The organism is Mesorhizobium sp. M0983 (assembly GCF_040318975.1).
Classification (GTDB): domain Bacteria; phylum Pseudomonadota; class Alphaproteobacteria; order Rhizobiales; family Rhizobiaceae; genus Mesorhizobium.
This window is the reverse complement of the sequence record NZ_JAMYNH010000004.1, coordinates 1-222535: the sequence shown is the minus strand read 5'-3', so window position 1 is coordinate 222535 and position 222535 is coordinate 1. Positions and strand designations below refer to the sequence as shown.

At 62.2% G+C, this 222535-nt stretch carries 236 protein-coding genes, 5 tRNA genes and 5 pseudogenes (1 of these 246 cut by a window edge); 102 read left to right on the top strand and 144 right to left on the bottom strand.

The window, feature by feature from the left end:
* Both NKH71_RS10250 and NKH71_RS10245 read right to left on the bottom strand, forming a co-directional pair.
* Positions 1-878, bottom strand: partial view of a bifunctional 2',3'-cyclic-nucleotide 2'-phosphodiesterase/3'-nucleotidase gene (locus NKH71_RS10250; protein WP_352789947.1) — the start only. The gene continues 1102 nt to the left of window position 1, outside the view; only the first 878 of its 1980 coding nucleotides appear in the window; its start codon is at positions 876-878; its stop codon lies beyond the left edge, outside the window.
* Positions 879-1008: 130 nt separating this feature from the next.
* Complete coding sequence (locus NKH71_RS10245; protein ID WP_352894846.1) at positions 1009-2274, bottom strand: NAD(P)/FAD-dependent oxidoreductase; 1266 nt, start codon at positions 2272-2274, stop codon at positions 1009-1011.
* A gap of 180 nt (positions 2275-2454) precedes the next feature.
* Here NKH71_RS10245 and NKH71_RS10240 point away from each other — a divergent pair, with 180 nt between their 5' ends.
* Positions 2455-3111, top strand: a complete 657-nt coding sequence (locus NKH71_RS10240) for a 5-formyltetrahydrofolate cyclo-ligase (RefSeq protein WP_023717552.1) — start codon at positions 2455-2457, stop codon at positions 3109-3111.
* 20 nt (positions 3112-3131) lie between these two features.
* Here the strand turns inward: NKH71_RS10240 and NKH71_RS10235 are convergent, their stop codons facing one another.
* The gene (locus NKH71_RS10235; protein WP_023675099.1) at positions 3132-3605 is read right to left on the bottom strand and encodes an Lrp/AsnC family transcriptional regulator; all 474 of its coding nucleotides are present in this window, start codon (positions 3603-3605) and stop codon (positions 3132-3134) included.
* A 158-nt stretch (positions 3606-3763) separates the two neighbouring features.
* Here NKH71_RS10235 and ald point away from each other — a divergent pair, with 158 nt between their 5' ends.
* Positions 3764-4879: an alanine dehydrogenase gene (gene ald / locus NKH71_RS10230; RefSeq protein WP_023717551.1), complete on the top strand. Its 1116-nt coding sequence runs from the start codon at positions 3764-3766 to the stop codon at positions 4877-4879.
* A gap of 245 nt (positions 4880-5124) precedes the next feature.
* On the opposite strand, the gene NKH71_RS10225 is transcribed toward ald, so the two are convergent.
* From NKH71_RS10225 to NKH71_RS10195, 7 genes are all read right to left on the bottom strand, one after another.
* Positions 5125-5592: a DUF1203 domain-containing protein gene (locus tag NKH71_RS10225; protein WP_352789940.1), complete on the bottom strand. Its 468-nt coding sequence runs from the start codon at positions 5590-5592 to the stop codon at positions 5125-5127.
* A gap of 76 nt (positions 5593-5668) precedes the next feature.
* Positions 5669-6475, bottom strand: coding sequence for a 4-hydroxy-tetrahydrodipicolinate reductase (gene dapB, locus NKH71_RS10220; protein WP_352496512.1), 807 nt, complete (start codon positions 6473-6475; stop codon positions 5669-5671).
* A 116-nt stretch (positions 6476-6591) separates the two neighbouring features.
* On the bottom strand, positions 6592-7149 hold the full coding sequence (locus NKH71_RS10215) for an OmpA family protein (protein ID WP_352789938.1): 558 nt from the start codon (positions 7147-7149) through the stop codon (positions 6592-6594).
* A gap of 86 nt (positions 7150-7235) precedes the next feature.
* Complete coding sequence (locus tag NKH71_RS10210; RefSeq protein WP_023717547.1) at positions 7236-7799, bottom strand: GNAT family N-acetyltransferase; 564 nt, start codon at positions 7797-7799, stop codon at positions 7236-7238.
* Positions 7799-8656 (bottom strand): 3-mercaptopyruvate sulfurtransferase, encoded by an 858-nt coding sequence (gene sseA / locus NKH71_RS10205; protein ID WP_352789936.1) that lies wholly within the window; start codon positions 8654-8656, stop codon positions 7799-7801. Before sseA ends, NKH71_RS10210 begins: the two co-directional genes overlap by 1 nt.
* Positions 8657-8691: 35 nt before the next feature.
* Positions 8692-9435 carry an alanyl-tRNA editing protein gene (locus tag NKH71_RS10200; protein WP_023717545.1) on the bottom strand — a complete coding sequence of 248 codons (744 nt, stop codon included), beginning with the start codon at positions 9433-9435 and terminating at the stop codon, positions 8692-8694.
* A complete protein-coding gene (locus NKH71_RS10195) occupies positions 9435-10469 on the bottom strand; it encodes a cysteine synthase A (RefSeq protein ID WP_023717544.1) in 1035 nt (344 codons plus the stop codon). Before NKH71_RS10195 ends, NKH71_RS10200 begins: the two co-directional genes overlap by 1 nt.
* A gap of 215 nt (positions 10470-10684) precedes the next feature.
* Between NKH71_RS10195 and NKH71_RS10190 the strand changes: the two genes are divergently transcribed.
* Both NKH71_RS10190 and NKH71_RS10185 read left to right on the top strand, forming a co-directional pair.
* Positions 10685-11506 carry an SDR family oxidoreductase gene (locus tag NKH71_RS10190; protein WP_352482520.1) on the top strand — a complete coding sequence of 274 codons (822 nt, stop codon included), beginning with the start codon at positions 10685-10687 and terminating at the stop codon, positions 11504-11506.
* A gap of 8 nt (positions 11507-11514) precedes the next feature.
* Entirely contained in the window at positions 11515-12489 is a 975-nt protein-coding gene (locus NKH71_RS10185; protein ID WP_352789933.1) for an alpha/beta hydrolase, read from the top strand.
* A 102-nt stretch (positions 12490-12591) separates the two neighbouring features.
* Here the strand turns inward: NKH71_RS10185 and NKH71_RS10180 are convergent, their stop codons facing one another.
* Positions 12592-14010: a DEAD/DEAH box helicase gene (locus NKH71_RS10180; RefSeq protein ID WP_352791619.1), complete on the bottom strand. Its 1419-nt coding sequence runs from the start codon at positions 14008-14010 to the stop codon at positions 12592-12594.
* A 387-nt stretch (positions 14011-14397) separates the two neighbouring features.
* On the opposite strand from NKH71_RS10180, the gene NKH71_RS10175 reads away from it, so the two are divergent.
* Both NKH71_RS10175 and NKH71_RS10170 read left to right on the top strand, forming a co-directional pair.
* Positions 14398-15930 carry an acyl-CoA carboxylase subunit beta gene (locus NKH71_RS10175; RefSeq protein ID WP_352894843.1) on the top strand — a complete coding sequence of 511 codons (1533 nt, stop codon included), beginning with the start codon at positions 14398-14400 and terminating at the stop codon, positions 15928-15930.
* Between the two features lie 7 nt (positions 15931-15937).
* Positions 15938-17008, top strand: a complete 1071-nt coding sequence (locus NKH71_RS10170; protein ID WP_352718459.1) for a M48 family metallopeptidase — start codon at positions 15938-15940, stop codon at positions 17006-17008.
* A 43-nt stretch (positions 17009-17051) separates the two neighbouring features.
* Here NKH71_RS10170 and NKH71_RS10165 read toward each other — a convergent pair whose 3' ends face one another.
* Both NKH71_RS10165 and NKH71_RS10160 read right to left on the bottom strand, forming a co-directional pair.
* Positions 17052-19058: a hypothetical protein gene (locus NKH71_RS10165; RefSeq protein WP_352894841.1), complete on the bottom strand. Its 2007-nt coding sequence runs from the start codon at positions 19056-19058 to the stop codon at positions 17052-17054.
* Positions 19055-20605, bottom strand: coding sequence for an NAD(P)H-hydrate dehydratase (locus NKH71_RS10160; protein ID WP_352496328.1), 1551 nt, complete (start codon positions 20603-20605; stop codon positions 19055-19057). The genes NKH71_RS10165 and NKH71_RS10160 overlap by 4 nt, the downstream gene beginning before the upstream one ends.
* Before the next feature lie 364 nt (positions 20606-20969).
* Here NKH71_RS10160 and NKH71_RS10155 point away from each other — a divergent pair, with 364 nt between their 5' ends.
* On the top strand, positions 20970-21308 hold the full coding sequence (locus NKH71_RS10155; protein ID WP_019857988.1) for a P-II family nitrogen regulator: 339 nt from the start codon (positions 20970-20972) through the stop codon (positions 21306-21308).
* Between the two features lie 54 nt (positions 21309-21362).
* On the top strand, positions 21363-22772 hold the full coding sequence (gene glnA / locus NKH71_RS10150; protein ID WP_023717536.1) for a type I glutamate--ammonia ligase: 1410 nt from the start codon (positions 21363-21365) through the stop codon (positions 22770-22772).
* A 118-nt stretch (positions 22773-22890) separates the two neighbouring features.
* Here glnA and NKH71_RS10145 read toward each other — a convergent pair whose 3' ends face one another.
* A complete protein-coding gene (locus tag NKH71_RS10145; protein WP_023717535.1) occupies positions 22891-23931 on the bottom strand; it encodes a glutamine synthetase beta-grasp domain-containing protein in 1041 nt (346 codons plus the stop codon).
* Positions 23932-24248: 317 nt separating this feature from the next.
* Between NKH71_RS10145 and NKH71_RS10140 the strand changes: the two genes are divergently transcribed.
* Entirely contained in the window at positions 24249-24443 is a 195-nt protein-coding gene (locus NKH71_RS10140; RefSeq protein WP_031193555.1) for a DUF2735 domain-containing protein, read from the top strand.
* 89 nt (positions 24444-24532) lie between these two features.
* On the opposite strand, the gene NKH71_RS10135 is transcribed toward NKH71_RS10140, so the two are convergent.
* The 10 genes from NKH71_RS10135 to NKH71_RS10090 form a co-directional block, all read right to left on the bottom strand.
* Positions 24533-26422, bottom strand: coding sequence for an MFS transporter (locus tag NKH71_RS10135; protein WP_352791625.1), 1890 nt, complete (start codon positions 26420-26422; stop codon positions 24533-24535).
* 185 nt (positions 26423-26607) lie between these two features.
* Positions 26608-27399, bottom strand: a complete 792-nt coding sequence (locus NKH71_RS10130; RefSeq protein WP_023717533.1) for an ATP12 family chaperone protein — start codon at positions 27397-27399, stop codon at positions 26608-26610.
* A 2-nt stretch (positions 27400-27401) separates the two neighbouring features.
* Positions 27402-28259 (bottom strand): DMT family transporter, encoded by an 858-nt coding sequence (locus NKH71_RS10125; protein WP_084642491.1) that lies wholly within the window; start codon positions 28257-28259, stop codon positions 27402-27404.
* A gap of 68 nt (positions 28260-28327) precedes the next feature.
* On the bottom strand, positions 28328-29308 hold the full coding sequence (locus tag NKH71_RS10120) for an RluA family pseudouridine synthase (RefSeq protein WP_023717531.1): 981 nt from the start codon (positions 29306-29308) through the stop codon (positions 28328-28330).
* A 62-nt stretch (positions 29309-29370) separates the two neighbouring features.
* Positions 29371-29709 carry a DUF190 domain-containing protein gene (locus NKH71_RS10115; RefSeq protein WP_023717530.1) on the bottom strand — a complete coding sequence of 113 codons (339 nt, stop codon included), beginning with the start codon at positions 29707-29709 and terminating at the stop codon, positions 29371-29373.
* Positions 29706-30161, bottom strand: coding sequence for a fluoride efflux transporter CrcB (gene crcB / locus NKH71_RS10110; protein ID WP_352894989.1), 456 nt, complete (start codon positions 30159-30161; stop codon positions 29706-29708). The genes NKH71_RS10115 and crcB (NKH71_RS10110) overlap by 4 nt, the downstream gene beginning before the upstream one ends.
* A 29-nt stretch (positions 30162-30190) precedes the next feature.
* Complete coding sequence (gene crcB, locus NKH71_RS10105) at positions 30191-30577, bottom strand: fluoride efflux transporter CrcB (RefSeq protein WP_352482511.1); 387 nt, start codon at positions 30575-30577, stop codon at positions 30191-30193.
* A gap of 31 nt (positions 30578-30608) precedes the next feature.
* Entirely contained in the window at positions 30609-31439 is an 831-nt protein-coding gene (locus tag NKH71_RS10100) for an aspartyl/asparaginyl beta-hydroxylase domain-containing protein (RefSeq protein ID WP_023717527.1), read from the bottom strand.
* 135 nt (positions 31440-31574) lie between these two features.
* Positions 31575-32885 carry a replication-associated recombination protein A gene (locus NKH71_RS10095; RefSeq protein WP_023717526.1) on the bottom strand — a complete coding sequence of 437 codons (1311 nt, stop codon included), beginning with the start codon at positions 32883-32885 and terminating at the stop codon, positions 31575-31577.
* Positions 32886-32927: 42 nt separating this feature from the next.
* The gene (locus NKH71_RS10090; protein WP_023717525.1) at positions 32928-34415 is read right to left on the bottom strand and encodes a DegQ family serine endoprotease; all 1488 of its coding nucleotides are present in this window, start codon (positions 34413-34415) and stop codon (positions 32928-32930) included.
* 106 nt (positions 34416-34521) lie between these two features.
* On the opposite strand from NKH71_RS10090, the gene NKH71_RS10085 reads away from it, so the two are divergent.
* Positions 34522-35220, top strand: coding sequence for a hypothetical protein (locus NKH71_RS10085; RefSeq protein ID WP_352894840.1), 699 nt, complete (start codon positions 34522-34524; stop codon positions 35218-35220).
* A gap of 21 nt (positions 35221-35241) precedes the next feature.
* Here the strand turns inward: NKH71_RS10085 and rplQ are convergent, their stop codons facing one another.
* The 31 genes from rplQ to rpsL all read right to left on the bottom strand — a co-directional run bounded on the left by rplQ (position 35242) and on the right by rpsL (position 54236).
* Entirely contained in the window at positions 35242-35673 is a 432-nt protein-coding gene (gene rplQ, locus NKH71_RS10080; RefSeq protein WP_023675127.1) for a 50S ribosomal protein L17, read from the bottom strand.
* 39 nt (positions 35674-35712) lie between these two features.
* Positions 35713-36723 (bottom strand): DNA-directed RNA polymerase subunit alpha, encoded by a 1011-nt coding sequence (locus NKH71_RS10075; RefSeq protein WP_023675128.1) that lies wholly within the window; start codon positions 36721-36723, stop codon positions 35713-35715.
* 106 nt (positions 36724-36829) lie between these two features.
* Positions 36830-37219 carry a 30S ribosomal protein S11 gene (gene rpsK, locus NKH71_RS10070; protein WP_006205444.1) on the bottom strand — a complete coding sequence of 130 codons (390 nt, stop codon included), beginning with the start codon at positions 37217-37219 and terminating at the stop codon, positions 36830-36832.
* Positions 37220-37358: 139 nt separating this feature from the next.
* Entirely contained in the window at positions 37359-37727 is a 369-nt protein-coding gene (gene rpsM, locus NKH71_RS10065; RefSeq protein ID WP_006205445.1) for a 30S ribosomal protein S13, read from the bottom strand.
* A gap of 198 nt (positions 37728-37925) precedes the next feature.
* Positions 37926-38537: an adenylate kinase gene (locus NKH71_RS10060; RefSeq protein ID WP_023717524.1), complete on the bottom strand. Its 612-nt coding sequence runs from the start codon at positions 38535-38537 to the stop codon at positions 37926-37928.
* A complete protein-coding gene (secY, locus tag NKH71_RS10055; protein ID WP_023717523.1) occupies positions 38534-39874 on the bottom strand; it encodes a preprotein translocase subunit SecY in 1341 nt (446 codons plus the stop codon). The genes NKH71_RS10060 and secY overlap by 4 nt, the downstream gene beginning before the upstream one ends.
* A 191-nt stretch (positions 39875-40065) precedes the next feature.
* On the bottom strand, positions 40066-40539 hold the full coding sequence (gene rplO, locus NKH71_RS10050; RefSeq protein WP_023717522.1) for a 50S ribosomal protein L15: 474 nt from the start codon (positions 40537-40539) through the stop codon (positions 40066-40068).
* Between the two features lie 22 nt (positions 40540-40561).
* On the bottom strand, positions 40562-40759 hold the full coding sequence (gene rpmD, locus NKH71_RS10045; protein ID WP_006205449.1) for a 50S ribosomal protein L30: 198 nt from the start codon (positions 40757-40759) through the stop codon (positions 40562-40564).
* 24 nt (positions 40760-40783) lie between these two features.
* Complete coding sequence (rpsE, locus tag NKH71_RS10040) at positions 40784-41347, bottom strand: 30S ribosomal protein S5 (RefSeq protein ID WP_006333394.1); 564 nt, start codon at positions 41345-41347, stop codon at positions 40784-40786.
* A 155-nt stretch (positions 41348-41502) separates the two neighbouring features.
* On the bottom strand, positions 41503-41862 hold the full coding sequence (gene rplR / locus NKH71_RS10035) for a 50S ribosomal protein L18 (protein ID WP_023675132.1): 360 nt from the start codon (positions 41860-41862) through the stop codon (positions 41503-41505).
* A gap of 84 nt (positions 41863-41946) precedes the next feature.
* Positions 41947-42480, bottom strand: a complete 534-nt coding sequence (gene rplF / locus NKH71_RS10030; protein WP_023675133.1) for a 50S ribosomal protein L6 — start codon at positions 42478-42480, stop codon at positions 41947-41949.
* Between the two features lie 90 nt (positions 42481-42570).
* A complete protein-coding gene (gene rpsH, locus NKH71_RS10025) occupies positions 42571-42969 on the bottom strand; it encodes a 30S ribosomal protein S8 (protein WP_006205453.1) in 399 nt (132 codons plus the stop codon).
* A 12-nt stretch (positions 42970-42981) separates the two neighbouring features.
* Positions 42982-43287, bottom strand: a complete 306-nt coding sequence (rpsN, locus tag NKH71_RS10020; protein ID WP_023675134.1) for a 30S ribosomal protein S14 — start codon at positions 43285-43287, stop codon at positions 42982-42984.
* A 27-nt stretch (positions 43288-43314) separates the two neighbouring features.
* The gene (gene rplE / locus NKH71_RS10015) at positions 43315-43893 is read right to left on the bottom strand and encodes a 50S ribosomal protein L5 (RefSeq protein ID WP_023717521.1); all 579 of its coding nucleotides are present in this window, start codon (positions 43891-43893) and stop codon (positions 43315-43317) included.
* Complete coding sequence (gene rplX / locus NKH71_RS10010) at positions 43886-44200, bottom strand: 50S ribosomal protein L24 (protein WP_023717520.1); 315 nt, start codon at positions 44198-44200, stop codon at positions 43886-43888. The genes rplE and rplX overlap by 8 nt, the downstream gene beginning before the upstream one ends.
* Positions 44201-44212: 12 nt before the next feature.
* A complete protein-coding gene (gene rplN, locus NKH71_RS10005; RefSeq protein WP_006205457.1) occupies positions 44213-44581 on the bottom strand; it encodes a 50S ribosomal protein L14 in 369 nt (122 codons plus the stop codon).
* A gap of 82 nt (positions 44582-44663) precedes the next feature.
* The gene (gene rpsQ, locus NKH71_RS10000; protein WP_023675136.1) at positions 44664-44903 is read right to left on the bottom strand and encodes a 30S ribosomal protein S17; all 240 of its coding nucleotides are present in this window, start codon (positions 44901-44903) and stop codon (positions 44664-44666) included.
* 11 nt (positions 44904-44914) lie between these two features.
* Positions 44915-45115, bottom strand: coding sequence for a 50S ribosomal protein L29 (rpmC, locus tag NKH71_RS09995; RefSeq protein ID WP_006205459.1), 201 nt, complete (start codon positions 45113-45115; stop codon positions 44915-44917).
* Between the two features lie 13 nt (positions 45116-45128).
* Positions 45129-45542, bottom strand: coding sequence for a 50S ribosomal protein L16 (gene rplP, locus NKH71_RS09990; RefSeq protein ID WP_006205460.1), 414 nt, complete (start codon positions 45540-45542; stop codon positions 45129-45131).
* 27 nt (positions 45543-45569) lie between these two features.
* Positions 45570-46295 carry a 30S ribosomal protein S3 gene (gene rpsC, locus NKH71_RS09985; RefSeq protein WP_352894838.1) on the bottom strand — a complete coding sequence of 242 codons (726 nt, stop codon included), beginning with the start codon at positions 46293-46295 and terminating at the stop codon, positions 45570-45572.
* The gene (rplV, locus tag NKH71_RS09980) at positions 46295-46684 is read right to left on the bottom strand and encodes a 50S ribosomal protein L22 (protein WP_006205462.1); all 390 of its coding nucleotides are present in this window, start codon (positions 46682-46684) and stop codon (positions 46295-46297) included. The genes rpsC and rplV overlap by 1 nt, the downstream gene beginning before the upstream one ends.
* Positions 46685-46686: 2 nt before the next feature.
* The gene (gene rpsS / locus NKH71_RS09975) at positions 46687-46965 is read right to left on the bottom strand and encodes a 30S ribosomal protein S19 (RefSeq protein WP_006205463.1); all 279 of its coding nucleotides are present in this window, start codon (positions 46963-46965) and stop codon (positions 46687-46689) included.
* Between the two features lie 16 nt (positions 46966-46981).
* Positions 46982-47815: a 50S ribosomal protein L2 gene (gene rplB / locus NKH71_RS09970; RefSeq protein WP_023675138.1), complete on the bottom strand. Its 834-nt coding sequence runs from the start codon at positions 47813-47815 to the stop codon at positions 46982-46984.
* Positions 47816-47837: 22 nt separating this feature from the next.
* Positions 47838-48131, bottom strand: coding sequence for a 50S ribosomal protein L23 (locus NKH71_RS09965; protein ID WP_006205465.1), 294 nt, complete (start codon positions 48129-48131; stop codon positions 47838-47840).
* Entirely contained in the window at positions 48128-48748 is a 621-nt protein-coding gene (rplD, locus tag NKH71_RS09960; protein WP_023675140.1) for a 50S ribosomal protein L4, read from the bottom strand. The genes NKH71_RS09965 and rplD overlap by 4 nt, the downstream gene beginning before the upstream one ends.
* Positions 48748-49476, bottom strand: coding sequence for a 50S ribosomal protein L3 (gene rplC, locus NKH71_RS09955; protein ID WP_352469149.1), 729 nt, complete (start codon positions 49474-49476; stop codon positions 48748-48750). The genes rplD and rplC overlap by 1 nt, the downstream gene beginning before the upstream one ends.
* A 96-nt stretch (positions 49477-49572) precedes the next feature.
* Entirely contained in the window at positions 49573-49881 is a 309-nt protein-coding gene (rpsJ, locus tag NKH71_RS09950; RefSeq protein WP_006205468.1) for a 30S ribosomal protein S10, read from the bottom strand.
* Between the two features lie 63 nt (positions 49882-49944).
* The gene (gene tuf / locus NKH71_RS09945) at positions 49945-51120 is read right to left on the bottom strand and encodes an elongation factor Tu (protein WP_127294065.1); all 1176 of its coding nucleotides are present in this window, start codon (positions 51118-51120) and stop codon (positions 49945-49947) included.
* A 67-nt stretch (positions 51121-51187) separates the two neighbouring features.
* Positions 51188-53278 carry an elongation factor G gene (fusA, locus tag NKH71_RS09940; RefSeq protein WP_254817148.1) on the bottom strand — a complete coding sequence of 697 codons (2091 nt, stop codon included), beginning with the start codon at positions 53276-53278 and terminating at the stop codon, positions 51188-51190.
* Between the two features lie 30 nt (positions 53279-53308).
* Positions 53309-53779: a 30S ribosomal protein S7 gene (rpsG, locus tag NKH71_RS09935; protein WP_008875664.1), complete on the bottom strand. Its 471-nt coding sequence runs from the start codon at positions 53777-53779 to the stop codon at positions 53309-53311.
* An 85-nt stretch (positions 53780-53864) separates the two neighbouring features.
* Complete coding sequence (rpsL, locus tag NKH71_RS09930) at positions 53865-54236, bottom strand: 30S ribosomal protein S12 (RefSeq protein ID WP_006333356.1); 372 nt, start codon at positions 54234-54236, stop codon at positions 53865-53867.
* A gap of 462 nt (positions 54237-54698) precedes the next feature.
* Here rpsL and NKH71_RS09925 point away from each other — a divergent pair, with 462 nt between their 5' ends.
* Together NKH71_RS09925 and NKH71_RS09920 are read left to right on the top strand one after the other, a co-directional pair.
* The gene (locus NKH71_RS09925; protein ID WP_023680447.1) at positions 54699-54980 is read left to right on the top strand and encodes a transcriptional regulator; all 282 of its coding nucleotides are present in this window, start codon (positions 54699-54701) and stop codon (positions 54978-54980) included.
* Positions 54981-55104: 124 nt separating this feature from the next.
* Complete coding sequence (locus NKH71_RS09920) at positions 55105-56034, top strand: Gfo/Idh/MocA family protein (protein ID WP_352894836.1); 930 nt, start codon at positions 55105-55107, stop codon at positions 56032-56034.
* On the opposite strand, the gene NKH71_RS09915 is transcribed toward NKH71_RS09920, so the two are convergent.
* The 17 genes and pseudogenes from NKH71_RS09915 to tuf (NKH71_RS09835) form a co-directional block, all read right to left on the bottom strand.
* Complete coding sequence (locus NKH71_RS09915; RefSeq protein WP_352894834.1) at positions 55991-56443, bottom strand: hypothetical protein; 453 nt, start codon at positions 56441-56443, stop codon at positions 55991-55993. The two genes, NKH71_RS09920 and NKH71_RS09915, sit on opposite strands and share 44 nt — an antisense overlap.
* A gap of 38 nt (positions 56444-56481) precedes the next feature.
* Positions 56482-57147 carry an O-methyltransferase gene (locus NKH71_RS09910; RefSeq protein ID WP_352894833.1) on the bottom strand — a complete coding sequence of 222 codons (666 nt, stop codon included), beginning with the start codon at positions 57145-57147 and terminating at the stop codon, positions 56482-56484.
* A gap of 83 nt (positions 57148-57230) precedes the next feature.
* The gene (rpoC, locus tag NKH71_RS09905) at positions 57231-61427 is read right to left on the bottom strand and encodes a DNA-directed RNA polymerase subunit beta' (RefSeq protein WP_352894832.1); all 4197 of its coding nucleotides are present in this window, start codon (positions 61425-61427) and stop codon (positions 57231-57233) included.
* A 131-nt stretch (positions 61428-61558) separates the two neighbouring features.
* Positions 61559-65695, bottom strand: a complete 4137-nt coding sequence (rpoB, locus tag NKH71_RS09900) for a DNA-directed RNA polymerase subunit beta (protein WP_352496503.1) — start codon at positions 65693-65695, stop codon at positions 61559-61561.
* Between the two features lie 282 nt (positions 65696-65977).
* Positions 65978-66355: a 50S ribosomal protein L7/L12 gene (rplL, locus tag NKH71_RS09895; protein WP_023680442.1), complete on the bottom strand. Its 378-nt coding sequence runs from the start codon at positions 66353-66355 to the stop codon at positions 65978-65980.
* 54 nt (positions 66356-66409) lie between these two features.
* Positions 66410-66928, bottom strand: a complete 519-nt coding sequence (gene rplJ / locus NKH71_RS09890) for a 50S ribosomal protein L10 (RefSeq protein WP_008875657.1) — start codon at positions 66926-66928, stop codon at positions 66410-66412.
* A 391-nt stretch (positions 66929-67319) separates the two neighbouring features.
* Complete coding sequence (rplA, locus tag NKH71_RS09885; RefSeq protein ID WP_352485033.1) at positions 67320-68018, bottom strand: 50S ribosomal protein L1; 699 nt, start codon at positions 68016-68018, stop codon at positions 67320-67322.
* Between the two features lie 4 nt (positions 68019-68022).
* The gene (rplK, locus tag NKH71_RS09880) at positions 68023-68451 is read right to left on the bottom strand and encodes a 50S ribosomal protein L11 (protein WP_023680440.1); all 429 of its coding nucleotides are present in this window, start codon (positions 68449-68451) and stop codon (positions 68023-68025) included.
* Between the two features lie 159 nt (positions 68452-68610).
* A complete protein-coding gene (gene nusG / locus NKH71_RS09875; protein WP_006333333.1) occupies positions 68611-69138 on the bottom strand; it encodes a transcription termination/antitermination protein NusG in 528 nt (175 codons plus the stop codon).
* A gap of 27 nt (positions 69139-69165) precedes the next feature.
* Positions 69166-69369 (bottom strand): preprotein translocase subunit SecE, encoded by a 204-nt coding sequence (gene secE, locus NKH71_RS09870; RefSeq protein WP_023721668.1) that lies wholly within the window; start codon positions 69367-69369, stop codon positions 69166-69168.
* Positions 69370-69735: 366 nt separating this feature from the next.
* Positions 69736-69811: transfer RNA gene (locus NKH71_RS09865), tRNA-Trp, on the bottom strand.
* Positions 69812-69888: 77 nt separating this feature from the next.
* Positions 69889-70368 carry a hypothetical protein gene (locus tag NKH71_RS09860; RefSeq protein WP_352894831.1) on the bottom strand — a complete coding sequence of 160 codons (480 nt, stop codon included), beginning with the start codon at positions 70366-70368 and terminating at the stop codon, positions 69889-69891.
* A gap of 167 nt (positions 70369-70535) precedes the next feature.
* Complete coding sequence (locus tag NKH71_RS09855) at positions 70536-71018, bottom strand: group II truncated hemoglobin (protein ID WP_352792041.1); 483 nt, start codon at positions 71016-71018, stop codon at positions 70536-70538.
* A gap of 105 nt (positions 71019-71123) precedes the next feature.
* Positions 71124-72806 carry a COG3904 family protein gene (locus tag NKH71_RS09850; RefSeq protein WP_502900351.1) on the bottom strand — a complete coding sequence of 561 codons (1683 nt, stop codon included), beginning with the start codon at positions 72804-72806 and terminating at the stop codon, positions 71124-71126.
* A 328-nt stretch (positions 72807-73134) separates the two neighbouring features.
* Positions 73135-73233 (bottom strand): annotated as a pseudogene (locus tag NKH71_RS09845) (EF-Tu C-terminal domain-related protein); the annotation flags it as partial.
* Between the two features lie 21 nt (positions 73234-73254).
* Positions 73255-74940 (bottom strand): COG3904 family protein, encoded by a 1686-nt coding sequence (locus NKH71_RS09840; RefSeq protein ID WP_023721630.1) that lies wholly within the window; start codon positions 74938-74940, stop codon positions 73255-73257.
* Positions 74941-75090: 150 nt separating this feature from the next.
* The gene (gene tuf, locus NKH71_RS09835) at positions 75091-76266 is read right to left on the bottom strand and encodes an elongation factor Tu (protein WP_127294065.1); all 1176 of its coding nucleotides are present in this window, start codon (positions 76264-76266) and stop codon (positions 75091-75093) included.
* A 300-nt stretch (positions 76267-76566) separates the two neighbouring features.
* On the opposite strand from tuf (NKH71_RS09835), the gene NKH71_RS09830 reads away from it, so the two are divergent.
* The 4 genes from NKH71_RS09830 to NKH71_RS09815 all read left to right on the top strand — a co-directional run bounded on the left by NKH71_RS09830 (position 76567) and on the right by NKH71_RS09815 (position 79976).
* Positions 76567-77766: a glycosyltransferase family 87 protein gene (locus tag NKH71_RS09830; RefSeq protein ID WP_352894829.1), complete on the top strand. Its 1200-nt coding sequence runs from the start codon at positions 76567-76569 to the stop codon at positions 77764-77766.
* An 88-nt stretch (positions 77767-77854) separates the two neighbouring features.
* Entirely contained in the window at positions 77855-78742 is an 888-nt protein-coding gene (locus tag NKH71_RS09825) for a DMT family transporter (RefSeq protein ID WP_352643576.1), read from the top strand.
* A 19-nt stretch (positions 78743-78761) separates the two neighbouring features.
* Positions 78762-79211, top strand: coding sequence for a GFA family protein (locus tag NKH71_RS09820; protein ID WP_352844905.1), 450 nt, complete (start codon positions 78762-78764; stop codon positions 79209-79211).
* A gap of 141 nt (positions 79212-79352) precedes the next feature.
* Positions 79353-79976: a peptidoglycan recognition protein family protein gene (locus NKH71_RS09815; RefSeq protein ID WP_352484574.1), complete on the top strand. Its 624-nt coding sequence runs from the start codon at positions 79353-79355 to the stop codon at positions 79974-79976.
* 45 nt (positions 79977-80021) lie between these two features.
* Here the strand turns inward: NKH71_RS09815 and NKH71_RS09810 are convergent, their stop codons facing one another.
* Positions 80022-80279, bottom strand: coding sequence for a GlsB/YeaQ/YmgE family stress response membrane protein (locus tag NKH71_RS09810; RefSeq protein ID WP_023717513.1), 258 nt, complete (start codon positions 80277-80279; stop codon positions 80022-80024).
* 159 nt (positions 80280-80438) lie between these two features.
* Between NKH71_RS09810 and NKH71_RS09805 the strand changes: the two genes are divergently transcribed.
* Positions 80439-80906 (top strand): YidB family protein, encoded by a 468-nt coding sequence (locus NKH71_RS09805; protein ID WP_023717512.1) that lies wholly within the window; start codon positions 80439-80441, stop codon positions 80904-80906.
* 178 nt (positions 80907-81084) lie between these two features.
* Here the strand turns inward: NKH71_RS09805 and NKH71_RS09800 are convergent.
* Positions 81085-81158, bottom strand: a tRNA-Gly gene (locus tag NKH71_RS09800).
* Between the two features lie 67 nt (positions 81159-81225).
* A tRNA-Tyr gene (locus tag NKH71_RS09795) sits at positions 81226-81310 on the bottom strand.
* 201 nt (positions 81311-81511) lie between these two features.
* Between NKH71_RS09795 and NKH71_RS09790 the strand changes: the two genes are divergently transcribed.
* The gene (locus tag NKH71_RS09790; RefSeq protein WP_023717511.1) at positions 81512-82360 is read left to right on the top strand and encodes a TrmH family RNA methyltransferase; all 849 of its coding nucleotides are present in this window, start codon (positions 81512-81514) and stop codon (positions 82358-82360) included.
* 86 nt (positions 82361-82446) lie between these two features.
* On the opposite strand, the gene NKH71_RS09785 is transcribed toward NKH71_RS09790, so the two are convergent.
* From NKH71_RS09785 to gcl, 3 genes are all read right to left on the bottom strand, one after another.
* Positions 82447-83334, bottom strand: coding sequence for a 2-hydroxy-3-oxopropionate reductase (locus NKH71_RS09785; protein WP_352484573.1), 888 nt, complete (start codon positions 83332-83334; stop codon positions 82447-82449).
* A gap of 226 nt (positions 83335-83560) precedes the next feature.
* Positions 83561-84358: a hydroxypyruvate isomerase gene (gene hyi / locus NKH71_RS09780; protein WP_023717510.1), complete on the bottom strand. Its 798-nt coding sequence runs from the start codon at positions 84356-84358 to the stop codon at positions 83561-83563.
* A gap of 23 nt (positions 84359-84381) precedes the next feature.
* Positions 84382-86163, bottom strand: coding sequence for a glyoxylate carboligase (gcl, locus tag NKH71_RS09775; RefSeq protein WP_352496178.1), 1782 nt, complete (start codon positions 86161-86163; stop codon positions 84382-84384).
* Positions 86164-86365: 202 nt separating this feature from the next.
* Between gcl and bhcR the strand changes: the two genes are divergently transcribed.
* Positions 86366-87223 (top strand): HTH-type transcriptional regulator BhcR, encoded by an 858-nt coding sequence (bhcR, locus tag NKH71_RS09770; protein ID WP_352484570.1) that lies wholly within the window; start codon positions 86366-86368, stop codon positions 87221-87223.
* A 40-nt stretch (positions 87224-87263) separates the two neighbouring features.
* Here the strand turns inward: bhcR and NKH71_RS09765 are convergent, their stop codons facing one another.
* The 3 genes from NKH71_RS09765 to NKH71_RS09755 form a co-directional block, all read right to left on the bottom strand.
* Positions 87264-87620: a hypothetical protein gene (locus NKH71_RS09765; RefSeq protein WP_023717507.1), complete on the bottom strand. Its 357-nt coding sequence runs from the start codon at positions 87618-87620 to the stop codon at positions 87264-87266.
* A 492-nt stretch (positions 87621-88112) separates the two neighbouring features.
* Positions 88113-88556, bottom strand: a complete 444-nt coding sequence (locus tag NKH71_RS09760) for a BA14K family protein (RefSeq protein ID WP_245278519.1) — start codon at positions 88554-88556, stop codon at positions 88113-88115.
* A 43-nt stretch (positions 88557-88599) separates the two neighbouring features.
* Positions 88600-88767 carry a hypothetical protein gene (locus NKH71_RS09755; RefSeq protein WP_023717505.1) on the bottom strand — a complete coding sequence of 56 codons (168 nt, stop codon included), beginning with the start codon at positions 88765-88767 and terminating at the stop codon, positions 88600-88602.
* A gap of 156 nt (positions 88768-88923) precedes the next feature.
* Here NKH71_RS09755 and NKH71_RS09750 point away from each other — a divergent pair.
* The 4 genes from NKH71_RS09750 to NKH71_RS09735 all read left to right on the top strand — a co-directional run bounded on the left by NKH71_RS09750 (position 88924) and on the right by NKH71_RS09735 (position 90610).
* Positions 88924-88999, top strand: a tRNA-Thr gene (locus NKH71_RS09750).
* 152 nt (positions 89000-89151) lie between these two features.
* The gene (locus NKH71_RS09745; protein WP_031193539.1) at positions 89152-89391 is read left to right on the top strand and encodes a hypothetical protein; all 240 of its coding nucleotides are present in this window, start codon (positions 89152-89154) and stop codon (positions 89389-89391) included.
* A 275-nt stretch (positions 89392-89666) separates the two neighbouring features.
* Entirely contained in the window at positions 89667-89864 is a 198-nt protein-coding gene (locus NKH71_RS09740; protein WP_084641813.1) for a hypothetical protein, read from the top strand.
* 107 nt (positions 89865-89971) lie between these two features.
* A complete protein-coding gene (locus tag NKH71_RS09735) occupies positions 89972-90610 on the top strand; it encodes a cupin domain-containing protein (RefSeq protein WP_023717503.1) in 639 nt (212 codons plus the stop codon).
* 6 nt (positions 90611-90616) lie between these two features.
* Here NKH71_RS09735 and NKH71_RS09730 read toward each other — a convergent pair whose 3' ends face one another.
* Positions 90617-91231, bottom strand: coding sequence for a TetR/AcrR family transcriptional regulator (locus tag NKH71_RS09730; RefSeq protein WP_352894828.1), 615 nt, complete (start codon positions 91229-91231; stop codon positions 90617-90619).
* Positions 91232-91323: 92 nt separating this feature from the next.
* Here NKH71_RS09730 and NKH71_RS09725 point away from each other — a divergent pair, with 92 nt between their 5' ends.
* The 7 genes from NKH71_RS09725 (at position 91324) to NKH71_RS09695 (ending at position 98901) form a co-directional block, all read left to right on the top strand.
* On the top strand, positions 91324-92430 hold the full coding sequence (locus tag NKH71_RS09725) for a polyamine ABC transporter substrate-binding protein (protein WP_031193537.1): 1107 nt from the start codon (positions 91324-91326) through the stop codon (positions 92428-92430).
* 13 nt (positions 92431-92443) lie between these two features.
* Positions 92444-93286, top strand: coding sequence for an ABC transporter permease (locus NKH71_RS09720; protein ID WP_023717500.1), 843 nt, complete (start codon positions 92444-92446; stop codon positions 93284-93286).
* Between the two features lie 2 nt (positions 93287-93288).
* Positions 93289-94071: an ABC transporter permease gene (locus tag NKH71_RS09715; RefSeq protein ID WP_023717499.1), complete on the top strand. Its 783-nt coding sequence runs from the start codon at positions 93289-93291 to the stop codon at positions 94069-94071.
* Positions 94068-95132: an ABC transporter ATP-binding protein gene (locus tag NKH71_RS09710; protein ID WP_352894826.1), complete on the top strand. Its 1065-nt coding sequence runs from the start codon at positions 94068-94070 to the stop codon at positions 95130-95132. The genes NKH71_RS09715 and NKH71_RS09710 overlap by 4 nt, the downstream gene beginning before the upstream one ends.
* 2 nt (positions 95133-95134) lie before the next feature.
* A complete protein-coding gene (locus NKH71_RS09705) occupies positions 95135-95893 on the top strand; it encodes an MBL fold metallo-hydrolase (RefSeq protein ID WP_023717497.1) in 759 nt (252 codons plus the stop codon).
* A 448-nt stretch (positions 95894-96341) separates the two neighbouring features.
* Positions 96342-97115 (top strand): NAD kinase, encoded by a 774-nt coding sequence (locus tag NKH71_RS09700; RefSeq protein ID WP_352484566.1) that lies wholly within the window; start codon positions 96342-96344, stop codon positions 97113-97115.
* 190 nt (positions 97116-97305) lie between these two features.
* Entirely contained in the window at positions 97306-98901 is a 1596-nt protein-coding gene (locus NKH71_RS09695) for a DEAD/DEAH box helicase (protein WP_031193535.1), read from the top strand.
* An 80-nt stretch (positions 98902-98981) separates the two neighbouring features.
* Here NKH71_RS09695 and NKH71_RS09690 read toward each other — a convergent pair whose 3' ends face one another.
* Both NKH71_RS09690 and NKH71_RS09685 read right to left on the bottom strand, forming a co-directional pair.
* Positions 98982-100994 carry a BTAD domain-containing putative transcriptional regulator gene (locus tag NKH71_RS09690; protein ID WP_352484564.1) on the bottom strand — a complete coding sequence of 671 codons (2013 nt, stop codon included), beginning with the start codon at positions 100992-100994 and terminating at the stop codon, positions 98982-98984.
* A 444-nt stretch (positions 100995-101438) separates the two neighbouring features.
* Complete coding sequence (locus NKH71_RS09685) at positions 101439-102371, bottom strand: LysR family transcriptional regulator (protein ID WP_245278529.1); 933 nt, start codon at positions 102369-102371, stop codon at positions 101439-101441.
* An 81-nt stretch (positions 102372-102452) separates the two neighbouring features.
* Between NKH71_RS09685 and NKH71_RS09680 the strand changes: the two genes are divergently transcribed.
* Both NKH71_RS09680 and NKH71_RS09675 read left to right on the top strand, forming a co-directional pair.
* Positions 102453-103337: an NmrA family NAD(P)-binding protein gene (locus NKH71_RS09680; RefSeq protein WP_023717492.1), complete on the top strand. Its 885-nt coding sequence runs from the start codon at positions 102453-102455 to the stop codon at positions 103335-103337.
* 48 nt (positions 103338-103385) lie between these two features.
* The gene (locus NKH71_RS09675) at positions 103386-103658 is read left to right on the top strand and encodes a DUF2798 domain-containing protein (protein WP_023717491.1); all 273 of its coding nucleotides are present in this window, start codon (positions 103386-103388) and stop codon (positions 103656-103658) included.
* Between the two features lie 90 nt (positions 103659-103748).
* On the opposite strand, the gene NKH71_RS09670 is transcribed toward NKH71_RS09675, so the two are convergent.
* From NKH71_RS09670 to NKH71_RS09645, 6 genes and pseudogenes are all read right to left on the bottom strand, one after another.
* Positions 103749-104396, bottom strand: coding sequence for a YiaD family glycine zipper/OmpA-like lipoprotein (locus NKH71_RS09670; protein WP_352894825.1), 648 nt, complete (start codon positions 104394-104396; stop codon positions 103749-103751).
* 177 nt (positions 104397-104573) lie between these two features.
* Positions 104574-104939 (bottom strand): annotated as a pseudogene (locus tag NKH71_RS09665) (GFA family protein); the annotation flags it as partial.
* 200 nt (positions 104940-105139) lie between these two features.
* The gene (locus tag NKH71_RS09660; protein ID WP_023717488.1) at positions 105140-105526 is read right to left on the bottom strand and encodes a hypothetical protein; all 387 of its coding nucleotides are present in this window, start codon (positions 105524-105526) and stop codon (positions 105140-105142) included.
* 473 nt (positions 105527-105999) lie between these two features.
* Positions 106000-107131, bottom strand: a protein-coding gene (gene prfB, locus NKH71_RS09655) for a peptide chain release factor 2 (RefSeq protein WP_156948021.1) whose coding sequence is annotated in 2 segments (ribosomal slippage) — positions 106000-107064 and positions 107066-107131 — 1131 coding nt in all. Because the reading frame shifts where the segments join, the coding sequence is not laid out codon by codon here.
* A gap of 150 nt (positions 107132-107281) precedes the next feature.
* The gene (locus tag NKH71_RS09650) at positions 107282-109738 is read right to left on the bottom strand and encodes a penicillin-binding protein 1A (RefSeq protein WP_023717485.1); all 2457 of its coding nucleotides are present in this window, start codon (positions 109736-109738) and stop codon (positions 107282-107284) included.
* A gap of 214 nt (positions 109739-109952) precedes the next feature.
* Positions 109953-111215 carry an N-acetylmuramoyl-L-alanine amidase gene (locus NKH71_RS09645; protein WP_023717484.1) on the bottom strand — a complete coding sequence of 421 codons (1263 nt, stop codon included), beginning with the start codon at positions 111213-111215 and terminating at the stop codon, positions 109953-109955.
* Between the two features lie 667 nt (positions 111216-111882).
* On the opposite strand from NKH71_RS09645, the gene NKH71_RS09640 reads away from it, so the two are divergent.
* Positions 111883-114888 (top strand): Rne/Rng family ribonuclease, encoded by a 3006-nt coding sequence (locus tag NKH71_RS09640; protein WP_352894824.1) that lies wholly within the window; start codon positions 111883-111885, stop codon positions 114886-114888.
* A 97-nt stretch (positions 114889-114985) separates the two neighbouring features.
* Here NKH71_RS09640 and NKH71_RS09635 read toward each other — a convergent pair whose 3' ends face one another.
* Together NKH71_RS09635 and NKH71_RS09630 are read right to left on the bottom strand one after the other, a co-directional pair.
* Positions 114986-115969: a glutaminase gene (locus NKH71_RS09635; RefSeq protein WP_352484558.1), complete on the bottom strand. Its 984-nt coding sequence runs from the start codon at positions 115967-115969 to the stop codon at positions 114986-114988.
* An 11-nt stretch (positions 115970-115980) separates the two neighbouring features.
* Positions 115981-117129, bottom strand: a complete 1149-nt coding sequence (locus tag NKH71_RS09630) for a pyridoxal phosphate-dependent aminotransferase (RefSeq protein WP_352587620.1) — start codon at positions 117127-117129, stop codon at positions 115981-115983.
* Between the two features lie 146 nt (positions 117130-117275).
* Between NKH71_RS09630 and NKH71_RS09625 the strand changes: the two genes are divergently transcribed.
* The 6 genes from NKH71_RS09625 (at position 117276) to aat (ending at position 122623) form a co-directional block, all read left to right on the top strand.
* Entirely contained in the window at positions 117276-118670 is a 1395-nt protein-coding gene (locus tag NKH71_RS09625; RefSeq protein ID WP_352496196.1) for a M48 family metalloprotease, read from the top strand.
* A gap of 70 nt (positions 118671-118740) precedes the next feature.
* Positions 118741-119544: a DsbA family protein gene (locus NKH71_RS09620; RefSeq protein WP_352894823.1), complete on the top strand. Its 804-nt coding sequence runs from the start codon at positions 118741-118743 to the stop codon at positions 119542-119544.
* 163 nt (positions 119545-119707) lie between these two features.
* The gene (gene aroQ / locus NKH71_RS09615; RefSeq protein WP_352894822.1) at positions 119708-120142 is read left to right on the top strand and encodes a type II 3-dehydroquinate dehydratase; all 435 of its coding nucleotides are present in this window, start codon (positions 119708-119710) and stop codon (positions 120140-120142) included.
* A 26-nt stretch (positions 120143-120168) separates the two neighbouring features.
* Positions 120169-120627: an acetyl-CoA carboxylase biotin carboxyl carrier protein gene (gene accB / locus NKH71_RS09610; RefSeq protein ID WP_352894820.1), complete on the top strand. Its 459-nt coding sequence runs from the start codon at positions 120169-120171 to the stop codon at positions 120625-120627.
* Between the two features lie 19 nt (positions 120628-120646).
* On the top strand, positions 120647-121990 hold the full coding sequence (gene accC / locus NKH71_RS09605; RefSeq protein ID WP_352859693.1) for an acetyl-CoA carboxylase biotin carboxylase subunit: 1344 nt from the start codon (positions 120647-120649) through the stop codon (positions 121988-121990).
* Between the two features lie 15 nt (positions 121991-122005).
* On the top strand, positions 122006-122623 hold the full coding sequence (gene aat / locus NKH71_RS09600; protein WP_023717475.1) for a leucyl/phenylalanyl-tRNA--protein transferase: 618 nt from the start codon (positions 122006-122008) through the stop codon (positions 122621-122623).
* A 112-nt stretch (positions 122624-122735) separates the two neighbouring features.
* Here the strand turns inward: aat and NKH71_RS09595 are convergent, their stop codons facing one another.
* The 3 genes from NKH71_RS09595 to NKH71_RS09585 all read right to left on the bottom strand — a co-directional run bounded on the left by NKH71_RS09595 (position 122736) and on the right by NKH71_RS09585 (position 124237).
* A complete protein-coding gene (locus NKH71_RS09595) occupies positions 122736-123104 on the bottom strand; it encodes a hypothetical protein (protein WP_023717474.1) in 369 nt (122 codons plus the stop codon).
* Between the two features lie 86 nt (positions 123105-123190).
* Positions 123191-123682, bottom strand: coding sequence for a DUF2155 domain-containing protein (locus NKH71_RS09590; RefSeq protein WP_352484552.1), 492 nt, complete (start codon positions 123680-123682; stop codon positions 123191-123193).
* Positions 123683-123838: 156 nt separating this feature from the next.
* Entirely contained in the window at positions 123839-124237 is a 399-nt protein-coding gene (locus NKH71_RS09585) for an NADH:ubiquinone oxidoreductase subunit NDUFA12 (RefSeq protein ID WP_352484551.1), read from the bottom strand.
* A 246-nt stretch (positions 124238-124483) separates the two neighbouring features.
* Between NKH71_RS09585 and NKH71_RS09580 the strand changes: the two genes are divergently transcribed.
* The 5 genes from NKH71_RS09580 to NKH71_RS09560 all read left to right on the top strand — a co-directional run bounded on the left by NKH71_RS09580 (position 124484) and on the right by NKH71_RS09560 (position 129498).
* Complete coding sequence (locus tag NKH71_RS09580; RefSeq protein ID WP_352894818.1) at positions 124484-125644, top strand: helix-turn-helix transcriptional regulator; 1161 nt, start codon at positions 124484-124486, stop codon at positions 125642-125644.
* 207 nt (positions 125645-125851) lie between these two features.
* Complete coding sequence (locus NKH71_RS09575) at positions 125852-127252, top strand: ArnT family glycosyltransferase (RefSeq protein WP_352484549.1); 1401 nt, start codon at positions 125852-125854, stop codon at positions 127250-127252.
* Positions 127253-127346: 94 nt separating this feature from the next.
* Entirely contained in the window at positions 127347-127646 is a 300-nt protein-coding gene (locus NKH71_RS09570; protein ID WP_352484548.1) for a hypothetical protein, read from the top strand.
* A gap of 147 nt (positions 127647-127793) precedes the next feature.
* Complete coding sequence (locus tag NKH71_RS09565; RefSeq protein WP_352894817.1) at positions 127794-129005, top strand: hypothetical protein; 1212 nt, start codon at positions 127794-127796, stop codon at positions 129003-129005.
* A gap of 151 nt (positions 129006-129156) precedes the next feature.
* Entirely contained in the window at positions 129157-129498 is a 342-nt protein-coding gene (locus NKH71_RS09560) for a hypothetical protein (protein WP_352894815.1), read from the top strand.
* A 16-nt stretch (positions 129499-129514) separates the two neighbouring features.
* Here the strand turns inward: NKH71_RS09560 and NKH71_RS09555 are convergent, their stop codons facing one another.
* From NKH71_RS09555 to NKH71_RS09540, 4 genes are all read right to left on the bottom strand, one after another.
* On the bottom strand, positions 129515-130003 hold the full coding sequence (locus tag NKH71_RS09555; protein WP_023717466.1) for a GNAT family N-acetyltransferase: 489 nt from the start codon (positions 130001-130003) through the stop codon (positions 129515-129517).
* Between the two features lies 1 nt (position 130004).
* The gene (gene gatB, locus NKH71_RS09550; protein WP_352894813.1) at positions 130005-131504 is read right to left on the bottom strand and encodes an Asp-tRNA(Asn)/Glu-tRNA(Gln) amidotransferase subunit GatB; all 1500 of its coding nucleotides are present in this window, start codon (positions 131502-131504) and stop codon (positions 130005-130007) included.
* A 190-nt stretch (positions 131505-131694) separates the two neighbouring features.
* Complete coding sequence (locus NKH71_RS09545; protein ID WP_023717464.1) at positions 131695-132126, bottom strand: CBS domain-containing protein; 432 nt, start codon at positions 132124-132126, stop codon at positions 131695-131697.
* 100 nt (positions 132127-132226) lie between these two features.
* Entirely contained in the window at positions 132227-132997 is a 771-nt protein-coding gene (locus tag NKH71_RS09540) for a rhomboid family intramembrane serine protease (RefSeq protein WP_023717463.1), read from the bottom strand.
* 393 nt (positions 132998-133390) lie between these two features.
* Between NKH71_RS09540 and NKH71_RS09535 the strand changes: the two genes are divergently transcribed.
* From NKH71_RS09535 to NKH71_RS09525, 3 genes are all read left to right on the top strand, one after another.
* Positions 133391-134029 (top strand): PAS domain-containing protein, encoded by a 639-nt coding sequence (locus NKH71_RS09535; protein WP_352496722.1) that lies wholly within the window; start codon positions 133391-133393, stop codon positions 134027-134029.
* 116 nt (positions 134030-134145) lie between these two features.
* Entirely contained in the window at positions 134146-134763 is a 618-nt protein-coding gene (locus NKH71_RS09530; RefSeq protein ID WP_352484542.1) for a PilZ domain-containing protein, read from the top strand.
* 222 nt (positions 134764-134985) lie between these two features.
* The gene (locus NKH71_RS09525; RefSeq protein WP_352484541.1) at positions 134986-135591 is read left to right on the top strand and encodes a transglutaminase-like cysteine peptidase; all 606 of its coding nucleotides are present in this window, start codon (positions 134986-134988) and stop codon (positions 135589-135591) included.
* 130 nt (positions 135592-135721) lie between these two features.
* Here NKH71_RS09525 and NKH71_RS09520 read toward each other — a convergent pair whose 3' ends face one another.
* Entirely contained in the window at positions 135722-136249 is a 528-nt protein-coding gene (locus NKH71_RS09520) for a gamma carbonic anhydrase family protein (protein WP_352894810.1), read from the bottom strand.
* An 18-nt stretch (positions 136250-136267) separates the two neighbouring features.
* Positions 136268-136612 (bottom strand): DUF6949 family protein, encoded by a 345-nt coding sequence (locus NKH71_RS09515; RefSeq protein ID WP_352894808.1) that lies wholly within the window; start codon positions 136610-136612, stop codon positions 136268-136270.
* Between the two features lie 116 nt (positions 136613-136728).
* Here NKH71_RS09515 and NKH71_RS09510 point away from each other — a divergent pair, with 116 nt between their 5' ends.
* Both NKH71_RS09510 and NKH71_RS09505 read left to right on the top strand, forming a co-directional pair.
* Entirely contained in the window at positions 136729-137460 is a 732-nt protein-coding gene (locus tag NKH71_RS09510; RefSeq protein ID WP_352641174.1) for a hypothetical protein, read from the top strand.
* Between the two features lie 235 nt (positions 137461-137695).
* Positions 137696-137983 (top strand): GIY-YIG nuclease family protein, encoded by a 288-nt coding sequence (locus tag NKH71_RS09505; protein ID WP_352641180.1) that lies wholly within the window; start codon positions 137696-137698, stop codon positions 137981-137983.
* Positions 137984-138206: 223 nt separating this feature from the next.
* Here the strand turns inward: NKH71_RS09505 and NKH71_RS09500 are convergent, their stop codons facing one another.
* Together NKH71_RS09500 and cysE are read right to left on the bottom strand one after the other, a co-directional pair.
* Positions 138207-138410, bottom strand: coding sequence for a DUF3126 family protein (locus tag NKH71_RS09500; protein WP_023674799.1), 204 nt, complete (start codon positions 138408-138410; stop codon positions 138207-138209).
* Between the two features lie 213 nt (positions 138411-138623).
* The gene (gene cysE / locus NKH71_RS09495) at positions 138624-139472 is read right to left on the bottom strand and encodes a serine O-acetyltransferase (RefSeq protein ID WP_023717455.1); all 849 of its coding nucleotides are present in this window, start codon (positions 139470-139472) and stop codon (positions 138624-138626) included.
* A gap of 161 nt (positions 139473-139633) precedes the next feature.
* On the opposite strand from cysE, the gene NKH71_RS09490 reads away from it, so the two are divergent.
* Positions 139634-140254, top strand: coding sequence for an HD domain-containing protein (locus NKH71_RS09490; protein WP_352495845.1), 621 nt, complete (start codon positions 139634-139636; stop codon positions 140252-140254).
* On the opposite strand, the gene NKH71_RS09485 is transcribed toward NKH71_RS09490, so the two are convergent.
* From NKH71_RS09485 to NKH71_RS09465, 5 genes are all read right to left on the bottom strand, one after another.
* On the bottom strand, positions 140235-140741 hold the full coding sequence (locus NKH71_RS09485) for a GNAT family N-acetyltransferase (protein ID WP_352790672.1): 507 nt from the start codon (positions 140739-140741) through the stop codon (positions 140235-140237). The two genes, NKH71_RS09490 and NKH71_RS09485, sit on opposite strands and share 20 nt — an antisense overlap.
* Positions 140742-140808: 67 nt before the next feature.
* Positions 140809-141150, bottom strand: coding sequence for a hypothetical protein (locus NKH71_RS09480; RefSeq protein ID WP_352817533.1), 342 nt, complete (start codon positions 141148-141150; stop codon positions 140809-140811).
* Between the two features lie 164 nt (positions 141151-141314).
* Complete coding sequence (locus tag NKH71_RS09475; RefSeq protein ID WP_352790676.1) at positions 141315-142082, bottom strand: alpha/beta fold hydrolase; 768 nt, start codon at positions 142080-142082, stop codon at positions 141315-141317.
* Positions 142083-142102: 20 nt separating this feature from the next.
* The gene (locus NKH71_RS09470; RefSeq protein WP_352790677.1) at positions 142103-142666 is read right to left on the bottom strand and encodes a DUF192 domain-containing protein; all 564 of its coding nucleotides are present in this window, start codon (positions 142664-142666) and stop codon (positions 142103-142105) included.
* Between the two features lie 19 nt (positions 142667-142685).
* A complete protein-coding gene (locus tag NKH71_RS09465) occupies positions 142686-143282 on the bottom strand; it encodes a cold-shock protein (protein WP_036244259.1) in 597 nt (198 codons plus the stop codon).
* Between the two features lie 216 nt (positions 143283-143498).
* On the opposite strand from NKH71_RS09465, the gene gloA reads away from it, so the two are divergent.
* Positions 143499-143939 carry a lactoylglutathione lyase gene (gene gloA, locus NKH71_RS09460; RefSeq protein WP_352894805.1) on the top strand — a complete coding sequence of 147 codons (441 nt, stop codon included), beginning with the start codon at positions 143499-143501 and terminating at the stop codon, positions 143937-143939.
* 168 nt (positions 143940-144107) lie between these two features.
* Positions 144108-144401, top strand: coding sequence for a DUF2218 domain-containing protein (locus tag NKH71_RS09455; RefSeq protein WP_352549704.1), 294 nt, complete (start codon positions 144108-144110; stop codon positions 144399-144401).
* Between the two features lie 8 nt (positions 144402-144409).
* Here NKH71_RS09455 and NKH71_RS09450 read toward each other — a convergent pair whose 3' ends face one another.
* On the bottom strand, positions 144410-144982 hold the full coding sequence (locus NKH71_RS09450) for a DUF1697 domain-containing protein (RefSeq protein ID WP_352790681.1): 573 nt from the start codon (positions 144980-144982) through the stop codon (positions 144410-144412).
* Positions 144979-146235 carry a threonine ammonia-lyase IlvA gene (gene ilvA, locus NKH71_RS09445; RefSeq protein WP_352790683.1) on the bottom strand — a complete coding sequence of 419 codons (1257 nt, stop codon included), beginning with the start codon at positions 146233-146235 and terminating at the stop codon, positions 144979-144981. Before ilvA ends, NKH71_RS09450 begins: the two co-directional genes overlap by 4 nt.
* Before the next feature lie 126 nt (positions 146236-146361).
* Here ilvA and NKH71_RS09440 point away from each other — a divergent pair, with 126 nt between their 5' ends.
* The 3 genes from NKH71_RS09440 (at position 146362) to NKH71_RS09430 (ending at position 150243) form a co-directional block, all read left to right on the top strand.
* Positions 146362-147771 (top strand): hypothetical protein, encoded by a 1410-nt coding sequence (locus NKH71_RS09440; protein ID WP_352481134.1) that lies wholly within the window; start codon positions 146362-146364, stop codon positions 147769-147771.
* Between the two features lie 103 nt (positions 147772-147874).
* Positions 147875-148948, top strand: coding sequence for an alpha/beta hydrolase (locus NKH71_RS09435; RefSeq protein WP_352481136.1), 1074 nt, complete (start codon positions 147875-147877; stop codon positions 148946-148948).
* Positions 148949-149079: 131 nt separating this feature from the next.
* Entirely contained in the window at positions 149080-150243 is a 1164-nt protein-coding gene (locus NKH71_RS09430) for an alpha/beta hydrolase (RefSeq protein WP_352495838.1), read from the top strand.
* A gap of 19 nt (positions 150244-150262) precedes the next feature.
* Here NKH71_RS09430 and ade read toward each other — a convergent pair whose 3' ends face one another.
* Entirely contained in the window at positions 150263-152074 is a 1812-nt protein-coding gene (gene ade / locus NKH71_RS09425; protein ID WP_031193529.1) for an adenine deaminase, read from the bottom strand.
* 257 nt (positions 152075-152331) lie between these two features.
* Here ade and NKH71_RS09420 point away from each other — a divergent pair, with 257 nt between their 5' ends.
* Entirely contained in the window at positions 152332-152547 is a 216-nt protein-coding gene (locus tag NKH71_RS09420; protein ID WP_156948018.1) for a hypothetical protein, read from the top strand.
* 87 nt (positions 152548-152634) lie between these two features.
* On the opposite strand, the gene NKH71_RS09415 is transcribed toward NKH71_RS09420, so the two are convergent.
* Positions 152635-153087 (bottom strand): cupin domain-containing protein, encoded by a 453-nt coding sequence (locus NKH71_RS09415; RefSeq protein WP_023717441.1) that lies wholly within the window; start codon positions 153085-153087, stop codon positions 152635-152637.
* Between the two features lie 279 nt (positions 153088-153366).
* On the opposite strand from NKH71_RS09415, the gene NKH71_RS09410 reads away from it, so the two are divergent.
* A tRNA-Leu gene (locus NKH71_RS09410) sits at positions 153367-153452 on the top strand.
* Positions 153453-153516: 64 nt separating this feature from the next.
* Here the strand turns inward: NKH71_RS09410 and NKH71_RS09405 are convergent.
* Positions 153517-154095 carry an NUDIX domain-containing protein gene (locus NKH71_RS09405; RefSeq protein WP_023717440.1) on the bottom strand — a complete coding sequence of 193 codons (579 nt, stop codon included), beginning with the start codon at positions 154093-154095 and terminating at the stop codon, positions 153517-153519.
* Positions 154096-154248: 153 nt separating this feature from the next.
* On the opposite strand from NKH71_RS09405, the gene NKH71_RS09400 reads away from it, so the two are divergent.
* The 8 genes from NKH71_RS09400 (at position 154249) to NKH71_RS09365 (ending at position 160947) form a co-directional block, all read left to right on the top strand.
* Positions 154249-155352, top strand: a complete 1104-nt coding sequence (locus tag NKH71_RS09400; RefSeq protein ID WP_352481138.1) for an NADH:flavin oxidoreductase/NADH oxidase — start codon at positions 154249-154251, stop codon at positions 155350-155352.
* A gap of 112 nt (positions 155353-155464) precedes the next feature.
* Complete coding sequence (locus tag NKH71_RS09395) at positions 155465-155782, top strand: SH3 domain-containing protein (protein ID WP_023717438.1); 318 nt, start codon at positions 155465-155467, stop codon at positions 155780-155782.
* 62 nt (positions 155783-155844) lie between these two features.
* Positions 155845-156138 carry a DUF982 domain-containing protein gene (locus tag NKH71_RS09390; protein ID WP_031193527.1) on the top strand — a complete coding sequence of 98 codons (294 nt, stop codon included), beginning with the start codon at positions 155845-155847 and terminating at the stop codon, positions 156136-156138.
* Positions 156139-156166: 28 nt separating this feature from the next.
* Positions 156167-156406 (top strand): DUF2188 domain-containing protein, encoded by a 240-nt coding sequence (locus tag NKH71_RS09385; RefSeq protein WP_023674770.1) that lies wholly within the window; start codon positions 156167-156169, stop codon positions 156404-156406.
* Positions 156407-156570: 164 nt separating this feature from the next.
* Positions 156571-157656, top strand: a complete 1086-nt coding sequence (locus tag NKH71_RS09380; protein WP_352481140.1) for an ABC transporter ATP-binding protein — start codon at positions 156571-156573, stop codon at positions 157654-157656.
* A 33-nt stretch (positions 157657-157689) separates the two neighbouring features.
* Positions 157690-159015 (top strand): ABC transporter substrate-binding protein, encoded by a 1326-nt coding sequence (locus tag NKH71_RS09375; protein WP_352855864.1) that lies wholly within the window; start codon positions 157690-157692, stop codon positions 159013-159015.
* Between the two features lie 185 nt (positions 159016-159200).
* Positions 159201-160052 carry a carbohydrate ABC transporter permease gene (locus tag NKH71_RS09370; protein ID WP_502899482.1) on the top strand — a complete coding sequence of 284 codons (852 nt, stop codon included), beginning with the start codon at positions 159201-159203 and terminating at the stop codon, positions 160050-160052.
* Between the two features lies 1 nt (position 160053).
* Positions 160054-160947: a carbohydrate ABC transporter permease gene (locus tag NKH71_RS09365; protein ID WP_023717433.1), complete on the top strand. Its 894-nt coding sequence runs from the start codon at positions 160054-160056 to the stop codon at positions 160945-160947.
* 97 nt (positions 160948-161044) lie between these two features.
* Here NKH71_RS09365 and NKH71_RS09360 read toward each other — a convergent pair whose 3' ends face one another.
* Complete coding sequence (locus NKH71_RS09360) at positions 161045-162031, bottom strand: alpha/beta fold hydrolase (protein ID WP_352894798.1); 987 nt, start codon at positions 162029-162031, stop codon at positions 161045-161047.
* Between the two features lie 147 nt (positions 162032-162178).
* Between NKH71_RS09360 and NKH71_RS09355 the strand changes: the two genes are divergently transcribed.
* The 7 genes from NKH71_RS09355 to NKH71_RS09325 all read left to right on the top strand — a co-directional run bounded on the left by NKH71_RS09355 (position 162179) and on the right by NKH71_RS09325 (position 172066).
* Positions 162179-162928 (top strand): competence/damage-inducible protein A, encoded by a 750-nt coding sequence (locus NKH71_RS09355; RefSeq protein ID WP_352481143.1) that lies wholly within the window; start codon positions 162179-162181, stop codon positions 162926-162928.
* A gap of 79 nt (positions 162929-163007) precedes the next feature.
* Positions 163008-163841, top strand: a complete 834-nt coding sequence (locus tag NKH71_RS09350; RefSeq protein ID WP_023717430.1) for a universal stress protein — start codon at positions 163008-163010, stop codon at positions 163839-163841.
* Between the two features lie 127 nt (positions 163842-163968).
* Complete coding sequence (gene gpt, locus NKH71_RS09345; RefSeq protein ID WP_352481145.1) at positions 163969-164469, top strand: xanthine phosphoribosyltransferase; 501 nt, start codon at positions 163969-163971, stop codon at positions 164467-164469.
* 200 nt (positions 164470-164669) lie between these two features.
* Positions 164670-165158, top strand: a complete 489-nt coding sequence (locus NKH71_RS09340; protein ID WP_352587661.1) for an NUDIX hydrolase — start codon at positions 164670-164672, stop codon at positions 165156-165158.
* Between the two features lie 654 nt (positions 165159-165812).
* Positions 165813-169577 carry a vitamin B12-dependent ribonucleotide reductase gene (locus tag NKH71_RS09335; RefSeq protein ID WP_352481147.1) on the top strand — a complete coding sequence of 1255 codons (3765 nt, stop codon included), beginning with the start codon at positions 165813-165815 and terminating at the stop codon, positions 169575-169577.
* Between the two features lie 600 nt (positions 169578-170177).
* Positions 170178-170510, top strand: a complete 333-nt coding sequence (locus NKH71_RS09330; RefSeq protein ID WP_352790690.1) for a hypothetical protein — start codon at positions 170178-170180, stop codon at positions 170508-170510.
* Positions 170507-172066 carry a M48 family metalloprotease gene (locus NKH71_RS09325; protein ID WP_352894795.1) on the top strand — a complete coding sequence of 520 codons (1560 nt, stop codon included), beginning with the start codon at positions 170507-170509 and terminating at the stop codon, positions 172064-172066. The genes NKH71_RS09330 and NKH71_RS09325 overlap by 4 nt, the downstream gene beginning before the upstream one ends.
* A 70-nt stretch (positions 172067-172136) precedes the next feature.
* Here NKH71_RS09325 and NKH71_RS09320 read toward each other — a convergent pair.
* Together NKH71_RS09320 and NKH71_RS33415 are read right to left on the bottom strand one after the other, a co-directional pair.
* A pseudogene (locus NKH71_RS09320) lies at positions 172137-172928 on the bottom strand (glycoside hydrolase family 25 protein); the annotation flags it as partial.
* 81 nt (positions 172929-173009) lie between these two features.
* Positions 173010-173156: pseudogene (locus tag NKH71_RS33415) on the bottom strand (glycoside hydrolase family 25 protein); the annotation flags it as partial.
* Between the two features lie 259 nt (positions 173157-173415).
* On the opposite strand from NKH71_RS33415, the gene NKH71_RS09315 reads away from it, so the two are divergent.
* Entirely contained in the window at positions 173416-174330 is a 915-nt protein-coding gene (locus tag NKH71_RS09315; RefSeq protein WP_352894793.1) for a hypothetical protein, read from the top strand.
* Between the two features lie 13 nt (positions 174331-174343).
* Here the strand turns inward: NKH71_RS09315 and NKH71_RS09310 are convergent, their stop codons facing one another.
* The 5 genes from NKH71_RS09310 to NKH71_RS09290 form a co-directional block, all read right to left on the bottom strand.
* Positions 174344-174556 carry a hypothetical protein gene (locus tag NKH71_RS09310; RefSeq protein WP_352495816.1) on the bottom strand — a complete coding sequence of 71 codons (213 nt, stop codon included), beginning with the start codon at positions 174554-174556 and terminating at the stop codon, positions 174344-174346.
* A 118-nt stretch (positions 174557-174674) separates the two neighbouring features.
* Positions 174675-175073, bottom strand: a complete 399-nt coding sequence (locus NKH71_RS09305) for a GFA family protein (protein ID WP_023717421.1) — start codon at positions 175071-175073, stop codon at positions 174675-174677.
* A 195-nt stretch (positions 175074-175268) separates the two neighbouring features.
* Positions 175269-176225: an alpha/beta fold hydrolase gene (locus tag NKH71_RS09300; protein WP_352790697.1), complete on the bottom strand. Its 957-nt coding sequence runs from the start codon at positions 176223-176225 to the stop codon at positions 175269-175271.
* A gap of 24 nt (positions 176226-176249) precedes the next feature.
* Positions 176250-176735, bottom strand: a complete 486-nt coding sequence (locus NKH71_RS09295; protein ID WP_352587676.1) for an SRPBCC family protein — start codon at positions 176733-176735, stop codon at positions 176250-176252.
* A gap of 123 nt (positions 176736-176858) precedes the next feature.
* Complete coding sequence (locus NKH71_RS09290; RefSeq protein WP_023717418.1) at positions 176859-177107, bottom strand: ParB N-terminal domain-containing protein; 249 nt, start codon at positions 177105-177107, stop codon at positions 176859-176861.
* 156 nt (positions 177108-177263) lie between these two features.
* Between NKH71_RS09290 and NKH71_RS09285 the strand changes: the two genes are divergently transcribed.
* From NKH71_RS09285 to NKH71_RS09265, 5 genes are all read left to right on the top strand, one after another.
* Positions 177264-178904 carry a N,N-dimethylformamidase beta subunit family domain-containing protein gene (locus NKH71_RS09285; protein ID WP_352790699.1) on the top strand — a complete coding sequence of 547 codons (1641 nt, stop codon included), beginning with the start codon at positions 177264-177266 and terminating at the stop codon, positions 178902-178904.
* 1 nt (position 178905) lies between these two features.
* Positions 178906-180273 (top strand): aminotransferase family protein, encoded by a 1368-nt coding sequence (locus NKH71_RS09280; protein ID WP_352817495.1) that lies wholly within the window; start codon positions 178906-178908, stop codon positions 180271-180273.
* 10 nt (positions 180274-180283) lie between these two features.
* Positions 180284-181213: a 3,5-dioxohexanoate:acetyl-CoA acetone transferase gene (kce, locus tag NKH71_RS09275; protein WP_352790703.1), complete on the top strand. Its 930-nt coding sequence runs from the start codon at positions 180284-180286 to the stop codon at positions 181211-181213.
* Between the two features lie 192 nt (positions 181214-181405).
* Positions 181406-181915 (top strand): GNAT family N-acetyltransferase, encoded by a 510-nt coding sequence (locus NKH71_RS09270; RefSeq protein ID WP_352495812.1) that lies wholly within the window; start codon positions 181406-181408, stop codon positions 181913-181915.
* The gene (locus NKH71_RS09265; protein ID WP_023717413.1) at positions 181912-182943 is read left to right on the top strand and encodes a histone deacetylase family protein; all 1032 of its coding nucleotides are present in this window, start codon (positions 181912-181914) and stop codon (positions 182941-182943) included. Before NKH71_RS09270 ends, NKH71_RS09265 begins: the two co-directional genes overlap by 4 nt.
* A gap of 18 nt (positions 182944-182961) precedes the next feature.
* Here NKH71_RS09265 and NKH71_RS09260 read toward each other — a convergent pair.
* Together NKH71_RS09260 and NKH71_RS09255 are read right to left on the bottom strand one after the other, a co-directional pair.
* Positions 182962-184228: pseudogene (locus tag NKH71_RS09260) on the bottom strand (cysteine desulfurase-like protein).
* Positions 184229-184276: 48 nt separating this feature from the next.
* Positions 184277-185344, bottom strand: a complete 1068-nt coding sequence (locus NKH71_RS09255) for an aldo/keto reductase (protein WP_023717412.1) — start codon at positions 185342-185344, stop codon at positions 184277-184279.
* 385 nt (positions 185345-185729) lie between these two features.
* Between NKH71_RS09255 and NKH71_RS09250 the strand changes: the two genes are divergently transcribed.
* Positions 185730-185894 (top strand): hypothetical protein, encoded by a 165-nt coding sequence (locus tag NKH71_RS09250; protein WP_023674744.1) that lies wholly within the window; start codon positions 185730-185732, stop codon positions 185892-185894.
* Between the two features lie 52 nt (positions 185895-185946).
* On the opposite strand, the gene NKH71_RS09245 is transcribed toward NKH71_RS09250, so the two are convergent.
* A complete protein-coding gene (locus NKH71_RS09245) occupies positions 185947-186453 on the bottom strand; it encodes a DUF1993 domain-containing protein (RefSeq protein ID WP_023717410.1) in 507 nt (168 codons plus the stop codon).
* A gap of 123 nt (positions 186454-186576) precedes the next feature.
* Between NKH71_RS09245 and NKH71_RS09240 the strand changes: the two genes are divergently transcribed.
* Positions 186577-187608, top strand: a complete 1032-nt coding sequence (locus NKH71_RS09240) for a DUF1176 domain-containing protein (RefSeq protein WP_023717409.1) — start codon at positions 186577-186579, stop codon at positions 187606-187608.
* Here the strand turns inward: NKH71_RS09240 and NKH71_RS09235 are convergent.
* Genes NKH71_RS09235 through NKH71_RS09205 form a run of 7 tightly spaced genes read right to left on the bottom strand, consistent with a single transcriptional unit; the run spans position 187605 to position 193941 of the window.
* Positions 187605-188522, bottom strand: a complete 918-nt coding sequence (locus NKH71_RS09235) for an alpha/beta hydrolase (protein ID WP_084642439.1) — start codon at positions 188520-188522, stop codon at positions 187605-187607. The genes NKH71_RS09240 and NKH71_RS09235 overlap by 4 nt on opposite strands.
* A 32-nt stretch (positions 188523-188554) precedes the next feature.
* Entirely contained in the window at positions 188555-190165 is a 1611-nt protein-coding gene (locus NKH71_RS09230) for an NTP transferase domain-containing protein (RefSeq protein WP_023717407.1), read from the bottom strand.
* Entirely contained in the window at positions 190162-190866 is a 705-nt protein-coding gene (locus NKH71_RS09225) for an XdhC family protein (RefSeq protein ID WP_023717406.1), read from the bottom strand. The genes NKH71_RS09230 and NKH71_RS09225 overlap by 4 nt, the downstream gene beginning before the upstream one ends.
* A 6-nt stretch (positions 190867-190872) precedes the next feature.
* The gene (locus tag NKH71_RS09220; protein WP_352790705.1) at positions 190873-191211 is read right to left on the bottom strand and encodes an XdhC family protein; all 339 of its coding nucleotides are present in this window, start codon (positions 191209-191211) and stop codon (positions 190873-190875) included.
* 25 nt (positions 191212-191236) lie between these two features.
* Entirely contained in the window at positions 191237-192481 is a 1245-nt protein-coding gene (locus NKH71_RS09215; RefSeq protein ID WP_352481164.1) for a vWA domain-containing protein, read from the bottom strand.
* A 4-nt stretch (positions 192482-192485) separates the two neighbouring features.
* Positions 192486-193415, bottom strand: a complete 930-nt coding sequence (locus NKH71_RS09210; protein WP_352495809.1) for an AAA family ATPase — start codon at positions 193413-193415, stop codon at positions 192486-192488.
* A gap of 31 nt (positions 193416-193446) precedes the next feature.
* On the bottom strand, positions 193447-193941 hold the full coding sequence (locus tag NKH71_RS09205; RefSeq protein ID WP_352587690.1) for a flavin reductase: 495 nt from the start codon (positions 193939-193941) through the stop codon (positions 193447-193449).
* A 180-nt stretch (positions 193942-194121) separates the two neighbouring features.
* Here NKH71_RS09205 and NKH71_RS09200 point away from each other — a divergent pair, with 180 nt between their 5' ends.
* Together NKH71_RS09200 and NKH71_RS09195 are read left to right on the top strand one after the other, a co-directional pair.
* Positions 194122-195195 carry a branched-chain amino acid ABC transporter substrate-binding protein gene (locus tag NKH71_RS09200; RefSeq protein ID WP_352790708.1) on the top strand — a complete coding sequence of 358 codons (1074 nt, stop codon included), beginning with the start codon at positions 194122-194124 and terminating at the stop codon, positions 195193-195195.
* Positions 195195-196214 carry a P1 family peptidase gene (locus tag NKH71_RS09195; protein ID WP_352894789.1) on the top strand — a complete coding sequence of 340 codons (1020 nt, stop codon included), beginning with the start codon at positions 195195-195197 and terminating at the stop codon, positions 196212-196214. Before NKH71_RS09200 ends, NKH71_RS09195 begins: the two co-directional genes overlap by 1 nt.
* A 46-nt stretch (positions 196215-196260) precedes the next feature.
* Here NKH71_RS09195 and NKH71_RS09190 read toward each other — a convergent pair whose 3' ends face one another.
* Positions 196261-196515 (bottom strand): DUF2171 domain-containing protein, encoded by a 255-nt coding sequence (locus NKH71_RS09190; protein WP_254817658.1) that lies wholly within the window; start codon positions 196513-196515, stop codon positions 196261-196263.
* A 248-nt stretch (positions 196516-196763) separates the two neighbouring features.
* On the opposite strand from NKH71_RS09190, the gene NKH71_RS09185 reads away from it, so the two are divergent.
* From NKH71_RS09185 to NKH71_RS09170, 4 genes are read left to right on the top strand one after another with little or no spacing between them, the layout of a single operon-like run.
* Entirely contained in the window at positions 196764-197489 is a 726-nt protein-coding gene (locus NKH71_RS09185) for a DUF2259 domain-containing protein (protein ID WP_352641121.1), read from the top strand.
* Between the two features lie 11 nt (positions 197490-197500).
* Positions 197501-198001 carry a hypothetical protein gene (locus NKH71_RS09180; RefSeq protein WP_031193518.1) on the top strand — a complete coding sequence of 167 codons (501 nt, stop codon included), beginning with the start codon at positions 197501-197503 and terminating at the stop codon, positions 197999-198001.
* Positions 198002-198060: 59 nt separating this feature from the next.
* Entirely contained in the window at positions 198061-199368 is a 1308-nt protein-coding gene (gene purB, locus NKH71_RS09175; RefSeq protein ID WP_023717395.1) for an adenylosuccinate lyase, read from the top strand.
* Positions 199368-199940: an RBBP9/YdeN family alpha/beta hydrolase gene (locus tag NKH71_RS09170; RefSeq protein WP_023717394.1), complete on the top strand. Its 573-nt coding sequence runs from the start codon at positions 199368-199370 to the stop codon at positions 199938-199940. The genes purB and NKH71_RS09170 overlap by 1 nt, the downstream gene beginning before the upstream one ends.
* A 1-nt stretch (position 199941) precedes the next feature.
* On the opposite strand, the gene NKH71_RS09165 is transcribed toward NKH71_RS09170, so the two are convergent.
* The gene (locus NKH71_RS09165) at positions 199942-200754 is read right to left on the bottom strand and encodes a VOC family protein (protein ID WP_352790711.1); all 813 of its coding nucleotides are present in this window, start codon (positions 200752-200754) and stop codon (positions 199942-199944) included.
* A gap of 270 nt (positions 200755-201024) precedes the next feature.
* Between NKH71_RS09165 and NKH71_RS09160 the strand changes: the two genes are divergently transcribed.
* On the top strand, positions 201025-201573 hold the full coding sequence (locus NKH71_RS09160; protein ID WP_352790726.1) for an RBBP9/YdeN family alpha/beta hydrolase: 549 nt from the start codon (positions 201025-201027) through the stop codon (positions 201571-201573).
* Here NKH71_RS09160 and NKH71_RS09155 read toward each other — a convergent pair.
* Positions 201570-202343 (bottom strand): HpcH/HpaI aldolase family protein, encoded by a 774-nt coding sequence (locus NKH71_RS09155; RefSeq protein WP_352790713.1) that lies wholly within the window; start codon positions 202341-202343, stop codon positions 201570-201572. The genes NKH71_RS09160 and NKH71_RS09155 overlap by 4 nt on opposite strands.
* A 120-nt stretch (positions 202344-202463) precedes the next feature.
* Entirely contained in the window at positions 202464-202784 is a 321-nt protein-coding gene (locus tag NKH71_RS09150) for a DUF1476 domain-containing protein (protein WP_023674726.1), read from the bottom strand.
* Between the two features lie 269 nt (positions 202785-203053).
* On the opposite strand from NKH71_RS09150, the gene purC reads away from it, so the two are divergent.
* The 7 genes from purC to NKH71_RS09115 are packed head-to-tail and all read left to right on the top strand — an operon-like array spanning position 203054 to position 207106.
* Complete coding sequence (purC, locus tag NKH71_RS09145) at positions 203054-203848, top strand: phosphoribosylaminoimidazolesuccinocarboxamide synthase (protein ID WP_023674725.1); 795 nt, start codon at positions 203054-203056, stop codon at positions 203846-203848.
* A 40-nt stretch (positions 203849-203888) separates the two neighbouring features.
* Entirely contained in the window at positions 203889-204131 is a 243-nt protein-coding gene (gene purS, locus NKH71_RS09140) for a phosphoribosylformylglycinamidine synthase subunit PurS (RefSeq protein ID WP_023717389.1), read from the top strand.
* On the top strand, positions 204128-204685 hold the full coding sequence (locus NKH71_RS09135; protein ID WP_352894988.1) for an RNA 2'-phosphotransferase: 558 nt from the start codon (positions 204128-204130) through the stop codon (positions 204683-204685). The genes purS and NKH71_RS09135 overlap by 4 nt, the downstream gene beginning before the upstream one ends.
* Entirely contained in the window at positions 204682-205350 is a 669-nt protein-coding gene (gene purQ / locus NKH71_RS09130; protein ID WP_352790715.1) for a phosphoribosylformylglycinamidine synthase subunit PurQ, read from the top strand. Before NKH71_RS09135 ends, purQ begins: the two co-directional genes overlap by 4 nt.
* Positions 205351-205381: 31 nt before the next feature.
* A complete protein-coding gene (locus tag NKH71_RS09125) occupies positions 205382-206047 on the top strand; it encodes a glutathione S-transferase family protein (protein ID WP_352477367.1) in 666 nt (221 codons plus the stop codon).
* A gap of 2 nt (positions 206048-206049) precedes the next feature.
* Complete coding sequence (locus tag NKH71_RS09120; protein ID WP_352790717.1) at positions 206050-206460, top strand: hypothetical protein; 411 nt, start codon at positions 206050-206052, stop codon at positions 206458-206460.
* Between the two features lie 4 nt (positions 206461-206464).
* The gene (locus tag NKH71_RS09115; RefSeq protein WP_352790719.1) at positions 206465-207106 is read left to right on the top strand and encodes a Pr6Pr family membrane protein; all 642 of its coding nucleotides are present in this window, start codon (positions 206465-206467) and stop codon (positions 207104-207106) included.
* Positions 207107-207124: 18 nt separating this feature from the next.
* On the opposite strand, the gene NKH71_RS09110 is transcribed toward NKH71_RS09115, so the two are convergent.
* Complete coding sequence (locus NKH71_RS09110) at positions 207125-207331, bottom strand: DUF1127 domain-containing protein (RefSeq protein WP_353022699.1); 207 nt, start codon at positions 207329-207331, stop codon at positions 207125-207127.
* A gap of 138 nt (positions 207332-207469) precedes the next feature.
* Between NKH71_RS09110 and NKH71_RS09105 the strand changes: the two genes are divergently transcribed.
* The 3 genes from NKH71_RS09105 (at position 207470) to NKH71_RS09095 (ending at position 211592) form a co-directional block, all read left to right on the top strand.
* A complete protein-coding gene (locus NKH71_RS09105) occupies positions 207470-208882 on the top strand; it encodes an aminotransferase-like domain-containing protein (RefSeq protein ID WP_352790721.1) in 1413 nt (470 codons plus the stop codon).
* Between the two features lie 149 nt (positions 208883-209031).
* A complete protein-coding gene (gene purL, locus NKH71_RS09100; protein ID WP_023717381.1) occupies positions 209032-211272 on the top strand; it encodes a phosphoribosylformylglycinamidine synthase subunit PurL in 2241 nt (746 codons plus the stop codon).
* Positions 211273-211358: 86 nt separating this feature from the next.
* Positions 211359-211592 (top strand): BolA/IbaG family iron-sulfur metabolism protein, encoded by a 234-nt coding sequence (locus NKH71_RS09095; protein WP_023674714.1) that lies wholly within the window; start codon positions 211359-211361, stop codon positions 211590-211592.
* Positions 211593-211604: 12 nt separating this feature from the next.
* On the opposite strand, the gene NKH71_RS09090 is transcribed toward NKH71_RS09095, so the two are convergent.
* Positions 211605-212411 (bottom strand): phosphodiester glycosidase family protein, encoded by an 807-nt coding sequence (locus tag NKH71_RS09090; protein ID WP_352495801.1) that lies wholly within the window; start codon positions 212409-212411, stop codon positions 211605-211607.
* Between the two features lie 162 nt (positions 212412-212573).
* Between NKH71_RS09090 and grxD the strand changes: the two genes are divergently transcribed.
* Positions 212574-212909 (top strand): Grx4 family monothiol glutaredoxin, encoded by a 336-nt coding sequence (gene grxD / locus NKH71_RS09085; protein WP_023674712.1) that lies wholly within the window; start codon positions 212574-212576, stop codon positions 212907-212909.
* Positions 212910-213115: 206 nt separating this feature from the next.
* Entirely contained in the window at positions 213116-214315 is a 1200-nt protein-coding gene (locus NKH71_RS09080) for a multidrug effflux MFS transporter (protein ID WP_031193515.1), read from the top strand.
* Between the two features lie 22 nt (positions 214316-214337).
* On the opposite strand, the gene NKH71_RS09075 is transcribed toward NKH71_RS09080, so the two are convergent.
* The 3 genes from NKH71_RS09075 to rpsD all read right to left on the bottom strand — a co-directional run bounded on the left by NKH71_RS09075 (position 214338) and on the right by rpsD (position 216820).
* The gene (locus NKH71_RS09075; RefSeq protein WP_352481171.1) at positions 214338-215165 is read right to left on the bottom strand and encodes an inositol monophosphatase family protein; all 828 of its coding nucleotides are present in this window, start codon (positions 215163-215165) and stop codon (positions 214338-214340) included.
* The gene (gene ttcA / locus NKH71_RS09070) at positions 215155-216042 is read right to left on the bottom strand and encodes a tRNA 2-thiocytidine(32) synthetase TtcA (RefSeq protein ID WP_352481309.1); all 888 of its coding nucleotides are present in this window, start codon (positions 216040-216042) and stop codon (positions 215155-215157) included. The genes NKH71_RS09075 and ttcA overlap by 11 nt, the downstream gene beginning before the upstream one ends.
* 160 nt (positions 216043-216202) lie before the next feature.
* Positions 216203-216820: a 30S ribosomal protein S4 gene (rpsD, locus tag NKH71_RS09065; RefSeq protein WP_023717376.1), complete on the bottom strand. Its 618-nt coding sequence runs from the start codon at positions 216818-216820 to the stop codon at positions 216203-216205.
* A 379-nt stretch (positions 216821-217199) separates the two neighbouring features.
* Between rpsD and NKH71_RS09060 the strand changes: the two genes are divergently transcribed.
* A complete protein-coding gene (locus NKH71_RS09060) occupies positions 217200-217412 on the top strand; it encodes a hypothetical protein (RefSeq protein WP_023674706.1) in 213 nt (70 codons plus the stop codon).
* A 90-nt stretch (positions 217413-217502) separates the two neighbouring features.
* On the opposite strand, the gene NKH71_RS09055 is transcribed toward NKH71_RS09060, so the two are convergent.
* From NKH71_RS09055 to NKH71_RS09040, 4 genes are all read right to left on the bottom strand, one after another.
* Positions 217503-217691, bottom strand: a complete 189-nt coding sequence (locus NKH71_RS09055) for a DUF3008 family protein (protein WP_023717374.1) — start codon at positions 217689-217691, stop codon at positions 217503-217505.
* 79 nt (positions 217692-217770) lie between these two features.
* Complete coding sequence (gene murI / locus NKH71_RS09050; RefSeq protein WP_023717373.1) at positions 217771-218583, bottom strand: glutamate racemase; 813 nt, start codon at positions 218581-218583, stop codon at positions 217771-217773.
* A gap of 140 nt (positions 218584-218723) precedes the next feature.
* Positions 218724-219368, bottom strand: coding sequence for a DUF805 domain-containing protein (locus NKH71_RS09045; RefSeq protein ID WP_502900347.1), 645 nt, complete (start codon positions 219366-219368; stop codon positions 218724-218726).
* A 79-nt stretch (positions 219369-219447) separates the two neighbouring features.
* Complete coding sequence (locus tag NKH71_RS09040; protein WP_352790724.1) at positions 219448-220314, bottom strand: RNA methyltransferase; 867 nt, start codon at positions 220312-220314, stop codon at positions 219448-219450.
* A gap of 206 nt (positions 220315-220520) precedes the next feature.
* Here NKH71_RS09040 and NKH71_RS09035 point away from each other — a divergent pair, with 206 nt between their 5' ends.
* Together NKH71_RS09035 and NKH71_RS09030 are read left to right on the top strand one after the other, a co-directional pair.
* The gene (locus NKH71_RS09035) at positions 220521-221732 is read left to right on the top strand and encodes an NADP-dependent isocitrate dehydrogenase (RefSeq protein WP_023717370.1); all 1212 of its coding nucleotides are present in this window, start codon (positions 220521-220523) and stop codon (positions 221730-221732) included.
* A gap of 11 nt (positions 221733-221743) precedes the next feature.
* Entirely contained in the window at positions 221744-222370 is a 627-nt protein-coding gene (locus NKH71_RS09030; protein ID WP_023717369.1) for a glutathione S-transferase family protein, read from the top strand.
* Positions 222371-222535 lie beyond the last annotated feature (165 nt).

Below are 222535 nucleotides of genomic sequence, written 5' to 3'. Positions count from 1 at the left end.
GACTGAAAGTCCTTCTTGCCAGGGAAGACCAGATGCTGGTGGCCGGTGAACACAGCATCGATACCTTCGACGCCGGCAACGAAGAAGGAGGCATTCTCCATCATGTCGCCTTGCTTCACGTCGATGCCAGAATGGGAGAGCGCAATGATGATGTCGGCGCCTTCTTCCTTCATCTGCGGCACCCACGCCTTGGCCGCCTCGACGATGTCGCGCGTCTTGACGCTGCCCTCGAGATTTTTCAGATCCCAGACCATGATCTGCGGCGGCACGAAGCCGATGATGCCGATCCTGATCGGCTGCTCGGCGCCCGACCCGTCTTTGATCTTCCTGTCGAGGATGACGAAAGGTTTGAGATAAAGCTTGTCGTCGCGCGGGTTCGCGGCAAGCTCCGTGCCGCGGATCAAATTCGCGCAGACAAACGGGAAATTGGCACCGGCCAGCACCTTGTCCATGAACGACAGGCCGTAGTTGAACTCGTGGTTGCCGAGCGTCGAGCATTCGTAGCCGAGCAGGTTCATGCCCTTCATCACCGGATGCAGATCGCCGTCCTTCATGCCCCTCTCGTAGGCGATGTAGTCGCCCATCGGGTTGCCTTGCAAAAGGTCGCCATTGTCGATCAGCATCGCGTTGGTTGCTTCCTTGCGCACGGCTTCAATCAATGATGCCGTTCGCGACAGCCCCATCGTGTCGTTAGCTTTGTCGGCGTAGTAATCGTAAGGCAGCACGTTCACGTGGATGTCGGTCGTCTCCATAATCCTCAGATGCGACTGATTGGCTTGAGCCCGGGCGGAGAACGGGTGCAGCATGATCAGCGCTCCACCGGTGGCGACGCCGGCGAGGAAATCGCGGCGTGAGACGAGGTGGCGCAATTGGGACATTCGTTTCTCTTTCTTCCACGACGTGACAAGTCCTGCCCGAAGCAAAGCTTCGCGCCGAAATCCAGCCGAGTCCAGAAGTCGATTCCATCAAGAGGAGGTGACGCGCTGATGAATGTCCGGCAGCGAACAATCAGCCCTTGTCGTCGTCGCCCTGGGTGATCAATCGCGCGCTGCGCTGACCGGTGAAGTAGATCCATAGCCAGCTCAGGGAAACCGCAAGCCGGTTACGGAAGCCGATCAGGAAGTAGATATGCGCCAAGCCCCATAGCCACCAGGCAAGCCGGCCGGTGAGCTTGATCCAGCCGAAATCGATGGCCGCGGCGCGCTTGCCGATCGTCGCCAAATCGCCGTCATGCCTGTAGCGGAACGGACGTACCGTTGTGTCGCCGGCGAGCCTGGCCTTGATCGTCGCGGCGACGTGCCGTCCCTGCTGCTTGGCGGCGGGCGCGACGCCCGGCACCAGCCGGCCATCCGGCCGCAGGACGTGTGCTGCGTCACCGATGACGAAAATCTCCGGGTTTCCCGGCACAGTGAGGTCGGGCTCGACAAGCACCCTGCCCGCGCGGTCGGCTGCCGTGCCGAGCCATTCGGCGGCCGGCGAAGCGGCGACGCCCGCCGCCCAAAGAATTGTCCTGGCCGGCAAATGCCTGTCGCCGAAGACGACACCCTCGGCATCGCAGCGTGTAACCGCCCGGCCGAGTTCGACGGTCACGCCGAGTCGTCCGAGCGCCTTCATTGCATAAACGGAGAGCTCCGGCGCGAAATTGGCAAGAACGCGGTCGCCGGCCTCAATCAGCACCACACGCGTCTCGCGCGTGTCGATGTTGCGGAACTCGCCGCGCATCGTGTCATGCGCCAGTTCGGCAATCGTGCCGGCCAATTCCACGCCGGTCGGCCCGCCGCCGACGATCGCCAGCGTCAGCAGTGCCTGGCGCTTGGCGGGATCGGTTTCCCGCTCGGCCTGCTCGAAAGCCAAAAGAATACGCCGTCGGATGGTGGTGGCGTCCTCCAGCGTCTTCAGGCCCGGCGCGAACGGCTCCCATTCGTCATGGCCGAAATAGGCGTGCCGCGCACCGGTGGCCAGCAGCAGCGTGTCGTAGGCGACCGCTCCGCCATCCTGCAGCAGCACGCGCTTGCCGGTGCGGTCGATGCCAGTCACGGTCGCAAGCAGCGTCGTCACGTCCTTGCGTTTGCGCAGGAGATGGCGGATCGGCCAGGCGACTTCGGAGGTTGCCAGCGCCGTCGTCGCCACCTGGTAGAGTAGCGGCTGAAAGAGGTGATGATTGCGCCTATCGATCATGGTGATGCGCACCGGCGCGCCAGTAAGTGCGCGGGTGAATTCGAGGCCGCCGAATCCGGCGCCTACGACGACGACGTGATGGTTGGCTGTGTTCATCTCACTCATCCCTCTCGCCAAGGCTGATGTAAGTATCCTTGTGCAGTGCAGCAATGCCTGCGCTGCACCTGCCTGGGACTCGTCGCCTGATGTCGTGAATACGCATGCTGCAGACTCATTCCCGGATATAGCCTACGTCCCGGATAGGGCTTGGTCGGAACAGTATATTGCAGGTGAATCATGGCTAAGGATGAAGATGAAGGCTCAGGGCAGTACGCCTCGCCGCCTTGTTTTATGCACGAGCTCGATCCGGAGTTCCAAGCGCCGCTATCCGAATGGACCGATGTCAGGCGCTGGCGCAGGGCCGAGCGCGAGCGGTTGATCGCATCCCGCCTTGCCGTTTCCGCCGACATGCGCACAGCCATGTCGCAGCGCATTGCCGATGGTCTCGATGCGGTGATCGGCGACATCGCCGGGCGCATGGTCAGCCTCTACTGGCCGTTTCGCGGCGAGCCGGACCTGCGCCCGTGGATGGAAACCGTTAACGCGCGAGGTGGCCGCACGGCGCTGCCCGTTGTCGTGGAGAAAGACCGGCCGCTTATCTTTCGCGCCTATACCCACGGAGACCGGCTGGAGAAGGGCGTCTGGAATATCCCGATACCGGCCGAGGGCGATCCGGTACTGCCCGACATCGTCATTTCGCCGATCGTCGGCATCGATCCCGGACATTTTCGCCTGGGCTATGGCGGCGGCTTCTTCGATCGCACGCTTGCCGCGATGCCGTTCAAGCCGCTGGTCGTCGGCGTCGGCTACGAGTTGCAGCGCATCGTGACCATCTACCCGCAGCCGCACGATATTCCGATGGACCGTGTGGTGACCGAGTCATTCAACGTTTAGGCGAGTTTGGGGCCTAGGGCCTAGGCTAGCTCAGGCTTCATTCCAACGGCCGTGCGATCGACGATTTCGCGCAAGGCAAAGGACGAATTGATCTTCGTCACATGCGGCATTGCCGAAAGCCACTCCTTGTGGATGCGTTCGTAGTCGACGAGATCCTTCGCCGCGATGCGCAAGATGTAATCATACTCGCCCGACATCAGATGGCAGGACAGGACGTTCGGGCAGCGCTTTATCGCCGCTTCGAAATCCGACAACGTTTTCTCGAACTGCCCGGACAGCGATATATGCACGATCGCCGTCATCTGGTGCCCAAGTGCGGCGTTGGACAGCCGGGCGTGATAGCCGCGGATGGTTCCGGATTTCTCCAGATTGTCCAGCCGCCGCGAACAGGCCGACTGCGACAGGCCGACCTTTTCGGCGAGCGCTGCATTGGGTATCCGCCCATCCTTCTGCAATGTCTCGAGAATGGCGATATCAATCCTGTCGAGCGGCATTTTTGCGGGTTCCTGCGATAATTCTACTGTTTCGCGCAACGATTATCGAACAGTAGTCTCTTCGGCAAGCGCATTCGCAAACACTTCCCGAACGATTCGTGGTTCACTATCTCTAGACAGGGAACAGGCCCTAAAAGGGCCGGATCAGGAGAAAAAAGATGCGCGTCGGTTGCCCCCGGGAAATCAAGAACCATGAATACCGCGTCGGCCTGACACCGGGCTCGGTCCGCGAATATGTCGCGCATGGCCATGAAGTGCTGATCGAGACCGGCGCCGGCGCCGGCATCGGAGCCGACGACAACGCGTACCGCGCCGCCGGCGCCACGATCGCCAAGACGGCGGCCGACGTGTTTGCCAAGTCGGACATGATCGTGAAGGTCAAGGAGCCGCAGCCCAACGAATGGGTTCAGCTCCGCGACGGCCAGATCCTCTACACCTATCTGCATCTCGCCCCGGATCCGGAGCAGACCAAGGGCCTGCTGGCCTCCGGCGTCACCGCAATAGCTTACGAGACCGTCACCGACGAGCGCGGCGGCCTGCCGCTCTTGGCACCGATGTCGGAAGTTGCCGGCCGCCTGTCGATCCAGGCGGGGGCCACGGCGCTGCAAAAGGCCAATGGCGGCCGCGGTGTGCTGCTTGGCGGCGTGCCCGGCGTGCTGCCCGGCAAGGTCACTGTGCTCGGTGGCGGCGTCGTCGGCCTGCATGCTGCACGGATGGCTGCCGGGCTTGGCGCCGACGTCACCATCATCGACCGCTCGATCCCGCGCCTGCGTCAGCTCGACGATATCTTTGGAGGCCGCGTCCACACCCGCTACTCGACCGTCGAGGCGCTGGAGGAAGAATGTTTTTCGGCTGACATCGTCGTCGGCGCCGTGCTGATCCCGGGGGCAGCCGCGCCCAAGCTGGTGACGCGCGAAATGCTCTCGGGCATGAAGAAAGGCGCCGTGCTGGTCGACGTCGCCATCGACCAGGGCGGCTGCTTCGAGACCTCGCACGCCACCACCCATGCCGAGCCGACCTATGCGGTCGATGGCGTCATCCACTATTGCGTCGCCAACATGCCGGGTGCGGTGCCGGTCACATCGGCCCACGCGCTCAACAATGCGACGCTGCACTATGGCCTGCAGCTCGCCGACAAGGGCCTCAAGGCGCTGGTAGACGACCACCATCTGCGCAACGGGCTGAACGTCCACAAGGGCAAGATCACGAATCGCGCAGTGGCCGAAGCACTCGGCTATGAGCTGGTCGAGCCGAAGGCCGTTCTGGCGGCCTGAGCTGTCCGAATCTGCCTCTCCAGTGCCCGTCGGTTTCGTCCGACGGGTTTTTCTTATGTCGAAAAACTGAAAAGTGTCGGGCGCGCGGAATAACCCGACAACAAAAAAGCGGAGCCAAAGCCCCGCTTCCTCGGCTATCGAGATTTCCGCCGGTTCATCCGCGGTCGGCAAATCGATCGACCATTCCTCTCTATCGCAAGAATACGACGGGAGTACGACAGCCCAAGCCGGTGCAGCCTATCCGGTTACACGCGGTCTATCCGACACTGATAGCAATTGTTGCGGGCCGAGCGGATGTGGACGTAAGCAATGTCGTCGCTTTCGAACAACCTCTCCGCCCGGGCCGCGATGGCATCGGTCGGAATGACGCCGCCGCTGCCATAGACGATGCGGTTGTCCTTGCCGTAGCCGCGCACGATGTATTCGCCGCTTTCGAGCATATCGGGAAGCGTTTCCCCCTCGGCGGCGCGTTCGCATTCCTCCGCATGCAGAAAGATCGGCCCGGTTTCGGCATAAGGCTGCAGCTCAGAAAAAGGCCGATAGGCCAGAACAAGATAGGCTTCTCCCGCAGCAACATTCTTCAGGCAATGACGGCAAGGCACGCCGTCGCCATCCGAAATCTTCCGCTCTGGCTTCAAGCCATAAGCATCAGGCCCGCCGCGCTGAAGTGCGCGGACCGCATCGGTTGGCAAGGCTTTGAATTTTACGGTCATGACGAATCTCCGGTGGCGTCGACCGGAAATTATGCTTTCCATGCAAAGCTTCCCACCCGATTCCTGCCGAAATGGATCAGTCCATCAGCGCGTCGAGACCGCGAACCAGACCCTTGATCTGCTGTACCCGTCTGATGGCGAGCAGCGTGCCCGCCACGTAAGGCGCCGCGGACGAGCCGGCGTCGTGGCGGATAGTCAGCCGCTCGTCTGGCAGGCCGAACAACGCCTCGCAGGACAGGATGTAGGACGGCAGGCGAAGCGCGTGCACTTGCACACCCTCGCCCGTGCCGACCGCAGCACCGCGTGTAGCCGGCACGCCGGAGACCTCGGAGACCGGCTTTGCCGTCGAAGCCTTGCGGATGTCGGCCAGCGCTTCAGCAAGTTCCCGCGCGGTACCGGAGGGCGCGTCGGGCTTCTTTGCACTGGCATAATCGATGACCTCGACATCCGGCACGTATTTTGCCGCCATAAGTGCAAACCGCTTCATCAGCGTAGCGGTGATGGAAAAGTTGCCGGCGGCAACGACGCCGACGCCGTGGGCGCGCGCCGCGGCGTCGATGTCGGCATAGTCGGCAGCACCCAGTCCCGATGTGCCGATCACAGCGTGCCGTCCCTTGTCGATGGCGAGCAGCACATGGTCCTTCACGACATGTGGCTTGGTGAAGTCGACCAGTACGTCCGACGGCGCCTCCAGCGCCTCGGCCAGCGAGGCCGAAACGGAGATACCATTAGCCGGCATGCCAACCAGCAGGCCGGAATCCTGCCCCGCGCCGCTACGTGACACAGCCCCGGCCAGCGCCATGTCACCTTGCGCCCCGATCGCCGGAACCAGCGCCTTGCCGACCCAACCGGTCGCGCCGGCCATTACCACGCGAATTGCCATCGTGCGATCCTCCATCACCATCGGTTTTTAGACGACAGCGATATGGAAAGAGCCCGGCTCATTCAAGTCGGGCTCGCCTTTGAATATTGATCCAGACCCTGAACGGCTAGATCATTTTAACGGATGAAGTCGTCGAAGCGGCGCAGCGTCACCCGGCGATTTCGCCAGTTCTCATTCTGCGTCTGCACGAGCAGGAACTCCTCGCCGTAGCCGACGGTTTCGAGCGCATAGCCCGGCACACCGAATTCACGCAGCAAGGTGCGCTTCAGCGAGGCGGCACGTTGTTCGGACAAAATCTGATTCGACTGGAAGGAGCCCACAGCATCGGTATGGCCTTCGATCAGCACGCGGGCACCCGGATCGCGCCGCAGAATGCGCTGAAGTGCATCGGCGATGTTTTCGATCTTGGCGTATTGCGATTCGGAAATGGCAGCCGAGCCGAAGGCGAAATTGATCGACTGGATATCGATAGAGCGGGCCATGCGCCGCAAGTCCGGCCGCTTCTTGAATTCGCGGATGGTGACGCGCTGATTCGGGCGCAGCTTCACCCGGGGCGCGGCTTCAAGCTGGCGCTCGATCGTGGCGGCCGAAGGCGTGGTCGCCTGGGCAACGGCAAGGGTCGGCATGGCGAGTGCCGCAACCAGCACGGCGGCAAATGTGCGTCGGGTCAGCATGTCTTTTCTCCTTCGGCCCTCGGCCGCATTGTGATGCCGACAAGATGGCAAAGACTAGCTGAAGCTTGGATGAACGAGCCTGAAAATCAGGGCCGCATGACGCTGGCCGCGCGCTCGGCAAAAGGCATCGGATGTACGACCTCCTTTTTTTGCGCCACCGGCGTGAAGCCGAGTTTTTGATAAAGCGGCAAGGCTGCTGGGTGATCAAGGGTGCAGGTCTGCACCGTCACCCGCTTGGGTCCGTGCGCCCAGGCTGCGGCGATTGCCGCACCGAGGAACCAGCGGCCAATGCCTTGCCCGGTCGCGTGCTCCATCATGCCGAAATAAGCGAGTTCCACTTCCTCCGGCAGATGCGGCTTGAGGTCGAAGAAGCCGGCCGGCGCGCCGTCGAGATAAAGCACCCTGATGTCGCGGTCCTCGCGGTGGATGCCCGCCGCAAGCTCCTCGTCATTCAGTCTCAGCACGTTGACCCAGTGCCATTTGCGGCCGACCCGATCCATCAAATAGCGGTAGAAATGCAGCGGAATGTCTTTGGTCTTGAGCAGCGCGATCTGGCGGTTGTACGGCAGCGGCGGCGAATAGGCAGGCGGCACATGCATTTCGAGAAACGTCACGGTGACGTCGATGTCTTCCAGCGCTCCGTTTTTCATCACCGTCGGTCCTTGCCCGTCACGACGGGCGTTTCGGAAAGCCCACCCCATTCCGTCCATGACCCGTCGTAAAGCCTGTTTTCGGCATGGCCAAGCGTCTCCAGGGCCAGCGTGATGGCTGCCGCGGTGACCCCCGAACCGCAGGAGGTGACGACCGGCTTCGACAGATCGATGCCGGCCTCCTCGATCACTTTGCGCAGCCTGTCCTTGGGCAGCAATTCGCCGTTTTCCGAAAGCGCCGAAAACGGCACGTTGTGCGCGCCCGGCATGTGGCCGGAGCGGATGCCGGGGCGCGGCTCCGGCTCGGTGCCGGCAAAACGGCCAGGCGAGCGTGCGTCGGCGATCTGGCTCTCCCCCGTCTCGACGATCCGGCGCATGTCGGCAAGGCTGGCGACGCGGGCGGCATCGAAGTTGGCATAAAACACGCAAGGCGCGATCTTCGTCGGCTCCGCCGTCACCGGCCGTCCGGCGGCTTTCCAACGATCGAAACCGCCGTCGAGTATATAGACCTGGAACACGCCCATAACGCGAAACAACCACCAGGCGCGCGGTGCAGAAAAGAACCCTGGCCCGTCATAGACAACAATCGTGTCGTCGGCCGAAATGCCCATCGCGCCGACATATTGGGCAAAATGCTGCGGCGACGGCAGCGTGTGAGGCAGAGCCGCGTCGGGGTCCGAAACCGCATCCTGGTCGAGGAAGCGGGCGCCTGGAATATGCGCTGCGTCATACTCGGCGCGCGCGTCGCGCTTTTGCGCCGGCAGATACCAGGACGCGTCGACGATCGTCAGCCCAGGCTCGCCGAGCCGCTTCTGCAACCAATCGGCATCGATGGTGAAAGGACTGTCGTCGGCCATCTTTTCTCTCCTGTCCCGCCTGTCCCAGTCCTATATCAGGCTGGCGGCATCGGGCCAAAGCGAATGCGGAAGCGCCGGTTCTCGCGGCCCTTCTTCTCGATCTTGCCGATATGGATCTCGCCGATTTCGCCGGTGCTCCTCACATGGGTACCGCCGCAAGGCTGGCTGTCGACCGAAGCATTCTCGCCGATGCAGACCAGCCTGATCTTTCCCGTGCCGGCCGGCGGCCGCACATTCTTGGATTTCACCAGGCTTGGATTGGATGCCAGCTCCTCGTCGGAGATCAGCCGGGTGAAGATCGGGTGGTCGGCCCGCACCAGTTCCATCAGCCTGGCCGTCACGTCTTCCTTGGTGAAGCCGGCATCCGGGATGTCGAAATCGATACGGCTGTCGTCCTCGGAAACCGCGGCACCGGTGATCGGGAACGGACAGACGACGGTAAGCAGATGGCAGGCCGAGTGCATCCGCATCAGCAGCTGCCGCCGCGGCCAGTCGATGGCGAGCCTCATCCGCTCGCCCAACCGTGGAACCGCCTGCTCCGGCGCCGGCACATGGATGATCTCGTCCTTGGTTTCGCCGGTGATCGTAGCGGCAATCGCAATGCCGGTGCCGTCGGCGCGTTCGAGGCTGCCAGTGTCGCCCGGCTGCCCGCCCGATGTGGCGTAAAACACGGTCCGGTCCAGAATGATGCCGCCGCGATCGTTGACTGCGACGACGGTGGCGTCGGCCGTCCCCAGATAGGCGTCGTCACGAAACAGCGCTTCGGTCTTGTGCGCCATCACGCGACCCTTTCGAACGGCACCGAAATCGTGCTCCGTTGCTCCATCCAGCCCGGCACCGGCAGCTTCTTTTCGCGCAGGAATTCAGGATTGAACAGCTTCGACTGATAGCGCGTGCCGTAGTCGCAAAGCATGGTCACGATGGTTTGGCCGGGGCCTAGCTCGCGCGCCAGGCGAATGGCGCCGGCAATGTTGATACCGGTCGAACCGCCAACGCAAAGTCCCTCCTCCTGGATCAGGTCGAATACGATCGGCAGTGCGTCCTCGTCGGGGATCTGGAAGGCAAAATCGGGTGTAAAGCCTTGGAGGTTGGCGGTGATCCGCCCCTGCCCGATGCCTTCGGTGATCGAACTGCCCTCGGATTTCAACTCGCCGCTGGTGTAGAAGGAATAGAGCGCAGCCCCCAGCGGATCGGCCAGTGCGATCTTGACCTGGCTGTTCTTGGCCTTCAGCCCGAAGCCAACGCCTGCCAGCGTGCCGCCGGAACCGACCGCCGACACGAAACCATCCACCTTGCCGCCGGTCTGGTTCCAGATTTCTTCGGCTGTGGTGCGGATATGGCCGTCGCGGTTGGCGACATTGTCGAACTGGTTGGCCCAGATCGCGCCGTTCGGCTCGGTCTTCGCCATTTGCTCGGCCAGCCGGCCCGACAGCTTCACGTAGTTGTTCGGGTTCTTGTAGGGCACGGCTGGCACTTCGATCAGCTCGGCGCCGAGCAGTTTGATCGTATCCTTCTTCTCCTGGCTCTGGGTATCGGGAATGACGATCACCGTGCGGTAGCCGAGCGCCTTGGCAACCAGTGTCAATCCGATGCCGGTATTTCCGGCCGTCCCTTCGACGATGACGCCGCCGGGCCGCAGCAGCCCGCGCTGTTCCGCATCGCGGATTATGAACAGGCCGGCGCGGTCCTTGACCGACTGCCCGGGATTCATGAATTCGGCCTTGCCCAGAATCTCGCAGCCGGTTGCTTCCGAGGCCTTGTTGAGGCGGATCAGGGGCGTGTTGCCGATCACGTCGATCACAGAACGGGGCATGGAGATTCCTTTGTGGGTGCGGCGAAACCCTAGAAACCCGAAGCTTCGGTTTCAAGGCAAGAATTTGCTTGGTCCAGTCGCATTTCGCACACTGCAATTGCTGCAGCCAGGCGCGCCCGGCCGGCATTCATTTCAACCATGTACCGAAAAGCACTCTTTTCATTCGATTTCTTCACCGCTAGAGCACAGGCTAAGAAGAGCCGGCGGGGCGCAGCATGACACTCTATCGGGCCAATCCGAAGCATGGCGTCGCCTGGATTACGGGCGGCAGCAGCGGTATCGGCCGTTCGCTGGCCAAGGATCTTGCCGCTCAGGGCTATGTCGTCGCGGTGACTGCGCCCGATGACCATCCGATCGATACGCTCATCGTCGAAACGGCGCAGATGGCGGGCCGTGTCGTAGCCTTTCCCTGCGACGTGACCGACGAAAAACGCATGGCAAAGACGGTTGCAGCGATCGAGAAAGATCTCGGTCCGATCGTGTTGGCAGTGTTCAACGCGGGAAGCTATATCGCAACGCCGGGCGAGGATCTTGTCGCGCGCAATTTTCGTCGGTCTTTCGAAGTCAATTATTTCGGCATCATCAATGGCCTGCTGCCCGTCATCGAACGCATGCGCGTGCGCTCGCGCGGCCATGTCGTGCTGATCGGTTCGGTCACCGCCTATTTCGGCTGGCCCACCACCGCCGCCTATGGCGGCACCAAGGCGGCAGTCAATATCTTGGCCGAGTCGCTGAAATATGATTTCGACAAGATGAACGTCCGCATCCAGGTGATGAATCCAGGCTTTGTCGACACGCGGCTGACCGAGAAGAACTTCCTGCCGATGCCGGGCTTGATGCCGGTCAATCTGGCCTCGCGCCGCATCGCGCGAGGCATCGAATGCGGTGGCTTCGAAGTCACTTTCCCACGCCGCCTGAGCTGGACACTGAAGCTGCTCAGGATACTGCCGAGGCCGTTCTGCCGATGGGTGATCAGCACGGTCACCCGCTGGAATGCGCGGCCGCTGAATTTCGACCGCAAGCCACCGGTCGAATAGGATCCGTGATGGGCCGACGGATCATGTTTGCGGTGCTGGGGCTTGTCCTCATCCTTGTCCTGGCCTTGGCGCTTGGTCCGCGCGTCCTCGTCGAAACCACAATCCGTTTCGATCCCTCAGTGATCGGCGACGATCCGCAGGCCTATCTGGCGCGCCAGGAGGCGGCCGTGCCCGGCATCCGCGACGGGCTGGACAAGGAAATCATCTGGGCCGACCCGATGGTCCATGCCAAGACGCCATTCGCGATCGTTTACATCCACGGTTTTTCTGCGTCGAAGGGCGAGATTCGTCCATTGCCCGACGAGGTGGCCGACCAGCTTGACGCCAATCTTTTCTACACGCGCCTGACGGGGCATGGACAGGACGGCGCCGCGATGACGCAAGGCAGCGTCAGCGCCTGGATCAACGACTACGAGGAAGCGCTCGCCGTCGGCCGGGCGATCGGCGACAAGGTGATCGTCATAGCCACCTCGACAGGCGGCTCGCTGGCGGCGTGGGCTGCGACGCAGCCAAGCGCATCGAACAGCGTCGCGGCGATCGCATTCATCTCGCCGAATTTCGGCGTCAAGGGTTCCGGCGCCGAATTGCTGACCCTACCGTGGGGCAGACAGATCGCCGAGCTCGTCGCCGGCAAGGAGCGTGGCTTCGTGCCGCGCAACGCTCTGCATGAAAGGTTCTGGACCTACCGCTACCCGATCGCCGCGACATTGCCGATGGCGGCGCTGACAGAGCTTGCCTACGGCGCGCCGGTGGAGAAGACGTCCATCCCTGCCCTGTTCATCTTTTCGGATTCGGACAAGGTGGTACGACCAGATCGCACCCGCGAAATCGCCGCTCGCTGGGGCGCCGCACATGAATTGGTGCCGGTCGACGATACCGGCGACCCCGACAACCACGTCATTGCGGGTGACGCGCTGTCGCCATCGACCACGGCTTTCCTGGCGCAGCGGATTGTCGTGTGGGTCGAGGCGGTGGTGAAGTAAACCAAAGGCCTCAAAGCAAAAGGGCGACCGGAGCATCACTCGGGTGGCCCTTTTCAATCGTGAGTGACCAAGCCAAGCTTGGCCGACCGCAACACGGTCAGGTTATGCGGCCCGCGCTGCCGGCCGCTTACCGCCGAAGCGGCGCTTGTTGTTGCCCTTGAAGGGCTTGGCGCCTTCCGGCTTGCGCTCGCCCGCAAAGGCTGGCTTGTCGCCGAACCGCTTCTTGCCGAAGCCGTTGTTTGCGCCGCCGGGCCGCCTGCCGTCGCGACGGCCATTGTGGTCGTTGCGATCATTGGCCGGTTCGAAACTGCGCTCGTTCTTCTCGGCGGGATTGCGCTGCGGATCGGGGCTGCCGAGATGGTCGGCAACGATCGGCAGCTTGGTGCGGATGATGCGCTCGACCTGGCGCAGCTTGCTGTTTTCGGACGGGTCGCAGAGCGTGATGGCGATGCCGTCCATGCCGTTACGGCCGGTGCGGCCGATGCGGTGGACATAGCTCTCCGCCTCGTCCGGCAGGTCGAAATTCACCACATGGCTTATGCCCGGCACGTCGATGCCGCGCGCCGCAATGTCGGTCGCCACGAGAATGCGCACCGAACCCTCGCGGAAATCGTTGAGTGCCTTCTGGCGAGCGTTCTGCGACTTGTTGCCGTGGATGACGGCGGCCTTGAAGCCGTCACGCTCGAGATCCTTTGTCACCCTGTCGGCGCCATGCTTGGTGCGCGAAAAGATGATGACGGACTTCATCGCCTCGTCGGCAAGCATGTTGGCCAGCACCTGACGCTTCTGCTTGGTGCGGGCAAAGACGACGCCCTGCACGATCTCGGCGGCCGCGGTGCTGTGAGGAGCGACTTCGACGCGAATCGGGTTCTTCAGCAGGCCTTTCGCCAGTTCGGCGATTTCGGCCGGCATGGTTGCCGAGAACAGCACCGTCTGACGGTCCGGCGCCGTCGCCCTGGCGATGCGCTTGACGTCGTTGATGAAGCCCATGTCGAGCATGCGGTCGCCTTCATCCAGCACCAGCCATTTGGTGTCGGCAAGCACGAGGTCGCCTTCACGCACCAGGTCGGTCAGCCGACCTGGCGTTGCGATCAGGATGTCGACGCCGGGCGCAACCTTCTTCACCTGGCTGAAGCGCGAGACGCCGCCAAGCACCAGCGCTGTCGAGACATGCGCGCCCTTGGCAAGCAGCTTGATCATCTCCTCGATCTGCACGGCGAGTTCGCGCGTCGGCGCCAGGATCAGTGCGCGGACTGTCTTCGGCCGGCGCTTGGTGCCAAGTGCGATGATCTTCGACAGGATCGGCAGCGCGAACGCCGCCGTCTTGCCCGAGCCGGTCTGGGCGATGCCGAAAATGTCGCGGCCTTCGAGCTGCGGCGGGATCGCCTGGGCCTGGATCGGCTTCGGATCGGTAAAGCCGGCGGCATTCGTGGCCTTGAGCAGTGCGCCGGTAATTCCAAGTGCGGCGAAACCGTTCAGTTCCCCAGCGTCCTTACCGGTCAAAGTGTTTTCATTGGTCAAAATATTCTTCTTTCATGCGGCTCCTGGCCGCAAACATCAATGGCGGCAGGGCGCAACCTGCCGTCGAAAATTGTCATGAAACGACAAGGCGGGCGGACATTATCGTCCGCACGGCAGCGCTGTCGTGCCCGCAGGCATCATGCCACGGGGCTTTTTCGCCACCTTGCCGATATGTCGGGAAGAGGGAAAACAGACGCAACCAGTCTCATTCATCGAGAAGGCCGGATTATCCCGGCCCAAGCGCCTATGCCGCCGCATATGGCCCAGTTCGCATCGAAATGCAAGGGGCCTGATGCTGCAGCGCAGCAAAAGCCATTAGGAAGCGGCGCTTGCGCTCTCCCCCAGGCATGATTACCACAATCAAGCTTTCCGTTTCGGGGACCGGTCATGAAGGACGTGCTGAAGGAACTCGAGCGCCGCCGCGAGGTCGCTCGCATGGGCGGCGGCCAGGCCCGCATCGACGCCCAGCACAAGAAGGGCAAGCTGACCGCCCGCGAACGCATAGACGTCTTTCTCGACGAGGGCTCGTTCGAGGAGTTCGACATGTATGTCGAGCACCGCTCGACCGATTTCGGCATGGAGAAAACCAAGATCGCCGGCGACGGCGTCGTTACCGGCTGGGGCACCGTCAACGGTCGCCCGGTCTATCTTTTCGCCAAGGATTTCACCGTGTTCGGCGGCTCGCTGTCCGAGGCGCATGCCGAAAAGGTGGTCAAGGTGCAGGAGATGGCACTGCGCAACCGCGCGCCGATCATCGGCCTCTACGACGCCGGCGGCGCCCGCATCCAGGAAGGCGTGGCGGCCCTCGGCGGCTATGCCGAGATCTTCCAGCGCAATGTACTGGCCTCCGGCGTCATTCCGCAGATTTCACTGATCATGGGCCCTTGCGCCGGCGGCGACGTCTATTCGCCGGCGATGACCGACTTCATCTTCATGGTCCGCGACACCTCCTATATGTTCGTCACCGGCCCGGATGTGGTGAAGACCGTCACCAATGAGACGGTCACCGCCGAAAGCCTCGGCGGCGCTTCCGTCCACACGACGAAGTCCTCGATCGCCGACGGAGCCTACGACAATGACGTCGAGGCGCTGCTGCAGATGCGCCGGCTGGTCGATCTGCTGCCCGCCTCCAACACGGCGGAAATTCCCGAGATCGAATGCTACCAATCGGTCACCGATCACGATCTGTCGCTCGACCGGCTGATTCCCGACAATGCCAACAAACCTTACGACATCAAAGAGTTGATCCTTAAAGTTTCCGACGAGGGTGACTTCTTCGAGATCCAGCAGAATTTTGCGAAAAACATCGTCACCGGCTTCGGCCGTGTCGAAGGCCGCACAGTCGGCTTCGTGGCCAACCAGCCGATGGTGCTGGCCGGCGTGCTCGATTCGGATGCCAGCCGCAAGGCCGCGCGTTTCGTGCGCTTCTGCGACTGCTTCTCGATCCCGATCGTCACCTTCGTCGACGTGCCGGGCTTACGCCCCGGCACCGCGCAGGAATATGGCGGGTTGATCAAGCACGGCGCCAAGCTTCTGTTCGCCTATGCCGAAGCGACCGTGCCAAAGATCACCGTCATCACCAGAAAGGCCTATGGCGGCGCCTATGATGTCATGGCGTCAAAACATCTGCGCGGCGATATGAACTATGCCTGGCCAACGGCGCAGATTGCGGTGATGGGCGCCAGGGGCGCGGTCGAGATCATCTATCGCAAGGACATCGGCGACGCGGAGAAAATTGCAGCACACACAAAGGCTTACGAGGATCGCTTTCTATCGCCCTTCGTTGCCGCCGAGCGCGGCTATGTCGACGAGGTGATCATGCCGCATTCGACCCGCCGCCGCATCGCCCGCGCGCTCAGGATGCTGCGCAACAAGGATATGCAAAACCCTTGGAAGAAACACGACAACATCCCGCTGTGAGGGGCTGATGTCGCGCCTGGTCCTCTACATGGGAGCGCGTTTCGGCAGATTTGCCATCCTGCTCTTCGCTCTCCCGCTGTTCTGCCCAATAGTCCTGTGGTTCTGGCTCCTCGATTGGCATCCGCTCGCCGTCATCGCGACTGGTGCTGTTGCAATCCCGGCCGCGATGCTGGCCATCGTTCTGTTGATCGGAACATTGTTCGCCGGTTTTCGACCCAGCAAGGTCAAGGGGATTACTCGGGAATCAGCCCCGAAGCTGTGGGCTGTCTGGGAGAGTATTGCCGGCAAACACCGCGCCAGCCGAACGAGGATCATCCTGAGCGACGATCTCAACGCCAGCGTCGGTGAAGAGCGGCCGTTTCTAGGCTTGCTTGGTCGCAGGCCGATTCTCACCATCGGCCTGCCATTGCTCGCAGCGACCGACCAAAAGGCATTTGCGGCGATCTTGGCTCATGAGGACGCCCATCTGAAAAACAAAGATACAAATGGCGGACTCAACCTGGCCGAACTCGAGAAAAGCTTCGATCTAATCTTCGACTTCGCTCCTCCGGGGAAAACCGTTTCAGGCAGCCTGTTCTACTGGATGCTTGGTCCGCTGTCGCGCACTCTGGAGCGCGAAGAAATACGGTTGTCGCGACGAGCGGAAATTGACGCAGATCGCCATGCAGCGACGTCCGGCGACGCACATGATGCGGCCCGCGCCCTGCTTCTGATCGGTGCCGCCAGTGCGTTCTTCGATGATCAAGTCTATAGCCCGCTCCAGCGTGAACTGCTTGGCGCCATGGCTCCGCCCCGTCCACCACTCGAAAGGGTCCTGGCGGCCGCCGCTCACTTGTCGAGACTTCCCATTCTGCAGGAGTATGCTCAAAAAGCGTGGGACGCGCGAGATAACGAAAGTGCGGACCATCCGCCCTGGTCCGAACGTCTGATTGCTCTTGGATTTAGCTCGGCTCCAGAGATAGAACCAATTCTGGTTTCTGCCTTGTCGAGCCTGCTGAGCGATGCGTTCGTCGCCGAACGCGTCCGCCATTTCGACGGCGAATGGACATCGAACATCGCCGACGACCTCGATCGATAGCTATCCACCTGGAACCACTGCGGCCAATGCCTCAGTCGGTGGCCTATTCCTCTTCCGCAGCACCGAACCCGGCCCCCATCGTCGCGCGGGCAGCGCCCGACCACGGCGTGGCGTGATTGTCGATGCGCATCTGGAAGATAAAATAGGTCGGCGAGCAGAAGCCGATGCCTTTCACCTTGCCGATACCGGGCGTATCGGGTGGCAGCGACTGGCACATGTAATCCTCGCGGCAGAAATGGTCGGCCGAGCAGGCAGGACGATTGCCGCGATTGACGGCACCGCCCAGGCACTGGTCGAAATTATTGGTCGCCACGCAGGTGTCGAATTTTTTGCCGCCAACCAGCCCGCAAATCTCGTTCGGCATCGGCTTGCCCGGTTTGAAGGCGGCAAAGCTGCGATCCCGGTCGTCGCAGCCGCGATAGGCGATACCCGCCGGCACGCCGATCTTTGGCGGTCGGCAGGTGTAGCCGGCACGCGAAATGCTTGGCGCGAACGCCGCGAACTGGCCGGTGATGGTATAGCGGTCATTGAAAGGCTGTGCCGGGTTGCTGGCGATCGAGCCGGTCAGGCATGGATGGCCGGAAAACATGTTTTCGCTGTCCTTGGGCAGCAGGCATTGCGCTAGCTTGGTGCGCACGCCGGACACGGTCGCCAGCGGCGTGCAGACGGTGCCGCCGCCGCATTGCCGAGTCGCGCCAAAGCGGGCCGCATCCGCCGGCATCAGGCACGGCATCGCCATCTCGGCCGGCGAATAGGCGATCTGTCCAGCATCGCTCCATGTCGCCGGCGGCGCGAAGGACAGCGGGCGGAAGCGGTTCGGTTCCTTGCCGTCGGCAGTCGCGTGCAGCCAGGCGACGCGACGCGGGATGTCGGCGTGGAGATGCGGCGAGATGCCGACCTCGATGCGGTTGAGCGGCGAGGTCGTCTTGTCATCGAGGCCGATGAAATGGAAACCGGCGGTCGAGCCCGCCTGATGGCAGCCTTGGCAGGCGCCGTTGTCCAGCCGCTCGACCAATGCCTCTGGCGTGCGCACCAGCTTCAGCACAGAGAAATCGAGCCCTTCGAAATCCGCGGGCTGGAACAGCGGCGTGAACGGGTGGTTGGCCTGCCTTGCGCTGCCGAAGGTCGACCACGAAATGACCTTCCTTGCCAAAAACTCATCGGGGATTTGGTAGACGCCTAGATCGACCGCCGCAACATTGGTGCGGACATAGTCGGCAAGTCTTGCTTTCAGCGCGGCGTCTTCGGCAAGACGTGCCATGTCGGGCGTGTTTTCCAGCGGCTTTTCGCTGACAGCCGTTCCGTCGATGCCGAAAATTCGCATGAGATAGGCAGCCTGCCCGCCGAATTCGGTCTCCTGGCCGGAGGGGAAGCGGACCACTTGCGCATTGAGCTCGAGTTGCTTGAAGGTGAGCGCCGCTCTTTCCAGCGGCCCACCGATCAGCCAGCCGGCATCGACGCTCTCGTCGAGCTGTGGTGCCCAGCGTCCGGCGACGCCGACACAGCCGCCATCGACATCCGGCGTGGCATTGTAGACGGCACTGAAATTGAACGGCAGGCGCGAGGCCAAAACCTTGCCGTTCTTCTTGAAGCTGTAGGCGAGGCGATAGATGAAGCGCACTTCGCCGCAACTCCCGTCGCCTTTCAGCGCGGCGAAGTCGCGCCGGTCGAGCCGGTTGACCACGCCGACGAGACGGAAGCGCGCTGCGTCGGTCCTCAGCCAGCGCATGTCCATGACACGGCCAACATTGCCGTCGGTCACCTCGTACAGCGGCCGGCCGCCGGCCTTCATCTCGGTCCGCAATGCTGCGACGTCGCTTGCAATCGTTTCGACGATCGCGTGGTAAGCCGGCGCCTTGTCATAAAGCGTCTTCAAATCGCCCTTGCCGTCGACGCCGAAAATGCCGGCGAAGCCAAAGCCCTTGGCATCGAGAGCAGCAAGTACCGCTGGATCATCGACGATGGTCACCGGCTGCTCAGCGGCATTCGCCGACAGTGTCGCCAAAGCGGCCATGACGAGCGTGGTGAAAAGGAGTGCAATGCGTCTCATCGAAGGTCCGGCTGGCTTTCGATCAATTCCCGCAGCACTGGCACCAGAGCCGACGGTAGATCCTCGGCGATCAAGCCGGGCCCGAAACGACGGCCGGCCTCGGCGTGGATCCAGACCGCCGCGCAGGCAGCCTGGAAGGCCGCCATGCCTTGCGCCAGCAATCCGGCCGCGATCCCCGACAGAACGTCACCAGAGCCAGCCGTGGCCAGCCACGGCGCACCGTTGGCATTGATCGCGGCCCTGCCGTCGGGCGCCGCGATCACCGTGTCGGCACCCTTGTAGACGACAATGGCATTGGCGCGCTTTGCTGCTTCGCGCGCCTTGGTCACTTTGGACTGTTTTTTGTTCCCAGCGATATCTGGAAAAAGCCTGGCGAATTCACCCTCATGTGGCGTCAGCACCAGTGCCGGTGACCATGTCTGACGCGCTGCGTCGAACAGTGCCTGAGGCTGAAGCGCCAACGAGGTGATGGCGTCGGCATCCAGAACGATGGCACTGGCGTGAATTTCAGGCGTAGCCGCTGATGCGCGGGTCAGATCCGCGATCGCCGCAATCAACTGCAATGCGAAATCGCCGACCTTGGGTTTCGGCCCGAGCCCCGGTCCGAACACCAGCGCCTCGGGATGCCGCGCCACGAGGAATTCCTGCACCTCTTCGAGCGAGCCGGCCTCGCGCAGCATGATCGAGGTCAGATGCGCGGCGTTCACCTGCATGGCGTTTCCAGGTGAAAGCACAGTTACTGCCCCTGCCCCACTGCGAGCCGCGGCCATGGCCGACAACCTCGCTGCGCCCGTCGCACTCGGTCCGCCGGAAAAGACAGCAACATGGCCACGCTTGTATTTATGCGAATCGACAGCCGTTCTCGGGAAGTACCATCGCAGCCAAAGTTCCGGTGTGTTCTCGAACGCCGTGACCTTGAGCTGATCGATGATCCCATCCGGAATGCCGATATCGGCGACGATGATCTCGCCGCACAGCTCGCGCCCCGGCATCAGCAGATGGCCTGGCTTTTTCCGCACGAAAGTCACCGTGACCTCGGCCTGGAAGTGAGCGTTAGTCAAGCCGGTCTCGCCTGACACACCCGAAGGCAAATCGATCGAGACCACCGGGACGCGCTCAGCGCTGCTCAAGCCTGAGACGGCCAACGCATGCATCGAAATGTCCTTGGACAGTCCCGCGCCGTAGAGTGCGTCCACGACCACTTCACCCGCTTCCGGGTAGCAATGGCCAATGTGTTCCACGGGCAAGTTGCAGGCATCAGAGGCCAACGCGGCATCGCTTCCGGGTTTCTGCTTGCCTTCGGCCCAGACGGCAACGTTCATGCCGGCCTCTGCCAACAACCGCGCCACGACATAGCCGTCGCCGCCATTGTTGCCGGGGCCGCACAGGACGTGGACGCGTCTCGCCTGGGGATAGCGCGCCAGGACGACGGCAGCGACCGCTTCGCCGGCGCGCCGCATGAGGCCGAAGCCATCGAGTGGCCCGGCCGCAATCGCCAGCCGATCGGCCTCGGCCATTTCAGACGGAGACAAAAGTTCGTTGCTCATGGAATATCAGGCGACATGCACATCATTTCCCCAAGCATTGTCCAGTTTTTGATCCGACGCAAACAACGAAGGTCCCTAAGCAAAGTTGGCGGCGTACCTCGTTCGGGACGACGGCGCGCAGCTGCTCATGAAATATCCGATCTGCCCAATTTTTGTGCGGACGGCAGGACCGGCGGTGTGTAGGCTCGCGGTGTTCATGGCGCATCCGACGCAGCGAATGATGCGAATGTACATTCCTGCGCGGCATGGTATCCAAATCATGTGAGGCTGCTCGGCGCCCCATCAATTGGCACAGTTCGTGCTTGATTGAGGCGCAAGCGGGGCTCACAACCCGTCTTTTTTGGCAGTGGAGGCCACTTTTTACATGAAAAAGATCGAAGCGATCATCAAGCCGTTCAAGCTAGACGAAGTGAAAGAAGCGCTTCAGGAGGCCGGGCTGCAAGGTATCACCGTTACCGAGGCCAAAGGGTTTGGCCGCCAGAAGGGCCATACCGAGCTTTATCGCGGTGCCGAATATGTCGTCGACTTCCTGCCGAAGGTGAAAATCGAGGTCGTGCTCGGCGACGATGCCGTCGAAGCCGCGATCGAAGCCATCCGCAAGGCGGCCCAGACCGGCCGCATCGGCGACGGCAAGATCTTCGTCTCCAACATCGAGGAAGTCGTGCGCATCCGCACCGGCGAAACCGGCATGGACGCGGTCTGAATTTTCCCGTTAAAAGGCCATGTTCAAAACGTCATCACATAGGGAAGCAGGGACATGACGACAGCCAAAGACATCATGAAGCAGATCAAGGACAACGACGTGAAGTTCGTCGATCTGCGCTTCACCGATCCGAAGGGCAAACTGCAGCACGTTACTATGGATGTCGTCGAGGTCGAGGAAGACATGTTTGCCGATGGTGTCATGTTCGACGGTTCCTCGATCGCCGGCTGGAAAGCGATCAACGAGTCCGACATGGTGCTGATGCCCGATCCCGATACGGTGCATATGGACCCGTTCTTCGCCCAGTCGACCATGGTCATCCTGTGCGACATCCTCGATCCGATCTCGGGAGAATCCTACAACCGCGACCCGCGCGGCACCGCCAAGAAGGCCGAGGCCTACATGAAGGCGGAAGGCATCGGCGACCAGATCTTCGTCGGTCCTGAAGCCGAGTTCTTCGTGTTCGACGACGTCAAGTACAAGGCCGATCCCTATAATACCGGCTTCCGGCTGGATTCGACCGAATTGCCGTCCAATGACGACACCGATTACGAGACGGGTAACCTCGGCCACCGGCCGCGCATCAAGGGCGGCTATTTCCCGGTGCCGCCGATCGATTCGGCACAGGACATGCGCTCGGAAATGCTCACCGTGCTCGCCGAGATGGGCGTGCGCGTCGAAAAGCACCACCATGAAGTGGCCGCCGCCCAGCACGAGCTCGGGATCAAGTTCGACACGCTGGTCCGCAACGCCGACAAGATGCTGATCTACAAATACGTCGTGCACCAGGTCGCCAATGCGTATGGCAAGACGGCCACTTTCATGCCGAAGCCGGTATTCGGCGACAATGGCTCTGGCATGCACGTCCACCAGTCGATCTGGAAGGAAGGCAAGCCGACCTTCGCCGGCAACGAATATGCCGGCCTGTCCGAGAGCTGCCTGTTCTACATCGGTGGTATCATCAAGCATGCCAAGGCGATCAACGCCTTCACCAACCCGCTGACCAACTCCTACAAGCGCCTGGTACCCGGCTATGAAGCGCCGGTGCTGCTCGCCTATTCGGCACGCAACCGCTCGGCCTCGTGCCGTATTCCGTTCGGCTCGTCGCCGAAGGCCAAGCGCGTCGAGGTCCGCTTCCCCGATCCGGGCGCGAACCCCTATCTTGCCTTCGCCGCCATGCTGATGGCCGGCCTCGACGGCATCAAGAACAAGATCCACCCGGGACAGCCGATGGACAAGGATCTCTACGACCTTCCGCCGAAGGAATTGAAGAAGATCCCGACCGTCTGCGGCTCGCTGCGCGAAGCCCTGCAGAGCCTCGACAAGGACCGCGGCTTCCTGAAGGCCGGCGGCGTCTTCGACGACGACCAGATCGACAGCTACATCGAGCTTAAGATGGCCGAGGTGATGCGCTTCGAAATGACCCCGCATCCGGTCGAATACGATATGTACTATTCGGTCTGATCTGGATCGTTGCAGCCAACAAAAAAACCCCGGCGGAGACGCCGGGGTTTTTTTTTATTGCGATGCGATCGGAGAGAACGTCACGGCGCAGACCTGAGGTCTACGCCGGGACGAATGTTCAAGCCGCGGCCGAAACCTCGGCGCTGGTCGGGACGGAGGCGATCGTCTTCAATATCTGCGAGGCAATCTGGTAGGGGTCGCCCTGCGAGTTCGGACGGCGATCCTCGAGATAGCCCTTGTAGCCGTTGTTGATGAAGGAGTGCGGCACACGGATCGAGGCGCCGCGGTCGGCGATGCCGTAGCTGAACCTGTTCCACGGCGCGGTCTCGTGCTTGCCGGTCAAACGCTTGTCGTTGTCCGGACCGTAGACGGCGATGTGATCCATCAGGTTCTTGTCGAAAGCCGCCATCAGCGCTTCGAAATACGCCTTGCCGCCGACTTCTCGCATATAGGCGGTCGAGAAGTTGGCATGCATGCCGGAGCCGTTCCAGTCGGTATCGCCGAGCGGCTTGCAGTGATATTCGATGTCGATGCCGTATTTCTCGGTCAGGCGCTGCATCAGATAGCGTGCCATCCACATCTGGTCGGCGGCCTTCTTGGAGCCCTTGCCGAAAATCTGGAATTCCCACTGGCCTTTGGCCACTTCGGCGTTGATGCCTTCATGGTTGATGCCGGCGGCGAGGCAAAGGTCGAGATGCTCCTCGACGATCTGCCTGGCGACGGAGCCGACATTGCTGTAGCCGACGCCGGTGTAGTACGGGCCTTGCGGCGCCGGATAGCCACTCTCGGGGAAGCCGAGCGGGCGGCCGTCCTTGTAGAAGAAATACTCCTGCTCGAAGCCAAACCAGGCACCCTCGTCGTCGAGGATGGTGGCGCGCTTGTTGGATGCATGCGGCGTCACGCCGTCCGGCATCATGACCTCGCACATGACGAGCGCGCCATTGGTGCGGGCGGGATCCGGATAGACGGCGACCGGCTTCAAAACGCAGTCGGAGCTGTGGCCCTCGGCCTGCATGGTCGAAGAACCGTCGAAGCCCCACAGCGGAAGCTGGTCGAGCGTCGGAAACTCGGCATAGTCCTTGACCTGCGTCTTTCCGCGAAGATTGGGAACCGGGGTGTATCCATCGAGCCAAATGTACTCGAGCTTGTATTTCGTCATTCTAGCCTCTCGTTGCTTGATCACCGAACCCTGGATGGCGCCGGGGCGAGCCGGCCTATCCAGCAGCCGACCTGCCGACTGTTAAAATGCAATTCGTGTGCCATTTGGCTGGCGACGGGTGCGGCAAAAGCGATGTAGTGTCGGCGCAAAATTGCTGAGCCGTCGTAATTGTGCGATCGGATCGCTCACAAGCATAGTTTGCATAAATATTGTGCAGCTACTGATCTTTTTATAATCATGTTGCCTAATTCGATTGCGAAACCTATCTTGGGGAAAGGTTGAATCGGCAAGGTTGTGCCGAAGAAAGGAAACCGACAATGGAAATCACTTCCACTCCTCAGTCGGCCAAAATCCTGATGTTCCCGGTGGCAGCGCGCGCTTCTGCCTCAAATTTAAGCGGAAAGGCTAAGTTCGCAGCAGAACTTGCTTCTTTGCGCAACCGAACGGATTTCGGAAGTGCCTGGTATCATGAGGCAGCGATCGAAGAAGCGAAAAACGATCGGAAGAGCTGAGCCTCCCCATCTCTCGTCTCCCTCCGATGAATCGCAAAGCCCGGCGCGATCGCTCGCGCCGGGCTTTGCTTTGAATCGGGACAGGTCGGCTATTGCTTGGTATGCAGGTCTGTTCCGAGGGTATCCCTGATGAAGATCATGCCGATGACCAGCGACATCGCCGCGATCACCACCGGGTACCAGAGACCGTAGTAGATGTCGCCCTTGTAGGCGCTGAGCGCGAACACCGTCGCCGGCAGCAGCCCGCCGAACCAGCCATTGCCGATATGGTAGGGCAGCGACATTCCGGTGTAGCGGATGCGGGTCGGAAACATCTCGACCAGGATCGCGGCGATCGGCCCGTACACCATCGTGACGAAGATCACGAGGACGAACAGGACGGCGATCGTCATCGGCCAGTTGACCGCGGCCGGGTCGGCAAACATGGCAAAGGGACCGCCGCCCGGTATGGTGTAGACAGTGACCTCGGGGGCTCCCGCAGCCTCATCGGCAGTCAGCAGCTTGTCCTTGATCGCCTGGTCGGTCGGGACCGTCGCCTTGTCGCCGGAGCGGATCGCGGCCGTATCGAGCTTCAGCTCGGGATTGGCCGCAATGAAGGCCTCAAGCTTCTGGTCCGGCACCTTGGCCGCTGCCCGCTTCAGCGGATAGCCGCCGTCCCGAAGCGCTGTGTTTACCGCTTTGGCGAAAACGGCGTCCTTAGCCTTGGCTTGATCGCCGGCCGCAGTCGCGTCGTACGACTCAACTGTCTCGTTGCCGATTTTGACCGACGCTGCAGTGCCGGGGGCTGCCGTCGTTACCACGTCATAAGGCACTGAGTTCTTGGTCAAGAACGAGGTGGCGATATCGCAGGACGTCGTGAACTTCGCCGTGCCCACCGGATTGAACTGGAACTTGCAGTCGCCCGGTGCCGCGGTGACCGTCGCGCGCGTGTTTTGCTGCGCGGTGGCGAGCGCCGGGTTGGCTGCCCAGGTCAGCGCCTTGAACAACGGGAAAGTGCAGACGATCGCCAGTGCAAGGCCGGCCATGATGATCGGCTTGCGACCGATCTTGTCGGAGAGCCAGCCGAACACGACGAAAAAGATGGAGCCGACCGCCAGCGCGATTGCGATCATGATGTTGACCGACTGCGCGTCGACCTTGAGCACGTTGGTTAGGAAGAACAGCGCGTAGAACTGGCCATTGTACCAGACCACGGCCTGGCCGGCTGTGAGGCCGAGCAGTGCCAGCAGCGCAATCTTTGCGTTCTTCCATTGGCCGAAGGCTTCCGTCAATGGCGCCTTGGAGCCTTTGCCTTCGTCCTTCATGCGCTGGAAGGTCGGCGATTCAGAAAGCGACAGCCGGATCCATATCGAAATCCCGAGGAGCAGAAAGGAAACGATGAAAGGAATGCGCCAACCCCACGCGGCGTAGGTTTCCTTGGCCATCGACCCCTGGACGATCAGGATGACGACCAGCGACAGGAACAGGCCGAGCGTTGCCGTCGTCTGTATCCACGACGTGTAGTAGCCGCGGCGATCGTCGGGTGCGTGCTCGGCGACATAGGTCGCGGCACCGCCATACTCGCCACCGAGCGCCAGGCCTTGCAACATGCGCAAGATGATCAGGATCACGGGAGCGGCAATGCCCAAAGTCGCATAGCCAGGCAGCAAGCCGACCAGGAAGGTCGACAGGCCCATGATCGTCATCGTGACAAGGAAAGTGTATTTACGGCCGACAAGATCGCCGATGCGGCCGAACAGCAATGCGCCGAACGGACGCACGAGGAAGCCAGCGGCGAAAGCCAGCAGCGCGAAGATATTGCGCGTAGCTTCCGGGATGGTTGGGCTGAAAAAAGTCGAACCAATGAACACTGCCAACGAGCCGTAGAGATAAAAATCATACCATTCGAAAACGGTGCCGAGCGAGGAGGCGAAGATGACCTTCTTCTCCTCGCGCGTCATGCCGCGGCTTGTTTTGCCGGCGGTCGATGCCATTGCCATGAGTGTATCCTCCCGTGTGATTCCGTCGGTCCTCGATGCTGCGCGTCATCGTCAGCGTTTCCTCGGAACGCAGACTCAGTGCAGCCACCGGTGCAAAAAATGACAGAAAGCAGTGCCCAGAGGCAGACCGCCTTTGGGATTATGACTTTGGTCTAATGTGCAGTGCGAAATAGCGGGCGGTGCCGTCAGCCTTTGAGCGCTTCGAGCAGGCTGACTGCCGCCATCATGTCGCGCTTGCGGGCGGCGCGGCGGGCGACGGCCTCGGCATCATGGCCCCATTGCTCGGCCTGCCAGTCCTCGTCGACATGGCCGGCAGCCCAGGCCACCTCGCCGTCGAGCTCGCCGAAATCGACGGCCAGCGCCAGCAGCGCCGATCCGGTCAGCGAGGTCATGACGTGGATGGCAGCAAGGCGCAGCGGATCGGCACGTTGGGCTAGATGCTGGCCAAGCAGCGCGATACTCTCGCGCGGCTGCTCGACGTGGATCACGCCTTCGGCGAGCTGGAACCGGGCGCCGAGCGCGCTGCGCGCCCAGTCGATGACCGGATCCCAATGCTCGTTCTGCCGGTCGACCAACCCCTGTGGTGCATCGGCGCGGTAGCAGAGCATATCTGATGAGGCGAAACGCAGGATGTCCTCCAGCACCGCCTGGGGATCACTGGCGACCCCATCGATTGCCGTATTGACCAGACGCATCAACGGCATCGTTACCGGGTCGATGGTCTCCTCCTGTGCGGCGAATTCGTCCGCAATAAGAGCAGCCGCCTTTTCGGTCGGCAGCGCCAGCAGCGCCTTGGCGGGCGTGCGGACGGGCTTGCCATCGAGATGGACGGCAAAACCATCCTCGACCGGTGCCACCGCGACGGTCTTGTAGAAGCGTTTTGGCAGCGGCGTCTTCATCTGGATCTGGGCGCGACGCACCGGATCCGGATCGGAGAGCTGCTTTCCAGCTTCGAGGTCGTTCAAAATATCGCGCATGCTCATCCGGGGCTTTGTTTTCGGGCCGGCCGGTTGACGATGATAAGACCGGCGGCGATCAGGCCGAGTGCCAGAAAGATACGAACGGTCAACGGCTCGTTCAAGAACACGGCGCCGCAAAGCACGCCGAAGACCGGCGACAGGAAGGTGAAGCTCGACAGGCCAGATGCAGGGTAGCGCCGCAGCAGCCAGAACCACAGCACATAGGTGAAGGCGACAACGTAGACGGCCTGGAACAACAGCGCCAAGGTCGGCAGAAGGGTAAAGCTGCGGACGGGCGGCCCGGCAAAGGGCATCACCAAAATGCCGACGGCGGCGGCACCGGCCAGCTGATAGAGCAGCAGCTTTTCGGCGCTGGCCTCCACCAGTTTCGACCGCTTGATGACAATGTTAGTCACGGCCCACAGAATGCCGGCGCCGAGACTGAGCAGGTCGCCGCTCAACGTCTCGCCACCATTAGCGCTCAGTTTGTCGGAAAACACCGCGACCAGCCCGGCGAAAGCGAGCAGAAGCCCAACGAGCTTGCGTGCCGTGATGCTTTCGTCCAGCAGGAAATGGCCGCCGACCAGCATCCAGAACGGCATGGTGTTGACCAGCAAGGTGTTGCGCACGACGGTGGTGTGCTCGAGCCCGACATACAGAAACAGGAACTCGAGACCGAAAAGCGCGCCTGCCAGAATGCCGGCGACGAGAGTCTTGTCGGGCGTGAACAGCGCGATGCCGCGCCAGCGGCACCAGCCGAAAACACACAGGCCGCCGATCACCGAGCGGGCGATCGATAGGAAAACGGGATCGTAGCCGGCATAGGAGATCTTGGCGGCGACGTAGTTCAGGCCCCAGGAAAAGGTCAGCCCGACCATGATGGCGGCGGCCGCCAGATCGACCGCGTCACGGCGGTCGAGCGTATCTGTGGCGACGCCCACCGGCCCTAGTCCTCCGCGCTTGCGTCGTCGAAGCCGATCAGGTTCCAGCTCTGGCGCATGTGCGGCGGCATCGGCGCGGTGACGTCGACAAACCCCTTATCGGGATGCGGGATGACGATGCGGCGGGCGTGCAGATGCAGGCGGTTCTGCATGCCGCCGGGAAAATCCCAATTGGTGTCGGCCTCGAAATATTTGGGGTCGCCGATGATCGGGCAGCCGATATGCGCGGCATGGACACGAAGCTGGTGGGTGCGGCCGGTATACGGCTCCATCTCCAGCCAGGTCATCGTCTGTGCAGCCTGCTCGATGACACGGTAGTAGGACACGGCGTGGTCGGCACCCTTTTCGCCATGCTTGGCGATGCGCACGCGATCGCCGTCGGGCGTCGGTTCCTTGATCAACCAGGTCGAGATCTTGTCCTCGCGCTTCGGCGGCACACCCTTGACCAGCGCCCAGTAGGTTTTCTTCGTCTCACGCGCCCGGAACGCTTCGGCGAGCTTCATGGCGGCGAGCCTTGTACGGGCGACAACCAGAACACCCGACGTGTCGCGGTCGAGCCGGTGCACCAGACGCGGCTTCTCGCCCTTCTGGTTGCGCCAGGCTTCCAGCATGTCGTCGACATTGCGGGTGACCCCGGAGCCGCCTTGCACTGCCAGGCCGGCCGGCTTGTTGAAGACGAAGACCTTCGGGTCCTCATGGATCAGCATCTTGGCCAAGACATCGGCATCGCCCTGGTTGCGTATCGAATGGCCGGTGAGCGGGCTTTCGCCTTTCTTGTCCACTTCGAGCGGCGGCACACGCACCGTCTGGCCGGCTTCGACGCGTGTATCGGCCTTCACCCTGCCGCCGTCGACGCGGATCTGGCCGGAACGCAGCAGCTTCTGCAGATGACCGAAACCGAGACCGGGGAAATGGGTCTTGAACCAGCGGTCGAGCCGCATGCCCGCCTCACCGGTATCCACTGTGATCTGTTCAACGCCTGCCATGATTCCAATCGCCGTTTTGCGAACATGCAACGGCATTCGCCGGCACCCGCAATCTCACTCGGTTATTCGTTGTCGGTTCCATATTGCAGAACCTGAACTTTCTCCAGCGTGATCAAGCCACTTGTCATGATTGTTTCAAGCACGGGCAGAAAAGCGGCCAATTTTTCCTCGTCGTCGACGATCTCGATGACAAGGGGAAGGTCCTCCGAGAGACGGAGGATCTTCGTGGTGTGAAGTCGGCTGGAATGGCCAAATCCCATCGCCCCGCGCAGGACGGTCGCGCCGGCAATCTGCATTTCGCGGGCCTTCAGCACGATGACCTCATACAGCGGACGGCCATCTGCCCTGTCGTTTTCGCCGATAAATATGCGCAGCAATTGTGCCTGTGGTGGTATCTTCATTGCCTGGATCCTCTCAGCTGGTTGAGGCGCACTGCAAAGATGTGGCCAAGCCAGACGGCGGCAAGCCAGGCCACCACGGAGATCGCGATATTGAGTGCCGCCGCCACAAGCTTCCCGCTTTGCGCGAGGGTGAGTGTTTCAAGGCTGAAAGCGGAGAAGGTCGTCAGGCCACCGCAGAAGCCGGCCATGAAGAACTGGCGCTGCAGCGGACTGGCGAAGACGCGACCATCCGGTCCCGTCAATGTCGCATAGAAGCCGATGAGGAATGAGCCGACAATGTTGACGAGGAGTGTGCCGAAGGGAAATCCAGTGCCCCACCAGGCGGTGCTCGCCAATGAGGCGAGCGCCCGCAGCACGCCGCCGATCATGCTGCCAGCGGTCACGGTCGCATAGATACGAACCGTTTGGCTCGTTCGGCGCCAGCCAATGAGGCGCGCCGCACGCCCCGCCATCCCGTCGGAGCGGAGCTTCTGCGGGCCGCTCATGGCGCCCCGCTGCCAATCAGAAGACTTCCCGCGGCAAAGCCCAGCGTCACGCCGCCGAGGCTCAGGAAAACCGAAAGCAGCACATTTCCGCCGGCGCGCAGCCATTCGCCCTCACGCGCCAGCGCCAGCGTCTGCAGGCTGAATGAAGAGACCGTGGTGTAGCAGCCGAGGCCGCCGGTGACGACAAAGGCCCAAAGGGCAGGCATGCCGTCGCGCGCCACGGCATGCGCAACGACGCCGATTGCAAACGCCCCCGACACATTGACGACCATCGTGCCCCAAGGAAAGGTCTCGCCGACCCGGCGGGCGACGCAGCCGGACAGGAAGAAGCGGGCCATTGCACCGATCGCGCCACCAAGACAGACAAGCAACAGATGATACATCGTGCTCCCTCGCGCCAGTTACGCTACGGTGTCAGGCAGCTCCGACCTTCTTCGGCTTGCTGGAGGCGATCATCTTCCAGTTCTTGTAGAACATGGCATTGATGCGCTCGACGCTGACCGAAACAATGGCGAGGAGCGTCGAGATCAGACCGGGAAACGGCGATGGGCGAATGATGTCCATGAACACGCAGTAGCGGCGCCCGTCATACTCGTTGACCGAGCGATGAAGCAGCGTGTCGTCGAAGATGAACAGCGGGTTCTCGTGCCAGTAATTCTTGGCGTTGCCACACTGGACGAACACTTCCGATTTCACCGGGATGAGGTTGTAGAGAATGCGCAGGCTGAGCCGGAGCGGGCCAAAGTGCCAGGAAGTCGATTCCCTGCCGCTGAACACAGAGACGGCAATCGTCTTGATGTATTTGAAATCCTTGTTGAATTCGGCGACGTTGTCTATTTTGTGCTTGCCATACCACTGATAGACATACATGCCGCGCCGGCCGCTGCCGAAATTGGCGTCGATGTCGGCGATGATCTCGTCCTTGCGTGCCTTGAAGACATCCAGGACCTCGTTGACCTCGCGCTGGTAGTCCGGAGGAAACTGGTCCAATTTCCAGACACCGCGGTTTCTATAGCACAGCAGATCCACCAGCAGATTGAAGGGCGAAAGCAGCCAGGTGAAGATGCCGTTGCCCAGGAAATAACCACTGAACAGCGCCCAATTCTTGTTGTCGTTGCGCAACACGTCGATCAGGCCGAGGACGATGAAAATCGTCGTCAGAATGGGAATGACATAGAAGCCGAGCGCCAGCAGCGGAATGGCTATGGCGAACTTCCGAAGGGTTTTGCGGGATTTTTTTGTCATTTTTCCACGCGCCAGGCGCGATTCCGTTCTGAATATCGTCGGTACGTTTCTGGCCTGCCGCCGGCCGAAGGCGCATCTTGATAGGGTTTTTTATCCCATCAGACAACGGCGATCACACCAGTGTGCGACTGGCAGCTACTTTTCCCGCTCGCTGCGCAGCTTCGCCCAATAGTCCAGCCGCTTCCTGATATCGCGCTCGAAGCCGCGCTCGGGCGGATCGTAGAATGTCTGCCTTCCCATCTTCTCAGGAAAATAGTCCTGGCCGGAAAAAGCGTCGGGCTCGTCGTGGTCGTAGCGATAGCCGGCGCCGTAATCTTCCTGTTTCATCAGCTTGGTCGGCGCATTGAGAATGTGCTTGGGCGGCAGCAGCGAACCGAATTCCTTGGCCGCCTGTGTGGCGGCCTTGAATGCGGTATAGACTGCATTGGATTTCGGCGCGGTAGCGAGATAGACGGTAGCCTCGGCGAAGGCCAGTTCGCCCTCGGGCGAGCCCAGATAGTCGTAGGCGTCCTTGGCGGCGTTGGCGACGACGAGTGCCTGCGGGTCGGCCAGCCCGATATCCTCCATCGCCATGCGCACCAACCGGCGCCCGAGATAGAGCGGATCCTCGCCGGCGTCGAACATGCGGGCCAGATAGTAGAGTGCCGCGTCGGGGTCGGAGCCGCGCACCGATTTGTGCAAGGCGGAGATCAAATTGTAATGGCCGTCCTGGCCCTTGTCGTAGATCGGCGCGCGGCGCTGGACGATGCGCTGTAAGGCCTCGGCGCCAAACACTTCACCTGATTTGGCGGCACGCCAGACCTCTTCGGCCAGTGTCAGCGCCGCGCGGCCGTCGCCGTCGCTCATGCGGATGAGCATCGCCCGCGCCTCGTCATCGAGCGGCAGCGCCCTGCCCTCTGCCTCCTCGGCCCGCGCCAGGAGCTTGGCGATGCTGTCCTCGCCGAGCGAGTGAAAGACCAGGACGCGTGCGCGCGACAACAGCGCGGCGTTAAGCTCGAAGGACGGGTTCTCCGTGGTGGCGCCGACCAGCACGACGGTGCCGTCTTCCATCACGGGCAGAAAACTGTCCTGCTGGGCGCGGTTGAAGCGATGGATCTCGTCGACGAACAGCAGTGTCTGGCGGCCGTTGGAGCGGCGCAGCTTCGCTGCCTCGAACACTTTCTTCAGGTCGGCAACGCCGGAAAACACGGCCGAGATCTGTTCGAAAGCGAGGCTTGTCTCGCCGGCAAGCAGCCGTGCGACCGTGGTCTTGCCGGTGCCGGGCGGGCCCCAGAAGATCATCGAGCCGAGCGAGCCGGAGCCGATCAGCCGCGTCAGCGCGCCGTCGGGACCGGTCAGATGCTCCTGGCCGACGACCTCGCCGAGGTTCTTCGGGCGCAGACGGTCGGCCAGCGGCCTGCCGGGCGGCGTCTTTTCCGGTTCATCGACACTGAACAGATCGGCCATGCAACTTCTTCTGCCTGGAGCCCGACCATGCTGACGTCGGGCTTAGTAACGCAACACCTGGCGCAGTATCTGCCCGCCGCGCTCGACGGTAAAGCGCCACCAGCGTGTATCCTGCTGGGCTATCTGTTCCAGGGTCGCCGCCTTGTCGATCGTCAGGCCATTGACCTCACGCACGATGTCGCCCGGCTGGAAACCAAAATCGGCAGCGGGCGAATCGCGGTTGATATCGACGACGGTGACGCCTTTGACATCGGTGCGCAGACCAAGCCGCTGGGCAAGCCGTGGCGATAGTTCGGCAACCCTGGCACCGGAAAACGGGCTACGGCCGCGCAATGTGAGCTCCGCAGCTTTGGCGCCCTCAGGCGGCCGTTCCAGCGCGATGTCCATCGTCGCCTGCTGACCCTTGCTTAGAACGCCGAAGCTGGCATTCGTACCGATCGACAGCGTCGCCATCCGGTAGTCCAGCGCCCCGACGCTCTCGACCGGCTTGCCGTTGAGCGACAGCACCACGTCACCAGGCTTGAGCCCTGCCTTGGCAGCGGGTCCTGCCTCTTCGACCGAAGAAACCAGCGAGCCGGCCGGTTTGTCCATGCCGAGCGATTCGGCAATCTGCGGCGTCACCGCCTCGAACTCGGCACCGACATACGGCCGCTCGAAGAAGTCGAGCCCGGCCTTGGCCGCATCGGCGAAGGCGCGAACCATGTTCGAAGGGATGGCAAAGCCGATACCGATCGAGCCGCCGCTACGGCTATAGATCGCAGTGTTGATGCCGATCAGTTGACCACCCATGTTGACCAGCGCGCCACCGGAATTGCCCGGGTTGATGGCGGCGTCGGTCTGGATGAAGAAGCTGGAATCGGAGACGCCGATATGGCTGCGCGCCACAGCCGAAATGATGCCGCTGGTGGTGGTCTGGCCGACACCGAACGGATTGCCGATCGCCAGCACCAGGTCGCCGACCTCGAGCGCGTCGGAATCGCCAATGGCGATCACCGGGAACGGCTTGTCGGAAGAAATCTTGAGCACGGCGAGGTCGAGCGTCTCATCCTTGAGCAGCACCTTGCTGTCGAATTCGCGCCCGTCGGCGGTCGCGACCTTGACCTGGTCGGCGTCCTTGACGACGTGGAAATTGGTGACCACGACGCCGGTCGGATCGACCAGCACCCCCGAACCGAGCGAAGACTGCGCGCGCGGCTGCGAGCGGCCGAAGAACTCCTCGAAGAACGGATCGCCATCAAAGGGCGACGTCACCTTGGCGGTTTGCGAGGCGTAGACATTGACCACGGCCGGGGCCGTCTGCTTGACCAGCGGCGCGAAGGACAGCTGCACCTCCTCGCGGCCGAACGGCACGCGCTTGTCGGGGCCGGAGGTGGCGTTTTCGCCTTCGACGCCATGCAGCAGATCGGTCAGCACGTCGGACAGACCGGGATCTGGCTTGGTCTCCTCCGCCAGCGCGTGCCTGGCCGCCGGCACGACGGCCAGCGCCATCAAGGCGCAGATCAGAACAAGGGACAGCCGTTTAACGCGCATTCCGAATCCTCCAAGTCGGGCGCCATTGTCCTGACGATTGTGCAAAATGAAAGGCTAAGCCGCTGAAATCCGATTATTTTGCGCGGCAAAGCAGTTATAGGTCGACGTGACCCCGAAAGCCGCGTCAACGCTCATGAAAAAACAGCTCGTTTCATTCCGTGATTTTTTGAAGACCGGCACTTTGGGGCCCGTGTACCCCGGAATGAAGATGATCGAAATTGCCAAAGTGCTTGGTGCGCCGGACGACTGGCTAACCGAGTATGCTGAGGCGGTGCCCGAGTACTGGTTTTACGGAACGCTTGAGGCCTCATTCGACAAAGACCCGCCACATGAGCTGGATTGGTTTCAGATCGAACATGTGCATGCAATTCGCGGCAAGACCGAACGCATAACGGACCAGTTCGTCCTTTCGATGGAAGGGCTCAATGGCAGAACGAAGCCCTCGGAATTCCTGGAAGCTGGCTTGTGGGCCCCGGACGAGGTGAAGATTTTCTATGCCAAATTTTCAGACTGGGAGTTCACGCTGGATCTCTGCGCTGGCCTTGTCCATATTTTTTTTCGCGTCGATATCGACTTTATCGAGAACGGCGAAATCGAACGATATCTGAGCAAAACATCCGTCGCGCAGATCATCAGTGATATCGACCGGAGAACGGTGGTCGACAGCATCTACTCATACCGACATCCAAGTTCCGAGCAGAGGAGAATAGAACTCGACTGGAAAGTTCTGACCGGAAACGAGTACCTTGCCCTTGTTAGGCAACACATATCGCCCAAACGAAAAGGGGCCCGCAGGCCCCTTTGAACTTCTCAGCAAAACCGAAGCTTATGCGGCTGCGGCTTCCTCTTCGGTGCCTTCGGCCTCGATGCGGGCGCGGTCGCCGGCGCCTTTGGCCGAGGTGTCGCGGTCGACGAATTCGATGACGGCCATTGCGGCATTGTCACCGTGACGGAAGCCGGCCTTCATGATGCGCAGATAGCCGCCATTGCGAGTGGCGTAACGTGGCGCGATTGTGTCGAACAGACGCTTGACGACGCCCTCATTGCCGATCTGGGCAATCACTTGGCGGCGGGCGTGCAGGTCGCCGCGCTTGCCGAGCGTCACCAGCTTCTCGACGATCGGACGCAGATCCTTCGCCTTCGGCAGCGTGGTGAGGATCTGCTCGTGCTCGATAAGCGACACGGCAAGGTTGGCAAACATCGACTTGCGATGGCTTATGCTGCGGGCGAACCGGCGGCCTTTAAATCCGTGGCGCATGGCTCTTCTCCTTCATTGCGGGTTCAAGAGGCCTGAGCCTCAGTATTGATCTTCGTAACGCTTGGCGAGGTCTTCGATGTTTTCCGGCGGCCAGTCCGGCACTTCCATGCCGAGATGCAGGCCCATCGCCGCCAGGACTTCCTTGATCTCGTTCAGCGACTTGCGGCCGAAGTTCGGGGTGCGCAGCATCTCGGCTTCGGTCTTCTGGATCAGATCGCCGATATAGACGATGTTGTCGTTCTTCAGGCAGTTGGCCGAACGCACCGAAAGCTCGAGTTCGTCGACCTTCTTGAGCAGCGCCGGGTTGAAGGCAAGCTCGGTAACCTGTTCGGCAGCGACTTCCTTCTGCGGCTCGTCGAAATTGACGAACAGGCCGAGCTGGTCCTGCAGGATGCGAGCGGCGAAGGCCACCGCGTCCTCGCCCGAGATCGAACCATCGGTCTCGATGGTCATGGTCAGCTTGTCATAATCGAGAACCTGCCCCTCACGGGTGTTCTCGACCTTGTAGGAGACCTTCTTGACCGGCGAATACAGGCTGTCGACCGGGATCAGCCCTATCGGCGCGTCTTCGGCGCGGTTGCGGTCGGCCGGCACATAGCCCTTGCCGGTGTCGACGGTGAATTCCATGCGGATCTCAGCGCCTTCGTCCAGCGTGCAGATGACGTGGTCGGGATTGAGGATCTCGACGTCGCCGACCGTCTGGATGTCGCCGGCGAGAACCGCGCCCGGTCCCTGCTTGCGCACGACCATGCGCTTGGGGCCATCGCCTTCCATGCGGATGGCGATTTCCTTGATGTTCAACACGATGTCGGTCACGTCCTCGCGCACGCCGGCGATGGACGAGAATTCATGCAGAACGCCGTCGATCTGCACGGCGGTCACAGCCGCGCCACGCAGCGAAGACAGAAGCACGCGGCGCAGCGCGTTGCCGAGGGTGAGGCCGAAGCCGCGCTCGAGCGGCTCGGCGACCAGCGTGGTCAGCGTCTTCTTCTTCGACGAGAACTCGATCTTGTTCGGCTTGATCAGTTCCTGCCAATTTTTCTGGATCATAGTGCTTTCCTTCCGTTGTCCCGCCACCATCCAATCGTGGCGGGCGACCTGGAATGCCGTGGAGGAGCGCCCTTGAGGCGCTCGCGCGGCGTTCGGTAAATTCTCTTTAGACGCGGCGCTTCTTGCGCGGGCGGCAGCCATTGTGCGGGATCGGCGTCACATCACGGATCGAGGTGATGGTGAAGCCTGCTGCCTGCAGCGCCCGCAGCGCCGATTCACGACCGGAGCCGGGTCCACAGACCTCGACCTCGAGCATGCGCATGCCGTGTTCCTGAGCCTTCTTGGCAACATCTTCGGCGGCCATCTGGGCAGCGAAAGGGGTCGACTTGCGCGATCCCTTGAAGCCCTGGGCTCCGGCCGACGACCAGGCAATGGAATTGCCCTGCGCGTCGGTGATGGTGATCATCGTGTTGTTGAAGGTCGAATTGACGTGGGCAACGCCCGACGAGATGTTCTTGCGTTCGCGACGGCGAACACGAGCGGCTTCCTTGGCCATGATAGTCCTTTCAGTTGATCTCTACACCGCCGTAATGCCAGCGGCTCCACCAGGGAGAAGGCAGTAGGGGAATATGGCAGTAGGGCAGTATGTCTGCCGTTCCTATTGCCTTACTGCCCTACTCTCTTACTGCCCTAAATTACTTCTTCTTTCCGGCAATCGACTTGGCTGGGCCTTTGCGGGTGCGCGCATTGGTGTGCGTGCGCTGGCCACGAACCGGCAGCGAGCGGCGGTGACGCAGGCCGCGGTAGCAGCCGAGGTCCATGAGCCGCTTGATGTTCATCGACACTTCGCGGCGCAGGTCGCCCTCGACCTGGTAGTCGCGGTCGATGGTCTCCCGGATCTGCAGCACTTCCGCGTCGGTCAGCTGGTTGACGCGGCGCTCGGCCGGGATGCCGACCTTGTCGACGATCTCCTGGGCGAACTTCTTGCCAATGCCGTGAATGTATTGAAGCGCAATGACGACGCGCTTGTTGGTAGGAATGTTGACGCCGGCTATACGAGCCATGTTCTTCTCTTCTCCATATAGGCCGGACGAGCCGGCGCTTCAAGTTGCCCCGCGTCCGGTGGAGGCCGGCCCTTGCGGGAGTTTCCAGTTCAAAGCGGCCTGCCTTGCCCTTGCGGACAAGCAAGCCTCATGCCTGATAGGAAGACGGGCCGCCATACCCCAGCGGACCGCTCCAGTCAAGCGCAATCGTTCGTTTCTCTAGCCGGCCGCCTGGCCAACCTGCCGGGTCGTCGCCCTGAGCACCGCCTCGATCTGCTGCGTCACCGCATCGATGTCGGCCATGCCATCGACGCCCCTGAGCTTGCCCTTGGCGTAGTAGTAGCCGATCAGCGGCGAGGTTTTCTTGTAATATTCCCTCAAGCGTTCTTCGAACACCGCTGGGCTGTCGTCCTTGCGCACCGGCAGGCCTGCGGCCTTGGCGTCCTCGGCGCGTTTGACGATTCGGCCAACCAGCGCCTTGTCGTCGACGACAAATTCGATGACCGCGTCTAGCTCCAGCCCGCGATCCGAAAGCATTTCCTCAACGGCGTCCGCTTGCACCAGGGTTCGCGGGTATCCGTCAAGGATGAAGCCGTTTGCGCAATCGGCTTGATCGATGCGCTCGGCCACGATGGCGTTGACGATAGCGTCGGACACCAGTTCACCAGCATCCATCACCGCCTTGGCTCGCCTGCCGACTTCGGTGCCGGCCTGAACAGCAGCACGCAGCATGTCCCCCGTGGAAAGCTGTGGGATGCCGTGTCTTTCTACCAGTCTCAGTGCTTGTGTCCCCTTGCCCGCCCCCGGCGGTCCAAGCAATATCAACCTCATCTGGCCTTCTTCCCCCCGCGCAGCTTCGACTTCTTGATCAGGCCCTCATACTGGTGCGCGATCAGGTGACCCTGAATCTGCGCCACCGTATCGAGCGTTACACTGACCACGATCAGGAGCGAAGTGCCACCAAGGTAGAACGGTACGCCAGTCGCTGAAATCAGGAACTCGGGCAGCAGACACACCAGCACCAGATAGATGGCGCCGACGACGGTGATGCGGGTGAGCACATAGTCGATATAGTCCGCAGTGCGCTCGCCCGGACGATAGCCCGGGATGAAGCCCGAATGCTTCTTGAGCTGGTCGGCGGTGTCCTTCGGATTGAAGACGATCGCCGTATAGAAGAAGGCGAAGAACACGATCATGGCAGCGTAGAAGGCCATATAGAGCGGCTGGCCGTGGCCGAGCGCCGCCAGGATGGTGCTCGCCCAGGCAGGCATGTTGGTCGTCTGCGAGAAGCCGGCAACCGTTGCCGGAAGCAGCAGCAGCGACGAGGCGAAGATCGGCGGAATGACGCCGGACGTGTTGAGCTTCAGCGGCAGATGCGAGGTATCGCCCTGGAACATGCGATTGCCGACCTGGCGCTTGGGATACTGGATCAGCAGGCGGCGCTGGGCGCGCTCGAAGAAGACGATCAGCGCGATGACGACGATGGCGAGCACGATGATCGCCAGGATCAGGCCGGTCGACAGTGCGCCGGTGCGGCCAAGCTCCAGCGTGCCGGAGATGGCGCGCGGCAGGCCGGCGACGATGCCGGAGAAGATGATCAGCGAAATGCCGTTGCCGATGCCGCGGGCGGTGATCTGCTCGCCAAGCCACATCAGGAACATGGTACCGCCGACCAGCGTGACGACGGTGGAGATGCGGAAGAACATGCCGGGATCGTTGACGATGCCATTGCCGCCCTCAAGCCCGACCGAAATGCCATAGGCCTGGACCAGCGCCAGAAGCACGGTGCCGTAGCGCGTGTACTGGTTGATGATCTTGCGACCCTGCTCGCCCTCCTTCTTCAGCGCTTCCAGCGAAGGAATGACCGAGGTCATCAGCTGCATGATGATGGAGGCGGAGATATAGGGCATGATGCCGAGGGCAAAGATCGCCATGCGCTGCACGGCGCCACCGGCGAACATGTTGAACATGCCGAGTACGCCCTTGCTCTGCGACGAGAAGGCCTGGGCGAAAGCGTCGGGATTGATGCCGGGCAGCGGGATATAGGTGCCAAGGCGGTAAACGAGCAGCGCGCCGATGGTGAACCAGATGCGCTTCTTCAGATCCTCGGCTTTGGCGAAGGCCGAAAAATTCAGATTCGAGGCTAGTTGTTCAGCAGCCGAAGCCATGCCTGATTCTCCGCTTGGTCACGCTCGATGCCCGCAGCTCAGGCGGCGCGTGTCACCGAAGCTCACGAGATAAGCTCCGGACTGCAAACATGCAAGCGGCCGCGTTGATGCGGCCGCCACATCTGTCGGATCAAAGCACGACCGCAGGCAAAACCGAATTCCACCTTTGCCGACCGTGCTTCAAATTGCCGTTACTCGGCGGCTGCTTTCTCAGGCAACTTCACCGAACCGCCGGCCTTTTCGATCTTCTCGACCGCGGCCTTGGAGGCTCCGGCCACGTCGAAGGCAAGCTTGGCCTTGATGTCGCCGTCCGAAAGGATGCGCACGCCGTCCTTGACGCGACGGATGACGCCGGCCGCAACCAGCGCCTCGGCTGTCACAACTGTCTTAGCGTCAAGCTTCTTGGCATCGAGCGCGGCCTGGATGCGGGCCAGCGACACAACGGTGAAGCTCTTGGCGAAGATATTGTTGAAGCCGCGCTTCGGCAGACGACGGTAGAGCGGCATCTGGCCACCCTCGAAGCCGTTGACGGCGACGCCGGAGCGCGCCTTCTGGCCCTTGACGCCGCGACCGGCGGTCTTGCCCGAACCGGAGCCGATGCCACGGCCAAGACGCTTCTTGGAATGCGTCGCGCCGTCCTTGTCACGCAGATCGTTGAGTTTCATCTGGGTTCTCCTGCGCTCTGGCTCAGCCCTCGTCCACGACGCGGACGAGATGCTGGACGGCAGCGATCATGCCGCGCACCGAGGGCGTATCCTCCAGCGTGCGCTGCTTGTGCATCTTGTTGAGGCCGAGGCCGACCAGCGTTGCGCGCTGCTCCTTCGGCCGGCGGATCGGCGAGCCGATCTGCTCGACGGTGATGGTCTTGGTTGCTTTCTTGGCCATGGTCAGATCCCTGGTCAGCTTCGACTATTCTTCAGCCGCAACGGCGGTGCCGCGGCGGGCCTGAAGGGTCGAATACTTGATGCCGCGCGCAGCAGCCACATCCTTCGGATGCATCTGGCTCTTCAACGCGTCGAATGTGGCGCGAACCATGTTGTAGGGGTTCGAAGAACCCATCGACTTGGCGACCACGTCATGCATGCCGAGCGTCTCGAAGACGGCGCGCATCGGGCCGCCGGCGATGATGCCGGTACCTTGCTTGGCAGCGCGCAGCAGAACACGTCCCGCGCCCCAGCGTCCCTCGACGTCATGGTGCAGCGTGCGGCCCGAGCGCAGCGGCACGAAGATCATGTCGCGCTTGGCCGATTCGGTCGCCTTGCGGATCGCCTCCGGCACTTCGCGCGCCTTGCCGTGGCCGAAGCCGACGCGGCCCTTCTGGTCGCCGACGACGACGAGCGCTGCAAAGCCGAAGCGCCGGCCGCCCTTGACGACCTTGGCGACCCGGTTGATGTGGACGAGCTTGTCGACCATGCCGTCGTCGCGCTCTTCGCGATCACGGCCGCGGCCGCCATCCCTACGTTCCTGTGCCATATCCTGTTCCTTGTTTTTTTCCGGAAGCACGGTTGATGATGATATCCGGCGCCTCTGTGGGTCGCCGGGGGCGAAAACTCTTTTTTCCTTCGCATGATCCTATCCGAAAAGTCTGCAACTTTTTGCTGCGCTGACCTCCGGTTCGGGATCACGCTTTAGAAGCTCAGACCACCTTCACGGGCAGCCTCGGCAAGCGCCTTGACACGGCCGTGGTAGATGTAGGCGCCGCGGTCGAAGACGACTTCCTTGACGCCGGCCTTCGAGGCACGCTCGGCGATCAGCTTGCCGATGGCAGCTGCGGCCGCGGTGTCGGCGCCGGTCTTGAGCGAACCCTTGAGCTCCTTCTCGAGCGTCGAAGCAGCGGCGATGGTGTGGCCCTTGGCGTCGTCGATGACCTGGACGTAGATGTTCTTCGACGTGCGATGGACCGACAGGCGCGGACGATCGCCAGCGACCTTCTTGATCTGGCGGCGGACGCGCTGAGCGCGGCGCTGGGTGGATTCTTTCGAGCCCATGATATCAGTTCCTTGCCTTCAAAAGACGGGGGCAACCATATGCGGTAGGACAAGCCTCCCGCGACGCTCCCCGCGGCGTTAAAATTACTTCTTCTTGCCTTCCTTGCGGACGATCTTCTCGCCAGCATAGCGAACGCCCTTGCCCTTGTAGGGCTCGGGGCTGCGGTACTCGCGGATCTCGGCGGCAACCTGGCCGACCTGCTGCTTGTCGATTCCGGTCACGGTGATTTCCGTCGGCTTCGGCACCGAAATCGTCACGCCCTGCGGCGTCTCGTAGACAACGTCGTGGCTGAAGCCGAGCGCCAGCTGCAGGTTCTTGCCCTGCATGGCGGCACGATAGCCGACGCCTGTGATCTCGAGCTTCTTTTCGAAGCCGTCCTTGACGCCCTGCAGGATATTGACGATCTGCGTGCGCGACATGCCCCATTTGGAGCGGGCGGTCTTGGTCTGGTCGCGCGGCTGGACAGCGATCTCGCTGCCTTCCATCTTGACCAGCACTTCGTCGTTCACCACGAACTTCAGCTCGCCCTTCGGACCCTTCGCCGTCACGGTCTGGCCGTTGACGGTCGCGGTCACGCCCTGCGGCAGCGAAACGGGTTTCTTTCCAATACGAGACATTTTGTTGTCCTCGTCACTTCTCTTGTTTCAGGTCTCGGCCTTCGGGACTTGATCCCGAAAACCGGTTTCCAATTGGGGTGACATACCAGATCAGAAGATCTGGCAGAGGATTTCCCCGCCGACATTCTGTTCGCGCGCTTCGTGGTCGGCCATCACGCCCTTCGGCGTCGAAAGGATGGCGATGCCGAGGCCGTTGGCGACGTGCGGTATCGACTTGGCCGAAACGTAGACGCGGCGGCCGGGCTTCGAGACCCGGGCGATTTCGCGCACCACCGGCGCACCGTCGAAATACTTCAGCTCGATCTCGATTTCGGACTTGCCGTTGTCGAAGTCGGTCTGGCTGTAGTCGCGGATATAGCCTTCGGCCTTCAGCACGTCGAGGACGCGGGTACGCAGGCGCGAGGCCGGCGTCGAAACGCTCGACTTCTTACGGCCATACGCGTTGCGGATGCGGGTCAGCATATCGCCGAGAGGATCGCTCAATGACATGTTATGTCCTCCTTACCAGCTCGACTTGACCAGGCCCGGGATCTGGCCGTTATTGCCGAGATCACGAAGCGCGATACGCGATACTTTGAGCTTGCGATAATAGGCACGCGGGCGTCCGGTGACTTCGCAGCGGTTGCGGATGCGGGTCTTGGCCGAGTTGCGTGGCAGCGCCGAAAGCTTCAGCTGAGCGCGGAAGCGCTCTTCCATCGGCTTGGACTGATCCATGATGATCGCCTTGAGCACCTTGCGCTTGGCAGCGAACTGGTCCGCAAGCTTGCGGCGCCTGTTGTTCTTCTCGACTGAGCTGGTCTTTGCCATTTCAGATTTTTCCTTTTCTCGCTGCCGTTACTGGCGGAAGGGGAAGTTGAAGGCCTTGAGCAATGCCCTGGCTTCGTCGTCCGTCTTCGCAGTCGTACAAACGATGACGTCCATGCCCCAGATCTGATCAACCTTGTCGTAGTTGATCTCCGGAAACACGATGTGTTCCTTGATGCCCATGGCATAGTTGCCACGGCCATCGAAGCTCTTCGGGTTGAGTCCGCGGAAGTCGCGGACGCGCGGCAGCGCGATGTTCACGAGACGGTCGAGGAACTCGTACATGCGTTCCTTGCGCAGCGTGACCTTGGCGCCGATCGGCATCTTCTCGCGAACCTTGAAGCCGGCGATCGAGTTGCGGGCGCGGGTGACGACGGCCTTCTGGCCGGCGATCATCGCAAGGTCTTCCGCCGCGATCGAAGGCTTCTTCGAATCGCCGGTCGCCTCGCCGACGCCCATGTTCAGCACGATCTTGTCGATGCGCGGAACCTGCATCTCGTTGTCGTAGCCGAACTGCTCCTGCAGCGCCTTGCGGATGGTCTCGTTATAGACCTGCTTGAGGCGGGGCGTGTTCTGGGCAGTTGCCTGCTTGGTTTGAGCCTTAGCCATTGATGACTTCTCCCGAGCGCTTGGCGACGCGCACCTTCTTGCCGTCCTTCTGGAAGGTGAAGCCGACGCGGGTCGGCTTGCCATCCTTGGGGTCGGCCAGCGCGATGTTCGACAGCTGGATCGGCGCTTCCTTGGTGATGATCCCGCCCTCCTGGGACTGGGACTGCTTCTGGTGACGACGGATCAGGTTGACGCCGCGCACCAGCGCGGTGTCGTCCTTCGGCTGCACCGAGAGGACTTCGCCCGAACGGCCCTTGTCCTTGCCGGCCAGCACGACGACCTTGTCGCCTTTTCTAATCTTTTGCATTGGTCCGGCTCCTTACAGCACTTCAGGCGCGAGCGAGATGATCTTCATGTGGTTCTTGGCGCGGAGTTCGCGCGGAACCGGTCCGAAGATACGCGTGCCGATCGGCTCTTTCTTGTTGTCGACGAGAACGGCTGCGTTCTTGTCGAAACGGATCACGCTGCCATCCGGGCGGCGGATGTCCTTAGCCGTGCGAACCACGACCGCCTTCATCACATCGCCCTTCTTGACGCGGCCGCGCGGGATGGCTTCCTTGATCGACACCACGATGATGTCGCCCACGGAAGCATATTTCCGCTTCGAGCCGCCCAGCACCTTGATGCACATGACACGACGGGCGCCGGAATTATCCGCGACGTCGAGGTTTGTTTGCATCTGAATCATGACTGGCCGCCTTCTTCTTTTCTAACGGGACGGGTTTCTCACCCCTCCCCGGTCTGTCCAAAATTCGTTTCGTTAGCCCTGATCAGGCCTGGTCCGAAGACACCACGACCCAGCGCTTGTCCTTGGAAATCGGCTTCGATTCCTGGATGAACACCTGATCGCCGACCTTGTGGGCGTTGTTCTCGTCGTGCGCCTTGTACTTCTTGGTCATGCGCACGGTCTTCTTCATCACGGGATGCGTGAAGCGCCGTTCGACCTTGACGACAACCGTCTTCTCGTTCTTGTCGCTGACGACGGTGCCCTGCAGAATGCGCTTTGGCATGGTTTTCGTCCTTAAGCCTTCTTGGCCGCGGACTTTTCCGCAGCGATGGTCTTGATACGCGCAATGTCCTTGCGGACCTGCCTCACGCGCGCGGTCTTCTCAAGCTGGCCGGTGGCCTTCTGGAAGCGCAGGTTGAACTGCTCCTTCTTCAGGCTGGCCAGGTCGTCGGTCAGCTGGTCCTGGGTCTTGGTCCGGATGTCTTCGGCTTTCATGATCAGCCCGTCCTTATTCTGCGATGCGCTGTACGAAGCGCGTCCTGACCGAGAGCTTGGCCGCGCCGAGACGCAGCGCCTCACGGGCGGTTTCCTCGTTGACGCCGTCGATCTCGAACATGATGCGGCCTGGCTTGACGCGTGCCGCCCAGTAGTCGACCGCGCCCTTGCCCTTGCCCATGCGGACTTCGGTCGGCTTCGACGTCACCGGCACGTCCGGGAAGATACGGATCCACACGCGGCCGGCACGCTTCATCTCGCGGGTGATCGCGCGGCGGGCCGCCTCGATCTCACGCGCGGTGACGCGGTTCGGCTCAAGCGCCTTCAGCCCGAAACCACCGAAATCCAGGTTGGTGCCGCCCTTGGCGGTACCGTGGATGCGGCCCTTGAACTGCTTACGGAACTTTGTGCGCTTTGGCTGCAGCATCGTTCTAACTCCAAATTCCTAACTGTCTTACGCGTTTTCGCGACGGCGACCGCGTTCGCGCTCACCACCACCGCCATGCGCATGATCGCCCTCGGTGGCGCGGCGCTCCGAAGCCATCGGGTCGTGCTCGAGGATCTCGCCCTTGAACACCCAGACCTTGACGCCGCAAATGCCGTAGGCCGTATTCGCTTCGGCCGTGCCGTAGTCGACGTCGGCACGCAGCGTATGCAGTGGCACGCGGCCTTCACGATACCATTCCATGCGCGCGATCTCGGCGCCGCCGAGACGGCCGGCGCAGTTGATGCGGATGCCTTCGGCACCGAGGCGCATCGCCGACTGCACGGCGCGCTTCATGGCGCGGCGGAACGCGATGCGGCGCTCGAGCTGCTGGGCGATCGACTGGGCGACCAGGGTCGCGTCGATCTCCGGCTTGCGCACTTCGACGATGTTCAGATGCGTCTCGGACTTGGTCATCTCCATCAGCTTCTTGCGAAGCTTCTCGATGTCGGCGCCCTTCTTGCCGATGATCAGGCCCGGACGCGCCGCATGGATGGTGACGCGGCACTTCTTGTGCGGACGCTCGATCACGACCTTCGAGATCGCAGCCTGCTTGAGTTCCTTCTCAAGATATTTGCGGATCTTGATGTCCTCGTGCAGCAGCTTACCGAACTCGCCTGTATTCGCGAACCAGCGCGAATCCCAGGTGCGGTTGATGCCGAGACGCAGACCGATCGGATTGACTTTCTGGCCCATTATGCGGCCTCCCCTTTTTCTTCGACTTCACGAACGACGATCGTGAGGTGCGAGAACGGCTTCTCGATACGGCTGGCGCGACCACGGCCACGGGCATGGAACCGCTTCATGACGATCGACTTGCCGACATAGGCTTCCGCCACGATCAGCGCATCGACGTCGAGGTCGTGGTTGTTTTCCGCGTTGGCGATCGCCGATTCCAGCGTCTTCTTGACCGTGCCGGAAATCCGCTTGGCCGAGAATTCGAGGTCGGAAAGCGCTGTCGCGACCTTCTTGCCGCGGATCAGCGCGGCAACCAGGTTCAGCTTCTGCGGGCTGATACGGATCGTGCGCAACACGGCGCGCGCTTCGTTGTCAGCAAGCCTGCGCGGAGCTTTGGCCTTGCCCATGATTATTTCCTCTTCGCCTTCTTATCCGCGCCGTGACCGTAATAGGTCCGGGTCGGAGCGAATTCACCGAACTTGTGACCGACCATGTCCTCGTTCACCGAGACGGGAACGTGCTTCTGGCCGTTGTAGACACCGAAGGTGAAGCCGACGAACTGCGGCAGGATGGTGGAGCGGCGGCTCCACATCTTGATCACCTCATTGCGACCACCTTCACGAACCTTGTCCACCTTCTTCAGAAGGTAGCCGTCGATGAAGGGGCCTTTCCAAATCGAACGAGTCACTTGGCGTTACCTCTTCTTAGCTCTTGCGCTGATGGCGCGAGCGCAGGATGAACTTGTCGGTCGCCTTGTTGGACCGCGTCTTCTTGCCCTTGGTCGGCTTGCCCCAGGGCGAAACCGGATGGCGGCCACCCGAGGTGCGGCCTTCGCCGCCGCCATGTGGATGGTCGACCGGGTTCATGGTCACGCCGCGATTGTGCGGACGCTTGCCGCGCCACACGGTGCGGCCTGCCTTGCCGTCATTGATGTTGCCGTGGTCCGGGTTGGACACGGCACCGACAGTGGCCATGCAGGAGCCGTGGACGACACGCTGCTCGCCCGAGTTGAGGCGCAGGATCGCCATGCCCTGGTCGCGGCCGACAAGCTGGCCATAACCGCCCGCCGAGCGGGCGACCTGAGCGCCCTTGCCAGGCTTCAGCTCGATATTGTGGACGATCGTGCCGACCGGCATCGAGGCCAGCGGCATCGCGTTGCCCGGCTTCACGTCGACCGATTCACCGGCCACGATCTTGTCGCCGGGAGCCAGACGCTGCGGGGCGATGATGTAGGACAGCTCACCATCGTCATACTTGATCAGCGCGATGAAGGCGGTGCGGTTCGGATCGTATTCGATACGCTCGACCGTGCCGACGACGTCGAACTTGCGGCGCTTGAAGTCGATGATGCGGTAGGTGCGCTTGTGACCGCCGCCGATGAAGCGTGCCGTGATGCGGCCGTAATTGTTGCGGCCGCCCGATTTGGTCAGGCCTTCGGTCAGACCCTTGACGGGCTTGCCCTTGTAGAGGCCCGAGCGGTCGACGATGACCAGCTGACGGGTGCTCGGCGTTACCGGGTTGAATTTTTTCAGTGCCATTGTTCTGTCCTCGCGACCTTGCTCAGAGACCCGTCGCGACGTCGATCGACTGGCCGTCGGCCAGCGTCACAACCGCCTTCTTGACGTCGCTCTGGCGGCCGATCGTGCCGCGGAAGCGCTTGATCTTGCCCTTGCGGACAAGCGTGTTCACGGCCATCACCTTGACGCCGAACAGCGCTTCGACGGCGGCCTTGATTTCCGGCTTCGACGCCTTCTTGGCGACGTTGAAGACGACCTGGTTCTGCTCGGAAGCCATGGTCGACTTTTCGGTGATCGCCGGCGAGACGATCACATCGTAATGACGAAGGTCGGTCATTTGAAGCGCTCCTCGAGAGCCTCGACGGCGGCCTTGGAAAGGACCAGCGTGCCGCGGCGCAGAATGTCGTAGACGTTGATGCCCTGGATGGGCAGCACGTCGATGTTCGGGATGTTGGTCGCCGCCAGCTTGAAATTCTTGTCAAGCTCGGCGCCGCCGATCACCAGGGCGTTGCTCAGGCCCAGCGTCGCGAAATTCGCAATCAGTGCCTTGGTCTTGGCCTCGGTCAGCTTCAGCTCGTCGATGATGATGATCGACGCACTCTTGGCCTTGGCCGAAAGCGCATGCTTGAGACCGAGCGCACGCACCTTCTTCGGCAGATCGTGCTCGTGGCTGCGCACGACCGGGCCGTGGGCCTTGCCACCGCCGCGGAACTGCGGAGCGCGAGCCGAATGGTGACGGGCGCGGCCGGTACCCTTCTGCTTGTACATCTTGGCGCCGGTGCGGGCGATTTCAGCGCGGCCCTTGGCCTTGTGCGTGCCCTGCTGCTTCTTGGCAAGCTGCCAGCGCACGACGCGCTGCAGGATGTCCTCGCGCGGGTCAAGGCCGAAAATCTCTTCGGAGAGCTTCAGCTTGCCGGCGTCCTTGCCGCCAAGCGTTGTAATCTTGAGGTCCATTATTCCGCTCCCTCTGTGGCCTGGGCCTCGTTCTTGGCGGCACCATCGGTTGCAACGGCGCGGATCGCGGCGGGCTTCGGCGCATTGGCCGGAAGCGCTACCTTGGCCGCGTCGCGGACCAGGATCCATGCACCCTTCGAACCCGGGACCGCACCGCGGATCAGGATCAGGCCGCGATCGGCGTCGGTCGAGACGACCTCGACATTCTGCGTGGTGACGCGGGTGTCGCCCATGTGGCCGGCCATATGCTTGCCCTTGAACACCTTGCCCGGATCCTGGCGCTGGCCGGTCGAGCCGTGTGTACGGTGCGACACCGAGTTGCCGTGCGTCGCGCGGCCGCCACCCATGTGGTGCCGCTTGATGACGCCCTGGAAACCCTTGCCGATCGTGGTTCCCGTCACATCGACCTTCTGGCCGACGACGAAATGCTCGACGGTGATCTCGGCGCCGACGTCGATCATGTTGTCGGCGGAGACGCGGAACTCGGCAACCTTGGCCTTGGGCTCGACGGAAGCGGTCGCGAAATGGCCGCGCATCGCCTTCGACGTGTTCTTCACCTTGGCAAGGCCAACGCCGAGCTGGACGGCGGTATAGCCGTTCTTCTCCTGCGTGCGCTGCGCCACGACCTGGCAGTTCTCCATCTGGAGAACAGTGACGGGAACATGTTCCCCGGCATCGTTGTAGATGCGGGTCATTCCCACCTTCTTTGCAATCACACCTGAACGCATCGGTTCAATTCCTTTAGAGTTCCCTGTCGGGGCTGTCGCCCCTCCACGCCTCTTGTTCCTTCAGAGTTCCGGGTCGCCCCGCTGACCTCTGGTTCCTTAGAGCTTGATCTCGACGTCGACACCGGCGGCCAGGTCGAGCTTCATCAAAGCATCGACCGTCTGGGGGGTCGGGTCGACGATGTCGAGCAGACGCTTGTGCGTGCGCATCTCGAACTGCTCGCGGCTCTTCTTGTCGACGTGAGGCGACCGGTTGACCGTGAACTTTTCGATCCGCGTCGGCAGCGGAATGGGGCCGCGGACGTTGGCGCCGGTGCGCTTGGCGGTCGACACGATTTCCCGTGTCGAGGCGTCGAGCACCCGGTGATCAAACGCCTTCAGGCGGATGCGGATATTCTGTCCGTTCATGCGTCACTTCCTTGTTCTGGCGCGGCGCGGGCAGCGCCCGCGACAGATCGGTTTAAGTCCAAATTACTCTTTGATGGTGACGACGATGCCGGCACCGACGGTGCGGCCGCCTTCACGGATGGCGAAGCGCAGCTTCTCTTCCATGGCGATCGGCACGATCAGCTCGACATCGACGGTGATGTTATCGCCCGGCATCACCATTTCGGTGCCTTCCGGCAGCGACACGATGCCGGTCACATCCGTCGTGCGGAAATAGAACTGCGGACGGTAGTTGGTGAAGAACGGCGTGTGACGGCCGCCCTCGTCCTTGGTCAGGATGTAGGCTTCGGCGACGAACTTCTTGTGCGGCTTGACGGTGCCGGGCTTGGCCAGAACCTGGCCGCGCTCGACGCCTTCACGGTCGACACCGCGCAACAGCGCGCCGATGTTGTCGCCGGCCTGGCCCTGGTCGAGCAGCTTGCGGAACATCTCGACGCCCGTGCAGGTCGTCTTGGTGGTCGGACGGATGCCGATGATCTCCAGCTCCTCGCCGACCTTGACGACGCCGCGCTCGACGCGACCGGTCACCACCGTGCCGCGGCCCGAGATCGAGAACACGTCCTCGATCGGCATCAGGAACGGCTTGTCGAGCGGACGAACCGGCGTCGGGATGTAGGCATCGACCGCCGCCATCAATTCGCGGATCGCATCCTCGCCGATCTTCTTGTCGCTATCTTCAAGCGCGGCAAGCGCCGAACCCTTGACGATCGGAATGTCGTCGCCGGGGAACTCGTTCTTGGTCAAAAGCTCACGCACCTCGAGCTCGACCAGCTCGAGCAGCTCGGCGTCGTCGACCTGGTCGACCTTGTTCAAGAACACCACGATCGACGGCACGCCGACCTGGCGGGCCAAAAGGATGTGCTCGCGGGTCTGCGGCATCGGGCCGTCGGCGGCCGACACGACCAGGATCGCGCCGTCCATCTGCGCGGCACCGGTGATCATGTTCTTCACATAGTCGGCGTGGCCGGGGCAGTCGACATGGGCATAGTGGCGGGCAGCCGTCTCGTATTCGACGTGTGCCGTCGAAATGGTGATGCCGCGTGCCTTTTCTTCCGGCGCCGCATCGATCTGGTCGTAGCGCTTGTATTCGCCAAAATACTTGGTGATCGCCGCCGTCAGCGACGTCTTGCCGTGGTCGACGTGACCAATCGTGCCAATGTTCACATGAGGCTTGGTGCGCTCGAATTTACCTTTTGCCATGTGATCTCTCCATTCCTGCCAGCCCGTGCGGGCCTTGAATTAAGTTACTGGTGCAACTCGTTTCGAGTTACGCGTATTTCTTCTGGACTTCCTGGGCGACCGCGGTTGGGACCGGTTCGTAATGGTCGAACTGCATCGTGTAGGCCGCGCGGCCCTGGCTCATCGAGCGAAGGTTGTCCACGTATTTGAACATGTTGGCGAGCGGCACCATCGCGTTGATGACCACCGCGACGCCACGGGCTTCCTGGCCCTGGATCTGGCCGCGACGGCCGTTCAGGTCGCCGATAACGCTGCCGACGTAATCTTCCGGCGTCACCACTTCGACCTTCATGATCGGCTCGAGCAACTGCACGCCAAGCTTGGGCGCTGCTTCACGGAAGCAGGCGCGGCCGGCGATTTCGAAGGCCAGGACCGAAGAGTCCACGTCGTGGTAGGCGCCATCGATCAGCGTCGCCTTGACGCCGATCATCGGGAAACCGGCGAACGGACCCGAGGTCATGACGCTGTTGATGCCCTTTTCGACACCGGGGATGTATTCCTTCGGCACGGCGCCGCCGACGATCTTGGTTTCGAACTCGAATTCGCTGCTTTCCGGATTCGGCTCGAACAGGATCTTGACGCGGGCGAACTGGCCGGTACCGCCGGTCTGCTTCTTGTGCGTGTAGTCCTGCTCGTGCTTGCGGGTGATCGTCTCACGATAGGCCACCTGCGGCGCGCCGACATTGGCCTCGACCTTGAACTCGCGACGCATGCGGTCGACGATGATGTCGAGGTGAAGCTCGCCCATGCCGGAGATGATCGTCTGGCCGCTTTCCTCGTCGGTCTTGACGCGGAAGGACGGATCCTCGGCGGCCAGGCGGTGAAGGGCGAGGCCCATCTTTTCCTGGTCGTTCTTGGTTTTCGGCTCGATGGCGATCTGGATGACCGGATCGGGGAATTCCATGCGCTCGAGGATGACCGGATGCAGCGGATCACTGAGCGTGTCGCCGGTGGTGGTGTCCTTGAGACCAGCGAGGGCGACGATGTCGCCGGCAAAAGCCTCTTCGACGTCGGCGCGCGAATTCGCATGCATCTGCAGCATGCGGCCGATGCGCTCTTTCTTGCCCTTCACGGTGTTGTCGACCGAGATGCCCTTGGTGAGCTTGCCCGAATAGATGCGGGCAAAGGTGAGCGAACCGACGAACGGGTCGTTCATGATCTTGAAGGCAAGCATCGACAGCGGCTCGTTGTCGTCGGCATGACGCTCGATCTCGGCGTCGGTCTTGGCGTCGACGCCCTTGATGGCCGGGACGTCGGCCGGCGACGGCAGATATTCGACGACGGCGTCGAGCAGCGGCTGCACGCCCTTGTTCTTGAAGGCCGAGCCGCAGAACATCGGATAGAACTTCACCGCGATCGTGCCCTTGCGGATGAGCGCACGGATCTCGTCGTTGCTCGGCATCTTGCCTTCGAGGTAATTCTCGAGCGCCGTTTCGTCCATTTCGACGGCGGCCTCGATCATCTTCTCGCGGTATTCTTCGGCACGAGCCTTGAGGTCGGCAGGGATCTCGACGATGTCCCAGGCAGCGCCCAGCGTCTCGTCGCGCCAGACCAGCGCGTTCATCTCGACGAGGTCGACGACACCCTTGAACTCGGTCTCGGCGCCGATCGGCAGCTGCATGACGACGGCATGCGCACCGAGGCGCGAACCGATCATCTCGACCGAGCGGTAGAAGTCGGCGCCGATCTTGTCCATCTTGTTGCAGAAGATCATGCGCGGAACGCGATACTTGTCAGCCTGGCGCCAGACGGTCTCCGTCTGCGGCTCGACACCGGCATTGGCATCGAGCAGCGCGATGGCGCCGTCGAGCACGCGCAGCGAACGCTCGACCTCGATGGTGAAGTCGACGTGGCCGGGGGTGTCGATGATGTTGAAGCGATACATCTTGCCGTCGCGACCCTTCCAGAAGGTCGTGGTGGCGGCCGACGTGATGGTGATGCCGCGCTCCTGCTCCTGCTCCATCCAATCCATGGTCGCAGCGCCGTCATGGACTTCGCCGATCTTGTGCGACTTGCCCGTGTAATAGAGGACGCGCTCGGTGGTCGTCGTCTTGCCGGCGTCGATATGCGCCATGATACCGAAATTGCGGTAGTCTTCGATTTTATATTCGCGGGCCATGGGAGGTGCCTCTTCAGTCTCGTTCGCGCTTTACCAGCGGTAGTGCGCGAAAGCGCGGTTGGCTTCTGCCATCTTGTGGGTATCTTCACGCTTCTTGACGGCGGTGCCGCGGTTGTTGGCCGCGTCCATCAGCTCGCCGGAGAGGCGGTCGACCATAGTGGTCTCGTTGCGGTTGCGGGCGGCGGCGATCAGCCAGCGGATGGCCAATGCCTGACGGCGCTCGGGGCGCACGTCGACCGGAACCTGGTAAGTGGCGCCGCCGACGCGGCGCGAACGCACTTCCACATGCGGCGCGACATTGTCGAGCGCCTGATGGAAGACGGTGACCGGCTCCTGCTTGGTCTTGGACTGGACCTGGTCGAGCGCGCCGTAGACGATGGTCTCGGCAACCGACTTCTTGCCGTCATACATGACGGCGTTCATGAACTTGGTGACGATCAGATCGCCGAACTTCGGGTCCGGATTGATCTCACGCTTTTCTGCACTGTGACGACGGGACATTTTTTCTCTGCCTCAATTCTACGCGGTGGCCTGGATCCCGGATCGTCGCTTGACGCCGCCCGGAACGACCTTGGCTACGCTTCGGTCACTTCGGACGCTTGGCGCCGTATTTCGAACGGCGCTGCTTGCGGTTCTTCACGCCTTGCGTGTCGAGCACGCCGCGGATGATGTGGTAACGGACGCCCGGAAGATCCTTGACGCGACCGCCGCGGATCATCACCACCGAGTGCTCCTGAAGGTTATGGCCTTCGCCGGGGATGTAACCGATCACTTCAAAACCATTGGTCAGGCGGATCTTGGCCACCTTGCGCAGCGCCGAGTTCGGCTTCTTCGGCGTCGTGGTATAGACGCGCGTGCAGACGCCCCGCTTCTGCGGGTTCTGCTGCATGGCCGGGACCTTGTTGCGCTTCACCGGCGCAATGCGCGGCTTGCGGATCAGCTGGTTGACGGTAGGCATTAAACCCTCTTGTCTCTCAATTCCGTGTCTCGCCCGGTCAGGGCCGCTCAAAGCGTCATTTCCATACGCAAATTCGGGCCACAAACCGCGCCTCGCGGTCTTGCCCGAACAAATGGCAGAGGAAGCGGAAGCCGCTTCATGCACGCCGGAAATGTCTTTTCGCTCGTAAAACGAACCCTGTTTGAGGCAAACTCCAAAGCGTGTCGCTTCGGAAGCAAGAGCCTCACATCGGTTCTGACTGGGCGGCTTCTACTCGTATGGCCACTGTCCGTCAACCCCGGAGCGGCAAATATTGCGCTGAAACCGAGGCGTGGCAGCCATGCGAAAAATGCATGTAATTTTCTTGCGCCGTTTTTCAAGAGGAAGGCAGAAAGTGACCGGCTTGCGGCTGTTTCCGGGCCATGCTTCGTGCGAAAAGGCGTCATGAACAGCCCAAACCCCCTCGCCCGGAGGTACGAACCCGTGAATGACAATGAGGAGCGCCCGGTCACCATTATTACCGGCCGGGTGTGGAAGCGCAAAGGCGGCAAGCCGGAAGGCGTGCATGTGATGCTGGTCGCGCCGGACGACGATTCGGCTGTGCGCCGCGCTCTCGAATCGCTTGCCGCGGAAGGTTATGCCGAGGCCGAGCTCGACCAGATCGGCGACATGGACGGCGTGCCCGACGAGGAACCGCATCTGTCCGCCTATCAGGGCGCGCTCGAAGGCGAAGTGTCGATCGTGACGTTCGATGTGCCGATCTGAAGAGATCTGAATCGCGGTCGATCTCACGAGCCGGCGACAAAAGCCCGGCGACTTGCCCGCCACAACTTCTCTGCTAAGAAACGACCTCTGGCAAAACCAAGCACACTCAACCTACGGAGTTCCCATGTCCTCTAATCCCATCAAGCTCGGCATCGTCGGCGTGGGAAAGATCGTCCGCGACCAGCATCTGCCGGCGCTGGCGAAGGACCAGGGTTATCGCCTGGTTGCCGCAGCCAGCCGCCATGGCAAAGTGGAGGACATCCCGAACTTCCCGACGATCGAGGCGATGCTCGACGCAACGCCCGAACTCGAGGCGGTGTCGCTATGCATGCCGCCGCAGTTTCGCTACGACGCCGCGCGCACGGCGCTGGCGGCGAAAAAGCATGTCTTCCTGGAAAAGCCGCCCGGCGCCACGGTCAGCGAGGTCGAGGATTTGAAAGCGCTGGCGGTGGCGAACGGCGTCTGCCTGTTCGCCAGCTGGCACTCGCGCTATGCGCCGGCCGTCGAAGCAGCGCGTACATTCCTCAGCTCGACTACGATCAGGTCGGCCGCCATCAACTGGAAGGAAGACGTGCGCCGCTGGCATCCGAATCAGGAATGGATCTGGGCTCCCGGCGGCTTTGGCGTCTTCGATCCCGGCATCAACGCGCTGTCGATCGCCACCCACATCCTGCCACCGATGTTCATCAGTTCGGCAGAGCTCGATTTCCCCGAAAACCGCGCGGCCCCGATCGCCGCCCATATCGTCTTCCGTACTTCGAACGGTCTGCCGGTGACGATGGAACTCGACTGGCGCCAGACCGGGCCGCAAAGCTGGGACATCATGGCCGATACCGAGGCCGGATCGATGGCGCTTTCTGGCGGCGGCTCAAAGCTCGCCATCGATGGCCGCGTCGTTCACGAGGAGCCGGAAGCCGAATATCCGATGCTCTACAAGCGCTTCGCCGAGATCGTGCGCGCCGGCGTTTCCGACGTCGACCTCGCGCCGCTCCAGCACGTCGCCGACGCCTTCATGCTCGGCAAGCGCAATGTGGTCGAAGCTTTTTTTGACTGACACTGACCCCGGTAGAGCGACCTTGAATGTTACGGATCATCTTTGGCTTGCGGTCCAGGAATTCTCCCGGACGAGGCGCAGAAGCAACGGGAGCCGTCCGGTGTCCTTGTTCAAGTTCGCTCATGACATGTTGAACCGCCACCTCGAGATCGGCCTGCCCCCAGCCAAGCTCGGTGATTTCTCCATATCGAATGAAATTTGAGCGGCCGAAACCACCTTCAATGTCATTGTAAGAAATCACGCTCCGGCCGATCAACGCTACGACCCAGATGCGATGATCACTCCCAGCAGGAGAGTGATGCAGCCATTCTTCCGGATCGATCTTGATCAGGTCCCAAAGCCTTCGCTGCCCAAAGCTCATACGATCTCGGCCAGTGTTGATCAATTCCCAGATGGTCGCCTCGTTCAATTGCCGATTCCTTAAAAAGCCAGCCGCCGGTGGCAGCTTCAACTGACGATCGCTATTGCAAAGCCGTCATAGCCCTTGGCGCCAACAGCCTGGATCGCGGTACCTTGCAGACGCTTGTCGCTGCCAATGAACGAGAATGCCGCGCGTGCCCCTTCGACATTGGCGTCGCGGCCATCTTCGTTCACCACCGCGCCGTCACGGATGACATTGTCGCAGACGATGACAGTCCCCGGCCTCGAAAGACGCATCGCCCAGGACAGATAGTGCTGGTTGTTCGGCTTGTCGGCGTCGATGAAGATGAAGTCGAACGGCCCGGCATTCTCGGCGCCTAACGCGGCAAGCGATTGAAGCGCCGGTCCGACCCGCAGTTCCACGCGGTCAGATACCCCTGCCCGTTCAAAGTTCGACCGCGCGACACTGGCGTGGTGCGGATCAAGCTCGAGCGTCACGACCTTGCCGTCCACGGGCAACGCTCGCGCCATCCAGATTGTCGAGTAGCCGCCCAACGTGCCGATTTCGAGTACCTTCTTCGCTCCCTGCATTCGCGCAAGAAGTGACAGCAGCTTGCCTTGTGCCGGGGAAACATCGATCGGCGGTAGGCCGTGGTCATGGTTGGCCGCCAGAACGGCATCGAGGGCGGGATCCGCCTCGAAAAGAGCCTCGACAATGTAGCCGTCGACAGAAGCCCAGATCCTCCTGCTCATCCGTTGTCCTCCGATCCGATGGGGAACCACAATGCGAAAAGGGGCCACTTGGGCCCCTTTTCTATCTTCTCTTACTTGCGCGCTTACTGCGCGGCGGTAACCATGTCGGTCAGCATCGGCTCGGCGACCTCGACGCCGGACGCCTTGCGGCGCTCGTCGATGATCAACTCGTCGCGCGAAGTGGCGATGCGCCGGATCTGGCTCATCGTGCCGCCGGTGCCGGCCGGGATGAGCCGGCCGACGATGACGTTTTCCTTCAGCCCCTGCAGCATGTCGGTCTTGCCGGCAACCGCAGCTTCGGTCAGCACCCTCGTCGTCTCCTGGAAGGAGGCGGCGGAGATGAAGGACGGCGTCTGCAGCGAGGCCTTGGTGATGCCCAGCAGCACCGGCTGGCCTTCGGCCGGCTTCTTGCCCTCCTCGACCAGGCGCTCGTTGACCTCTTCCAGTTCGATCACGTCGACGTGGTCGCCCGGAATGTAGGTCGAATCGCCCTGCGTGGTGATCTCGACCTTCTGCAGCATCTGGCGAACGATCACCTCGATGTGCTTGTCGTTGATCGACACGCCCTGCAGGCGGTAGACCTCCTGGATCTCGTTGACGAGGTAGGAGGCAAGCGCCTCCACGCCCTTGATCGCCAGGATGTCGTGCGGCGCCGGATTGCCGTCGAGGATATAGTCGCCCTTCTCGATGACGTCGCCGTCCTGGAGATGGAACGGCTTGCCCTTCGGGATCAGGTATTCGACCGGCTCAAGCGTCGAGTCATGCGGCTCGATGATGATGCGGCGCTTGTTCTTGTAGTCGCGACCGAAGCGGATCGTGCCATCGATCTCGGCGATGATGGCGTGATCCTTCGGACGGCGTGCCTCGAACAGTTCGGCCACACGCGGCAGACCGCCGGTGATGTCCTTGGTCTTGGCGCTTTCCATCGGAATACGCGCCAGCACGTCGCCGGGGCGAACCTGTGCGCCGGGCTCGACCGAAAGAATGGCCTCGACCGAGAGCAGGAAGCGGGCGTCGCCACCCTTCGACAGCTTGCCGACCTTGCCCTTGGCATCCTGGACGACGATCGCCGGCTTGAGGTCGTTGCCGCGTGGCGTCGAACGCCAGTCGATGACCTCGCGCTTGGTGATGCCGGTCGATTCGTCGGCGGTTTCCTGAACGGAAATGCCATCGACCAGATCTTCGAACGCCACCCTGCCCTCGATTTCGGTGAGGACCGGGCGGGTATAGGGATCCCACTCGGCAATACGCTGGCCGCGCTTCACCTTGTCGCCATCGTCGACGAAGATGCGCGAACCGTAGGTGACGCGGTGCGTGGCGCGTTCCTTGCCGGCCTCGTCGAGGATCAGCACCGCCATGTTGCGACCCATGACCATCAGCTGGCCGTCGGAGTTGCGCACCACGTTGCGGTTGCGGATCTCGACCTTGCCCTCGTACGAGGCTTCAAGGAACGAGGAATCCACCACCTGCGCCGTGCCGCCCATGTGGAAGGTACGCATGGTGAGCTGGGTGCCCGGCTCGCCAATCGACTGCGCCGCGATGACGCCGACAGCCTCGCCCTGGTTGACAGGCGTGCCGCGGGCCAGATCGCGTCCGTAACAGACCGCGCAAACGCCGACCCTGACCTCGCAGGTTAGCGCCGAACGGATGCGGACAGACTGCACACCGGCCTTTTCGATCAGTTCCACGTCACGCTCGTCCATCAGCGTTCCGGCCTTGACCAGAACCTCGCCGGTGACCGGGTGAGTGATATCGTCGAGCGAGGTGCGGCCGAGAACGCGCTGACCAACCGAAGCGACGACCTGACCGGCATCGACGATCGGCTGCATGGTGAGGCCCTTGTCGGTGCCGCAGTCGAGCGAGTTGACGATGCAGTCCTGCGCCACGTCGACAAGACGACGCGTCAGGTAACCCGAGTTCGCCGTCTTCAAGGCGGTGTCGGCCAGACCCTTGCGGGCGCCGTGGGTCGAGTTGAAGTACTCGAGCACGGTCAGGCCTTCCTTGAAGTTCGAGATGATCGGCGTCTCAATGATTTCACCGCTAGGCTTGGCCATCAGGCCGCGCATGCCGGCGAGCTGGCGCATCTGGGTGGGCGAGCCGCGCGCACCGGAGTGCGACATCATGTAGATCGAGTTCATCGGCTTCTGACGGCCGTTGTCCTCGAACTCGACCGCCTTGATGCGGGCCATCATTTCGTCGGCGACCTTTTCCGAGCACTTGGCCCAGGCGTCGACGACCTTGTTGTACTTCTCGCCCTGGGTGATCAGGCCGTCATTGTACTGCTGCTCGTATTCCTTGGCCAAAGCCTCGGTGTCGGACACCAGCTTGATCTTGGCATCCGGGATCAGCATGTCGTCCTTGCCGAACGAAATGCCGGCACGGCAGGCGTGGCTGAAGCCGAGAGCCATGATGCGATCGCAGAAAATGACCGTCTCCTTCTGACCGCAATGGCGGTAGACGGTGTCGATCATCTTGGAGATGTTCTTCTTGGTCATCTCCTGGTTGGCGGTCTCGTAGGGCACGTTGACGTTCTTCGGCAGCAGCTCGCCGATGATCATGCGGCCAGGCGTGGTGTCGTGGATCTTCGATACGACCTTACCGTCGGCGTCGACCGTGCGGAAGCGCCCCTTGATCTTGGAATGCAGCGTTACCGCCTTGGTCTCGAGCGCATGCTGGAGCTCGCCCATATCGGCAAACACCATGCCCTCGCCCGGCTCGTTCTGGTTGACGATCGACAGATAGTAGAGACCGAGAACCATGTCCTGCGACGGGACGATGATCGGCGCGCCGGAAGCCGGGTGCAGGATGTTGTTGGTCGACATCATCAGCACGCGAGCCTCGAGCTGCGCTTCCAGTGACAGCGGCACGTGGACCGCCATCTGGTCGCCGTCGAAGTCGGCGTTGAAGGCCGTGCAGACCAGCGGGTGAAGCTGGATCGCCTTGCCTTCGATCAGGATCGGCTCGAACGCCTGGATGCCGAGGCGGTGCAGCGTCGGCGCGCGGTTCAACAGCACCGGATGCTCGCGGATGACCTCGTCGAGGATATCCCAGACCTCCGGACGCTCCTTTTCGACCAGCTTCTTCGCCTGCTTGACGGTCGAGGAGTAACCCTTGGCGTCGAGACGGGCGTAGATGAAGGGCTTAAACAGCTCGAGCGCCATCTTCTTCGGCAGGCCGCACTGGTGCAGCTTGAGCTCGGGACCGGTGACGATGACCGAGCGGCCGGAATAGTCGACGCGCTTGCCGAGCAGGTTCTGGCGGAACCGGCCCTGCTTGCCCTTCAACATGTCGGACAGCGACTTCAGCGGACGCTTGTTGGCGCCGGTGATGACGCGGCCGCGGCGGCCATTGTCGAACAGCGCATCGACGGCTTCCTGCAGCATGCGCTTTTCATTGCGCACGATGATGCCGGGCGCGCGCAGCTCGATCAGCCGCTTCAAGCGGTTGTTGCGGTTGATGACGCGGCGGTAGAGGTCGTTCAGATCCGACGTAGCGAAACGGCCGCCGTCCAGCGGGACAAGCGGACGCAGATCCGGCGGGATCACCGGAACCACCTTCATGATCATCCATTCCGGACGGTTGCCGGATTCCATGAAGTTCTCGACGACCTTGAGACGCTTCAGATACTTCTTCTGCTTGAGCGCGGAGGTGGTCGAAGCCAGTTCCGAACGCAGATCGCCGGCGATCTTCTCGAGGTCCATGCCGGCCAGCAGGTCGTGGATCGCCTCGGCGCCGATCATGGCGGTGAAACTATCCTCGCCATATTCGTCGACGGCCATCATGTACTCTTCCTCGCTGAGCAGCTGGTGCTCCTTCAGCGCGGTGAGGCCGGGTTCGGTGACGATGTAGTTCTCGAAGTAAAGGACCCGCTCGATGTCCTTCAGGGTCATGTCGAGCAGCGTGCCGATGCGCGACGGCAGCGACTTCAGGAACCAGATGTGGGCGACCGGTGCCGCCAGCTCGATATGGCCCATGCGCTCGCGGCGGACGCGCGACAGCGTGACTTCGACGCCGCACTTCTCGCAGATGACGCCCTTGTACTTCATGCGCTTGTACTTGCCGCACAGGCACTCATAGTCCTTGATCGGACCAAAAATGCGCGCGCAGAACAGGCCGTCACGCTCCGGCTTGAAGGTGCGGTAGTTGATGGTCTCCGGCTTCTTGATCTCGCCGAATGACCAGGACAGAATCTTCTCAGGGCTGGCAAGCGAGATCCGGATGGAATCGAACACCTGCGCAGGCGCCTGGGGGTTGAAGAGATTCATGACCTCTTGGTTCATGCCGTTCTCCTTTTCGGGGTCCTCGAAAACCCCTTGCATCTAGCGCGGGCCAAACGCCCGCCGACTTGATCGGCCATCGGCCGAGAATTTGGTGCGTCCGGTCGCGGGAAGGCCGCGGCCGGACGTCTTGCTTACTCGGCCGCGTCGGGCAGCCGGATCGGGTTGTCGTCGAGCTTGGTGTTCTCCAACTCGACATTGAGGCCGAGAGACCGCATTTCCTTAACGAGAACGTTGAAGCTCTCGGGGATGCCGGCCTCGAATGTGTCGTCGCCTCTGACGATCGCCTCGTAGACCTTGGTGCGGCCGGCGACGTCATCCGACTTCACCGTCAGCATCTCCTGCAGCGTGTAGGCGGCGCCGTACGCTTCAAGCGCCCAGACCTCCATCTCGCCAAAGCGCTGGCCACCGAACTGCGCCTTGCCGCCCAGCGGCTGCTGGGTAACGAGCGAGTACGGCCCGATCGAACGCGCGTGGATCTTGTCGTCCACAAGGTGGTGAAGCTTGAGCATATATATGTAGCCCATCGTCACTTTGCGATCGAACGGTTCGCCGGTGCGTCCGTCATAGAGCTGCGACTGACCGCTGGTGTGCAGGCCCGCCTGCTCCAGCATGATGTTGATGTCGGCCTCGTGCGCGCCGTCGAACACCGGTGTCGCGATGGAGACGCCGCGGCGCATCTGCTCGCTGAGGCGAACGATGCTCTCGTCGTCATATTCGCGGACCGGCTCGTTGCGGTCATTGGCCGGCATGAAGCTCTCAAGCGTCTTGCGCAGCGGCTTGATGTCGCCCGCCGTCTTGTACGCATCGATCAGATCGCCGATCTTCTTGCCCATTCCGGCGCAAGCCCAGCCCAGATGCGTTTCCAGGATCTGGCCGACATTCATGCGGCTCGGCACACCCAGCGGGTTGAGCACGATGTCGGCATGCGTGCCGTCCTCGAGGAAAGGCATGTCCTCGACCGGAACGATCCGCGACACGACACCCTTGTTGCCGTGCCGGCCGGCCATCTTGTCGCCGGGCTGCATCTTGCGCTTCACGGCCACGAAGACCTTGACCATCTTCATGACGCCCGGAGGCATCTCGTCGCCGCGCTGCACCTTCTCGACCTTGTCCATGAAGCGCTGCTCGAGCGCCTTCTTGGAATCGTCGTACTGGCCACGCAGGGCTTCCAGTTCGCTCTGGAGCTTTTCGTTCTCCACGGCAAACTGCCACCACTGCGAACGCGGATACTCGTCGAGCGTGTCCTTCGACAGCTTCGAGCCCTTCTTGAAGCCCTTCGGCCCGGCAATCGCCTCCTTGCCGACGAGAACGTCGGAAAGGCGCGAATAGACGTTACGGTCGAGGATCGCCTGCTCGTCGTCGCGGTCCTTGGCGAGGCGTTCGATCTCCTCGCGCTCGATCGCCATGGCGCGCTCGTCCTTCTCGACACCGTGGCGGTTGAAGACGCGCACTTCGACGACGGTGCCGAAGGTTCCCGGAGGCATGCGCATGGAGGTATCGCGCACGTCCGAGGCCTTTTCACCGAAGATGGCGCGCAGCAGCTTTTCTTCCGGCGTCATCGGGCTTTCGCCCTTCGGCGTGATCTTGCCGACCAGGATGTCGCCCGGCTGCACTTCCGCACCAATGTAGACGATGCCGGCCTCATCGAGGTTCTTCAGCGCTTCTTCCGAGACGTTCGGGATATCGCGCGTGATCTCCTCCGGCCCGAGCTTGGTGTCGCGGGCCATGACTTCGAACTCCTCGATGTGGATCGAGGTGAAGACGTCGTCGGCGACGATGCGCTCGGACAAGAGGATGGAATCCTCGTAGTTGTAGCCATTCCACGGCATGAACGCGACCAGCACGTTGCGGCCGAGGGCCAGATCACCGAGCTCGGTCGACGGGCCGTCGGCGATGATGTCGCCCTTGTTGACCCGGTCGCCCATGCGCACCAGCGGACGCTGGTTGATGCAGGTGTTCTGGTTCGAACGCTGGAACTTCATCAGCCGGTAGATATCGACGCCGGACTTGCCGGGATCGAGATCTTCCGTGGCGCGGATGACGATACGCGTCGCGTCCACCTGGTCGACGATGCCGCCGCGGCGGGCGCCGATGGCGGCGCCCGAGTCACGGGCGACGATCGGCTCCATGCCGGTGCCGACGAACGGCGCTTCGGCGCGCACCAGCGGCACGGCCTGACGCTGCATGTTCGAGCCCATCAGCGCGCGGTTGGCGTCGTCGTTCTCAAGGAACGGAATCAGGGCCGCGGCCACCGACACCATCTGCTTCGGCGACACGTCCATCAGATCGACGTTTTCGCGCGGCGCCATCATCACTTCGCCGGCGTTACGGCAAATGACGAATTCGTCGACGAAATGACCATTCTTGTCGAGCTCGGCATTGGCCTGCGCGACGTGGTGCTTGGCCTCTTCCATAGCCGACAGGTAGACGACCTCATTGGTCAGCTTGCCGTTGACGATCTTGCGGTACGGGCTCTCGATGAAGCCGTATTTGTTGACACGCGCGAAGGTCGCAAGCGAGTTGATCAGGCCGATATTCGGGCCTTCCGGCGTCTCGATCGGGCAGATGCGGCCGTAATGCGTTGGGTGCACGTCGCGCACCTCGAACCCGGCACGCTCGCGGGTCAGGCCGCCCGGTCCAAGCGCCGACAGGCGGCGCTTGTGGGTGATCTCCGACAGCGGGTTGGTCTGATCCATGAACTGCGACAGCTGCGAGGAACCGAAGAACTCGCGCACGGCGGCAGCCGCCGGCTTGGCGTTGATCAGGTCCTGCGGCATCACCGTGTCGATCTCGATCGAGGACATACGTTCCTTGATCGCGCGCTCCATGCGCAGCAGGCCGACGCGGTACTGGTTCTCCATCAGCTCGCCGACCGAGCGCACGCGGCGGTTGCCGAGATTGTCGATGTCGTCGATCTCGCCCTTGCCGTCGCGCAGTTCGACCAGCGTCTTGACCACGGCCAGGATGTCGTCCTTGCGCAGCACGCGCACGGTATCCTCGGCCTTGAGTTCGAGGCGCATGTTCATCTTGACGCGGCCGACGGCAGAAAGATCATAGCGCTCGCTGTCGAAAAACAGCGAGTTGAACATGGCTTCGGCGGTCTCGAGCGTCGGCGGCTCACCGGGGCGCATGACGCGGTAGATGTCGAACAGCGCGTCCTGGCGGCTCTCGTTTTTGTCGACGTTGAGCGTGTTGCGGATATAAGCGCCGACATTGACGTGATCGATGTCGAGAACCTTGATCTCGTCATCGCCGGTGCCGAGAAGCACTTTCAGCGTCTTTTCATCGATCTCGTCGCCGGCTTCGAGGAAAATCTCGCCGGTGCCATAGTTGACGATGTCCTCGGCAAGGTAGTTGCCGAGCAGATCCTCGTCGGTCGCCTTGATCGCCTTAAGACCTTTTTCGCCAAGCGCCCTGGCCTGGCGGGCAGTGATCTTCTTGCCGGCCTCGACGACGACCTCGCCGGTGTCGGCGTCAACCAGGTCACCAACGGCCTTGAGGCCGCGGAAACGCTCGACGTTGAAAGGAATGCGCCAATGGTCGCCGGCGCGCTTGTAGGTGATTTTGTTGTAGAAGGTCGACAGGATCTCTTCGCCGTCCATGCCGAGCGCCATCAGCAGCGACGTCACCGGAATCTTGCGGCGGCGGTCGATACGGGCGTGCACGACGTCCTTGCTATCGAACTCGATGTCGAGCCACGAGCCGCGATAGGGAATGACCCGCGCGGCAAACAGAAGCTTGCCGGACGAGTGCGACTTGCCCTTGTCATGGTCGAAAAAGACGCCCGGCGAACGGTGCATCTGCGAGACGATGACGCGCTCGGTGCCGTTGACGATGAAGGTGCCGTTCAAGGTCATGAGCGGCATGTCGCCCATGTAGACGTCCTGCTCCTTGATGTCCTTGATCGACTTCGCGCCGGTATCCTCGTCGATATCGAACACGATGAGGCGCAGCGTCACCTTGAGCGGCGCCGCATAGGTCAGGTCGCGCTGGCGGCATTCGTCAACGTCGAATTTGGGTCCTTCGAACTCGTACTTCACGAATTCCAGCATCGAGGAGCCGGAAAAATCGGAAATCGGGAAGACCGACTTGAAAACTGCCTGCAGCCCCTCGTCAGGACGCCCACCCTTGGGCTCCTCCACCATCAGGAACTGGTCATAGGATGCCTTCTGAACCTCGATCAGGTTCGGCATCTCCGCAACTTCCGGGATCTTTCCGAAAAATTTGCGTACGCGTCTGCGGCCATTGAAAGTCTGGGTCTGGGCCATCGTCGCTCCTTAGCTCAATTCTCGGGACGAGCCTCGCCGCGGCTCGCCTTGCATCTCGGGCCACCTCGGCGGCCCTGTCTTGTTGCCCGCCGCCTGTCGGCGGCTTCTTGTCTTTTCACCCACCACCAATTGGCGGTGGGCCAGAAACGGGAGAAAACCCGTTTCCTGAAGGCCGGTTTGCGGCCCTCAGGAAAGAGGTTTTCGCACTCTTCGCGCCATGAGCCTCCCCTCGACGTGAAGGGAGTGGCGGACGGCGCGCCGCCGTCCGCCGGTACTCAACGCTTACTTCAGTTCGACCTTGGCGCCGGCTGCTTCCAGCTGGGCCTTGAACTTGTCCGCGTCGGCCTTGGAAACGGCTTCCTTGACCGGCTTCGGAGCCGCCTCGACCAGGTCCTTGGCTTCCTTGAGGCCAAGACCGGTGATGGCGCGAACTTCCTTGATGACGTTGATCTTCTGAGCGCCTGCTTCGGTGAGGACGACGTCGAATTCCGTCTTTTCCTCGACCGGAGCAGCAGCGGCCGCGGCGCCGCCAGCAGCGGCAACCGCCACCGGAGCAGCGGCGGAAACGCCCCACTTTTCTTCAAGAAGCTTCGACAGCTCGGCCGCCTCGAGGACGGTCAGCTTCGAAAGGTCGTCTACGATCTTTGCCAGATCAGCCATTGCAATGTTCCTTCATAAGGTTCGAACGTGTGTTTGTGATAGCGAGGAACGGCCTCATGCCGCCTCGTCCTTCCGGGCGTAAGCGCCGATGACGCGCGCGACCGAAGCCGCAGGCGCATTGACGATCTGGGCGATCCGGGTTGCCGGCGTGGCGATCATGCCAACCAGCCTGGCGCGCAGCTCATCGAGCGACGGAAGTGTGGCGAGTGCCTTCACACCGTCGGCGTTGAGCGAGGTGGTGCCCATTGCGCCGCCGAGAATGACGAGCTTGTCATTTCCCTTGGCGAAATCGGACGCGACCTTCGGCGCCGCAATCGGATCCTCCGAATAGGCGATCAGCGTCTGTCCCTTGAACAGCTCGATGATCGATGCGGAGTCCGTGCCCTGAAGAGCGATTTTGGCGAGACGGTTCTTCGCGACTTTGACGGTGCCACCGGCGGCGCGCATTTTCGACCGAAGGTCGTTCATTTGCGCGACGGTGATACCGGCGTAGTGGGCCACGACGACTGAACCAGCGCTTGAGAACGCATCATTCAGGCCCGTGACGAGTTCGCGTTTTTCCGCTCTGTCCACTGCCTATCTCCAGTTGACCCCTGCCCTCTACGAAGGACAGGCGTCGGGTTGCCTTTTGCCGGCCGGGCCATCCAGTAACGGATCTCCCGAACGACGCTCGAGGATCCTGCCCCCTTTCGCCACACCTGCCGGCAAGCCGGACGGTGCGCAGACAAAAGGCAAACACGGTTCGAACCTTTCATTGGAGCGTTCGCTCCTTTGTCCGGTCTTCACCCGTCTCATGCAGGCCCACATGAATTAAGGCCCACATCACCTAAGGCTTGGGGGCCGCCTGCAATCTCGGACAGGATGTCCGGAAGCCTTTCGACTTCCGGTACCGGGCCGCCGACAGGTCGGAGGCCCGGAATTCTTTCACGGATCAGCGTCTTAGCGGCCGATCCAATTGTTCGTATCAGGACGCTGCGAGCGTCGAGACGTCGAGCTTGAGGCCCGGGCCCATCGTCGAGGTGACCGACACCTTCTTGACGTAATTGCCCTTGGCACCAGCCGGCTTTGCCCTGGTCACCGCATCGGCGAAGGCGCGGACGTTCTCTTCCAGCGCCTTGACGTCGAACGAGACCTTGCCGACGCCGGCATGAACGATGCCGGCCTTCTCGACGCGGAACTCGACGGCGCCGCCCTTCGATGCCTTCACGGCGGCGGCCACGTCGGTGGTGACGGTGCCGACCTTCGGGTTCGGCATCATGCCGCGCGGGCCGAGCACCTTGCCGAGACGGCCGACCAGCGGCATCATGTCCGGCGTGGCGATGCAGCGGTCGAAGTCGATCGTGCCCTTCTGGACGATGTCGACCAGATCCTCGGCTCCGACGATGTCGGCGCCGGCGGCCTTGGCCTCCTCGGCCTTGTCACCGCGCGCGAACACGGCGACGCGAACGCTGCGGCCGGTGCCGTTCGGCAGGTTGACCACGCCGCGGACCATCTGGTCGGCATGGCGGGGGTCGACGCCGAGGTTCATCGCGACTTCGATGGTCTCGTCGAACTTCACCGAGGAGCGATCCTTGAGCAGCTTCAGCGCCTCACCCAAAGCGTAAGCCTTGTTGGGATCGATGCCTTCGCGGGTCTGCGATACACGCTTTGCAATCTTTGCCATGATCTCAGCCCACCACTTCCAGACCCATCGAGCGGGCGGAGCCCTCGACCATGCGCATGGCCGCCTCGACGTCGTTTGCGTTCAGATCCTTCATCTTCTGCTCGGCGATGGCGCGCACCTTGTCGCGGCCGATCGTGCCGGCCTTGACCTTGCCCGGCTCCTTCGAGCCCGACTTCAGGTTCGCGGCCTTCTTCAGGAAGTAGCTCACCGGCGGCGTCTTCATGACGAAGGTGAACGACTTGTCCTGGTAGTAGGTGATGACGACCGGAACCGGCGAGCCCTTTTCCATTTCCTGGGTCTGCGCGTTGAACGCCTTGCAGAACTCCATGATGTTGATGCCACGCTGACCAAGCGCCGGGCCGATCGGGGGCGACGGCGTCGCCGATCCCGCGGAAACCTGGAGCTTGAGCTGGCCTGCAATTTTCTTAGCCATCTCTCTTCCTGCCTTTTCTCATGCCGGTCTTGCCGGCGGTTGCAGTCTGGTGGTGCGGTCCGCGCGGCCGGCTAAAGCCGCATTCGCCTCCCACCCGTTTTGGCCGCGCGATCTCCGCGCCGCCTTCCCTGCCGCCGAAACCGGTGCAGGGATTTCGGATCAGCCCTTCTCGACCTGTCCGAATTCCAGATCGACCGGCACGGCGCGCCCGAAGATCGATACTTCCACCTTGAGCCGCGCCCGCTCCTCGTCCACTTCCTGGACGAAACCGTTGAACGACGCGAATGGTCCATCCGAAACGCGGATCGCTTCGCCGATCTCGAACGTCACCGACGGCTTCGGCCGCTCGACGCCTTCCTGAACCTGGTTCAGGATACGCTGGGCTTCGGCTTCGGTGATCGGCACCGGCTTGGAGTCGCCCAGGAACCCGGTGACCTTCGGCGTGTTCTTGACGAGCGAGAACACGGCATCGGTCAGATTGGCCTTCAACAGCACATAGCCCGGAAAGAACTTGCGCTCGGCATCGACCTTGCGGCCGCGGCGGATCTCGACGACCTTCTCGGTCGGCACCACGATCTGCTCGATGTCGGCGGACAGGCCCTTCTGCTTGGCCTTGTTCTCGATGTCCTCGGCGACCTTCTTTTCAAAGTTCGAGTAGGCGTGGACGATGTACCACCGCGCGGTCATTTTAAGACTTCTCCGTAATCGCCGGACTTACTGTCCGAGGCCGAGGATTTTTTCGACCGCAAAGCCCATGGCCACGTCTGCGGTAAAGAAAAAGATCATCGCGATGACCGCGAACACAAGGACCATCACCGTCGAGATCACCGTTTCGCGCCGCGACGGCCAAGTGACCTTGGCAGTCTCCGCGCGAACCTGCTGGAGAAAGGTGAAAGGATTTGTGGTTTTCGAAGCCATATGCCGCTCTGTCTGCAAGACCCGTTGGCCGGGTCTCCTGGATGATCCCGCTGGCCGGGACGTGCCGCTTGAGCGTGCGTTCGCGCCGAATCAGCGCAATCATTTCGCCCATGCAAATCAGACGCGTAAAGCCGGCTTCCCAGCTCCACGCGTCGCGTGTCTGTTTCGTCTACATAAAACCGATTCTTGATCCACGCAAGTGGCAAGTGTCCGCTTTATGACCAAACGCCGCCTCGGAACCATCCAGTCGTCCCGTCCCGGCTATGCGGCCCTTATGCCGCAACTTATGCTATATGGCAAGTCACAAGCCGGTTTTCAAAGGCTGCGCTGCAAAAGAATCGTTTTTTAGGTATCCATTCGTAGGAATGGCACGGGCAGCAGGGCTCGAACCTACGACCTGCGGTTTTGGAGACCGCCGCTCTACCAACTGAGCTATGCCCGTATGCGCATGTCGGCGCAGCAGGCGCTTCCTAAAAGCTTCCGCGCGCTCTGTAAAGAGCGGTGTGCGCTGCCCAGCCTTCATCTTCGAAAGTCGAGGCGTCCTCCCGGCCATTTCCCGTCGATCCGTTGATTGCTGACGACCAAACCGACCCAGGGACGCACGATTTGTGGGTCGGTCAGATTGATATATTTTCCAACCAGCCCTTTCGCACTGACGCGCCGCGCATCAATGAGCCCCTTGCGCACGCCATCATGCCAATCGAACAGTAGGTAAACTCTCTCTCCCGCCGTCGTCAGCTCGCCCCGGCCAGACTTCCATTTACCCTTGCTATCGCCTGGAATCGTGGGGTCGGCACCGCCGTTCCATCGGCTGGACCACCTGCCTTCGATGGTGTCGTTGCGGTCGCCGTCGCTTTCGGTGCCCCAGGCTTCGGCGTTTTCATCGCTTGCAGCTCCCTCCAGTTTTACGCCGGCGGCGAACGCCGACACCTCCTCGTCGTCGGGAGTGGGGACATCCATGACACCGGAACGGGTTTCGGGTTCCGCGGTTGCCGTCAAAGGTGCTGCCTGAATTTTTCTTGCCTTCCGATCTCATCGCAAAGTCTCCGGTTTTCAGTGAGGCCCCGCCAGTCGACGGCGACTTTAAACCGTTAGCCTGGAGGACCGAGACCTCCATAGCCACCCGTTTTCCTGGCCGGCAGGGTTTTCGACCGATTCACGCCCGGTCAGTTTCCCGAAGGCGGCTTGTAGGGGCCGCCCGGCACGCCCCAACCCCAGACCGGCATTGGTTCCGCCTCGGGATCGCAGGTCGGACCTTTGTTGGAGTTCATCTTGGCCAGCCGCGATCCCCATTCGATATAGGCCATGAAGGCCGAGCGGAATTCGGGATCGTCAGGCAGCCCGATCTCGTCGGCGGCGTCGGCGAGGAGATTGATCCAGCGCCGGCGCTGCTCCTCGGTCAGATGCTTGCCAAGATGATGCATCACCATCTCGCGATGGCCGCCATGCTTTTCGCTGTAGGCTTTCGGTCCACCGAAAACTTCGCCGATGAAGGCCGCGACGTGGGCCGGATGGTCCGCCGACATATGCTTGAACACCGGCCCGACAATGGGATCCCGAGAGACGTTGTCGTAGAAGGTCTGGGTCAGGCGGTTCAGCGCTTCGGTGCCGCCGGCCCATTCGAACAATGTCGGGACGTCCTGGCTCATTTGCGATCCCTCGCCTGGCTGGTCTTCTACCACGCCGGACGATAGCGGAAACATCCAGCATCGCTCAACCTGTCTCGATGGCCAGCTTCCGAAACCGACGCGCCCCTACAATTTGGCGGGCGCCTCGGCCTGCGCATTGGGCGAGAGCACCACGCGGCAATTGTCAGGCTTCGGCACCGATCTGCACAGGGTGGCACCGGTCAGCTCGTCCACTGATTGCGGCCCAGTCGTCAGTCCGGCCCTCAGCATCACGTCAGGTTCGAGCTGACGCTCGACCGAAATGCGCTGAAGCGTCATGAACAGATCACGGTTGATTGCCATCTCGTCAAGGTAAGCCTTGATCAGCTGGGCTTGTCCCATCAGGTAAAGGCTGAGTAGCGCCCGTGGACCGACAAGCCGCCTGACGCCCCCAGCCAGCATCAGCGCGCAGGCCGAATCGCAGTCGCCTTTCGCATCGCTGGCCACTCCGGCATAGGCGCCATCTTTGGCCAAGCAATTCCACTCTTCCGGGTCGCAGCCAACGAAATCGGTACGGGCAACGGCGACGTCGAGCTTCTTTTCACGGATAAGTCGCCCCATCGCCAGAGCGCTGAACAAGTCGCCGCCTCGCGAGCTCACCACTATAGGCAGCCGCCGGCTGCCAAGCGTAGCGAGCAACTGGCCCAGCTTCTGCGGGGTTTGGCTCGTGATTATGCCTTGTGCCGAGATCCATTCCGGGCAGTCGGGATTGCAGGACGAATTGCTGCGGCGAACCACAACGAAGCGCATCTCGGGTGCCCCGTTCCCCGGCACTGCCACGAGCGGCCGAGCCCACATCCATTCCGGGCAGTGGGGCTCGCACATCGGATCGCTGCCGCGAACGAGTATGAAGCCCTTGTCCGGCGCCTCGTTTCCTGGCACTGCCTCGACCGGCTGAGCAGGTGCCTCCTTGGCCAGGTGAGAAAGTGGGACTTGAGCCGGCTGAGACGGTCCGGCCTTCGCTTCGATTGCTGCCACCTTGGCCGGCTTGGCATTCGCAGGGACCTCCCTGCAGTTCGGCGGCGCAGGACTCCGCTGGCATATGCCCGCCTGCGTAAGTATGTCGAGGGAGTCCCTGCTGGTGATCAGCTTCATCGTCAGCATGTCGTCGAGGGCGATCTGCCGGATGTCGCTGGCGGGCGTGGCCTTCATTCTGTCGATTACGCCCCGTCCGACACCCATGTCCCTGAGATAGGCCGAAAGTTTCCTCTCAAGCGCCTTGCTCATCTCATAGGTCTTGTAGCCGGCATTGTCTTGAGTGATGGTTTCTGTGGTGATCCTATATTTTTTGCCCCGCACAACTCGATAGGTGGTTCGATAGTGCCGTGTTGTGCGGAAATAGGTCGTAGTGATCTGATGGACGCCTAGATAGGCCCAACCGCCGACCACGCGTCCGACGCCTCCGGCAAACATCAGCGGACATGCGGAGTTGCACATGGCACCCCCGTCAGACGCAATGCCGAAATATGCTGCGCCCTTGCCGTCATTGGCCCGGCAATCTTTCATCCCGGGCCAACAATCGGAAAACTTGGTCGTACCGACGGCGATATCGAGCTTGTTTTTGCGGATTATTCGACCAAGCTGGAGCGCAGCATCGACATTGCCGCCCGGGGAATTGACGATGATCGGCAGTTTGCGGCGGCCGAGCGTCTTCAATATGCGCTTGAACTGCGCTGGCGTGCCCGCTTCGATGGCGCCTTCTGCCGAAATCCATTCCGGACAGTTAGACTCGCAGCCGGTCGCGTTGCTGCGCACGACGACGAATCGCATCGGCGAGAGATCATCGGATAATAGCTTCGGATCGGTCCAAGTCGTCGGATCGGACCATTTCGGGAAGACATCCTCGGCCTTTGCGGCGAAGGCAGCCATCGCCATGGCAATAACCAGCAGCCCGCGCCACCACCTTGCCACGCTATCTAAACGGCGTCCCGAAACCACGCTTGGCAAAAGCCCCCTTGATGCAACCTATAATAGTTGCGGCAATGGTGGTTGCAATAGCTTTGAAACACCCGCGCAAGATTGTTCTGCCTCGAGTCAGTAAGCGAAAAAGGCGGCCCGAAGACCGCCCTTTCGCATCGACCGGCAATGCCGGCGCCGATCACTCTATAATGGTGACGACGACGCCAGCACCGACGGTGCGGCCGCCTTCACGGATGGCGAAGCGCAGCTTCTCTTCCATGGCGATCGGCACGATCAGCTCGCAGCTATCAAGCCCGCCTTACGATTTGACCGGCGTGCTGGCCTGAGCCTTGGCGCCCGAGGCTTCGCGGCAGTTCTCGGGCTGTGGCTCCGATCTGCAGATGCCGGGGCCTGTCAATTCGTCTGCCGATTGATGCCCGGTTGTCAGCCCGTATTTCAGCATCCTGTCGAGTTCGAGCTGCCGTTCGACTGAATTCAGCTGAATTGCGGTAAACAGACCGGGGCCGATGGCCATGTCCTCGAGATAGGCCTTGACCTTTTGCTCCTGCCCTACCGAATGCACGCTCAACTGTGCACGCGGGCCGACGAGGCGTTTGACACCGCCGGCGAGCATGATCGGACAGGCCGAGCCGCACGCGCCGCCAGCATCGACCGTCAGTCCGTTATAGACGCCGTCTTCGGCCGTGCAGTCGGCCTGCCGCGGTTCGCAGCCAATGAAATCTGTCCGCGCCACGGTGACGTCGAGCTTGCGTTCGCGGATCAGCCTTCCGGCCGCCAAAGCACCGAGCACATCACCACCCGGCGAGTTGATGACGATGGGCAGACGCCGGTCGCCGACGCCGTCCAGCAGTTGGCGCAGTTTTTCGGGCGTGTCGGCGGTAATTGTGCCTTCGGCCGAGATCCATTCCGGGCAGTTGGGATTGCAAAGCGGATTGCTGCCGCGGACCAGGACGAAGCGCATGTCTGCGGCCTCCTTCGGCCGCGTGGTTTCGTGCCCTGCGGGTGCAGGCTCGGCGTTCGCCACCACTTCGCCGGCCGGCTTCGCGACATTCGCCGGCGCCGGCAGCTCCCTACAACTCGCCGGCAACGGATCGGATTTGCATAGGGTTGGCGCGGTCAGCAGGTCGACGGCATCCAAGCTGGTGACGAGATTCATTTGCAGCATGTCGTAGGGAACCAGTTGCTGGATGCTGCTGGCCGGCGTGCCTTTCATGGTCTCGAGCACGCCCAGGCCGACGCCCATCTCCTTCAGATAGGCCGCCAGCTTCCGCTCCAGCGGCTTGTTCATCTCGTAGGTCTTGTAGCTGCCGGCGTTCTTCCGGCTGACGACCTTGGTGCTGAGGATCTTCTTCTTACCCTTCACCACGCGGTAGGTGGTGCGGTACAGCAATTTCGTCCGGATATAGGTCGTGGTGATCTGATGGACGCCGAGAAAGGCCCATTCCCCGACCACGCGCCGGATGCCACCGGAAAACATCAACGGACAGGCGGAATTGCAGATGGCGCCGTCGGCATAGGCATTGCCGAAATAACGGGCGCCCTTGCCGTCCTTTTCCTTGCAGTTTTTCACATCTGGCAGACAGCCGACGAACCGGGTTTTGCCGACGGCGATATCGAGCTTGTTCTTGCGGATCAGGCGACCAAGTGTCAGCGCCGCTTCGACATTGCCGCCGGGGGAATCGACGACGATCGGCAGCTTTCGGCCGCCAAGCGCCTTCAGCGTGCGTTTGAACAGGGCCGGCGTGCCGGCTTCTATCGAGCCTTCCGCCGATATCCATTCCGGACAGGTCGGCTCGCAGCCCGGCGCGCTGCTGCGGACGACAACGAACCGCATCGTCGGGCCGAGATCCGGCGTGGATTTTTCCGGCGTGGATTTCTTGGCATCGGCTGCGAAGGCAGCGTGGCCCAAGGCGAGCAACGACACCAGGCAGATCAGCCCTAACGACCACAATGCCTGACTATGCAAACGGCGCCATGGAACCATTCGGGCAGCCCCCTCGATGCAACCTATACTAGTTACGGCAGAGGCGCTTGCAACAGGATTTGAAGCAAGGCGGTTAATCTATTCGAATCAAAAAGGCGGCCCGAAGACCGCCCTTTCGCATTCGATCTCGACCGGCAACGCCGGCGTTGATTACTCTTTGATGGTGACGACGATGCCGGCACCGACGGTGCGGCCGCCTTCACGGATGGCGAAGCGCAGCTTCTCTTCCATGGCGATCGGCACGATCAGCTCGACATCGACGGTGATGTTGTCGCCCGGCATCACCATCTCGGTGCCTTCCGGCAGCGACACGATGCCGGTCACGTCCGTCGTGCGGAAATAGAACTGCGGACGGTAGTTGGTGAAGAACGGCGTGTGACGGCCGCCCTCGTCCTTGGTCAGGATGTAGGCTTCGGCGACGAACTTCTTGTGCGGCTTGACGGTGCCGGGCTTGGCCAGAACCTGGCCGCGCTCGACGCCTTCACGGTCGACACCGCGCAACAGCGCGCCGATGTTGTCGCCGGCCTGGCCCTGGTCGAGCAGCTTGCGGAACATCTCGACGCCCGTGCAGGTCGTCTTGGTGGTCGGACGGATGCCGATGATCTCCAGCTCCTCGCCGACCTTGACGACGCCGCGCTCGACGCGGCCGGTCACCACCGTGCCGCGGCCCGAAATCGAGAACACGTCCTCGATCGGCATCAGGAACGGCTTGTCGAGCGGACGAACCGGCGTCGGGATGTAGGCATCGACCGCCGCCATCAATTCGCGGATCGCGTCCTCGCCGATCTTCTTGTCAGAATCTTCAAGTGCGGCAAGCGCCGAACCCTTGACGATCGGAATGTCGTCGCCGGGGAACTCGTTCTTGGTCAAAAGCTCACGCACCTCGAGCTCGACCAGCTCGAGCAGCTCGGCGTCGTCGACCTGGTCGACCTTGTTCAAGAACACCACGATCGACGGCACGCCGACCTGGCGGGCCAAAAGGATGTGCTCGCGGGTCTGCGGCATCGGGCCGTCGGCGGCCGACACGACCAGGATCGCGCCGTCCATCTGCGCGGCACCGGTGATCATGTTCTTCACATAATCGGCGTGGCCGGGGCAGTCGACATGGGCATAGTGGCGGGCAGCCGTCTCGTATTCGACGTGTGCCGTCGAAATGGTGATGCCGCGCGCCTTCTCTTCCGGCGCCGCATCGATCTGGTCGTAGCGCTTGTATTCGCCAAAATACTTGGTGATCGCCGCCGTCAGCGACGTCTTGCCGTGGTCGACGTGACCAATCGTGCCAATGTTCACATGAGGCTTAGTGCGCTCGAATTTACCTTTTGCCATAGTCTCTTTCCTTGGACGGCCTAAGGACGGCCTGGACCTTCAGTTCAGTCGAATGCGGGGCGATTAGCGACTAAGGCCGAAAAACACAAGTGCCTTGTGGCTGAGCGCGGCTCACTCGGTTCGAACCCATGATCCGATTTAGGGGATGTGGCCGATATGGGAATGGCAAGACGGAAATGTAAGATGGGCACGACCCAAGGCCGGAGGCGCCACAAACCCTTAATGACACTCCCTTAATGAGACTGGCTTAATGACACTGGAGCAGAATGGCGCCTGGGCACTTGCGGGTAAATGAGCATCATGCGGATTGCCACCATCGCGACAGGGCAGAACCTGCAACGTCTGATCTATCTGGCCATATGCGGCTTGATCTGCACTTACATCGGCGTGCTTGGCATTTCGATATTGATCGGCAGCTGGCTGTTCGACGAAAACGGGCGGCCGCTGGCGACCGACTTCATCGCATTCTGGGGGGCTGGCAAGCTTGTCCTGCAAGGCCGTGCCGCCGATGCCTATAATTGGGACCTGCACAAGAGCATCGCGACCGCTGAAAGCGGTGCTACCTTCGACGGCTATTTTTCATGGCAGTATCCTCCGACTTTCCTGATCGTGACCGCCGCACTGGCGTTGCTATCCTATCCGGCTGCATTGGTTGCATGGATGGCGACCGGGATAACGCTCTACGCCGCCGCCATACGGCTGATCGGGAACACACGCGTTGCGATTCTGGCAGCCATGGCCTGGCCCCCCGTGCTTTGGAATACCGTGGTCGGCCAAAACGGCTTCATTACCGCTGCGTTGCTTGGCGCAGCCATCGCCTCGATCGAAAAACGCCCCGCGCTGGCCGGCCTCTGCTTCGGCCTGCTCACCTATAAGCCGCAATTCGGTCTGATGATCCCGCTTGCGCTCATCGCCGGAGGCTTTTGGCGAGTGATCGGTTGGGCCGCTGTTTCCACCACCGTCATGATCATGCTTTCCATCGGCCTCTTCGGCGCCGAGATTTGGTCCGATTTCTTCGATGCCGCCGCCAAGGTCAACGGCACCATTCTCGTCGATGGTAGGGCTGACTTCTCCAAGCTTCAAAGCCTCTACGGTTTTGTCCGCGCGCTTGGGTGGAATTGGACGCTCGCATGGACCGCGCAGGGCCTGCTCATCGCAGTTCTGAGCGCCGGCATTGTCTGGATATGGCGTCAAAAAGTGGCGTTCGACGTCAAGGCAGCAGCGCTCGCAACCGTGACGATTCTCGCTTCGCCTTACGCGTTCATCTATGATTTCGTGGCTCTTGCCATCCCGCTGGCGTTTCTAGGAAAATCAGGATTTTCGGCGAAAGAAAGCGCTGTCGTGATCGCTGCCGGAATTCTGCTCGTCTCGGGCCCCTCGGACCACCTGGCCACCGCCTTTCTCTCGGCGCTGCTTGTATTGGGCCTGGTGGTCGGCCGCGCATGGCAGGCTTTTCCGACACGCTTGGCTTCGCGGGCTGGAGCGCTCAACGTGAATTGAAGCCATAATCCGTTCGCTTGCCGCTGGAAATCCGTTCGCTTGCCGCTGGCCCATTGCCGCTGTGTCGCCGGTCTGATTTCGTCGGCCGATGCATTTCATCCCGACTGCCATACGAGGCCCGCTGTTCATGGTCGTTTCGACCGGGTCCTACATCGTGAACGACACGATGATGAAGCTCGCAACCGCGGGACTGCCGCCCTATGAGGTGCTGTTCCTGCGCGGCGCTGCGGCAACATTGTGGGGCATTCCGCTGCTGTTCATGCTGGGCTATGGCAAGCAGATTCCGCTGATCCTCGACGCGAAGGTGTTGCGCAGGAACCTGCTCGAACTGGGTGCTATCCTTTGCTACGTGGTGGCGCTCGCCAACATGCAGATCGCCGATTCGACCGCGCTCGGGCAGATCACGCCGTTGCTGATGCTGGTCGGCTCCTCGATGCTGTTTGGCGAACGGATCGGCGGGGTGCGGCTGGCGCTGATCGGCCTTGGCTTTATCGGCGCGGTGATGGTGGCACAACCGACGATGCAGGGGATTTCGGTCTACGCCCTGCTGGCGCTAGGCAATGCCGCTCTGTCCGCGGCACGCGATCTGGCGGGACGCAAGGTCGCCGCCGAAGTGCCGGGGATGGTTGTTGCCATTTCCGCGGTGGTCGTGGTGCTCGCCGGCGCCGGCGTCGCGCATCTGCTTTCCGAGCAGTGGGTCGTGCCTGAAACCCATCACCTGCTGCTGATGGCGGGGGCCGGACTGTTCCTGATCTTCGGCCACTTCTTCATCTTCATGGCCTATCGCGTCGGGCCGACCAGCGTGGTGGCGCCGTTCTACTATTGCTTCACCGTCTGGGCGGTGATTTCGGGCCTGGTGGTATTCCGGCAACTCCCGAATGCGCTGGCCATCTGCGGTATCCTGCTGGTGGTGGCCAGCGGGTTGACAATCGTCTCGCTCGACGAGCGCAAGCGCCGGTTGACTGTCGTCGCCTAGAGCGGAAGTGGAGAAGCGCATGGCAAGCCCGGAAAGCAACCAGCATGCAAGCAACCGCACGCTCACCGGAAAGTGCCTGTGCGGCGCCGTTCAGTATGCGGTGGCGGACGCGTTCATCTATGCCGCGAACTGCCACTGCTCGAACTGCCGGCGCACCACCGGTTCGGCGTTCAAGCCATTCGCCGGCATCGAACGCGACAGGCTGAGCCTGACCAGGGGCGAGGACAATCTCATGATCTTCGGCGACGAAACCGGCCATAACGCGCACTGCAAGACTTGCGGCTCGTTGCTCTATTCGGTGGTCCGCGGCGGTGCCTTCGTGCATGTCGCCATGGGAACCCTGGTCGACGAGCCGACCATCCGCCCGACGCAGCACATCTTTGTCGGCTCCAAGGCGAAGTGGTTCACGATCACCGACGACCTGCCGCAATATGAAGAACACGTGGTCGCTGGAGATGCCGACGAATAGCTGACCGTTAGAAAACGCTCAACCAAATTATCGTTTCGTTTTCGCGTCCGTCGCCAAAGAAACTATACTGTGCTCCGTCACCGAACCTATGTCGCGGGGATTTCTGTGGCATTACCGCCCGAGTGGTTGCCCAATGTTGCGATGAGGCGCGTCATTTGCCATTGGACGGCGGGCTCGCATTCGGCCGGCGATACCGACAAGGATGCATATCACATACTGGTCGAGGGGAATGGCCGTCTGGTCAGGGGCCGGCCTTCGATCGCGCTCAATTCCGGCCGGGTAAAACCGGGATATGCCGCGCACACGCTCAACTGCAACGGCGGCTCGATCGGGGTTTCGCTCTGTTGCATGGCCGGGGCGGAGGAAAGGCCGTTCGATGCCGGCCGCTATCCGATGACCAGGGCGCAGTGGGACGCGATGACCGCGGTTGTCGCCGAACTCTGCAAATATTACCGCATCAAGGTCACGCCCAAAACGGTGCTCTCGCACGCCGAGGTCGAAAGCAATCTCGGCATCGAGCAACGCGGAAAATGGGATTTCACCCGGCTGCCTTTCGATCCGACGATCAGCGGCGCAAGCGGCTGCGGCGAGCGGCTGCGCCGCGACGTGACGGCGGCAATGAGCTCGATGCCAAATCTGCCGGTGAGGATTGGGCGGGATGCCGTATGGCAGCGATTGCTGGAGGAACTATGGCCGATCATGGTGAGAGGGCTGGAAGCCGGCCTCAACACGCTGATCCGCGAAATCCTCAGAAGGATCAGATAGGCGGTCGGCATTCACCCGAATGCCGACGCAACTGCCGGACGGCTTCTATAGAGCCCTCTTGCCGCTGAACTGATGATAGGCCCAGAGGACAACCACGGCACCGACCACGGCTACGATCAGGCTATAGATGTTGAGCCCGGTAACGCCCGACGCGCCAAACGCGCTGAAGATGAGCCCTCCGACGATGGCCCCGACAATCCCGAGCACGATGTCGAGCACAAGGCCTTGCCCGCTTTTATTGACGATCTTGCTGCCTATGAAGCCGGCGATGACGCCGAGAATAATCCAGCTTAATATTGACATTTTTCCTCTCCGTTCCCCGCGCTCGATTACTTCCACATTATTAAGCAAAGCTCAAGCCAACTTGAAAATCATGATTACGGAAAGCTCAAACCGGCTTGAAATTCGCCATGGATGCGTCATTGTCGGAGACGGACGGGCAATTTGACATGGAGATCCACAATGGGACTGTTTGACAATGCCGTTCCCGGCGGCAACGTCGCCAAGCCGCTGATGATCGCGCTCGGCGCACTTTTGGTGGGAAAAATGCTGAGCGGTGGAAGTTCCGCCCAGCCGGAGGCAACGCAAAGCCCTGCCCCCGTCCCGCCTGATACAACAGCATCCGCCGATGGCGGCCTGCTCGGCGGTCTGGGCGGCCTGCTCGACAAACTGAAGGACGCCGGCCACGGCAACGTCGCCAATTCGTGGGTCGGTACCGGTCAGAACCAGCCGATCAACCCCAGCGATCTGGGCAGCGCTCTCGGGCCACAAATCATTCAGGAGATCGCGCAAAGGACGGGGCTGAACCAGCAGGACCTGCTCAAGCAACTGTCCGCAGCCTTGCCAGGGCTTGTCGACCAGCTGACGCCGAACGGGCAAGTGCCGCAGCAGAACCAGCTCGCGTCCATATTCAGCAAATTCGCGAGTTAAGGCATGTCGCCCAACACCGCCTGCGGTTTGGTACAACGACATGCATAAAACAACGGATTAAGGTCGTTGCGCGTCCGTCTGGACGCGCAACCAACACTTTGAATTATCGGCAAAGCGCTTCACTTGGCAGTGCCTGCTTCGGGATCGTGCGCGAGGGACGCCGCGGCTGCGGGAAATCTGGAGCGGGTAGCGGGAATCGAACCCGCATATTCAGCTTGGAAGGCTGCTGCTCTACCACTGAGCTATACCCGCGCCTTTCAGTCAAGCATCGGATACGCTCCGACGCTCGCTCTGCGTTTCAGGGCTTCCGGGCCGGCAGTGGTGGAGAGGGTTGGATTTGAACCAACGTAGGCATAGCCAACGGATTTACAGTCCGTCCCCTTTAACCACTCGGGCACCTCTCCAGTCTGCCGCCGGAGCCATGCAACGAGGCATCGACGCGTCGCGGCCGCCAAAGCAGCCCTCCCGCGAAGCGCCTTATGGCGGCAGCGCCCAAAACTGTCAACCACAACAGCCCGGCAAAAAGCGCTGAATTTCGCACCTCGCCTGACAAGCACCTTGTGCAGCTGTATCCATCGCCGGACGACACGGCTATAGAGGCCGCCATGAGCAACGATAACAAATCGAAGACCCCGAAAGATACCCACTACGCCAAGCTGCGCCGCGCGCATCGCGACGAGAAGAGCGGCGGCGCGCCGGCGTTCAGGCCACGCCAGCCGGTGCCGCCCGGCGAGAACGCGGCGGACGGGCTGGTGCGGCTTTACGGGCTGCACACGGTGCGGGCCGCACTCGACAATCCGCGCCGCAAGATCAAGAAAATGCTGGTGACGCGCAACGCTGCCGAGCGGCTGGCAATCGCCGATCTCGGCGCTTTGCCCTTCAAGGCGGAGTTGGTCGAACCCAGGGACATCGACAAGGTCACCGGCTCGGATGCCGTGCACCAGGGCGTGCTGATCGAGGCCGAGCCGCTGAAACCGAAACGCCTCGATGCGCTCGGCGACACCAGGTTGGTGCTGGTGCTCGACCAGATCACCGATCCGCACAATGTCGGCGCGATCCTGCGCTCGGCGGTGGCCTTCGGTGCCGGCGCACTGATCACCACGGCGCGCCACAGCCCGCAGGAATCCGGCGTGCTGGCGAAGTCGGCCTCCGGCGCGCTCGAGCATATCGACCAGATCGAGGTAAAGAACCTCGCCGATGCGCTCGGCCAGCTGCACGATGCCGGATTCCAGACCATCGGTCTCGATTCGGATGGACCGGCGGAGCTTGAAAAGAGTTTTTCCGGCGACAGAATAGCGCTGGTGCTCGGCGCCGAAGGCAAGGGCCTGCGCCAGAAGACGCGCGAGACGGTGACGACGCTGGCCCGGCTCGACATGCCCGGCGCCATCCGCTCGCTCAACGTGTCGAATGCGGCGGCGGTGGCGCTTTATGCGGCGAGGAAGTTTCTAGGTTAGGGAATAGGGGAATAAGGGAGTAGGGGAAAGCATATTCACGGTATTCGCTAACTGCACGTCTCTACTCCCTTATTCTCTCCTATTCCCTACTTCCCTACTTCACATCCCGCCATCCGCTCCAGCGCTCGAACAAGCGCCGAGTGATCCTCCTTGGCCCCGCCATTAGCGGCGCAGGAATTGAACAATTGCTGCGTCGTTGAGGTGTTGGGCAGCGCCACGCCGAGGGCTTTCGCGCCTTCCAGCGCGAGATTGAGATCCTTCTGGTGGAGTTCGATGCGGAAGCCGGGTGCGAAGGTGCGCTTGATCATGCGCTCGCCGTGCACTTCCAGGATGCGCGAGGCGGCCAGCCCGCCCATCAGCGCTTGCCTGACCTTGGCCGGGTCGGCGCCGGCTTTTGAAGCAAAGACAAGCGCTTCGGCGACGGCCTCGATGGTCAGCGCGACGACGATCTGATTGGCGACCTTGGTGGTCTGGCCGACGCCGTTGGGCCCGACCAAAGTGATGTTCTTGCCCATCCTCTCGAAGATGGGCCTGGCGCGTTCGAAGGCTGTTTCCTCGCCGCCGACCATGATGGTCAGCGATGCCGCTTTGGCGCCGACCTCGCCGCCCGACACCGGCGCATCGAGATAGTCGCAGCCGAGATCGTTGACCTTTCTTGCAAAGGCCTTGGTCTCGATCGGCGAGATCGAGCTCATGTCGATGACCAGCTTGCCTCTTTTCAGGCCGGATGCGACGCCGTTTTGGCCGAACAGCACGTCGGCGACCTGCGGTGTGTCGGGAACCATGGTGATGACAATGTCGGCGGCACGGGCGACAGCGTCATGGCCGGTGATGGTCTTTAATCCCCTGGTGACCAGATCCGCCGGCGGTTTCGAGCGGTGGTCGCTGGCGACGAGGTGATAGCCAGCATTGAGCAGATGCCCCGCCATCGGCGCGCCCATAATGCCGAGTCCGATGAAGCCGATGGTTTCCATGTCTTTCTCCGTTTCTTGTTAAGGCGGCGTTCCTGCGCGCCCCCCTCTGGCCTGCCGGCCATCTCCCCACGAGTGGGGAGATCGGCAGTTCGCGCTCCGGCCGTTAAACTTTCCCGACCTCGAAAATTGGCGAAAGCGGCGGTGACATCCAATCTCCCTCCTTGTGGGGGAGATGGCCGGCAGGCCAGAGGGGGCGCGCAGGAACGCGACGTGCGATACGTAGCGTCTATGCCGCCGCACTCCCCTGCCCGGCCCCGTCCCGAAACCACCCGAGCCCGGCTTCCGTTCCGCCCTTCGGCTTGTACTCCGCCCCGACCCAGCCGGGGTACCCGATCCTGTCGATGTGCTTGTATAAAAAAGGAAAATTGATCTCGCCCGTCCCCGGCTCATGACGGCCAGGATTGTCCGCAAGCTGGATATGCGCGATGCGGTTGAGGTTTGCCTCGATGGTACGGGCGAGATCCCCCTCCATCATCTGCATGTGATAGATGTCGTATTGCAGGAACAGGTTCTTCGAGCCGACGCGGTCGATCAGCGCCAGCGCCTGGTCCGAGTAATTCAGGAAGAAGCCCGGGATATCGCGGGTGTTGATCGGCTCGATCAGCAGCCGGATGCCGGCCTGCTCCAGCTTTTCCGCCGCGAAAGCCAGATTTTCGGCGAAGACGTCTTCCAGCACGGAGCGATCGACGCCCTGCGGCGCGATGCCGGCGAGGCAATTGACCTGCTCGCAACCCAGCGCGTGCGCGTAGGTGACGACCTTGGCAATGCCTTGCCGGAACTCCGGGATGCGGTCCGGCAGGATCGCGATGCCGCGCTCGCCCTTGGCCCAGTCACCGGCAGGCAGGTTGAACAGGACCTGCGTCAACCCGTTCTGCTTCAACCTTGCCGCAACGACATCCGGCGCATGGTCATAGGGACCGATATACTCGACACCCCTAAAGCCCGCTCGGGCGGCGGCATCGAAGCGGTCGAGGAAGTCGTGCTCGCCAAAGAGCATCGAAAGATTGGCTGAAAACCGTGGCATGGCAGTAATTCCTCATAAAACAGCTAGTCGAGCATGACGATCGCCGTCGGCGCGTCTTCGTGATGCTCGGCAAGCTCCTCGAACTCGGTGATCTTGTCGATTTCGGTGCCCATCGAAACGTTGGTGACGCGCTCGAGGATGAATTCGAGCACAACCGGAACCTGGTGCTCGTTCATCAGGCGCTGCGCCTCCTCGAAGGCACCGGCGAATTCCTCCGGCTTGCGCACCCTGACGGCCTTGCAGCCCATCGCCTCGGCGACAGCGACGTGGTCGACGCCGTAGCCAGCTTCGGCATCGCCCTGTCGATTGACGTTCTCGAAGGCCAGGCTGACTTCGAAATCCATCGAAAACCCGCGCTGCGCCTGGCGGATCAGGCCGAGATAGGCATTGTTCACGACGACATGGATGTAGGGCAGTCTGTGCTGCGCGCCGGCTGCCAGTTCCTCGATCATGAACTGGAAATCATAATCGCCGGAAAGTGCGACAATGGTACGGTCCGGATCGGCGGCGCGAACGCCGAGCGCCGCCGGCAATGTCCAGCCGAGCGGCCCGGCCTGGCCGCAATTGATCCAGTTGCGCGGCTTGTAGACATGCAGGAACTGCGCCCCGGCGATCTGCGACAGGCCGATCGTGGTGACGTAGGTGGTGTCGCGGCCGAACGCCTTGTTCATCTCCTCGTAGATGCGCTGCGGCTTCAGCGGCACCTGGTCGAAATGCGTCTTGCGCTTCATCGTCTTCTTGCGCTGCCGGCATTCGCCGGCCCAGCCCGACCAGTCGCGCAATTTCCCGGCCGTCCTCCATTCGGTGGCGACGTCGAGCAGCATTTTAAGCGCCGCACCGGCGTCCGAGACGACGCCAAGGTCCGGCGCGAAGACGCGGCCGATCTGCGTCGGTTCGATATCGACGTGGATGAATTTCTTGCCCTTGGTGTAGACGTCGACCGAACCGGTGTGGCGGTTGGCCCAGCGGTTGCCGATGCCTAATACGAAATCGGCTTCGAGCATCGTCGCATTGCCGTAGCGGTGCGAGGTCTGCAGCCCGCACATGCCAGCCATCAGGCGGTGGTCGTCGGGGATCGCGCCCCAGCCCATCAGCGTCGGAATGACAGGCACGCCGGTGACTTCGGCGAATTCGATCAACAGGTCCGACGCATCGGCGTTGATGATGCCGCCACCGGCGACGATCAGCGGCTTGTCGGCCGCATTGAGCATTTTCAGGGCCTTCTCCGCCTGAGCGCGCGACATTGCCGGCTTGAACGGCACCAGCGGCTCATAAGCATCGATGTCGAACTCGATCTCAGCCAGTTGCACATCGACCGGCAGATCAACGAGAACCGGCCCCGGCCGCGACGAGCGCATCAGATGGAACGCCTTCTGCAACGCCATCGGCACCAGATAGGGTTCCATGACGGTAACAGCCCATTTGGCGACGGGCGCGGCGATAGCGGCGATGTCGACAGCCTGGAAATCCTCTTTGTTGAGGCGAGCCCGCGGCGCCTGCCCGGTGATGCAGAGGATCGGGATGGAATCGGCAGCGGCCGAATAGAGGCCGGTGATCATGTCGGTGCCGGCGGGACCAGAAGTGCCGATGCACAGACCGATATTGCCCGATCTGGCGCGGGTAAATCCTTCGGCCATATGCGAAGCCGCCTCGACGTGCCGCGCAAGGATGTGGCGGATACTGCCCCTCGCCTTCAGCGCCGAATAAAGCGGGTTGATCGCAGCACCCGGCACGCCGAAGGCACAGGAAATGCCTTCTTTTTCGAGGACGAGAACCGCTGCGTCGACTGCGCGCATCTTGGCCATGTCAGCCTCCACGGAATTGTTGATGGCCGATGATGCCAGTGCGCCGACTATTTTTCAATTTTTTCAGAATATTTTTTCATTTCTAGAGAGCGGCTCTTGTGAATTGAATTGATTGGCCTTTCTGTTTTCCATGAATTCGCTTCGCAAATCGATGAAAAACTTTTTCATTGCTTGCTTGGGCGAACAGGGGAAGAATGGATCCATGGAAACCACCGAAAAACGCCAGCGCGGCCGGCCGCGCGCCTTCAACGGACCGTCCGAGGCCGCTTCGGTGCAGTCGCTGGACCGGGCGCTTCGCATCCTGGCAATCGTGGCCGACGGCAGTGGCCTGTCGCTGAGCGAGATCGCCGCCAGTTCCAGTCTGCCGGCATCCACCGCCTACCGCATGCTGACGACGCTGGAGAACCATGGCATGGTCGAGTTCGACGGCACCGACCAGCTGTGGTCGATCGGCGTCGAGACCTATCGCATGGGCGCGGCGTTCCTGCGCCGCCGCAAGCTGGTCGATCGCGCCCGCATCGTCATGCAGGAATTGATGGAGAAGACCGGCGAGACCGCCAATCTCGGTGTCGCCGAGGACGATTGCGTCGTCTTCGTCAGCCAGGTCGAGACGCACCAGGCGATCCGCGCCTTCTTCCGGCCGGGCACGCGCAGTTCTTTCCACGCCTCGGGCATCGGCAAGGCGGTGCTGGCGCATCTCGAGCCGGAGCGCGTCGCCACTATCCTGCGCCGGGCCGGGCTGGAGCGCTTCACTGAAAACACGCTGTCCGACATCTCGGCTCTCGCCCGCGACCTGGTGACGATCAAGCTGCGCGGCTGGTCAGTAGACGACGAGGAGCGGCATCCGGGCATGCGCTGCGTTGCCGCCGCCATCTTCAACGAGTTCGGCGAGCCGATTGGCGGCGTTTCAGTCTCCGGGCCGACGGTGCGGGTCACGCCGGAACGGCTGGCCGAGATCGGCCCGTTGGTGCGCGATGCAGCTGCGGAGGTGACGAGGATGATCGGCGGCCTGCCGACACCTCCCGGCCTTGGCAGCGAACCGAGCGCATGGCAGCGCTGACCAGCGCCGAATGGTGCGACATCTGCCAGGATGGCCAGAGCTAGGCCCCGGGCACCGCGCTCTTGGTCGATAGGTCGTAGAAATCAAGCAGCATCGCCAGCCCAACTCCGCAGGCGGTGAAGATGAGGCCGGCAATGAAGATGCGATTGGCGCGTTCATAAACGCGCCGTTGTAGACACGTTATGTCGAGCAGCAACCGCAGCGCTCGTATCTGCAGGGCAATGCCGATCAAAATCGGCACGACGGCGGCCAGGTGATAGATTTCCCATGGTATCGGGTTGGCGGCCCAATGCGTGATGAAGCCCAGCGAGAACGCCAGCAGGATGCCGACGGTGGTGATTGTGCCGTTGCGGAAAATCGTCTCGATCGGCTCTTCGTTCGGATCGTGCTCGCCCAAGCGCCCTCTCCCTGTTTCGGCTCGGCAGTAGATTGCTGTTCGGCTTGTAGATTAGGCTGCTGGGAAACCCCTGTACATCGGCAAGAGCCGAACGGCGGGATAAGGCAGTTTTCAGTGTTGGCGATTGGCGAAAGCCGTGCGGCAATCCAATCTCCCCCCTTGCGGGGGAGATGTCCGGCAGGACAGAGGGGGGTGCGAAGGATCGCAAATTTTCGATTTAGCCCATTCCGAACGTCTTGAGGGGGAGGCTCCGATTGCCTGGCAAGTAGTGCGGGGCAGCACCCCCCTCTGCCCTGCCGGGCATCTCCCCCGCAAGGGGGGAGATTGGCAGTTTCGTCGACGGCGCCCAATTCAAAAATGATGAGCTATGCCGACATTGGCAGTCGACCATTCGAATAGGAACTCAGACATACAGAAAAAGGGGCGGTGGGATGCCCCTTCTTCCGGTTGCCTGAAACGGTCACCTCCTCTCAAAACGGGCGGTAGTGGCTCTCAAAGGTGGCAGCGATGGCGATAACCGTCGTACCCGACATAGGTGTCCGAGTACGGGTCGTAGCTCTGGTAGCGATTGAGGCAGCGCCGGACATGCCAGGAGCCGCCGTCTTCCTCGATATAGACGGTGCGCGGCTGGGCGAGCGCGCTGCCGAGCAGGAAGCCGCCGACACCTGCAGCAATGCCGATGCCGAGGTGCTTGTTGTAGTGCTTGTGATGGGCGGCCGAAGGCTGAACCGTACCAACCAGCATGGCGGCGGCGACGGTGGTGGCGACGAGGCCGGAAACGATGGTGCGTTTGAACATGACGATCTCCTTGTTGTGAGAGGCGACCCACCGCCTCTTGACCGTCAGTCGTCGCAACAAGGAAAAAGGTTCGAAGATCTTTTTGGATTTTTTCTCGAAGGGAGAAATCGCCCGGCCTGATGCGTCGGCCGCGACCACGAACAGTCGCCGGTCGACAGTTCACCGGAACAATCGGCAGACCTCAGCCCATGCCGGTGATATGGCGAAGCCAGAAGGCGAGCGCGATGAAGCCGATGATGGTGGTGACGCCGGTCCAGTCGATATTGGCGCGCTTCAGATCCCTGACGAGCTTCACCAGGAGAACCCAGGCCACGACGACGAGCGGGAGAATGATGACAAACCTGATCATGCGACAGCCTCGCTGATGCGATTGCACCTTCGGTCAATATAGGAAGCGAATTGGCCGTTTTCAGGACGCCCTGGCGGCAGAACCGGCGCGGTCGCGGCAGCCGAAAACGGAGTTTTGTCTTTACTGGCGCAGCAAATATGCTAACCCGAGCGCCGTGCCCTTGTAGCTCAGCTGGTAGAGCAGCGGTTTTGTAAACCGAAGGTCGGCGGTTCGATTCCGTCCGGGGGCACCAGTGCGGGCTTCTTGAGACCTCGGGGGCGCTTGATATCTGCTCGTCCCCGATATCCACAGGCCGGGGCCGTCAGATCGGTAGCACATCAGCTTCAACGCATATATTCCCTAGCGGAAACCATAGTTCCCTAGCGGAAAACCTAGGAGTCTTCGTTGGAGCAGAAACGCACGACCGCCCCCTTCATCAACGGTATGTTTGGCGGCCTTATCGTCTTCGCCTTCGCGCTTGGTTTCCGTTTCCTGATAAGTCCCGATCCCGATCCAGCATCAAGAGCAACGACAAGCCTTTCCGTACTGGCCTTTGCGATTTGTTTCGGCGCGGCTTTCCTCCGCGAGCATCGACGCCAGATTGCCGCCGCCAGAGAATATCTAAGCCGCCCAAGATCGTACTAGGGGCGTACGTGTCGGGACCGTCCTCGTCGGGTCACCAGAAACTTCCGTGAAATTGCTGGCAAAATCTGTCGCCAGACAACGAGCTAGCATCTCATATCTGGAAACGCTGAGCCCGGGCGTGTCTTCGCCGTTGCAGAGCCGTCATTTCGGCCCGCTCTCCCGGCCTCGGCCATCTCGTACCATTCGATTAAATTGCTCCTGTGTATATTAGCACTCGCTCAATTAAGCGCGCCGACAATGTCGGTGCGGCGGGCCAAAAACCAAAGGGTGTTGTCATGCGAAGCGATTTCGCCGCGGCGCGCGAGCTTTTGGAGTGCGCACAAAACCGCCTCTGCGGCGCGGATGAAACGAGCCGGCGCGTCAACGAGGCCCTCGACGCGCTGATTGAAGAAATAGCCATCGCAGAATTCCGCAAGGCGCCGCTGACGGTCGTGCCGTTTCCGCGAGCGCGGCCTCCAAAGCATGTTCGGTAGGGCGTCGCGCCTGTGTTAACAGAACGTCGGCGCCTGTAGGCGTTGAAGCACCATGCCTTCAACCGTATAGTTGGCGGCGCTGATGCTATGAACCCACGAGCTGATCCATGTCACGCTGTGGAGATGTCTACGAGAACAAGGTGACCGGCGAATATGCTGTCATCCTGCGTGGCACGGAAGACCGCGGAGATGGGCCAGGCATCGCCCATCTGACCGCTCGGCCGGGAGCCGCAGTGGTGGGCGAGCACTTCCACCCGAACCTGACGGAACGGTTTACCGTCCTCGGCGGCCGGCTCGATGCTTGCATCGCCGGGAAGACTTTGTCTCTGGGGCCTGGCCAATCCGCCGCGATCGAAGCAGGCGTCGCACATGATTGGTGGAACAGCAGCAAAACCGAAGAAGCGCATGTCCTGGTCGAAGTCGACCGGGCGCCGGGTGCGGACGATATCGACCCGAACCGTTTCGAGCTGCTGATTGGCATGCTCTTCGGCCTGGCCAATGCCGGCAAGGTGGACAAAAAAGGCAGGCCTTCGCCGCTTCAGGCGGCGGTCATCGCCAGGGAATTTGCCGACGTTATCGTCTTCACGCACCCGCCACCTGCGATTCAGCGAGTGGCGCTGGGGATCCTGGCGCCACTCGGCCATCTGCTCGGCTATCGCGCGATCGACCCCGGCTATTGCAAGCCGCACGGGCACGTCACGCCGGCGCCCGAAGCCCTCGCTCGGGCAGGTCTTTCGGCTGGGTGACTGCAGTCAAACCCCAATCGCCGCCACCAATATCCTATTCTGCCGCCGTATCGCAGTGCGCAGTTCGGCCATCCTCGCCCCGTCGCGCTTCACGAACTCGATGAACATCATGTTCATGTTGTTGAACACCAGTTCGCCCAAGGCGTGTCCATCGATGTCGCGGCGCACCAGGCCGAGCGCCTGCAGGTGGGCGATCAGCGCACGGATCTGCTCGGTCAGTGCCCGGTCGAGCGCGGTATAGGCCTGGCCGAACGGGCTGTCCGGCAGTTGCGTCGAGATCGCCATCGCCTGTCGCCACATCTCCTTGCTGAGATAATGCAGCGAATGCTCGATATAGATGCCGAGCAGTGTGTCCAGCGCGTCGCCGACATTGGCCGGCGGGTTGGCCACCACGCCGCGCCCGGCATTGAGCACTTCGTTGACCTCCATCGAAACGATGGCGCCGAGGATGTCGCCCTTGTTCTGGTAATAATTGTAGATCGTGCCGACCGAGACTTCAGCCTGCGCGGCAATCGTCTCGATCTTGGCGCCTTCATAACCGGCATCGCGGAAAAGCGCCGCCGCCGCCTCGATGATGCGGCGGTGCCGATCCGCCTTCTGCCTTGCCCGCAATCCGCTCATAGCGGCTGTTTGCCACAAAAACAGAATTGACTCAATTTTAGAATTGGTTCAATTTTTTGCCACAAGCCAAAAAAGGCAAGGGAGAACACTCGATGTCCATCAATCCAAAGACCCCCAATCCAACTACCAGGAATACGATTTCGGTTCTGAAGAGCCATCTCCACAGCGCATGTGCCGCGGCGGCACTGCTGCTGGCGACGGGCAGCCTCGCTCAGGCGCAGGACCTCAACGCGCTGATCTGGTGCGATCACGCCGATCCGGCGCTGTTGCAGCCTTTCGAGGAGGCCAACGGCGTCAGGGTCAATGTCAAGGAGTTCGAAGGCACCGGCGCTGGCCTGGCGATCGTCGAACAATCGCAGCCCGGCGATTGGGACGTGATGGTGATCGACAGCATCGACATACCGCGCGGCGTCGAAAAAGGCCTGTTCGAGCCACTGCCGGAAGACAAGCTGCCGCTGGCCGACCTGTTTCCGCAGGTGAAGATGGATAGCTCCACCGTGGTCGACGGCAAGCGCTACGGCATCACCGAAAAGTTCGGGTACAACACGATCGGCTACAACAAGACCAAAGTCGACCCGGCCGACATGCAGTCGATGGCGGCGCTGACCGGCGATAAATACAAAGGCAAGATCGCCATCTACGACTATTACCTGCCGGTCATCGGCATGGCCGCCCTGGCGATCGGCAAGAAGACGGCGGAACTGACCGAAGCCGACCTTCCCGCCATCAAGGAACAGCTGCTCAAAATGAAGGCCAATGCCAAGCTGGTCGGCGAAGTGACCGCCAGCCAGACAGCGCTGGCGACCGGCGAGGTCGACATACTGGTCGGAGGTGGCGAATGGGTGACGGCGGGGCTGGCCAAGGAAAACCCGGCGCTCGACTTCTCGATCCCGAAGGAAGGCGCCGTGCTGTGGTCGCAGTCGCTGGCAATGTTCAAGGATTCCAAGAACAAGAACCTGGCACTTAAATTCATCCAGTACATTATGAGCCCCGAAGGCCAGGCGCGGCTCGCCACCTCGTCCTGCTATTGGGGCATGCCGGCCAACACCAAGGCGGCGCTGAGCGACGAGCAGAAGAAGATCCTGCGCTTCGACGAGCAGGAGGAATTCCTCGCCCGCGCGCAATCCTATCCGGCGCCGAATGCCGATCTCGACAAGAAGATGCAGGACGTCTGGACCGAAATGCTGCAGGCGCAATGACCGGCTGCCGGTCGTGAACTCCGCCAGCAGCGGGCGTGCCCTACCCTGGGCGCTGGTCACGCCGGCGCTCGGCTGGACGCTGCTGTTCTTCGTGCTGCCCTTCGTCGCCATGGCGGTATCCAGCCTGACGGCGCATGAAGGCGGGGGCTTCACGCTATCCAACTACAGCCAGTTTTTTGCCAATCCATCCTACTGGCAGGCGATGGTGAATTCGCTGCAGGTCACGGCCATCGTCACCGTGATCTCGGTGCTGCTTGCCTATCCCTTCGCCTGGATCCTGGCCGAGCAGGTGCCGGAGCGCTGGCAGCGGCTGGCGCTGATGCTGGCGGTGCTGCCGTTCTGGACCTCCTATGTCGTGCGTTCCTATTCGTGGCTGCTGGTGCTGGCGCAGAACGGCGTCGTCAACCGCGCGTTGACCGGCTCCGGGCTGTTCAGCGAACCGCTGCAGCTTGCCAATACGCGGCTAGCGACCGTCACCGGCTTCGTGCATTTCTTCGTCATGCTGTTGACGCTGACGATCTTCGCCAATCTGAAGCAGCTCAGCCCCAGCTACCGCAAGGCCGCAGCCGACCTCGGCGCCGGGCCGATCCGGACATTCCTGCATGTCGTTCTGCCGCTGACGCTGCCTGGCATCATGGTCGGCGCCTTCCTCACCTTTGTGCTGTGCATCGGCGACTACATCACACCGCAGATCCTCGGCGGCAACAATGAGCTGTTGATGCCGCAGCTCGTCATGATGCAGATCGGCCGGCGCGGCGACTTTCCGCTCGCCTCGGCGCTGTCGATCATCCTGATGGCGGTCGTCACCATCGCCTATCTCGCCTGCGCCCGCTGGCTGAAGATCGAGCGGGCTTGACCATGCGCGCTCTCATCCGCCTCGTCTCCGGCCTTTACGCCATCGCCATCTACGGCTTCATCTTCCTGCCGGTGGTTGTGCTGATACTGTTTTCGCTGCAGGCGACGTCGTTTCCGATCCCGCCCTTCACCGGGCCGTCGCTGCGCTGGTACGAGGCCGTGCTCGCCGATACGCGGCTCACCTCGGCGCTGGTCAACTCGCTGCTGGTTGCCGTCCTCTCTTCGGCTGTCGCCGTCACGCTCGGCTTTCTCTCGGCCTGGGGTTTTGCACGCTTCGCCTTGCCGGGCTCGGGCCTGATGCGTGGACTGATCACGCTGCCACTGACCGTCAGCTATCTCATCATCGGCATGGGGCTGCTGGTGCTGTTCAACTGGGCCGGCGTGCCGAAGTCGCTTCTTGCCGCCGGCATCGGCCATGTCGTGATCAACCTGCCGCTGTGCTTTGCCATCGTCTACAGTCAGATGGGCGACCACCAGATCAATATCGAGCGCGCCGCGCGCGACCTCGGCGCGCCCGAATGGAAGGTGCTGCTGCTGATCACCGTGCCTGTGATGGCGCCGGCGATCTTCGCCGGTTTCTTCCTGTCGATGACCTTCTCCTGGGACGAATTCGTCATCTCGTTCCTGTTGACGCGCTTCGACACGACGCTGCCTGTCGAGATCTGGAACCTGCTGCGCTCCGGTCTCAATCCCAAGACCAACGCCGTCGGCTCGCTGGTCTTCGCCGTCTCCATCGTGTTGGTGGTATTGTTCGAGCTGATGCTGTTGCGGAGGAAGCCGGCATGACGGCGCCACTGGTTGATATAAGCTCCGTCTCGCACCGTTTCGGCCAGCATACCGTGCTGAAGAACGTCTCGCTGACGATCGAGCCTGGCAGCTACACGATCCTGCTCGGGCCGTCCGGCTCCGGCAAGACGACGCTTCTGTCCATCCTCGGCGGCTTCGTCACGCCGAGCGAGGGCAAGGTGCTGATCCGCGGCGAGGACTGCACCGCCGTGCCACCGGCGAAGCGGCCGACGACGACCGTGTTCCAGGATTATGCGCTGTTCCCGCATATGAGCGTCGGCAGCAATGTCGGCTTCGGCCTGCGCATGCAGGGTGTCGATGGCGCAACCCGGGCAGCACGGGCGCGCGAGGCGCTGGCGCTGGTTGGGCTGGCTACTGCCTTCGACAAGAAGCCGCACCAGCTTTCCGGCGGTCAGCGGCAGCGCGTGGCGCTGGCGCGCGCCCTGGTGGTCGAGCCGGCGGTGCTCCTGCTCGACGAGCCGCTCGGTGCGCTCGACCTCAAATTGCGCCGGCAGATGCAGGACGAGTTGAAGGCGATCCAGAAGCGTGTCGGCACCGCCTTCATCCACGTCACCCACGACCAGGAAGAGGCGATGGCGCTGGCCGACCATTGCGTGGTGATGAATGACGGGCGCATCGAGGATGAAGGGCCACCAGAGCGCGTCTATGCACGGCCGGCGACGCGCTTTTCCGCGACCTTCATGGGCGAAAGCACGCTGATTTCCGGAACAGTGACCGAGGCGAAGAGCGGCAAAATCACCGTCACCACGAAGCTTGGGTCGCTCTCGCTGGCTGGCACATTGCCGGCCGGCTCGACGGTTGCGCTGGCCGTCCGGCCTGAGCATCTTGTCCTCGGCGCTGCCAGCGGCCCTGTAGCGCTTGGCATGGCCAAGGTCAGCGACGTCGTCTTCCAGGGTAGCTTCAAGCGCGTGCTGGGAACCTCCACGACCGACCCGGCGTTGCACTTCATCGCCAAGGTCCCCTCCGCATCGGCCGTCCAGCCGGGCGACGTTGTCGCCGTATCGTGCGATGCTGGCGACGTCATCCTGCTTGCGGACTGAACATGAGCACGCTTCCAATCATCGACGCCGGCCACTGGTACGAAAGCATCCGCATGGGCGATGGCGTGACGCTGATCCACGAGCCGTGGATCAAGCCGTTCTTCCGCTGCAACATCTGGCATGTGCGGGGCCGCGACCGCGACCTGCTGTTCGACACGGGCCTCGGCCATTTCAGCCTGCGCCGCCACGTACCGCTGGTCACGGAACGCAAGCTCACCTGCGTGGCCAGCCACACGCATTTCGACCATATCGGCTGCCATCACGAATTTCCCGACCGCTGCGTGCACCCGGCCGAGGCCGAGATCCTCGCCGACCCGCGCAACGAATGGACGGTTGCCGACCGCTATGCCACCGAGGAGATGTTCGACGGCATGCCGCAAGGCTGGGACACGAATCGCTACCGGATCCTACCCGCACCAGCCGGCCGGTTGCTCGAACAAGGCGACATCGTCGATCTTGGCGACCGTACCTTCGAGGTCATCCATACGCCCGGCCATTCACCCGGCGGCATTGCGCTCTACGAAAACAGGACGGGCATCCTGTTTTCCGGCGACATCATCTATGACGGCCCGCTGATCGACGATGTCTATCACTCCGATATCGACGACTATGTCGAAACGCTGCTGCGCATGCGCGATCTCGATGTCTCGGTCGTGCATGGCGGCCATTTCCCGAGCTTCGGCAAAATCCGCTATCGCCAGCTTGTCGACGAGTATCTCGCGCAGAAGCGCCAGGCCGGCTGCCATCTGCTCGCCCGATAGGGACTAGCGTTGTAGCGTCAAAGCGCCCTTTGCGGGCAGGGTGTGCCCGCCGCGTCGCCGCAGCGTGAGGCCGTGGGCTCGGGTCTAAAACTCTTTTCCTCCGACTGACGCACCAGTTCCGCGAAAGCCAGGGCAAAACTTGCCAGCATCAGGAAGACGATAATCAAGCGTGCCAGCGGCAATAGATCGGCCTCGACTGGTTAGCCCCACGCCGCCCATCCACTGCCGGCTAACATGATCGATCCGGCTTTACGAGAGTTTAAGGCAGGTCTTAACCATCACATCATTTTGTCCCCCGACATGATGCGCGAGCGCGCCTGTTTGGCCGCCATCTCAAGACACCTCCCTCCCTTTGCAGAAATGCCCGCCCATGCTAACCCGGCGCTGGCGCGACCCCGCAACCGGTCGCCACCAATCGGTCGTTGCCAATCGGTTGTCGTTGAGAGCCATGAGCAAAACCGCCAGCCGTTTCGCCTTCGTCTCATCCGGTACAGCCGACGCCAATGCAGCGCTGGAAAGCCTTTCGGCACGCTACGGCCAGGCATCCGTCGAGGATGCCGGAATCGTCGTGGCGCTCGGTGGCGACGGCTTTCTGCTACAGACCCTGCGCGAGACGATGAGCACGGGAAAGAGGGTCTACGGCATGAACCGTGGCACCATCGGTTTCCTGATGAACGAATACCGCGCCAGCGGCTTGACCGGGCGCATCGCGGCTGCGGTCGCCGAAACGATCCGTCCGCTGGAGATGCAGGCGGTGACGGCGGAGGGTGAGACGATTTCGGCGCTGGCGATCAACGAGGTCGCGCTTTGGCGCCAATCCTACCAGACGGCCAAGATCCGCATCACCGTGGATGGGCAAGAGCGGCTGGAGGAATTGCACTGCGACGGCGTGATGATTGCGACGCCGGCCGGCTCGACCGCGTATAATCTGTCGGCGCACGGGCCGATCCTGCCGCTCGACGCTCCGCTGCTGGCACTGACCCCGGTCAGCCCGTTTCGTCCGCGCCGCAGGCGCGGCGCGCTGCTGTCCAACAAGGCGATCGTGCGTTTCGACATTCTGGAGCCGGAAAAGCGGCCGGTGAATGCCGCCGCCGACCACACCGAGGTCAAGGCGGTGACGACGGTCACGGTGAGGGAATCGCCGACGGCGACGGCGACGCTGCTGTTCGATCCCAACCATTCGTGGAACGAGCGCATTCTCGCCGAACAGTTCCGCTACTGAGCCGGCGCAGCAGCCACTGCGCAAATTAAGCATCGCGATTAAGGTTACGACTTCACAATCGCGCCAATGCCGCCCGTTTGTGTTGACAAATCGTAGGCTTGCGCCTACCTGCAATACCAATCTTGCAGGCGCGCGGCGCTTGCCGCGACTGCCTATGTTGCGCCCCCGAACCAGCCAAAGACAGCCAAACTTGTCCTCAGACACCCAGATCGCTCAAGAAGCGTTGACCTTCGCAGACCTCGGCCTGTCGCCGAAGGTCCTTTCCGCAGTTACCGATGCCGGCTACACCGAGCCGACGCCGATCCAGGCTGGTGCTATCCCGCACGCCTTGCTCGGCAAGGACGTGCTGGGCATTGCCCAGACCGGCACCGGCAAGACGGCGTCCTTCGTCCTGCCGATGCTCACCCGGCTGGAAAAGGGCCGCGCCCGCGCCCGCATGCCGCGTACGCTGATCCTCGAGCCGACGCGCGAGCTAGCCGCGCAGGTCGAGGAAAACTTCGTCAAATACGGCAAGAACCACAAGCTCAACATCGCGCTGCTGATCGGCGGCGTGTCCTTCGACGAGCAGGACAAGAAGCTCGAGCGCGGCGCCGACGTGCTGATCGCGACTCCCGGCCGCCTGCTCGACCATCGCGAGCGCGGCAAGCTCCTGCTCAATGGCGTCGAGATCCTCGTCATCGACGAGGCCGACCGCATGCTCGACATGGGCTTCATCCCCGACATCGAGCGCATCTGCGAGATGATCCCGTTCACCAGGCAGACGCTGTTCTTCTCAGCGACGATGCCGCCGGAGATCACCAAGCTCACCGAGAAGTTCCTGCACGCGCCGGTGCGCGTCGAAGTGTCGAAGGCTGCATCGGCCGCCACCAACATCATCCAGCGGCTGGTGAAATCCGGGCCAAAGCCTTGGGACAAGCGCGAGACGCTGCGCAATCTGATGAAGGCCGAGGATGCCGAGCTGAAGAACGCCATCATCTTCTGCAACCGCAAGGTCGAGGTGTCGGAGCTGTTCCGCTCGCTGCTGAAATATGATTTCGACGCCGGCGCCCTGCACGGCGACATGGACCAGCGCGCGCGCATGCAGATGCTGGCCAATTTCCGTGACGGCAAGCTGCGCTATCTCGTTGCTTCGGACGTCGCGGCGCGCGGCCTCGACATTCCCGACGTCAGCCATGTCTTCAACTACGACGTGCCGATCCACGCCGAGGATTATGTCCACCGCATCGGCCGTACCGGCCGCGCCGGACGCTCCGGCAAATCCTTCACCATCGCGACCAAATCGGACACCAAATACATCGACGCCATCGAACGGCTGATCGGCACCAAGATCGAGTGGCATGACGGCGACCTGTCGACGGTCGTCGTCAGCGAAGGCGGCGAGGATGAGGCCCCCCGCCGTGGCCGTGGTGCGCCACGCCGCGCCGGGCGCAAGGACGACGCCAAGGACAGGGGCGAGCGCAAGCCGCGTGAACGCCACGCCAAACGTGGCGAGGAAACGGCGCCGGAAGCGGTGAGCGAGGAACAGCCGGTCGTGGCCGAAGCCGCGGTCGCCGACATCGGCGAGCGGCGTACCCGCAAAGAGGCGATCCGCTCGGAAAACAGCGAGCGCCAAGCTTCACCTGAACGGAAGGCTTCGCCCGATCGCAGCGAGCGGCGCGCGCCGGAACGCGGCGATACCAGGCCACAGCGCGAGCGCCCTGCCCGTCAGCGCCAGGAAGACAATGACGCGACCGTGGGCTTCGGCGACGACATGCCGGCCTTCATGCGGATCGTCGCCAAGGTCTGATACCACAGCGCTCGCGCGTCCCGCCGACGCGCGAAGCACGAAGCCGGCATAAGACGGCCTCGCCTCACGCTGAGATGGCGTTAGTCCGGCAGGCCCGCCTTGCGAAGGCCTTCGATGTACCTGCTGCGATCGTCCGGTCGATAAAACGGCGGCAGCACCTCGGCAAGATTCGAAAGCCGCAGCGAGGGATCGAGCTCGCAGACCCGGGCCATCATCTGCTGCGCTTCCGACAGGCGCCCCGCAAGGGCATGACTCGCCGCCACTACACGCATCGCGCTCACGTAGTTCGGTTGGTACCGCAGCGACTTTCCCGCCCAAGTGGCGGCGTCATCGTAGTGGCCGGCACAAAAATGAGCGAGCCCGGTGTTGAATTGCCAAGCGAACAGGCGTGGATCCAATGGGCTTAGGCGCATGGCAAGCGCGGCGTGCTCGACGGCCTTGCCTGGCTCGCCAAAGCAAGCCCTGACCCAGCTGCTTAGGCCCCACGCGGCCGCTAGATTCGGGTTGAGAACGAGCGCGCGATCGATGCAAGCCGCACTGTCGTCAAGGTCGCCACCTACGTAGCCGAGCACGTATCCACCGAAGGAAAGCGCAATCGCATCGTCCCTTCCGAGTTCGACCGCTCTCCTGGCCAGTCGAGTAGCCTCGGCATTCTCTTTCGCGCGGTCGACCATCCAGCCGTTGCTTTTTCGGGTAGCGTAGCACCGCGCCGCCCGCGCATAGGCTGCGGCAAACTCCGGGTCACCGTCGATCGCCTTCATGAAGAGGCGCAAGGCATCGTCAATGGCCGACCTACTAGTGATCGTCCGGTCAAAGGCCGCCAGCCCGCGGAGATAGTAGTCATAGGCGTCGAGGCTTTCAGTCGGTTTGCGTTTGGCACGCTCGATCTCAGCCTCCTCCATTTTCGGTGTGATTGCGCCGACAATGCTCGAGGCGACCTGGTCCTGCAGATCGAAGACTTCGGCGAGCGCTCCGTCAAAACGGTCGGCCCAGAGATAGGCCCCTGTCGAGGTGTCGATGAGCTGCCCGGCGATGCGCAGGCGGTCGCCAGCCCGGCGAACACTTCCCTCGACCACATAGCGCACGCCCAGCTCACGCCCGACCTGCTCTATGTCTACGGACCGTCCCCTGTAGGTGAAGCTCGAATTCCGTGCGACTACGAACAGGTGACGAAAGTGAGCCAAGGCCGTGACAATGTCTTCCACCATACCGTCGGCAAAATATTCCTGCTCCATATCACCGCTTAGATTCTGAAACGGCAGCACCGCTACCGATGGGTGGTCGTCGCGCCTCGTCGGGGCCGCCAGAACCTGCGCCAGTGATGCGACGCCGGAGCTTGGCTCCGGCCGCGGACGTTCAGGTCGTTCACGGGACTGCAGAGAAGCCGCCAGCGAGCTTGTCTGCTCCTCAGGCTCTGCATCCAGATGTTTTTTCAAAGCTGCCCGACACAGCTCGAACTGGCGTAAGGCGGCGTTTTCGTGACCTCGATGAGCGTGGATGCGGATCAGCGCCCGATGGGCCGCCTCCGCCGTCGGATCCGGGGCGAGCAATCTCTCCGCGAGCCCTTCGCAGGCCGTCTCTTCCGCTGAGCCGGGTGCGGGCAGCGCCAGGCTCAGCCGATCGACCAACTGCAGCGCTTTGCGCTGATACTTGCTCAGATAAGGTCTGAACCACTCGTCCAGTTCGTCAGGAATGGCTTGCCCGGCAAGCAGCTCACCGCGGTACAGATCGGCGGCGAAGGCGAGATCAGTGGTCCGGCCCTCCTCCAGCTTCCGGTCGAAGATCGAGATGTCCGCCTCATCCGGACCGGCAATAAGCGCGACGGTTTCCTGATCCCCATCGATGTAGACGGTTGCATCCGAGCTGGCGGGGAACGTGCGCCGGATGTCGACCAGCGCCTGACGCAAACTATTGCGGGCCTGACCATTGCTTCGCCCCGGCCAAAAGGCTTCGGAAAGCTGCTCGCGACGATGGCCGCGGCGGCCTGCGAGAACCAGAGCAGCAAAAAGAAGCGAAGTCTTGCGTGTGGCGAACCGGACGGGCCGGCGCTCCGGGGAAGTAACCTCCAGGCCACCAAGCAACCGGATGCGCACAAATCGTCTCCAGACTTCGACCGCAGCGACAGAATAGCATCTCGGTGGATCGATTTAACACCGATTTAACGGCGGATCGTCGGACTCCTCCCAATTGTTCACACACAGCCGAACAGCCCGAAAACACCTGCGTGGCACGCTCCCATCCGCAAACTCGAAATGGGAGACCAAAACAATGGCTCACACGGAAACTCGCGCCGCCCGCGGCATGTCCAAACGCTTGCTTGGGTCTGGCTTGAAAAGCGCAGCAATGATGATCGCTGCATTCACGAGATGGCGGCGGACCGCCGCAAGACGCAGGGCACTGGCAGATTTGACGATCGATCAGCTGAACGACATCGGTCATTTGGAGGTCCATCAACCAGCACCCGACGCCGTCAAGGCAGTTCTGATCACGAACTTGATATCGATGAGGTAAGATCGGCGCTCAGTTTGGTTTGGGCCCTAAAGGTTCCTGAGCTCCAGGCGAGATGCCAACAGGTCCAGAAAAGCGCGTACTTTGGCCGAGGACGACCTGCCTTCCGGCCATACGGCGTGTATCGGCACCGGCACCGGCTCGAATTCGGTCAGAACCAGTTCCAGGCGGCCATCGTCCACCAGGTGTTTTACCTGCCAAAGCGGGGAGTAGCCCAAACCCAAGCCGTGAACCGCGGCTGCATAGATCGATATCATCAAATTCGACCGGAAGGTGCCCGCGACCTTCACCGGCCGGGGCTTGCCTTCAATCTGAAACATCCATTCGCCCGGGCGGCCGTCAACGGTTCGTACGATGCATTCATGCTCACGCAATTCAAGCGGATGGGCCGGTCGGCCGTGTTGTCGAAAGTAGGCAGGTGCGCCGAACACGACGCGCCGCAGCGCCCCCAGCCGCTTCGCCCGTAGACTGGAATCCGGCAAATCGCCGATCCGGACCGCCAGATCGAGACCCACGGCATCCAGATCGACAAATTCATCGGAAAGCTGGAGGTCAACCTCAACCTGGGGATATGTCCGCATATAGTCGGCGATGACCGGCATCAGGAAATCCGGGCCGAACAGAACCGGGGCACTCACACGCAGGATGCCGGACGGCTCGGATCGTCGGTTGGCCGCCTGAAGCCTGGCTTCGTTTATTTCCCCGATGGCGGGCTTGATGCGTTGGAAAAAGGCCGCACCGGCTTCGCTCGGCGTCGAGCGGCGCGTCGTCCTGTGCAGAAGCTCGACCCCGATGGATTCCTCCAATGTCGCCAAAGACCGACTGACCGACTGCAGTGAGCGGTTCAGCCGGCGTGCGGCAGCCGTCAGGCTGCCATGCTCGACAATGGCAATGAAGGCTTCGAAATCATCTATCCGGCTCATCGCGTATTTCTCCCGAAAATCGGGATAAACTATCGCCACATCGATCAATTGTAACGCAGTTCGCTAGATTTTATCTTCCCTGCACAGGCCGAAAGGCAGACTCGAGGGAAGGAGATCGTCATGCGAACACCCAGTCCAACCGTCCTGGTCGTAGGCGCCGCAGGCCGCGTTGCCGGTTTGGTGGTGCCTGAACTCGCCCGCCGCAATGCCAGGGTTAGAGCGCTTGTTCGTGACGCCGCGGCTGCCGAAAAAGCCCGGAAAGCCGGCGCAACCGAGATCGCGATCGGGGATCTGCGCAACCATCAAAGCGTTGAACAGGCCGTCGAAGGTGTCGACGGTGTCTTCCACATCGGACCGGCCTTTGCTCCCGACGAAGCCGCCATGGGGGTTGCCATGGTTGAGGCAGCGGCGCGTGCAGGCGTTCGGAAATTCGTCTTCTCATCGGTGATCCAGCCCACCAACACGAGGCTGGAGAACCACGCAAGCAAGGTACCGGTCGAAGCCGCCCTCTATTCGACGAACATGGAATACACCATTCTGCACCCGGCCAATTTCATGCAAAATATCGCGGCGGCCTGGCCGTCCATCGTCGAGCATGGCGTTTTCGCCGAGCCGTTTCCAAAGACGGCGAAGCTGGCCCGCGTCGACTATCGCGACGTGGCTGAAGTGGCAGCGATCGCACTGACCGAAACGCGTTTGTCCTATGCGACCCTCGAGCTGTGCGCCGACGGTATGCACAGCCGCGAAGAGGTCGTTGCCATGATGAGCGAGGCGCTTGGCCGGCCGGTTTCAGCAGGCGAGCCGACATTTCAGGACTGGGCGGCGAAAGCCCGCCTTCCCTATACCGACCGGCAGTTGCAGATGCTGGCCAAAGTACACAGCCACTACGCCAAATACGGCCTCGGCGGGAACAGCCTGGCGTTGCGCGCCGCGCTTGGCCGCGAGCCGCGTTCGCTGCGAAGCTTCATTCGGGAATTGGCGCTGCCGGTGGCACATGCCGCCTGATCGTCCTCACAATAACGCTTACGCACACTTTCTGATTAGGAGATTTCGATGCAAGCATCACCGGACCGAGCCTTCAAATTGAGAAAGCTGCCGCCCTCCTACGGCGCGGTGGTGATGCCGTTGGTTCTTTCGATTCTGATGTCCTCGATTGTCTCGGCGGTTTCGACGGCAATCGGCGCAGGCTGGACGGACGGGTTTATTGCGGCCTGGAGCTATGCATGGGGCGCTTCATGGCTTGTTGCGTTTCCCAGCCTGCTGATTGTGCTTCCGATCGTGCGCCGGATCGTTGCCGCGATTGTCGATCAGCCGGCCCGGTCCTGATATCACAAACGCAGCGCGCCGGCGGCCGGCGGTCCGGCATAACCATTAGAGCGGCCCCGTACGGAGCCGCTCTCGGTTCATGCGCTTGCCTCAGGTGAGCGGCGACAGCTGGATCTCGACGCGGCGGTTCTGAGCCCGGCCGGCAGCGGTCGCGTTGGAGGCGATCGGACGCGTCTTGCCGAAGCCGGTGACGGCGAAGCGGCGGGAATCGACGCCCTGCCCGGACAGATAGTTGGCGACCGCCAGGGCGCGGCGCTGCGACAGGTCGAAATTGTGCTCGTCGCCGCCGGTCGAGTCGGTGTGGCCGAACACGTCGACGGTGGTCTGCCGGAACTTTTTCAGCACAAGGGCAACCGAATTCAGCACCGGATAGAACCCAGCCTTCACCGCATCCTGGTCGACGTTGAAAGTGATGTCGGACGGCATGTTGAGGATGATCTGGTCGCCGGTGCGGGTGACGCTGACGCCGGTGCCCTCAAGCTGCCGGCGCAGTTCGGCCTCGTTCTGGTCCATGGTGGCGCCGATGGCGCCGCCGGCAAGCGCACCGATCCCGGCGCCGATCAGCGCGTTGCGGCGGTCGTTGCCGCCGGCAAGCATGCCGAGCCCGGCACCAGCCAACGCTCCCAGACCGGCGCCGGCAGCGGTGTTGGAAACCTTCTGCTCCCCGGTGTAGGGATCGGTGGTGCATGCGCTCACGAGCACAGCCGTCGCCACGACGGCGAGCACAGTCTTTTTCATATGGTGGTCCCTCTCCATACCACGGCCGCGCAATGGCGCACCGCATCAGCCCTTCCAGCGACTTGTAACATGAAATGCGGCGAAAAGCGGACCAGCAAAAGCCGCTGCGGCGGCTTTCCCCGGCTCATTCCACCCGGCTGCCAGCGGCTCGCGCGACCACCGCAATTCGACCGTCTGCCAGAGGTTCTTGCCGTCGATGACCACCACTTCGACCTTGTCGAGATCGAAATAGTCGAACAGCCGCGAATTCACGCTGATCTTCGGATTGTCGAAATTCGGCTCGCCCGTCGACCAGTCCGGCGTTTCGGTGAAGGTGCCGCAGCCGCAGGTGGCGCAAAAACCGTGTTTTATGGTTTTCGATCCCCATCGGTAGAACGAAACATTCTCGGGCGGGCTGGTAAGTCTGAATTGCGATGGCGTGTAATAGGCCCACAACGACCCGCGTTTCGAACAGAAGGAACAGGTGCATCGCGTCACCGTCTGCGGCGCTTGCGAAACCTCGAACGTCGTCGCCTTGCAGTGGCAGCTTGCCTTGATGGTCATGGATTAGTCCCTCACAATGCCCGCCGCCCCTACGGCAAGGCACCATAAAGAAACGCTCCTGACAACTCTCCGTCAGCAGATCTGTCGTCTGCAATGCGCAGTTTCAAAAGTGTTGTAACCCAATCGAGGGCGTGTCGATCCCAAAAACCCTGCACACCCTCGGGTCAAGCCCAAGGGCAAGCTTTTGGGGGCGACATGCATCAATAGGACGATGGCGGCACGAACAGACAGATGGTCTTTCCGTCATTGGCGCCGGCGACCGAGCACCAGTGATATGCGCCGTCGGGCGAATTCTTGATGCGCTTGTCGCTATAGGCCACGACTTCGCCTGTCCCCTTGATGACATAGCCTTCGGGGCGCTCGCCGATAGATATCGGCGCAACCTCGCGGCAGTCATAGCCCGAGCAGCAGGAGAACGGATAGCTCCAGCCTTGCGGCATCGCCGCGGTCGGCTTGGCATCATGCGCCAGAGCAGGCGCCGCGAATGGCATCGCGGCAGCTATCAAAACCACTGCCGCGACAAGGGAATTCAGAAATCGGCGCGCCGTGTGAACGGCATGGGCCGGTCTGGTTGTAAGAGCAGGCATGGGCGCAGTTCCTATCAACGGTTGTCAAGCATCTCGCTTGCCCGTTCCCGGAACGTGTCTTCCCAGTGGCCGGATCGTCAGGTCGCAGATACGCCGCGCCCGGCCATAAATGCTTTTTTCCTCCCCAGCGCTTGGATGCTGGGCTGATTCCTTGGTCGGCGCAAGGAATTGCTGTCGCAAACCGAACGCCGACCTCTGCGGCCGGAACCAGCCTGCCGGCCGGGTTGACGAGACTGGTACGATCACCCCCGGCAGCGAGGGTTGCCAATAACGGAATTCGGCTCGCAGTGGTTCCGGGCTCGGCACCGGCAGGCTCGAAGCATTCGCGTCAAAAGCGGAAATCGATTTTGGAAATTCTGATGAAAAACAAAGTTGTAGAACGACAGGTAAGTTCAAGCTGAGAACTCGTCACTCTCGCGCCGTGGCCGTAACTCTCGCGTGATGGATTGAAATTGCCGGGTTGGTGCCCGCCTTCAGTCGATGTCGGCCACCGTTTCTCCGGCGCCACCCTCGATGCGCTGCGACAGCGAGGCCTCCATGAAATCGTCGAGGTCGCCGTCGAGCACGCTCGACGGGCTGGTGCTCTCGACGCCGGTGCGCAGATCTTTCACCAGCTGATAGGGCTGCAGCACGTAGGACCGTATCTGGTGGCCCCAGCCAATATCGCTCTTCGACGCTTCGGTGGCGTTCGCCACCGCTTCGCGTTTCTTCAGCTCTTCCTCGTAAAGCCGCGAGCGCAGCATTTCCCATGCCTTGGCCTTGTTCTTGTGCTGGGAGCGCTCCGCCTGGCAGGCAACCGCGATGCCAGTGGCGAGATGGGTGATGCGGACCGCCGAATCGGTTGTGTTGACGTGCTGGCCGCCTGATCCCGAGGAACGATACGTATCGATGCGGACGTCGGATTCGGAAACGTCGATGTCGATCGTATCGTCGATGACGGGATAGACCCAGACGCTGGCGAACGAGGTGTGGCGGCGCGCATTGCTGTCGTAGGGCGAAATACGCACGAGACGATGCACGCCGGATTCCGTCTTCAGCCAGCCATAGGCGTTGTGGCCCTTGATCAGCAGCGTGGCTGACTTGATGCCGGCCTCTTCGCCGTCATGCACTTCCAGCACCTCGACCTTGAAGCGGCGGCGCTCGGCCCAGCGCGTATACATGCGCAGAAGCATCGAGGCCCAGTCCTGGCTTTCGGTGCCGCCGGCGCCGGCATGGACTTCCAGATAGCTATCGTTGGCGTCCGCCTCGCCCGACAGCAGCGTTTCGATCTGGCGCGCCTTGGCCTCGCCGCGCATCGAGCGGATCGCCGCCTCGGCCTCCGCGACGACGCCCTCGTCGCCCTCTTCCTCGCCAAGCTCGATCAGGCCGATATTGTCTTCCAGAGCCTGGGTGAGGCCTTTGACCGCGGCAATGCCTTCCTCGAGGCCCTGACGCTCGCGCATCAGCTTTTGCGCTTCCAACGGCTCGTTCCAGAGGCTCGAATCCTCGGCGCGGACATTCAGGTACTCAAGCCGCTTTATGGCCTGGTCCCAGTCAAAGATGCCTCCTCAGCAGGGTGATCGCCTGCCTGATCTCGTCGACAATATTTTGCGTTTCCGCGCGCATGGCTGGCTGTTCTGTCCTGTTGCTGAATGGCGGTTTGGTGGCGCGATACATAGGGACGGCAATGTCCCCTGTAAAGCACCGGCCCCTGTAAAGCGGGATGGGCCGGCTCGACCATGATCGTCAAGCCGGCCCGACCGGATGTAACGATTGTCAGTAGAGCCCGCCGCCGCCCGACTGGATAGCCTGGTTGGCCTGCGGCGACAGCGCCCCGCCGGTGGCGTTGGAGCCGTCCGCACCCATGCCGATCACCCAATAGCTGTCGGCGGGACCGGTACCCGGCTTGAAGGCTTCGATGATGGTTCCGGCGTCACCCTCGTTGGCCCGCATGCCGGTCTTGCGATTGATCGCAATCAGCTTCATGCCTTCGGGAACCTTGAAGTCGACATTGGGCGTGCCGTCCAGCGCTACGCGCATGAAATCCTTGAAGATCGGCGCGGCAAGGCCGCCGCCGGTCGCGCCCTTGCCAAGACCTTTCGGCTGATCGTAGCCCATATAAAGGCCGACAACGAGGTTCGGCGTATAGCCGATGAACCAGGCATCCTTTTCGTCGTTGGTCGTTCCGGTCTTGCCGGCGATGTGACGGCCGAGTTCGTTGATGGTGGCGCCGGTACCGCGTTGAACGACGCCCTCCATCATCGATGTGATCTGGTAGGCGGTCATCGGATCGAGCACCTGCTCGGAATTGTCGACCAACTCCGGCTCTGGCTGGTTCTGCCATTCTGCGGCGTTGCAGTTTGAGCAGCCGCGTTCGTCCTGCCTAAAGACGGTCTTGCCGTAGCGGTCCTGGATGCGGTCGATCAGCGACGGCTTGATCGACTTGCCGCCATTGGCCATGATCGAATAGGCCGATACCATGCGCATCACCGTCGTCTCGCCGGAACCCAGCGCCATCGGCAGATACGGCGCGAGATGGTCGTAGACGCCGAAACGCTCGGCATACTCCACGACCAGTTTCATGCCCATGTCGTTGGCAAGCCGCACCGTCATCAGATTGCGCGATTTCTCGATGCCGGAGCGCAAGGTCGCCGGACCGGCCACCGTTCCGTCGTAATTCTTGGGCGTCCAGGTCGTGTTGCCGCTCTGGATGGTGATCGGCCCGTCCATGATCACAGAGGCGGGCGTATAGCCATTGTCGAGGGCGGCCGAATAAACGATCGGCTTGAACGACGACCCCGGCTGGCGCATGGCCTGCGTCGCCCGGTTGAACTCCGACTGCGCATAGGAGAAACCGCCGACCATGGCCAGGACGCGTCCGGTATGCGGATCCATGGCGATCAGGCCGCCTTCCACTTCGGGAACCTGGCGCAAGCTGTAGCTGTTGTCCGAGCCGTCGTTCCTCTGCACGAAAATCACGTCGCCCGGCTTCAGCACGTCGGCCGGCGACTTCGCCTTGACGGTTTTGCCGTCGACCACGTGGCGCATGGCGAAGCTCATGTCTTCCTTGCTGACCGTGCCTTCGAGGCGGTCCTTGACGATTTCGCCGGAGATCTGGCGCGTCGGCTGCAGGCCGATGGACAGGCCGGTGGCCGAGCTATCGAGCACGACGGCAAGCGACCATTCCGGCACGTCCTCCAGTCGCTTGACGTTGCCCAGCGGCACGCCCCAGTCGCCGGAAACATCGATGCTCGTGACCGGCCCGCGGTAGCCGCGCAGCGTATCGAACTTCATGAGACCGTTCTGCATGGCCTTGCGGGCAATCAACTGCATCTTCGGATCGAGCGTGGTACGGACGGAAAGGCCGCCCTCGTAGAGCGCATTCTCGCCGTAGCGCGCGATGATCTGGCGACGCACTTCCTCGGTGAAATATTCCCCGGCGAAGAGATAGTTGCCGGTGCGGCGCGGCGTGACGCCGAGCGGCTCGGCCTTGGCCTTCTCGCCTTCTTCATGGGTGACGTAACCGTTCTCGACCATCTGGTCGATGACCCAGTTGCGGCGCTCCAAGGCGCGATCGGCATGCTTGAAGGGATGGTAGTTGTTCGGCCCCTTCGGCAGAGAGGCAAGATAGGCAGCCTCGGCCACAGTGAGTTCGTTCACCGATTTGTCGAAATAGGTGAGCGCAGCACCGGCGACGCCATAGGCACCGAAACCGAAGAAAATCTCGTTGAGATAGAGCTCGAGAATGCGATCCTTGGAATAGGCCTGCTCGATGCGGAAGGCGAGGATCATCTCCTTGATCTTGCGCTCGTAGGTCTGGTCTGAAGACAACAGGAAGTTCTTCGCCACCTGCTGGGTGATGGTCGAGGCGCCGACCTGGCGCTTGCCCGAGCCAAGATTCTGCAGGTTGACGACAATGGCGCGGCCAAGGCCGGTCACGTCGATGCCGGGATGATTGTAAAAGTTCTTGTCCTCGGCCGACAGGAAGGCCGCCTTGACTCGATCCGGGATCGCCTGAATCGGCAGATAAAGCCGCCGCTCACGCGCATATTCGGCCATCAGCGCGCCATCCGACGCGTGGATGCGGGTCGTCACCGGCGGCTCGTATTTGGCCAGCACCTCGTAATCGGGCAGGTCCTTCGACAAATGGCCGATATAGATCGCCACGCCCGCCGCGACCAAAAGGGCCAGCGTCGTGCCGATGCCGAAGAAATAGCCAATGAGACGAATCATACCCGCTCCAGTCCTTGGTTCGGGAATTTCCTAAACGAAGCCGCCCTTCACGCAAGCTTTCGGGACGATCCCAACCCGTAATCGCAAAAGCCATGTCGCGACCATGTGGGCAAAATACGGCAGCGTGGAATTTCGGTTTCGAATGCCGGAAATAAAAGCACAGGGTGTTGTCGCCGTGCAACGCTGCCTCAGGTTGTGGGCGCCGGCGGGCATTTCAGCCTCCGGCCCCCGTTCCGCTCTTGGCCGAAGCAAACAGTGCAACGGCGTTGGTTATGCTTTGGGTCGCCTTGTTGCGCCAATCGGCGCTGAGCAACTGCGCTTCGTCCTTGGCGTTCGACAGATAGCCGAGTTCGACCAGCACGGACGGAACGTCCGGCGCCTTCAGCACCTTGAAGCCGGCAGAACGCTGCGGGTTGTTGATCAGGCCGACGCTGGTGGAAAGCTGGCCGACAAGAGTGTGCGCGAAGCTCATCGAAAAATTATGCGTCTCGCGGCGGATCAGGTCGATCAGGATATCGGTCACTTCCTTGCTGTCGTCCTTGATCTCCATGCCGGCGAACTGGTCGGAAAGATTTTCACGGTCGGCAAGCGCCTGTGCCTCGGGATCGGAAGCCTTGTCGGACACGGTGTAGACGGTTGCGCCGCGAATGCCCTTGAGGCTGATCGTGTCGGCATGGATCGAGATGAGCAGGTCGGCCTCATGCTGGCGAGCAATGCGCACGCGATCGTCGAGCCGCAGGAACTCGTCCGTTTCGCGCGTCAGGAACACGTCATATTTGCCGCTGGCGGTGAGCTTGTCGCGCAGTTCCATGGCAAAGGCGAGCGTCACGTTCTTCTCGACAGTGCCGTTCAGGCCCTCGGCACCACCGTCGATGCCGCCGTGGCCGGGATCGACGACGACGGTGAAACGATGGCCCGGATTGGAGACCGGCCCGGTACCGACCCTGCCGGCCTTGTCGGCAGAGACTGTCGAGCCGGTGGTCAGCGCCTGATTGGCGAGCGCTGCATCGAATTCCCGCTGCGACGCCGCCGACATGTCGATGGCGATGCGGTAGCCACTGCCATCATCGTTCTTCAGCACGTCGAGATTGTCGACGGCAAACGGTCCCTTGCCGGTGAGAATCAGCCGCGATTTTCCCTCGCCGAGTCCGCCGTAACGCACGGCGCGGACAAGGCCGCGCGGCTTCACATCCTTGGCATTTAGGGCGAATCTCGTGGCCGGCAGATCGATGACCAGACGATTGGGGCCGCGCAGCAGGAACCATTTGATGTCGGGATCGCGGTCGAAATTGATGACGATGCGCATCTTGGTGGCATCGCCGGCCATCTTGTAGCTTGTGGCGCCGATCGGTACGTCGGCAGCACGCGAAAGTGGCGGAAAGACTAGGCAAGCCAGGATCAGCGGCAGCAGGCAGGCGGTGCGGAACAACCAGCCTCCATGATGACGGCCCTTGTCTGCGAAGCCTGCCAGTCCCATCTTTCTACCAGTCGCTCCTGTTTGGCGTCATGCCCGATCGTTCGTCAAAGTGCCCTATTGCTTGTCAAAGTTCCGGCAGGCCGCGAACTCGATTAACGATTGGTATCCAGAGAAGGTTAACCAAGCCTTTTCATGGAAGGCTTGGAACCTGGGCTTCCGTTGCGGAACGGCTTTTTGCCGGCGTCGGGAATCGGGGTTGCCTTCCAACCCGCCAAATCATAAAAGCGATGGTGGATCACTGCAATCCTGGAACCGTCCTCCTCCGCAGCTTCCTGCTACAGGTCAGACGCAAGACGGCTCCTTTCGCTTCAGGCGAAGAAGGCATCGGTGATCGCGACGATTTTCGCAGGCGTGCTCCCGTGGCGGGGGAATCGCCTGCGTGAGCAAAACGGCCGGGATTGTCCCGCGCCGGCTCTGTATGAGCAAACAAGCTGGTCCGGTTTTTCCCGGGCTTTGGTTCAAAAGGTTCTGCTGGTTACGATGGCTTCAAGCGCAATCATGGAAAGGTCCGCAACAAACCGCGCCACTACGGCTGCGGGCGGCACCGCCATGGCGCTCAGGCAGCGGCCGGCGGACGTTCAATTGTCCGGCACCCATGTTCCAGGTCCACGGCAGCGGGCATTGCCCCGCAAGCTGCGGCCGACGGCTGCCGGGGGGAAACGAAATAATGCCCAACAAAATGCTGATAGACGCCTCCCACCCGGAGGAAACACGCGTTGTCGTCGTTCGCGGTAACCGTATTGAAGAATTCGACTTTGAATCCCAGGACAAGAAGCAGCTCAAAGGAAACATCTATCTCGCCCGCGTAACGCGCGTCGAACCTTCCCTCCAGGCAGCCTTCGTCGAATATGGCGGCAACCGTCACGGTTTCCTCGCCTTCAGTGAAATACACCCCGACTATTACCAGATTCCGGTCGCCGACCGTCAGGCGCTGCTGCGTGCGGAAGCACAGGAAGCCCAGGACGAAGAGGACGAGGAAGCCGCCGAGGGCGACGACCGCCAGAGCCGCGACCGCGGCAAGCGCGGACGCCGGCGTGGCGGCAAGAGCCGCGACCGCGGCGAGCACAGGCGCGAGGCAGGCGCGTCCGACGGTGAGAATGGCGAGAGCGGCGAAGATGCCGTCGCAGAGAACCTGGATGCCGCTGCCGACGGCGGCGACACCATGTCCGATACTGTCGGACAGAGCGAGGATGCCGCCGGACAGAGTGATGAAGTCGCCGATAGCGGCGAGACCGAGCCGTCCGAAGGCGGATCCAGTTCCATCGCTGCCAGCGTCGACGCCGACGTAATCTCGGAAGCCGTCCCGCAAGTAGAGACAAGGGAGGTCGAGACAGGCGGGGCCGAGACGAGCGGCGAAGCGACGTCCGAAGACAATGATCGCGGCATGCTGGAGGAGGTGCAATCCTCGCATTCGGACGATCACGAGGTCGAATCGGTCGGCGCCGAAGACGCGCTTGAAGAAGTGCGCAACCGCCGCAAGCCGGTGCGCCGCCAGTACAAGATCCAGGAAGTGATCAAGCGTCGGCAGATCCTGCTGGTGCAGGTCGTCAAGGAAGAGCGCGGCAACAAGGGTGCAGCGCTGACCACCTACCTGTCGCTGGCCGGCCGCTATTCGGTGCTGATGCCGAACACGGCGCGCGGCGGCGGCATTTCGCGCAAGATCACCAATGCGCAGGACCGCAAGCGGCTGAAGGAAGTGGTCGCCGATCTCGAAGTGCCGCAAGGCATGGGCGTCATCCTGCGTACGGCCGGCGAAAGCCGCACCAAGGCCGAGATCAAGCGCGACTACGAATATTTGATGCGGCTTTGGGAAAATGTCCGCAATCTGACGCTTCAATCCACGGCCCCTGCCCTGGTTTATGAGGAAGGCAGCCTGATCAAGCGGTCGGTGCGCGACCTCTACAACAAGGATATCGACGAGATCCTGGTTTCCGGCGAAGAAGGCTACCGCGAGGCCAAGGATTTCATGCGCATGCTGATGCCGAGCCACGCCAAGGTGGTACAGCCGTTCCGCGACACGACGCCGATCTTTGTGCGCAACGGCATCGAAGCACAGCTCGACCGCATGCTGCAGCCGCAGGTGACGCTGAAGAGCGGCGGCTACATCATCATCAACCAGACGGAAGCGCTGGTCGCCATCGACGTCAATTCGGGCCGTTCCACCAAGGAGCACTCGATCGAGGACACCGCGCTTCACACCAATCTGGAAGCCGCCGAGGAAGTCGCCCGGCAATTGAGGCTACGCGATCTCGCCGGCCTGATCGTCATCGACTTCATCGACATGGAGGAGAACCGCAACAACCGCTCCGTCGAGAAGCGGCTGAAGGATCACCTCAAGAACGACCGCGCCCGCATCCAGGTCGGCCGCATCTCGCATTTCGGGCTGATGGAAATGTCGCGTCAGCGCATCCGTGCCAGCGTGCTGGAATCGACGATGAAGCCTTGCCCGCATTGCGGCGGCACCGGCCATGTGCGCTCCGATTCGTCGGTTGCGCTGATGGTGGTGCGGGCAATCGAGGAATTCCTGCTCAAGGATTCGCGCAGCCACATCACGGTGCGGACGCCGGCAGCGACCGCGCTCTATGTGCTCAATCACAAGCGCGGCACGCTGGTGGAATTCGAGCACCGCTTCGGCGTGACCATCACCATCGAAGCCGATGACACGGTCGGTGCACAACACTATGCCATCTTCCGCGGCGCGCTGGCCGAAAAGCCGGAAGGCTTTGTCGAGGCCCGCACGTTCCCGGCCTATGTCGAGCCGGAAGAACCCGAGGACGAGATCGTCATCGAGGAGGAAGAGGAGGCACCGGTGCAGGCTGAGCAGCCACGCCCTGCCCAGCAGCCGCAGCAGCCAAGGTCCGGCGAGGACGGCGAAGGCCGCGATCGCAAGCGCCGCAAGCGCCGCAGACGGCGCGGCGGCAAGGATCGCGAACACGGGGATCGCGAACACGGGGATCGCGAACACGGGGATCGTGAACACGGGGATCGTGAACAGGCCGCTGCCGGGGAAGGTGCTTCCGCTTCGGCGCCGACCGACGATGCCCTCGTAGCCGCCGCCGAGCAAGGCGCGGAAGCGGAACGTGAAGCGCCGGCCGGTGTTGCCGAAACTGCGGAAGCGGCGGACGACGGTCACGGCAAGAAGCGCCGGCGCGGCAAGCGCGGCGGCAAGCGCAATCGCCGTGAAGACGGTGAGGACGGCGTCGAAGCCAGCGCCGGCGAGCCGGCCGGCATGACAGAAGGTGCCGTATTGGAAGCAGAGCCCGTGACCGCCGAGCCGGAAGGCGCGCCGCCGGCCGAAGAGCTTGCGGTGCGTGCTCCGGCGAACGACGACACGCCGAGCGCCGAAAAGCCGAAGAAGCCGCGCCGCGCCGCCAAGCCGAAGAAGGCCGCGGCGGAAGCAGTTGCCGAGATTGCGGGCGCCGAGACATCGGCCGCCGAAGCCGCGGCGGTGGCTTCCGGCGAGACCGCTGCGCCGGTTCGGCAGGAGACCGAAGTGGCGGCTGGCAAGGAAACGCCGAAAGCCCGGCCGTCGCGGCGCAAACCCGCACCGGTGGATGCTCCGGTCGTGCCGGTCGTCTCCTCGATCGTCCCCGACGAGGCAAAGACCGAGGAAGCAAAGGCCGAGGACAAGCCGAAGCGTGCCGGCTGGTGGCAGCGGAAGGGCTTTTTCTAAGCTTTTCCGTGTATTAGCCAGACTTTCTGATTAAAAGAATCCCGCGCTGCCGACTGGCTGCGCGGGATTTCTTCGTGCCAATTCCAGGCGACAGGCACTATGGCGCGAAGATCGACCAGTTCATCATCTTCGCCAGTTTCTCCAGCGCGATCGAGCCCAGCCTGGAATTGCCATTGGCATTGAGGCCAGGCGACCACACCGCAAGCGAGGCGACGCCCGGCACGATCCCCAATATGCCGCCGCCAACGCCGCTCTTGCCGGGAATGCCGACACGGAAAGCGAAGTCGCCGGAGCCGTCATAATGGCCGCAGGTCAGCATCATCGCGCCGATGCGGCGGGCGCGCTCGGCCGAGACGACGGAATGCCCGGTCGCCGGATTGTTGCCGCCATTGGCGAGAAAGCGCCCGGCCAGGGCGAGTTGCCGGCAGCTCATGGCGATCGCGCAATGGTGGAAATAAACGCCCAGCGCCAGTTCCGGCGCATGATTGAGATTACCGAACGATTTCATGTAATTGGCAAGCGCGAAATTGCGAAAGCCGGTGGCACGTTCGGACGCCGCGACCTCGCGATCGATGATGATCGTGTCGTCATCGGCCAGGAACTGGATGAAGCGCAGGATCTCGCCGATCGCCTCGCGCGGCTGATGGCCGGCAAGCAGGATGTCTGAAACGACGATGGCGCCGGCATTGATGAACGGATTGCGCGGAATGCCGTTCTCGTGCTCGAGCTGGACGATCGAGTTGAACGGATTGCCCGACGGTTCGCGTCCGACCCGTTGCCATAGCGCGTCGCCGACATTGCCGAGCGCCAGCGTCAGCGTGAATACCTTTGAGATGCTCTGGATCGAAAATGCCTCGTCGGCGTCGCCCGCGGTCAGCACGCGGCCGTCATTGGTCACCGCGGCAATGCCGAATTTTTTCGGGTCGATCTTGCTCAGCTGCGGAATATAGCTGGCAACGTCGCCGCGATCGGCACGCTCCGCCATTTCGGCGGCAACCTCGCGCAGTGCCTGTTCAAGCTGGGGCGCCTGTCCAAGTTGGGGCGCCTGTCCGCGTTGCGGCGCCTGTTCAAGCTCCGGCATCGTCGTCCCCGCTACTTCAGCCAGCGTTCGATACGCGCCATCGCCTCGACCATGTCGTCGTGGCTGCCGGCGTAGGAAAAGCGCATCGTGCGATGGCCCTGCAGCGGATCGAAATCGCGGCCGGGCGTCGCCGCCACATGCGCCTCGGCAAGCATCCTGCGCGCAAACGCCATGCTGTCGTTGGTGTGCCGGGTGACGTCGCAGAAGGCGTAGAAGGCGCCGTCCATGGGCGCAGCAAGCGCAAAGCCGAGGTCCGGCAGGCGTTGCATCAAGAGCTCGCGGTTCCAGGCGTAACGCGCCTTCACCGCCTCCAGCTCTTCTGTCGCCTTGAACGCTTCGATCGCGGCAATCTGGGACAGTTCGGGCGGCGAGATGTAGAGGCTCTGGGCGATGCGCTCGATCGGCCGCACCAAATCCTGCGGCAGCACCATCCAGCCGATGCGCCAGCCGGTCATGCAATAATATTTCGAGAAGGAATTGATCACCGTCACGTCCGCGCCGAAAGACAGCGCAGTCGTGTCGGGCGCCGCATAGGCCAGCCGGTGGTAGATCTCGTCTGAGATCACGGCGATGCCAAGCTCGCGCGCCGTCTCGACCAGCGCCTCGAGATCGCCGGCGGGAATGACCGCGCCGGTCGGATTGGCCGGGCTGGCGAACAGCACGCCTTTCAGCGGTTTTTCGCGGTGCGCGGCTTTCAGGTGCTCGGCATGAAGATAGGCGGCGCCGCCGAGCTCGATCTCGGCGATGTCGATGCCGAGCGCAGCCATGATGTTGCGATAGGCCGGATAGCCCGGCGCGGCGATGGCGACGCGGTCGCCCGGATCGAACATCGCCAGGAAGGCAAGGTTGAAGGCAGCCGACGATCCGGTGGTAACGGCTACCCGCTCGGGCGGCACGTCAAGCCCGTAATGCTCGCCATAATGGGCCGCGATTGCCTTGCGCAGGCCGGCGAGGCCCAGCGCGTCGGTATAGCCGATGCGGCCTGCTTTCAAGGCGCTCGCCGCCGCTTCGCGAACCCCGGCCGGTGCCGGGTCGGACGGCTGGCCGACTGCCATGGAAACGACCGGCACGCCCTTGGCCTTCAGCCGATTCGCCTCGGCCAGGATGTCCATGGCGTGGAACGGCTCGACGGCGCCGCGGCGCGAAAGCGAAACAACCATTTTTCAATCCACCACACTTGTCCGCACGTGCCGGCCATGCAGGCCGCGCCGCACAAATGCCCGATTGATGTGGGGATCACAAGTTCGGTAAGTTTTAAGGTGCCGACTTTTCATCCTTCGCCCGCTCGTCTACCAGTGGACCTGCCATGTTAAGCCGACCCAGATCGACGATCGCCAGGACAGCGCGCGCCTTCGCGACGCTTTCGCTTGCCGCGGTGCTAGCCATGGCTGGCTCGGTCAACGCGTTTGCGCAGAATGTGCCGGTGGTGCGCGATGCCGAGATCGAGGCGCTGGTGCGGGATTACGCACGGCCGATCTTCAAAGCGGCCGGCTTATCGGGCGACGCCATCAACATCGTGCTGGTCAACGACCAGAGCTTCAACGCCTTTGTTGCTGGCCGCCGCATGTTCATCAACACCGGCGCGCTGATGACAGCCGAAACGCCCAACGAGATCATCGGGGTCATCGCCCACGAGGCCGGCCATATCGCCGGCGGACACCAGCAAAAGTTGCGCGAACAGCTCGAGCGCGCCAAGACGATGGCAATCCTGGCGACGCTGCTTGGCGCCGGCGCCATGGTGGCCGGCGCCACCAGCAATAGCCGCGGCCTCGCTGGGGCCGGCATGGGCGTGATGGCCGGCGGCGGCGAGATGGCGCAACGCAGTATCCTCGCCTATCAGCGCACCGAAGAGATGACCGCCGACCGCTCGGCAATCGCTTATCTCAATGCTACCGGCCAGTCCGGCATGGGCATGCTGAAGACGTTCAGCCGTTTCCAGAATGCATTGTCGCTCTCGGGCGCCCAAGTCGATCCCTACAAGATCAGCCATCCGATGCCGCAGGAGCGTATCGCCAATCTCGAAGTGCTGGTGAAGCAGAGCCCTTACCTCGACAAGGTCGACCCACCGACACTGCAGCAGCGCCACGACATGATGCGCATCAAGATCGCCGCCTATATGCAAGGACAGGCCGCGGCGTCGCGATTGATACGCAAGAACCCCGGCAGTCTCGCCTCGCGCTATGGCGACGCGCAGATGACCTATCTCTTCGGCAATCTGGCCTCGGCGCTCACCAAGACCAACGCACTGATCAAGGAACAGCCGAAAAATCCCTATTTCCAGGAATTGCGCGGCGACATCCTGATGAAGGCGAACAGGCCGAAGGATGCGGCGGACGCCTATGCCAGGTCGGTCAGCCTCGATCCGGCGCGATCCGGGCTGCTGCCGGTCTCGTACGGCCAGGCGCTGATGGCTATCGGCACGCCGGATTCGCTGAAGAAGGCGGTGGCGCAGATCAACACGGGCCTCGGGCGGGATCGCGAAAACGCCGCCGGATACCGCTATCTGGCACAGGCCTATGGCGAACTCGGCAACATCCCGGCGGCCGAGCTTGCGACCGCCGAAGGGCATTTCTATTCCGGCGACTACAAGAATGCGAAGATCTTCGCCATGCGGGCGCAGCAGAGCATGAAGCGGGGCGAGCCGGGCTGGCTTCGCGCGCAGGACATTATAAACTACGCACCATCAGGTAAGAAGAAGTGAACCTTTCGGACGCACGCTGCGACACAGCCGAACCGAGCGGACCCGAACACAGGCTAGAGGATCGAGGATCATGACCAAGGCAATTCTGCTGGGCACTACCGGAGTGGCAGCCGCCCTCGCCATGCTGGCGTTCGGCTTCGTCGCCGGAAATCCGCAGACGGCGACGGCCGGCACGGCGCAGCTTGTCCAGACGGCGTCCTCGGAAACCAAGCTCGACCGCACCGAAGTCGAAGGCATCGTCCGCGACTATCTGCTGAAGAACCCGGAAGTGCTTCTGGAAGCCCAGCAGGCGCTCGAGGCCAAGCAGAAGGAAGAACAGCGCGTCGCCAGTCTCGGCGTCATCAAAGACGCCAAGGACCAGATTTTCAACTCCGCCTTCGACGGCGTTGTCGGCAATCCGAACGGCAAGGTCACCATCGTCGAGTTCTACGATTACAATTGCGGTTACTGCAAACGCGCCATCGATGACATGCGCGCGCTGACCAAGGTCGATCCGGACCTGCGTTTCGTGCTCAAGGAATTCCCGATCCTCGGCCCTGATTCGCAGAAGGCGAGCGTCGTCTCGATGGCCTTCCACTTGATGAAGCCGGAGAAATACGGCGAATTCCACAACGCGCTGCTCGGCGGCCAGGGGCGCGCCACCGAGGCGGCGGCAATCAAGGTGGCGCTGTCGCTCGGCGCCGACGAGGCTGCGCTGCGCGAAAAGATGAAGGACCCGAGCATCACTGAGGCCTTCTCCAAGACCTATGATCTTGCCACCAAGCTCGCCATCACCGGAACGCCGTCCTATGTCGTCGGCAACGAGGTTGTGTTCGGCGCGCTCGGCCAGGAAGTGCTGGCCGAAAAGATCGAGGCGGCGAAGGCCGCACTCTGATTAGCGTTCGGGTTTCGATCAGGCTGCGGGTTTCCGGCGCGGGCCGTTTTCCGGCTGTTGTGGACGGCGAAAGAACGCACTTGCGCTCTTTTCGCCAGCGTCTATGCCCATTATAGAGGGTCCGGCGCGCCGGCTTAGCCGCGCCGGGAAAGGTCGGCATTTTTTGAAAACGGTTTTCGTCCTGAACGGCCCCAATCTCAACGCGCTCGGCAAGCGCGAGCCGGGCATCTATGGCGGCAAGACGCTTGCGGCGATCGCCGACGACTGCAAGCAGGCGGGTGCCGCACTTGGGCTGGAGATCGATTTCCGCCAGTCGAACCATGAGGGCGACCTCGTCGACTGGATCCACGAGGCCGCCGAGAAGGCCGCCGCAATCGTCATCAATCCAGGCGCCTACGGCCACACCTCGGTCGCCATTCACGATGCCATCCGCGCCGTCGCGCCGCTGCCGGTCGCTGAGGTGCATCTCTCCAACATCCACGCGCGGGAACCATTCCGCCACGTCTCCATGGTCGCGCCGGTCGCTGTCGGCATGATCTGCGGGTTCGGGCCGCTCGGCTACACGCTGGCGCTGCAGGCGCTGGCTGCACGCCTATGACCGGCCAACAAACAGAAGGCTCGAAAATGTCGATAAAGAAGAACGGTGTTGACCAGCAGCTGATCCGCGATCTGGCGGGCATACTGAACGACACCAACCTGACCGAGATCGAGGTCGAGCTGGGCGATCTGAAGGTGCGCGTCTCACGGCAGGCGCCGGCCGTCCATGCGATCGCCGCAGCGCCGCCGGCCTATGCCCCGGCAGCAACGCAGCCTGCGGCAGCGGCCGCGCCGGCGACGCCCGACGTGTCGAAGAACGCCGTCGCCTCGCCAATGGTCGGCACCGCCTATCTGGCACCGTCGCCCGACGCCAAGCCGTTCATCGAAATCGGCCAGAAGGTCAAGGAAGGCCAGACGCTGCTGATCATCGAGGCGATGAAGACGATGAACCAGATCCCCTCGCCGCGCGCCGGCATGGTGACGGCGATCCTGTTCGAAGATGCGCAGCCGGTCGAATACGGCATGCCGCTCGTCGTGATCGAGTAGAGCCGGGAACAGGCGAAAGATGTTCCAGAAAATCCTCATCGCCAATCGCGGCGAAATTGCCCTCAGGGTGCTGCGCGCCTGCAAGGAGCTTGGCATCCAGACGGTGGTGGTGCATTCGACCGCCGACGCCGACGCCATGCATGTGCGTCTCGCCGACGAGAGCGTCTGCATCGGCCCGCCGCCGTCGCGCGACAGCTATCTCAACATCCACCAGATCGTCGCCGCCTGCGAGATCACCGGCGCCGACGCGGTGCATCCCGGCTACGGTTTTTTGTCGGAGAACGCCAAGTTCGCCGACATCCTCGCCGCGCACAACATCACCTTCATCGGTCCGACCGGCGACCATATCCGCATCATGGGCGACAAGATCGAGGCCAAGCGCACCGCAAAGCGCCTCGGCATTCCCGTGGTACCCGGCTCCGACGGCGCGGTCACCGAGGAAAAGGAGGCCAAGCGCATTGCCGCCGGGATCGGCTACCCCGTGATCATCAAGGCGTCGGCCGGCGGCGGCGGGCGCGGCATGAAAGTGGCGCATAGCGAGGCCGACCTCGAGGTGGCGCTGCAGACGGCACGCTCGGAGGCGGGCGCCGCCTTCGGCGACGACGCCGTCTATATCGAGAAGTATCTGCAGAAGCCGCGCCATATCGAAGTGCAGGTGTTCGGCGACGGCGCCGGGCGCGGCGTGCATTTCGGCGAGCGCGACTGCTCGCTGCAGCGCCGCCACCAGAAGGTCTGGGAAGAAGCGCCCTCGCCGGCGCTCAATGCCGAGGAGCGCGCACATATTGGCGGCGTCTGCGCCAAGGCGATCGCCGATCTCGGCTATTCCGGCGCCGGCACCATCGAATTCCTTTATGAGAACGGCGAGTTCTATTTCATCGAGATGAACACGCGCCTGCAGGTCGAACATCCGGTGACCGAGGCGATTACCGGCATCGACCTTGTGCACGAGCAGATCCGCGTCGCCTCGGGCGGCGGGCTTTCGGTGCGCCAGGAAGATATCCGCTTCCACGGCCATGCTATCGAATGCCGCATCAATGCCGAGGATCCGCGCACCTTCACCCCCTCGCCGGGCACCATCACCCACTTCCACACGCCAGGCGGCCTCGGCATCCGCGTCGATTCCGGCGTCTATTCCGGCTACAAGATCCCGCCCTACTACGACAGCCTGATCGGCAAGCTGATCGTGCACGGCCGCAACCGCGTCGAGTGCATGATGCGGCTGCGACGCGCGCTCGATGAATTCGTGGTCGACGGCATCAAGACCACGCTGCCGCTGTTTCGCGACCTCGTCGGCAACGCCGACATCGCCAATGGCGACTACGACATCCACTGGCTGGAAAAATATCTGGCCAAAGGCGAGTGACACAGGGGCGACGCGATGACCCGCCCCTACGCACCCGGCTATCGCATCCCGACCGACCTGTTGCTCAAAGCCTATGCCTCCGGCGTCTTCCCGATGGCCGAAAATGCCAATGACCCCGAGGTGTTCTGGGTGCGGCCGGAGACGCGCGGCATCATTCCGCTCGACGGTTTCCACATCCCGAAGAGCCTGAGGAAGACGATCCGCAAGGATCTGTTCGAATTCCGCATCGATTTCGATTTCGAGGCGACGATCGACGCCTGCGCCGAAAGACGCGAGGAACGGCGGTCGACCTGGATCAACGCACCAATCCGCGAAGCCTATGTCGAGCTGCATCGGATGGGCCATTGCCATTCGGTCGAGGCCTGGCACGACGACCGGCTGGTCGGCGGGCTCTACGGGGTGTCGCTCGGCCGGGTGTTCTTCGGCGAGAGCATGTTTGCCAGGGAGACCGACGCCTCGAAGGCCTGTCTGGTTCATCTGGTCGAGCGCCTGAAGGCGCGCGGCTTTGCGCTGCTCGATACGCAGTTCACGACCGAGCATCTCAAACGTTTCGGCGCAATCGACGTGCCACGTGGCAAGTACGAGAAGATGCTGGCCGAGGCGCTAAAGGGCGAGGCTGTGTTTTTTCCGTGATCTAGAACGGTTCATCGTTTCACGGAAACGCCGAACCGGTCTATTTTGTGTTTTGACGCAATTCCGCACGGAAAACCGTTCACACTTTTCCTGGAATTGCTCTACCGGCCGGTCAGCCCTTGGTCGCCGTCACCAGCGGTGTCTGTGCATGGAACATCATCTTCCAGCCATTGACGCGGTGGACATAGCCGGTACTGACCAGTGCTGCATAGGCTTCGCCATTTTGCCGGGTCGCACGCGCCTCGTAGGTCAGCATGACGATGTCGCTGCCGGGCTCGATGATGCCCTTGAGGTCGATGTCGAGCTCGCGCCAGCGCTTCGGCTCCGTCGCGGTTTTGGCCAGATCGGCGTTGCTCATCACCCGCGCCATCTGCGGGAAAGCCACCAGGCATTCGGTGTCGGCGTTGGCCTTGAAATAGTCGGCGTCGCCGGTCCAGAATCCCTTTTCGATGTCGAGAAGCTCGCTTTTGTTGGCCATCATCATGGCAACCTCCTCCCTAGAGAAGCCCCAACGCTCGGACAACAAGGCGGTTCCGCAAGACGCCGTATCCGCCGCGCTGACAGGTTCTAGTTGGTTTTGGGGGCAGCGGGTGCCGGCACGTCGGACTTCTGCTTGCAGCCCTTCAGCCAGATATCATAGACGGCGTGCTCGACGGCGTTGATCCCGGGGCTTTCGGCAAACATCCAGCCGGTGAAGATACGGCGGATTTTCCGGTCGAGCGTGATCTCGTCGACCTCGACGAACGAATCCGTCTTCGGCTCTTCGTTTTCCGGCCGCGAATAGCAGATGCGCGGCGTCACCTGCAAAGCGCCGAATTGCACCGTCTCGTCGATATAGACGTCGAAGGTGATGATCCGGCCGGTGATCTTGTCGATGCCGGCGAATTCAGCGACGGGATTGGTGATGCGCTCGGATACTGCGGGTGCTGCGGGTGCTGCGGGTGCCACCGACGCGTCCGGCGCAGGCGGCGCCAACTCCTGCGCAGCAGCAAGCGCCACCATAGAAGCGAGAACGACCGCGGTTGATCCGCCCGTCAAAATTCGGCTGAACATGCTCATGCAAGGTCCGGTGGTTTGCGCCCGGGTGATTCTCTTAACGCCAAGGCTAGTTGCTGCTGTCGGATCAGCAAACAGCTAAACAGCAATTGTGGCGACAAAGGACCGCGCCCGTGGGGACGGTGCCTGTGGGAACCGCGCGCGTGTCGCGGCGATCGATCACGAACCGGGCGTCCAGGCGTCGTAGTCGCCCGTCACCTGCGGACGATGCTGGTTGGTCAGCACCGAGCCCTTCGGGCGATAGGCTGCGGGGCTGCCGGTGAGGTTCGGCACATGCGGCTTTTGCCAGTCGCGGGGCTTGTAGTCTTCCGTTGGCGGCGCAACGTCGACACGGTGATGGATCCAGCCATGCCAGCCGGGCGGAATCGCCGAGGCTTCCGAATAGTCGCGGTAGATGACCCAGCGGCGGGTGCGGCCTTCCGAATCGACGCCGCCCTCGTAGTAGACGTTGCCGACCTCGTCCTGCCCGACCATCTTGCCGTGCCGCCAGGTGTGGAAGCGCGTTCCCAGCGTCTGGCTGTTCCACCAGGTGAAAAACTGCAGAAGGAAAGTTTTCATCCAAATCCTCGTGGCAAGTCCTTGTAGCAAGTCCTCGCGGCGCCTGTTCCTGCTTATGGCGTCACGGCATTGCGAAGGCAAGGGTCTTGCCGCAACCGACGAGCAAATGGCTGGCGGGCAAACTATACGTTCATGCGATCCTCGCGTCCGCGCGAAGCAGATGAAATGGGTTGTTGGCAACCTTACGCAGCGTTATTCTAGGAATTGATGCTTCGTCGCCTCAAGGGCGGCAAATGAGAGGGGCTCATGTCATCGCTGGCGGGCACGGCCGGTCGCGCATTGCCGCAGGTCGTTGAGGCGATCTACGATTCGATTGCCGACGTCGGCCGCTGGCAAGCGACACTCGAGGCCATCTGCAGCCTGGCGGAAGGCCAGCTTGCCATGCTCGCCGTCATCGACACGATCAGCAGTTCCGCGCGGTTTTCGGTGTCTTGCGGCGATCCCGCAGTTCTTGAGCCGTTGAAGCATGACTACGGCTCGCAAGTGCCGTTCTATGCGGCGGTTCCCAAGATGGAGATCGACGTGCCGTTCACTGTCGATTCGATCTACGCCCTGCAAGGTCCGGATACGCGACAGAGATGGCTCGAAAGCCGCATCGTGCGCGAATGGGTGCAACCCAACCGGCTGGACGATTTCTTCTGGGTGGCGTTGATGAAGCGGCCGACCCGGATCGGCACGCTGATGGTGGTTACCGACAAGGACAGGCGCCAGATTTCCAGCGAGGACCTCGAGCTTGTCTGCCTGCTGGCGCCGCATGTGCGGCGCGCGGTGACCATCGGCGACCTGTTCGAGGCGGAGCGGCGCAAGGCCGAAATCTTCCGTTCCATCATCGAAAGCCTTGACCATCCCGTGCTGATCGTCGCCGAAGACATGACCATCATCTTCGCCAACCCGACAGCCGAAGCGCTGCTCGCCGAAAACATCTCGGTCGCTTGCGTGCGCGGACAGCTTTCCTTCACCTATTCCAACGCCAATGCCGCGATCGGCCGTGCCGTCCAGCTCGGCACGCGCGACGAATTCGCGCTCGGACCTTGCGGCATCAACATTCCGCTGGCCAAGACGGCCGTTCCGGCGGTGGCCCATGTGATGCCGCTGGCGCGGCGTGAAATCTCGGCGCGTATCTCGCAGCGCGCCGCCGCGGCGATCTTCATTGCCGCGGCCCGTTCGGCACCAATCCCGGCGCTGGACGCCATTGCGGCGCTGTTCGGACTGACCGCGGCAGAAAGGCGCGTCGCCGGTCATGTTGCCGCCGGCCTGACGCGAAAGGAAATCGCCGCGGCCGGCGGCGTCTCGGACGGCACCGTCAAGTCGCAGCTGGCGACGATCTTCGACAAGACCGGTACCGGCGATCAGCGCGAGCTCGAACTCTTGATGCGCGAATTGTCGCCGCCGTTGCGCTCCAGTTGATTTGCGCAGATCCCCCGGACCGGCCGTGGTCCAAAAGGCTCGGCCGGTAAGTTTTCCAAGCCTTTAAGAACATCATCCGCAAAATCTGCAAAACGAAACCGGCATCGTTGCAATTCGGCCAAAATCATGGTGCGGTCGTTCGCGGTCCAGAAACGCGGCACTATGCTCGGCTGGAAAGAAAATGGTTTCTGGCGCGGATCTCGATCTTTGATACCGACATCTACCGAGCGGCTGCTCCCCTACCTTTTCCTGCTTGGGCTGATCGTCATCGCGGTCGCTTTCCGGCCACTGCTGCCCGTCGACGAAACGCGATATCTCAGCGTCACCTGGGAAATGTATCTGAGCGGACAGATCTTCGTCCCGACGATGAATTTCGCGCCCTATCTGCAGAAGCCGCCGCTGCTGTTTTGGCTTATCGACCTTGTCTGGACCGTTTTCGGCGCCAGCCGGCCGGCGGCGATGCTGGTCATCTTCGCCGCCTCCTCACTCGTCATCTGGCTGACGACGGCTTTGGCAAGGACCCTGTTTCCCGGCCGCGACGACATCGCACGGCGCGTCCCCTGGCTGGTCGCCGGAAGCAGCGTGTTCGTCATCTATTCGACGCTGATCCTGTTCGACCTGTTGCTGACGGTCTTTGTGCTCGCCGCGCTGTTGTCGTTGATTGCCTTTGCCCGGAGCGGCGACCGCTGGCACGCCGTTCTGGCCGGGCTGTTCATCGGCATGGGCGTGCTGACGAAAGGCCCGGTGGTGCTCATCCATATCGGCGCGCCCATCCTGTTCTACCCGTTCTGGCGCGACCGGCGGGCGGGACTGGCGACACCGAACTTCCTCGCTGGAGTGGGCCTGGCAGTGCTCGCCGCGCTAATTCCGGTGGCGATCTGGCTGGTGCCGGCGACCATTCTGACAAAGGGCAGTTTCGTCTATGATCTGGTCTGGAACCAATCGGCGGGGCGCGTCACCGGCAATTTGCGCAATTCGCACGGCCGGCCGTTCTACTTCTATCTGCTGCTGCTGCCGGTCATGTTCATGCCGTGGATTTTTATACCCGAGGTATGGCGATTGAAGCTGCGCACGCGGATACGCAGCCTGATCGAGACGAAGTCGCCCGATCTGCGCGCCTTGCGCTTACTGTCGTTCTCGTTCGTTGCCGTGTTGCTGGCGTTCAGCGCGATATCCGGCAAGCAGCCCCACTATGTCGTGCCGATGTTGCCGTTCGTGACCATCCTGTTCGGGTATTTCATGGCGGAGATCCCGCTCGCCAGGCTGAAAAGCTCGGCCGTCGTCATGCTTGTCATTTTCGGCATCGGCCATGCGGTGGCATCGGCAACCGCGTTCAAACGCTATGACCTGACGCCGCTCGCCAACTTCGTCGACGAGCGAAAGGATGCGGACTGGGCCGTGGCTTTCGACTATCAAGGCGAAGTCGGCTTCCTGGCCCGGTTGCAAAAGCCATTCGAAACCACCGACAAACCGGAAGAATGGCTTGGCTCGCATCCCAGCGGCTATGTCATCGACAAGGTTTCCAAGGATCCCGGCACCGCAGGGCAAATCGCGTTCCGGCTTCGCGTCGAACGCGGTTATCTCGTCGTGCTGAAGGGACAGCATTGACGGTCGTCACCGGTACGCGAATTCATCTCCCGCGCGGGAGATGAAGGCGTTGCTGCTCCGTGGTTCCATCGCTCGATAGAACCGGGAGGTATTCATGCGCAAGCTCATCTCGACAACGCTTTTTGTCTTATCGCTCGCTGTGGCCGGCCTTGCTGCCGATCCGGCATGGAGCTTCAAATGTCAGTCGGGTACGATCGGGCAAGGCAGTTGCTCCTGCTCCGGGACCGCCGACTGCACCGACATGCGGCATTCCAAAATGTGCAAGGGCGACCTGAACTGCGGTTCGGGCAAATGCTCCTGCACGGCCGCATTGGTAGTCGACCCAGGTCCGAAAACCCCCAAGCCCAAGGTCGTCGCGCCGAAGGCGACGACCAAGGGCGTCGTGAAGCAGTAGCCATCCAATCCGAAAGGACGGCGGCCCGACGTCGCTAGGCCCGCCCGATGTTTTCGCGGTTCATCCCCCGTGCGGGCGATGAACCGCCATCGGACAAATGCTGCTGTCTAGCCGGAGGGTGGTTTCCAACGACAGAGCGAGGATACCATGTTGAAAACCTGCACGATGCTGTTCTTCGGTCTGATGGCGGCCACCGCGGCCGCCCAGCCGCCGCCTTCGGGGCCGCCGGTTGCCAGTGCGGCACTTGCCCCATGCAACCCCACACAATCGAACAGGCCCTGCAAAGCCGAACTCGGCGTGTTCCTGATCACCAACACCGTCCGCAACCTGGCGCAGGCCAAGGTCGACGCCACCAACGCACAGCTAGCCGCCCAGGGACGATCATCGCGCGCATCGATCGAATCGCTGAAGCAATGGCGGCCGTCGCGCTTTGCGACGCAGATGCTGAACCAGCCGAACAGCTGGTTTGTCAAAGTTCCCTATATCCTCACCATCAAGGTCTCGATCCCGCTGACGTCCGACCGTCACATCGGCATTCCCATAGACGTCAACGTCTTCTGCAGCCGCTGGCAGACCGATTCCAGCCAGGTCATCATCCGCTCGCAACCCGGCCCGGCGAGCTTCGAAGGCGGCAACATCCTCGAAGATGTTTTCAACATCGGCAACTACATCGATGCCCAGGTACGCAGCTCGTTTTCGGCACCCCTGCCGGTGACGACGCCGGTTCCGAATTCGAAATGCTCGGCAATCGACGGGTCCGATGCCGGCACGCAAGCCACCGGCGACGATCTCATCTTCTGGACGGTGCCGCGACGCAACCTGATTGTGACGGACGCCATAGCCAAGCCGACGGTTGAAGTGACCTTCGACAGCCTCACGCGTCTGGCGGCCCGCGACTTCCACAACAATGTGGTCTATGCGGAATCCGAGGCCATTAACCTCAATGTCTACGCCAATGAGGACGGCCTTCAGAAGGCGCTGACGATGCGCGAAGGCGACGTGGCTGCGCTGAACCTTCCCGCACTCAGGCTCGACGCGCGAAAATACGATTCGCTGGTCGTCATCGGCAATGTCGACCAGCCGCCGAACGATCCCAGAGACAGCGCCTTCGCGGTAGCGGCCAAGAGTGCGGGATTCGGTGCCGGTTCCAAGATCATGCAGATCCCGAAGTGGTATTCGAGGCCTCCTGACCAGTTCAATCACAAGCCTACATGGATCAGAGTTCCGGGCTACGAGCTGCACTATACGGTGCGCTATCTCAACAGCGGCGGGCTGGCCGTCGACGGTGGAGCCAGTACGGTCCGGCCACCAAAAGTCGCTGTTCCGATAAAGAAGCTCATCAAGCCGAAAACGCCCTGACGCGGCCACTCGCGGATGACGGCGGCGGTTCGGACCGCCGCCGCCATCCCCCGCGCGGCAGATGCGGCAGCGCCTGCTTCATGGCCTGATCCTGCGGGAACAAACGCGCCGCTGCGCCACGAGCGAGCGGCGCCATCGATGGAGACAAACGATGCTGCACCTTCCCCACACCATGCCCGCTGTCCGGATCATTGCGGCAATCTCGCTGCTTGCCTTCCCGACCTTCCTGCCGCCGGTCACGAGCCCGGCGAACGCGCTGCCGGTCAGCCAATCCTGCCGGATCACCACCTATTACAAGACGGCGGCAAAGGCGACGGAGGTTGGCGTGCGCTCGACGTGCCAGGGCGTCAAAAAATGGGGTGTCACCTCGAAATATTACGAGGTCGAAAAAATCGAAGCCGCTACGCCCCCGCACACGTCGGGCGGCGGCGGCAGCCTGCCGTGCGAGTTTCTCGCTGCCGGCTGCTCCAACCTGCCTGTGAAACGCAACTGAGCGTCAGGCGAACGAGCTAGCCGATCGCCTTCTCCAAAACCAGCGCCGGCAACCCTGTGGCGCCGCCGCAATCGGCCGTGTTGCCGGCGGGCAAGAACCCTCTCGAGCGGTAGAAGGCGATGGCCGGGGCATTTGCTTCCTCGACCTCGACGCGTAGCGTTCGGGCCTCCGGAAAGCTGGCCTCAATCTCGTCCAGCAGCGCCTGGCCGATGCCTTGCCTGTGCCAGGCCGGATGCACGTAAAGCTGGTTCAGCATGACGATCCTGGCATCCGTGGTGGCGGCGGCGAAAGCCATGCCGCCGATGCTTTTGCCGTCGTCGGCGACCAGGAACTCCGAGTTCGGCCGCGTCAGCCGTGCTTTGAGCGCGGCGATCGAATGCCATTCATCGGTGATTTCGGTAACCCGCGCCGCGCCGTAGATGGCGTCATAGGTGGCATGCCATGTCTCGATCAGCAATGCGCGCACCGCCGCCAGATCGCGCTCGCCGGCGGTGCGGACGAACATCCTACTCGATCCCGAGCTTGGCCTTGACCAGCTCGTTGACCGCCTGCGGATTGGCCTTGCCGCCGGTCGCCTTCATCACCTGGCCGACGAACCAGCCGGCCATGGTCGGCTTGGCACGCGCCTGCTCGACCTTGTCCGGGTTGGCCGCGATCACCTCGTCGACCGCCCTTTCGATGGCGCCGGTGTCGGTGACCTGCTTCATGCCACGGCTTTCGACCAGCTGACGCGGATCGCCGCCCTCGTTCCAGACGATCTCGAACAGATCCTTGGCGATCTTGCCGGAGATGGTGCCTTCCTTGATCAGGTCGATGACGGCACCAAGCTGGTCGGGCGAAACAGGAGCGTTTTCAATATCCTTGCCGGCCTTGTTCAAGGCCCCCAGGAGGTCGTTGATGACCCAGTTGGCGGCGAGCTTGCCGTCGCGCCCGGCCGCCACCTTCTCGAAATAATCGGCGACCGCCTTTTCCGATACCAGGATCGAGGCATCGTAGGTCGACAGGCCAAGCGAAGCGATCAGCCGAGCCTTCTTGGCGTCGGGAAGTTCCGGCAGGTCCTTTGCCAACTCGTCGACATAGGCCTGGTCGAATTCCAGCGGCAGAAGATCGGGATCCGGGAAATAGCGGTAGTCATGCGCTTCTTCCTTGGAGCGCATCGAGCGCGTCTCACCCTTGTTGGGGTCGAACAGCCGCGTTTCCTGCTCGATCCTGCCGCCGTCCTCGAGGATGGCAATCTGGCGGCGCGCCTCATAGTCGATGGCCTGGCCGATGAAGCGGATCGAGTTGACGTTCTTGATCTCGCAGCGCGTGCCGAATTCGCCGCCGGGCCGGCGCACCGAGACGTTGACGTCGGCTCGCAACGAGCCTTCGTCCATATTGCCGTCGCAGGTGCCGAGATAGCGCACGATGGTGCGCAGCTTGGTGACATACGCTTTGGCTTCATCGGCGGAGCGCATATCCGGCTTGGAGACGATCTCCATCAGCGCCACGCCGGAGCGGTTGAGATCGACATAGGACATTGTCGCATGCTGGTCGTGCATCGACTTGCCCGCATCCTGCTCCAGGTGCAGACGCTCGATGCCGACCTCGATGTCCTCGAATTCGCCCTGCCGGTGCGGGCCGACCGAGACGATCACCTTGCCCTCGCCGACGATCGGCTGCTTGAACTGCGAGATCTGGTAGCCCTGCGGCAGATCGGGATAGAAATAGTTTTTCCTGTCGAAGACCGATTTGTGGTTGATCTCAGCCTTCAGGCCCAACCCGGTACGGATCGCCTGCTTGACGCATTCCTCGTTGATGACCGGCAGCATGCCGGGCATCGCCGCGTCGACCAGGCTGACATTGGCATTGGGCGCGGCGCCGAAAATGGTCGAGGCGCCGGAAAACAGCTTTGCCTGCGAGGTCACCTGCGCATGGACCTCGAGGCCGATGATGATCTCCCAGTCGCCGGTGGCGCCGGGAACCAGGCGCTTGGCGTCGGGCGTGCGGGTATCGATGAGGGTCATAGTGGCCTGCATAGTGGAATTGCGGATATGCGAGAACGCATATTTTGATGTGCAACTTCGCTAGTGCAAACCGCCAAGAGAGACAAGCGCAAAGCCGCGGGCGCCGACGCGGCACAGGCCCGCACCTGCCGCGATGGACTGCTATAGCAGCTTGAAAAAATTCAATGGCCGGCAACCCGGCCGCCCTCACCTATGCCGTGGCGATATAGGCCCTGATTTCCTCGGCCTCGCGCTCGACATCCTCGATGCGCCGCTTGACCACGTCGCCGATCGACACGATGCCGTCGAGCAGCCCGTTCTTTTCCACCGGCAGATGGCGGAAGCGGCCCTTGGTCATGATCTCCATGACCTCGTTGACGGTGTGGTTCTCATTGCAGATCTTCACCTTGGGCGTCATCGCCGAGCGGATGGCAAGGTCGAGCGCCGCCGCCCCCTCCTTGGCGAGAACCCGCACCACATCGCGCTCGGAAAGAATGCCGACGATCTTGTGATCGCCGTTGGTGATGACCAGCGCGCCGATCCTGTGTTCGGAAAGCATGCGGATGGCTTCGCTGAGCTTTTCGTTCGGCCCGAGCGTCACCACGTCGTGGCCTTTTGCCTCGAGAATTGCCTTAACAGTCATGACGTCCTCCTCTGCATTTCCTGCCGGCTCCTGCCTTGGCCGGCTTTCCCTAGTATGAACATGGTGCGCCGCGATCGGTTTCATTTCAAGTGCGGAGGTCTCAGGTGTCCGGCTCGTCCGCCTGTTGCAGCGCCTGCTCTCGCCGATCGAAGAACCGCAGGCCGAAGAAGCCGGCAAGAAAGCCGCCAATATGGGCTTCCCAGGCGATCTGGCCGTCAATGCCGGGCGCCAGGCCGAAGAGGCCGGTCGCCAGGTTGATCACCATCCACATGGCGAGAAAGGTGACGACGCCGCGCGAGCGCAGCACCGCCGCCATCGGCAAAGGCTGGCCGGCGAAGGCGGCCTTGCCCGACGAGCGGTCGATGCGGAAGCCATAGCGCGCCGCCGCACCCATCATGCCGGAAATCGCGCCGGAGGCGCCGACCAGCGGCGCTTCGCCAAGCGGATGCATGGCCCAGAACAGCGCCACCGCCGCCAGTCCGGTCGCGGCGAAGAACAGGCTGAAGCGCAACGCGCCGAAGCGGTTGGCCAGCGGTGAGCCGAAGGCCGCGAGCCACACCATGTTGATGGCAAGATGGGCAAAACCGCCATGCAGAAAGGCATAGGTAAAAGGGCTTGAAAACGCGAAGAAATCCAGGTCGAAGCGGCCGGAATAGCGGATCGGCACAAAGGCTGCCCGGACAAGCAGTTCGAAGTCCTGGTCGTCGGTCAGCCAATAGACCCGGATCAGATGGACGGCGACGCAGATGCCGATCACCGCCAGCACCACGGGCGGCAGGTTGAACACCGGTTCACGGCGTTGCTCCGGTTCGCGGGCGGCAGGCCCACTCTCGCCCTGCTCGATCTCCGGTGGGCTTTCTGGGTCGCTCATATGGCTTGCACTCAGTCGCTGGATTGGACTTCGCGAGCATGTAGATCACGGCCAACCGAATCACAAACGGCGAATCAGCAGCTCCGAATCAAAAAAGGAAGCCGTCCAAGGTTTCCCTTGAACGGCTGGTCGAGCCCCCTTGCTCCCCCTGAACTCTTGACTGAAGTGCTGCCGATCGTCGCAAAACGACCGCTTCTGGAGTGGTTTTGGTGTGCCACAGGCCTGGCCAGCGCGCAACGTAAACCAGTTGTTAACCTTAACCGCCCCGACCCGTGAACAAGTATTAACGATGCTGGCACGCATCCTGCTCCGCAACGCATGTAGGTCTTCGGAGGGCGCCCTTCTGTTCACCGATGGGACATCAGAAGACAGAATGCGCGGAGCAGCATTAGCATGAACCAGACCGGATCGATCACGCTGTTCCATTATTGGAACCGATTGCGTGACGGACGCCCTGCCCCGAAACGCTCGGAAGTCGAACCGGCCGACATCAAGTCGCTGCTGGCCGACACGTTCATCCTGGAAAAGGACACGCGCGGCGAAGCAGTGTTCCGGCTCGCCGGCACCAGGCTCTGCGCGGCCTATGGCCGCGAACTCAAGGGGTTTTCATTCCCTTCGCTGTGGCGCGAGAAGGACCAGCGGCTGATTTCGAAGCTGACCGATGGCGTCTTCGACCTGAAATCGGTGGTGCTCATCACCTATGAGGGTTTCAGCCGCAACGGCCGTTCCAACAGGTTCGAGCTGCTCGCACTGCCGCTCGACGGCGGTGTCGAGAGTCCGCGTTGCCTCGGTGTGATAAGCGCCGTTGAAAAGCCCTTCTGGCTGGGTGCCGACCCGGTTCTCGACGCGTTGATCGATTCGATCCGTGTCGTCGATCCCGACAAGGAGCCGATGTTCCTGAAGAACCGGCCGGCGATAGAGGTTCCCTCGCTCGCCCCATCGGAATTCGACCCGCCCGAGACGATTTCGGCGCTCGGCCAGGCCCGCCGCATCCGTCACCTGGTCGTCTTCGACGGCGGACGCGAGGAATGATGCCCAAAGCTTAAAGCAACAGCGCCGGGCTTTCCCCTTTGTTAACCTGCTTTGTTGTAGTTTTCCGCTGAAATTCCCCGCATCCATGCGCGGAATGCCGAAGGGGTATGGCAGTCATGAGGTCAGCGGCGGTCGACCATGCGCCGTCCCAAGCTGAAAGGCGTAACTTTCAGCGCGTCCGCGTGAAGATTTACGGACGCTTCATGCTGGAAGACCGCACCGAACATCCCTGCCAGGTGGTCGACATGTCGCCCGGCAACGTTTCACTGCGCACCGAGCGTGCCGGCCTGCCGGGTGAAAAGGTCATTGCCTATATCGATCACATCGGCCGAATCGAGGGCGTCATCACCCGCACTTTGCAGGATGGCTTTGCGATGACCGTCATCGCGTCGGACCGCAAGAGGGACAAGCTCGCCGCGCAACTGACCTGGCTTGCCAACAAGCACGAGCTCGACCTGCCGGAAGACCGCCGCCATGAACGCGTGGCACCGCGCAACCCGACGAGCGTGCTGCAACTTGCTGACGGACGGCAGTACCAGTGCCGCATCATCGATCTGTCGCTGTCGGGCGCCGCGATCGAGATCGACGTCAAGCCGGCCATCGGCGTCCAGGTAACGCTGGGCACCATGCGCGGCCAGGTGGTGCGCCATTTCGAAGATGGCGTCGCCATCGAGTTCGCCGTCATCCAGCGGCCGGAAACGCTCGACACCGAATTCAGCTCGCCGCGCGGCTGACGCGAAAGTTTTAGCACCATCGCGAAGGATCGCCATCCTAGCTGTTCGAACGGTGCGACGAAGCATGGGAATGCACCCGGCTAGAATCCTTAAATAATTCTATACTCAATTGCATCCAATTTTATGTTTATTCTACTGGCGTTTTACTTAATGTCTACTTCGCGCTTTTGCGTCAAATAAATCCAGCCGTGTCATTGTCTCCTCAAACGGGGAGACTGAATAATGAAAAAGACGAGGGGCAAGCTGTTGCTGGCGGCAATAGCGATGCAGCTTTTCGGCTGGGGGACTGCAAACGCGGCGGAGCCGGCCTTCATGCACACCGGCGGTCGCACCACGCAGCCGGTCGGTCACTACGAATTGTGCCAGCAGCTTCCGCAGGAATGCAATCAGAGGACGCCGAACCGGGCACCGGTCGAGCTCACCCGCAAGCTGTGGGCAACGATCGTCAAGATCAACAATTCGGTCAACAGCAAAGTGGCGCCGCGCACCGACATGGAAATGTGGGGCAAGGAAGAAGTCTGGTCGTTTCCCAAAGGCTTCGGCGACTGCGAGGACTATGCGCTGGAAAAGCGCCGCGAACTGATGAGCATGGGCGTGCCGGCCGGCGATCTGCTGATGACGGTGGTGCGCCAGCGCAACGGCGACGGCCATGCGGTGCTGACCGTGCGCACCAGCCTTGGAGAGTTCATCCTCGACAATCTCCAGCCCAAGGTGCTGTCCTGGACCAAGACCAGTTACACCTACCTGAAGCGCCAGTCCGACCGCAATTCCGGCGCCTGGGTAACGATCAACGACGGCCGCTCCGACGCGGTCGCCAGCGTCCGCTGAGGACGCGACGGAAAACCCGGTCGAGTCCCCACCCTCCCCGTCCCCAACGACCGGGTTTAGGAGCCGGCCCCGTCCCCGGGCCGGCTCCACCATTTCTGGGCTTGCGATAGGCGGCCTTCACTGCCTGGCGCTAGACCTTCTTCAGCCCCGCCCTGAACCGCCTCCCATTGGCGACATAATGCGCGGCCGAGGCGCGTAGCCTCGCGATTGCTGTCTCGTCGAGCGTCCTGACGACGCGCGCGGGCGAGCCGACGATCAGCGAATTGTCGGGGAATTGCTTGCCTTCGGTGACCAGTGCACCAGCCCCGACCAGCGAGTTGTTACCGATCTTCGCGCCGTTCAGCACGATGGCGCCCATGCCGATCAGGCTGTTGTCGCCGATCGTGCAGCCATGCAGCAAGGCACGGTGGCCGATCGTGCAGCCTTGGCCGACGGTTAGCGGAAAGCCGGCGTCGGTGTGCATGATGGTATGCTCCTGCACGTTGGTGTCGGCGCCGATGACGATCGGCTCGTCGTGGCCCCGGGCGCCGGCGCCGAACCAGAAGCCGGCGTTGCGGCCGATCCTGATATTGCCGATCAGCGTGGCGTCGGGCGCGATCCAGTTGCTGTCGGCGTCCTCGAAGGTGGGCGCTTTTCCGTCAATCGCGTAGATCGGCATCGCTGTCTCCAGATTGTCTCACACCGACAAGGTGCCAGACCCTAGAAGCGAAGCCGCCCACGACGCAATGGCGATCACCACCATGCCCAGCGCCAGCGCCCAGACGGTCGCCGTACAGCCGCAGGAGATCAGCCCCAGCACCGAGATGCGACGCTCGCGCCAGGCGTCCAGCGCCTCGTTGACGAACATCAGCGGCCCGGCGCAAGCCGTCGCGGCGAGCGAGCGCAGCATGTGCTTCGACGATACATAGGGCTGGACGAAGGCAAGCTTGCGGCCGGCGACCAGTTCCATCGCCGATCCGGCCAGGCCGCAAGCCGTCAGCCCAGCCATAAAACTGAATATGATTTGTTCGACCGGGATCATCTTTACCCTCCGTTTACCATGAAATCGCACAGTCGCCTGCAAAGCTGCGTAGCAAGAGCCGTGCCGCGCCGAGTGTGCCGTTCAGGCACACCGATGGGACGGCAACGAGGATCGCGATGAAGCAGGCAGCCGCCACAGAGGGCCCGCAACTCAGCGTCGTCGATTCGACGCTGATGAAGCGGGTGTTTTATGCGTTCGCGACGCTGGCGCTGCTTTCGGTGGCGATCAGCCTTGGCGGCAAATGGTTCGGCCGCTCGATCGCCATGGCCGGGTACACCGACGACACCACGGTCCACAAGGTCGTCATCGGCAACAACATCATCGCCGTGCCGGCCAATGTCATTCGCTTTGCCCAGGCCCGGCGCGACGGCATCGCCTCGCGGCTCGACCTCTATTTGCGCTATCCCGAGCTGGACGGCTACAGCGAGGTTGCCCGCAACGACTTCAACCACACCGGACCCAGCAAGGACATCATTTTCCTGTCGTTCGAGCCGCAGATGATGTCGCGCGACATGAGCGGCCGCTTTGCGCCGATCTACAGCGCGCTGATCGCCAAGCCGGGTACGCCCGGCCCTGGCGGCACCACACTTTACGCTTTCAGCGAAAAATCAGGCTATCTCAACGAAGTGCTGGCGGTCGCAAACCGCCCCGGCAAGGATCCGTTCGTTGCCCGCTGCCTGAGCGGCCCGAGCGCGGACGAATCGCTGGCGCCCTGCGAACGCGACATCCTGGTCGGCGACAATCTCAGCCTTACCTACCGCTTCCCCCGGGAATTCCTGGGCGACTGGCAGGCGCTCGACGCGGCGATTTCTGGCGAGGCAGCGCGCGTGCTGAAGACAGGGCGGTAGGGCTTGATCCTTCGACCGACCCTGAAGGGCTGTGGGCTGGAGCCCCGCCAATCGGGCTACCAATCTCCAGGGTTTGCGATTGGCTGTAGGCCCACCACGCCTTCGTCATCCTAGGGCGGAGCAGGAGCGAAGCGACGTCGCGGAGACCCTAGGATCCATGCCGTTACGCCAGTCGAAGAATGCAGCGGCTCAGAACGGTGCTTGCATCCGCAACAATGCCTACTACCCTTCAGCCATGACGGGCTATGCCTACATGACTGCAAGCCAGAAGCGCGGCACGATCTACATCGGTGTCACCAACGACCTCGGCCGCCGCATGCCGGAGCACAAATCTGGCGAAGGCTCGCGCTGCACCAGCCGCTACGGCGTACAGCGTCTGGTCTGGTACGAGGACCATTTCGACATTCGCGACGCCATCCAGCGCGAGAAGTCGCTGAAGCGCTGGCCACGCCGGTGGAAGATCGAGCTGATCGAGAAGACCAATCCAGAGTGGTTCGAACTTTTTCGCGGGACTGGTTGGTAGAGGACGCCCAGCCGGTGCCAAGAAGCATTCGATTCTGGTCAGAGCGGAGCACTGCCGCGAGGTAACGGCATGGCTCCCAGGGTCTGCGCCGCGTCGCTTCGCTCCTTGCTCCGCCCTGGGATGACGAAGGGAGGGATGCTCCAGCCAGTCTCCGAGGTTTGCGCTCCGCCATCAGGCGGTCCCGCCTGCAACAAGCAGGTCCGGCCAGCACCAAATTCCCGGCTCAGGCCAGATCGATATCGAGGATCGCCATCGAGAAATTATAGTCGCCGTCGTCCTCGTCCTTGAAGACGATGCCGAGGAACTCGTCGCCGACATAGACCTCGGCCGAATCTTCCTTGCGCGGCCGCGCCTTCACTTCGAGTTTGGGGTTCTGGAAGGTGCGTTTGAAATAGGCGTCCAGCTTTCTGATTTCGTCCGGCTTCAACAGTCTTCTCCGATCGTCGCTTGCTCAAGTGCGTCGCGTCTGAAGAGATCGATGCGACGCGCTTTAAATCTTGCTTCATGCATGTCGCTATCCCAAAACAGCTGGGCACTATTGGGCGACATGCATTGGTGAGCGCGCTTCTGGCACGTCGACAATGGCCATGTAAAGGCAAGCCGGCATAGAGGGCAGGAATTCAGCCCCCTGCTCGAGCGCTCAGATGTCGAAGCTGACGACGTGGTCCATCGTCTGCGACGGCAACAGCTGGTCCATCTGCCGCGAAGGCTGGTCGCAGCCGGTCTCGCCGACGACGCGGGCCGGCACGCCGGCAACCGTCTTGTTGTGCGGCACCGGCGACAGCACCACCGAGCCGGCCGCGATCTTGGAGCAATGGCCGATCTCGATGTTGCCGAGGATCTTGGCGCCGGCGCCAATCAGCACGCCATAGCGGATCTTGGGATGACGGTCGCCGCCGGCCTTGCCGGTGCCGCCCAGCGTGACGCCGTGCAGGATCGACACGTCGTCCTCGATCACCGCCGTCTGGCCGACGACGAGGCCGGTGGCGTGGTCGAGGAAGATGCCCTTGCCGATGCGGGCGGCCGGATTGATGTCGGTCTGGAACACCGAGGACGATCGGCTCTGCAAATACAGCGCGAAATCCTGGCGGCCCTGGTTCCACAGCCAATGCGCCAGCCGGTGCGTCTGGATGGCATGAAAACCCTTGAAGTAGAGCACCGGCATGATGAAGCGGTCGCAGGCCGGATCGCGGTCGTAATAGGCCTGGATGTCGACGCGCACCGTCGTCGACCAGTCCTTGTCGTCGGCCGCCATCGCCTTGAATGTCTGGCGGATGAGGTCGGAGCCGATGTCCTGGTGAGCGAGGCGCTCGGCCAACCGGTGGATAACCGCTTCTTCCAGGTTTTCCTGATTGAGGATGGTCGAATAGAGGAACGCCGCCAGCAGCGGATCGCGGTTGACCGCTTCCATTGCTTCATCGCGGATCGAACGCCAGATCGGATCTACCGGCTGCACCCTGGTGGGACGGGAAATCGTAACGCTGTTCATCTGATGTCTCCGGCCATCCAATGTCTCAGGCCATCCAATGTCTCGGCTTGGCGGCTTGCCTATTCTCCGGCCGCACCTATAAGCCAGATCATAGCACGGGTGAACTCAATTTTCCTTAGTGCTTCGTCAAATGGATTTGGTTGGCGGAATTTCAAGCAGCCATGGAAAACGCAACCTTGATGGACGAGACCCTGAAGCGCGAGCTTTCCGCGCTGTATGACGCCGCGGATCGCCACTACCACGACCTTGGCCACATCGAGGCGATGCTGGCGCTAGCCAACGATTACAAGGCATTGCTGCATGATCCTGAAGCAGTCGAAGCGGCGATCTGGTTCCACGACGCGATCTACGACGGCCGCGCCAAGGACAATGAGGCGAGGAGTGCCGCACTTGCCGAGACAAAGCTCGCCGGCCGCGCCGATGCACAACGCATCCGTCGCATCGCGGCGATGATCACTGCCACCGCCGGCCACGAATTGCCGTCCCTTGGCGACCAGCATTCCGTTCGTGACGCGGCGCTGTTCCTCGACATGGACCTGGCGATCCTGGGTGCTGCGCCTGACGTGTTCGACGCTTACGAACAGGCGGTTCGCCGCGAATATCAGTGGGTCGATGAGCCGATGTGGCGGGCCGGCCGTGCCGCTGTCCTAAAGGGCTTCCTCGCGCGTCCGCATATCTTCCATAGCGAGGAATTCCGCCGGCGCTTCGAAACCCAGGCCCGGCAAAACATGGCGCGCTCGCTCAGGGCGCTTGGCGATAACCTCAGCCCAGACAAATCCTAAACGGAAACGTCTCCATGCGCTGCGCATAGGCCTTGAAACCGGCTCGCCCGTAGACAGATCGCGCGCCCGGATGATCGTGAGTGTCGGTGTGCAGCCAGACCCTTTCAGGTTCATGCGACCAGACGGCGCGCAGCGCCCGGTCGAGCAGGTATGGCCCAAGCTTGCGGCCCTGAAGAGCCGGAACGACCCCGAAATGGGCCAATTCGACAACCGGCTGGCCGACGCCCGTGAATTCGCACAGGCCGGCTGCTTCGCCATCGACATAGATATGCGTCGATGGACTGGCGAGAAGGCGCTCGAGGTCGCCCAAGGGCATGCGCAGCCGCTGATCCCATTGTACAGGCTCGCCAACAGCGCGGTACAGGCTGATGTAATCAGCGACGCCAAGCGTTTCGCGCACCACCGCCGCGCCCGGTTCGGGAGCGGCAAAGCCGCCGCCGAACGGCGGCCCGGTCATCTCCAGATAGGTGACGAGAAGATCGACCATGGCAACTCGCGCAGATTTGAAGCTGAGGGGTCGCGTCGGTCGCTTGCCTGCCGGAGGTTTGCCGAGATCAGGTGAATGCGCCAAAAGTCGATGCCATTGCCCACAGCATGAACACCCCGGCCGCAAGCGACGCGCCATTGACGACGATGCCGGCCAGGCCGAGCACACGATTGTCGTCTGGGCGACCCACGGCCATCAAGCCGAAGACCACGCCGATAAGATGTGCCAAAGGGCCGGCCAGAAAAAATACCGCAGCGAAGAAGCCCGTCGCACTGTTCTGGAGCACTGGGGAGGCGTCGCTCGGCATTGCTATCAACGCGGTGATCGCAATCGCCCCTGTCGCCAATGCGGCCAGCGCTAGAACAACGGACCATTCGCCGAACCTGCTTTTCGCAACGACGCCCGGCAAAGCGGCGTCGCTTCTTCCCCATTGTGCCATCGTACCCCCCTGCCCTCGTTCAGCGCGTGGCGGGTTTGAACCGATCCACACGTCGCGCTTATTTACTGCTGTATCGTTGCAAAACCGCTAAGAACCCAGCTTCAGGCCCGATGGCCGCTTTTGGGAGCCATCCATCAAAGTGGATGCTCTGCATAAAACTCCAGCACACGCTGCTTGAAGGATTTGTCGCCGACCGCCAGCATGTGGTCGCGGCCTTCGATATGAAATGCCCTGGCGTTCGGCATCAAGGCAGCGAGTTCATCCGGCGAGCCGCCGATGTCGTCCTTGGTTCCCACCGCAATCAAGGTCGGCTGGGCAATGCGGGCAATGTCGGCCTCGCTCAGCAATTCGCGTGAGGTGGCGATGCAGGCGGCGAGCGCCCGGCGATCGCTGCGGGTCTGGTCGGCGAAGGCGCGGAACGAGCGGCCGCGCGGGTCGCTGGTGCCTGCGGGATCCTCGGCCAAGAGGGCGTCGGCTATCGGATCCCAGTCGCCGACGCCGTCGACCATGCCGATGCCGAGACCGCCGAAGACCAGCGTCGCCACCTTGTCCGGCTCGGAGAGCGCCAGGAAGGCCGATATGCGCGCGCCCATCGAATAACCCATGACATGGGCGCGTTCGATGCCAAGATGGTTCAAAAGCACTGCCGCGTCGGACGCCATTTTTGCCGGCGTGTAGTCTGCTTCGTCATAGCTTTTCGACGACGAGCCATGGCCGCGATTGTCGAAGGCAATCGCACGGTAGCCGGCATCGTTCAGCGTCTTGAACCAGCCGGGCGACACCCAGTTGACGTAATGGCTCGAGGCAAAGCCGTGGATCATCAGCACGGGATCGCCCTGCCCCGATGCCGGCTGGCGGTCAAGGAAAGCAAGGTCGAAACCGTCATGGGAGAAGAACTGCATCGGCCGAAGATCCTGCCTGTTCAGTCGGAATCGACATTCGGCGCATCGCCCTTGTCGGGCGGCGGCATGGCCGGCCCCGGCGCCGTGCCGATGGCCGGATGGCGCAGCAGGTCGCCGTCCTTGATGCCCTTTTTGGCGGCGGTTCCTGCCTTGAGCTCGAGCACGAAGCGCACCGGTTCGTCCGGCGAGATGATCGCCTCCGACTGCGGCTCGCCTTGCTTGATCGCCCGGATCCGGCCGTCCTGGCCGACGAAGATCAGGTCGAGCCGCAGCGGCGTGTTCTTCATCCAGAAACTCACATCCTGCGGCGCACCGAAGACGAACAGCATGCCGTGATTGTCGGCCATGTGGCGGCGGAACATCAGGCCGGCCTCGCGCTCGGCGGGCGTGTCGGCGATTTCGACGGAAAAAGAACGCTCGCCGGCCTTCGTCACCGCGACCAGCGGCGCCGGGTCGACCGGAAGGATCATCGCCTTGCCGTCGGCCGAACTCGGTTGCTGAAAATAGAAGAAGGCGCTTGTGGCGACGATGAGGAAAATCCCGGCGTAGAGCGCGCCCGCCGTCAGCCGGTTCCTGTGAGCCATATGAAATCCTCGGCCGGAACTAATGCGAGACCGGCAAGGTACCCATATCGGGGTGAATTTCGGCAGCCATAAGGCCTTTGTCGCCGCGTCCGAAGCGGACCAGCACCACCTGGCCCGGACGGAGTTCGGTGATGCCGTAGCGGCGCAGCGTCTCCATGTGGACGAAAATGTCCTCGGTGCCCTCGCCCCGGGTCAGAAAGCCGAACCCCTTGGTGCGATTGAACCATTTCACCAGCGCCCGTTCGAGACCGCTTTCCGGCGTCACTGCGACATGGGTGCGCTGCTCCTGCAGCTCTGCCGGATGCACCGCTGTGGTGACATCCATCGAGAGCACGCGGAAAGCCTGCAGCCCGCGCTCGCCCTGCTTGACCAGGCAGACGACACGGGCGCCTTCCAGGGCGGTCTGAAAACCGTCCTTTCGAAGGCACGTCACATGGAGGAGGATGTCGCCCGAAGAACCATCATCGGGAAGGATGAAACCGTAGCCCTTGGCCACGTCGAACCATTTGATGGCGCCGGCGATTTCGACGAGATCGGCCGTATCGGCGCTCTCATCCCGCTTCAACGCATCGTTACCGGCCCCGTCCCGCCCCATGAAAGAGGCCTTTTCCCCCATAAGAACGCCCCCTTTTTTCAAGAAACACCGCAACTGATTCTTGACGCCAGATTAACACCGCGGCTTCCGGTGTGTGCAAGACCTGACGTGCCTTTTTTCACGGTTCCGTACAGGAATAGCGGATTTGTCGTTTGCCGGCGCCGGCAAGCGTGGCCAATTGCCCTTTGGCCGGGCCGCCCTTATGTTGCGCCGCAACGCAACATACGGAGGAAATCCATGCGCTATCTGCACACCATGGTCCGCGTCGCCGACATCGATGCTTCGCTCGATTTCTACTGCAACAAGCTTGGCCTGAAGGAAGTGCGCCGCCACGAAAACGAGCAGGGCCGCTACACGCTGATCTTCCTCGCCGCGCCCCAAGACGAGCAAAGCGGCATCAGCGAGAAAGCGCCGCTGGTCGAGCTGACCTACAATTGGGACCCGGAAGACTACAAGGGCGGCCGCAATTTTGGTCATCTCGCCTATGAGGTCGACGACATCTACGCCACCTGCCAGCGGCTGATGGACAATGGCGTCCCCATCAACCGGCCGCCGCGCGACGGCAATATGGCGTTCGTCAAATCGCCGGACGGCATCTCGATCGAGCTGTTGCAGAAAGGCGCGGCCAAGCCCAAGGCCGAACCCTGGGCCTCGATGCAGAACACCGGGAGCTGGTAGCCGATCACGCCATCTTGAGCGGACGTCGTCGGGCGGGTACGTCCCGCGGCCTTTGGTTTTCGCGGCAGGCGCCTATCTAACCGGCGTGGCGCCTGTCAGCGAAGGCTGGCGCAACATCATGCAACAGGCGCTCGCCAAGTCCACAATGGGCTCCAGGAGAATTCATCCATGCCGACCAGCCATGTCGACGTCGCCACCGAACATGCCAGCCGCTATTTGCAGCAGCTGTGCAAGCATTGGGCGCACAAGTTTCCCGTCGAATTCGACCCGAACCACGGCAGCATTGATCTGACGCTCGGCCGCACGGTTCTCGATGCCGACCCGGCGGTGCTGCACATTGCGGTGACGACCGATGAGGCCGGCTCGCTGGAGCGCCTGGAAACGGTCGTCGCCGAGCACATCAAGCGCTTCGCCTTCCGTGAGGAGCTGGCATTCGACTGGAAACGCGCTCCGGCCGCGTAGACGACCTATCAGCCGCCGACCTTGGCCATCTCCAGCAGCATCAGCACGGTGCGCCAGTTGCGCGCCGTGCCGGGCACCTTCAGAACGCGCGGGATGAGATTGGCAAACACAGATTTGCCGAGCCCGTCGGGCGCATGCAGGTAGAGCACGTCGCCCTTGATCTCGAAGCGTTCGGGCCCGGTGCATTTTTCCGCCAGCCGGGCGACCTCTTCGGCGGTCGGCTGGCGCTCCAGCGCATAGGCGTGCAGCTTGGTCGGCTCGCCAGCCACTTCCGGATAGGGATTGTCCGCCGCCAGCCGCTCGAGCCAGCCGAGATCGCGCACCATGATGCGCGAGTGGAATCTCCATCTCTTCTCGAATTCCGCTTCCAGCCGCCTGGTCAGCATCGCTGTATCGCCATCTGGCGACCGGAACACGGCGTTGCCGCTCTGCACATAGGTGGCGATATCGGAGAAGCGGAGCTGCTCCAAGAATGACCTGAGCTCCGCCCTTTTGACGATGCGGTTGCCGCCGACGTTGATGCCGGAAAACAGCGCGACAAAAACCTTTCCCTGAGTGCTCGGAAGATCGTTGCCGCTCATATGATGAACCCGGCGAGCGTCTCGTTGTCGGTAATGTCCTGGTAGTGGACGCTCTCGGCGTCGAAATTCGCCTTGAGCAGGTCGAAATTGCGGCGGTCCTTGGTTTCGATGCCGATCAGCACCGAACCGAAATTGCGCGCCGATTTCTTCAGATATTCGAAGCGGGCGATGTCGTCGTCGGGGCCAAGCAATTCGAGGAAATCGCGCAACGCGCCGGGCCGCTGCGGAAAACGGATGATGAAGTATTTCTTCAAGCCCTCGAAGCGCAGCGCCCGTTCCTTCACATCCGGCAGCCGCTCGAAATCGAAATTGCCGCCGGACACCACGGCGACAATGGTCTTGCCCCTGATTTCCTTCCTGGAAAAGTCCTTGAGCGCATCGATCGCCAGCGCGCCGGCCGGCTCCAGCACGACGCCTTCGACATTGAGCATTTCGATCATGGTCGCGCAGAGCCGATTTTCCGGAATCAGCCGCACTGCGTCGGCGGCAAACTCCCTGAGGTGGCGCAGCGGCTCGCGGCCGATCTCGGCCACCGCCGCGCCGTCGACGAAATTGTCGACCTTGGCGAGCTTTACCCGCTTTCCGGCGGCGAGGCTCTCGCTCAGGCTCGGGGCGCCTGCCGGCTCGCAAAAGACGAAGCGTGTTTCACGCTGCTGGTCGGCGAAATAATGGGTGACGCCGGCGGCCAGGCCACCGCCGCCGACCGGCAGCATGACGATATCAGCCATGCGTGCGCCGGGCATCTGGCCTGATATCTCATAGGCGACGGTCGCTTGCCCTTCGATGATGTCCTTGTGGTCGAAAGGCGGCACCATGTGTGCGCTGGCAGTTTCGGTGAATTCGAGTGCGGCGCGATAGCAGTCGTCGAAGAAATCGCCGACCAGCCTGATCTCGACGAATTCGCCGCCGAACAGCCGCGTCTTGTCGATCTTCTGCTGCGGCGTCGTCACCGGCATGAAGACGACGCCCTTTTTGCCGAAATGACGGCAGACGAAGGCAAAGCCCTGCGCATGATTGCCGGCCGAAGCGCAGACAAACAGCTCGGCATTGTTGCCGGCGGCGAGCGACTTGCGGAAGAAGTTGAAGGCGCCGCGGATCTTGTAGGAGCGCACCGGCGTCAGGTCCTCGCGCTTCAGCAGCACCCGCGCGCCGGTCTTCTTCGACAGGTAGTCGTTTTCCTGCAGCGGCGTTTCCGGAAAGATCTCGCGGATCGCGGCAGCGGCGGCAGCGACGCGAGAGGAGAAACTGGTCATGGCAAGAGCACCCCACAGGCTAGCCGAATTCGGTCCCGCTATTGCATATCCGGCCTCGCGAAGCCATTGTCCGGCCACCCGAAAGGGTGTTCCCAAAACCTCGTTGGCCGTTAGGAGCGTCTGTTCATGCCTGTCGCATCGGTGGCCCGGAAAACCGTGTCGCTGCCGGAGTTCGGCGAGCCGACGGTGATGCCGCTGGTTACGCGCGCCACCTATGAGGCCCGCATCGCGGCACTGGTCGCGCGCGGCGGGTTCGATGCATTGGTCGTCTATGGCGACCGCGAACATGCGGCCAATGTCGCCTATCTCTGCGGCTACGATCCGCGCTTCGAGGAGACGCTGCTGGTCATCGTTCCCGGCAAGTCGCCGAAACTGCTGGTCGGCAATGAGGGCTGGGGCTATGCCGAAATCTGCGACGGGCCGTACGAGCGCGTGCTCTACCAGACGTTTTCGCTGCCGGCGCAGCCGCGCGACCGCTCGCAAGCGCTGGCCGACATCCTCGTCGATTGCGGCCTGAAGGCCGGCCAGCGCATCGGCGCCATCGGCTGGAAGCCGTTCGGCCCCGGCGATGCCGGTTTTGGCGAAACGACGCTCGACCTGCCGTCCTTCATCGCCGACACCTTGCGCAGCCTTGCCGGCGACAAGAATGCCGTAACGGGGGGCGTGATCGTCAACGCGGCGAACCTTTTGATGAACCCTGCCGACGGCCTGCGCGCCATCAACGAGGCCGACCAGCTGGCCGCATTCGAATTCGCCGCGACCTATTCCTCGCAAGGCCTGCGCAATGTCCTGCAAGGCATCGAACCCGGCATGACCGAATTGCAGGCGGCGCGGCTGATGGGCATCAACGGCCTGCCGCAATGCTGTCATCCGATGCTGTCGGCCGGCAGGCGTGCGGCCTATGGCCTGCCGAGCCCGCGTCTTGACGTCATCGAGCGCGGCGACCCCATCACCATGGCCTACGGCATCCAGGGCTCGCTCAACGCCCGCGCCGGTTTTCTGGTCGAGGACGCGGCCGAGCTTCCAAGGGGCATCCAGGACTATGTCGAGAAGCTGGTCGCGCCCTATTTCTGTGCCGTCGTCGACTGGTACGAGACGGTCGGCATCGGCGTTCCCGGCGGCGCGTTGTGGCAAGCGGTGCACGACCGCATCGGCGCTCCGTTCTTTGGCGTGTCCCTCAATCCCGGCCATCTCATCCATATCGACGAATGGATGCATTCGCCGGTATTTTCCGGCTCCGACATCAGATTGAAGTCGGGCATGGCCTTGCAGGTCGACATCATCCCGGCGACCGGCACCGATTATTTCACCACCAACATCGAGGACGGCATCGCGCTGGCTGACGAGGCGCTGCGCGAAGAGATCGCCGCGCGCTATCCCGAAGCCTGGCACCGCATCGAGGCGCGCCGCGCCTTCATGACCGACGTGCTCGGCATAAGGCTGAAGCCGGAAGTGCTGCCCTTTTCCAACATTCCGGCCTTCCTGCCGCCGTTCTGGCTTTCGCGCAACAGTGCGATGGCAGTCGAGCGGCGCTGAGCGCATTTCGGCGCCTGCGACTTACTTCCGCCGCACTTCGGCTGTCCGGGAGATGCGGCGGAGGTGGATGGGCCTTTGGTTAGGCCGGAGTGGAATTGCTTAAGTGCCCTTGAAGACGATTTGCATCATTGTCCTTGCCGCGCTGCTCGCCGGCTGCGGCGGCCGCCAAACCGAGGAACTGCTCGGCAGCGCCATGATGGCGGTGCCGGTGACGGAAATCGCCGGCAACCACTCGATCTTCATCGCCACCACGCGCAAGCGCTCCGACGATCCCAACAAGGTCTTCGACGGCGAGCGCTCGGCGACGCTGAACTATGCCCGCGTCAACGTCACCGTCCCCGGCATCCACAAGACAGGCCAGATCGAGCGGCGCTCGCGCGGCAAGTCGGACGATCCGGCCAAATACTTCATGGCTTCCGAGGTCGTCGGCTACGACACCCAGCCGAAATTCTCCAGTGCGCTCAGCGCCGACATCGCGGCGCGCGGCGGCCGCGTCATGGTCTTCGTCCACGGCTACAACACCGGCTTCGACGCCGCGGTCTATCGCGTCACCCAGATCACCCATGATTCCGGCTATCCCGGCACGCCGGTGCTGTTTTCCTGGGCGTCGGGCGCCAAGACCACCGACTATGTCTACGACAAGGAAAGCGCCAGCGTTGCCCGCGACCAGCTGGAAGTGACGCTGAGAATGCTGGCGCAGACCGGCGCGCGGCGCATCGACATCGTCGCCCATTCGCTGGGGACCTGGGTCACCATGGAGGCGCTGCGCCAGCTCGCCATCACCGGCGACCGCGATCTCGGCGGCAAGCTCGGCGACGTCGTGCTGGCCTCGCCCGACATCGACGTCGACGTGTTCAAGAGCCAAATGCGCCGCTACGGCAAGCCGGACAAGCCGTTCATCCTGCTGCTCTCCGACGATGACCGGGCGCTCAGGCTGTCCGGCCTGATCGCCGGCGCACGGCCCCGGGTCGGCGACTACAAGGACGCCGCCGACCTCGCCAGCTATGGCGTGTCGGTCGTCGATCTCTCCAGCGTCAAGGGCGTCGACCGCTTCAATCACACCAAATTCGCCGACAACCCGGAATTGGTGCAGTTGATCGGCCAGAAGCTGCGCGAGGATGACGGGTTTGCCAGCGACCGCGAGGTGACCGACCGCATCGCCTCGGTCGGACAATAGCTGCATTGCGCGGCAGTGATTGTTGACCATGCCGCACCATCGGAACAGTTTGAACTGGACCGTGCCGGCCTCTGCCTCTATCGAATAGGCCAAGACGTCTCCGGCTCGACGTCGCCTTTGCGGGAGCCCGCGTGACCGTGCCTTCGAAGATCTTTCTCGTCGTTGCGTTCGCGCTCGCGCTGGCAGGCTGCGCCGGCCAGAACACGCACGATCTGCTCAACAAGACGACGATCACGGTGCCTGCTGCCGATATCGCGGCGACGCATAAGATCTTCGTCGCCACAACCCGGCAAAAGGCGACGAAAGAGCCCCGGCAGGTGTTCGACGGAGACCGCTCGCCGACCACCAGCTTTGCCAGCGTCGAGGTGACCGTTCCCAAGGTCCACCAGGTCGGCGCCATCGAACGGGTCAAGGGCTCGGCCAACAGCAATCCGGCGAAGGATTTCACGGCGACCGGCGTCACCTTCTACGAAGGCGCGCCGCAATTCGCCAAGGCGGTCGGCGCCGACATCGCCATGCGCGGCGACCGCGCGCTGGTTTTCGTGCACGGCTTCAACAACGGCTTCGACGACGGCATCTACCGGCTGACGCAGATCGCGCACGACACCAAATACCCGGGCACCCCGGTGCTGTTTTCGTGGGCGTCGAGCGGCAAGACGACCGGCTACATCTACGACAAGGAAAGCGCCAATGCGGCGCGCGACGATCTCGAAGCGACGCTGCGCATGCTTGCCAAGAGCCGCGCCAAGAGCATCGACATCATTGCCCATTCGATGGGGACCTGGGTGACCATGGAAGCGTTGCGCCAGCTTGCCATCACCGGCGACCGCGACCTCGGCGGCAAGCTCGGCTACGTCATCCTGGCTTCACCCGACATCGACGTCGACGTGTTCAAGAAGCAGATGATCCGCTACGGCAAGCCAGACAAGCCGTTCGCCGTGCTGCTTTCGGGCGACGACCGGGCGCTCAGGCTGTCGACCCTGATCTCCGGCGACAAGCCGCGCGTCGGCGACTATGGCGATGCAGCCGACCTCGCCAGCTATGGCGTCTCGGTGGTCGACCTGACCAAGACCAAGGGCGGCGACCGGCTGAACCACGCCAAATTCGCCGACAACCCGTTCCTGGTGCAGTTGCTCGGCGACCGCCTGCGCGCCCCGGCCGGCCTCGCCTCCGAAGAGACCGCGCCGGCCCAGCTCGACAATCTCGGACAGGGCCTCGGCAAGGCCGTCGGATCGGTCGCCGAGATCGTCATCACCACGCCGTTCAAGGTGCTGACCATCGCCACCGGCGGGTGAAGCGGCGCGCGGGCGGCATTCAGACGAATAGATCAACCTTCTGGAACGTCGTCACGTCGATCAGGCCGACGTCGGAAATCCTGAGCTCGGGGATGACGACCAGCGCCAGCAGCGAGTGCTGCATGTAGGCGTTGTTGAGTGAGCAGCCCATCTGGCGCATGGCGTCGCTGAGTTTGTCCGCCTTGGCGGCGACGATTTCCGCCCGCTCGTTCGACATCAGCCCGGCGATCGGCATTTCGACCAGCGCCAGCTCCTTGCCGTTGGAAAACAGCACGACGCCGCCGCCGACCTCGCCCAGCCGGTTCACGGCCAGAGCCATGTCCTGCTTGTTGGTGCCGACGACGATGATGTGGTGGGCATCGTGCGCCACGCTGGAGGCCATGGCGCAGTCGCCGATATAGCCGAAGCCGGAGACGAAGGCGTTGGTGACGCCGCCCGTGCCCTTGTGGCGCTCGACCAGCGCGATCTGGCAGACATCGTTGCGGCGGTCCATGGCGACCAGCCCGTCCTCCACCGCAAGATCGGCCTCCAGCGCCCGCGTCGGCGCCTGGTTCTCGATGACGCCGATGACGCGCACCCGCACCTCGTTGGCGCCCTTGGGTGCCGCGATGTCGAAATCGCCGGCTTTGAGCTTCTTGCCGAGCTTGACGGTGTTCTTCGCCGTCCGCGGATAATTATAGGCCGGAATGTCGACTTCGAGCTTGCCGCCCTTGGCCAGCCTGACGCCGCGGCCATAGACTTCGTCGATGGTCATTTCGGCCAGGTCGGAGACGATCAGCAGATCGGCGAGCCGTCCAGGTGCGATCGAGCCGATCTCGCGTTCCAGCCGGAAATGCTGGGCGGTGTTGAGCGTCGCCATCTGGATCGCCGTCACCGGCTTCAGCCCTTGGCTGATGGCGTGGCGCACGACCCGGTCCATATGGCCTTCATGCACGAGGGTACCGGAATGGCTGTCGTCGGTGCACAGGATGAAGTTGCGCGGGTCGAGCCCGCTCTCCGTCACCGCCTTGATCTGCGAGGCGACGTCATACCAGGCCGAGCCCAGCCGCAGCATTGCCTTCATGCCCTGGCGGACGCGGGCGATGGCATCCTCGGCGCGCGTGCCTTCGTGATCGTCCTCGGGGCCGCCGGCGACATAGCCGTGGAACGGCAGGCCGAGATCGCGCGAGGCATAGTGCCCGCCGACGGTCTTGCCGGCCCTCACCGTCGCGGCGATCTCGCCCGACATCACCGGATCATTGGCGGCGACGCCGGGGAAATTCATCACCTCGCCGAGCCCGATAATGTTTTCCCAGGTCATCGCCTCGGCAACGTCGGCGACGGTCAGCTCGGCGCCGGCATGCTCCAGCCCCGGCGCCGACGGCACGCAGGACGGCATCTGCACATGCACGTTGACCGGCATGGCGACCGCCTCGTCATGCATCAGCCGCACGCCCGGCAGGCCGAGCACATTGGCGATCTCGTGCGGATCGATGAACATCGAGGTGGTGCCATGCGGGATCACCGCGCGGCAGAATTCCGTCACCGTCACCATGCCGCTCTCGACATGCATATGCGCGTCGCAAAGCCCCGGCACCAGATAGCGGCCGCCGGCATCGACCACCTTGGTGCCCTGGCCGATGGCATGGCCGGCATTCGGCCCGCAATAGGCGAAGCGGCCGCCGGCAATGGCGATGTCGGTGCCGGCGATGATCTCGCCCGAATGGACGTTGACCCAGCGCCCGTTGCGGATGACGAGATCGGCGGGTTTGCGGCCCATGGCGACATCGACCAGATGCGTCGCCATCTCGGCCCAGGGTTTTGGTTTCGTCGCACTGGCGGTCTTCGGCATCAACAGGCTCCTCTTTGCCCGACTGTGCCAAGCCGCGAGGATTTTGACCAGCGAGGAAGTAAGCGCCGACGGCGAAGTTGCAGATCTCCCCCCTTGAGGGGGAGATGTCGCCGAAGGCGACAGAGGGGGTCGGGACATCCTGACGCGAACCTTTACCGCGAACAAAACAGGCTGGCGCTCGACGCGCGACGACCCCCCTGGCCTGCCCTCTTGCCACAACTTGCCATCTCCCCCTCAAGGAGGGAGATCGATGCGCCATGGCTTTCGCCAATCGCCAAGGGCATTTTGTGCCGGCCGCAGCAACTTTGTTCTTGCTTTGTGCCGGCAGCTATGCTACTAATTTGGGTATGGTGCCAATTGGCTCCAACGACCCGTCCTCCCGAGGCGGGTTTTTTTTGTTATTGCGCCATTCATGGCAAATGGCCCAGGCGGAATACGATTCCGTTGCGGCCAATCAGCCTTCGTCTCGTTAGAGGATCCTTCTGAATCGACGCTCGCGGAGTTTGACGCACTCCATCGTTCGAGCCTTCGGCCGGTTCAATCAATTCGATCGCGAACTGTCACTTCTTGCTCGGATCGTCTGCCGGGTTGACGTAGGTGATCTTGAATGGCCCCTCGCCATGAACCTGGATGATCGTTTCGCTTGTCGTCCAGGCGAAGTGATTCATTCCGGCCGGCGCGACGCCGAAGCCGCCAGCAGTCAGTTCGACGCCTTTCGCCTCGTCGAACTTATCGCCCATTCCAACATGGAAGTTGCCGGAAAGCACCGTTACGTATTCCGTGGTGGGATGATTATGTGCGGCAATTTTGTAGCCGGCGGGTGTCTTCAACCGCAGCACAAAGGCGCCGTCCTTTGAGGGATCTCCCGCGACAACAGCCATTTCCGCCCCAGCGGGAATGGCAGCAGGAGCAGGACCCCATTTGATGTCTTTGGCGTTCATCGGCATCTCATCGGCAAACAGAGGCGCCGTCCCAACAAGCAGCAGTGCCAGGGCAGAGGCAAGCTTGAGCATGACAATCTCCCAGTGTTTGTAGAGGATGGCGTCGAGTATCGGAGCGCCGATCCACTTGCCACTTCGAGCCTTACCAGGGCAGAGCGCCCGAACGCATCCTGCGAACGGGGGACGCGCATTCGCGGTAGCCGCGGAAGCTGCCGCTAAAAACATTTCCAGGTGAAACGATTTTGTTTGTATCACTGTAGGTGATCGGCCTCGCTAGCTTCCAGTGCCAGATTTGTCGACGGCAGAAGACGGCTTGACGGCCTTTGGCTGGCGGCTGAAAAGGGCTGGCCTGCGGACGTGGCGGAATTGGTAGACGCAAGGGACTTAAAATCCCTCGATCTCTGATCGTACGGGTTCGATTCCCGTCGTCCGCACCAGATTTGGTCTCGTTTGATAGTCTCCGTAACTGGAGACCGGGCGCTCGACCCAGTTCTGGGCCCCTCACACCCCAATCGGGTTCAGCTTCAAATGCTGGATCAGCATAATGGTCTTGGCGTCGATGATCCGACCGTCGTGGATGCCGGCCAGCGCCTCGTCGAGCGGCATTTCGAGAACCTCGATGTCCTCGCCTTCGTCATGGGCGCCACCGCCGTCGGAAATGCGGTCGGCGGGCGAGTAGCGAGCGACGAAGAACCAGAGCCGCTCGGTGACGCTGCCGGGGCTCATATAGGGCGAAAACAGCCGCTGCACGTCCTTCAGCCGATAGCCGAGTTCCTCCTCGGCCTCCTTGCGGATACAGGTTTCGGGATCGTCTTCGTCGAGCAGGCCGGCGCAGGCCTCGATCAGCGGCTCCTTGTGGCCGGTGACGTAGGCGGGGTAGCGGAACTGCCGCACCAGAAGCACAGTCGAGCGCTCGGGATCGAAAGGCAGGATCACCGCGCCGTCGCCGCGATCGTAGGTCTGGCGGGTATGCGTTTCCCATTTGCCGTCGCGCCGGCGGTAGTCGAAGACGGTCTTTTTCAAAACCGCCCATTCGTCGGACAGGACTTCCTCCGAGCGGATGCGAATGCGATCTTCCATGGTGGACTCCCTGCTGCCGCGGCAAGGCGTAGCCGCGAACGGCGGTTCTTGCAATCCGGCTACCAATTGGTCCAGTGCGCCGGTTCACCCTCTCGTGTCTGGCGCATCTGCAAGTGCCTGCCTAAATAGCGGCAACCCTTTCCGGAGTTTTTTATGACCTCATCTCTTTTCCAGCCGATCACCCTCGACGGCCTCACCTTCCCCAACCGCATCGCGGTCGCGCCGATGTGCCAGTATTCGGCCGAGGACGGCTCGGCCAGCGATTGGCACCTCTATCACTGGATGAACCTGGCGATGTCGGGTGCCGGCATGGTCACCGTCGAGATGACCGAGGTCGAACGGCGCGGCCGCATCTCGCATGGCTGCCTCGGCCTTTACTCCGAGGACAATGAGGCGGCGGCGCGGCGCACGCTGAATGCAGCCAAGCGCGTCGCCGCGCCGGGCACGAAATTCGGCACTCAGCTTGCCCACGCCGGCCGCAAGGCCTCCAACCGGAAACCCTGGGAGGGCGGCGGACCGCTGAATGCCGATCAGGATCCGTGGCCGATCGTGTCGGCCTCGGCAATCGCCTACGACACCGGCTGGCAGGTGCCGCGGGCGCTGGAGGATGACGAGATCCTGCAAATCATCGAACGCTTCGCCGAAGCGGCACGGCGGGCCGAGCGGGCCGGCTTCGACTTCATCGAGCTGCATGCCGCGCATGGCTATCTGATCTTCCAGTTCCTGTCGCCGCTTTCCAACCGGCGCACCGACCGCTGGGGCGGCTCGCTGGAAAACCGCATGCGTTTCGCCGTCGAGATCGCCAAGGCGGTGAAGAAGGCGGTGCCCAGGCTGATGCTGGGCGCGCGGCTGTCGATCAAGGAATGGGTCGATGGCGGCTTCGACGTCGAGGATGCGATCGAAGCGGCAAAAGCGCTGAAGGAAGTCGGCGTCGCCTATCTCTGCTGCTCGAGCGGCGGCAATTCGCCGTTGCAGAAGCTGCCGTCCGGACCCGGCTACCAGGTGCATCTGGCGGAAGCGGTGCGCAAGGGCGCCGGCATCGCGACGCGGGCCGTGGGCCTGATCGACGATCCGAAACAGGCCGAGGCGATCGTCGCCGATGGGCGCGCCGACATGGTGGCGCTGGCGCGCGCCTTCCTTGCCGATCCGCGCTGGGGCTGGCGCGCCGCGGCCACCTTCGGCGAAAAAATCCACCCGGCGCCGCAGCTTGCCCGCTCGGTGACGACGATGCAGCATTGGATGAAGGCGGCGAACTGACGGGGCGGGTTCTCACCTCGCTGGACAGGGAACCATAGCTTCGCTTTGATCCTCTGCCGGTGTAGAGTGGTGAGGGCCGCGGCTGGGCGCGGCAGGTTGGGGGAGCAGAGACATGTCGTTCAGGGGGATTTCCATTGCGGCTGCTGCCGCGGTTTTGGCCGGGCTGTCGTTTGCCACATCGACGCCGGCCGGGGCGCAATATTGCGAAGGCACGGTGCACGGTCTTTCCAGGCACTACAATCTGGCAACGGGAAGCGGCTTTCTCGCCGTTCGGGCCCGGCCGAACTCGTCGTCGCGCATGATCGGGCAATTGTTCAACGGCGACCAAACCGAGATCTTTGACCGTCGCGGAAACTGGTACCAGGTCGATTTCGGCGGCCGCGCCGGCTGGGCGAATGCGCGCTGGCTGCGCAACGACTGCGGCTATTGAGGTATTTTCGCCTGAGCTAAAATAGCTGTTGCAACCAAATCGGCCGCTCCGCGTTGGCGGCGATGATGGACAGCAAGCCATTTGAAAAGCCGGTCGTGGTCGAACTCGGCCATGTCGGCAAATATCGGCATATCCGCAGCGCCCAGGAGGCGGCGGAGTGCCTGATGACGGTCTGGCCACTCAATCGCGGGCCGCGTCATCGTGATGCCCTCGACACTTGCCTAAAAGTGCTGGAAGGTTATCGTTCGACGGCCGATGCACGCCGGGCACTGATCGAAGCCGCCAGGGAATCGGACGTGCTGGTTACGGACGACAAGCCGCCAGACGACAGACTGGCCGATGACAGGCTGCATTGAGGCAACGGGCTTTCAACCGGAGGGTTTCATGGCGAAACTGACCTATAAGATCGTCGAGCATGATGGAGGCTGGGCCTACAAGGTCGGCTCGACATTCTCCGAAACGTTCCCCACCCATCAGGACGCGTTGCGCGCCGCCGAGATCGCTTCCGCCGAACAGCAGGTCGCCGGCAACACCGACGGCATCCAGTACGAGGACGCCGACGGCAAATGGCACGACGAGCTCGCCGACGGCCGCGACCGGCCGCAGACCGAGGTTTCGGATTAGGGTGTGTCGATATCCAGGTGATGCCGGCGTGCTTTACAGGTCGGTTTGGTAGCGCTACCGTCTCACATCGCGCGTGACCGGGGAGGAGCCTGGGCGCTGTCGCGGCCCAGGCAAGAAAGCGGTTTCCTTCGAAGTCGTTGCAGGAATCAGTCGGGAGGAGATCGATGGCGTCTGTCGCAATCGGCGATGTCTACAAGTCATTTGGGACCGTCGAGGTCCTGCACGGGGTCAGCGTCGATATAGACGACGGCGAGTTCGTCACGTTGGTCGGGCCTTCGGGTTGCGGAAAGTCGACCCTGCTCAGGATGATCGCCGGCCTGGAAAAGATCTCGCGCGGCCAGATCGCGATCGGCAAACGTATCGTCAACAACGTTGCGCCAAAAGAGCGCGACGTCGCCATGGTTTTCCAGAACTATGCGCTCTACCCGCATATGACGGTCGCCGAGAACATGGCGTTCTCGCTGATGCTCAAGGGCGTTCCCAAGACGGAGAGCGATGCCGGCGTGCGGCGCGCGGCCGAAATCCTGGGACTGCTGCCGCTGCTCGACCGCTATCCGCGCCAGCTTTCCGGCGGCCAGCGCCAGCGCGTCGCCATGGGCCGCGCGATCGTGCGCGATCCGCAGGTCTTCCTGTTCGACGAGCCGCTCTCCAATCTCGATGCCAAGCTCCGGGTGCAGATGCGCGCCGAGATCAAGGAACTGCACCAGCGCCTGAAGACGACGACGGTTTACGTCACCCACGACCAGATCGAGGCGATGACCATGGCCGACAAGATCGTCGTCATGCACGACGGCATCGTCGAGCAGATCGGGCCGCCGCTCGAACTCTACGACCGGCCGAACAATCTTTTTGTCGCCAGCTTCATCGGCTCGCCCGCCATGAACATGCTCAGGGGCGAGATCGTAAGCGACGGCTCGCCGTCGTTTCGCGGCGCCGGAGGGATTTCGGTCCCGTTGGCCTCGGCACTTTCCATCGGCAATGGTGAGCCGGTCGTGCTGGGGATACGGCCCGAGCATTTGCGGCTATCCGACAATCAGGGCATTCCGGTCACTGTCGTGGTGGTCGAGCCGACAGGGTCCGAAGTGCAGCTCATCGGCCGAACCGCCGGCGGCGAGGAGATCGTCGCCAATTTCCGGGAACGGCATTCCTTCACGCCGGGCGAAACCATCTGGCTTACGGCCGAGCCTGGCCTCATCCATCTCTTTCACGGCAAAACCGGACAGCGGTTCGAAACACCCATCAAGCAGTAGGACGGCACGGACAATAAGCAGGAGGAAGCGAGCATGAAATTCACCAGACGCGACGTGATCCGCACCACCGCCGGCGCTGCGGCGGGAGCCTTGGGAAGCCGGCTCATCGGCTCTCCCGCCTTTGCCCAGGAGGGATTGAAGTACAAGCCCGAGGACGGCGCCAAGCTCAGGCTGCTGCGCTGGTCGCCCTTCGTGCAGGGCGACGAGGATCAATGGCTGGCCAACACCAAGCGCTTCACCGAAGCGACCGGTGTCGAGGTCCGCGTCGACAAGGAAAGCTGGGAGGACATCCGTCCCAAGGCAGCGGTCGCCGCCAATGTCGGCTCCGGCCCGGACTTGATGTTGGTCTGGTTCGACGACCCGCATCAATATCCCGACAAGCTGCATGACGTGACGGAACTGGGCGAATATCTCGGCTCGAAATATGGCGGCTGGCACGATGGACCGAAGCAATATGCGACACGGCAAGGCAAATTCCTCGGCCTGCCGCTGGCCACCATCGGCAATGCCATCGTCTATCGTGAAAGCTGGGTGAAGGAGGCCGGCTTCTCCGAATTTCCGAAGGACACGGCAGGCTTGCTCGAGCTTTGCAAGGCATTGCAGGCGAAGGGACACCCGGCCGGCTTCACGCATGGCCACGGCGTCGGCGACGGCAACAACTACGCCCACTGGCTGCTATGGAGCCATGGCGGCCAGATGGTCGACGAGAGCGGCAAGGTGACGATCAACAGCCCCGAGACGCTGAAGGCGATCGAATACGCGCAACAGCTCTACAAGACCTTCATTCCCGGTACCGAAAGCTGGCTCGACGTCAACAACAACCGCGCCTACCTGGCCGGCGAATTGAGCGTGATCGCCAATGGCATTTCCGCCTACAACACCGCCAAGATCAACAAGGACAAGGATCCGAAACTGACCGAAATCGCCAAGGACACGCGCACGACCAACCTGCCGATCGGTCCTGTCGGGAAATCCGTCGAGCTGTTCCAGGTGACCACGGCCGTGATCTTCGACTACACGCCCTACCCCAATGCGGCCAAAGCCTATCTGCAGTTCATGTTCGAGGAACAGCAAATGTCGCAGTGGATCACGTCCTCGGCGGGCTATTGCTGCCAGACGCTCAAAGCCTTCGGCGACAACCCGGTGTGGACGGCCGATCCGAACAATGCCGCCTACGCCAAGGCCTCGGCGACGCTGCGGCCCAACGGCTATGCCGGCCCGCTCGGCTATGCTTCGGCGGCGACCATGGCCGACTATGTGCTGGTCGACATGTTCGCCAAGGCGGTGACAGGCCAGGCGACGCCGCAAGAAGCGATGGCAGAAGCCGAGAAGCGCGCAAACCGCTACTATCGCGTTTGAGCGGATTCAGCCGGGCAGCCATGCTGCCCGGCTTCGAATCGCGCATGGCCGCCTGGCCGATCAATGAGACTTAGAGGAGCCGACCCATGGCCGTGATCTCCGCTGCCGCTCAGCCACCCCGGTCGACGCTGTCGCGCATTTTGACGTTCGTGTCTGAAAGTCATAACGCGCTTGGCTTCGGCTTCATGCTGCCGGCGGCGGCGCTGCTGCTGGTCTTCCTAACCTATCCGCTCGGGCTCGGCGTCTGGCTCGGCTTCACCGATGCCCGCATCGGCCGCCCCGGCATCTTCATCGGCATCGAGAACTACGAATATCTGTGGGATGACGCCGTCTTCTGGCTCTCCGTCTTCAACACCTTGCTCTACACGATCAGCGCCTCGATCCTGAAGTTTGCGCTAGGCCTCTGGCTGGCGCTTATCCTCAACCAGAACCTGCCGCTCAAGTCGTTCTTCCGCGCGATCGTCCTGCTGCCCTGGGTGGTGCCGACGGTGCTGTCGGCCATCGCCTTCTGGTGGATCTACGATTCGCAGTTCTCGATCCTGTCCTGGGCGCTTATGGAAATGGGCCTGATCGACCATCGCATCAACTTCCTCGGCGATCCGGAGAATGCGCGCGCTTCGGTCATCGCCGCCAATGTCTGGCGCGGCATTCCTTTCGTGGCGATCACGCTGCTTGCCGGCCTGCAGACGATTCCGCAGTCGCTCTACGAGGCCGCCACGCTCGACGGCGCCAGCCGCTGGCAATTGTTCCGCTATGTGACGCTGCCGCTGCTGACGCCGATCATCGCCATAACCATGACGTTTTCGGTGCTGTTCACCTTCACCGATTTCCAGCTGATCTATGTGCTGACGCGCGGCGGGCCGGTGAACGCCACCCATCTGATGGCGACGCTGTCGTTCCAGCGCGGCATTTCCGGAGGCCAGCTTGGCGAAGGCGCCGCGATCGCAGTCGCCATGATCCCGTTCCTGCTGGCGGCGATCCTGTTCAGCTACTTTGGCCTGCAACGCCGCAAATGGCAGCAGGGCGGCGGAGATTGACATGACCGCGATCGAAACGAGCAAACGCCCCGAACTCGACGAAGGCGGCATGGGCTACCTGCAGAGTGTGCCGCGCCGCGTGGTGACGGTTTACCTGCCGTTGCTGATATTCGTCATCGTGCTGTTGTTTCCGTTCTACTGGATGACGATCACGGCGGTTAAGCCCAACCTCGAGATGACCGACTACGCCAATTTCAATCCATTCTGGGTGGTGCATCCGACGCTCGAGCATATCCGCTATCTTCTCTTCGAGACGTCCTATCCGGGCTGGCTGCTCAACACGATCATCATCTCGACCGCCGCCACTTTCCTGTCGCTGCTGGCAGCAGTGTTCGCTGCCTATGCGATCGAACGCTTGCGGTTCTCCGGGGCGCGGCAGGTCGGCCTCGCGGTGTTCCTGGCCTATCTCGTGCCGCCGTCGATCCTGTTCATTCCGCTGTCGGTGATGGTGTTCAACCTTGGGCTTTACGACACGCCCTTCGCGCTCATCCTCACCTATCCGACCTTCCTGATCCCGTTCTGCACATGGCTGCTGATGGGTTACTTCCGCTCGATCCCGTTCGAGCTGGAGGAATGCGCGCTGATCGACGGGGCGAGCCGCTGGCAGATCCTCACCAAGATCGTGCTGCCGCTGTCGGTGCCGGGCCTGATTTCCGCGGGCATCTTCGCATTCACGCTGTCATGGAACGAGTTCATCTACGCCTTGACCTTCATCCAGTCGTCCGAAAACAAGACTGTGCCGGTCGGCGTGCTCACCGAACTGGTGCGCTCGGACGTCTATGAATGGGGGGCGCTGATGGCGGGAGCGCTGATCGGCTCGCTGCCGGTGGTGGTGCTCTATTCGTTCTTTGTCGAGCACTATGTTTCCTCGATGACCGGAGCCGTGAAGGAATAAGTTCGGAGGTATTCCCGGCGGCCGGGATGTCCCGAGGCACCCTGCCGGCCGAGGCTGCGGCGGGTTGCACACCTTTGCGTGAGGTTCTGGGAGCGTGTCAGCTGCTGGTGTCGGACTTCGGCGCAAATGCGCGGTCGGCAATGCGTTCGATGAAAGCGACGACCCGTTCCGGCCCGACGAATTGTGGCATATGGCCAAGCCCCTCGACCGGCTCGAAATCGAGCCCGCTGATCTTTTCCATCAGCGGCCAGCCATGGATATCGATGCCCAGCACGACGTCGGAAGCACCAAACAGAATGCCAGCCGGCATGGTGATCTCGCGATAGCGTTGCTCGATACGGCCAAGGTCGTGCTCGATGGCCACGACATCGGTCGACGTTGCATAGAAATGGTTTGGCCTGAGCCCGCACCAGCCGCCGCCCTCGACCATATAGTCGGCCGGCGTCGCCTGCGGCGCGAAAATGAAGGCCAGCGTGCGTTCTGCGTATCTGAGAGCCGCCGGGATCGCCACCGTGTGAGCCATGATCCGGCGCCGCAGCGGCGACTGAATGTATAGCGGGCCGAACTTCTCGCGCGCGTCCGGCTCCAGATGGGTCAGCGGCGCCAGCAAGGCGATACCGGAAACCGCCTCGGGATGCTCGACAGCCAGCGTCAGCGCGATGGCGCCACCCAGCGAATGGCCGACGATCAGCGGCTTTTGCAGTCCAAGCGCCTCGATAAAATGCCGCACGATCTCGGCCTGCTCGGGTAGCCGCCCGCTGGCGCCCCTGGCCCGCACCGAATAGCCGGAACCCGGACGGTCGAGCGCGATCAGCCGATAGTTCGGGCCGAACCGTCCGAACAGCGTGTGGCGGAATTGATGAAGCTGCGCGCCAAGGCCGTGCAGGAAGACGATCGGCCGCCCCTCGCCCATCTCGAAATAATGGATGCGATTGCCGTCGATCTCGATGAATTTACCGCTGGCCGGCACCAGCCTTTCGGCTTTCGCCGCAATCCGCAGCGTCGCCAGCACAGGATAAGCTGCCACGACGAGCGCCAGCAGAAACAGCGCGCCGGGCAGCCATAGAAGAATCGATACCGGCATGTTCTTGCTCATGGCCCCAAACCGGCGCAGCATCACCCGCCGAAGGTTCCACTGCAAGGGAGGTGGCACAGGTGGATCCGTCGTTTGGCGGCATTGCCGCCGGCCGTTCGCCGCGCTATCTCAGGCGACCCGTTGCCGGAGCCTGCCATGACCGAAATCGTCACCGCCGCCATGCTCGTCATCGGCGACGAGATTCTGTCCGGCCGCACCAAGGACAAGAACATCGGCCACCTCGCCGACATCATGACGGCGATCGGCATCGACCTGAAGGAAGTGCGCATCGTTGCGGACGAGGAAGACGAGATCGTCGCTGCGGTGAATGCGCTGCGCACCCGCTACAGCTATGTCTTCACCACCGGCGGCATCGGCCCGACGCATGACGACATCACCGCCGATTCCATCGCCAAGGCCTTCGGCGTGCCGTGCGAATACGACGCCAGGGCCTACGCCCTGCTGGAGGCAAGCTATGCTGCCCGCGGCATCGAATACACCGAAGCGCGCAAGCGCATGGCGCGGATGCCGCGCGGGGCAGACCACATCGACAACCCGGTGTCGGTTGCGCCGGGCTTTCGCATCGGCAACGTCCATGTCATGGCCGGCGTGCCGGCGATTTTCCAGGCGATGCTCGACAATGTCGTGCCGACATTACGGGCCGGCACCAAAATGCTGTCGGCAACCGTGGAATGTCCGTTCGGTGAAGGCCTGATCGGCGGCCCGCTGGGCGACATCCAGAAGGCGCATCCGGATACGATCATCGGCTCCTACCCGAAATATGGCGACGGCAAATTCTGGACGGAACTGGTGGTGCGCGCCCGCAGCCAGCAGGCGCTGGACTCCGCGCGCGCCGACGTAGAGGTTATGGTGGCGGGCCTGACCAAGGCAAGCAAGGTGGGCTGATCGGCAGGCGTGACGGAACCAAGCATCGCGCCGTGACGTTTGTCACGAGTGGGATCGCCGAAAAACTGAGGGATTGCCCATGCGCTTCAAGACCATTGTCGCCATATTGCAGAATGAACAGGACGCCGAGCGCGTTCTCGACTGCGCGATCCCGCTGGCCAGCCGGTTCCAGAGCCATCTGATCGGCATTCATGCCGAGGCGCTGCCCGTGCCCTACACCTCGGCCACCGGCTTTCCGGACACCGAGTTCCTGCAGGTTTCGGCCGACATGAACCGGGAGCGCGCCGAGAAGTTGCAGGCCGCCTTTCACAAACGCGTCGAGAATTCCGGCCTGTCGTTCGAGTGGCGCAGCCTCGAGAGTTTTTCCGGCGACAGTGCGCTGACCGGTATCTCGACCGTTCGCACCGCGGATCTGATCATCGCCGCGCAGCGCGAATCGAGCGGCGATCCGAGCGCCGACGTCGACACGCTGGTCTACGATGCCGGCCGGCCGGTGCTGGTGGTGCCGCATTCGGGTCCGCTGGTCACCAGCTTCAAGCACGTGCTGCTCGCCTGGAACGGCAGCAAGGAGGCCGCACGCGCGGCCTTCGATGCCCTGCCCTTCATCATCGAGGCCGAGAAGACGGACATCGTCGTCATCGACCCGCCGGATACGCTCGAAGAGGCGCCGGAAACGGCCGGCGCCGAGATCGCCGCCTCGCTGTCCAGGCACGGCGCGACCGTCAGCGTCTCGGTGCTGAGGTCCGGCGGCGCCTCGGTCGACGACATCATCCAGACCAGGGTCGCCGAATCGGGCGCGGACCTGCTCGTGCTCGGCGCCTACAGCCATTCCTGGCTGCGCCAGCTGCTGTTCGGCGGGGTGACGCGAACGGTGCTGCGCACCGCGCCGGTGGCGGCTTTCCTGTCGCGGTAAGTTCATAGAGATCACGGGTTGGACAATCGCTTTGCCGCGCCCTTGCCAAGGCCAAGCCTTTCCAGTTAATTCCGCCCGCATTCCATAGTGTCTGCGCGCGATGCGCGCTTTGCGGAGTGCGCGAAAGATGTCCCTGCCCGAAAAAGCCTTCCCGGTCTCCTGGGACCAGTTCCACCGCGATGCACGCGCGCTCGCCTGGCGGCTTGCCGGCGCCAACAAGGGGCAATGGAAGGCAATCGTCTGCATCACGCGCGGCGGCCTGGTTCCGGCCGCCATCATTTCGCGCGAGCTCGGCATCCGCATCATCGAGACGGTCTGCGTTGCCTCCTATCACGATTATACCAGCCAGGGGCAGTTGCAGGTGCTGAAGGAGGTCACCCCGGCGCTGCTCGCCGATGACGGCGCTGGCGTGCTGATCATCGACGACCTCACCGACACCGGCAAGACGGCGGGCATCGTGCGCGCGATGATGCCTAGGGCGCATTTCGCCACCGTCTATGCCAAGCCGAAAGGCAGGCCGATGGTCGACACTTTCGTTACCGAGGTCAGCCAGGACACCTGGATCTATTTTCCCTGGGACATGGGCTTCACCTACCAAAAGCCGATCGCCGACGACCACGCCGGCTGATTCGCGGTAACGCCGCTTCCGTCGGAAGACAGCGTCGAGCACTCCTTGAAGGAGTGGCCCCGGCACACGATATTTCCTTAATCGACGCCCATTGGAGTGGTTAACCAGTCCACATGAAGTTTTTTACTTTTATTGCTTATGATTAGCCGTAAGATTCACGAGACGGCAAACGATTCTGGAAGCTGGGGCAAGCTTCTCCGATGTTGACAAGGCCAACGACGCACAACCATCTGGCCGAAAGAGTCCGGCGACTCTTCGGCACGGTGCCGTCCCGCCTGCAGGTTGCAGCGCTGCCTTGGCGCGATAGCGAGGACGGCGTGGAGGTCATGTTGATCACCAGCCGCGATACCGGCCGCTGGGTGCTTCCCAAGGGCTGGCCGGAAGCAAAGGAGCCGCTTTGCGAAGCAGCGGCGCGCGAGGCCGGCGAAGAGGCCGGGCTGCGCGGCACGATCTCGCATCATGAGGCCGGCCGCTATTTCTATGCCAAGGTGCTGGCGTCCGGCGAGGAAGTGCCCTGCGAGGTGCTGGTGTTTCCGCTGCACGTCGACAAGGTCGCCGACCGGTGGAAGGAAAAGCGGGCGCGCATCCGCAAATGGGTCAGGGCCGCCGAGGCGGTACGCATGGTCAACGAGCCCGACCTTTGTCAGATCATCGCCCATTTCGGTGCTGACCCGCATCGCTTCAACTGAGTCGGCACATGGCTTCCGAGTCGGCATGGTCTTCGCTGCGGCGAAGGCCTTCGAGCGTCGGCACCAGGCTTGTGGCTACAAAAACGGAAATCAGCGCGCTTCTGTCCCCGTTATCCACATATGTGACACACAAGATGTTGGGGTCATAAAAGCTACGCAAACGAATCCTTGACGGCGCAAAACGAGTCGCCTTTTATAGGCCATGCGCTCCTGTTGAGAGTGCGACCGGAAAAGTTTCGAGGCCGGTCTTTTTCCCGGAATATGTGCGTTTTGATCCGCATTCCCGCCTGTTTACGAGGCCGGCGAAGGCGTGGGATTTTGAAGCCTTGGGGGGCGAAAGGGGAGGATTGTCGGACTTGAATAAATTGTCTGTTAACACTATATTTAGTGTTTGCAGGTAGGTTCGACGCTAGATAATGTGAATTTCCCTCGACCGAGGGCGTTACAAAAAGTTTTCAGTTTTGAGGGACCCACAGGGTCCGTGAGCGCGTTGGACAGCGGCCTCGCAAGAGGTTCGACCGGCAGGGCCGCGGAGACTGTGACTATGAGAGCCGGCGGTTTTGAACGCCGGCAGACGGCGGCCATGCGCGTTTCGTCACGAGGGCAGAAATCCTCTGGGAAAAGCGCTATATGTAGACAAAAGGGACCGGACCAATGCGCATCGAGCGTCGTTTCACCAAGCCAGGGCAATCAGCTTACGCGGAGATTGAATTCCGCAAGGCGCTTTCGGAGATCAAGAATCCGGATGGCTCGGTGGTGTTCCGCTTGGACAACATCGACGTGCCGGCGCAGTTCTCCCAGGTTGCCGCCGATATCCTGGCGCAGAAATATTTCCGCAAGGCGGGCGTCCCCGCACGGCTGAAGAAGGTCGAGGAGACGCAAGTCCCCTCCTTCCTGTGGCGCTCGGTCGCCGACGAGGCTGAACTGGCCAAGCTGCCGGAAGCCGAGCGCTACGGTTCCGAGACCGACGCCCGCCAGGTCTTCGACCGGCTTGCCGGCACCTGGACCTATTGGGGCTGGAAAGGCGGCTACTTCAAGTCGGAGGAAGACGCGCGCGCCTTCCGCGACGAGCTCGCCTATATGCTGGCCACCCAGCGCGTCGCACCGAATTCGCCGCAATGGTTCAACACCGGCCTGCACTGGGCCTATGGCATCGACGGCCCGAGCCAGGGCCATTTCTATGTCGACCCGTTCACCGGCAAGCTGACCAAGTCGAAGTCTTCCTACGAGCATCCGCAGCCGCATGCCTGCTTCATCCAGGGCGTGCAGGACGACCTCGTCAACGAGGGCGGCATCATGGATTTGTGGGTGCGTGAGGCGCGCCTGTTCAAATACGGCTCCGGCACCGGCTCCAACTTCTCGTTCCTGCGCGGCGAAGGCGAAAAGCTGTCGGGCGGCGGCCGCTCGTCGGGCCTGATGAGCTTCCTCAAGATCGGCGACCGCGCCGCCGGCGCCATCAAGTCGGGCGGCACGACGCGTCGCGCCGCGAAAATGGTCATCGTCGACGCCGATCATCCCGATATCGAGGAATTCATCGACTGGAAGGTCAATGAGGAGCAGAAGGTAGCCTCGCTGGTCACCGGCTCGAAGATCGTCAAGAAGCACCTCGAAGCGATCATGAAGGCCTGCATCAACTGCGAAGGCAATGGCGACGATTGCTTCGATCCGGCGGTCAACACCGCGCTGAAGCGCGAGATCAAGGCGGCCAAGAAGGACGCGGTGCCGGAGAACTACATCTACCGCGTCATCCAGTTCGCCAAGCAGGGCTATACCTCGATGTCGTTCAAGACCTACGACACCGACTGGGATTCGGATGCCTATCTCACCGTTTCCGGCCAGAACTCCAACAATTCGGTGTCGCTGAAGGACGATTTCCTGCGCGCCGTCGAGCAGGATGGAGACTGGCATCTCACCGCCCGCAAGGACGGCAAGGTGCTGAAGACGCTGAAGGCGCGCGATCTCTGGGAAAAGATCGGCTATGCCGCCTGGGCGTCGGCCGATCCCGGCCTGCATTTCAACACGACGATGAACGACTGGCACACCTGCGCCTCGGCCGGTGCGATCCGGGCGTCAAATCCGTGCTCGGAATATATGTTCCTCGACGACACCGCCTGCAATCTGGCCTCGATCAACCTTCTGCCCTACCGCAACGCCGACGGCACCATCGACATCGCCGCCTACGAGCACACGGTGCGGCTGTGGACCATGGTGCTGGAAATCTCCGTCATGATGGCGCAGTTCCCGTCGAAGGAGATCGCCAAGCTTTCCTACGAGTACCGCACGCTCGGCCTTGGCTATGCCAATATTGGCGGCCTGCTGATGACCTCGGGCATTCCCTATGATTCCGACGAGGGCCGCGCCATCTGCGCCGCCCTCACCGCGATCATGACCGGCACGGCCTATGCCACTTCGGCTGAAATGGCCGCCGAGCTCGGCGCCTTCCCCGACTACGACCGCAATGCGCAGAACATGCTGCGCGTCATGCGCAATCACCGCCGTGCTGCCTATGGCGAAAGGGACGGCTACGAGAAGCTTGCCGTCAACCCGGTGCCGCTGGTCGCCTCGGATCTCAAGCAGCAGGAGCTTGCCAACCATGCCAAGGCCGCCTGGGACCGCGCCATCGAGCTTGGCGAGGAGCATGGCTACCGCAACGCGCAGGCAACGGTGATCGCGCCGACCGGCACGATCGGCCTGGTGATGGATTGCGACACCACCGGCATCGAGCCCGATTTCGCGCTGGTAAAATTCAAGAAGCTCGCCGGCGGCGGCTATTTCAAGATCATCAACCGTGCGGTTCCGGAAGCGTTGCGCACGCTCGGTTATTCCGAGAGCCAGATCGCCGAGATCGAGGCCTATGCCGTCGGCCACGGCAATCTCAACCAGGCGCCGGGCATCAATCCCGGCTCGCTCAAGGCAAAAGGCTTCACCGACGAAAAGATCGCAGCACTCAATGCCGCGCTGAAGTCGGCCTTCGACATCAAGTTCGTCTTCAACCAGTGGACGCTGGGCGCCGACTGGGTGAAGGAGACGTTCGGCTTCACCGATGAGCAGCTCAACGATTTCTCGTTCGAGATGCTGCCGGCGCTTGGCTTTTCGAAGAAGGACATCGAGGCCGCCAACATCCATGTCTGCGGGGCGATGACGCTGGAAGGCGCGCCGTTCCTGAAGGCCGAGCACCTGCCGGTGTTCGACTGCGCCAGCCCGTGCGGCAAGATCGGCAAGCGTTCGCTGTCGATCAACAGCCACATCATGATGATGGCGGCGGCGCAGCCCTTCATCTCCGGCGCCATTTCCAAGACCATCAACATGCCGAACGACGCGACGGTGGAAGACGCCAAGGGCGCCTACATGCTGTCGTGGAAGCTGGCGCTGAAGGCCAACGCGCTCTATCGCGACGGCTCGAAGCTGTCGCAGCCGCTCAATGCCTCGCTGCTCGCCGATGGCGAGGAGGACGAGGACGAAGCCGTCGAGCAGCTGATCGCGGCACCGGCCGCGCAGCGCGCCGTTCAGGTGACCGAGAAGATCGTCGAGCGCGTCGTCGAGCGTCTCTACCGCGACCGCGAGAAACTGCCGAACCGCCGCAAGGGCTATACCCAGAAGGCGGTCGTCGGCGGCCACAAGGTCTATCTCAGGACCGGCGAGTTCGACGACGGCCGTATCGGCGAGATCTTCATCGACATGCACAAGGAAGGTGCGGCCTTCCGGGCGATGATGAACAACTTCGCCATCGCCATCTCGCTCGGCCTGCAATATGGCGTGCCGCTCGACGAATATGTCGAGGCCTTCACCTTCACCAAGTTCGAGCCGGCCGGCATGGTGCAGGGCAACGACGCGATCAAGAACGCCACGTCGATCCTCGACTACGTGTTCCGCGAACTGGCTGTCTCCTATCTCGGCCGCCACGATCTCGCCCATGTCGACCAGTCGGATTTCGACAAGACTGCACTCGGACGCGGCATCAACGAAGGCAAGGCGACGCCCTTCTCCAAGGGTCTCACCCGCGGTGCCTCGCCGGTCAAGCTGGTGTCGGGCATGGGTGCGGAGCCCAAGGGCTTTGCCGGCGCGGGCTCCGGAACTCCGTCCCGTACCGCCCCAACCGCCTTCTCCGGCTCCAACGTGCTGACGTTGAAGCCGGCCAGCGACGAAGCCATCGCCTACAAGCGCGACTACGAGGAGCGCGCCAGGGAACTGGTCGAGGACATCGTCTACGCGGAAGCGTCTGATCCGACGGAGCTGTTCACCGACGAGGCGGCGAAAGAAGCAGCCGAAGCCAAAGCGCTCGCCGCCAACCGGCGCCAGCAATCGCTGATGCAGGGCTACACCGGCAACGAATGCTCGGAATGCCATAACTTCACGATGGTGCGGAACGGGACGTGCGAGAAGTGCGATACTTGTGGGGCTACGAGCGGGTGTAGCTGAGGACTGATGCTACTCGTTGTTGCCGCTGGCTCCTGCTCCTCCTCCTCTTCCGCTACAGTGACCCTACAGCGGTAAAAAGTAGCCTGAGACGCGAGCTGGCGACGATCGGCGCGGCGCACATTGCGTTGAAGCCGACCCGCCGGCAACTTAGCTGCTTCAGGAACCGGCCGAAGGCCGGGCATTGAGAGCTTGTGATCGACAAGGACTGCCTCGGAAGGCTGCAAGCCGTCTTCGCTGATCGGAATGCCGGGTGGCGGCGTAGCCCATTTTGCGAGTCGCCGGCCCCGGCTACGACTCCAGGTTGGCTCTTCGGACCCGGTAAGGCCGGGCCTGAAAGCTGTCGCTTTCGACCACACTTATTCGGTGCCAATTCTGATTCCGATTTGGCCGGTGACGCCGCTAGCATTGCCGGCTACAAGTCGCTCAAGATGGCGCTGAGGCCTGATCGACGAGAATGCCTGATCGACACTCTGCTCCAACACATCGCAGCCATTCCAGCCCTTCGACGGGCAGGATTGCGGTGAAGGGTGATCAACAATTTCGGCGATGAGGTGCTGAAGTTGTTTGGGTTTAGATAGATACTCAACGGGGTAATCGAACATGGCCGATGGCAAACTGGATGTCCTTCTACGCGTGCCAAAACATATAGGGAGAGAATTTGCCGAACACTGGGACGAGATAAGAGCAGCGGAAGGGATCTCTCCTGATCACAAGCTTCGAGATTCCGATGATGTTGAGCGTTTTGATGCGGGCGCAATGGTGGAATGGCTAGTGCCGCTAACCAATGCCGTTGGGCCCATCATAACGGGGGTCCTAGGATACTTAGTTGCCAAGCGCGGCGAGATCGAGATTGGAGAGATGAAATTCAAGAATATATCAGTTGCTGATATAAAGGAAATCATAACCTTTATCGACGGGCGCAAGAAAGATTGATTTTATCTGCCATCCCACTGAGTCTTGAGCGTCTATTACGTAGGCGGCTCAACCGTATTCCTTCGTTACCCATTCAAACAACTGACCGCCAGAAAACAAGTGATATTCTTTCGGAATTTGAAGCTATCTACCCGCATTTCTCTGATAAGCTATTCATCTTTCATATGTCGACGACTGAATTTTCCTCCGAGTTCCGTGTCGCTGACGGAATCCGCATAGTTGCGCTGGATTATGAGCAGATTAACGCAATTAATTGGTTCATGAATCTGAGTTTAAAAATAGAACATCCAATTTTTCACTACAATGAATTCATGATTCGGTCGGGAGAATTACTAGCTAGTTGGGGAGAGGTCAGCGCCGCTCGGCGCATCCACGCACGATTAGTATCGAGTTGGACGTCTTTTAATAAGTCACCTACAACACCTAACCCTTATTGGCGGCCATTCTTTCCAATAGGTCTTATTTCCATGACGCGAGTTGTTGAGTATCTCGCGAACGCCTTCGTACTGGGCCACGAGATTGGTCATCACTTCGGAACCTTGGATGAAAATGACGCGACTAAATACGCGAATACCATTGCAAACGAATTCTTCGCCGGAGCGATGTACGAAGACTCGTTGACTGGTGATGGGCCAAAATTCACGTCATTCTTCAGCCCGCCGATCGATGTTAAACTTGACGAACACGGTTCTTTCAGCGGCCAAGCCACTCGAGGGATGTTTTTGATAAAATATTTTGAACTCATAAAATCACAGCAAAAATCAGAGATTTTCTGTGATTATTTTGCGTTTATTGCCGTTTCCATCCAATCCGCAAAGCGTAAAACGCCACCAATAGACGTAATTAGTTCGCTAATCCTATGTATTGAGGGCGTAGAGGGGCTAACTTACTTGACTAATACACTTCAGCGCACTCCTCGGTCAAGGCGGCGAACGGCAGTACGATTCGACAACGGAAATGCGAAACTGCGAATTGCATTTCTTCTTCACCTCATAGACCTGTCGAGTCGGGGAAAAGTTGAATTGCCGGAGTCAGTGTGCGCTTACTGGCTGAACATGGATGATGATGCGAGGAACAGGCTTGAGCTGCTTCAATTTCGGTACGGGCGTAACTCCATCGCCGATATGACAAAGTTCCTGTCTCGGGGAGCGTTTTGTCTAGGCAGTGGCATGCCATTCCCAAAGCTATCTCCACCACCTGATGAACTTCCAACGGGTCCGGACGGGATTATACACATGGCGGAGGAAGCCTTATTGATCCCCTGGCGTTTTCCGTCATCCATTTACAGAATCGAGGAGAACCACGGCTGGACACCGGAGCAGCCCGGGGACCCCGCGGTAATTGGGTTCGCGTCTGCTCTGACTGATGCGGTGGAATGCGTGTTCGGCCAAGGCGCCGAAATGGTGAATAGCAAACCACAGAAAGAAGCGGCGATACGACTTGTTAGATCGCCTCGCCTTCGACTGCTAGATCCCGACGGGAAAAGAGCGAGGACGGCAAAAGCTGCCCGTAGAGGCGCGCACCAGAGATCTTCCAGACCGCAGCGAACAGAATGACTGCCACCCTCACTGACAGCTTCCTATTCTTCCCAGTGTGGGGCCCTTGAGGGGGAGAAGGGAAGTGCCGCTACTCCGCGTCGGCCACCATCTGCCGTCCGCCAGTCCAGTCGCGCCAGGCCCTCTCGTCGCCATGGAACACGTTGAGGTCGATGCGGCCTCTCACCCCGTGCGACAGGCCGGAGCCGGAATATTGCCAGAACAGCCATTTGCGGCCGGGATAGACCTTTGACGGGTGCGCCGCCACGGCACGCAGCCAGAATGGATGATCGGGGAATGCGCCCCGGAGATTGTCGCGGTAGAAGTCGGGCGCGGTGTAGATGATCGGCCGCTGGCCGTAGTGGCGCTCGAGCTTGTCCATGAACACCTGCATCTTCTCCAGCACCTTTTGCCGCGATGGGCGCCGCTTGCAGCTGGATTCGCCGTTCCACTCGACGTCGATCACCGGCGGCAGCGCGCCCTCGACCCTCGGCACGTTGCGGATGAACCAGTCGGCCTGCTCGCCGGCGGTGCGGCACCAGTAGAAGAAGTGATAGGCGCCGCGCTTCAGGCCGGCAGCGTCGGCATTGCGCCAGTTCCTGGTAAACATCGGGTCGAGATGGTCGCCGCCGTCAGTCGCCTTGATGTAGGCGAAGTTGGCGCCCTGGGCGCGCAGCTTCTGCCAGTTCACATTGCCTTGCCAGCGCGAAACGTCGACGCCGTGAACGGCAAGGCGCCTGGGCGAGGATGCCTTGCCGAAATTGATCGGCTTGGCATCGCGAAAGCCATAGCGTGTGACCGGCTCGGCAAGCATTGCTGGCGCTGCGCGTGTCAGCCGCTTCGGCGGCGACATCAGCGCGATCACCTCGGCCGGCGGTTCGACGTCCTGATCGGGTACGTCCATCGCGACCGGCTGTTCGTCCTGCTCCTGTTCGACAAAAGCGGGCGCAGCATCAGTTTTCGCCACGGATGCCACCGGCGCGGGTGGCCGCACAACCGAGCTGGTGGTCTCGCTGGACGGCACTTGCAGCGCATCGACGCCGGAGGTCGACGTACAGCCGGCAATGCACAGCGCTGCGATCGAAAAGATGACGACGCCTGATATCCGCATCTGGACCTGTACGCAAAACACAACAGACCGAAGGCAGGACAACGCCGCCGGACAAACTAAGCTGGATTCCTAACAAGAAACTACCAACAAAGTTTGAATCGAATTGTTAGGGCTTTGCATCGGGACGTTGGCCCGGACGGAGGTGCGCTATCCCCCAACGTTCGGCGACGTGGCTGCCTCGCAATCTCGCTTGACAACTCAGGGCATGAGATTAGGGTGCGCTAATCTTACAGTGTAAGGCCATATTTGGGAGGAAGTCATGCAGCCTGCCGCCTTGTCAGAATTGCAGCCTGTAGCTCCGCCGGAGCCACGCTCGCCCGCCATCGAAATCGGCGAGACATCTCACGATCTCAGCCGCGCCATCGAACGTGCCGAGGTCAATGCCTGGCTCGATCTCTATCGCGCCGCCCCGGCAGACTTTGCCGCAAGGCAAGGCTTAGCCATCGCCGAAGATGGCGATCTCGTCTGGACCACCTGCACGACGATCCCGTTCATCCATTTCAACTGCGTCAAGAATCTCGGTGTCGATAGCGCTGCCACCGAGAGCCGGCTCGACGCGCTTCTGGCGCATTATCGCGGGGCCGGTATTCTGCGGCCCTGGTTCTACACCAATCCGCATACCGAGCCCGCGACGCTCAGCTGCTGGCTCGAGGCACGCGGCCTGCAGCGTCAGGGCGGTTGGGAACGCATCTTTCGCGACGCCACGCCATTGCCAACGGAGCCGCTTTTCCCGACGAAGGATGTCTCGGTCGAGCGGGTGACGTCGGCAACGGCAAGGGAATGGGCTGGGTTCATCGACAGCCAATATCGGTTGCCGACCTCACCGTGGTTGCTGGCGCTGGCCGGCCGACGCGGCTGGCATCATTACATTCTGCGGCGGGACGGCGCGGTGGCGGCGGTGCGCTCGATGTTCATCGGTGCCGACGGCATGGCCTGGAGCGGCATCGACGCGCCGGTTCCCGGCATCATGGCGCCGAGCTTCGACCTCGATGCAATGCTCGGCGAAGCGATGGTGCGCGACGGACTTGCGGCCGGTGCAAACCTGTTCGTGGCCGACATCGAGGCGCCGCAATCCGAACGCGACGGGCCGGCGTATCGCAACTATGCGCGCCTCGGCTTCAGGCTCGCTTATTTCCGCAGCCATTACAGCTATTTGCCGGCAAATTCCGGCTAACCGCTTCAAGACCCTAGCCGCACAGCCACAGCTTGTGGCAGGTCGTGGCCATCAGGTGGGCCGGCGGTACAAAACGATCGTTGACCGCCACATCATCGTCCGCCCGGCGGACCTTTTCTTCGAGCAGCGTGCGAAGTTGCGCCGGTTGCACGCGGTCGCGCTCCATCACCAGCTTGATCATCGGATCGCTCAAGAGTTCGTCCAGGGTGTTGATGCTGTCGTTCATTCCGTCGCCTCCTCGACTGCCGCCCGCACGCAATAGATAGGCAGCAATGATGGCCCGCCAATGACGCTTTGCCGGCTATCTCGTGTCGCTTTGGATTAAATTTTGTCCAGATTTCATCTCAAACCGGAGGTGGCGCGCCTTCATATTGCGGCAGGCCGTCGTCGATCTGCACCCAGGGCTGCTTCGAGGCGGTCCAGATATGCATCTCGGGCCTGAACACTGAGGGGTCATCGAGCGAGCCGGTGGTGACGCCGATGATGCCGGCGGAATCGCGCCGGGAAAACATCGTCGTGCCGCAGCGCGGGCAAAAGCCGCGCTTGAGATCGGGCGAGGAATTCACCATCGCCAGCGGTCCGTCGACCGTCACATCGTCGATACGGAACAGCATGCGCGCGTTGAAGGCGGCACCCAGCGCCTTCTGGCACAACCGGCAATGGCAGACGCGCTCATTGATCGGTGCTGCCTCGGCGCGGTAGCGCACCGCGCCGCACAAACACCCGCCCTGATACCCAGCCATCGCCCGTTTCCCTGCCTGTGAGGATAGGCGGCATACCTATCGATAGGCGCGGTAGCGTCAATTGAAAAGCTTTGATGGCGCCATCTATAGCTGTGATGCGACCGATACACGACTGGCCGATGCGCCGCGCCAAGGCCTCATTGACGAAATGCCGGCCGTCTCGCGGGAGACGGCCGGCAGACAATTGACTGCGTGTCAGTTCGTTTCGTTGACGACTTCGTCCCAGGTCTTGACCTTGGTCTCGCCATTGAGGAACGGCAGCGCGGCAGCTGTGAGCTCCGGCGCGAAGAACACATCGTAGTGGGTGCGGTTCGGCACGATCGCCAGGCGGTTCTGCGACAGGTTCTCGCGCGTCCAGCCGGCGTCCTTCAATCCGCCGCCGAGCATCTGGTAGAATTTGATCTCGTGCTCGGGCCGGTACATGTCGCTGTCGCCGAACACCAGCATCACCGGCATTTTCAGCTTCGGCACGTCGGCGGAATAATCGTAGTCCTTGCGCATATAGGCGCCAAGTTGATCGAGGAGTTTCGGAAAATCCTCCGGATGCGGCGCAACGGCGACGTAGGATTTGTACATCGGCGTGTCCTTCATCATGTCAGCCATCGCCGCGCCGACCTGTGCCTGCTGGCCACGCATCTCGGCATAGAAGCCGTCCGCGGCGTAGGGGGTCGAGACCAGCACCAGCCGGCGCACCGCCTCGGGATGCTGCACGGCCATGCGGAAGGCGACGCCGCCACCCAGCGAATAACCCATGACGTCGACCTTGTCGTAGCCGAGCGCCTTGACGATCGCCGCCATGTCGTCGCCCATCGCCTCCAGGCTGAGCGGCCGGTCGCCGAGTGCGGTGCGGCCATGGCCCTGCAGGTCGACGCCGATGACGGTGCGGTTTTCGGTAAGCTTCGGCAGGATCGGCGCGAACATATCCGTCGTGCCGAGCCCGCCATGCAGCAGAAGCAGCGGCTCGCCCTTACCATAGACGGCGTAATAATAGTTCAAACCGTTGATCGGCAGCAGGCCGGATTTTTCCGGCTTCGGCAATGTTGCGGTTGCGGTCGTCATGGCGGGCTTGGCCTCCTCAGCGTTGATGGTGCCCGGCGCGGCAAACAGCGCGGCGGCCGAAGCGAAAATGGCGAAAAATATCGATCTGGACATGTCAGTCTCCCTCTCCCGTTTGCATCAAAGTCGCCTTGCGACTTCCTCGAGCTGTTCGGCGCACTGGCCCCAGCCCTCGTGAAAACCCATTTTCTCGTGCTGTTCGCGGTCGGCGACCGACCAATGCGCAACCCGGGCGACGTAGCGGGTCTTGCCCGTGCCCTCGTCCTCGAGTGTCACAATGCCGGTCATGAACGGTTTGGCGGAAGGCTCCCACGCCTTGGTATAGGCATCGGTGAAGACGAGCTTCCTGCCCGGCACGACTTCGAGGAAGACGCCGGGGTTCGCAAACTCGTTGCCGTCGGGACCGGCCATGACGACCAGGCTGGTGCCGCCGGCGCGAACGTCCATCTCAGCGCGCGGCGTCGTCCACGGCTTCGGCGCAAACCATTGCGTCAACAGCTTCGGCTCGGTCCAGCAGCGATAGACGTTCTCGCGCGGTGCATCGATGATGCGGGCGAGAACCAGCTCGCGGTCGGAGTTGGGGGCGATGTCGAGCTTGGTGGTCATGGTGTTTCCTCACATGTCGGGTTTGGCTTTCGTGTCTAGGACGAACCGACAAGACGCAAGCCGACACGGTCCACGAGAAAAAATCCGCGGAACCGGAGATTCGAACGACGGAACCGAGTGGCTTCAGTGGCGCTTGGCTTGCACCAGATAGGCGTCGATCTCAGTCTCGCCGAGCCACTTGGCCGCTTCGAGCCGATGCAGGCCTTCGACCAGGATATGGCGCTTGCCGTCATGGCGCACCTGGATCGGCGTATTCATGCCGTTTTCCAGAATGTCCTCGGCAAGATGGCGGACGGTCTCGGGATGCAGCGTCTTCTTGCGCGCGGTCGGCACGTAAATGTCGTTGACCCTAACCTTTTGCACTCTCAGCATATCGGCTCCCGTGGCGGACAAGGCCGCGTTTTGTGAGATAGTCTGTTTGTCCGGCAAGGCCAAGGGAGCAGCCCGGCGATGACTGGCCCGATCGTTTCCAATTGACGCTTGGCCGGCGGATGGCCGAAATGGCGGCCTTCGACCTTAGCGGTGTCCATGAACCATCTGCCGACCGAGTTTCCCGATTTCGGACTGACGCCGGAGCAGCGACGCCAGGCGGTGCGCAGCCATTACTGGGAATGGCCGGGTATGGATGGCGGGCGCGGCGAAATCTGGTGCTACAGCGACCGTTTTTCCTACCACCCCGGCGAGATGGTGGCGCTGCATGTCAGCTCGACGGCCGCCAGTTTCGGCATCGCGATCGTCCGCGACGGCGGTACGGAAACGACGATATTCGAAAGGACCGGGATCGCGGCGCGCTGGCAGGATACGCCTGATCAGTGTTCGGTCGAGGGCTGCGGCTGGGAAGCATCGTTCGAATTTTGCATCGGCGACGACTGGCCGTCCGGCGCCTATCGCGTCACGCTTGAAGCCGACGCTCGCGACGGCAAGCCGATCCGCTACCACCATCTTTTCATCGTCGCGCCGCAGCCCGGCAAGAAGCTTGGTCGCGTGCTGCAGGTCGCGGCCACCGGCACCTGGCTCGCCTACAACACATGGGGCGGTTCCAACCATTACGAAGGCATCACCGGGCCAGGCCGCGACCAGTATGCACGAATAGTGTCGACGCAGCGGCCTTGGTGCCGCGGCTTCGTCGTGCTGCCCAGGGACGCGCCGCGCGTGCCGCTCGAAGTCGCCGTGCCGCCGAAAACCGTGCCGCGCTATCCGCATATGGAATGGGCGTTTGCCACCGGCCATTCGAAGAAATACGCCTCGTCCGGCTGGGCAAGCTATGACAGCCATTTCTTCCGCTTCGCCGAGCGTGCCGGCTACGCCGTCGATCTTGCCAGCCAGCACGATCTGCATTTTTCGCCCGACATTCTCGACGGCTACGCCTGCGTCGTCTTCGTCGGCCACGACGAATACTGGACCTGGGAGATGCGCGATGCGGTCGACACCTATGTCGAGCGCGGCGGCCATGCGGCGCGCTTCGCCGGCAATTTCATGTGGCAGACCAGGCTGGAGGACGAAGGCCGCCGGCAGGTCTGCTACAAATACCGCGCTCGCGCAGAGGACCCGGCCTATCGCGGCGGCGATATAAGGCGCGCCACCAATTCCTGGGAAGCGCCGGAAATCGGCCGGCCGGGTGCGGCGACCTTCGGCCTCAACGCGACAAGAGGCGTCTATGCGGGCTGGGGCGGCTGCGCGCCGCGCGGCGTACGCGGCTTTCCGGTCTACCGGCCTGAGCATTGGGCGTTTGCCGGCACCGGCATCTACTATGGCGACCTGCTCGGCGCCGACAGCCATGTCTATGGCTACGAGGTCGACGGGCTCGATTTCGAGATCCGCGGCGGCCTGCCCTACCCCACGCCCGACAGCGGCGCACCGGACGGCCTGCAGGTGCTCGCGGTCGGCATGGCTGCCCAGGTCGAGGAAAGCGCCGACATTCCGTTCGAGGACCAGTTCCTCGGCGACGAGGACGGTCGCTTCACCGCCGAAACGCTGTTCGGCGAGGCAAGCGACGCCAATCTCGACAAGGTCAGACGCGGCAACGGCATGATCGTCAATTTCCCGCGCGGCAAGGGCGAGGTGTTTCACGCAGGAAGCTGCGAATGGGTCGCCGGCCTGCTAAGGCAGGACGCGATGGTCGAGCGCGTCACCAGAAATGTCCTCGACCGCTATCTTGGAAAGCCATGACATGCTGAAGCCCCCTGTCCCGGAAGCCCGCGAAGCCTCGCATCTGTTTTATCTGTCCAGCCTGCGTCGGCCGCTGATCGACCGCGCCGAAGGCATCTACATGTGGACGCAGGATGGCCGCCGCTTCATCGACGGATCGAGCGGGCCGATGGTCGCCAATATCGGCCACTCCAACCGCAACGTGCTCGACGCGATGAAACGGCAGATGGACCGCGCCACCTTCGCCTACCGCCTGCATTTCGAGAACGAACCGGCCGAGGAGCTCGCGCGGCAACTGGCGGCCAAACTCCCCGAGGGCCTGGACCGCATCTTTTTCGTCTCGGGCGGCTCGGAGGCAACGGAATCCTGCGTCAAGCTGGCGCGGCAATGGGCGGTCGCCACCGGCCAGCCCAGCCGCTGGAAGGTGATCACGCGTTTTCCGTCCTATCATGGCGGCACGCTGGGTGCGCTCGCCGTCACCGGCGACGATGCGCTGGCCGAAACATTTGCGCCGATGATGCAAGTGATGCCGACCGTGCCGGCGCCCATCGCCTGGCGCGACCGCGACAATCTTTCGATGGAACAGCGCGGCATCCGCTATGCCGACATGCTGGAGGAGAAGATTCTCGCCGAGGGGCCGGACAGCGTGCTCGCCTTCATCATGGAGCCGGTCGGCGGCGCTGCCACGGCAGCACTGGTGGCGCCGGACAGCTACTATCCGCGCATCCGCGAGATCTGCGATCGCTACGGCATCCTGCTCATCCATGACGAAGTGATGAGCGGTGCCGGCCGCACCGGAAAATTCCTCGGCGGCGACCACTGGAACTGCAAGCCCGACATCGTCGCGCTGTCGAAGGGGCTGGGCTCGGGCTACGCGCCGCTCGGCGCGCTGGTGGCACCGATACGGCTGGTGCAGCCGTTGCTCGCGTCCGGCGGCTTCCAGCACGGCCATACCTATGCCGGCAATCCGCTCGCCTGCGCCGCCGGCCTCGCCGTGCTCGGCGAGATGGACCGTCTCGGTCTGATCGCCAACGCGGCTGATATGGGCAAGCTTTTGATGGACGAGCTGAAGGGATTGGCGAAGCGGTTTCCGTTCATCGCCGACGTCCGCGGCAAGGGCCTGCTCACCGGTGCCGAAATGGTCGCCGACCCAGAAACGCTGAGGCCGATCGAGCCGGCAAAGAAGGCCACCCAGCGCCTGCTCGACCTCGCCTATGAGCGCGGCCTGATCATCTACGGACGCAAGGTCAAGGGCGGTGTCGATGGCGACAATTTCATGGTCGCGCCGCCGATGATCGTCACCGCCGCGCAGATCGGCGAGATCGTAGCCATCATCGGCGACTCGCTCGAAGTGCTGGCCGGTGAACTCGACCTGCCGGTCGAAGGCTGAGGGGCGAACCATGGCGCTGCGAAAAGTCATTATCACCTGCGCCGTCACCGGGTCGGTGCACACACCATCGATGTCGCCGCATCTGCCGGTGACGCCGGACCAGATCGCCGCCGACGCGATCGCCGCCGCCGAAGCCGGTGCCTCGATCCTGCATCTTCACGCCCGCGACCCCAAGGGTGGGAGGCCGACCGCCGACCCCGAGGTGTTCATGCAGTTCCTGCCGCGCATCAAGCAGGCGACCGACGCAGTGATCAACATCACCACCGGTGGCTCCTCGCTGATGACGCTCGACCAGCGGTTGGCCGCGCCGCTCAGGGCGGAGCCGGAAATGTGCTCGCTCAACATGGGCTCGATGAATTTCGCGCTGTTCCCCATGCTCGAGCGGCCGCGGGAGTGGCAGCACGAATGGGAGCCGAAGCTGCTCGAGGCGACCCGCGACACGATCTTCAAGAACACCTTTGCCGACATGGAGACGGTGCTCGAAAAGCTTGGGCGCGGATGCGGCACGCGCTTCGAATTCGAATGCTACGATGTCGGCCATCTCTACTCGCTGGCGCATTTCCGCGACCGCGGGCTGGTGTCGGGACCGCTGTTCATCCAGTTCGTGTTCGGCATCCTCGGTGGCATCGGCGCCGATCCCGAAAACCTGATCCACATGAAGCGCATCGCCGACAAACTGTTCGGCGACAGCTACCAGTTTTCGGTGCTGGCCGCCGGACGCCATCAGATGCCGATGATCTCGATTGCGGCGGCGATGGGCGGCAATGTCCGCGTCGGGCTGGAGGACAGCCTCTACGACGGGCGCCAACTGGCCAAGTCCAATGCCGACCAGGTCCGCCGTATCCGCAGCGTGCTCGACGGGCTGTCGCTGGACGTCGCGACGCCGGCCGAGGCGCGGCAGATGCTGGCGCTCAAGGGCGGCGACCGTGTGGCGTTCTGATGGTTGCGCTCCGGCACACCCCCTCTGGCCTGCCGGCCATCTCCCCCTCAAGGGGAGAGATCGGCAGCTTCGATCTCGCTGCCCACCCTGCAACGTTGGTGAATCGCGAAACCCGGCGCGACATCCAATCTCCCCCCTTGAGGGGGAGATGTCCGGCAGGACAGAGGGGGGTGCCTGGGCGCCCTGCCTGCCGTGAGTACGCCATCCACAAACGTGCTTATCCGCCCCGGCCGGGTGGAGGACGTCGAAACCATCCACGCCGCACTCCTACGGCTCGGCGCGCATGTCGGCGCACATCAGGAGATCACCTCGACAGCTGCGGATCTCCGCACCTATGGCTTTGGCGAAAAGCCTGCCTTCTCGACCTTGATCGCCGAAGTCGGCGGCGAATTTGCCGGGCTTTGCCTGCATTTTCCGATCTTCTCGACATGGATGGGACGACCCGGCGTCTATGTGCAGGACCTCTACGTCGAGGACCGGTTTCGCGGCCGCAGGATCGGCGAGCGCCTGCTGCGCCGGGTGGCGGCGCAGTGCCGGAAGGCAGGCGGCGTCTATCTCAGGCTGTCCGTCGATACCGACAACGAGACCGCCAAGGCTTTTTACGAACGGTTGGGCATTGCCTGGTCGAGCTACGAGCAGGTGCAGAAGATCGTCGGCGACGCCTTTTTCGCCTTCGCCGATGCACCGGAGGAGCCAACATGAAAGCCTTCTATGCCGAAGAACAGAAGCGCCACGACCCGAAGGCGTTCCTCTCAAGCGGCGCGCCGCAGCCCAATCCGGAAAAGCCGGAACGGGTCGAGCGATTGCTAGCCGGCGCAAAGGCTGCCGGCTGCACGATCGAACGGCCGCGGGATCACGGGCTCGGCCCGATTGCGGCGGTGCATACGCCCGAATATCTCGATTTCCTCCAGCATATCTTCGCGCGCTGGCAGCGCATCGAGGGTGCCTCTGCCGAGGTCATTCCCAACATCCATCCGATCGCGCGGCACGGCTCCTATCCTGCCTCGGCAGTCGGCCAGGCCGGCTACCACATGGCCGACACCGCCTGCCCGATCTCCGGCGAGACGTGGCAGAGCGCACTGTGGAGCGCCTGGAGCGCGGTTGAAGCAGCCGAGGCGGTGATGTCGGGCGTGCCTTCAGCCTATGCGCTCTGCCGTCCGCCCGGCCATCACGCCTTTGCCGAGGTCGCCGGCGGCTTCTGCTTCATCAACAATTCGGCGGTCGCCGCACGGGTTCTGCGCAAGCAAGCGGCGCGGGTGGCGATCCTCGACGTCGACCTGCATCACGGCAATGGCACGCAGGGCATCTTCTATGCCCGGCCGGACGTGCTCACCGTGTCGCTGCATGCCGACCCGGTGCGCTTCTATCCGTTTTTCTGGGGCCATGCCGACGAGCGCGGCGAAGGCGCCGGCCTCGGCTACAATCTCAACCTGCCGCTGCCGCGCAAATCCGGCGACGCCGCATTCCTCGAAGCACTGGACGTGGCTTTCCAGCGTATCCGCGCCTTTGCGCCAGAAGCGCTGGTGGTGGCGCTCGGCCTCGACGCCTTCGAGGGCGATCCGTTCGGTGGGCTGTCGGTGAGCACGCCCGGTTTCTCGCGCATTGGCGAGGCCATCGCCGGTCTCGGCCTATCGACAGTCATCGTCCAGGAAGGCGGCTATCTCTGCGACGAGCTCGGCGACAATCTCACCGCCTTCCTCACCGGTTTTGGCGGCGCCCACAAGCGATGATCGGCCCGCGAGGCGCGCTCAGGATCGTTCCTGCCTCAGCATGGCGACAACGCGGTGCACACTCTCCAGCGTCTCGTCGATCTCGGCTGAAGTGTTGTAATGAGCGATGCCTATGCGCACGACGCCCTGGTCGGCCGGAATGCCGAGCTGGTGCACAATCTCCCAGGCGTAGTTGTGGCCGGACCATAGGAAGATGTTTTCCGCATTCATCTGCCGCACGATCGCCTCCGGCACGATGCCTTGGACGGTGAAGGACACCGTCGGCACGCGCTCATTGATCCGCTTCGGATCGGTGATGCCGTGGATGGTCAGGCCGGCAATATCCGACAGACCGTCGATCAGCCGTTGCGCCAGCGGGTTCTCGTAAGCGATCGACAATTCGAAGGCCTTGGTTATTTTCTGGCGGCGCGATGCTTGATCGCCGGCCGCCGCGCCCAGCTCGGCAAGATAATCGACCGCCGCCGACAGGCCGGCCATCAATTCAATTTGCGGCGTGCCGAGCTCGAAGCGCTCCGGCAAGGCATTGGACGAGCAACGGCATTTGTACGGCTTCAGCGCATCGACGACGTCCAGCCTGCCCCACAAAATTCCCATATGTGGGCCGAAGAACTTGTAGGCCGAGCAGATCAGGAAATCACAGCCGAGATTTTGGACGTCGATCAGGCCATGCGGGGCGAACTGCACGGCATCAACGTAGACCAACGCACCGGCCTGCCTGGCAGTGCGGGTCAACGCCTTCACCCGGTTGATCGACCCCGGTGAGATTGCTGGCGTAGTTGAGCGCGATGAGCCGCGTCCTCTCGGAAAGCAGCGCGGCGAGCGCCGCCTCCTCGATCTGCCAGCTCTGCTGGTCGAAAGGTAGCCAGCGCACGACAAGGCCAAGGTCTTCAGCCAGTTGCAGCCAGGGTGAGATGTTGCCCTCATGGTCCATGCGGGTGAGGATGATCTCGTCGCCGGGTTTCATCGTACGGCCAAGCGTTCGCGACATGTGGTAGGTCAACGTCGTCATGTTGGCGCCGATGATGATTTCCCGCGGACTTGCCGCGCCAAGGAAATCCGCCATCGCCAGATGGGCCTCGTCGACGATGTCTTGTGCCGCGATGGTGGTCTCGAAGAAGCCGCCGAGATTGGCATTGGTGGTCAGCAGGCAGCGTGACACCGCGTCCGCCACCGCCTGCGGCACCTGCGTGCCGGCAGGATTGTCGAGATAGATGCGCCTGCGGCCCTTGTCGGTCAGCGACAAGGCCGGAAATTTTGCGCGCACCGCGTCGATCCGGAAGTCCATGGCTGTTCCCCTCCCCTTATGATCATCGGACGATCACGTCTCGACGCCTCACGGGCACGGATTGCCGACGCGCTGGTGGATCGCATCGACGGCTTTCTGCATGTCCTCGGTCCAGACCACGTTGGCGGAAGAGAGCGCCATTTCGAGTTGCGAAATGGTGGTGGCACCGATGATGTTCGAAGTGACCAAGGGCCGGTTCGAGACATAGGCATTGGCAAACAGGGCCGGCTCCATGCCGAAGGTGCGCGCCAACCGGTTGTATTCGAGCTGCACTTCGGCAGCATTCGGCGTCTCGTAGCGCTGGCCGCGGTTGAACAACTGCGAGCGCGAGCCCTGCGGCCGCGCGCCATGATCGTATTTGCCGGTCAAATAGCCTTGCGCCAGCGGCGAATAGGCAAGCAGCGACACCTGCTCGCGCTCGCAGACTTCGGCAAGGTTCACCTCGAAGGTGCGGTTGACGAAATTATAGGCGTTCTGCAACGAGACGACGCGCGGGCCGAGGCCCTTGTCGGCTTCGGCAATGAAACGCATGACGCCCCAGGAATTCTCGTTCGACAGGCCGAAGTGGCGGATCTTGCCGGCCTTCACCAGCTCGTCGAACACACCAAGCGTCTCGGCGATCGGCGTCTCGCCCTCCGGCACGCCGGCGGCATCGGAGCGTCGCGGCACGGCGCCGATGCGGTTCGGATTGGCGCCCCACGGTACGTCGCGTTCCGGCCAATGGATCTGGTAGAGATCGATGTAATCGGTGTTGAGCCTGGCGAGTGACTTATCAATAGCGTCGAAGATGTCGGCGCGCACCAGCTTCGACGGGCGGTCGCCGCGAAACCAGGTGTTGGCGGTGCGGCCAACCACTTTCGAGGCGATGATCACCTGGCCGCGATTGCGCTTCTCCTTCATCCAGTTGCCGATGATTGTCTCGGTGCGGCCCTGCGTCTCGGCCTTGGGCGGGATCGGATAGAGTTCGGCGGTGTCGATGAAATTGACGCCGCGCGCAAACGCCAAATCCATCTGAGCGTGACCGTCCGCCTCGGTGTTCTGCTGGCCCCAGGTCATCGAGCCGAGGCAGATCTGCGACACGAAAAGATCGGTCTGGCCGAGGCGGCGTTTGTGCATGGAGGTTCTCCGGCGGGAATTTTGCGCGGCTGCGCGAGGAGGAAGCAATAGCATACAGGAAAGCGCCGGCCGCTTCCAAGCCCGCCGCCGGCAGGCCAGGCGACTTTCCCAGGATGCCGGCGAACGGGGTTTATCCCCACGGCCAATAAAAAGCCGGACTGCATGTGCATGCAGTCCGGAAGTTCGCCAGGAATGGCGAGGAAAAACCGGCCAAATGCCGGCACTGACGCATACGGTCGAAGTGCCGCAGAAGTTTCGCCGGACCAGCCGAATTATGTCAAAAAAGATCGGGGCAGCATGGCTGCCATGCGAATGCTGCACTGCACAATCGTCATGATCCGCCTATATTGAAGGCCGCGGAGGTTTCAATAGAGGGGCTTGAATCATGGGATTCTTCACTGAAATGTTCGCCCGTCCGCGTCCGCGGGAACAGCTGCGCTATCGCGCGGCACTGGCGCTACTCCATTCGATGAGCAATGCCGATCGCGCCGATATCGGGGTCAAGCCGGCCGATTTCCCACGCATCGCCCGGGAAATGTCCTTGCGCTAAACAGTGCACCGCGAGATATCCCGGCGCGGCCGGGATATCTCCTGAGCGAATCTCAACGCAATCCGAGGAAGATCGACTTGCCCAATGGCACGCCGTTGTGGCGCAGGATGTCATAGGCAGTGGTCAGGTGGAAATAGAAATTGGGCATGGCGGCATGCAACAGATACTGCATTCCTGGCATCGAAACCTCGCGTCCCGCAAGCCTCAGTTCGACCATCCTGTCATCTGAACCATCGAATTCGGCCGCCGAAAATGTCGCGAGATGAGCCAATGTCTTGCTAAGGCGGGCCTGCAGATCGGCGAAGCTCGCCTCATTGTCCTCGTATTTTGGCACCTCACGCCCGGCCAGCCGCGACGGCGCGCCCTTGGCGTGATCGGTGGCAATCTGTACCTGCCTGGTCAGGGCGAACATGTCCGGCGCCAGCCTCGCCGTGAGATACACCTGCGGATCGATCTTCCGGTCAGCCGCATTTTGCTCGGCAATGCTCAGGACGTTGGCCAGTGCCTTCAGCCTCGCCGAAAATACCGGCACGGATGCTTCATACATTGATATGGTCACAAGAAATCTCCACGCGGCCCGACTGCCGACGGCGAGAGGTAGCGCTTTCGCACGCGATTGTTCAAGCGTCACCACGTCGCCGCAATCGATATGATAGGATTTTTCATCGAGTGGAGGTTCCCGATGAGACGCGCCCTTTTCGCAACGGCCGCTTTTATCTCTCTTGCCGGCCAATCGGCGCTCGCCGCAGACGCGCCTTATATCGACGACAGGTCGAATGCCGAAGCGGTCATCCGGTCGCTTTATAGTGCCATCAGCCGGCACGAATTCGCGCGCGCCTGGGACTATTTCGGCGACACCAAGCCGGCCAAGGATTTCAACTCCTTCGTCAAAGGCTATGACGGCACCGACACGGTCGACGTAAAAACCGGTGGTGTGTCCGAAGACGGTGCTGCCGGCAGTATCTACTACAGCGTTCCGGTCGCCATCCGGGCGACAGCCAAGGACGGCAGCGAAAATGTCTTTGCCGGCTGCTATACGCTGCGCCAGATCAACGCCTCGATCCAGGAACCGCCATTTCGCTCGATCTTCATCGACAAGGGTGCGCTGAAACCGTCAAAGGCCGATTTCGAGGATGCCGTGCCGGCAAGCTGCGGCGAAGGACCGCCGCCGCCGAAGAAGGACGCAGCGCTTGAGCAGGCCAACAGAGCGTTTGCCACGACTTATGGCGACCAGTGCGACAAGGATCTTTTGGCGCAGGAGCCGGACATTTTCTCGATCCACTATAAGGACAAGGATGCGGCTGCCAGTGATCCCGAAAGGGAAACGCGGCTTTTCCACTTCTCCTGCTCGGCCGCGGCCTATAACGAAAGCTCTATTTATTACATGAGCGACGACGTGCTCGGCGTCAGGCAATTGCAGTTCGCCGAACCCGAAATGGACATTCGCTACGAAAACAACGACAGCGAAGGCAAATTGCTGGGCATGACCATAGTTGGCTTCCAGACCTCCGGCTGGGCAACCAATTCCGATTACGACGAAGAGACCAAGACGATCGCTACGTTCAACAAATGGCGTGGCATCGGCGATGCCTCTTCATCGGGGACATATCTGTTTCGCAACGGCGATTTTTCCCTGGTCCAGTACGACGTCGACGCGTCTTACGACGGCGAGGAAAATCCGCAGACGGTCGTCGACTACAACACCGCGCCCTAGGGGGCCTTCGATAACATCCAGTTGAGTGTACCCCGCCAGTCGGTCATGCGGATTGGCGTGCCATGCGTGCCAGTTTCAAAACGGACGAAGCGGGTCGGATAGGTTCTCGATTTGGCTAGGATCGATCGGAAGAAGCCTTCCTGTTTCTCGATTGGAAACACCGGGTCCTTGCTACCCTGGCCGAAGAAGACCGGCACACGACGCTTGAATGCGGGGCTTGAGAAGAAACTCTCATCCCACAGCGAGCCGAGCAGCAGCAGCCCGTCGATGCGCCCGCCGGTGTCCTTGCGATCGGCCAGCTTCCAGCATAACGAACCGCCCATCGAGCCACAGGCGACGAAGATTTTTGCGCCCGGCGACTGCTCGGCATAGTGGCCGATCAACGCAGCGATCTGGGCGGCACCGGTGTCGCCGAAGTCGGAAAAATCCGGCGACAGATAGAGGCCGCCATTGCCGGCCATCAGGTTCTTGATGCGGTTGAAATTGCCGCCAAAGGTGATGTCGTCGGTGCCCTGCTTACGGCTGCCGCCCTGCCCGTGCAGGTAAAGCACGATGATGCTGGCGCCCCCGACTTTGCCGACGGCAATGTGGCGGACATCTCCAGCGTCGGTCTTCAGCAACAGATCCTGCTGCACCTTGCGCACGCCGGTATCGGTGTATTGCGCGTGCACACGACGCTCAGGCACTTCGTCACGGGCGTTGATGTCGCGCAACTCACGATAGTCGATGACCGTATAGGCGCCGTTGTTTTCGGATGAGAGCGTCGCCGGATAGGCGAACAGATCATCCTTGAAGGGTTTGAGTTCGAGAGCGTTGGCGTAGGCGGCACAAGAGAGCGACAAAAAAATCGCGATCAGCAGGGCCGGGAGGCCAGAGGGGGGCAAGCGGAACCGGAAGCAAGAACGAAAGGCCATCCCGCAGCCATGCGTTTTTCGGCTTCGGTTTGTCAATCCTGCAGCACGCCGCCGGCGCTTTCCAGCGCCTCGCGCGTGTCGACATCGACGGCCGCCCCTTCGCCGATCTCGACATCGATGACGTCGAGCCCTTCGGCCTCGACCAGATGACGGGCACCGGTATCGCCTTCGAGGTGAGCGATGGCGGCGAACAGCGAGCGCGGCAGCAGCACCGGGTTGCCGCGCCGGCCATTATGAGAGGCGCGCACCACCGATCGCCCTTCGGACTTGCGGAACGCCTCGATCAGCCTGTCGAGGTCGGCCGAGGCGACGCCCGGCATATCGCCGAGGACGATCAGGGCGCCGGCGGCGTCGCCAGAAACCTTGGCGATGCCTGCCTTCAGCGACGAAGACAGACCCTCGGCGAAATCCGGATTGTCGGCGAAGGTCACATCCATGCCCGACAGTGCGCTGCGCACGCGCTCGCGCTCGTGGCCGGTGACGACGATGGTGGCCGCGGCTTTCGAACCGACCGCGCGTTCGGCGGTGCGGCGGACCAGGGGCTTGCCGTCGAACAGCGCCAAAAGCTTGTTCGGCCCGCTCATGCGGCTGGAGCGGCCGGCCGCCAGAAGCACCGTCTCGACCCTTGGTTCTGCTTTGGCCGGCAGCGGCTCGCGCGGCTGCGGCCGCGTCGGAATTTCCATCAGCAGCCCGCCAACGCCCATGCCGGCAATATCCCTGGCGGTCACGTCGAGACCAGCAATCAGCCGGTCGAGCACCCAGTCGAAGCCGTTCTCCTTGGGGCTACGGGCGCAACCGGGCGCACCGATGATGCGCTTGCCGCCTAGATTGCCGAGCACCAGCAGATTGCCAGGATCGACCGGCATGCCGGCGCGAATGACGGTGCCGCTTGCCCTTTCGATGGCGGCGGGCACGACGTCGCCGAAATCGGCCATCGCCGAGGCGCCGAAGATCACCACCATATCGTTGTCGCGGATCAGCGAGGCGGCAGCCTCGGCGACGGGGCTGACCTCATGCGGGGTTCGACGCTCCGTCGTCAGCCGGCTGCCCGAACGCGCCAGGCGCGCTTCGGTGACGCGCAGCGTCTTGTCGAGCACGCTCGGCTTGATGCCGGGCAGCACCGTCTGGATGACGCCGACGCGCACCGGCTGATAGGCGTTGACCGCAAAAATCTCGCCCTCGGCGCAGATCCTTGCCACCGCATCGACCAAAGCGAAGGCGACCGCAAACGGAATGATTTTCACCGTCGCAACCATCTGACCTTTTTCGACCGGCGCATGCTGCGCCAGCGTGGCGATGGTAATCGTCGGATCGACGGCATTGATGGCGTCGATCATCGCCGCGTCGACGGTGAATATGCCGGCAGCCTGCGCGTGGAGGTTGACCCTGCCGGTCGCAGCGCGCTTCGCCTCGATGTTGCGATGGATCATATATGCGGCGAGCTTTTCGGCCGCGGCATCCTCGCTGAGATCATCGGGCGCCAACACCGCCGCGACGACCTCGGAAATCCCGGAGGCCTTCAACAGGGACACATCCTCGGCGCTTAGCCTGTGCGCCTTGCGGAAGCGGCGCTCTCCGGCTGTGGTGGCGTGCGCCAGCACTGCCCCTTCGGCCGCATCGATCGGAACGGGACCAAATTTCACGCGACCGCGCCTTTGGATTCGAGGCCGCGAGAGCGAAAGGCGTGGATCGCTTGCGCCAACACCGCGACGGCGATCTCGGCCGGGCTGGCAGCCCCAATGTCGAGGCCGATCGGTGCATGAATGCGGGCGATCTGGTCGGCGGTCGCGCCCAAGGCCAGCAAGCGTTCGACGCGTTTCGCATGGGTCTTGCGACTGCCAAGCGCCCCGACATAGAAGCAGTTGGCGTCGAGCGCCGCCTTCAGCGCGAAATCGTCGATCTTCGGATCATGAGTGAGGGCAGCCAGCGCGGTATAGCCGTCGAGCGGCTGACGCTTCAGGACATCCTCCGGCCATTCGGCATGCAGCGCGATGTCGGGAAAGCGGTCGGACGTGGCAAACGCCGTGCGCGGATCGATGATCTCGACGGGATAGCCGGCGATCCTGGCCATCGGTGCAAGCGCCTGGCTGATGTGGACGGCGCCGATCACCACCAGGCGTGGCTGCGGCAGATGTGCGTTGAGGAAGAAGGCCCGTCCCCCAGCTTCGACCGACCCGGAATTGCCGGTGCGGAATGCCTTGGCGATGGCTGCCCCGAGTTCGCCGGCAACCTGGTCGCCCTCGCGCACGATACGGTCCCGGCCGTCACCAAGATCGGTTACCAAAATCGCCGCGCGGCGGGCACGACGTTCGGCGTTGAGTGTCTTCAGCGCGTAAGGATCCATCGACAATCAGCCCAATCTTTCGACATAGACCTTGATGCGGCCGCCACAGGACAGGCCGACCTGCCACGCAGTCTCATCGGCGACCCCGAACTCCAGCATCTTCGCCTTGCCGCTATCGATGACGTCGATTGCTTCGGTCACCACTGCGCCTTCGACGCAGCCGCCCGAAACGGAGCCATGGAAATTGCCTTCGGTGTTGATGACCAGATGGCTACCGACCGGCCGCGGTGCCGAACCCCAGGTTTCGACCACGGTGGCAATGGCGACGTCCTTGCCGTCCTTCATCCAGCCCTCCGCGATGATCAGCGGGTCGCGGGCTTCATCGAGATAGACACTGTGTTCCATGATTTTCTCCCTGGGAGACATGTGGTTATGCGACGCGCTTCGCGCCAGCCTGGATCCACCGGCGCGGGTCGACCGAACGCACCGAATTCTTGTCCAGCGACGCACAGAGATCGGCGAGCGCGTCGAGATTGTGCACCGAACGGAATTCGTCGACATGCGGCAGCATCGCCCTGACGCCGCGGGCGCGCGCCTCGAAGCCGTCGAAGCGCAGCAGCGGGTTCAGCCAGATCAGCCGCCGGCAGGATTTATGCAGCCGTTCCATTTCCTCCGACAGGCCGGCGACCTCGTCGCGCTCCAGCCCATCGGTGATCAGCAGTACCACCGCGCCTTGCCCCAGCACGCGGCGCGACCAAAAACGGTTGAATTCTGCCAGCGTATCGCCGATGCGCGTGCCGCCCGACCAGTCCTTTACCGCGGCAGAACAGTCGGCGAGTGCGGCATCGGGATCGCGATGCCGCATCTGACGGGTCAGATTGGTAAGCCTGGTGCCGAAGACGAAGGCGTGCACGCGCCGGCGCTTTTCCGTCAGCGCATGCAGGAAATGCAGGAAGATCCGCGTGTACTGGCTCATAGAACCGGAAATGTCGGCAAGCACCACCAGCGGCGGATGGACTTCGCGGGGCGAGCGGAATTTAGGCAGGATCAACTCGCCGCCGGTGCGCGCAGCCGAGCGCATCATGGCGCGCGGATCGATACGGCGGCCATGCGCATCGGCTTTGAAACGCCGCGTCCGAACCATGTCGAAGGGCAGCCGCAACTGGGCGATCGCTATCTTGGCGTCGGCCATCTCGGCGGCGTTCATCTGGGCAAAATCCTTGCCTCTCAGCACCTCGTTGCCGGAGAAGGTGAAGCGCGCGTCGACCTCGATCTCGGGAACTTCCTGCGCCGGCTGGTTCTTCTGGTGACCCTCGAACATCGCCTGGCTGACGCGGTTCTCGGCCGCGCGGGGTTTTTGCTTCCCTTTGTTGTCGGGAGCGATCGGCGAAAAGATCGCCAGCATCTTTTCGATCAGCTCGTGCGACTTCCAGAACAGCCGGAAGGTCTCGTCGAAGGTGGCGTGATCTTCGTGCCTCGAGACCAGCACGGCGTGCAGCGTCCAGTAGAAATCGTCACGCGAGCCGATGCCGGCAGCGAGCACTGCCTCGATGGCGTCTTTGACCGAGGCCGGTCCGACACGCATACCGGCCTTGCGCAAGGTGCGGGAGAAATAGACGACGTTGTCGGCGATCCGCCCGTCCGCCGTTGCCTCTTTGGGTTCCGCACGCGGCATCGCCCTACTCCGCCGCCGACAGCTCGGCCTTGACCTCGTTGAGGATGCGCCGGCCTTCGCCCTCACCGATGCGGGCAATATCGTCCTGGTATTTCAGCAGCACGCCAATCGTGTCGGAAACCGTCTCAGGGTCCAACGCCACCTTGTCGAGTTCGGTCAGCGCGCCGGCCCAGTCGATGGTCTCGGCGACGCCGGGCACCTTGAACAGCTCGATCTGACGCAGCTTCTGGATGAATGAAACGACCTCGGCCGAAAGCCGGCTGTTGGCCTGCGGCACCTTTCGGCGCACGATCTCAAGCTCGCGCTCGGCATTGGGATAATCGACCCAGTGATAAAGGCAGCGCCGCTTCAGCGCGTCGTGGATCTCGCGCGTGCGGTTGGTGGTGATGATGACGATCGGCGGCTCCTCCGCCTTGATGGTGCCGAGTTCGGGCACCGTCACCTGGAAATCGGAGAGGATTTCGAGCAGGAATGCCTCGAAGGCCTCGTCGGTGCGGTCGAGTTCGTCGATCAGGAACACCGGCGCGGCGCCCGCCTTGCCAGTCAGCGCATCGAGCACCGGGCGGCGGATCAGATACTTTTCGGAAAAGACGTTGCGTTCCATGTCGGAGCGGTCGACCTTGCCGGCCGCCTCCTCCATGCGGATTTCGATCATCTGCGCGGCGTAGTTCCACTCGTAGACGGCAGACGAAACATCGAGCCCTTCATAGCATTGCAGGCGGATCAGCCTACGGCCGAGCGCCTCGGCCAGCACCTTGGCGATCTCGGTCTTGCCGACGCCGGCCTCGCCCTCAAGGAAAAGCGGACGCTTCATGCGCAGCGACAAAAACAGCACAGTCGCCAGCGACCGGTCCGCCACATAATCCGCACCGGTCAACAGATCGAGCGTCTCGTCGATGGTCCGCGGCACGGGGCGCGATTTCAGCTCGGTCATTTGATCTCCGTGGACGCGGCCATCAAAGCCTCTACAGAGCGTGGTAGCTGCGGTCGTGATAGATCAGCGGCCGCAAATTATCGCCGATGCGCAGGCCTGTCACCTTGCCAAAAAGCACACGATGAGTGGCCAAATCCTTGGTGTCGATCAGCTCGCAGTCGAAGACGGCAAGCGCGCCCTTCAACGTCGGCGCACCGGTCGAGATGACGTCCCATTCGGCCAATGCGAAACGCTCCTCGACCGGCAGGCCGGTGATGCCGGAAAAGCCGATCGATAGCGGCTCCTGATCCGAAGCCAGCGTGTTCAGGGCAAATTTGCCGTTTTTCACAAACGGCTCGTTCTTGGGATTTTCACGATTGAGGCAGACCAGGATGGTCGGCGGCGTGTCCGACACCGAGCAGGCCGCGATCACCGTCGCGCCACGCTTGCCCGCCGGGCCATCAGTGGTGACCACATGCACATGGCCGGCAAAATGGGCCATAGCGTCGCGGTAGGCCTGCGGCCCGATTTCATTCTTCTTCAGCACCGATGATTTTCCGTTAGTCAGAACCAGCCGTTATATATGACCGCATATTGCATGCCACAAGCGAAGTGCTTGAGCTATATCCCGAATTCGCGTGTTGCGCCAAAGCTGGCCAGCCTTTAGGTCTTGACGGCATTGGCGCCGGCAAAACACGCGACCGGCGCGGAGGAATTCTTCGCTCGCATGCGACCTTGGACAACCACGATAGCGGTGCTGGCCTGGCTCTCGCTCGCCGGTAGTGCGAGTGCCGAGACGCTGCTGATCGGTGTCGCGGCGCCTTTGTCGGGGCCGTCGGCGATCCTCGGCAAGCAGATCGAGGCAGGCGCGACAATAGCGGCTGAAGCGAGTGATACCGAGATCAGGACGATCGATGACGCCTGCACGGCCGCTGGCGGCGTTGCCGCCGCGCGGGAATTCGCCGCGGCCAAGGTCAAGGTCGTCATCGGTTTTCTGTGCACCGACGCAATCGAGGCGGCTCTGCCGATCCTCAAGGATGCCGACATCCCGGTGATCACCGTCGGCGTGCGCACGGAAAGCCTGACCGACCGGCGCGCCAAGACGGGATGGCCGATCTATCGTCTCGGGCCGCGCGGCGACGACGAGCGCAATGCCGTCGCCGCCACCCTCACCCGCCTATGGCAGAACGAGCTGTTCGCTATCGTCGACGATGGCACGATCTATGGCCGCGAAATGGCCGAGACGTTTCGGTCTGCCGCCGAGCAGGCGGCATTGAAGCCAGTGTTCGTCGACACGTTCCGGCCGCAGCTCGACAACCAGATCGGCCTGATCGGCCGACTGAAGAAAGCCGGCGCAACGCATGTCTTTGCCGGTGGTGACGGCGATGATGTCGCCATTATGGGCCGCGACGCCGGCCAGCTCGATACCGGCATGGTGTTTGCCGGCGGTGAAGCGCTGCGCGCGCCGCTCGGCGACGTGCCTTACGCCGTCGGCACGCTAATGATCGCGCCGCCCGAATGGGTTGACGTCGCCGACCCCAAGGTGCTGCAAAGCTTTGTCGCACAAAACATCGTGCCGGATGGTTATACGCTTCCCGCCTATGCCGCGGTCGAGATCGCCCGCGAGGCCTTTGCGGCTTCCGAAACCTCCGGCAAAAGCCTGGCTGACCTGCTTACTGGACATGACTTCACTACGGCGATCGGGCCGATCCGCTTTGACGAGAAAGGCGACCTGACGCAAAATCCTTATCGCGCCTACCGTTTCGACGGCGGCCGTTTCGTGCGGGCGGAGAGCCAATAATGTTCCATACCGGTCCGCGCAATCTCATCACCGACGTTGCCGGCTTGCGGGTTGGCAATGCGGCGAATGCCAAGCTGAAATCCGGTGTGACCACCGTCATCTGCGACGAACCGGCCGTGGCCGGCGTGCAAATCCTGGGCGGTGCGCCGGGCACCCGCGAAACCGACCTGCTCGAGCCGCACAATTCAATCCATGCCATCCACGCCGTGGTGCTTTCGGGCGGTTCGGCCTTTGGCCTCGACGCCGCGTCGGGGGTACAGGCGGCATTGCGCGAAAGAGGCATGGGCGTCGAGGTCGGCGGCTTTCGCGTGCCGATCGTGCCGGCGGCGATCCTGTTCGACCTGCGCAATGGCGGCGACAAGGATTGGGGCCGGTATCCGCCTTACCGCGACCTCGGCTACGAAGCCGCGCAAACCGCCGCGATAGACTTTGCGCTCGGCACCGCCGGCGCGGGTGCCGGCGCGCTGAGCTCCGGTCTGAAGGGCGGGCTCGGCTCGGCCTCGACAATGCTGGACAGCGGCGTCACCATCGGCGCGCTCGCCGCCGTCAACCCGACCGGCTCGGTGACGGTCGCCGGGACCCGCCATTTCTGGGCGGCACCGTTCGAGATCGGCGACGAGTTCGGCGGCTTAGGCTATCCCCACCCGATGCCTGACGGTGCCAGAAAGATCCTGCTGAAGTTCCGTGACAAGCATGCCGCAGAGCAGGCGGAAACCGGCGCCAACACGACCATCGCCGTGATCGCCACTGATGCGGTCCTCACCAAGGCCGCCGCCAAACGCCTGGCGATATCAGCGCATGACGGCTTTGTCCGTGCCATTTGGCCGACGCACACGCCCGCCGACGGCGATCTGGTCTTCGCGCTGGCAACGGGCAAGAGCGGCATCGAGCTCGGGCCCAACGATGCAATCGATCTCTACGCAGCTGCCGGCGCGACGATGGCGCGCGCCATCAGCCGCGGCGTCTTTGCCGCGACGCCGGCCGAGGGCGATCTCTTCCCGGTCTGGTCGTCGCGCTGAACGCGCCGACGCTCATTCGGTGAGCAGTAGTCAGACTGGACTATGATCAGGTGGGGTCGGATTTTTCTTCCTCGAACGTGACCGCAACATCCGAGTTTGCCGACAGGCGCACCTTCTGGCCCTCGACCTCGGCGACGAGGCTGAGAGGAATGAAGTGGTGATGGCCCCTGTGAGCGCCCTCGCCGCTGTCGCGCTTGGTCAGCTTGATGCGATCCCCGTCGACCTTGTCGACGGTGCCGACATGGACGCCGTCGGCGCCGATCACTTCCATACGTTCGCGGATCTTGGCTGCATCGGTCATGGGGGTCTCCCTTAGGGCGCCGCGCGTCCTTTGGACGCGCAAAGGATGCTCTAAACATTTTGAATCAATGCATCGTGCCCTTCCGACAATCGATTCTGATTTTCGGAAGGCACGATGCGGTGAAGCTGCCGACAATAACAAACGACAGCCGGATTGGATGCATCGACTTCGTGTTTCAGTTAGCACGATCTTTTGACAGCATCGTGATAGGGAATTTAACGACGTCGACTGTCTGAACGGAAAGCCCCATGCGAAATCTTGCCCTGTTTGCCGTCTGCCTGTTCGCCCAGCTTGCAACTTTGGTCGCCGCCTACGCAGGCGATGTCGCCGAGCTTGAGATCCTCGGCTTCAGCCGTGACGGCGGCATCTTCGCCTTCGAAGAATATGGCGTCCAGGACGGATCGGGATTCCCGTATGCCAACCGCTATTACATCGACACGGCCGACGACAGTTTTCTCAAGGGATCGCCGATCCGAGTCCGGCTCGAAGACGAGAATGCCATGGTGGACGCAGCGCGGCTGCAGGCTCGGCAAAAGGGCGAAGCGATCGTCAGTCAGGCGGAACTCACGGCAAATCGCGGCATCACCGCCGGCTTCAACCCGGTGACCGAGCTTTCTGCCGATCCCTTCCGCATGGTGGTCAATCCGCGCCCGATCTTTTCGCCGGTCGACGATCCGCTCGAGTTCCGGCTCGACCAGATCGGCATGAATGACACCGAACGCTGCCAGAGCCAGGGCGAGATCAACGGCTTTCGCCTGCTGCGCATCGAGGCGAAGGACGGCGGCCAGACGAGGATTATTCACGAGGACAAATCAATCCCGCAAAGCCGCGGCTGTCCGAATGGGTACCAGATCGGCGCGGTCCAGACATTTTCACTGGATAGCCTCAGCGCCTATGCCGTGCTGATCGCGGTGCGCCAATACGGCTTCGAAGGGCCGGACTATCGCTGGATCGCGGTAACCGGTCGCCTGTGACGTTCCCCGCCATGCGCTATCGCGCTCTGCGCCGTCTCCGCCGCTCCTTGCCGCCGCTGCGCACCGCTTTTGTCGGTGCCTTGTTGTGGGCCATGGCGATGGGCGCCAGCGCGCTGCTCAATCTGCAGCTGTACGATTGGGAGACCCCGGCGAAGGTCCGCTTCGTCTCGCTGCTTTATGCTGCCGGCGGCGCGCTGGCCTTCCCGGTTGGGCTGTTTCTGGCGCGACTCGTCTCCCTCGGACGCAACTGGGAGATCGCCCTCGCTGCCGCCTTCGTCTGCCTTCTCACCGTGACTATCGCCTTCACCGGCGGCCTCTTTGGGCTGCAATACCGCTCCTACTATGTCCAATGGCATGCGCCCGCGCTCACCATCACCTGGGTTTTCCAGTTCGTGTTCACGATGTTGACGGCGCTCTACCAGTTCGTCGTCCTCGGCATCCGGCTGTATTTTCCGCTCGGTTTCATTGCGCTGGCTGTCGCCAGTGTCTGGTTTGCGCGCCAGCAACGTTGAGCATTTTGCTTGCCTCTGTTAGGACGCGGGCAAATGCTCTTGCAAGTCAGGACCGACTGATGATCCCTCGCTACTCCCGGCCGGAAATGGTGGCCATCTGGTCGCCCGAAACCCGGTTCCGCATCTGGTTCGAGATCGAGGCCTACGCCTGCGACGCATTGGCCGAGCTCGGCGTCATCCCGAAGGAGGCCGCCAAGACCATTTGGGAGAAAGGCGGGGCGGCGAAATTCGATGTCGAAGCCATCGACGAGATCGAACGCGTCACCAAGCACGACGTCATCGCCTTTCTCACCCATCTTGCCGAATTCGTCGGGCCGGATGCCCGCTTCATCCATCAGGGCATGACATCCTCCGACGTTCTCGACACCTGTTTTGCCGTGCAGCTCACCCGGGCCAGCGACATCCTCCTGGCCGACATTGACGGGCTGCTTGCGGCGCTCAAGCGCCGCGCCTTCGAGCACAAGGATACGATTACCATCGGCCGCAGCCACGGCATCCATGCCGAGCCGACCACTTTCGGCGTCAAGCTGGCGCAGGCCTATGCCGAATTCTCGCGCTGCCGCGAGAGGCTGGTGCACGCACGCGAGGACATCGCCACCTGCGCCATCTCGGGTGCGGTCGGCACCTTCGCCAATATCGACCCCTATGTCGAAGAATACGTGGCCAAGAAACTTGGGCTGAAGCCCGAGCCGGTGTCGACGCAGGTGATCCCGCGCGACCGCCATGCGATGTTCTTCGCCACGCTCGGCGTCATCGCCTCGTCGATCGAGCGGCTGGCGATCGAGATGCGCCATCTGCAGCGCACCGAGGTACTGGAGGCGGAGGAGTATTTTTCGCCCGGACAAAAGGGCTCGTCGGCGATGCCGCACAAGCGCAACCCGGTGCTGACCGAGAACCTCACCGGCCTTGCTCGCATGGTGCGCTCCTTCGCGCTGCCGGCAATGGAGAATGTGGCGCTGTGGCACGAGCGCGACATCTCGCACTCGTCGGTCGAGCGCATGATCGGGCCCGACGCGACGGTGACGCTCGATTTCGCGCTGTCACGGCTGACCAGCGTCATCGACAAACTGCTGGTCTACCCCGACAACATGCTGAAGAACATGAACAAGTTCCGCGGCCTCGTGCATTCGCAGCGCGTGCTGCTGGCGCTGACGCAAGCCGGCATTTCGCGTGAGGAAGCCTACCGGCTGGTGCAGCGCAATGCCATGAAGGTGTGGGAGCAAGGCGCTGATTTCCTTGAGGAACTTTTGGCCGACAAGGACGTTGTTGCAGCTCTGCCTGAGGCCGAGATCCGCGAGAAATTCGACTTGGGCTATCATACCAAGCATGTCGACACGATCTTCAGCCGAGTGTTCGGAGAAGCCTGATGATTTCGGCGGCCGGAGATTTCGATTTTCTTGCCCTGCCCGGCCGCGGCAATTCCGGACCGGATCATTGGATGTCGCATTGGTGCAGGGTGCTCCCCAATTCGAGCCGCGTGCTGCAGGCAGAGTGGGACCGGCCGAAGCCTGAAGACTGGATCGGCCAGGTGGATGCTGCGGTGGCCGCCGCACCGCGCCGCATCGTGCTGCTTGCACATTCGCTGGCAGTGGCGACGGCGGTGAAGTGGGCTTCCGGGGCCAGTCAAAGCCAGCTCGACAAGGTCGCGGCGGCGTTCCTGGTCGCCGCGACCAATGTCGAGGATACCGATCCCTCATTCGACGCGGTGCGCCCGTTCGCGCCGATGCCGCTGAAGCGCCTGCCCTTCCCGGCATTGGTGGTGGCGAGCCGCAGCGACCCGCGCGTCACCTTCGACAAGGCGACCGCTTTTGCCGCAGCCTGGGGCGCGGATATCGCCGATGCCGGCGATCTCGGCCATATGGGAAACGAGGCCCGCCTGGGCGTATGGCCAGCGGGCCTGCTGATGCTAGGACGCTTACTCGAGAAGGCTAACCTCTAGCCTACGCCTTACCGGGAACCGTCCTTATCACTGTGCCCCACGGATCCTCGCGGGTAGTGTCGCTCGCGGCATTGTCCGAACGCATCTCGACCCAGGCCAGGCCGGAGCGGGAGGGATCTCGGCGACCGGCACCCGGGCTCTGCCACGCATTTGCTCCGATATGATGATGATAGCCGCCGGACGACAGGAACACCGCCGCGCCACCATATTTTGCCACCGTGTCGAAACCGAACTCCTGGTGCCACCATGCTTCGGCTTCTTCCGGCCTGCCGACCCGCAAATGGACGTGGCCGATAATGCTGTTTTCCGGCGCGCCCTGCCAGCCGGCGTCGCCGGCCGGCACTTCGGCAACCACCGAAGGGATGTTCAGCCGCTCCGTCGCCATCGCGATCTTGTCGCCGTTCCATTTCCAGTCCTGCGGACGGCGGTCGGCATAGATCTCGATGCCGTTGCCTTCCGGGTCGGTCAGATAAAGCGCCTCGCTGACCAGATGATCGGATGCGCCCTCGATGCCGATCTTGCCGGCGATGGCATGATTGATCCAGCGGCCGAGATCGGCCCGACTGGGCAGCAGGAAGGCGGTGTGGAAAAGACCGGCGCTGCGCGGGTCATCGGGTTTCGCCGCCGGATCCGCTTCGATGTCTAGCAAAGGGCGATTGACTGCGCCGAGCGTAATCGTGCCGCCGGCGCGGCTCAGTTCCTGCAGGCCGACGACTTTGCGGTAGTAGGCAGCGAGATTTTCTGCATCGCGCGCCCGCAAGCCGACGCGGGCAACGCTGACCGGGGTCGTCGCGGCAAAAGGCAGTTCGCTCATCAAAGTGCTCCGTTCAGGCGGCGTTCGACAAGCTTCCAACAAGGGAACCCGGCGCCATCGATCATTCTACGCCGTGTCCGTGCCAAAATCTCGGAACAGCCATTCTTTCCCGGCGACAGATCGTCGATCGCGATCGTTCACACAAGAGTGCAAGAAGCGAACATGGTGTTCACAATTGCGAGCAGAAGGACCCGTCAGAGGCCGTTTGCGTGCGGCTCTTTGGACCCATACCTGGTTGCACCCGACAGTGTCGCTCGCTACATGCGCGCCATGAAAGTCAAGGAAGCAGATATTCTCATCGTGCCGGGCTACACCAATTCCGGCCCCGATCATTGGCAGAGCCGCTGGCAGTCGAAACTATCGACGGCGCGCCGCGTCGAGCAGGCGGAATGGTCGAAGCCGGTGCGGGACGATTGGACGGCAGGTGTCGCCAAGGCGGTCAACGAGGCCGAGCGGCCGGTCGTCATCGTCGCTCACTCGCTTGGCGTCGCCGCGGTCATCCAGGCATTGCCTCGGTTCGAGCGGCCGGTCGCCGGCGCCTTCTTCGTGGCGCCGCCCGATGTCGCCAATCCCAAGATAAAGCCGAGGCACCTGATGACCTTCGGCCCCTATCCGCGCGACCCGCTGCCATTTCCGTCGGTGGTGATCGCCAGCCGCAACGACCCGTTTTGCGCCTTCGGCGTCGCCGAGGACATTGCCGCGGCCTGGGGCTCGCTGTTCATCGACGCCGGCGATGCCGGCCATCTCAACGCGGATTCCGGCTTTGGGCCCTGGCCCGAAGGGTCGATGACCTTCGCGAAATTCCTGACGGATCTCTAGGAAGCGATTGAACCCCTGACGCTGCTCAGCAGGGTCTTTGCCCCAAGCGAAATCAGCGAATGCTCGGAACCCATCGCCAGCAGCCGGTAACCCATCGACACCACGCGACCGGCGATGGCCGGTTCCATCACATAGATCGCCGCATGCTTGCCGGCCTTGCGGGTGCGCTGGGCGATCGAGGCGACGGTCTCCATCATGCTCTCCAGCGTCGAACTGACGGTGGTTCCCTTCGACCAGGCGATCGAGAAATCCGACGGGCCGAGGAAGATCCCGTCGATACCCGGCGTGTCGAGAATGCCGTCGAGTGCATCAAGCGCGGCGCGCGTTTCGACCATGGCGAACGCCATGGTGCGCTGGTTACTGTCGCGCAGCCAGTCGGCATAATCGCCCTTGCCATGGCGCGGAAAGGCATAGGTCGGCCCCCAGGAGCGCTCGCCGAGCGGCGGGTATTTCATGGCGGCGGCAAACAGCTTTGCGTCCGCCACTGAATTCACCATCGGGGCGATCACAGCCTCGGCGCCGAAGTCGAGCGCGCGGCTGGCCATGTCGAAGCGGCCGACCGGGATGCGCACCAGCGCCGGCTTGTTGGCCGCCAGCACCGGCACAAGCCCGCGCAGCACGCTGTCCTCGTGATGGCCACCATGCTGCATGTCGAGCGTAACCGCGTCGAACCCTTGTCTGGCCAATATCTCGACAGTCAGGGCATCCGGCACGCCGGACCATGCGGTGAACAGCGTCTCGTCGGCCGCCAGGCGTGACTTCAGGGACATTGGTGATTTCCTCTTTGCTTGCAGCAATTCAGCCGGAAATGACCGCAAAGGCAAAGAAAAACCGCCCGGTTAGGCCGGGCGGTCGATTGGTCCAGCATTCGATCGATGTCGGTGGAAGGATCAGGTGTTCTTGATCTGCTCAATCGCCTGCGCCATCAATTCATCCATGGTGCGGCGGATCTGATGGTCCGACTGATCGATGCCGGCTGCATCGAAATCCTTGCGTATCTTGCGGAAGACGTCGTGATCGCCGGCTTCCTCGATGTCGCTGACGACCACTTCCCTGGCATAAGCGTCGGCATCGGCGCCGGATTTGCCGAGCTTTTCGGCAGCCCACAGGCCGAGCGCTCTATTGCGGCGTGCCGCAGCCTTGAACCGAAGTTCCTCGTCGAATGCGAATTTGCGCTCGAAGCCCTCTTCGCGGTCTTTCATGCTGCTCATGGCATCCCTCCGTGAAATCCGATTCGTTGGGTCAATATGTGTTGCCGGAGCACAAACCAAAAGGGCGCCGGCCGGTCAATATGCTACATTGCCTGCTGCGCTGCGGCATTTCGGTCCCGAAAGCGGTTGATTGAAAGGATTTGCCGATTGAGCAAACAGTGCGATTGGGATAGACACCGGCATTGAACCCCACCGTCGCCATCTTATTTTAGGCAGACGGACAGGAACTGGTCGCTTGCCGCCTGCCCGCAAATCCAGAGAAAAATCAGATGAAAAATCGCCGCCGCATTTATGAAGGCAAGGCCAAGATCCTTTATGAGGGACCGGAGCCTGGCACGCTGATCCAGTTCTTCAAGGACGACGCCACCGCTTTCAACAAGAAGAAGCATGAAATCGTCGATGGCAAAGGCGTGCTCAACAACCGCATTTCCGAGCACATCTTCAACCATCTCAACCGGATGGGCATTCCGACCCACTTCATCCGCCGGCTCAACATGCGCGAGCAGCTGATCAAGGAAGTCGAGATCATCCCGCTCGAAGTGGTGGTACGCAACGTCGCCGCCGGCTCGCTGGCCAAGCGCCTCGGCATCGAGGAAGGCACCGTGCTGCCGCGCTCGATCATCGAATTCTATTACAAGGCCGATGCGCTCGACGATCCGATGGTCTCGGAAGAGCACATCACCGCCTTCGGCTGGGCGAGCCCGCAGGAGATCGACGACGTCATGGCGCTGGCCATCCGCGTCAACGACTTCCTTTCCGGCCTGTTCATGGGCGTCGGGATCCAGCTCGTCGATTTCAAAATCGAATGCGGCCGCCTGTTCGAAGGCGATATGATGCGCATCGTCGTCGCCGACGAGATCTCGCCGGATTCCTGCCGGCTGTGGGACGTGGCGACCCAGGACAAGCTCGACAAGGACCGCTTCCGCCGCGACATGGGCGGGCTCGTCGAAGCCTATCAGGAAGTTGCCCGCCGCCTCGGCATCATGAACGAGAACGAACCGCCGCGCCCTGCCGGACCGGTGCTCGTCGCATCGACCGACGGTGTCAAAGGCAAGCCGCACTGACGGCTTGCCCGCTCAACAGGTGAACAGGAGCATGTCCAGCGTGATCAAGGCCCGCATTACCGTAACCCTCAAGAACGGCGTGCTCGACCCACAAGGCAAGGCAATCGAGCATGCGCTTTCCGGAATGGGTTTCGGCGGCGTCGGCCAGGTGCGGCAAGGCAAGGTTTTCGATATCGAGCTTGCCGAGGGCGACAAGGCCAAGGCCGAGGCCGATCTGAAAGCTATGTGCGACAAGCTTCTGGCGAATACGGTGATTGAGAATTACGCGGTGGAGATCGGCTGAGCTTGTCGAAAGACATCCAGATATCGAAGTTCATGAGTCTTGTTTTACGCCATGCTCCCCATGAAGCGGGGCTGACTTTGGATGAGAACGGTTGGACTGATTTCAACAAACTTTGCGCGGCAATTCAGGCGAAGTTCGGCACATCCGCCGCCGAGGTTGTTCGGATCATCGACGAGAACCCGAAAAAGCGCTTTGCAATCGACGGTGATCGTGTCCGTGCGGTTCAAGGCCACAGTGTCGAGATTGATCTCGGCCTGTCGCCATCAATTCCTCCAACAGTCTTATATCACGGCACCAAGGAAGAGTTTCTCCCCAGCATCTTACGAGAAGGCTTGATCAGCCAGTCTCGGCAGCACGTTCATTTGTCAAAAGACATTGAAACAGCTGTGATCGTCGCACAGCGCCGCAAGGGGAGAAGTGTTATCCTGCGGATCGACTCGGAAAACATGACCAAAAACGGCGCCTTATTTTTTCTTTCCGAAAATGGCGTCTGGCTGACCAGCCATGTTTTGCCGCGATATCTGTTCCAACTCAACGAGCATGAATTCTCATGAAATCAGCCGTCGTCCTGCTCCCCGGCCTTAATCGCGACCGTGACATGATCGCGGCGCTGACCAAGATTTCCGGCACGCCGCCGGTCACCGTCTGGCAGACCAACACTGAAATTCCCGACGTCGACCTGATCGCCATTCCCGGCGGCTTTTCCTTTGGCGATTATCTGCGCTGCGGCGCCATTGCCGCGCGCATGCCGGTAATGCGGGCTGTGGCCGAAAAGGCGGCCAAGGGCGTCACGGTCATCGGCGTCTGCAACGGCTTCCAGATCCTGGTCGAGGCCGGCCTGTTGCCGGGTGCATTGATGCGCAACACCTCGCTGAAATTCGTCTGCCGGCAAGTCAAGCTGCAGATCGCCAATGCCAACTCGATGTTCACCAGCCGCTATCAGCCGGGCCAGGTCATCCGCGCGCCGGTGGCGCATCATGACGGCAATTATTTTGCCGATGCCGAAACGCTGGCCCGCCTCGAAGGCGAAGGCCAGGTGGTGTTCCGCTACGCCGAAGGCACCAATCCCAACGGCTCGATCAACGACATTGCCGGCATCGTCAACGGCCGTGGCAATGTGCTCGGCCTGATGCCGCATCCCGAGAACCTGATTGAAGCGGCGCATGGCGGCAGCGACGGCCGGGCGCTGTTCGAAAGCGCGCTGGGCATCGCCGCTTGATGCATTCAATCTTCCTCCTGGAGCGACGGTCATGAAACTCTATTCGCGACCGCTGTCGCCCTATTCGTCGATCGTGCGGGCGCTGGCCTACATCAAGAACGTGCCGCTCAAGGTCATTGCACCGCCGCCTGGGTTTCCCATTCCCGAGGCATTCCGTGCCATCTCCCCGCTCAACCGGATTCCAGTGCTGATCACCGGCTCGGGCGAAACGATCGTCGAATCCGTGGTCATTGCCGAATATCTGGAGGAGCGCTTTCCCGAGCCAGCGCTGCTGCCCAAGGATTCGAAAGACCGGGCGTTGGTGCGCATGTTCGCCCGCATCACCGACCTTGACGTGCTCGCCCCAACGATGAAGCTGTTCGAGCTCTATTTCGTGCCGCAGCGCAACGAGGCGGAGATCAAGGCACAGTTCGCCCGATTGCATCACGGGCTTGCGGCAATCGAGGCCCGCATGGCGCATGGCCCGTTCGCGCTCGGCGACGACATCTCCTTCGCCGATGCGTGGCTGACGCCGACCCGCTTCGTCTTCAACAATTTCAGGGCGACGATCGGCCGCCCCGACCTGCTTGACGCCTATCCGAAATTCGATGCCTATGAGCAAATCGCCTTGCAGCATCCGGCGCTGTCGCGCGTCTGGGGTGAGATGACAGACGGTCTGAAGATCTTTCTGTCCGAACTCGAGATGGGCGCCGCTTGACCATGCGATCGACACTCGCCAGCCTCGCCCTCGCCACTGCCGCCGGTCTTGTACTCGCCTCCTGCCAGGCAAGCCCGAAGAGCACGCCGGCGCCGGCAGGCAAGAGCGCGTCACTGCTTGCCATGGAGCAGGTGGCAATAGCTGCCCACAAATGCTGGATCGCCAGCAAGGACCCTGCCTTCAAATCCTATCAGATGGCCAACGAGCTGAATTCGTTCAGCGGCACGCCGCGCTTCCTGCTGGTGCCGGCCAAACATTATGGCGGAAAGCCGTTGCTGGTCGTGCAGGCGCAAGGCAATTCGAGCCGCGTCGACGTGTTCGGCCCATTGATGGCGGAACCGCTCGGCGGCCGCATCGGCTCGGACATTGCCCGCTGGCAGGCGGGCAATCCGGCCTGTGGCGCTGCTGCCTAGCCCAATGGGTCGCTTGCTGCAGATCACCGGTCTGGTCGTCGGCCTGGCCGGGCTCGTCCTGCAGCTCTGCATCACCGTCCCGGCATCAATGGAAGCCGGCCGCGGCTTTGTCGGCTCGCTGGTCTTCTATTTCAGCTTCTTCACCATCCTGACCAACATCGGCGCGGTGCTCGTCCATGCCTCGTTGCTGTCGTCGACGGGTTATGCCTGGTTTCCGGCCTTTGCCGGGCCACGGATACGGGCGGGCGTAGCCGTTGCCATAAGCCTGGTCCTCATTATCTATGCCACGGTCCTGGCGCAGCTTTGGCAGCCGCAAGGGCTGTTCCTGCTCTGCGACGTGCTCCTGCACTATGTGACGCCGGTGGTGTTCGTGCTGTGGTGGCTTGTGGCGGGCGCCGACGGCTCGACGCGATGGCGTGACATCTCGTGGTGGATGATCTATCCGATCGCCTATCTGGCCTACGCGCTGCTGCGGGCGCCGATCGTCGGCGAAGTACCCTATCCATTCCTCGACGTCTCCAAACACGGGGCGGCCAGCGTCGCCGTCTCGGCTCTGGCCATCACCGGGCTTTTTCTGGTTCTGTGTATCGTGGCCGTGCTTGTGGACCACGGCGTATCGAGGCTCAGGGCGGCGGGCGTCCGCTAAAGTGCGGTGCCTCAACCCTCAGTCCCAGAACGGCCTGAGGCCCTCACGATGGGCATCACAACGCGTAATGCCTATGTCCTTGAGCTGGTCGTCGGTCATCTCGAGCAGGACCAGCCGGCTGCGCCGACGATCCATTAGCCTGCCAATCCATCTCGCGAAGGATCCGAGCGTACGCACCAGCCGACTAACATAGGTTGGCCGGCCTAACGGAGGCGCCACCTGCATCTGCAATTCAGCCCTAACGGAGCGGATTGTCTCTATTGTAGCCATTTTCTTTCTGCCAAAACTTCGGATTGTACCCTTCTCGCCGCCGATCTGATATGTATTGACTCACATCCTGGTGCAATGTAAAAAATTGTCACCATGACAACTTGGCTTCCAGATCTTACCGCGGGTACCGGCCCGCTCTATCAGCGGCTTGCCGATTCCATCGAGACGGACATCGACCGCGGCCTGATCGGTGCAGGGGCAAAGCTGCCGCCGCAGCGCGATCTGGCATACGACATCGGCACGACCGTCGGCACGGTCGGCAGGGCCTATCAATTGCTGCGCGAGCGGGGATTGGTCAGCGGCGAGGTCGGCCGCGGAACCTATGTTCTCGCTCAGCAGTCGGAAAGCGCAAAACCGGATTTCCTGGAGCCGGTCGAACAAGGCACGCGCTATATGGATGCGCCCGGCGACAAGCTGCGCTTCGATAGCACCGCCGCACCGGATGTCGGCCAGGGTGCCATCGTCGCCGATGTGTTGACACGCACGGCGCAAGACCATCCGCATGAGATTTCAAGCTACACGCGTGATTTCCCGGACCGCTGGTTCGAGGCCGGCAGGCGCTGGCTGTCGCGCAATTCCTATCGCCCGGCGGCGGATGCCATTGTCCCCACGCTCGGCACCCACGCCGCGGTGATGGCAACAATTGCGGGGCTCACTGCCCCCGGCGACTATGTCGTCTTCGAGCACCTCACCTATTCGCAGATCTCCCGCAGCGCCGGCCTTATCGGTCGCCGGACCGCACTGGTGGCGGCTGACGACGAGGGCATCGATCCCCAGGATTTCGAGCGCGTCTGCGCACAAAAGCATCCGAAGATGATGTTTTTGATGCCGACGGCCAAGAATCCGACGCTGACAACGCTGTCGGCATCGCGCCGCGAGGCAATCGCGCATGTCGCCCGTCAATATAACGTCGTCCTGATCGAGGACGATCTCTATGGCGGACTGACCGACGACCCGACGCCTTTACTGGCCGAATATGCTCCCGAACGGACCATCGTTGCCGGCGGCCTGTCGAAATCGGTCGCGGCGGGTGTTCGCGGCGGTTGGCTCGCTTGCCCGCCGGCCTATCGTCACCGCATCCGGGTTGCCCATAAGATGATGACGGGCGGCCTGCCCTTTCTGCTGGCGGAGGTGGGCAGCCGGCTGGTGTTGTCCGGTCAGGCCGCCGAGATGCGCAAGCGCAGCATTGCCGAGATCGGTGCGCGCATCGCGATCGTGCGCGAGACACTCGACGGCTTCGACTTCAAGGCGCTGGATAATGTGCCGTTCGTCTGGCTCACTTTGCCGGACCCATGGCTTTCCGGCACTTTCAAACAGGCTTGCCTCGAACATGGCGTGCTCATCGACGACGAGGACGAGTTCAAGGCGGGGCGTTCCGAACAGGCCTTTCACGGCGTGCGGTTTGGCATCTCGCAGCCGCGACAGCGGGACGATATTGCGCACGGCGTCGCTGTGATCCGGCGGCTTCTGGACGAAGGCCGCGCCGGCTACGACAGCTTTTCCTGAACCGGCTTGAAACCGGCGGGTCGAGTGGCGATCTTCCGCTACTTGCGGCAAGCTGTTGCTTTCCGTCGTTTTAGTCATCCGACGGGGTGTATCGGCTGCAAAGCTTGCGATAAGACGGGACTCGATCCCAAGGACACAAATTGCCGATCATGACCATTTCCAATTCCGTGCCGATCACTCCGGAACTCATTGCCGCGCACGGGCTGAAGCCCGACGAGTACCAACGCATCCTCGACCTGGTCGGGCGCGAGCCGAGCTTTACCGAACTCGGTATTTTTTCCGCGATGTGGAACGAGCATTGTTCCTACAAATCCTCGAAAAAATGGCTTCGTACGCTGCCGACCACCGGGCCGCAAGTCATCCAGGGCCCGGGCGAGAATGCCGGCGTGGTCGACATCGGCGACGGCGACTGCGTCGTCTTCAAGATGGAGAGCCATAACCATCCCTCATATATCGAGCCTTATCAGGGAGCGGCGACCGGCGTCGGCGGCATCCTGCGCGATGTCTTCACCATGGGCGCGCGGCCGATCGCGGCGATGAACGCGCTGCGCTTCGGTGCGCCGGATCATCCCAAAACCAGGCACCTCGTTGCCGGCGTCGTTTCCGGCGTCGGTGGCTATGGCAATTCCTTCGGCGTGCCGACGGTCGGCGGCGAGGTCAATTTCGACGCCCGCTACAATGGCAATATCCTGGTCAATGCGTTTGCCGCGGGCCTCGCGAAGACGGACGCAATCTTTTTGTCCGAGGCCAAGGGCGTCGGCCTGCCGGTCGTCTATCTCGGCGCCAAGACCGGTCGCGACGGCGTCGGCGGCGCCACCATGGCCTCGGCCGAATTCGACGACAAGATCGACGAGAAGCGGCCCACGGTCCAGGTTGGCGATCCCTTCACCGAAAAATGCCTGCTCGAAGCCTGCCTCGAACTGATGGCGTCCGGCGCCGTTATTGCCATCCAGGACATGGGTGCCGCTGGTCTCACCTGCTCGGCGGTCGAAATGGGCGCCAAGGGCGACCTCGGCATTGAGCTCGATCTCGACAAGGTGCCGGTGCGTGAAGAGCGCATGAGCGCTTATGAGATGATGCTTTCGGAGAGCCAGGAGCGCATGCTGATGGTGCTGCGCCCCGAAAAGGAAAAACAGGCCGAGGCGATCTTCCACAAATGGGGCCTCGACTTTGCCATCGTCGGCAAGACCACCGACGATCTGCGCTTCCGCGTGCTGCACCAGGGCGACGAGGTCGCCAACCTGCCGATCAAGGATCTCGGCGACCAGGCGCCGGAATATGACCGTCCCTGGGTCGAGCCGAAGAAGCCAGCGCCATTGGGCGCCGGCGATGCACCGCAAACCGATGTGGCCGAGGCTTTGCTGAAGCTGCTTGGCGGGCCGGACCTGTCCTCGCGCCGCTGGGTGTGGGAGCAGTACGACACGCTGATCCAAGGCAATTCGTTGCAGCTTCCCGGCGGCGATGCCGGCGTCGTGCGGATCGACGGTCATCCGACCAAGGCGCTCGCCTTCTCCTCCGACGTGACGCCGCGCTATTGCGAGGCCGACCCCTACGAGGGAGGCAAGCAGGCGGTGGCCGAATGCTGGCGCAATCTTACCGCCACCGGTGCCTTGCCGCTCGCGGCCACCGACAACCTTAATTTCGGCAATCCGGAACGGCCGGAGATCATGGGTCAGTTGGTCGGCGCGGTGAAAGGTATTGGCGATGCCTGCAGGGCGCTGGGCTTCCCGATCGTCTCCGGCAACGTCTCGCTCTACAATGAGACCAACGGCCAAGGCATACTGCCGACACCAACCATCGGCGGCGTCGGGCTGATTGCCGATTGGTCGAAAATGGTGCGGATCGGCTTTGCCGCCGAAGGCCAGATGATCGTGCTGGTCGGCGCACCGACCATGTGGGGCACGCATCTTGGCCAATCGGTCTATATGCGCGACATCCATGGCCGTGCCGACGGCCCGCCGCCGCCCGTCGATCTCGATCACGAAAAGCGCGTCGGTGACCATGTGCGGGCGCTGATTGCGTCGGGCGTCGTTACCGCGGCGCATGACGTTTCCGATGGCGGCATCGCGGTGGCGTTGGCCGAGATGGCGATGGCCTCCGGCATCGGCGCGACCATCCCCGGCCTGATCGGCACCGATCCGATCCCGGTCTGGTTCGGCGAGGATCAGGGCCGCTATCTGCTGACGCTGTCGATCGACCCGCAGAGCGAGGCGTGGGATGCCATTCGCGAACAGCAAAGCAAGCTCGGCATTTTTGCACCGTGGATCGGCTCGACCGGCGGCAGCGAACTGAAGCTGGGCGAGGCACGTGCGATACCGGTCAGTGAATTGACCGCTGCCCACGAATCCTGGTTCCCTCGCTTCATGGCAAATGAGGTCGTGGACCCGTGATGTGATCGAGTGGAGCCGTTTCACTGTGGTTCATCCGCCGTTTCGACCATATCTATGAGTTCACGACCTGAACAAGGAATCCTCGCATGGCAATGGACGCCCACGACATCGAACGGCTGATCAAGGAAGGCATTCCGGACGCCAAGGTGACGATTCGCGACCTGGCCGGCGATGGCGACCATTATGCGGCGGAGGTGGTGGCCGAAAGCTTTCGCGGCAAAAGCCGCGTCCAGCAGCACCAGATGGTCTATGACGCGCTGAAGGGCAACATGGGCGGCGTGCTGCACGCGCTTGCCCTGCAGACCAGCGTGCCGGACTAAACTCCCGTCCAGTTACCGGCTCGCAAGCGCCTTGCCGGTCACGGCAATGATCGGCCCGGCCGGATAGTTTCCACCAACAATCATCCGCTCGCCATTCGACAGCGCCGACACGACCCCGTCGAAGAAAAGCGCATTGGGGCAATTGAGCGCATCTCGAAACAGCCGTGCGAAGCTGCCGAGGCTGACTTGAGAGCGCGAGATCGCCAGCACGACGGTGTTTTCGTCAAGCACGCCGACGCCGTTGCGGATATAGCGCGATGTGCCGTCCTGCTCGAAACGGGGATGAAGCCGGCCGTCGATCACCAGCATCGGGCCGGATTGCGTGGCGACCATCACGTCCGGCCCGGCCGCGGCATAGGCACTTGTCTCCATGACCGCCGCCTTGCCGTCCTTGCGGACCACGAATACGCCATTCGGTTTCAGGAAGAAATTGCCTTCGCTGTCGGCGACGTTGAGCGGCGCCTTCTCCCGGCCGTCTTCGACGAGAAGGCCGACTGGGGTCAGATCTTGGTGATACATGCCGGCGTTCATGGCGAGCAGCACCGGCCGGCCCTGATCCGCCATCGCCTTGTCGAATTTGTCCAGGGAACCGAAGGCCTTGCCGTCGAGGCCTACGTGGAACACACCGATGTCATAGCGGCGCAGATCGATTTCGCAGACGACGTAGGCGGCCGCCTCGAAGCTCGCGTCGCGGCACGGCGCCGGCAATTCACCGCCGACGACGAGGGGTGGCTGTCTCGGCGACCTGGCCCACCAAATCAAGGCCAGTGCGGCGAGCAGAACGGCGAGGAGGAACCCGGCGAGATATCGTCTTTTCATCGCGCCTCGGGAAAGATGGTGGCCAACGGCTTGGCACAAGATCAGACGTTCCTTTGCGCCATTTGCATGGCAAGGCGGCAAACATCTTGTTTCGCGCAACCCATGGGTTTATTTGAAGGGTAATGTTCGAGCCTGACTCCCACAGGCATGAAAGGGTATTCCATGAGCGGCATCAACGACTACATCGATAATGAAGTGAAGGGCAACGACGTTGTTCTCTTCATGAAAGGCACGCCCGGCTTCCCGCAATGCGGATTTTCCGGTCAGGTCGTGCAGATCCTCGACTATATCGGCGCCGACTATAAGGGTGTCGACGTGCTGACGTCGGCCGAGCTACGGCAAGGCATCAAGGACTATTCCAACTGGCCGACCATCCCGCAACTCTACGTCAAGGGCGAATTCGTCGGCGGCTGCGACATCATCCGCGAGATGTTCCAGGCGGGCGAATTGCAGACCTTCCTCGTCGAAAAGGGCGTCAGCGTCAAAGGCGCCGCCTGACTTCTGTTTTGCGTATGGCTCTCCGAAGATCGACTGCGATTGTCGGGGTCATGCGCTTAGCGCCGGGGCACCTTGGCAAAAAGTTGTGCCCGCTATCGGGGCAATGAACGAATGGATGCGTCGGCACGCCGGCGCATTTTCGTTTGAAGATCGGACTGGCCGTGGATCAGCAAGCACAAGCGCAGCAAAAGGCAAGCACCTTGCCTATTCCGCGCTGGGAATTCATCGCGCTATGCGCGGCGCTGATGGCGCTCAATTCGCTGGCCATCGACATCATGTTGCCGGCGCTGCAGCAGATCGGCGCCTCGCTCGGCGTCGAAAATGAAAACCACCGGCAATATGTGATCACCGCCTACATACTGGGCTTCGGCGGTGGGCAACTGTTCTTCGGGCCCGTCTCGGACCGCTTCGGGCGCCGCGCTCCGCTGGTTGCCGGGCTGGTGATCTATGTTGCGGCGGCGGGCGCTGCTGCAGTCGCCCCGTCATTCGCCACGCTTCTGCTATGCCGGGCCGTGCAAGGCATCGGCGCGGCGGCGACGCGCGTCATTGCCGTCTCGATCGTGCGCGATACGTTCGACGGAAGGCGCATGGCCGAAGTCATGTCCTTGATCTTCATGGTGTTCATGGCAATTCCGGTGGTGGCACCCGGTATCGGCCAATTCATCATGCTGTTTGCGACCTGGCACGTGATCTTCGTCACCATGGCGGCCGGCGCGCTGATCGTGTCCGCCTGGTCGCTGTTGCGCCTGCCCGAGACACTACATCCAGAATATCGCCGGCCGCTGACGCTGTCCTCCATCATCGGCGGCTTCCGCATCGTTCTCACCAACCGCATCGCGCTCTGCTACGCCTTCGCCAGCACCTTCATCTTCGGCGCCATGTTCGGCTTCATCGCCTCGGCCCAGCAGATCTATGTCAGCGTGTTCGATGTCGGCGAGATGTTCCCGGTCATCTTCGCGGGGGTTGCCGGCGTGCTTGCTTTTTCGAACTACCTCAACTCGCGCCTCGTCGGCCGCATCGGCATGCGCCGTCTGTCGCAAAGCGCGCTGCTGCTGTTTCTGGCCATCAGCCTTGCCTGGCTGGTCGTTTCCATCGAAATGAAGATGCCGCTCTGGCTCTTCATTACTTTCTTTGCCTGCGCCATGGTACCGTTCGGCGCGCTCGGCGCGAACTTCAACGCGCTCGCCATGGAGCCGCTCGGTCACCTGGCCGGCACCGCCTCGTCGATTCTCGGGTTCATGCAGACATTTCTTGGCGGCATCCTCGGCACGCTGATCGGCCAGGCCTTCAACGGTACGGTAACGCCGCTGGCCGCCGGGTTCTGCAGCGTGTCGGTGGCGGCGCTGCTGATGATTCTCATCGCCGAGCGCGGCAGGCTGTTCCAGCCGCAAAACCCGCCGGTCTAGTTTTACGCGCTGGCGGATAAAACTATTCCGCCCAAAGCTCGCGGCGCAGCTCCCGCCAGCTTTCCCTGTCCGGCGCGACCAGCAGGCCACCTCCGACATGTGACGGCAGATAGGCGCTGCCGTCGAAGCGCGCGGCATAACCGCCGGCCTCGGCATGGATCAGTACGCCGGCCAGATGGTCCCACGGCATCAGCTTGTTATAGACGACGAAATGGCCGTGGCCGCTGGCCAGCAGGCGGTATTCGTGGGCTGCGCAGCGATAGTTGAACTGCGACAGCGACTTGGTCTGATTGCGCGCCAGGCGTGAGCGGTCCGGCTCGGGTAGATAGTGCCACGAGACCGCTCCAGTCATTTCCGATATCGGCGCCGGTTTGGCGACATGGACTTTTTCGAAATTGCCATGCGCGTGCCGAATATGACTGCCGGCGCCACTGACGCCGACCAGCCAGTCCTTGCCGACGGGATCGTGGATGATGCCGGCGACCGTCTCGCCCTTGACCACGACGCCAAGCATGACGCCGAACAGCGGCACGCCGGAGGCGAAGTTGAAGGTGCCGTCGACCGGGTCTACGACGAAGGCGAGTTCGGCATCGCCGAGACCGTCGAGCAGCGTCGGGTCGTCGGAGCAGGCCTCCTCGCCGACGATCATCGCCTTGGGATACCGCTGAAGCAGCCTGGCGGCGATGAGCCGCTCGGCATTCACGTCGGCCTCGGTCACAAGATCGGCGGCCGAGGTCTTGCGACGCACGTCGCCCTCACTCAACCGGCGAAAGCGCGGCATGATCTCGGCGACGGCAGCGTCCGACAGAAGGTCGGCAAGCCAGTCGATCGCGCTGTCGTCAAATGTCATGGGGACCGTCTTGCTTTGCGTTAAGAGCATCGTTGAGGGCGGCGAAATCGAACAGCGTCCTGTCGAGCAGATGCGAGCGCCGCACATTGGCCATGGCACGGATCATGGTGTCCTTGCGGCCGGGCATGCGCTTCTCGATGTCGTCGAGCATCGCTTTCATGGCGTTGCGCTGCAGGCCTTCCTGGCTACCGCACAGATCGCACGGAATTATCGGGAATTTCATGGCGCCGGCGAATTTCTCGAGATCGGCTTCCGCACAATAGGCGAGCGGCCGCAGCACCATGACGTCGCCTTCGTCGTTGAGCAGCTTCGGCGGCATGGCGGCGAGGCGTCCGCCATGGAACAGGTTCATGAAGAAGGTTTCCAGAATGTCTTCGCGGTGATGGCCGAGCACCAGCGCCGAGCAGCCCTCCTCGCGGGCAATGCGATAGAGATGGCCGCGCCGCAGCCGCGAACACAGCGAGCAATAGGTGCTGCCCTCGGCCAGCTTGTCGATGACCACAGAATAGGTGTCCTGATATTCGATGCGATGCGGAATGGCATGGCTGTCGAGATAGTCGGGCAATATGTGCTTGGGAAAGTTCGGCTGGCCCTGGTCGAGATTGCAGGCCAACAGCTCGATCGGCAGCAGCCCGCGCCATTTGAGATCGAGCAGCACGGCAAGCAGGCCGTAGGAATCCTTGCCGCCCGACAGAGCGACCAGCCAGCGGTCGCCGGGCCTCACCATTGAGAAATCGTCGATCGCCTGGCGGGCAAGCCGCAGCAGCCGCTTGCGCAGCTTGTTGAACTCGACGGAGGACGGCACATCGGCAAACAGCGGATGAAAGCCGCCTTCGGCGTAGGCGACCGGTTCGAGCGTTTCGGCGTCTGGCTGCATGTTCACGGCGCGTCGGCCCTAAAGTCCTGTTGCCGCCCGCAGTAGCGCATCGAACTGAAAATCGAAATCGATTTCGGAATCACGCCGCGAAAAAGGAACGAAAAAGAAAAGGCCGCCCCGATAGGGCGGCCTTCGCTTGTATCGCGTACGAACGCGCCGATCAGCGCGAATAGAATTCGACGACCAGATTCGGTTCCATCTGCACGGCAAACGGAACGTCGGCCAGGCCGGGGATGCGCGTGAAGGCGGCGGTCATCTTGTTGTGGTCGGCCTCGATGTAATCGGGCACGTCGCGCTCGGCCAGGCCCACCGATTCCAGCACGATGACCAGCTGCTTCGACTTCTCGCGCACTTCGATGACGTCGCCCGGCTTGCAGCGGTACGAGCCGATGTTGACGCGCTTGCCGTTGACGTTGACGTGGCCGTGATTGACGAACTGGCGCGCCGCAAAGATGGTCGGTACGAACTTGGCGCGGTAGACGACTGCGTCGAGGCGCGATTCGAGCAGGCCGATCAGGTTCTCCGAGGTGTCGCCCTTGCGGCGGTCCGCCTCTTCATAGACCTTGCGGAACTGCTTTTCCGAAACGTCGCCATAGTGGCCCTTCAGCTTCTGCTTGGCGCGCAGCTGCAGGCCGAAATCGGAAAGCTTGCCCTTGCGGCGCTGGCCATGCTGGCCGGGGCCGTATTCACGCTTGTTGACCGGGGACTTCGGGCGGCCCCAGATGTTTTCGCCAAGACGGCGGTCGATCTTGTACTTCGCGGATTCGCGCTTGCTCATCGCATTCCCTTTCAAAACAACACACCCGGAACCTCATGGTCCGGGTGAAGGAAACGCGCCCTCCTCTGGCCCCCGTTTTCGAGACCTGACAGGGTTTTCCACGCAACGCGACGGAAAACCCACGGGACACGTCATTTCAAACAGGACATCAGGAAATTAAAACCGGCTTCCAAACGTCTTGCACACATAAAGAAAACCACCGGGCATTGCGGCCCGGTGTTGGTGGGCTGGTTAAACGGAGATTTAACCGCTGTCAAGCTTCCGGCTGGCGCGAATCGCCGAACCGGATAGTGTTGCGGTTGTAGAACGTGCCGGATGTGGCGGGAGGTTGCGCCAGCGGCATCAGGAAGGGACTGAAGTCAGAGGAGCTGGAATTCGCATGAAGAAGTTCTTCCTTACGTTGGTAGGAGCCGCGGTGATGGCCGGCACGATGGCGGTCGCGCCCGAGCCGGCGCAGGCCCGGCATTGGCACGGCCACAGGCATCACCAGGTCTGCCGCATCGTGGTCAAGAAGAAGGTGGTGTGGCGGCACGGTCATCGCAAGGTCATCCGCTACAAAGTGCGGCGCTGCGGTTGGGGATGGAACTGGTAATTTTCGCCCTCGCCGGTTGAGACTTCAGGGCCCGCGGCTCAGCCGCGGGCTTTTTATCGACCGGCATCCGCCGCCAGAATGGTCAGTCGATCAGTGTTTCGATTTCTTTTCCGGCAGGCCCTTGCGCTTGGTCTCGGCGAATTCCTCGAGCTGTTTTTCGCTCATGGATTTATACATTCCCTTCGACGCGCCTTTGAGCTCGCTCTTCTTGGTCTCGCCACGCTTGGCGGACAGTGCAGCACCGGCGGCTTTCTGCTGGGCTTTCGAGGTGGCTGGCATGATCGTTTCTCCTGTTCCTCAATGAGAAAAGAACGCATCGCCCTGGGCTGATGTTCCCGGAGCACCAAAGTGCCTGGGGTCAGGATACCGCCAGGCCAAATCCCTGCATCAGCCGGCGCGTCGGAAAATCGGCCTCGTTCGAGGTGAAGACGGCAAAATCGGCGCCTTCCGGCAGTACCTCTCTGCGATAACGGGCCTCGGTATCGGCGAGCAGCGACAGCGCGCGGCGTGCGATCGCCTCGGCCGGGTCGAGCCAGTCGACCGGCCAAGGTGCTGTCTTGCGCATGCGGTTGGCCAAAAACGGATAATGGGTGCAGGCAAGCACGACGATGTCGGTGCGTAACCCGTCATGCTCGACGAAGCACGGCGCGATCTCGGCGCGCACGGCGTCCTCGTCGACAAAACCATCGCGCATATAGGCTTCGGCCAATCCCGCCAGCTTGTCGCTGCCGACCAGGCGGACATGGCATTTCTGCGCCCATTTGCTGATCAGGTCGCGCGTGTACTGGCGCTTGACGGTGCCGGGCGTAGCCAGCACCGAAACTAGGCCTGAGCGCGTGCGTTCCGCCGCTGGCTTGATGGCCGGCACGGTGCCGACGAAAGGGTGGCCGGGAAACCTCTCGCGCAACGCATCGATGACCAGCGTCGAGGCGGTGTTGCAGGCGATGACCGAAATAGCCGGCGAAAACCGTTCGAGCAGCCTGGCGAACAACTCTAGGATGTGTGTTCTCAGCGCCGGCTCCTCCCAGGCGCCGAAGGGGAACGCCGCGTCGTCGGCGACATAGATGAAGCGGCGGTCAGGCATCAGGACGCGCGCCTCACGCAGCACAGTGAGGCCGCCAATGCCGGAATCGAACATCAGGATCGGACGGGCGCTCGATGGACTGGTCATTATCATTGAGTCACTAAGGGCTGGGAATCACAAACGAGATCACGAGAGAAGGTTCGGCCCATGCTTTTTGCTTCGGCCAATGATGCTTTATCCCGGCCGCTTCTATCTGGAACCATCATGGCCTTGATGCGGCGAGACGGTCACACAAGGCCCCGCTTGCCGAAGCCGCCGGCCCGCGGCCGGCCGTTCGCCGGAGATGCAGGGTGAGGTGCAGGGTGGTTCGACGGCACCGGTGCGGCCCGCATGGCATAGGCCGGAGCCAGGGCCGCCACGCCGGCGGCCGACTCTGAATGGGGCGCCGCGGCGCCGCGCAGCGGCCCGGGCGGGTCGAAATCGTCGAAACTCAGGGATGACGCCATATCCGAAGAGCTACCGCCCGCCGGCTTGGCCGCCAAGATGACCGCCCACAGCCCGACGAGAGCTAATCCCAGCAGGTTAAGGCCGGAATGCGACTCGTCGCCGTCGAACTTTACGACAAGAACAGTGCCGGCCTGCAGAATCGCAAACAGGGTCGAGAACACGATATACGACCAAAGGATCCAACCGGACCCTTGCGCATCGCGGCTTCGACGCCAGGCGAAATTCGCGCGGAACAGAACAATCACCAGCGAGGCGACGAGAACGGCCGCGGCCAGCCCTTCCCTGGAAGGTCCGGGCTTCGAATTGGCCAAACCCTCGATGCCGATGGTCAGCACGACGCACAGCACAAAGGTCACGATTTCCGCAACCAGCAAGGCCGCCGAATAGAAGAAAAAGCGAGGACGACCGATATCCGAGCTAAACATCCGAGGATCCATCGTTTTCCAGACAATGGATCACATCAAATAACATTCGGTTACTGGTGAGATATGGGCAACTCGAAGGCTAGTCTTTGTCCTTCGCCTTGCCGGCGCGTGCCGCGGCCGCCGGGAGCCGCCTTGGATCGTCGCCGGGCGATCCGTCGCCGCGCGGCATGGCCGGCGAGAACCTGTCCAGCGATGATATAATACCGCGTAGCACCTTGAGCTCCGGCTCGGCAAAACCGGGGCGGGTCAGCACTGCGCGCAAATTGTCGACCATCTTCGGCTTCTTCGGTGCCGGGCGGAAATAGCCGCGCGCCTCCAGTGCACCTTCCAGATACGCAAACAGGGCGTGCAATTCTTCCTTGGCAGCTGGCGGCATTTCGGGACCGGAGAAGTTGGTCCTGGTCTCGTCTTCCAGGCCGGACTTCATCCATTCATAGGACATCAGCAGGGCCGCCTGGGCGATGTTGAGCGAGGAGAAGGCTGGATCGACGGGGAAGGTGATGATCTCGTCGGCAAGGCCGACCTCGTCATTATAGAGGCCGAAGCGCTCGCGCCCGAACAGGATGCCGGTGCGCTGGCCGGCCCGCTGCCGCGCGCGCAGCGCCCTGCCCGCCTCGACCGGGCCGCGCACCGGTTTGAAATTGTCGCGCGCGCGCGCCGTGGTGGCGAAGACGAAGTTCAAGTCGGCGACTGCCGAGCCCAGGTCGTCGAACACCTCGACGGCATCGATGACATGGTCGGCGCGGCTTGCCGCGGCACGCGCCTTCTCGCTCGGCCAGCCGTCACGCGGATTGACGAGGCGCAGTTCGGCAAGGCCGAAATTGGCCATGGCGCGTGCAACCATGCCGATGTTCTCGCCGAGCTGTGGCTCGACCAGGATGATCGCCGGTCCGGACGCAGGCGTTCCGGAGGCAAGAGGGTTGTCGGGATCCTGGGTGGCGGTCATGGTTGTCAATGAACTGCTGTTTGCGGCATTTCGCAGTCCCCTGCCACATTTGGCGGCGAAAATGAAGCTTTCGCAAAGAATGCCGGCACTACGGCGCGGTTCGCCGTTTGCGCGGCCAAAAAGCCTTTGATATACGGGCCGCATCCCAGGGCCGGCAGCCGTGCGGGCAAGGCCGTTCCGTTCCCCAAAAGCGAGGCATTCTTTCCATGGCGAAGATCAAGGTGGCGAACCCGGTCGTCGAACTCGACGGCGACGAGATGACCCGCATCATCTGGCAGTTCATCAAGGACAAGCTGATCCACCCTTATCTCGACCTCAAGCTCGAATATTACGATCTCGGTATCGAGCACCGCGACGCCACCAACGACCAGGTGACCATCGATTCGGCCAATGCCATCAAGAAATACGGCGTCGGCGTGAAATGCGCGACGATCACGCCCGACGAGCAGCGCGTCGAGGAATTCAAGCTGAAGAAGATGTGGAAGTCGCCGAACGGCACCATCCGCAACATCCTCGGCGGCACCATCTTTCGCGAGCCGATCATTATGAAGAACGTGCCGCGGCTGGTGCCCGGCTGGACCAAGCCGATCATCGTCGGCCGCCACGCCTTCGGCGACCAGTACCGCGCCACCGACTTCCGCTTTCCCGGTAAGGGCAAGCTGACGATCAAGTTCGTCGGCGAGGACGGCCAGGTGATCGAGCACGACGTCTTCGACGCACCCGGCGCCGGTGTCGCCATGGCCATGTACAATCTCGACGAGTCGATCCGCGAATTCGCCCGCGCCTCGCTGAATTACGGCCTGCTGCGCAATTACCCCGTCTACCTGTCGACCAAGAACACCATCCTCAAGGCCTATGACGGCCGCTTCAAGGATATCTTCCAGGAGGTCTACGAGGCGGAGTTCGAAGCCGAGTTCAAGGCCAAGAAACTCTGGTACGAGCACCGGCTGATCGACGACATGGTGGCCTCCAGCCTGAAATGGTCGGGCGGCTATGTCTGGGCTTGCAAGAATTATGATGGCGACGTGCAGTCGGACACGGTGGCGCAAGGCTTCGGCTCGCTCGGCCTGATGACCTCGGTGCTGATGACGCCGGACGGTAAGACCGTCGAGGCGGAGGCCGCGCACGGCACCGTCACCCGCCACTATCGCCAGCACCAGAAGGGCGAGGAGACCTCGACCAATTCGATCGCCTCGATCTTTGCCTGGACGCGCGGCCTCGCCCACCGCGCCAAGCTCGACGACAATGCCGAACTGAAGCGTTTTGCCGAGACGCTGGAACGGGTCTGCATCCAGACGGTCGAGTCCGGCTTCATGACCAAGGACCTGTCGCTGCTGATCGGTCCCGACCAGCCATGGCTTTCGACCACCGGCTTCCTCGACAAGATCGACGAGAATTTGCAGAAGGCGATGGCCTGAGCTCCTCCGACATGGACAAGCCCGTCGTCTACGGCGCGGACTACAGCGTCTATGTGCGCATCGTGCGGCTGGTGCTCGAGGAAAAGGGCGTCGGCTACGAGCTGGTGCCCGTCGACATCTTTGCGGCGGACGGCATTCCCGGCTGGTACTTCGAGCACCAGCCGTTCGGCCGCATCCCAGCCTTCGAGCATGACGGCTTTCGCCTCTACGAGACCGGCGCGATTGCCCGTTATGTCGACGAAGCCTTTGACGGCCCGGCGCTGCAACCGGTCGAAGCCCGGCCTCGATCACGCATGAACCAGATCACCGGCCTGCTCGACGCCTACGCCTACAGGGCCATGGTCTGGGATGTCGCCGTCGAGCGGCTGGAAAAAACGCCGCCCGACGAAGCCGTGATCGCCAACGGGTTGAGGCAGGCGAGAACGGCATTGCAGGCGCTGTCTTCGCTGAAAGCCGAAGGGCCTTGGCTGTTGGGGACGGAACTGACGCTGGCCGACCTGCACGCCGCACCGATCATCGGCTATTTCGTCAAGGTCGCCGAGGGGCGAAAACTGCTGGCGGAGTTTGCCGATATCCAGGATTGGTATGTGCGCATCGCGGCGCGTGCGGGTTTTGCGAAGACCGAAAAGGCAGAGTGAGGAGACAAGCATTCGGCAATAGGCCTTCTGGTGATTAGCGAAAGCCGAAGTGACATCCAATCTCGATAGTGTCCTGAAGGTTCTGCAAAAAGTTTTGGAGAGAGAACGGCGCTTGCTCTGAAGGGCGAGCGGCCATGGCACGGTGGTGACGTTGCAATCACCGAT

Coding starts and splice junctions, on each gene's coding strand:
- NKH71_RS10095 (WP_023717526.1), bottom strand. CDS start 32,885: ATGGCCGATCTGTTCAGTGTCGATGAACCGGAAAAGACGCCGCCCGGC.
- NKH71_RS09280 (WP_352817495.1), top strand. CDS start 178,906: ATGCTGAAGCCCCCTGTCCCGGAAGCCCGCGAAGCCTCGCATCTGTTT.
- NKH71_RS09725 (WP_031193537.1), top strand. CDS start 91,324: ATGTCCATCAATCCAAAGACCCCCAATCCAACTACCAGGAATACGATT.
- NKH71_RS10215 (WP_352789938.1), bottom strand. CDS start 7,149: ATGCTGACCCGACGCACATTTGCCGCCGTGCTGGTTGCGGCACTCGCC.
- NKH71_RS09090 (WP_352495801.1), bottom strand. CDS start 212,411: ATGAAAAGACGATATCTCGCCGGGTTCCTCCTCGCCGTTCTGCTCGCC.
- NKH71_RS10190 (WP_352482520.1), top strand. CDS start 10,685: ATGACACTCTATCGGGCCAATCCGAAGCATGGCGTCGCCTGGATTACG.
- rplV (WP_006205462.1), bottom strand. CDS start 46,684: ATGGGCAAGGCCAAAGCTCCGCGCAGGCTTGCTGACAACGAAGCGCGC.
- NKH71_RS10235 (WP_023675099.1), bottom strand. CDS start 3,605: ATGCCGCTCGACAGGATTGATATCGCCATTCTCGAGACATTGCAGAAG.
- NKH71_RS09075 (WP_352481171.1), bottom strand. CDS start 215,165: ATGACATTTGACGACAGCGCGATCGACTGGCTTGCCGACCTTCTGTCG.
- gloA (WP_352894805.1), top strand. CDS start 143,499: ATGCGCTATCTGCACACCATGGTCCGCGTCGCCGACATCGATGCTTCG.
- NKH71_RS09830 (WP_352894829.1), top strand. CDS start 76,567: ATGCGGATTGCCACCATCGCGACAGGGCAGAACCTGCAACGTCTGATC.
- NKH71_RS10125 (WP_084642491.1), bottom strand. CDS start 28,259: ATGGTCGGGCTGACCTTTTCCTGGGGCCTGAACTACGTCGCCGCCAAG.
- NKH71_RS10210 (WP_023717547.1), bottom strand. CDS start 7,799: ATGAAAAACGGAGCGCTGGAAGACATCGACGTCACCGTGACGTTTCTC.
- accB (WP_352894820.1), top strand. CDS start 120,169: ATGTCGATAAAGAAGAACGGTGTTGACCAGCAGCTGATCCGCGATCTG.
- ilvA (WP_352790683.1), bottom strand. CDS start 146,235: ATGACCAGTTTCTCCTCTCGCGTCGCTGCCGCCGCTGCCGCGATCCGC.
- NKH71_RS09120 (WP_352790717.1), top strand. CDS start 206,050: ATGCGATCGACACTCGCCAGCCTCGCCCTCGCCACTGCCGCCGGTCTT.
- rplK (WP_023680440.1), bottom strand. CDS start 68,451: ATGGCTAAGAAAATTGCAGGCCAGCTCAAGCTCCAGGTTTCCGCGGGA.
- rpsG (WP_008875664.1), bottom strand. CDS start 53,779: ATGTCCCGTCGTCACAGTGCAGAAAAGCGTGAGATCAATCCGGACCCG.
- purB (WP_023717395.1), top strand. CDS start 198,061: ATGATCCCTCGCTACTCCCGGCCGGAAATGGTGGCCATCTGGTCGCCC.
- tuf (WP_127294065.1), bottom strand. CDS start 51,120: ATGGCAAAAGGTAAATTCGAGCGCACCAAGCCTCATGTGAACATTGGC.
- NKH71_RS09300 (WP_352790697.1), bottom strand. CDS start 176,225: ATGTCCAGATCGATATTTTTCGCCATTTTCGCTTCGGCCGCCGCGCTG.
- NKH71_RS09440 (WP_352481134.1), top strand. CDS start 146,362: ATGCCTGTCGCATCGGTGGCCCGGAAAACCGTGTCGCTGCCGGAGTTC.
- NKH71_RS09740 (WP_084641813.1), top strand. CDS start 89,667: ATGCGAAGCGATTTCGCCGCGGCGCGCGAGCTTTTGGAGTGCGCACAA.
- NKH71_RS09045 (WP_502900347.1), bottom strand. CDS start 219,368: ATGTTTAGCTCGGATATCGGTCGTCCTCGCTTTTTCTTCTATTCGGCG.
- NKH71_RS09635 (WP_352484558.1), bottom strand. CDS start 115,969: ATGCCGGAGCTTGAACAGGCGCCGCAACGCGGACAGGCGCCCCAACTT.
- rplN (WP_006205457.1), bottom strand. CDS start 44,581: ATGATTCAGATGCAAACAAACCTCGACGTCGCGGATAATTCCGGCGCC.
- NKH71_RS10240 (WP_023717552.1), top strand. CDS start 2,455: ATGGCTAAGGATGAAGATGAAGGCTCAGGGCAGTACGCCTCGCCGCCT.
- NKH71_RS09965 (WP_006205465.1), bottom strand. CDS start 48,131: ATGACCGACCTTCGTCATTACGATGTGATCGTCTCGCCGGCGATCACC.
- NKH71_RS10170 (WP_352718459.1), top strand. CDS start 15,938: ATGTCGCGCCTGGTCCTCTACATGGGAGCGCGTTTCGGCAGATTTGCC.
- secE (WP_023721668.1), bottom strand. CDS start 69,369: ATGGCTTCGAAAACCACAAATCCTTTCACCTTTCTCCAGCAGGTTCGC.
- NKH71_RS09585 (WP_352484551.1), bottom strand. CDS start 124,237: ATGAAAACTTTCCTTCTGCAGTTTTTCACCTGGTGGAACAGCCAGACG.
- crcB (WP_352482511.1), bottom strand. CDS start 30,577: ATGTATCATCTGTTGCTTGTCTGTCTTGGTGGCGCGATCGGTGCAATG.
- rplD (WP_023675140.1), bottom strand. CDS start 48,748: ATGGACCTCAAGATTACAACGCTTGGCGGCAAGGACGCCGGCAAGCTG.
- NKH71_RS09490 (WP_352495845.1), top strand. CDS start 139,634: ATGGAAAACGCAACCTTGATGGACGAGACCCTGAAGCGCGAGCTTTCC.
- NKH71_RS09850 (WP_502900351.1), bottom strand. CDS start 72,806: ATGCGATTCGTCGTCGTGCGCAGCAACGCGACCGGCTGCGAGTCTAAC.
- NKH71_RS09810 (WP_023717513.1), bottom strand. CDS start 80,279: ATGTCAATATTAAGCTGGATTATTCTCGGCGTCATCGCCGGCTTCATA.
- NKH71_RS09285 (WP_352790699.1), top strand. CDS start 177,264: ATGAACCATCTGCCGACCGAGTTTCCCGATTTCGGACTGACGCCGGAG.
- NKH71_RS09465 (WP_036244259.1), bottom strand. CDS start 143,282: ATGGGGGAAAAGGCCTCTTTCATGGGGCGGGACGGGGCCGGTAACGAT.
- NKH71_RS09360 (WP_352894798.1), bottom strand. CDS start 162,031: ATGCCGGTATCGATTCTTCTATGGCTGCCCGGCGCGCTGTTTCTGCTG.
- rplB (WP_023675138.1), bottom strand. CDS start 47,815: ATGGCACTGAAAAAATTCAACCCGGTAACGCCGAGCACCCGTCAGCTG.
- NKH71_RS09400 (WP_352481138.1), top strand. CDS start 154,249: ATGACCTCATCTCTTTTCCAGCCGATCACCCTCGACGGCCTCACCTTC.
- NKH71_RS10155 (WP_019857988.1), top strand. CDS start 20,970: ATGAAAAAGATCGAAGCGATCATCAAGCCGTTCAAGCTAGACGAAGTG.
- NKH71_RS09570 (WP_352484548.1), top strand. CDS start 127,347: ATGCGCAAGCTCATCTCGACAACGCTTTTTGTCTTATCGCTCGCTGTG.
- tuf (WP_127294065.1), bottom strand. CDS start 76,266: ATGGCAAAAGGTAAATTCGAGCGCACTAAGCCTCATGTGAACATTGGC.
- NKH71_RS09620 (WP_352894823.1), top strand. CDS start 118,741: ATGACCAAGGCAATTCTGCTGGGCACTACCGGAGTGGCAGCCGCCCTC.
- purQ (WP_352790715.1), top strand. CDS start 204,682: ATGAAATCAGCCGTCGTCCTGCTCCCCGGCCTTAATCGCGACCGTGAC.
- purL (WP_023717381.1), top strand. CDS start 209,032: ATGACCATTTCCAATTCCGTGCCGATCACTCCGGAACTCATTGCCGCG.
- gpt (WP_352481145.1), top strand. CDS start 163,969: ATGTCCCTGCCCGAAAAAGCCTTCCCGGTCTCCTGGGACCAGTTCCAC.
- NKH71_RS09470 (WP_352790677.1), bottom strand. CDS start 142,666: ATGGCTCACAGGAACCGGCTGACGGCGGGCGCGCTCTACGCCGGGATT.
- NKH71_RS09540 (WP_023717463.1), bottom strand. CDS start 132,997: ATGAGCGACCCAGAAAGCCCACCGGAGATCGAGCAGGGCGAGAGTGGG.
- aat (WP_023717475.1), top strand. CDS start 122,006: ATGACCCGCCCCTACGCACCCGGCTATCGCATCCCGACCGACCTGTTG.
- NKH71_RS09505 (WP_352641180.1), top strand. CDS start 137,696: ATGACGGGCTATGCCTACATGACTGCAAGCCAGAAGCGCGGCACGATC.
- NKH71_RS09355 (WP_352481143.1), top strand. CDS start 162,179: ATGACCGAAATCGTCACCGCCGCCATGCTCGTCATCGGCGACGAGATT.
- hyi (WP_023717510.1), bottom strand. CDS start 84,358: ATGCCACGGTTTTCAGCCAATCTTTCGATGCTCTTTGGCGAGCACGAC.
- NKH71_RS09530 (WP_352484542.1), top strand. CDS start 134,146: ATGAGGTCAGCGGCGGTCGACCATGCGCCGTCCCAAGCTGAAAGGCGT.
- NKH71_RS09160 (WP_352790726.1), top strand. CDS start 201,025: ATGAAAGTCAAGGAAGCAGATATTCTCATCGTGCCGGGCTACACCAAT.
- NKH71_RS09485 (WP_352790672.1), bottom strand. CDS start 140,741: ATGGTCGATCTTCTCGTCACCTATCTGGAGATGACCGGGCCGCCGTTC.
- rpsK (WP_006205444.1), bottom strand. CDS start 37,219: ATGGCCAAGGAAGCCGCTCGTGTTCGCCGTCGCGAACGCAAGAACATC.
- ade (WP_031193529.1), bottom strand. CDS start 152,074: ATGCCGAAGACCGCCAGTGCGACGAAACCAAAACCCTGGGCCGAGATG.
- NKH71_RS09715 (WP_023717499.1), top strand. CDS start 93,289: ATGCGCGCTCTCATCCGCCTCGTCTCCGGCCTTTACGCCATCGCCATC.
- rpsL (WP_006333356.1), bottom strand. CDS start 54,236: ATGCCTACCGTCAACCAGCTGATCCGCAAGCCGCGCATTGCGCCGGTG.
- NKH71_RS09405 (WP_023717440.1), bottom strand. CDS start 154,095: ATGGAAGATCGCATTCGCATCCGCTCGGAGGAAGTCCTGTCCGACGAA.
- NKH71_RS09645 (WP_023717484.1), bottom strand. CDS start 111,215: ATGGGACTGGCAGGCTTCGCAGACAAGGGCCGTCATCATGGAGGCTGG.
- rpoC (WP_352894832.1), bottom strand. CDS start 61,427: ATGAACCAAGAGGTCATGAATCTCTTCAACCCCCAGGCGCCTGCGCAG.
- NKH71_RS09235 (WP_084642439.1), bottom strand. CDS start 188,522: ATGGCCTTTCGTTCTTGCTTCCGGTTCCGCTTGCCCCCCTCTGGCCTC.
- cysE (WP_023717455.1), bottom strand. CDS start 139,472: ATGAACAGCGTTACGATTTCCCGTCCCACCAGGGTGCAGCCGGTAGAT.
- NKH71_RS09055 (WP_023717374.1), bottom strand. CDS start 217,691: ATGCCAGCCACCTCGAAAGCCCAGCAGAAAGCCGCCGGTGCTGCACTG.
- NKH71_RS09710 (WP_352894826.1), top strand. CDS start 94,068: ATGACGGCGCCACTGGTTGATATAAGCTCCGTCTCGCACCGTTTCGGC.
- NKH71_RS09475 (WP_352790676.1), bottom strand. CDS start 142,082: ATGCAGTTCTTCTCCCATGACGGTTTCGACCTTGCTTTCCTTGACCGC.
- rpoB (WP_352496503.1), bottom strand. CDS start 65,695: ATGGCCCAGACCCAGACTTTCAATGGCCGCAGACGCGTACGCAAATTT.
- rpsE (WP_006333394.1), bottom strand. CDS start 41,347: ATGGCACAGGAACGTAGGGATGGCGGCCGCGGCCGTGATCGCGAAGAG.
- rpsN (WP_023675134.1), bottom strand. CDS start 43,287: ATGGCAAAGACCAGCTCAGTCGAGAAGAACAACAGGCGCCGCAAGCTT.
- NKH71_RS09455 (WP_352549704.1), top strand. CDS start 144,108: ATGCCGACCAGCCATGTCGACGTCGCCACCGAACATGCCAGCCGCTAT.
- NKH71_RS09755 (WP_023717505.1), bottom strand. CDS start 88,767: ATGATCAGGTTTGTCATCATTCTCCCGCTCGTCGTCGTGGCCTGGGTT.
- rpsH (WP_006205453.1), bottom strand. CDS start 42,969: ATGTCATTGAGCGATCCTCTCGGCGATATGCTGACCCGCATCCGCAAC.
- sseA (WP_352789936.1), bottom strand. CDS start 8,656: ATGGCCGACGACAGTCCTTTCACCATCGATGCCGATTGGTTGCAGAAG.
- NKH71_RS09255 (WP_023717412.1), bottom strand. CDS start 185,344: ATGCACAAACGCCGCCTCGGCCAGACCGATCTTTTCGTGTCGCAGATC.
- NKH71_RS09545 (WP_023717464.1), bottom strand. CDS start 132,126: ATGACTGTTAAGGCAATTCTCGAGGCAAAAGGCCACGACGTGGTGACG.
- rpmD (WP_006205449.1), bottom strand. CDS start 40,759: ATGGCCAAGAAAGCAACCAAGACCATCACCGTCGAGCAGATCGGCTCG.
- NKH71_RS09060 (WP_023674706.1), top strand. CDS start 217,200: ATGAAGAAGTTCTTCCTTACGTTGGTAGGAGCCGCGGTGATGGCCGGC.
- NKH71_RS09565 (WP_352894817.1), top strand. CDS start 127,794: ATGTTGAAAACCTGCACGATGCTGTTCTTCGGTCTGATGGCGGCCACC.
- rplA (WP_352485033.1), bottom strand. CDS start 68,018: ATGGCAAAGATTGCAAAGCGTGTATCGCAGACCCGCGAAGGCATCGAT.
- ttcA (WP_352481309.1), bottom strand. CDS start 216,042: ATGCAGCCAGACGCCGAAACGCTCGAACCGGTCGCCTACGCCGAAGGC.
- NKH71_RS09380 (WP_352481140.1), top strand. CDS start 156,571: ATGGCGTCTGTCGCAATCGGCGATGTCTACAAGTCATTTGGGACCGTC.
- NKH71_RS09350 (WP_023717430.1), top strand. CDS start 163,008: ATGCGCTTCAAGACCATTGTCGCCATATTGCAGAATGAACAGGACGCC.
- NKH71_RS09625 (WP_352496196.1), top strand. CDS start 117,276: ATGTTAAGCCGACCCAGATCGACGATCGCCAGGACAGCGCGCGCCTTC.
- NKH71_RS09510 (WP_352641174.1), top strand. CDS start 136,729: ATGAAGCAGGCAGCCGCCACAGAGGGCCCGCAACTCAGCGTCGTCGAT.
- rplE (WP_023717521.1), bottom strand. CDS start 43,893: ATGGCTAAGGCTCAAACCAAGCAGGCAACTGCCCAGAACACGCCCCGC.
- gcl (WP_352496178.1), bottom strand. CDS start 86,163: ATGGCCAAGATGCGCGCAGTCGACGCAGCGGTTCTCGTCCTCGAAAAA.
- NKH71_RS09595 (WP_023717474.1), bottom strand. CDS start 123,104: ATGATGGCCAACAAAAGCGAGCTTCTCGACATCGAAAAGGGATTCTGG.
- NKH71_RS09670 (WP_352894825.1), bottom strand. CDS start 104,396: ATGAAAAAGACTGTGCTCGCCGTCGTGGCGACGGCTGTGCTCGTGAGC.
- NKH71_RS09920 (WP_352894836.1), top strand. CDS start 55,105: ATGTCCTCTAATCCCATCAAGCTCGGCATCGTCGGCGTGGGAAAGATC.
- NKH71_RS09520 (WP_352894810.1), bottom strand. CDS start 136,249: ATGCCGATCTACGCGATTGACGGAAAAGCGCCCACCTTCGAGGACGCC.
- NKH71_RS09190 (WP_254817658.1), bottom strand. CDS start 196,515: ATGACCGATGCAGCCAAGATCCGCGAACGTATGGAAGTGATCGGCGCC.
- NKH71_RS09155 (WP_352790713.1), bottom strand. CDS start 202,343: ATGTCCCTGAAGTCACGCCTGGCGGCCGACGAGACGCTGTTCACCGCA.
- rplR (WP_023675132.1), bottom strand. CDS start 41,862: ATGGGCTCGAAAGAATCCACCCAGCGCCGCGCTCAGCGCGTCCGCCGC.
- NKH71_RS09240 (WP_023717409.1), top strand. CDS start 186,577: ATGAGACGCGCCCTTTTCGCAACGGCCGCTTTTATCTCTCTTGCCGGC.
- NKH71_RS10130 (WP_023717533.1), bottom strand. CDS start 27,399: ATGCGCGATATTTTGAACGACCTCGAAGCTGGAAAGCAGCTCTCCGAT.
- NKH71_RS09210 (WP_352495809.1), bottom strand. CDS start 193,415: ATGACCGAGCTGAAATCGCGCCCCGTGCCGCGGACCATCGACGAGACG.
- NKH71_RS09675 (WP_023717491.1), top strand. CDS start 103,386: ATGCAAGCATCACCGGACCGAGCCTTCAAATTGAGAAAGCTGCCGCCC.
- NKH71_RS09705 (WP_023717497.1), top strand. CDS start 95,135: ATGAGCACGCTTCCAATCATCGACGCCGGCCACTGGTACGAAAGCATC.
- rplF (WP_023675133.1), bottom strand. CDS start 42,480: ATGTCTCGTATTGGAAAGAAACCCGTTTCGCTGCCGCAGGGCGTGACC.
- NKH71_RS09590 (WP_352484552.1), bottom strand. CDS start 123,682: ATGAGCATGTTCAGCCGAATTTTGACGGGCGGATCAACCGCGGTCGTT.
- purC (WP_023674725.1), top strand. CDS start 203,054: ATGAAAAATCGCCGCCGCATTTATGAAGGCAAGGCCAAGATCCTTTAT.
- NKH71_RS09030 (WP_023717369.1), top strand. CDS start 221,744: ATGGACAAGCCCGTCGTCTACGGCGCGGACTACAGCGTCTATGTGCGC.
- NKH71_RS09365 (WP_023717433.1), top strand. CDS start 160,054: ATGACCGCGATCGAAACGAGCAAACGCCCCGAACTCGACGAAGGCGGC.
- grxD (WP_023674712.1), top strand. CDS start 212,574: ATGAGCGGCATCAACGACTACATCGATAATGAAGTGAAGGGCAACGAC.
- NKH71_RS09370 (WP_502899482.1), top strand. CDS start 159,201: ATGCTGCCGGCGGCGGCGCTGCTGCTGGTCTTCCTAACCTATCCGCTC.
- NKH71_RS10145 (WP_023717535.1), bottom strand. CDS start 23,931: ATGACGAAATACAAGCTCGAGTACATTTGGCTCGATGGATACACCCCG.
- rpsQ (WP_023675136.1), bottom strand. CDS start 44,903: ATGCCAAAGCGCATTCTGCAGGGCACCGTCGTCAGCGACAAGAACGAG.
- accC (WP_352859693.1), top strand. CDS start 120,647: ATGTTCCAGAAAATCCTCATCGCCAATCGCGGCGAAATTGCCCTCAGG.
- NKH71_RS09820 (WP_352844905.1), top strand. CDS start 78,762: ATGGCAAGCCCGGAAAGCAACCAGCATGCAAGCAACCGCACGCTCACC.
- NKH71_RS09095 (WP_023674714.1), top strand. CDS start 211,359: ATGGCAATGGACGCCCACGACATCGAACGGCTGATCAAGGAAGGCATT.
- ald (WP_023717551.1), top strand. CDS start 3,764: ATGCGCGTCGGTTGCCCCCGGGAAATCAAGAACCATGAATACCGCGTC.
- NKH71_RS09305 (WP_023717421.1), bottom strand. CDS start 175,073: ATGGCTGGGTATCAGGGCGGGTGTTTGTGCGGCGCGGTGCGCTACCGC.
- NKH71_RS09170 (WP_023717394.1), top strand. CDS start 199,368: ATGATTTCGGCGGCCGGAGATTTCGATTTTCTTGCCCTGCCCGGCCGC.
- NKH71_RS10075 (WP_023675128.1), bottom strand. CDS start 36,723: ATGATCCAGAAAAATTGGCAGGAACTGATCAAGCCGAACAAGATCGAG.
- rpsD (WP_023717376.1), bottom strand. CDS start 216,820: ATGAGCAAGCGCGAATCCGCGAAGTACAAGATCGACCGCCGTCTTGGC.
- NKH71_RS09340 (WP_352587661.1), top strand. CDS start 164,670: ATGTTGACAAGGCCAACGACGCACAACCATCTGGCCGAAAGAGTCCGG.
- rplL (WP_023680442.1), bottom strand. CDS start 66,355: ATGGCTGATCTGGCAAAGATCGTAGACGACCTTTCGAAGCTGACCGTC.
- NKH71_RS09415 (WP_023717441.1), bottom strand. CDS start 153,087: ATGCTCAAGCTTGCCTCTGCCCTGGCACTGCTGCTTGTTGGGACGGCG.
- rplC (WP_352469149.1), bottom strand. CDS start 49,476: ATGCGTTCAGGTGTGATTGCAAAGAAGGTGGGAATGACCCGCATCTAC.
- NKH71_RS09110 (WP_353022699.1), bottom strand. CDS start 207,331: ATGCAGGTGGCGCCTCCGTTAGGCCGGCCAACCTATGTTAGTCGGCTG.
- NKH71_RS09315 (WP_352894793.1), top strand. CDS start 173,416: ATGCAGCCTGCCGCCTTGTCAGAATTGCAGCCTGTAGCTCCGCCGGAG.
- NKH71_RS09295 (WP_352587676.1), bottom strand. CDS start 176,735: ATGACCACCAAGCTCGACATCGCCCCCAACTCCGACCGCGAGCTGGTT.
- NKH71_RS09200 (WP_352790708.1), top strand. CDS start 194,122: ATGCGACCTTGGACAACCACGATAGCGGTGCTGGCCTGGCTCTCGCTC.
- rpsC (WP_352894838.1), bottom strand. CDS start 46,295: ATGGGCCAGAAAGTCAATCCGATCGGTCTGCGTCTCGGCATCAACCGC.
- NKH71_RS09805 (WP_023717512.1), top strand. CDS start 80,439: ATGGGACTGTTTGACAATGCCGTTCCCGGCGGCAACGTCGCCAAGCCG.
- NKH71_RS09450 (WP_352790681.1), bottom strand. CDS start 144,982: ATGAGCGGCAACGATCTTCCGAGCACTCAGGGAAAGGTTTTTGTCGCG.
- NKH71_RS09220 (WP_352790705.1), bottom strand. CDS start 191,211: ATGGAACACAGTGTCTATCTCGATGAAGCCCGCGACCCGCTGATCATC.
- rpmC (WP_006205459.1), bottom strand. CDS start 45,115: ATGAAAGCCGAAGACATCCGGACCAAGACCCAGGACCAGCTGACCGAC.
- rplO (WP_023717522.1), bottom strand. CDS start 40,539: ATGAAACTCAACGATCTGCGTGACAAGGACGGCGCGACGCATTCCAAG.
- bhcR (WP_352484570.1), top strand. CDS start 86,366: ATGGAAACCACCGAAAAACGCCAGCGCGGCCGGCCGCGCGCCTTCAAC.
- NKH71_RS10140 (WP_031193555.1), top strand. CDS start 24,249: ATGGAAATCACTTCCACTCCTCAGTCGGCCAAAATCCTGATGTTCCCG.
- NKH71_RS09640 (WP_352894824.1), top strand. CDS start 111,883: ATGCCCAACAAAATGCTGATAGACGCCTCCCACCCGGAGGAAACACGC.
- NKH71_RS09390 (WP_031193527.1), top strand. CDS start 155,845: ATGATGGACAGCAAGCCATTTGAAAAGCCGGTCGTGGTCGAACTCGGC.
- murI (WP_023717373.1), bottom strand. CDS start 218,583: ATGACCAGTCCATCGAGCGCCCGTCCGATCCTGATGTTCGATTCCGGC.
- NKH71_RS09650 (WP_023717485.1), bottom strand. CDS start 109,738: ATGATTCGTCTCATTGGCTATTTCTTCGGCATCGGCACGACGCTGGCC.
- NKH71_RS09150 (WP_023674726.1), bottom strand. CDS start 202,784: ATGAGCAGCATGAAAGACCGCGAAGAGGGCTTCGAGCGCAAATTCGCA.
- NKH71_RS09165 (WP_352790711.1), bottom strand. CDS start 200,754: ATGAGCGAACTGCCTTTTGCCGCGACGACCCCGGTCAGCGTTGCCCGC.
- NKH71_RS09335 (WP_352481147.1), top strand. CDS start 165,813: ATGCGCATCGAGCGTCGTTTCACCAAGCCAGGGCAATCAGCTTACGCG.
- NKH71_RS09180 (WP_031193518.1), top strand. CDS start 197,501: ATGCGCTATCGCGCTCTGCGCCGTCTCCGCCGCTCCTTGCCGCCGCTG.
- NKH71_RS09035 (WP_023717370.1), top strand. CDS start 220,521: ATGGCGAAGATCAAGGTGGCGAACCCGGTCGTCGAACTCGACGGCGAC.
- NKH71_RS09790 (WP_023717511.1), top strand. CDS start 81,512: ATGAGCAACGATAACAAATCGAAGACCCCGAAAGATACCCACTACGCC.
- NKH71_RS09420 (WP_156948018.1), top strand. CDS start 152,332: ATGGCTTTCGCCAATCGCCAAGGGCATTTTGTGCCGGCCGCAGCAACT.
- NKH71_RS09730 (WP_352894828.1), bottom strand. CDS start 91,231: ATGAGCGGATTGCGGGCAAGGCAGAAGGCGGATCGGCACCGCCGCATC.
- gatB (WP_352894813.1), bottom strand. CDS start 131,504: ATGACCCTCATCGATACCCGCACGCCCGACGCCAAGCGCCTGGTTCCC.
- NKH71_RS09265 (WP_023717413.1), top strand. CDS start 181,912: ATGAAAGCCTTCTATGCCGAAGAACAGAAGCGCCACGACCCGAAGGCG.
- NKH71_RS09680 (WP_023717492.1), top strand. CDS start 102,453: ATGCGAACACCCAGTCCAACCGTCCTGGTCGTAGGCGCCGCAGGCCGC.
- NKH71_RS09115 (WP_352790719.1), top strand. CDS start 206,465: ATGGGTCGCTTGCTGCAGATCACCGGTCTGGTCGTCGGCCTGGCCGGG.
- NKH71_RS09185 (WP_352641121.1), top strand. CDS start 196,764: ATGCGAAATCTTGCCCTGTTTGCCGTCTGCCTGTTCGCCCAGCTTGCA.
- NKH71_RS09310 (WP_352495816.1), bottom strand. CDS start 174,556: ATGAACGACAGCATCAACACCCTGGACGAACTCTTGAGCGATCCGATG.
- NKH71_RS09105 (WP_352790721.1), top strand. CDS start 207,470: ATGACAACTTGGCTTCCAGATCTTACCGCGGGTACCGGCCCGCTCTAT.
- NKH71_RS09815 (WP_352484574.1), top strand. CDS start 79,353: ATGAGGCGCGTCATTTGCCATTGGACGGCGGGCTCGCATTCGGCCGGC.
- NKH71_RS09525 (WP_352484541.1), top strand. CDS start 134,986: ATGAAAAAGACGAGGGGCAAGCTGTTGCTGGCGGCAATAGCGATGCAG.
- NKH71_RS09580 (WP_352894818.1), top strand. CDS start 124,484: ATGTCATCGCTGGCGGGCACGGCCGGTCGCGCATTGCCGCAGGTCGTT.
- NKH71_RS10100 (WP_023717527.1), bottom strand. CDS start 31,439: ATGACAAAAAAATCCCGCAAAACCCTTCGGAAGTTCGCCATAGCCATT.
- NKH71_RS10200 (WP_023717545.1), bottom strand. CDS start 9,435: ATGGCGCACAAGACCGAAGCGCTGTTTCGTGACGACGCCTATCTGGGG.
- NKH71_RS09515 (WP_352894808.1), bottom strand. CDS start 136,612: ATGATCCCGGTCGAACAAATCATATTCAGTTTTATGGCTGGGCTGACG.
- rplP (WP_006205460.1), bottom strand. CDS start 45,542: ATGCTGCAGCCAAAGCGCACAAAGTTCCGTAAGCAGTTCAAGGGCCGC.
- fusA (WP_254817148.1), bottom strand. CDS start 53,278: ATGGCCCGCGAATATAAAATCGAAGACTACCGCAATTTCGGTATCATG.
- NKH71_RS09250 (WP_023674744.1), top strand. CDS start 185,730: ATGGGATTCTTCACTGAAATGTTCGCCCGTCCGCGTCCGCGGGAACAG.
- NKH71_RS09195 (WP_352894789.1), top strand. CDS start 195,195: ATGTTCCATACCGGTCCGCGCAATCTCATCACCGACGTTGCCGGCTTG.
- NKH71_RS09375 (WP_352855864.1), top strand. CDS start 157,690: ATGAAATTCACCAGACGCGACGTGATCCGCACCACCGCCGGCGCTGCG.
- NKH71_RS09630 (WP_352587620.1), bottom strand. CDS start 117,129: ATGGTTGTTTCGCTTTCGCGCCGCGGCGCCGTCGAGCCGTTCCACGCC.
- NKH71_RS10165 (WP_352894841.1), bottom strand. CDS start 19,058: ATGAGACGCATTGCACTCCTTTTCACCACGCTCGTCATGGCCGCTTTG.
- NKH71_RS10160 (WP_352496328.1), bottom strand. CDS start 20,605: ATGAGCAACGAACTTTTGTCTCCGTCTGAAATGGCCGAGGCCGATCGG.
- dapB (WP_352496512.1), bottom strand. CDS start 6,475: ATGGCAATTCGCGTGGTAATGGCCGGCGCGACCGGTTGGGTCGGCAAG.
- glnA (WP_023717536.1), top strand. CDS start 21,363: ATGACGACAGCCAAAGACATCATGAAGCAGATCAAGGACAACGACGTG.
- kce (WP_352790703.1), top strand. CDS start 180,284: ATGGCGCTGCGAAAAGTCATTATCACCTGCGCCGTCACCGGGTCGGTG.
- NKH71_RS10090 (WP_023717525.1), bottom strand. CDS start 34,415: ATGCGCGTTAAACGGCTGTCCCTTGTTCTGATCTGCGCCTTGATGGCG.
- NKH71_RS09735 (WP_023717503.1), top strand. CDS start 89,972: ATGTCACGCTGTGGAGATGTCTACGAGAACAAGGTGACCGGCGAATAT.
- NKH71_RS10135 (WP_352791625.1), bottom strand. CDS start 26,422: ATGGCAATGGCATCGACCGCCGGCAAAACAAGCCGCGGCATGACGCGC.
- NKH71_RS09560 (WP_352894815.1), top strand. CDS start 129,157: ATGCTGCACCTTCCCCACACCATGCCCGCTGTCCGGATCATTGCGGCA.
- NKH71_RS10225 (WP_352789940.1), bottom strand. CDS start 5,592: ATGACCGTAAAATTCAAAGCCTTGCCAACCGATGCGGTCCGCGCACTT.
- NKH71_RS09910 (WP_352894833.1), bottom strand. CDS start 57,147: ATGAGCAGGAGGATCTGGGCTTCTGTCGACGGCTACATTGTCGAGGCT.
- rplQ (WP_023675127.1), bottom strand. CDS start 35,673: ATGCGCCACGGATTTAAAGGCCGCCGGTTCGCCCGCAGCATAAGCCAT.
- NKH71_RS09825 (WP_352643576.1), top strand. CDS start 77,855: ATGCATTTCATCCCGACTGCCATACGAGGCCCGCTGTTCATGGTCGTT.
- NKH71_RS09395 (WP_023717438.1), top strand. CDS start 155,465: ATGTCGTTCAGGGGGATTTCCATTGCGGCTGCTGCCGCGGTTTTGGCC.
- NKH71_RS10195 (WP_023717544.1), bottom strand. CDS start 10,469: ATGCCCCGTTCTGTGATCGACGTGATCGGCAACACGCCCCTGATCCGC.
- NKH71_RS09555 (WP_023717466.1), bottom strand. CDS start 130,003: ATGTTCGTCCGCACCGCCGGCGAGCGCGATCTGGCGGCGGTGCGCGCA.
- rplX (WP_023717520.1), bottom strand. CDS start 44,200: ATGCAAAAGATTAGAAAAGGCGACAAGGTCGTCGTGCTGGCCGGCAAG.
- NKH71_RS09040 (WP_352790724.1), bottom strand. CDS start 220,314: ATGACCGCCACCCAGGATCCCGACAACCCTCTTGCCTCCGGAACGCCT.
- NKH71_RS09660 (WP_023717488.1), bottom strand. CDS start 105,526: ATGCCTGCTCTTACAACCAGACCGGCCCATGCCGTTCACACGGCGCGC.
- NKH71_RS09700 (WP_352484566.1), top strand. CDS start 96,342: ATGAGCAAAACCGCCAGCCGTTTCGCCTTCGTCTCATCCGGTACAGCC.
- NKH71_RS09785 (WP_352484573.1), bottom strand. CDS start 83,334: ATGGAAACCATCGGCTTCATCGGACTCGGCATTATGGGCGCGCCGATG.
- NKH71_RS10115 (WP_023717530.1), bottom strand. CDS start 29,709: ATGAAGATACCACCACAGGCACAATTGCTGCGCATATTTATCGGCGAA.
- NKH71_RS10185 (WP_352789933.1), top strand. CDS start 11,515: ATGGGCCGACGGATCATGTTTGCGGTGCTGGGGCTTGTCCTCATCCTT.
- NKH71_RS09215 (WP_352481164.1), bottom strand. CDS start 192,481: ATGCCGCGTGCGGAACCCAAAGAGGCAACGGCGGACGGGCGGATCGCC.
- NKH71_RS09855 (WP_352792041.1), bottom strand. CDS start 71,018: ATGAGCCAGGACGTCCCGACATTGTTCGAATGGGCCGGCGGCACCGAA.
- NKH71_RS09535 (WP_352496722.1), top strand. CDS start 133,391: ATGAACCAGACCGGATCGATCACGCTGTTCCATTATTGGAACCGATTG.
- NKH71_RS09840 (WP_023721630.1), bottom strand. CDS start 74,940: ATGGTTCCATGGCGCCGTTTGCATAGTCAGGCATTGTGGTCGTTAGGG.
- NKH71_RS10245 (WP_352894846.1), bottom strand. CDS start 2,274: ATGAACACAGCCAACCATCACGTCGTCGTCGTAGGCGCCGGATTCGGC.
- NKH71_RS10175 (WP_352894843.1), top strand. CDS start 14,398: ATGAAGGACGTGCTGAAGGAACTCGAGCGCCGCCGCGAGGTCGCTCGC.
- rpsJ (WP_006205468.1), bottom strand. CDS start 49,881: ATGAACGGACAGAATATCCGCATCCGCCTGAAGGCGTTTGATCACCGG.
- rpsM (WP_006205445.1), bottom strand. CDS start 37,727: ATGGCTCGTATAGCCGGCGTCAACATTCCTACCAACAAGCGCGTCGTC.
- NKH71_RS10120 (WP_023717531.1), bottom strand. CDS start 29,308: ATGGCAGGCGTTGAACAGATCACAGTGGATACCGGTGAGGCGGGCATG.
- secY (WP_023717523.1), bottom strand. CDS start 39,874: ATGGCTTCGGCTGCTGAACAACTAGCCTCGAATCTGAATTTTTCGGCC.
- NKH71_RS09330 (WP_352790690.1), top strand. CDS start 170,178: ATGGCCGATGGCAAACTGGATGTCCTTCTACGCGTGCCAAAACATATA.
- NKH71_RS09385 (WP_023674770.1), top strand. CDS start 156,167: ATGGCGAAACTGACCTATAAGATCGTCGAGCATGATGGAGGCTGGGCC.
- crcB (WP_352894989.1), bottom strand. CDS start 30,161: ATGGCGGGGCGTGCGGCGCGCCTCATTGGCTGGCGCCGAACGAGCCAA.
- NKH71_RS09290 (WP_023717418.1), bottom strand. CDS start 177,107: ATGCTGAGAGTGCAAAAGGTTAGGGTCAACGACATTTACGTGCCGACC.
- NKH71_RS09225 (WP_023717406.1), bottom strand. CDS start 190,866: ATGGATCCTTACGCGCTGAAGACACTCAACGCCGAACGTCGTGCCCGC.
- nusG (WP_006333333.1), bottom strand. CDS start 69,138: ATGACCGCGCGGTGGTACATCGTCCACGCCTACTCGAACTTTGAAAAG.
- NKH71_RS10060 (WP_023717524.1), bottom strand. CDS start 38,537: ATGAGGTTGATATTGCTTGGACCGCCGGGGGCGGGCAAGGGGACACAA.
- NKH71_RS09125 (WP_352477367.1), top strand. CDS start 205,382: ATGAAACTCTATTCGCGACCGCTGTCGCCCTATTCGTCGATCGTGCGG.